Here is a 225961-nt window from a genome sequence, read left to right as displayed (position 1 = left end):
CTGGTCCTTGTAGCGAACTGGCGTGCTCATCGCCTCGATGATGCCCGAGGCGAGCGCCGCATCTTCCTCGGCGTTGCCGCCGGCACGAATGATGACGAACTCGTCGCCACCGATCCGCGCGACGAAGTCGTTCTCCTGCGCGCTCGAGCGCAGCAGTCCGGCGGCGTGCCTGAGAATCTCGTCGCCCGCAGCATGGCCCATGGTGTCGTTGATCTGCTTGAAACGGTCGAGATCGATATGGAAGATGCTGATCCTGTCCTTGGCGTCGAAGTGCCGCGTCCGGTCGCCAAGGATCTGGTCGAGGAAGCGTCGGTTCGGGAGTCCTGTCAGCGGGTCGTGCAGCGCGTTGAATTCCATCCGGTGCCGCGCCGCCTCCAGTTCGGCGCTATGCGCCTCGGCGAGGCGCTTGGCTTCCGAGAGTCTTGCCCGCGTTTCGATGTCGGCCGTCACGTCCCAGTTGACGCCGATGATCTTGCGGCTGCCGCCGGCGCCGATGTGAACCGAGCCGCTGGCGCGGATGTATCGGATGTCGCCGCCGGGCAGACGAATGCGGAATTCGGAATTATAGGCGCCGCCGCTTGCGACCGTCTTGGCGTATTCCGCCTTGGCGCGGGGAAGATCGTCGGGATGCAGCGCCTCTTTCCAGTCGTCGAAGGTTTCGCGGATAGAGGGGCCGACGCCGTAGAGCTCCTTCATGCGGTTGTCCCACAGCAGCTTGCCGGTGTCGATATCGAGTTCCCAGATGCCGATCTTGGACGTGTCGAGCGCAATCTTCAGGCGATGCGAAAGTTCGAGCAGTTGATCTTTGCTCTGCCGCAGGGCGCGGATATTTCGCTGGCGTTCCGTCGTCAGATAACCCGTGATGATCATCGGAACGACGATCATCAGGCCCCCGAGCATGATCAGGAGGCGGACCTGCAGGGCATTGTCCGGCGTCGGCGGCCATCCGCCCTTCGGTATCGCCGCCATCCGCCAGGAGCCGCCCGGCAGCGTCACGTCCACCTCCACCGGCGCCTTTCCGAAGATCGCCGGATCGCCGAAGAAAATCGCGCCATCGCGTCCCTGACCGTCACGGCCAGCAATGGCGATGTCGATACCGAGGGCCGAGGAGACGAGGCCACTGTCGCGATAGAGCTGGTCGATGTCGATGACCGCTGACACCAGGCCCCAGAAGCGCTTGCCGCCGCCGGCATTGGCCGTCACCGGAAAGCGGCCGATCAATCCGCGTCCGCCCTGGACGAGATCGACCGGCCCGGCAAGCACCATCTTCCCGCTTGCCACCACACGCATGACGGACTTGCGTTGCTTGTCGTTGTTGCGGTAGTTCAGGCCGATCGCCTTCTCGTTGCCCGCCAGCGGGTAGACCATCGAGACGATGAGATTGGGCGCTGCGGCGAGGTTGCGCAGTTGCGAGCGCTCGCTGAAGATGCTCTGCGCAAGTTCGCTGAAGCGCTGCTGGTGCATGTCGGGCTCGGTTGCAATCGTGCCGATCAGGCCGCGAACGAGCTGGATATTGCCGTTGACGCTGCTCTCCAGGCGCGAGCGTATCGGATTGAGTTCGTCCGCCACCTCGGAGCGCAGACGTGCTTCGAAAACGACCTGGTTCTGATTGTCGGCGAGAATCCCGGCAATCAGCACGACGAAGGTGGCGATCAGCGCCGGGACGTAATTGAGCGTCAGAATCCGCGAGAGCCGGTATTTCCTGAAATATTGACCGTTTATTTTTGCCACAAGACGACCCTGCGAATGCGGACGGCGAGACAGACAGCCCGAATATTCCAAACTCTCCTTAATAATTCTTCATTCGGAACCGCTGAAATAGGCGAGGGCGGGAAACCGCGGTTCTAACCTTTCAGGCCGAGCATCGCCTGCAGCGTCTCCAGCCTGTCGGCCTCCCGCGGCAGTTTGTCTGGTCTCAGCCGAGCGATGCGCGGGAAACGCATGGCGACACCCGATTTGTGGCGGGTCGAGCGGTTCAGCCCTTCGAAGGCCACTTCGACGACAAAGCCGGCGTCCGGTTCGGCGCGGACCGCGCGCACCGGGCCGAAGCGCTCGACCGTGTTGTCGCGCACATAGCGGTCGAGTATCTCCAGTTCGGCATCGGTAAAGCCGAAATAGGCCTTGCCGACGGGAACCAGGGCCATGCCGCCTTCTGCCTCCGCCCAGACGCCGAAGGTGAAATCCGAATAGTAGCTCGAGCGCTTGCCGTGGCCGCGCTGGGCGTACATCAGCACCGCGTCGATGTTGAAGGGCGCGCGTTTCCACTTGAACCACGGGCCTTTCATCCGCCCGGCCAGATAGGGCGAGTCGAGCCGCTTCAGCATGATCCCCTCGATGACCGGATCCGGTGGCTCCGAGCGCAGCCGGTCCAGTTCCTCCCAGGTAGAAAAGGGAACAAGCGGCGACAGGTCGAAGTGCTGTGGCGAAGCGGCTTCGATCAAGGCCGTCAGGGCTTGGCGGCGGACGTGGAAAGGTTCGGGCCGCATGTCGCGTTCACCCGAAAAGAGGATATCGTAACCGCGAATAAACGCGGGATAGTCCTCGAGCAGCTTGCGGTTGACGGACTTTCTATTCAGCCGCTGCTGCAGGTCCCCGAACGTGGCGGTGGCGCGATTGGTGCGCATCGTTCCGCCGACCAGCAGCTCGCCGTCGATCACGCCGGCAATGTCGGCGGCCTCGATGATCTCCGGGAAAGCGCCGGATATTTCGTCGCCGCTGCGGGAATAGAGACGCCGCACCCCGCCGATATTGGCGAGCTGGACGCGGATGCCGTCCCATTTCCATTCGGCGGCGAAGTCGGCCGGATCCAGTCCTTCTAGATCGCCCTCGCCGATCGGCGTCGCGAGCATCACCGAGTGAAAGACGGCCGGCGTGGTGAGAACGGGCATCTCCGCTTCGCCGGAAAGCCACAGAAAGAGCGGCAGGTAAGGCGGCGAAAGCCCGTGCCACAAGGTTTCGATCTCGGCGATGTCCCTGCCGCCCAGGTCGGCGAGCGCCTGCTTGGCGAGCCGCGCCGAGACGCCGATCCGTAAACCCCCGGTGACGAGCTTCAGAAAGGCGAAACGGCCGGCGGTGTCGAGCCGGTCGAGCATGTCGCGGACGAGCGAGCGTACCTCGGAACGTCCCGCCCGCTGAAGCCGTTCGACGACCTCGCCAAGCGGAATGTCCTCGGGAACGACTCCCGCCTGCGGTTCCCAGGCCAGCGACACCGTCTCGGCGAGATCGCCGACATAGTCATAGGAATAATGGAACAGCACCTCGTCCATACGCTCGAGCAAGAGGTCGCGGATCAAGGCAGGCTTCACCGTGTTGAATGAAAGCGTGCCGCCGATCGCCGCGAGTGCATAGCCGCGGCTTGGATCGGGGGTGCTGCGGAAATAGTCGGCAAGCAGCCTGATCTTGGCGTTTCGCTGCGGCGTCAGGACGAGGCGGCCGAGCAGTTCGGCGAAGGCTTTCATCCGTCACTCCCCCTCGTCGTCGTAGCCGACGAGATGCAGCGGTCGCGCCGGAATGCCCTGCAATTCGCACCAGCGCACCAGGGCTTCCTCACGGCCATGCGTCACCCAGACTTCGGCCGGGGCGATCTCGCGTATGGTGCCGGTCAGTTCGGCCCAGTCGCAATGGTCGGAGATGACGAGCGGCAGTTCGACGCCGCGCTGCTTGGCGCGCTGGCGAATGAGCATCCAACCTGAAGCAAAGACGGCGACGGGCTCGGCGAAGCGTCGCGCCCAGCGGTCGGCAAAGGCTGAAGGCGGGCCGATGACGATCCCGCCGGCGAAATCCGGCCTCTTGTCGCCGGCAAGGGTGGCCGGCCGGATATCGCCGAGGTCGATACCCTCGGCCTGGTAATATTCGCAGAGCTTGGCAAGCGCGCCGTGGATATGGATCGGTTCGTCGTAGCCTTGCTGGCGAAGTAGCGCGATCACCCGTTGCGCCTTGCCGAGCGCGTAAGCGCCGACGACATGGGCACGTTCGGGAAATTGCTTCAGCGATGCAAGAAGCCGGGCGGTCTCCGCCCGGTCGTCCGGATGGTGGAAGACCGGCAGGCCGAAGGTCGCCTCGGTAATGAAGACATCGCAGGGGACGGGCTCGAAAGTGGGGCAGGTCGGGTCGGGCCGCCGCTTGTAGTCGCCCGAAACGACGATCCGCTTCCCACCCGCCTCAACCGAAATTTGCGCCGAGCCGAGCACATGGCCGGCCGGATGAAAGCAGACCCGGACGCCGTCGATCGCGATCGTTTCGCCGAGCCGGGCGATTTCGCTTTCACCGCAAAAGCCGTCGCCGTAGCGGATGCGCATGATGTCGAGCGTTTCGCGTGTCGCAAGCACGCGGCCATGTCCGGCGCGGGCATGATCGGAATGGCCATGGGTGATCAGCGCCCTTTCGACCGGCTGAACCGGATCGATGTAGAAGTTTCCCTTCTCGCAATAGAGTCCCTTCGGAGCGGGATAGAGCAATGATTCCGGCTTCATGCAGACAAAGATAGCTGGCGGTCGACGGTCTGCCAGCTATTCGCCGCAAGTTTTTCGTCGGCTGAGAAAGACCGAGGGCTATCGACCGTGCGCCAGCGTATCGCCGATCAGCTTCAGCACCGCCTCGGCATCGATGCCGATGCAGGCCTTTTGGCTCGGCAGATTGTCCCAGGCATTCGGCGGGAAAAGCCGCCCGTCCGGCTTCTGGATCGTCTGGCCGTCGGCGATGCCGCCGCAGAGCACGCGGATCGGCCCGCTGCGGGTGCGGAACAGATCCGGGGCGACGACATAGGCGCAGGCGCAGCTGTCGTGCACGACCATGCCGTCATCGACATGCTGCTCGTAGAAGACGATGTAGAACTGCGAAATGTCGGCGAGGAGTTTTGCCGCCTTGCCGCCACGTTCGGCGATGTCGGCGAGCGTGGCGCGGGTCATCACCGTTTGCGACGTCACGTCGAGGCCGATCACCGCCACCGGCCATTGTGCAGTCATCACCGCGTCGGCCGCCTCCGGGTCTCCATGGATATTGGCCTCGGCGGCCGGGGTGATGTTGCCGGGAACGTCGAAGGCGCCGCCCATGATCACCACGGCCTTGACGAGGCCGGCAATATCCGGGTCTTCGCGCAGCGCACGTGCCAGATTGGTCATGCGGCCGACGGCCACGAGCGTCACCTCACCGGGATTGGCGCGCACCGTGTCGATGATAAAGCGATGGGCCGGCCGGGGGTCGAGCGGCAGGTCGATCACGTCCGGCACGTCGATATTGCCGAGGCCATCGTGGCCGTGGATGCCGGTCGGCCAATCGACATGCGGCCGGTCGGGATTGAACATCTCGCCGAGGCCCTTGGCGACCGGGGCTGCAATTCCCCAGGCCTGCTTGAGAAAGAGCGCGTTGCGCGTCGTCGTCTCGATGGAGGCATTGCCGAACACCGAGGTGATGCCGATGAGGTCGATTTCCGGGTGCCGGTGCAGGAAGAGAAGCGCCATGGCGTCGTCGACGCCGGGATCCGTATCGAAAATAACCTTGTGCATAGCGTCTTCCTTCTTGGGGATATCGGGCCCATTTGCCTGAACCTGGTCCTGCGTGCTGGCGGCAATGGACAAGCTGCGGGCGAAAGTCAATCGATCGATTTCGCTCAGCTTATTGAAAGCGGCGGATGCTGAAGGGTTCGAGGTCGGTGCCGGCCCGGTTGGAAAGGAGGGCGGCGATCCTTGCGCCGGTGATCGCCGAGAGCGTCAGGCCGAGATGGCCGTGGCCGAAGGCCATGGCGATGCGGGGATCGGACGGATGAAGGCTGATGACCGGCACCGAATCCGGTGTCGAAGGGCGCCTGCCCATCCATTCCTTGCCGCCGCTCTCCGGCAGAGCCGGCACATAACGGCGCATCTTCCGGCGCATGGCGGCGGCGCGCGCATAGTTCGGCGGCGCCTCCGGCCGCGCCAGTTCAACCGCACCGCCGATGCGCAGGGCGTTGGCAAGCGGGGTCGCCACGAAGCCGTGCTCGGCAAAGAAGATCGGCATTTCCAGCGTCACCGGTGGATCAGCGAAGGTGGTGTTGTAGCCGCGCTCCGTTTCCAACAGCACCTTCAGCCCAAGCTTGCGGACGAGGGTGCGTGACCACACGCCGGCGGCGATCACCACCTTGTCGAAGGCCTGCCGGTCGCCGTTGTCGGCGACTATGGTGATCCCCTCGGTGCTTGGCTGCACGGCCTCGACGCCGGCTTCGACGAGCGTGCCCTGTTGCCTGACATGGTGTTGCAGATCGCGCAGCAGTTTGAGCGGATCGGGAAACGTCTGGTATCCGCTGCTGAAGACGCCGCCGGCGAAGGCGCCCTCTAGCGCGGGGACGCGGCCGCGGGCGGCGCGGGCGTCGAGGCGTTCGACGGCAAAGCCGAGCAGCCGGGCGGTCGCCTGCTCGTGCCGGAACGCGGCCTCGAGGGCAGTCTCGCTGTCGAAGATCGTCAGCGCCCCGGTCGGTTTCATATGGCCGGAAATGCCGCAGAGCCTCGTCATTGCCTGATGCGCGGCGAGAGCTTCACGCATCAGGCCGAGCAGGGCCCGACGGGAGCGTTCCACCTGGGCGGGCCGAGCCGCAAGAAGCAAATGCAAGAGCCATGGCGTCAAGGCCGTCAGATCCTGCCAGCGCAGCGTCAGGGGTCCGAGCGGGTCGATCAGCCATTTCGGGGCTGCGAACAGCATTTCGGGGCGGGCCATCGGATCGATCTCCGGAACCGCGAGGATGCCGGCGTTGCCGACGGAGGCAGGCAGGCCGTCGACGTCCTTTTCGAACACGGTGACCGCGTGACCTTCGGCGATCAGATGGACCGCCGAGGCGCAGCCGATGATACCCGCTCCGACGATTCCGATGCGCGCCATGATCTCCCCCGTCCTCAAAATCAAGAAATGACGCTTCGTTTTTAGTGATGACGGGCAGGAGAGCAAGTGTCCTGCATCCGTCCGCTTAAACTTTCCGAAAGGGTGTTTCGCCTATCTTCAGAGGCGTTCTGGCTTTTCTTGTATTTGCGTCCGCAGCGGAGCCGCCTGTGAAGGCTATTTTGAGTAAACTGCGCCCTTCGAAGCGGCTCGTGGTCATCCTTGCCGCGGCCTTTGCCGTTTCGGCCGCGTCCGGCGGTGCCGCCGTCTATGTGGGGCGCGACAGGCTCGTCGCGCGGCTCTCGGAGCCTTCCGCTTCCGGTCTCGAATGCACGGCGCTTCGGACGCTGAAGCTCGACCACCGCGGCCAGCGCTGGATCCGCATGCATGTGAAGACCGACAGCGCGGCTGGCCCGGAGCGCGTCCGCACGGCGCTACGCGTCGTCGGCGCACTCGCAAAGAAGGAAAAGGCCGACCTCTACCAGGTCGTCGTGCTCGATACGGCAGGTCCGGAGGAGCGCGCTGCGGCGCGTGGTGCCGCGATCGGTGCCGAAGTGCTTTTCGCGCCCGGTCCGCAGAGTGTGAAGGGCATGGACGAACCGTTCCGTGCTTCCTACAACGACGGCACGGCCAATCCGGGCGGCATGTTCCATGGCAAGCTCGTGAGCCTCGGTCTCGACGAGGTTCGTGCCATTATGGCCAAGATGGACGATCACTCGCCCTGCATCGATCCGGTTGCGGCCGACGCGGAAGGCGCGGAGGCTCCGGCCGTGTCGGAAGCGAGCGAGCATCCGGCCAAGACTGCCGAGGCGCATGGCGGGCATTGAGCCGCCCGCAAAACTTCCCCATCAAAGGAAAAGCCCACCGCTAACGCGATGGGCTCAATGCTGTCCGGCATCTGCTTATCAGCTCAATCGGCCTTGTGGCGCCGGGCCGGGAAGAGAATGATGTCGCGGATCGACGGCGAGTTGGTGAGCAGCATGATCAGCCGGTCGACGCCGATGCCTAAGCCGCCGGCGGGCGGCATGCCCTGGTCCATCGCGTCGAGGAAGTCCTCGTCGAGCGTCTTTTCCTTTTCGCCGCGGGCGTGGGCCTGTTCCATCTGCTCGACCATGCGGGCGCGCTGTTCGACCGGGTCGTTGAGCTCGGAGAAGGCGTTCCCGATCTCCCAGCCGTTGCAATAGGTCTCGAAGCGCTCGACGAGCCGCGGCTCGCCCGGCACCTCCTTGGCGAAGGGCGAGATATCCTTCGGGAAATGAATGACGTGGGCCGGCTGGATAAGCGTCGCTTCGACCTTCTCCTCGAAGATGAAGGCGAGCACTTCGCCCCAGGTCGCATCCTTCTCGACCTCGATCCCGGCATTGCGGGCCGCCTGGCGGGCTTCCTCGTCGCTCCGGATCGCAAGGAAATCGATGCCGGTCGCGTCCTTGACGGCCTCCGGCATGGAGACGCGCGGGAAGGGACCCTTGAAGGAGAGCTGCTTGTCGCCGAATTCGAACTCGGTCTTGCCGTGGACGGCGAGGGCGAGCTTTTCGAACATGCGCTCGACGAGGCCCATCATGTCCTCGTAGTCCGCATAGGCCCAATAGCACTCCATCATGGTGAATTCCGGATTGTGCCGGGTGGAGACGCCTTCGTTGCGGAAGTTGCGGTTGATCTCGAAGACCTTGTCGGTGAGCCCGGAAACGAGCACGCGCTTCAGGTAAAGCTCGGGCGCGATGCGCAGATACATGTCGAGCTTCAGCGTGTTGTGATGCGTCTTGAAAGGCTCGGCCGTGGCGCCGCCATAGATCGGCTGCAGCATCGGCGTCTCGACTTCCATGAAACCTTCGTCCTCAAGGAAGCGGCGAATGCCGGAGACGATGCGGCTTCGCTGCTGGAAGCGCAGCTTCGATTCTTCGTTGACCATGATGTCGAGGTAGCGCTTGCGGTAGCGCGTCTCGATGTCGGCAAGCCCGTGATACTTCTCCGGCATCGGCAGGAGCGACTTGCAGAGCATGGTGATTTCCTTGGCGTTCACCGTCAGCTCGCCGCGCTTGGTGCGGCGCACCTCGCCGGTGACGCCGACGATGTCCCCGAGATCGATCATCGGCAGCAGCGCGCGCGCCTCCTCCGGCGCCGTGTCCTTGTGCGAGAAGATCTGGATCTTGCCCGAGGCGTCATGGATGTCCATGAACATGCCGGAATTGCGCGAGGAGAAGACGCGGCCGGCGACCGTCACCAGGTCGCCGCTTTCCGTGTCCGGCTCGAGCCCGGCATATTTTTCGGCGAGCTCCGCATTGGTGAGCGTGCGGTGGAAATGCGCCGGATAGACGTCGCCGATCTGCGTGCGCAAGAGGTCGAGCTTCTGGGCGCGCACTTCGGTCGCGTCGGAGGAAAGGCCGGCGGTTTCTGTCTTCTCGTTCATGGTTATCGTCCTTACTTTCCGCTGCCAACCATGGAGGCGACCACCTGTGCCGCCACCTTGAGCCGCTGGCGCACCACAGCACGGCCGAGCAGCTCCATCGAGTCGAAGAGCGGCAGCGAACGCTGCGAACCGGAGACGGCGACGAAGAGCGGCGAGACGACGGCCTTGAGCTTCTTGCCCATCCGCTCGGCGCTGGCGCGCAGTTCGGCCTCAATGGACTCCTTGTTCCATTCGAGGATCTTTTCGAGGTCCGGCTGAACGGTGTTGAGGACTTCGAGCATCTCCTCGGGCGAGGCCTTCACGCCGGCAAAGGCGGCCGGCTGCAGGCCGAGATCGGACTTGAAGAGGAAGGCGGCCAGATCCGGCAGCTCGCCGAGCTTCGAGATGCGCGACTGCGAGAGCTTCAGGCCCTCCTTGAGACGTTCGTTTTCGGACGCCCAGGCGAAGACTCGCGCGGCAAACTCGTCTTCCGAGAGCTTCTCGCGGATCCAGCGGGCGTTCAGCCAATCGAGCTTCTGAATGTCGAAGATCGCGCCGGCCTTCGACAGGTTTTCCGGGTCGAACTTGTCCGCCAGTTCCTCGATCGTCAGCAGTTCTTCGCCCTCGGCGATCTGGATGAAGAACAGGCCGAGGAAGTTCATCAGCGCTTCCGGAAGATAGCCGAGCGCCGTGTAATAGGAGATCGAGGTCGGGTTCTTGCGCTTCGACAGCTTCGACTTGTCGGCATTGCGCATGAGCGACAGATGCATGAACTTCGGCGGCTCGAGGCCTAGATACTGATAGATCAGGATGTGCTTCGGCACCGAGGCGAGCCACTCCTCGCCGCGCGCGACATGGGTGATCTTCATCATATGATCGTCAACGACATTCGCCATATGATAGGTCGGCATGCCGTCTGCCTTGAGCAGCACCTGCATGTCGACCGCATCCCACGGGATCTCGACATCGCCATAGACGCCGTCGTGGAACTTGCAGGAGCCCTCGGTCGGGATCTTCATGCGCACGACATGCGGCTCGCCGGCGGCGACGCGGGAGGTGACTTCCTCGGCCGACAGGCTCAGGCACAGGCCGTCATACTTCGGCGGCTTGCCGGCGGCGCGCTGTGCCTCGCGCATCTGCTCCAGCCGCTCGGGCGTGCAGAAGCAGCGGAAGCCGTGGCCGTTCTCGACGATTTTCTCGACATAGGGCTTGTAGAGGTCCTTGCGGTCGCTCTGGCGATAGGGGCCGTAGGGGCCGCCGATATCCGGACCTTCCGACCATGTGAGCCCGCACCATTTCAGCGCATCGAGCACCTTCTTCTCGAATTCCGGCGTCGAGCGCGTCGCGTCGGTATCCTCGATGCGCAGGATGAATTCGCCGCCGTGCTTCTTCGCAAAGAGGTAGTTGAACAGCGCGATATAGGCGGTGCCGACATGCGGTTCGCCGGTGGGGGAGGGTGCGATGCGTACCCGGACTGCAGAATCTGCCATGGTCTTTGCCCGTCTTGACGTGCTCTTGAGCCCTTGGCCGGAGTGCCTACCAGCTGACGGGCGCGTATTTTATGGGAAGGAAGGCCCGCAAGGGTGCCGCTTGAGCGGTATCGGCGGGCAATTCCAGTCGGCAGGGGTGAGACCATAGAAAGCCCCTGATGTCAACGGAAAGAGGAAGCGCGCGGTCCAATCGCCTCTCCCCCGAACAGGGATTGGAACGCTAGCGGCGTGGCTGCGTTATCCGCTACGAGGACGCGGACTGTGGCAACCGGACGCGACAGACCAGGAGAACATGGGAATTTTGCCGGTTTCTTCCCGTGGCCAACGAAACGGCAGGCGAGCTCTTGACCTGTCCAGCTCGCATCCTCGCCTCCCTCCCGCAGCAAGAGGCCCGCATCCGACGGATGCGGGCCTCTTTGTCGTCTTCGTCGATTGCAAGCTTAATGCAGCTTCGTGGCCTGCTGCTTTTTTAGGCGCGCGTTGCGGGCGATCATGTTGAGGATTTCAACCAGCGCCGAGAAGGCCATGGCGGCATAGACGTAGCCCTTCGGCACGTGGAAGCCCATGCCTTCGGCAATCAGCGTCGTGCCGATCATCAGCAGGAAGGCAAGCGCCAGCATGACGATCGTCGGGTTCCGTTCGATGAAGTTGGCGAGCGGGTTGGCTGCAACCAGCATCACGGTTACGGCGACGACGACGGCGATGACCATGATGGGCAGGTGAGGGGTCATGCCGACGGCGGTGATGATGCTGTCGACGGAGAAGACGAGATCGAGCAGCAGGATCTGGCCGATCGCCGCCGTGAAACCGTTGATCGCCGAGCTCGCGATGAAATCCTCGTCATGGTCGCTCGGATCGACATTGTGGTGGATCTCCTTCGTCGCCTTCCAGACCAGGAAAAGGCCGCCGGCGATCAGGATCATGTCCTTCCAGGAGAAGCCATGGCCAAAGGCCTCGAAGACCGGCTCTGTGAGTTGCACGATCCAGGCGATCGTGCCGAGCAGCCCAAGGCGCATGATAAGCGCGAGGCCGATACCGATGCGCCGGGCGCTGACGCGGTTCTCGGCGGGCAGCTTGTTGGTCAGAATCGAGATGAAGATCAGGTTGTCGATGCCGAGGACCACTTCCATCACAATCAGCGTAATGAGAGCGACCCAAGCCTCCGGGCTTTGAGCGAGCGTGAGGATTTCCTGCATCGGCGAACTCTTCCTTCTAAATGACGATCACTGATGTCGCGTCGTCCGACCCAACGTCAGTGGCGGTGACCGGTCCCAACAAACCGGAGCGGAATGCGAGCGCATCTTCCCCTCCAGGGCGCCTCGTGGCGCCAAGTTCGCCGCAGTATTTAAGGAGTAGTGCCGAAGTAGCAAGCGCTGCCGCGACTTTGCGGCAGCGTTTTACCGTTTACTGTTTTATCGGAACCCACATCTCGACGACGCCCATGCCGGAATCCGGGTCGAACCGCTCGTCGTAGCGTTCCATGAGATCGGGCGTTTCGCCGTGCTCGAGTCCAGACTGCGGAAACCAGGTTGCGAAGATGTGATGGGCAGTGGCCGAGATCGCCGAGATGTGGCCGCGATGCAGGAACACCGCATAGCGCTGCTTCGGCAGCTTCAGGGTCGAAAACCCGTTCGGCAGTCCGTCCGCATCCGCGACTTCGACGGCCGCCATGTAGCGGAAGCTTCCGGCTCCAGCATCCGAATGGGTGCAGACGCCATAGGCGACGTTGCCGCGCTGGCCCGGAATATGACCGAAGTGGCTATTGAAGCGCTGCCAGAGCGAGGGAATGCCTTCGGTGCGATCGTAGGCATAGGTTTCTTCAAGGCCGGCGAGGAGCAGGGCAGGGCCCTCCTCGAAGCGCGGCGGTTCGATCTTCTGATTGCGCGTATCGTCCATCCTGATGGGCTCCACAAGTTCGATATTGCAGACATGCCTCTGCTTGCGCACCGACTCGGGCGTGACCCCGAATTGCTCGCGAAAGGCGCGGGTGAATGCCTCGTGCGAGCCATAGCCCGCGTCGAGGGCCGCCTCGAGAATGGTGGAGTTGCCGTCGGCAAGGCGAAGCGCCGCCGAACTCAGGCGGCGTCCGCGGATATAGGCACTGATCGAATGGCCGGTCGCGAGGCCAAAGACGCGTGATAGATGATAGCGCGACAGGCCGGCGGCGTCGGCAATCCGCTCCAGTGAGATATCCTTGGCGAAATGGCTTTCGATGAACCAGATCGCCCGTCCGATGGCACTCATGTTCACTCCCGTGGCAAGCGACCTAGCTCTTACGGATTTATAGGAGGACGCGTTTGATCGCGGTTGCTGGATTTTAATCGGCACCGCCTGCCGACGGCAAATTCGCCTTCTGGATTTCCCGATTGTGCAGGCTGGACGAACGGGGTCCGCGTCCTACATCCGCCGTCATGGCAACGACCGGTCCTCTCTTTCGTGGCATCAATGTGGTCTCGATTTCGGTGACCGACCTTGATGGTGCCCGCGCGTTCTATGGGGAGGTGCTCGGATTCGGGCCGCCGCTCTACGATCTGCCCGAAGCGGGCTGGATCGAATTCTCCGCCGGCGGCGTGGACGGCAACGTTTCGGTGACGTTGGCGGAGAGCGGCTGGACGCCCTCGACGGGGACGACGCTCGTCTTAAATGTCGAGGAGCTGCGGCGCCGCGGTGTCCGGTGCGAGGATGCGCAGGTCTTTCCCGGCTTCGTCACCTTTGCGAGCTTCTACGATCCCTTCGGCAATCGCCTGCAGATGTGCAGCCCGGCTTAAGATTTCTGATCAGCGCGCTGCCCGTAGGCGGCCATGAAAACACGGATGGCCGAGGCGACGTTCTTTTCGATCTGTTCGGGCGGAACCGCTTCACACATCCCGAAGAGACGGCCCTTGAACAGGCCGGCCATACAGAGTTCTATGAACTGCTTGGCGGCCAGTTCCGTATCGTCGATCGACAGCCTGCCTGCCGCTTTCTGCTGGTCGAGATAGGCCTTCAGCACCGTGTAGCCGTTTTCGGGCGTTGCGGTGAAGAAACGCTGCGCCAGCCGCGGCATGCGATCGATCACGCCGAGCACGGTCCGCATGGCCCGGATCGTGTAATCCGATGTCATGCTGGTAACGAGCGTGACGGCGAAATCGTGTAGCGCTTCCTCGATGGGCTCGATGTCGTTCAGCGACTGCTTGATGCTGTTGACGATGCGGCTGCGTTCGCGCGCGATCAGGGCTTCGAACAGATCTTCCTTGTTCTCGAAGTAGACATAGAGCGTGCCCTTAGATACGCCTGCCTCGCGGGTGATGTCGTTCATGCTGGCGGCATCGAAATTGCTGCGCATGAAGACACGCTTGGCGCCTTCGAGAATCTGCTCGCGTTTGACCGGATCCTCGCCGGCGACGCGGCGGCCGCCGCTCGAAGGCTGCTGTTCCGGCTGCAGGGACCTTTCCTGCCGTGCACTTTTCGCTGACGTCATGATTACCCGGACGTTTCCACTCCTGTAGATCACGGTGGATTTAAGAACTCGCTCCAACCCATTAGCGTGACCGTTTCGATAAAAAGCAACGGGTGCGGAATTGGATCCGCATTTTTTATTTCAGCCCGCGGCAAGCGTTTCGAACCGCTCGGTTCGATTTGCTCTTGATATGCGCTGCGAAAGGGATTATGTCAAGGCTAATCGAACCGAACGGTTCAGTTCAATTTAGCTAATTTAGCCGAAACAGGTGTCTCATGTCCCCTTCCAGCACCTCCAGTGCCGCGCGCGTCCGTCCTGTCGGTGACGATTTCGAGGCCGTCGAAGTTCCCACCACCGAGGCCAAGGCACCCGCAGCAGAGGCGCCGGCGGTGACGGAGCCTTCGGCCGCTGAGGCTGCCGCTCCCGCCAAGAAACGCCGCAAGCCGATCCTTCCGGCAATCGGGCTGGCGCTGCTCGCCGCCGGCGCCTGGTACGGCTACGACTGGTGGACCAATGGCCGCTTCATGGTTTCGACCGACGATGCCTATATCGAGGGCGACATCGCGACGATCTCTCCGAAGGTCTCCGGTTATGTTGCCAAGGTCGACGTCGTCGCCAACCAGCACGTGAAGGCCGGCGACCCGCTCGTCACGCTCGAGGACGGCGATTACCGGATCGCGGCGGAACAGGCCGAGGCGCAGATCGCCACGCAGAAGCTGGCGCTCAGCCGTTTCGACGCGCAGATCGCCGGTGCGGAGGCGAGCCTGAACCAGGCCGAGGCGCAGAAAAGGGCCTTCGAGGCGACCGTCCGCGGCGCCGAGCTGACCCAGAAGCGCGCCAGCGACCTGCAAGCCTTCGGAACGGACGCTTCGCGCGACAGCGCCCAGGTCGCGCTCGACCAGGCGAATGCGAATCTCGTCGGCGCGGAGGCAAATATCGCCGCCGCCAAGGCCAATATCACCGTGCTCCAAGCGCAGCGCGCGGAATCGGAAAGCACGATCCGTTCGCTGGAACTGGCGCGCGACAAGGCGAATCGCGACCTCGGCTTCACCGTGCTCAAGGCGCCCTATGACGGCGTCATCGGCAATGTCGCCGTCCAGGTCGGCGACCTCGTCTCGGCCGGGCAGCGGCTTGCGGCCCTCGTGCCGGTGGACCAGCTCTATATCGACGCCAACTTCAAGGAAACGCAGATCTCCCATCTGGTCCCCGGCTCCAAGGTTAAGGTCCATGTGGATGCCTATGACGAGCACACGATCGAAGGCACCGTCGTATCGATCTCGCCGGCCTCCGGCTCGGTCTTCTCGCTGCTGCCGGCGGAAAACGCCACCGGCAACTTTACCAAGATCATCCAGCGCGTGCCGGTTCGGATCACGCTCCCGGCCGATGCGCTCGCCAAAGGCAACCTCAGGGCGGGGCTGAGCGTCGTCGTCGACGTCGATACCCGCACGGCGCCGGACGCCACGAAGGTCGCCGAGGCGAAGTAAGCGCGCGAAGGAGTAGCGGACATGGCTTCGACGGCAACAGCGAGCCCGGCGGCGACAGGCGGCGCCGGGGCAGAGGAGCGCATGGATCCGCGGCGGCTCATCGCGTTTCTCGCGATGGTCGTCGGCATGTTCATGGCGATCCTCGACATCCAGATCGTCTCGGCCTCGCTTGCCGAAATCCAGGCGGGACTTTCCGCCGGATCGGACGAGATCGGCTGGGTGCAGACCTCCTATCTGATTGCCGAAGTCATTATGATCCCGCTGTCGGGAACGCTCGCGCGGATCGTTTCGACGCGCGTGCTCTTCTCCGTCGCCGCCGCCGGCTTCACCGCCTCGAGTGCGTTAGCGGCAACCGCCACCAATATCGACCAGATGATCGTCTATCGGGCGATCCAGGGCTTCATCGGCGGCGGCATGATCCCGTCGGTCTTCGCGGCCGCCTTCACGATCTTCCCGCCGTCGAAGCGCAACATCGTGTCGCCGATCATCGGCCTCATTGCCACGCTCGCGCCGACCATCGGCCCGACTGTCGGCGGCTATCTGAGCCACGCCTTCTCCTGGCACTGGCTGTTCCTCGTCAACGTCATTCCCGGCATCGTCGTCGCGACGCTCACCTGGATTTTCATCGACTTCGACGAACCGGAACTCGGCCTCATCAAGAAGTTCGACTGGTGGGGGCTGTTCTCGATGGCGGTCTTCCTCGGTTCGCTCGAATATGTGCTCGAGGAAGGCAATGCCAACGATTGGTTCAACGACGACCATATCGTCATGGGGGCGGTCGCCACGGCTGTCGCCGCCGCGATATTCTTCTACCGGGCGTTCAAAGTCGAGTTTCCGGTGGTCGATCTCCGCGCCTTCGCCAATCGAAATTTCACCTTCGGCTCGCTGTTCTCCTTCGTGATGGGCATCGGCCTCTATGGCCTCACCTATCTCTATCCGCTCTATCTCGGGCGCATCCGCGGCTATGATTCGCTGATGATCGGCGAGACCATGTTCGTCTCCGGCCTCGCCATGTTTCTGACGGCGCCGGTCGCGGGCTTCCTCGCCGGCAGGCTCGACCCGCGGGTGATGATGACGATCGGGTTCACGGGCTTTGCGGCAGGCACCTGGACGATGAGCCAGCTGACGGCGGATTGGGATTTCTGGGAACTGCTCGTCCCGCAGATCCTGCGCGGCTGCTCGCTGATGCTCTGCATGGTGCCGATCAACAACATCGCGCTCGGCACGCTGCCGCCGGCACGCATCCGCAACGCGTCCGGTCTCTTCAACCTGACGCGCAACCTCGGCGGCGCCGTAGGCCTGGCGATCATCAACACGATCCTGACGCAGCGCCAGGATCTCCACTATGCCCGTCTGGCGGAGCATATCCAGTGGGGCAGTCCGGAGGCGGTCGATCGGTTGAACAACATAGCATCGAACTTCGACGCTTACGGCCTCGACGGCGCGACCGCTGCCGTCAAGCAACTGGCCCAGATGGTTCAGCAGCAGGCGGTGATCCTGTCCTTCATCGACGTGTTCCTGATCTTGACCGTCCTGTTCCTGGGGATGGTGCTCGGCGTGCTGATGATCAAGAAGCCGGAGGGCGCCGGCTCGGGAGGCGGCGGGCACTGAGGCGGGAGAACGAGAGCCGGTTTTCTGCTCCAGACTGCCCTCATCCTGATGCCGCGACCTTCTCACCGCGCAGTGAGAAGGGTCGTGGCGAGCGCCTTCAGCGCGAATGCATGCTTTACGCTCTGAAAACCTTGCGGCACTATTCCGGCCGTCCTTGAGTCGTCGCATCGACCAAGGTGCTGGGCAGGCGATGATCGACAATCCATTCCTTAACCCCTCCAGGCGGAGATTTCTTGCCGGTACGGCTGGTCTCGGCCTTTCTCTGATCGCAGGCGGCGAGCGTGCCGCAGCACGGCCACCGATCGATGCCACATTCGTCTTTTCCAATGACATCCATGCCTGCCTCGTCTCGACGGAAGGTCTCGCGCCGAATTGCGAGCAGGAGGGCAAGACCGATGCCAATCTGCTGCGCCACATTGCGGCGCTCAACGGACTTCCGGGACAGCACTGGCCGCAAGCAATCGACGGCAGGCCGAGCGGTCTTGCCAGCGCCGGCGCGAAGATTGCCCGGCCGTTCGGCTTGGTGCTCGGCGGCGATATTACCGACGACGGCGGCGGCCAGGTCCGCGAGCCGAGAGAAGGGCGGCAGCTGCAACAGTTTCAGAGCCGCTACGAGCATGGCGTCGGGCCGCATCACATCCACTATCCCGTCTATGTCGGGCTTGGAAATCATGATCTCGATCAGGACGGCGCGCCGCCGAACGTCGACTGGTACCGTCGCGAGCTGCGCGATTATGTGGAACTCACCCATCGCCGGTCGGTTTTTTACAGACCCCCGGTGCCGGTGACCAATTACGATCCGCTCTCGGACAATTACTCCTGGGACTGGGGCGGTCTCCATCTCGTGCAATTGCAGCGCTTCGGCGGCGACGAGAACAAGGGTGCGGTGAGCGGCCTGCCGTGGCTGAAGCGCGATCTCGCGACATATGCCGCCGATGGGCGCCCGGTCGTCTTGTTCCAGCATTACGGTTGGGACGCGTTTTCGACCGAGGTGTGGGACGCTGCGGCAAAGACGTTCGACGCTCAGGGCGACGGCGAGCCGCATTGGTGGAGGCCCGGCGAGCGCGATGCGCTGCTCGCGGCGCTCAAGGGCTACAACGTCGTCGGACTCTTCCATGGCCACGAACATGACCGGGTGATGGCCTACAGCGCCGGCGACATCGACATCTTCAAGCCAAAGGCGGCCTATCTCGGCGGCTTCGCGCTGGTCCGGGTTACCGACAAGTTCCTGGACGTCGTGTTCGGAGAGGCGAGTGGCGAGGCGGGTCACGCCGCTTTCACGCATGCGTTCAGCAGGCGTTTCGACTGAGGCTTGACGCCCATTTTTCAGAGGCTTTGTCGCGCCTTCGAAATTTTTGATTTACGTACATCAAAACTTCCTCTAAGGGCTTTCGCGAGGAGGAACGCATGCGACCGACCGTTCACGATATCGCCGCTGAAGCCGGCGTCAGCCTGGCGACCGTCGACCGCGTTCTGAACAACCGTCCGGGCGTTCGGTCGGTCACGCGCGACAAGGTCGAGCAGGCGATCGCGACGCTCGGTTATGTGCGCGACGTTGCCGCGGCCAATCTCGCCAAGGGCCGCAGCTATTCGCTGATTTTCATCCTGCCGGCCGGCGAAAATTCCTTCATGCGCGGGCTCGAGGCCGAGGTGAGGGCCGCCAAGGCGCATCTGGCAGCGGAGCGGACGGAAATCGCGATCCTCTGTGTTCCCGCTTTCGACCCGCGTGCTCTGGCGGATGCCCTTTCCGAGGCGCGCCGGCAGCGGCCCGCCGGCGTCGCCGTCGTTGCCGTCGATGCCCCGGAGGTGGTGCAGTCCGTAAGAGAACTGCGCGAGGACGGGATTGCCGTGGTCACGCTCGTCTCGGACCTGCCGGGATCGACACGGGATCACTTTGCCGGCGTCGACAATATCGCTGCCGGGCGCACCGCCGGAAACCTGATGGGCCGCTTCCTGGGTGATCGGACCGGGCCGGTTGCGGTGGTAGCGGGCTCGATGCTCGTGCGCGACCATCGGGAGCGGCTGGAAGGCTTTCAGGCGGTGATGCGCCAATGCTTCCAAACCCGTTTGCTATTGCCTGTCGTCGAGGGGCAGGACGATGCGGCCCTCGTCGAGAAACTCGTCGGCGATCTCATCGGGTGCCATCCGGATCTGGTCGGAGTCTACAGTCTCGGCGCCGGCAATCGCGGTCTCGTCGCCGCGCTGGAGAAGGCGGGCAGGGCCAAGGCGGTCTGTGCAATCGCCCACGAACTGACGCCCCACAGCCGCGCGGCTCTCCTTTCCGGAACCATCGATGTCCTGCTCAACCAGGATGCGGGCCACGAGGTCAGGAGTGCGATCCGGGTGCTGAAGGCGAAGGCCGACGGGCTGCCGGTGTTCGAGGCCCAGGAACGCATTCGCATCGACATTTTCCTGAAGGACAACCTGCCGATCGAGCAGGCATAGGAGGCACGAATGTATCTCGGACTGGATCTCGGCACGTCCGGCGTCAAGGCCATGCTGATCGACGGCGAGCAGCAGATCATCGGCTCCGCCTCGGCTGCGCTCGAGGTGTCGCGGCCGCATCCCGGCTGGTCCGAGCAGGACCCGGCCGACTGGCTGCGTGCGACGGAAGAGGCGATCGCCGGGCTGAAGGCGGCGCATCCGCATGCCCTTGCGGCGGTCCGCGGCGTCGGCCTTTCGGGGCAGATGCACGGCGCGACGCTGCTGGGCGAGGACGATGCGGTGCTTCGCCCCTGCATCCTCTGGAACGATACGCGCAGCTTCCGCCAGGCAGCCGCGCTCGATGGCGATCCACAATTCCGGACGCTGACCGGCAATATCGTCTTTCCGGGCTTTACCGCGCCGAAGCTCGCCTGGGTGCGCGAGAACGAGCCCGAGACTTTTGCCAAGCTGCGCTGGGTGCTTCTGCCCAAGGACTATCTCCGCCTGTGGCTGACCGGCGAGCACATGTCGGAAATGTCCGATTCCGCTGGCACCGCCTGGCTCGACACGGGCAAGCGCCGGTGGTCTGAAAGACTGCTTGCCGCAACGCATCTCGAGGAACGGCAGATGCCGGATCTGGTCGAGGGCACGGACAGCGCGGGCACGCTCAGGCCGGAACTTGCCGCTCGCTGGGGCATGGGGCCGGGGATCGTCATTGCCGGCGGCGCCGGCGACAATGCGGCGTCCGCCTGCGGCATGGGCGCGGTCGGCGAGGGGCAGGCCTTTGTCTCGCTCGGCACCTCCGGCGTGCTGTTCGCCGCCAATGCCAGCTATCTTCCCAATCCGGAAAGCGCAGTTCATGCCTTCTGCCACGCGCTCCCGAATACCTGGCACCAGATGGGCGTGATCCTCTCGGCGACCGATGCGCTGAATTGGCATTCGGGCATTACAGGAAGAAGTGCCGCCGACCTGACGGGCGAGCTCGGCGACACGCTAAAGGCGCCAGGTTCCGTTTCGTTCCTTCCCTATCTCTCCGGCGAACGCACGCCACACAATGATGCGGCGATCCGCGGCGTCTTTACCGGCCTTGGCCACGAGAGCTCCCGCGCCGCGCTGACCCAGGCGGTGCTCGAAGGCGTGTCCTTCGCGATCCGCGACAGCCTGGAAGCATTGCGCGCCGCCGGTACGACGCTTGATCGCGTCACGGCGATCGGCGGCGGCTCGCGGTCGCGCTACTGGCTGAGGTCGATCGCAACCGCGCTCGCCCTGCCGGTCGACCTGCCCGCAGATGGTGATTTCGGTGCCGCCTTCGGGGCGGCCCGGCTCGGGCTGATCGCCGCCACCGTCGCCGACCCGGTAGCGACCTGCTCTGCGCCGGCGACGGCGGAGACCATTGCGCCGGACGCTTCGCTGGTGGCGGCCTATGAGGACGCCTACCAGCGCTACCGCCGGCTTTACCCCGCCATCAAGGGAGCGATGATTTAGCCAAGCCCAGTCGGGCCGGCACCGCCGGCCGCATCGGAACCTGATATGAAAACGATTACTTTCCACGAAATCGCCGCGTTCCGCACAAGCGGGTCGGCAACAGCCCAGGATAGGAGACAGCCGTGAGCACCGGGTTTTTCGGCGATATCGCCAAGATCAAATATGAGGGACCGGAGAGCACGAACCCGCTCGCCTTCCGTCACTACAATGCCGACGAGGTCGTCCTCGGCAAGCGGATGGAAGACCATCTGCGCTTCGCCGTCGCCTATTGGCACAGCTTCGTCTGGCCGGGTGGCGACCCGTTCGGCGGGCAGACCTTCGAACGTCCCTGGTTCAAGGACTCGATGGAGGCGGCGAAGCTGAAGGCCGACGTCGCCTTCGAGTTCTTCCAGCTTCTCGGCGTGCCCTTCTATTGCTTCCATGACGCCGACGTGCGCCCGGAGGGCAAGAACTTCGCTGAAAACACCAGCAATCTCGAAGAGATCGTCGATCATTTCGCCAGGAAGCAGGCCGAGACCGGCGTCAAGCTGCTCTGGGGGACGGCGAATCTATTCTCGAACCGCCGCTATATGGGCGGTGCCGCGACCAACCCGGATCCGGACGTCTTCGCCTTCGCCGCGGCAACCGTGAAGACCTGCATCGACGCGACGCAGAAGCTCGGTGGCGAGAACTACGTGCTCTGGGGCGGGCGCGAGGGCTATGAGACGCTGCTCAACACCGACCTGAAGCGCGAGCTCGACCAGCTCGGCCGCTTCGTCAACCTCGTCGTCGAATACAAGCACAAGATCGGCTTCAAGGGCACGATCCTGATCGAGCCGAAGCCGCAGGAGCCGACCAAGCATCAGTACGATTTCGACGTCGCGACCGTTTACGGCTTCCTGAAAAAGTACGGCCTCGAGAACGAGGTGAAGGTCAATATCGAGCAGGGCCACGCGATCCTGGCCGGCCATTCTTTCGAGCACGAGCTGGCGCTCGCCAACGCGCTCGGCATCTTCGGCTCGATCGACATGAACCGCAACGACTACCAGTCCGGCTGGGACACCGACCAGTTCCCCAACAATGTGCCGGAAATGGCGCTCGCCTATTATCATGTGCTCGCAGGCGGTGGCTTCAAGACCGGCGGCACCAATTTCGACGCGAAGCTGCGCCGCCAGTCGATCGATCCGGAAGACCTCTTGATCGGTCATATCGGCGGCATGGACTGCTGCGCCCGCGGTCTCAAGGCGGCGGCGAAGATGATCGAGGACAAGGCGCTCTCCGCACCGCTCGAAAAGCGCTATGCCGGCTGGAAGGTACCGGAGGCGAACAAGATGCTCGAAGGCGGCTTCTCGCTCGAGGAAATCGAGGGCTGGGTGCGCAAGGCCGATCTCAACCCGCAACCGAAGTCCGGCAAGCAGGAGTACCTGGAAAACGTCGTCAATCGCTACGTCTGACCTGGCGATTGGATTACCCGCTGCACTCGCGGATGAATTTTGGCGCCCGCGAGTGCCATTCAAAAGCTCTTCGCGACAGGGCAGAAGCCCATTGCCCCTCGCGAAGAATCTGCTAGTTTCTCGCTCCTGCAACGTTGCAGGTATTATAAGATATCCCGAAAATTGCGGGGCGAAGCGCTTGAATACCACTCAACCGGCAGGCCGGTGTTTCAGAAAACCGATCCACTAGGGAGGAATTTTGCATGAAGACCATCAAGGGACCGGGGCTTTTTCTTGCGCAATTCGCCGGTGACGCGGCGCCCTTCAATTCCTGGGATTCAATTACGAAATGGGCGGCCGATTGCGGCTACAAGGGCGTACAGGTCCCGAGCTGGGACGGTCGGCTCTTCGACCTGAAGAGGGCGGCTGAATCGAAGGCCTATTGCGACGAGATCGCCGGCAAGGCGCGCGACAACGGCATCGAGATCACCGAGCTCTCGACCCATCTGCAGGGCCAGCTGGTGGCCGTGCATCCTGCCTATGACGAGGCCTTCGACGGCTTCGCCGTGCCGGAAGTGCGCGGCAATCCGAAAGCGCGCCAGCAATGGGCGGTCGAACAGGTGAAGCTGGCGCTGACCGCTTCCAGGAATCTCGGCCTGGACGCGATGGCGAGCTTCTCCGGCGCCCTCGCCTGGCCCTTCGTCTACCCCTGGCCGCAGCGACCGGCAGGGCTGGTCGAGACTGCCTTCGACGAGCTTGCCCGTCGCTGGAAGCCGATCCTCGACCATGCGGAGGAGTGCGGCGTCGATGTCTGCTACGAGATCCATCCGGGCGAGGATTTGCACGACGGCATCACCTACGAGATGTTCCTGGAGCGAACCGGCAACCATGCCCGAGCCTGCATGCTCTACGATCCGTCGCACTACGTCCTGCAGTGCCTCGACTATCTCGACAATATCGACATCTACAAGGACCGCATCCGGATGTTCCACGTCAAGGATGCGGAGTTCAACCCGACCGGCCGGCAGGGCGTCTATGGCGGCTATCAGGGCTGGGTGAACCGCGCCGGCCGCTTCCGCTCGCTCGGCGACGGCCAGGTCGATTTCGGCGCAGTCTTCTCGAAAATGGCCGCGAATGATTTCGCCGGCTGGGCGGTGGTCGAGTGGGAATGCGCGCTGAAGCATCCGGAAGACGGCGCGCGCGAGGGCGCGGACTTCGTCAAGGCGCATATCATCCGCGTCACCGAAAAGGCCTTCGACGATTTTGCCGATAGCGGCACGGACGAGGCGGCGAACCGGCGGATGTTGGGTATTTAAGGAACAAGACCCCGCCCCACCCCCTCCCCACAAGGGGGAGGGCTTTCGGGCTGCTCCCTCCGTCTCCACCTGCGACATCTCCGCTTGCGAATCTGTCGAGTTGGGAATGGAACGGAGGCGGCAGTTCAAGCCCTTGTGGGGAGGGGTTGGGGAGGGGCACAGGCGGATATTTCGCCAAACAGCTAGTTTCAGGAGAGAAAGCACGATGGCAATCGAGGGAAGCAGTTCGGAATCTCGTCAGAAGCGGATACGGCTCGGCATGGTCGGCGGCGGCTCGGGCGCCTTCATCGGCGCGGTGCACCGGATCGCGGCGCGGCTCGACGACCACTATGAACTGGTGGCCGGCGCTCTGTCGTCGACGCCCGAGAAGGCGCAGGCCTCAGGCCGCGAGCTCGGGCTAGACTCGGCGCGCGTCTACTCGGATTTCAAGGAAATGGCGATCCGAGAGGCGAAGCTCAAGAACGGCATCGAAGCGGTGGCGATCGTCACGCCGAACCATGTGCACTATGCTGCCGCCAAGGAGTTCCTGAAGCGCGGCATCCACGTCATCTGCGACAAGCCGCTAACCTCGACGTTTGCCGACGCGAAGAAGCTGAAGAAGGCGGCGGAGGACAGCGACGCGCTCTTCGTGCTGACGCATAACTACACCGGTTACCCGATGGTGCGGCAGGCGCGCGAAATGATCGCCAACGGCGAGATCGGCGCCGTCCGGCTGGTGCAGATGGAATATCCACAGGACTGGCTGACGGAAAATATCGAGCAGTCCGGCCAGAAGCAGGCGGCGTGGCGGACCGACCCGGCACGCTCCGGAGCCGGCGGCTCGACCGGCGATATCGGCACCCATGCCTATAATCTCGGCTGCTTCGTCTCCGGTCTCGAACTCGACGAACTGTCGGCCGATCTCGACAGTTTCGTCGGCGGTCGCCAGCTCGACGACAACGCCCACGTGATGCTGCGCTTCAAGGAGAAGGACGGTGCGCGGGCGAAGGGCATGCTGTGGTGCAGCCAGGTGGCGCCCGGCCACGAGAACGGCCTGATGGTGCGCGTCTACGGCACCAAGGGTGGTCTCGAATGGACGCAGAAGGACCCGAACTATCTCTGGCATACGCCGTTCGGCGAGCCGAAGCGGCTGCTGACGCGCGCCGGAGCCGGCGCCTCGGCGGCAGGGGCTCGGGTTTCGCGCATTCCGTCGGGCCACCCGGAAGGCTATCTCGAAGGCTTCGCCAATATCTACACGGAGGCCGCCCGCGCCATTTACGCCAGGCGAAACGGCGAGACCGTGGATCCGGCTGTCACATATCCGACGATAGACGATGGCATGAAGGGCATGGTCTTCGTCGATGCCTGCGTACGCTCGTCGCAGCGCAACGGCGCCTGGATCAAGGTCTGAGCCGCATCCGGCAAGTTCAGGAAAGGGCGGGGGTGCACCTCGCCCTTTTTTGTCGGGGTTGACATTTGCTGCGGCAGCTTTAGGCCACGCTCACGAACGAGAGCGGCATGGAAGACGCCTGTCTTTTCGCGCGCCCCGCTCTCCCATTGGAAACGAATGCAGCCGCGCCCCTTCCGACGCGCTGTGCAGACGACGGGACAACAACGATGATCGAAGCCAAGAAACTCGCAGAACGATTTCCGGGCGACTTCGTCTTCGGCGTGGCCACCGCCTCCTTCCAGATCGAGGGCGCCAGCAAGGCCGACGGGCGCAAGCCGTCCATCTGGGACGCCTTCTCCAGCATGCCGGGCCGCGTCTTCGAGCGCCACAATGGCGACGTCGCTTGCGACCATTACAATCGCCTGGAACAGGATCTCGATCTCATCAAGAACCTCAGCGTCGAGGCCTACCGCTTCTCGATCGCCTGGCCGCGCATCATTCCGGAGGGCACCGGGCCGATCAACGAAAAGGGGCTCGACTTCTATGACCGCCTAGTCGATGGCCTGAAGGCCCGCGGCATCAAGGCCTTTGCGACGCTCTACCATTGGGACCTGCCGCTGGCGCTGATGGGCGACGGCGGCTGGACGGCGCGGACGACCGCCTATGCCTACCAGCGCTATGCGAAGACGGTGATCGCCCGGCTCGGTGACCGGCTCGATGCGGTGGCGACTTTCAACGAGCCGTGGTGCTCGGTGTGGCTCAGCCATCTCTACGGCATTCATGCGCCGGGCGAGCGCAATATGGATGCGGCGCTCGCCGCACTGCATTTCACCAATCTCGCCCACGGCCTTGGCGTCGCTGTGATCCGCTCCGAAAAGCCGGACCTGCCGGTCGGCATCGTCATCAACGCTCACCCGGTCTATCCCGGCAGCGACAGCGCCGAGGACAAGGCCGCGGCCGAGCGCGCCTTCGATTTCCACAACGGCGTCTTCTTCGGGCCGATCTTCAAGGGCGAGTACCCGGAGGGCTTCCTCTCGGCGCTCGGGTCCCGCATGCCGCTGATCGAGGACGGCGACATGACGACGATCGCCCAGCCGCTCGACTGGTGGGGCCTCAACTACTACACGCCGATGCGCGTTTCGCATGATCCGGCCGCCGGTGCCGAATATCCGGCAACGGTCAATGCGAAGCCGGTGAGCGAGGTGAAGACCGATATCGGTTGGGAGGTCTATGCGCCGGCGCTCGGGGCGCTGGTGGAAACCCTCAACGCCCGCTATACGCTTCCGGATTGCTACATCACCGAGAATGGCGCCTGCTACAATATGGGCGTCGAGAACGGCGTCGTCGACGACCAGCCGCGGCTCGACTACATCGCCGACCACCTGTCGGTCACCGCCGACCTGATTGCCAAGGGCTATCCGATGCGCGGCTATTTCGCCTGGAGCCTCATGGACAATTTCGAATGGGCGGAAGGCTATCGCATGCGCTTCGGCATCGTCCACGTGGACTACGAGACTCAGGCCCGCACGATCAAGAAGAGCGGCCACTGGTACAAGGCGCTCGCGGAGCAGTTTCCGAAGGGCAACCATAAGCCGGCCTGACTCCCAGCGCCGCACTGCGGGCGCAATCGTTCTACATAAAAAGAGTAGACTTTTGCGCCGGGCTCCCGCGTTAGGAAAAATCGTGCCTGTGAAACGGGAGGGGCGAAGGGCATAACAACCTAGACGAGGCGGCATGGCAGCCATGCCGCACGCGACCTTGAACCGACCGGTTGCCCGATGATAGAGAATTGCTCCCCGTTCCGAATGCGTTGTCGCAGGTCCGAGTGACCCGACACGCCTCCCGTCCAGCAACGTGACAGGGACGAGAGTTTCGAACATCCGAGAGCATCATGTATCCTGACATCCCTGTGATCCCTCCTGCGGAGGCGACCGGACAATGACTGTTTCAACTTCCCCTATTGAGACCGGGGATGCCGCCGTCGTCTTCGACGGCGTTTCCAAGCGCTTCGCGGCCTCCGGCCAAAGCGCTGCCTTCACGGCGCTGAACGACGTCAGCCTGACGGTTGGTCGCGGCTCGATCACCGGTATCATCGGCCGCTCCGGCGCCGGCAAGTCGACGCTGATCCGGCTGGTCAACGGCCTCGAGAAGCCGACAACCGGCAAGGTGCTCGTCGACGGCGTCGATGTCGGCGCACTCGACGAGGCGTCATTGCGCGACCTTCGACGCTCGGTCGGGATGATCTTCCAGCACTTCAACCTGCTTTCGTCGCGGACCGTTTTCGGCAATGTGGCGCTGCCGCTGGAGATCGCCGGCATGGATAGGCGGGCGATCGATGAGCGCGTGCGACCGCTCCTCGACCTCGTCGGTCTCGCCGACAAGCACGGCCGCTACCCGGCCGAGCTTTCCGGCGGCCAGAAGCAGCGCATCGGCATCGCCCGGGCGCTGGCGACCGAGCCGAAGCTGCTGCTTTCGGACGAGGCGACCTCGGCGCTTGATCCGGAAACGACGCAATCGATCCTCGAACTGCTGAAGCGCATCAATGCCGAACTGGGTCTGACGGTGCTGCTGATTACCCACGAAATGGAGGTGGTGAAGGCGGTCACCTCGGACTTGGCGGTGATCGACAAGGGCGAGATCGTCGAGCGCGGCCACACCTTCGACGTCTTCACCCATCCGAAGCACGAAACGACGCGGGCCCTTCTATCCGGACTGCCGGGCTCGAAGCTGCCGGAAGCCGTTGCAAGGGACATCAGGCCCGCTGCAGCGGCTGGCGACCGGGTCGTCGTGCGGCTGACTTTCTTCGGCGCGGCGGCCGAGCGGCCGCTGATCTCCCGGCTCATCCAGTCGATCGGCGCAGAGGTCAATATCATCGCCGGCACGATCGATGAGATCGGCGGCAAGCCCTATGGCTCGCTGGTCGTCGCCTATGGCGCGGATCCGGAAACCGCGGGGAGGGCGGATCGGTTCTTCGCCGAGAACGGTCTGGTGACGGAGGTGCTTGGCTATGTCGCCTGATCTTCTCATGCTCATCGGCAAGGCCACGCTCGACACGCTTCGCATGGTGGCGATCGCCGGTTTCGTCGGCGCGCTGATCGGCCTGCCGATCGGCATCTTCCTCGCCACCAGCGGCAAGGGGGAACTCTTTCCGGCACCCAATGTCAACCGCGCCGTCGGTCTTATCGTCAACGCCACGCGTTCGACGCCCTTCATCATTCTCGTCGTGGCGATCATCCCGTTCACGCGGCTCGTCACCGGCACCTCGATCGGCACCAAGGCGGCGATCGTGCCGCTGACCGTCGCGACCATCCCGTTCTTCGCCCGCCTCGTCGAGGCGGCGATCCGTGACGTCGACAGGGGACTGATCGAGGCGGCCCGCGCCATGGGCGCCACGCCGATGCAGATCGTCTTCAAGGTGCTGCTCGCCGAGGCCCGGCCGGCGCTGACGCTGGCGCTCACCATGACCATCGTGAGCCTCATCGGCTATTCGGCAATGGTCGGCGCCGTCGGCGGCGGCGGCCTCGGCGATCTCGGCATTCGCTACGGCTACCAACGCTTCATGCCCGACGTGATGCTGATCGTCGTCATCGTGCTGATCGTCTTGGTGCAGCTCGTGCAGAGCGCCGGCGACCGCCTGGCGCGCCGCTTCGACAAGCGCAGCCGCAAGACCTGACCCTTCCTCCCACACGCGACTTCCTTCAGATAACAAGGAGCCTCCCATGAAGAAAATCCTCCTCGCAGCATCGCTCGCCCTTGCCTTTGCGGCCGGGGCGGCCAACGCCGAAACCATCAAGGTCGGCGTGACACCCGGCCCACACGCCCAGATCATGGAAAAGGTCAAGGAAGTGGCGGCCGGCAAGGGCCTCGACATCGAGATCCTCGAATTCTCCGATTACGTCGTGCCGAACCAGGCGCTCGCCGATGGCGAGCTCAACGCCAACTCCTTCCAGCACAAGCCCTATCTCGACAATCAGGTCGCCGACCGCGGCTACGACATCGTCAGCGTCGCCTATACCGTCAACTTCCCGATGGGGGTCTATTCGAAGAAGGTGAACAGCCTCGAAGAGCTTGCCGAGGGTGCGACGGTCGCGATCCCGAACGACCCGACCAATGGCGGCCGGGCGCTGCTGATCCTCGCCGACAAGGGGCTGATCAAGCTTAAGGAAGGCGCCGGTCTCAAGGTCGGCCCCGCCGATGTGGCCGAAAACCCGAAGAACTTCACCTTCGCCGAACTCGATGCGGCCCAGCTTCCGCGCTCGCTCGATGATGTCGACGCTGCCGTCATCAACACCAACTATGCGCTCGAAGCCGGACTCGACCCGTCCAAGGACCCGATCGCCCGCGAAGGCGAGAAGGCGCCCTATGTCAATATCATCGCCGTCAACGGCAAGGACAAGGACGCGCCCTGGGTCAAGACGCTGATCGACGCCTACCACAACGACACGGTGAAGGCGTTCGTCAACGAGACCTTCAAGGGCTCGGTCATCGCCGGCTGGTGACCGCGGAATATCCCGAGGGCTGGCCCTCTCCCCGGGGCGAGGGGGTTCAGGAAGTGTCCATGCAAAGCCGCGCGTCCTGACGCGCGGCTTTGCGTGGAGTTCACCGGCGAGCTCAAGCCCTATTCGAAATTTGCCGAGAACGGCAATGTCACGCTCAGGCATTTCTGCGTCACATGCGGCAGCCAGATATTCGGCTCCGGCCCGCTCGAGGATGATCGATGGACGGTCTATGCCGGGACGCTCGACGATCCTTCGCTGTTCACGCCGACAGATGCGGTCTTCACCCGTAGCCGCCAAGCTTGGGACAGGCTTGCCATTGTGCTTGACGAGTGTGAGACCCTTCCGGGCTGAATGCCGGCAAGTGGTCGAATTGACTTGCGCCACGGGAAGACTTTAATCCGCTGTATGTCCATAGCGCTTTCATCTGTCGACGAATCGCTGCTGTCCGGCGAGCAAGGCGGAGCGGCCGCCTTCGCCATGCGGCTGCTCGTCCGCTTCGCCGAGGCGGTCGGCGCGGAGCGTTTCGTCGACATCGAGGCGGCGCATATCGACGGCTGTCTCTATCTCGGCCAGGTGAGCCTCGACTTCGTCGAGCATCTGGTAAGCCTCGGGGGCCGCGTTCGCGTGCCGACGACGCTCAATGTCGGCTCCGTCGACCTTATCCACCCGGAGCTTTTTCATGGGAGCGACGAGGTCAGCCATGGCGGGGCGCGGCTGATGAGGGCGCATGAGGAGCTCGGCTGCGTGCCGACCTTCACCTGCGCGCCCTATCAAACGATCTTCCGGCCGCGCTTCGGCGCCCAGATCGCCTGGGCCGAATCGAACGCCATCGTCTTTGCAAATTCGGTGCTCGGCGCCCGTACCAATCGCTATGGCGATTTCATCGATCTCTGTTGCGCCTTGACCGGTCGTGCGCCCTATTATGGCCTGCATATCGGCGAGAACCGCCGCGCGCGCATCCTTGTGGAGGTCGAGAGCCTGCCCGAAGAATGGGCGGAAGCGGGGCTCGCCTGCGTCGCCGTCGGACATGCTATCGGCAGGCGCTGCGGCGACCGGGTGCCGGCGATCACCGGCCTGCCGGTCTCGACGAACGAGGACGATCTGAAGGCGCTCGGTGCGGTCGCGGCTTCCGCTGGCGCCGTTGCGCTCTTTCATGCGGTCGGGCTGACGCCGGAGGCGCCGACGATCGAGGCGGCCCTCCAGGGCAGGGCGCCGGAAGAGGTGATCCGGCTGAGGGCGGCGGACCTCCGGGAAACCGTGCACAAGCTTTCGACCGTCCCGGACGGAACCCCATTGACTGCCGTCAGCTTGGGCACGCCGCACTTCTCGCTCTCGGAGTTCGGGCGGCTGATGCCGCTGATCGACGGTTCGCGGCCGGTGATCGATGTCTATGTCAACACCCATCGGGCGGTGCTCGATGAACTGCAAAGACGCGGCTGGGAGGAGCGCCTGAGGGAGGCCGGCGTGACGCTGGTCATCGATACCTGCACCTATGTGACGGCGGTGATGCGCGACCTGTCCGGCGCCGTCATGACCAATTCCGGCAAATGGGCCTATTACGCGCCGGGCAATATCGGCGTCGACGTCGCCTTCGGATCGCTTGCGGACTGCGTCGCATCGGCCCGGGCCGGAAAGGTGGTGCGGCTGTGACGGTGCGGCTCCGGGCAACAACACTGGTCGCCGGATCGGCGGCGGCGGAAACCCTGGTGCTGTCGGAACCTTTAAGCTTCTGGGGCGGCCTCGACTCGGCGTCCGGCCGGATCATCGACCAGTGGCATCCGCAGAAGAACGCGGTGATGAGCGGCCGCATCCTGGTGATGCGGGCAGGGCGCGGCTCGAGCTCCGGCAGTTCGGTGCTGGCCGAAGCGCTTCGCCGTGGAACCGGTCCGGCCGGCATCGTGCTCTTGGCGCGCGACGCGATCGTCACGGTCGGGGCGATGGTGGCGGCCGAGCTCTATGGAAAGTCCTGTCCGGTGGTCCTCGCCAGCGAGGCCGACTGGATGGCGATCACCGGAGCCGGCTCATTGGCGATCGATACGCAGGACGAAGCGGCGATCGAGATTTGATGCGCCCCGCTGGCAGGAAGAGGTGCCGGCAGGCGGATGAGTGGCGGACCGGACGGCAACCAATTCAGCTTCCCAAATGCCGCTCGCCGCGTTTCTTCGCCAGGGCGATCTGCCGCTGCCGCTCCCGGTAGCGCTCGCGGTCCTCGTCGGTGCGGATCTCGTGGCAATGGACGCAGGAGACGCCCTCTTCGTGAAGCGTCGACTGCAGGTCCGCCAGAGCCAGAGGCTGGCGGCAGGCGTGGCAGAGCGTATGCTCGCCCTCGGCGAGGCCATGGGTGACGGAGACGCGCTCGTCGAAGACGAAGCAGGCGCCGTCCCAGAGGCTTTCCTCCGCCGGGACTTCCTCGAGATATTTCAGGATGCCGCCTTTGAGGTGATAGACCTCTTCGAAGCCCTCTTCCTTCATGAAGGCGGTCGCCTTCTCGCAGCGGATGCCGCCGGTGCAGTACATGGCGATCTTCGGCTTGTTGTGCAGACCGGTGTTGTTGCGCACCCAGTCGGGAAATTCGCGGAAGGTCTTGGTCTTCGGATCGACGGCACCGCGGAAGAGGCCGATCGCCGTCTCGTAGTCGTTGCGCGTGTCGATGACCAGCGTGTCCGGATCGGAGATCAGCGCGTTCCAGTCCTTCGGCTCCACATAGGTGCCGACCACCTTGTTGGGGTCGATGGTGTCGACGCCCATGGTGACGATCTCCTTCTTCAGCCGCACCTTCATGCGCAGGAAGGGCATGGCCGAGGCCCGGCTTTCCTTGTGCTCGAGACGCGCGAATTCCGGTTGCGCGCGCAGAAAGGCGAGCACCGACGCAATCCCTTCGTCACTGCCGGCGATCGTGCCGTTGATGCCTTCGTGGGCGAGGAGCAGCGTGCCCTTCACGCCGCTGGCGTCGCAGACCGCCTGCAGCGGTTCGCGGAATTCGGCGAAACGCGCGAAGGAAACGAAATGGTATAGCGCGGCCACGAGAAACTGGCCCTGCGCCGCCGGGTGCGGTGTCGTGAACATGTCGGTCATGCGGGACGCAAATACAGCTTTCATCGGCCAAGCGCAATCGCGGCGGGCGGCAACCGAAAGCCCTTACCGGCTATCTCCCTGGTGGATGCCCGGTGCACTCCGGCCGGCTGCTCGTTCAGGACTGCCACCGCATGCTCGATCTCGCGAAAGTCCCCGGTAAGACGACGACCCGGACCGAAGGCGCAGGTCATCGTTGCGCGACCAAGAGTCCCTCGGTGGCAAGCGCCTGGTTGGAATAGCGGCGGTCGCCGGTAATCTCTCGTCCGACCCAGGAGGGCAGAGCGGGCAAATCCGTTTCGCGCTTCATTTCGACTTCGGCGACGACGAGCCCTTCGAGTGCCCCTTCGTAAACGTCGACCTCCCAGGTAAAGCCCTTGTGCGGCACGCGGTAGCGGCGCTTCTCGATGACGATGCCAACGCCCTGGGCCAGCAGCTCGCGGGCGTCGTCCATCGGCAGGTCGTATTCGTATTCGTTGCGGACAAGGGCCGATTTGCCGATCTTGACGGTGAGGCGTGCCCATTTGTTGCCGTGGATCCGCACGCGCACCGAACGATCCTCCATGGTGACGATATAGGCCTGGCGCAGCCTGATCCCTCCGTCGGCGCGCTCCTTCCAGCCGTCGGAAGCGACCAGAAACTTGCGCTCTATCTCCTTCGCCATGAAATGTCCCGTCACTTCGAGAAGTGGAATGTCATGAAACTATCGGATTGTAGCAGAGGCTCAAGCCATGTCTTTGCGCCAAATCATATTTTGTCATTTGCTTGCATACGGGGCGGGAATGCGCGCGTCTTTCGGGCTCGACATTGATTGGCAGGAAGAGTATGCGAGGGGCGGATTCAATCGTTTTAAAGGACGCGGGCATGAGTGCGAAGACCGACAAGCTTCTTTCCATCCTCAAGCTGCAACCGGTTGTGCCGGTGCTGGTGATCGACGATGCGGCAACCGCTGTGCCGCTCGCCCGCGCGCTAGTGGCAGGCGGCCTGAAGGCGATCGAGATCACGCTGCGCACGCCGGCGGCGCTCGAGGCGATCCGCGCCGTGGCGAGCGAAGTGGAGGGCGCCGTTGCCGGGGCCGGCACCATCCTCAACGCCGCGCAGTTCGAAGAGGCGGTGAAGGCCGGCTCCGAGTTCATCGTTACTCCCGGCACGACGCAGGAGCTGATCGATGTCGCCAATGACCACGCGGTGCCGCTGCTGCCGGGGGCGGCAACGGCCAGCGAAGTGATGGGGCTGCGCGAGGAAGGCTACGACGTCATGAAGTTCTTCCCGGCCGAACAGGCCGGCGGTGCCGCCTATCTGAAGTCGCTGTCCTCGCCGCTTGCCGGCACTTTGTTCTGCCCGACCGGCGGCATTTCGCTCGCCAATGCGCGCGACTATCTTTCGCTGCCGAACGTCGTCTGCGTCGGCGGATCCTGGGTGGCGCCGAAGGAGCTGGTTGCGAAGGGCGACTGGGCCGGCATTACCAAGCTTGCCGCCGAGGCCTTCGCCCTCAAAGGATAACAGGCCAAACAGGCAACTCACAAGAAGCCGGGCTCCTGTCCGGCTTTTTCGTGTCCGGGGCGTATTTGTATTTTCGCCTCGCGGTTCCTATGTCTCACACCGCAACGACGCGGTGAGGCGAAAGCTTCCGCGCGTCAAACCTAAGGAGCGAGGCCGATGTTCGACGCGAAGAAATTGCTGGATCAGTTCTTGGGTTCGCAGATGCCCGGCGCCGGCGGCACGGTCGGCGGCCGCGCCGACCAGGTGACCAAGCTCGCCAAGGACAATCCTCTGGCGACCGGCGCGATCGCGGCCGTGCTGCTCGGCACGAAGTCGGGACGCACGCTGGCCGGCAATGCGGCTGTTCTCGGCGGCTTGGCGGCGATCGCCGGCCTTGGCTATCAGGCCTACAAGAACTACCAGGCCGGCCAGGCGCCGCAACCGGCGTCTTCAGCACCCGCACAACTCCCCGCACCGCCGGCCGATTCCGGCTTCGCGGCACCGGAAGCGCTCAGCAACGACTTCGCGCTGGTGCTCGTTCGCGCCATGATCGCTGCAGCCCGGGCGGATGGCCATATCGACGCAACCGAGCGCGGCCGGATCCTGGACAAGCTCTCCCTTTCCGGTCTTTCGGCGGATGCCGCGGCTTTCCTTGAAAAAGAGCTCGCCGATCCGATCGATCTGGACGCCATCGTCGCTGCCGGCAAGACGGAGGAGGAGCGGGTCGAGATCTACACGGCGTCGCGGCTTGCAATCGAGCCGGACGGCCGGGCGGAGCGCGGCTACCTCGATCTTCTAGCCGGACGGCTTGGACTTGCCGATGCGCTTGTCGACCATATCGAGGCGACGGTGTCCGCGGCGAAGGTTTCCATTTAGGCCGCAGGCGGAGCGGAGCACATCCGTTCCGCTCATGGTTCGATCACCAGTTTGAATTTGAAACCGGCCGGCGTCTGTCCTATTGCGAAGCAAGTGCAACGCAGGAGTGATCGATGCGCGATCTTGCCAAGTGGAAGGGATGCCCGGCGCCGCAGCCGGTCTCGATCGAGGGCCGATATGTCCGGGTGGAGCCCTATGACCGGGCGGCGCATCTCGATCCGCTCTGGCACGACGCCTTCGGCGGCTTAGCGATCAACCCGCTGCTCAAATATTTCACCCAGGACGATTTTTCGGGAATCGAGGCCTTCGACGCCTGGCTCTCGGCGGTCCAGACGAAGTCCGGATGGATCACCGAGGTGTTTCGCGACAAGGCGACCGGCAAGGTCGTCGGCATGGCGAACTATATGCGTGCTGACCCCGCCAACGGCGTCGTCGAGGTCGGCGGCGTCGCGCACGGACCGGCCATGTCGCGTTCGCCGCTTTCGACGGAAGCGCATTATCTGATGGCGAGGCACGTTTTCGAGGACCTCGGTTATCGCCGCTACGAGTGGAAATGCCACAGCGAGAACCAGCCGAGCCGCACCACGGCGCTCAGGCTCGGTTTCACCTTCGAAGGCATTTTCCGCCAGCACATGATTTCCAAGCACGCCAATCGCGACACGGCCTGGTTTTCGATGATCGACAGCGAATGGCCGCTCCTCAAGGCGGCGTTCGAGGCCTGGCTTTCGCCGGAGAATTTCGATCCTGAGGGGCGCCAGAAGCGGCGGCTGGAGGACATCCGCGCGGACCTCGCGGCAAGGGAGCAAGCGTGAACACGCCGGAGAAGAAGGATAAGTCGCCGGCGACCGCCGCCGCCATCATCCTGGCGGTCGTCGGCATCGGCTTCTTCGTGCTGCCGTCGATCATGGTGCGGCTCGGCGACATTTCCCCATGGCTCGCCGCCGGCGTCGGGGCCCTCTTCGTGCTCGGCTTCTTCCTGCTCTTCTGGCTGCGCGCCCGACATCAGCGGCGGAAGGGGCTTTGATACTGCCGGCGCAAAGCCGCCTTGATGCAAGTGATTGCCCCTCACCCTAGCCTTCTCCCCGCGTGCGGGGAGAAGGTCGCGGCAGCGGGATGAGGGGCCGCCTCGGCTGAAATTCTCCTGATCAGCCTTGCAGCGCGGCCCCCAGCAGAACAAGCCCCAGAACCAGCACCAGCAGCGCGCCGGCGATCTCGATGCCGTTCGAGAGGCGGGCCGCGGCCGATTGGCTGGAGGCGTAGCGGAGCGCGAAACCCTTGGCGGTGACGGCGAGGGTGGCGAGGATCGAGACGGTGATCGCGGTGCCGATCGACATGGCGAAGACCGAGAGCACGCCGCCGAGGTAGAGGCCGTTCAGGAGCGCGAAGGAAAGCACGATCAAGGCACCGGAGCAGGGGCGTAGACCCACGGCGACGATCGCCGACCAGGCTTCGCTGAGCGCAAAGCGGTCGCCCTTGAGCATCTGCGGATCCGGCGCGTGGACGTGGCCGCAGGTGGCGCAGACCTCGCCGGCGTCATGGGAGTGGGGGTGCTCATGGTGGTGATGCGAATGATCGTGGCCGTGATGGCCGTGATCATAGTGGCCATGATCGTGATGAGCGTGCTCGCGGTGGGCGTGGTCGCTGGCGGCCGGCCGCATCATCGATCGCAGCTTGCGGAACACCAGCCAGCCGCCGAAGGCGGCAATCAGCGCGTAGCTTGAGACCTCGAGCGAATGGGTTGCGCGTGTCATGTTGATCGAGGAGCCGCGCAGCACCAGATAGACGGCGCCGATCAGCAGGATCGCGACGACGCCCTGCAGGATCGAGGAGAGGAACGACAGGAGCACGCCGCGTTTCAGTTCCGTCTCGTTGGCGATCATATAGGAGGAGATCACCGCCTTGCCGTGGCCGGGGCCGGCCGCGTGGAAGACGCCATAGGCGAAGGAAAGGCCGATCAGCGACCAGAGCTGCCAGGGGTTCTCGCGCATGCCCTTGAGTGCCTCGGTCAGCAGCCGGTAGAAGCTTTGCTGCTCCATGTTCACCCAGGCGAAAAACCCGCCGAAGAGGCCCGTCGCTTGGATCGAAGGCTCGGCGGAGCCGATGCCGAGCGGCGATTGCGCCATTGCGAGCGTCGCCGAAAGGGCCGCCAGCAGAAGGCCGGCGGCGAGCGGACCGCCGATCCTGCGCAGGTTCAGCATGTGACCTCGATCCTGGTTGCAAAGAGTTTCGACATGTCGGTCCCGGTCGGATCGTTCCAGAAGGCGTCGGTGAGCGTGTCCTTGTTCTCGGCCAGCACCTCGTCGGGGTCCGGCCGCACCACCTGATGCTTGCACGCTTCGATCTTCTCACCGATGACGGTCAGGTCATCGTCGGTCGGGAAGTCCATCGCCGTGTACATGGTCGGGTCGTAGACGCCGAAAGAGAGCTTGCCCTTGAGCGGCATCGCCTCGGCCGGCTTGACCGCGAACATCATCAAGAGCTGGTTGTCCTTGTAGTCGACGGTGATGCCGTCGGGCCGATTGACCTTCACGGATTTCCCGTTGTCGAAGATCGTCGTGTAGTAGTTGTACTCGGAAAGCGACTCCAGCACAGTCTGGCCGACCTCTTTCAGTTCCTCCGGATCGAGCGTGGCGTTGGAGTTCTTATCGAAGTCGAGCACGACGCTTGCCGAGAACAGCTCGTCGAAGCGCCAGACATTGCGCAACTCGCCGATGTTGCCCTGTTCGTCGGAGACGATTTCCAGCCGCGCCTCGGCAAAGATGTGCGGATGGGCGGCGGCGAGCCCGGGCGTCAGCAGGGTCATGAGGCCGGCCAGGACGAGGCGTCGTGTGTTCATCGAGCGGGATTCCTTTTCGGTCGAAGCGGACCGTACGAATCGCCCCGGAATGTACCGCAAATGGGACGGAATTGGGACTTCGCGGGGCAAAGCGCTGGGCGCCTTCATTGCGTCTTGCGAAACCAGCCATGCAGGAAATCGACGAAAGTCCGCACCTTCGTCGGCAGATAGCGCCGGTGCGGATAGATGGCATAGATGCCGCGGTCCTTGGGCAGGTAGTCGTCGAAGAGCGTCACGAGCTCGCCGGACTGGACCCTCGGCCGGGCGATGAAATCGGGGAGGACCGCGATCCCGATGCCCGTCACCGCGGCGCGGGCTGCCGCAAGCGGGCTGTTGACCTCGATCGGACCGCTCACCGGGACCGAGAAGGGCGACCCGTCCGGCTCGATGAAACGCCAGTTCGAGTAGGACCGGCCGTTGGTGTCGAGGATGCAGGGTATCTTCGAGAGCTCGCTCGGATGCGCGAAGGGACCGGCCTTCGCCATGAAGTCCGGCGAGGCGCAGACCAGCACCTGGAAGTCGTCGAGCTTGCGGGCGATCAGCGTCGAGTCCTCGAGCCGGGTGATGCGGATCGCCACATCGAAGCCCTCCTCGACGAGGTCGATGAAGCGATCGTCGGAAACGATTTCCAGCGACAGTTCCGGGTGCTGCCGGCCGAAGTCGATCAACGACTGGCCGATCTCCGCATCGACGAAGGTCCGCGGCACGGTGATTCGCAGCCGTCCGCGCAGATCGGAATTGTTGGCGCGGACGAGATCGGCAAGATTGTCGATCTCCTTCAGGATTTCGGAGGCGGAGCGGTAATAGGTGTGCCCGGCCTCGGTCAGCGAGAATTGCCGCGTCGTCCGGTTGAGGAGCAGGGCGCCGAGCTCGTCTTCGAGTTCGCGGACATATTTAGACAGCAATGCCTTGGATTTGCCGACGCGCCGGGCGGCCGCCGAAAAGCCCTCCGCGTCCACGACATCGATGAAGGCGCGGATGCGGGTCAAAGTGTCCATGATTCGTCTTTCTCATCTGACCCGCGCGGAGCCGCAAAGCCCCGCCGAATCCCCGGCTTAGGTTGTCTCCGCGGCGCGCACCGGCGCGGCTGCAGTCGTTCATCGAAAGTGAACACGCCCGCTCTGGCCCGGTCCAGAAAAAATTAGCGGCGAAGCGGCAAAAAACTCTTGATTACGACAGCGAATTTTCTTACCTACGCCCTTGCCCAAAGTCGCACGTGCCTGTGGGTGTCCGCCGACCCTCGATTAGGTGAGGATCTCGGTAAGGTACCTGGAACTAACCCCTCCAGTCGCTATTCCGGCCAACCGGGAAATGCGAGGACATCTTGAAGCAACGACGGTGCGGGCCTTTCTGGTGTCTGCCGGCTCTCCAACAGCCGGGGTTACTGAAGAGGCACACCTTCATTGCCGGAAGTGCGGTTGGGTTATTCCCTCCAATCCATGGCAGACAAAGCCGAATCTTAGCCTTTGCGGGCTTCGATTCATCGTTCGCGCATCGAGCGCATGCATGGTTCCGGGGTCTCCACCGGCTGGTTCCAGTGCAAGCGCGCGTATGCCCTTTGTCCTCCACAGTTGTGGAGTCTAATGGATCGGGGAATATAGCCATGACCACCGCACGCATCATCGACTTCCTCAACACCCGACGACCCGAAGGCCCCTGCCTCGTTGTCGACCTCGACATCGTGCGCGACAATTTCAAGGCTTTCCGTCACGCGTTGCCCGATAGCGCCATCTACTACGCCGTGAAGGCCAATCCGGCACCGGAGATCCTGCGCCTGCTCGCCGGTCTCGGCTCCAACTTCGATTGCGCATCGGTCGCCGAAATCGAAATGGCGCTCGATGCCGGTGCGACCCCGGCTCGCATCTCCTATGGCAACACCATCAAGAAGGAGCGCGACATTGCCCGCGCTCACGCGCTCGGCATCAACCTCTTCGCGGTCGACAGCCATGAAGAGGTTGAGAAGGTCGCGCGCGCCGCTCCTGGCGCCCGTGTCTTCTGCCGCGTGCTGACCGATGGCGAAGGCGCCGAATGGCCGCTGTCGCGCAAGTTCGGCTGCGTGCCGCAGATGGCCGTCGACGTGCTCGTCTACGCCCACCAGCTCGGCCTCGTTTCCTATGGCGTGTCGTTCCATGTCGGCTCGCAGATGACGAAGCTCGACGCCTGGGATGCGGCGCTCGCCGATGCCAAGCGGGTCTTCGTGCAGCTTGCCAAGCAGGGCATCGAGCTCAAGATGGTCAACATGGGCGGCGGCTTCCCGACGAAGTATCTCCGGGACGTTCCGTCGGCCGAAGCCTATGGCCAGGCGATCTTCGGTGCGCTGAAGAAGCACTTCGGCAACAACATTCCGGAGACGATCATCGAGCCGGGCCGCGGCATGGTCGGCAATGCCGGCGTGATCAAGGCGGAGGTCGTTCTCGTCTCGAAGAAATCGGACAACGACAGCCATCGCTGGGTGTTCCTCGACATCGGCAAGTTCGGCGGTCTCGCCGAGACGATGGACGAGGCGATCCGCTACCCGATCCGCACGGCGCGCGACGCCGACGCGATGGAGCCCTGCGTGCTGGCCGGCCCGACCTGCGATTCGGCCGACGTGCTCTACGAGAGGAACATGTACCCGCTGCCGATCTCGCTGACGATCGGCGACGAGGTTCTGATCGAGGGCACAGGCGCCTACACGACCACCTACTCGGCCGTCGCCTTCAATGGCTTCGAGCCGCTGAAGGCCTATGTGATCTGATCCTGCCGGCTCCCGCTTCAAGCGGGAGCGGCGACTTCACAATCATCCTTGGTCCGCCTGAAGCGGTTTTGATGACGGGAGGCCCCGATGGCCGCTGTTGTTGACACCCTGCGCGCGTTCTTCGCGCCATCCACCTTTGTAATCGACTCGGAAAACCCGGGCGACGTCGTCGCGCGTGAAAACTTGCTCGACCGGGCCATGGGACCCGGCCGCCGCAGGAAGTCGTCTGAGAAGTTGCGCCGCGGCCGCGTGCCGGCCGAGGGGCTTGCCCTGGTGGCCCGCGACGCCGACGGCCACGTCGTCGGCACCGTGCGTCTCTGGAACGTCGAGGCTGGTGTGAACCGGGAGGGCAACGCCGTCCCCGCACTGCTCCTCGGCCCGCTTGCCGTCGATCCGGCGCAGGAGGGCAAGGGCATCGGCGGCATGCTGATGCGGGTAGCGATCCAGGAGGCGAAGAACCGCGGCCACGGTGCGGTCCTGCTTGTCGGCGACGCGGCTTACTACGAGCGCTTCGGCTTCTTCGCCGATCGGACGCAGCATCTCGTCATGCCCGGCCCGTTCGAGCGCAACCGTTTCCTGGCGCTCGAGCTCAAGGAAGACTGGCTGGAAGGCGCCGTCGGCATGCTCGTCGCCAGCGGCCGGAAGCTCGCTTTGCCGCCGGTCAAGCGCGCCGCCTGATTTTCCGCCTCTCACCCTGCGGAGGCGGACAACGAACAGCGCTCCTGCCGCGAGGCAGGGGCGTTGTCGCGTTTTGCGAGCTGTGTCAGGTGGTGGCGCGACGATAGAATGCCAGCGAACCGGCAAGCGCCAGCAACGCGCCGCCGCAGACGCGATCCAACCAGACCGCGCCGGAGCGCTTCAGGAAGCGTAGGGCCTGCGAACCAAGCAGCGCATAGCCGAACATCACCATGAAATCGATCGAGGCGAAGACGAGGGCCAGCGCGGCGTATTGCTGTGCTTGTGGCAGCGCCACGTCGATGAATTGCGGCAGGAAGGCGGAAAAGAACAGATAGCCCTTGGGGTTGGTGACGGCGACGAGGAAGCTCTTCAGGAAGATCGCGCGCCGCGTACAGGCTCCGGTGCCCTGAGGCTCCTGCGAGACATCGAGCGTGCCTTGGGAGCGCAGCAGCGTGACGCCGAGGAAAGCGAGATAGGCGGCGCCGAGCCACTTGACCACCGAGAACCAGAATTCGGATGCGGCGAGCAGCGCGCCGAGGCCGAGCGCCACGGCGCCGATCAGCACGAAGTCCGAAAGTATCGCGCCGATCATTCCGTAGCCGGAGCGGCGGACGCCATAGCGCGACCCGTTGGTCAGCGCCAGGAGCACGGTCGGTCCCGGTGTCGCGATGCCGATAAAGGCGACGGCGGCGAATGCAAGGATGGTCGTCTCGTTCATGGCTATCTCCTCTCGCGCCTACAGTCGTTCCACATCTCCGAAATCGCTGCAACGAAGAATTGCACGGTCGAAAGCTCACGAACCGCAAGCCGGACCAGCACATTTGACAGCGCACACGGATCCGCTTATGCAGACCGCGGGCGAGGGCCCCTGCCGTCCGCGAGCGCAAGCTTTGGTGAAGTCCCTCCTTGCGACACGGTCACGCCGGAACGGCATGCGAACCGATGGCAATGCGGACCCCCATCCGAATGAGCGCATGCCGTAGCAGGAGACCCTGTCATGCCGCATGAATCACGCGCGCTCCCATCTCTGGAGACACTGAAGGATCAGGCCAAACGCTTGCGCGCCCGGCTTTCCGCCGAAGGCGAGCAGATTGGCCACTCGAAAGCCCTCGAACTGATCGCCGCGCAATACGGCTATCGAGATTGGAACACCCTTTGTGCCGCTGTCGGTAACCGGCCGCCCTTCAACCCGTGGATACTGGGCGCGCGGGTCAGAGGCCGCTACCTCGGACAGCCCTTCAAGGGCGAAATCCTATCAGCCCAGGCGCTGACCGCGAAGCCGGGCCATTACCGGCTGACGTTCAAGTTCGATGAGCCGGTGGATGTCGTCACGTTCGAAAGCTTCTCGGCCTTCCGGCAAAGGGTGACGGCAACCGTCGACGAAAGCGGCCGCACGGTCGAAAGGACGTCGAACGGAAGGCCGCATCTGGAGCTCGAGTGGTGAGGATTTGCGGGGGCAGCCCCTCATCCAGTTGCCGCGACCTTCTCCCCGCCAGCGGGGCGAAGGGGATTCGCGGCGTTCTCTCCGTTCCCTCTCCCCGTTGGAACGGCTAGAAGGCTTTCCCCCGACACCGTGAGGCAGGCTATGCCGCCAGATCCACCACGCCGCAATCACCGGCGGCCGAGCCGAAGGCAAGCTGGCGGCCGGATCCGTTCCAGGCCATCGCGGTGATCGCACCTTTGCCGGGGCGGCGCAGCAGGACTTCCTTGCTGTCGGCGAAGCGGGCAGCCAGGATCATGCCGTCCTCATAGCCGATCGCGACGATGTCCTCGGCCGGATGGCAGGCGACCGTCGTCACCATCGTGTTGCCGCGGGTGCCGAGTTCGAGCGGCGCCTTGCCCATCGGCCCGTCCTTGCCCTGGAAGGGCCAGACGATCGCCGCCGGGGCGCCCGCGGAGGCGAGCCACTTGCCCTTGGCGGACCAGGAGAGCGACTTCACCTTGGCCGGGTAACCGGTCATGCGCATGTGGCGCGCCTCGGCGCCGGGCTTCGCGTCAAGCTTCCAGCCATGCAGCGCATTTTCCTGCATGGTGGTGACGACGAAACGGCCATCGGGGGAGAAGGTGACGCCGGTATGGGCGCCCTTCCATTCGAGATCGATCGGCTGGCCGGCCATTCCCACCCAATGCAGCGACACGCCATTGTAGCGCGCAACCGCTATCCGCAGCCCTTTCGGGGCGAAGGCGATGCCCTCGACTGTGCGTTCTTCTGAAAATTCCTTCGTGGTGCCGTCGGCAAGGCGGACATAGCTCGTCTTGCCGTAGGCATAGGCGACCGCCTTTTGCGGGCCGGCAGCGACCTGGGCAATCCATTTGCGCGGTGTCTCGGCGACGAGGCTCGCCGTGCCGTCGGCCGCAACGCGCATCACCTTGCCGTCCTCGCCGCCGGTCAAGAGCGTATCGGTCGCTTCGTCATTGGCGAGCGACAGCAGGCCGTCGTGCAGGTCGGTCGTCTTGTGGCCCTGGTCCAGACGGTGGATGGTGCCGGCGGCCCCGGCGAAAAAGGGAATGTCCTTCAGAAAGGCGACGCCGACGACGTGGCCTTCGAGATCGAGCGGAGCGACGGTCGGCATCAGATAGTCGGGCTTTCTTCGTTCAGCATGATTTCGTTCGGAGGCGCGGATCTCAACGGCATGACCCGTGGTGTTCGAGGATCATGCCTGGACTTCACAGGCCTTGAAGGTGCGCTCGAGCTTCTCGCGATCGAGGTCGCGGCCGATGAAGACGAGGCGGCTCTCGCGCTTCTCGCCATCCTTCCACGGCCGCTGGTGGTCGCCCTCGATGATCATGTGCACGCCTTGCACCACATAGCGCTCGGCGTCGCCGGCAAAGGCGATGATGCCCTTGAGGCGAAGGATGTTCGGTCCTTCCGTCTGGGTGATCTTCTGGATCCAGGGGAAGAAGCGCTCCGGATTCATCTCGCCGCCACGCAAGGAGATCGACTGCACCGTCACGTCGTGAATCGGCGACGGGGCATGATCGTGGTGATGGTGATGGTGATGGTGATGGTGGTCGTGATCACAGTCGGGGCCGCAGACGTGATCGTCATGCTCGTCCTGGTCGAGGAAATGTGGATCGTTCTCCAGCGCCTTTTCCAGATTGAATGCCCCCTGGTCGAGGACCTTGCCGAGATCGATATCGGAGCGCTGCGTCCGGTAGATGCGGGCGGAGGGATTGATCACCCGGACCGTCGCCTCGATGCGCTCGAGTTCTTCGGGGGTCACGAGATCGGTCTTGTTGAGCAGCACCACATCGGCGAAGGCGATCTGGTCTTCCGCCTCGCGGCTGTCCTTCAGTCGGAGCGGCAGATGCTTGGCGTCGACGAGTGCGACAACGGCGTCGAGTTCGGTCTTGGCGCGCACGTCGTCATCCATGAAGAAGGTCTGCGCGACCGGCACCGGATCGGCAAGGCCGGTGGTCTCGACGATGATCGCATCGAAACGGCCGGGACGGCGCATTAGCCCTTCGACGACGCGGATCAGGTCGCCGCGAACCGTGCAGCAGACGCAGCCGTTGTTCATCTCGTAGATTTCCTCGTCCGACTCGACGATCAGGTCGTTGTCGATGCCGATCTCACCGAATTCGTTGACGATGACCGCATATTTGCGACCGTGGTTTTCGCTGAGGATGCGGTTGAGGAGCGTCGTCTTGCCGGCGCCGAGATAGCCCGTGAGCACGGTGACGGGTATCGGCTTCTGCGTGGTCGTTTCGGTCATGGGAGCCTCGAGGATTGGCGATGCGCCGCGGGCATCTTCGTTGGGGTTCATATAGGAGATGACGCAGCGATGCGCAAATGTGCGGCGCGCCTTTTCGCCGCCGTCATCCGCTCACGCGAGCTCGTCGGGGTCGAAGGCCTGCACGTCCTTGAGCAGCTCGATGATGCCGGTGACCGCATGGCCGAGGAGAGCTTCGCCGCGCTCCGCCGTGGCGGCGGCCGCGTTGCCGGCCGCGCCGTCCGGGTTGAGGTCCGCCATCTTCCATCCGAAGGCATGCGGGCCATAGGCGCGCAGATGCTTGAAACGCTGCTGGAACTCGCTCTGGCGGGAGGGGAAATTGCGTGCCTTTGCCATGTCCACCTTGTCCGGATGGAGGGTCAGCATAACCGATGTTTCGATGTCGCCGCCATGGATATCGATCGCCTTCTCATCGGGTCCGATCCAGCCGTCCGGCTGTCCGAAACGGGTCCAGCTCGTCGCGACCGCCAGCATGCCGAAGCGAATGCGTGCCTCGGTCGCCACGACGGTCATCAGCGGCGAATTGCCCCCATGCGCATTCAGCATCACGAATTTGCGGATGCCCAACCGGCTGAGGCCATCGGCGATGCCGAGCCAGCGCGCAATCGCTTCGCCATAGGCAATCGTCCGAGTCCCGGCAACGTCGATATGCTCGATCGAGTAGCCGACCGGTTCGGCCGGCAGGAAGGTTGCGGGCAGTCCGTCCGGCATGCCGGCAATGATGCGGTCGACGATGCCTTCGGCGATCAGCCGGTCCGTTTCGAAGGGGAGATGCGGCCCGTGCTGCTCATGTGCGCCGAGCGGCAGAACGGCGATCCAGTTGCGCCGTTCGGCCGGTAGAATATCGGCGGGATTGTCCTCCCAGCGGGGCTTCGGCAGCGACATTTCTGTTCGGTCCTCAGTGGCGATTGTCGTAAAATTGTTATTTGAGTCATACAGTTCGTATTCGCAAGCCGACTTGCTATAAAGACAGTGTCAGGGATTCGGCCGGAGGTCCAATGGGCAAGAAGAGCAAAGCCGAAAAGAAGGGCAAGAACGGCAAGAAGCGAGACGAGCTGAATGCCGACGTGCAGGACCACGACCTTGCCTCGCTGCTTGTCCAGGCTGCCCGCTCGATGCGCACCGTGCTTTCCCGCAACCTCGTTGAGAGCGGCCTCTATGCCGGCCAGGACGGCGTTATGCTCGCCTTGGCCGAAACGGACGGTCTGACTGCTGGGGCGCTCGCCGCGAGACTCGGCGTCAAGGCGCCGACGATGACGCGCACGATCGGCCGCATGGAGGCTCAGGGCTTCCTCGAGCGCCGTCCGGACGAAGACGATGCGCGGCTGACCAAGGTCTTTCTGACGGGTCCGGGGCGCGACCGCCTGCAGACTATTGCCGAGGCCGGCCAGCATTCCGAAAAGCTCGCCACGCGCGGCCTCACTGAAAAGCAGGTGCGCACCCTTCTGAAACTCCTGCGCGTCGTCGACAGCAACCTGCAGGCGGCGCGTGCTGCCGACTGACGCAGCTCGTATGGCCAATTCCCGATTGCAGCGGCGATTTAAACAGTTTAAAGAGGGTTTAAAACAGGCCGGCACAATAGACGGGCAAACGGGGGGCACGGTGGCGCAGAAGGTCAAGCTTTCGACAATTGCGGAAACACTCGGCCTTTCGACGGCGACCGTATCCCTGGCATTGAGAGACAGCCCGCTCGTGGCGATCGCCACCCGCGAGAAGATCAAGGAACAGGCGCGCGCTCTCGGCTACATCTACAATCGCCGCGCCGCGAGCCTCAGGACCTCTCGCTCCGGTATCATCGGCGTCGTCGTGCACGACATCATGAACCCGTTCTATGGCGAGATCCTGAAGTCGATCGAGGCGGAGCTCGATCGCGACAAGCAGACCTTCATTCTTTCCAATCACTACGATTCCGTCGAGAAACAGCGCGATTTCATCGAAACGTTGCTGCAGCTCGGCGGCGACGGCGTCATCATGTCGCCGGCGATCGGCACGCCACCTGAGGATATTCAGCTCGCCGAGGACAACGGCATGCCGGCGATCCTGATCGCCCGTTCGATCGAAGGCCTCGACGTGCCGATCTTTCGCGGGGACGACGCTTACGGGATCGCGCTGGCCACCAACCATCTGATCGGTCTCGGCCACCGCTGCATCGCGATGGTCGGCGGCACCGACCAGACCTCGACCGGGCGCGACCGCTACCAGGGCTATGTCAACGCTTTGCGCAAAGCGAATATCGAGGTCGATCCGGACCTGCGTATTCCCGGGCCCCGTTCGAAGCAGGGCGGTTTCGAGGCGGCGGTGCATCTCCTGTCGCTGCCGCAGAAGCCCACCGCCGTGGTTTGCTGGAACGACCTGGTTGCAATCGGCATGATGAACGGCATCGCCCGCGCCGGCCTCGTGCCGGGCATCGATATTTCGGTCACCGGCTATGACGATCTTGAGGAAGCCTCGATCGCCACGCCGGCGCTGACGACCGTCTGGAACGGTCAGGCGGAGGTCGGCCGCAGTGCGGCCCGCGCGCTCCTCGACAAGCTTTCCGGCAGCCATGAGCCGGATGGCATCCACCTGATCAAGCCGGAAATGCGCATCCGCCAGTCGACCGGTCCGCTGCGGGTAACGGCTTGATCCTTTCCTCCGAGTCGGAACAGGATGCGGGCACCGCATTTTTCGCGACGCTCCGAAAAGGGAACCTCGATGAGCCGTCCTAGAATCCTCGTGCCCGGCAAGATCAGCCCGCGCGTCCTCGAGCGACTGCCGGAGATGTTCGAGACTGTGCGCATCGAGCGTGCCGATGCGGCATTTGTAACTTCGGACGTGGCGGATGTCGTCGGCATCGCCGTTTCGGGTCGTCTTCCGAACGAACTGATGGATTCCCTCCCTCGGCTGGAGATCATCGGGAATTTCGGCGTCGGCTATGACGGCGTCGATGTCGCCCGCGCAGCGGAGCGCGGTATCGTCGTCACCAATACGCCGGATGTTCTGACGGAGGAAGTCGCCGATACGGCGATCGGGCTGCTCCTCAACACCGTGCGGCAACTGCCGCAGGCGGAGCAATGGCTGCGGCAGGGCCGGTGGGTTCGCGACGGCGGGTTTCCGCTGTCGCCGCTGTCGCTCCGGGGCCGGAGTGTCGGGCTTTTCGGCCTTGGCAGGATCGGCCTGGCGATCGCCCGCAGGCTGGAAGCGTTCCGCGTGCCGATCGCCTATCACACGCGCAGCCGGCGCGAGGAACTGCCCTTCGCCTATTACCCGAGCCTTTTGGCTCTGGCGGAGGCAGTCGACACGCTGATCGTCATCGTACCGGGGACGGCGAGCACGGCGAAGGCCGTCAATGCGGAAGTGCTCGCGGCGCTTGGACCGCAAGGGGTGGTGATCAATGTCGGCCGCGGTTCGACGCTGGACGAGGCCGCCCTGATCGCGGCGCTCGAGAGCGGCACCATCGCCGGGGCAGGGCTCGACGTCTTCGAGAACGAGCCGCATGTGCCGGAGGCGCTTCTCGCTCTCCCGAACGTCTCGCTGCTGCCGCATGTGGCGTCCGCGTCGGTCGTCACCCGCAACGCCATGGCTGATCTGGTCGTCGACAATCTGAAGGCTTGGTTTTCCACCGGACGGGCGCTGACGCCGGTGGCCGAGACGCCGTTCGAGCGCAAGGGCCATTAGGAGCGGCTATTTCGCCTTGCTCTCCCGATAGCCGCGCGCCGCGTCGCCGAAAGCCTTGAAGAGGGCGGCGGAGGGGCCGTCGGTGCGCACCCAATATTCCGGATGCCATTGGACGCCGACGGCGAACGCCTTGGCGCCGATGACCGACACCGCCTCAATCGTGCCGTCGTCTGCGACCGCCTCGACCGCGAGCCTGGGCGCGGTGGCTGCGATAGCCTGGCGATGCAGCGAGTTGACCCGGATCCGCCCGGTGCCGAGAACGGGAGCGAGGCAGCTTCCTTCCTTGACGACCACGTCCTGGCGGATGCCATAGGCGATGTCGAGATCGGGCACGTCCGGCTTACGATGGTCCGAAATGCCCGGCAGATCCTGAATTTCGGTGGCGAGCGTGCCGCCCAGCGCGACATTGAGCTCCTGAATGCCGCGGCAGATGGCGAGCAGCGGAATGCCGCGATCGAGCGCCCCACGGATCAAGGGGAGGCTGGTCGCGTCGCGGCCGGCATCGAAGGGTCCATCCGCATCCGTCGCGTCTCGGCCGTAAAGGGATGGGTGGACGTTGGAGCGGGCGCCGCTGGCAAGCACCCCGTCGACCCGATCGAGGATTTCATCGATGTCATTGCCGCTTTCGAGCGCTGGAACGAGGAAGGGCATGACGCTAGCCCCCTCGACGGCAGCACGCACATATTGATGAGCGACCACGTGCCAGACATTGCCGTCGAATTCGCGAAAGTCGCAGGGTATGGCGACGACAGGTTTCGGCATCATCAAACTCCGTTTATCGTTCTGAAAAGCCTTGCCGCCAGACCGTGGTCAAAGTCAACCACGGAGAGAGGCGGGCGCCATGCAGGGCCTGCCGGAGTAGTTTTCCGGTCGTTTCCTGGCGCGCAACAGGCATTCGGCGCCGTTTCTTCAAAATCGGCTAACCATTTTCTTCGGAAGCGGTTGGCCGCCCAGCAACCATGGAAGTTCGGTTGGTTTCGATTTTCTTAAAGCATGCCTATGCGCGGTTGCAAAACCCGTGCATTATTGGCAGCTGGCCGCAAGAGAAGGTTGAATCTCTGCCGAAAACACGAAAACCGAGTTGCCCCAGTTCTGGAGTTCTGCAGCTATATTCGATAGTTAGACGAAATCATTCCTTAAGTCCTCAAATTCTAACAATCCGGCAGACCGGAGCTTGGTTCATGACGCGCAATGAACAGGGCGCTTTCCCGACAGACATCTACCTGTCGTCTGTAAGCTCGCTCTACCAACATCGCCGGGCCTTGGTGATCGGCATGCTGTCGCACGTCGTGACCTTTCTGCTCGTCTTTATGAAGACGTCCGATCCCTTCTATCTCGGCTGCGCCGTTGCGATCGTTGTCATCTGGACTCTCCGCAACCTCGACATGCTGCGCTTCGATCGCGAGGATTTCTCTCATGCCGATCGCGCCGTCGTCAGAAGATGGGAAAACCGATATATTGTCGGTGGCATCGGCGTCACGCTGACCTGTGGCCTCACCTGTGGCTATGCCATTGCCGTCAGCCGGGATTCCTTCGCGGAACTCGCCTGCATCTCCGTGACGCTTGCCTCGATGATATCGCTGGTGGGCCGCAATTACGGCTCCGAACGCGCGGTGCTGCTGCTGTCGTCGTCGGCCTGCCTGCCGATCGTCATCGGCCTCATGACGCTGCGCGACCCCTATATGCTGATACTGGCGGTCCTGATCCTGCCGTTCATCTTCACAACTTGGAAGATGGCGAACAACGTGCGCGCCTTTCTATACGACAATGTCCTCGCCGCTCGGGAAATCAGATCGATCAACGGGCAGTTCGACGCGGCCCTCAACAACATGACGCACGGCCTGTTCATGCTGGACGGCGACAACCGGATCGTCGTCGCCAACGAGCGCGCCTGCGAGCTTCTGAAGCTCGGCGACAAGGCGGAAACTAGGGATGTGCTCCTCGACGAGGTGCTCCGGCGCGGCGCCCGCGAGATGACGCTGGACGCGGAAAAGACCGCGACCATGATTCGCCGGCTCGACCTCCTGCTCAAGGGAAAGCGGTCGCGCGCACTCGTTCCCGTTTCCGAGGATTACCTTCTCGAATTTTCGGCGAGCCGGCGGGAGAACGGCGAGATCGTGCTGATCTTCGAAGACGTGACGGCGCGGGTTCATGCGGAAAAGCAGATCCTGCAGATGGTGCGCTTCGACACGCTGACCGGGCTGCCGAGCCGTGACTATCTTTTCGAGCTGGCGCACAATGCGGTCGCCGGCGACACTGTGCCTGATCGCGATATCGGGCTGTTGCTCATCGATATCGCCGAGTTCAAGCACGTGAACGACACACGCGGTCACGTGGTCGGCGACAAGTTGCTGCAATCGATCGCCGAGCGCCTCAAGGATGTCGCGGGCAGCGGCGCGATCGCGGCGCGGCTGATGGGTGACGAGTTCGTCGTCTTCTTCCCCAACAAGGAAAGCAGCCTGGACCTCGACGAGCGCATTCGCGACGTCCACGCCAGGATGCGCGGCACCTACGAGGCCGGCGGCTTCACCTTCTACATGACCATGAGCGCCGGCTTCGTCATCGCCAAGAGCAGCGCTTTTCGATTCGAGGATCTGCAGATCAAGGCCGACCTGGCGCTGGCGGAGACGAAATCCCGCGAAAGGGGAGGGTGCACCGCTTTCGAGGCCGAGATGGATGCGCGCTACCTCGACCGGCAGAAGCTCAAGGGCGATCTGCGCGAAGCGCTCAAGTCCGGCGCCCTGAGTGTCTCCTACCAACCGATGTTCACGCCCGACGGGACGCGCGTCGAATGCTCTGGCGCGCTGGACCCACCCGGAACGCGGGCCGGTGCCGCCGAGCGTCTTCATCCAGCTTGCGGAGGAGATGGGGCTCGTGACCGAGATCACCTGCTTCGTTCTCCGGCAGGCCTGCCGCGATTGCTCGACCTGGCCAGCCGGCGTCTCGGTTTCGGTCAACCTGTCGGTGCTTGATCTTCGCGACAGGCAGATCGTCGAGATCGTCGGCAAGGCTCTGGACGAGACAGGTTTGGACCCGGCTCGGTTGCATCTCGAAGTGACGGAAAGCTGCCTGATGGATGAGCCGGCCAAGGGCCAGTCGCTGCTTTACGAGTTGCGCGAGCTCGGCATGACGCTTGCGATCGACGACTTCGGGACCGGCTATTCGAACCTCAGCTATCTCGACGCGCTGCCCGTCTCGATCATCAAGATCGATCGATCCTTCGTCCGGAACATCCGCGACGATGCGCGCCGTTTCAAGCTGCTGTGCAGCGCAGTCAATCTCGGCCGTGCCCTTGGTCTCAAAGCTGTCGTCGAAGGGGTGGAGACGGTCGATGAGTTGCAGCTCATCAACGATTATCGCTGTGCCGATCTGATCCAGGGTTTCGTGTTTTCGGCGCCGATGCCGGCATCGGCGATCAGGGACTTGTGCAAGCCGCCCGTCCGAAAACGGAACGCGAAAGCGTCGCGCTCGCAGATCGCTTAAGCCCCAATAGGCTACAGTCGTGCACCGCTCGCCGTCCGTTCGCCACGGCGATTTACTTTTTGTTAAGGTTAACAGAACGTTAATTGTGAGTTGTGCCATTTTGTTGTTGCCGACAGCCGTCCCATCAATAGGTTAACCGCCTGTTAACCATGGGTTGGGGTGATGCGTGCCAACGGGGGCTAGGCCGATTCTGGCAGTTTTTCCGAGAAGCTCATGCTGCTCCTCGATCGCGTCGAGTACCGGCGGGTCGAAGGCGGCGAGGATATGGAGGACATCGCACGACTGAGATTCAAGGCTTACAAGGCCGTGAACCTCATGGAGTTGACCGGTCGACGCTTGTCGACGCGCTGGACTTCGACAGCCGCGCCTATGTCTTCGGCATCTATCTCGACGAGAGGCTGGTCAGCACGGTGCGCGTCCACCATGTGACGCCGGATCATCGCTCCAGCACGTCCGGGTTGATTTTCCACGAAGAGATCGAGGTCTTCCTGGATGCGGGCATGGTGCTTATCGACCCGGGGCGGCTTGCAGTCCATCCGGAGGTCCTCGGCGACGACCTGAAAGCCCTGCCGTATCTGACGCTACGCCCGGTGGCGATGGCCTGCGAGTATTTTGCCGCCGACCGGTGCCTGACCGCCTGCCGCCCGCGCCACGCCGCCTTCTACAAGCGCATCTTCGGATCGGCGACCATGGTGGAGCGGCGGGAGAACCTCGGCGTCTACAATGCCGACGGCACGCTCCTCGTTGCGCAGGTGCGCGGCCAGCGGCCGTCAATTCTGGATCGTTATCCGATCTTCGATTCCGAGCCGTTCGAGCGCCGCCTGATGTTCGCCGGGCGCGACGAGGTGCCGTTTGCGCCGCTGACGATCCTGCCAACCGCGCGATTCGCGCAGCTGGGTCAGGGCCGCTCCTTCCTGCGGGCTTAGACAGGCGATTAGGCGCCTCTCCGGTTCCGCCTGCGTCACGCCGAAACAATTCGCCGGCATGTGCGTTCGACTATGCCGCAGCCTACTGCATGTCTCCTTAGATCGACCTCGACTTAAGGACAAAGACATGCAGCCATTCAAAGTGTTACAGCGAACTTTGCGCGTCTGATAAGACGCGCGGCGCTATAGTGGGGCGGGTTTTCGTTGCGAAGGGCCGCCGCTTTGTGTATGCGGAAGCTAAAGGACCGCTCTCTCGCATCACTCGCGGTGCGGTTCCGAATAGTGGGTCAAAGCGAACCGCCGAAAGGCGGTGCCACAGCATTCTGGAGAACTGGAGATGGCAGAGCATCATACGGGACCGGCCGAGACGGGCGCCCCGATGGACTATTCCGAGCACGAGAAGACCTACACGCTCTTTCTCAACGCAACGAAATACGGCACGCTGTTTTGCGTCGCCCTGCTGATCGCCATGGCCGCCGGCTTCTTCACGACCATGGGCTTCATCAGCTCCGTCGTGCTGTTCATCCTGCTCAACGTCGCCGGCTACTTTTTCCTGCGCTGAGCGATCTTTCCGACATTTCCTGTCGAAGGCAGGGGAGGAGGACGCCCCTGCCTTCGTCGCCGGATGCAATCCGGACTGACCTCACCGCGTGAGGAGAGTTTTCGACGGCGGACAGGTTCCGCCTGCGAAAGAAGTGTGTCTGTCGCTGCAGCGATCCGTGCCTTGGTTCGCACAAACCTCGCTGCAGTGCATTGAAGTGATGCATGGCTTCTCCTTGGATCGGGGATTTGATTTGGGGAGCGAGCATTCGGGGCGGCTCGGTTCAAGCGCCGACTCGGCAATCGAACATGTACCCGCATTCAGCGAGGGCCTGGTTGCGGGGCGGAGAGGGGGAGTATTGAGCCAGATTGTCTTTATCGCAAAGGAATTGGATTCCGACGAGCCGCGCGTCGCGGGCTCCGTCGAAAGCGTCAAAAAGCTGAAGTCGCTGGGTTTCGACGTCGTCGTCGAGGCCGGCGCGGGCTCGCGGTCGCGGGTGCCGGATGAGGAATTCGAGAAGGCCGGGGCGCGGATCGGCAGCGCCGCCGATGCCGGCAGCGCCGACGTCATCCTCAAGGTGCGCCGGCCGACGGCCGAGGAAATCGGCGGCTACAAGTCCGGGGCGATCGTCATCGCCATCATGGATCCCTACGGCAACGACGCGGCGATCGCCGCGATGGCTGAGGCCGGGCTGACCGCCTTCGCGATGGAACTGATGCCGCGCATCACCCGGGCGCAATCGATGGACGTGCTTTCCTCGCAGGCGAACCTTGCCGGCTACCAGGCGGTGGTCGACGCGGCGCATGAATACGACCGGGCGCTGCCGATGATGATGACGGCGGCCGGCACGGTGCCGGCGGCCAAGGTGTTCGTCATGGGCGCCGGCGTTGCCGGCCTGCAGGCGATCGCCACCGCACGGCGGCTCGGCGCCATGGTGTCGGCGACCGACGTCCGCCCGGCGGCCAAGGAGCAGGTCGCCTCGCTCGGCGCCAAGTTCATCGCCGTCGAGGACGACGAGTTCAAGGCGGCCGAGACCGCCGGCGGCTACGCCAAGGAAATGTCGAAGGACTACCAGGCAAAGCAGGCAGCGCTGGTCGCCGAGCACATCGCCAAGCAGGACATCGTCGTCACCACGGCGCTGATCCCCGGCCGGCCGGCGCCGCGGCTGGTGACCCGCCAGATGCTCGATTCGATGAAGCCCGGCTCGGTCGTCGTCGACCTTGCCGTCGAGCGCGGCGGCAATGTCGAAGGCGCCGAGGCCGGCAGGGTCGTCGAGATCGGCGGCGTCAAGGTCGTCGGCCACCTCAACGTGCCCGGCCGCATCGCTGCCTCGGCCTCGCTGCTCTATGCCAAGAACCTCGTCACCTTCCTGGAGACGATGGTCTCGAAGGAGGAAAAGGCCTTGGCGGTCGACATGGAGGACGAGCTCGTCAAGGCGACGGCGCTGACCCACGGCGGCGCCGTGGTGCATCCGGCTTTCGGCGGCGCGAATGGGGGGGACAAGTAAATGGCGAACGAACTTCTCGACAAGGCGCTCACCGACCTCGAACGGGCGGTGGAGGCGGTGCGGACCGCGGCCGAATACGTGCCGGACGCGGCCGGCGCGGTGGCGCATGGCGCCACCGGCGGGGCGATCGACCCCTTCGTCTTCCGGCTGGCGATCTTCGTGCTGGCGATCTTCGTCGGCTACTACGTCGTCTGGTCGGTGACGCCGGCGCTGCATACGCCCTTGATGGCGGTCACCAATGCAATCTCCTCGGTGATCGTCGTCGGCGCGCTGCTGGCGGTCGGCATCTCGGCCTCCGGGCTTGCCACCGGCTTCGGCTTCGTCGCGCTGGTGCTCGCCTCGGTCAACATCTTCGGCGGCTTCCTGGTCACCCAGCGGATGCTCGCCATGTACAAGAAAAAAGACAAGTGAGGCGGGCCGATGAACGCTAACTTCGCAGCCTTCCTCTATCTCGTCTCCGGCGTGCTGTTCATCATGGCGCTCAGGGGCCTGTCGCATCCGGTGACCAGCCGCAGGGGCAATGCCTATGGCATGACCGGTATGGGTATCGCCATCGTCACGACGCTCATGCTCGCCGGACCGTCGATCGGCGGCCTGCTGATGATCGTCGCCGGCCTGGCGATCGGCGGCGGCGCCGGCGCCTATATCGCCAAGCGCATCGCCATGACGGCGATGCCGCAGCTGGTCGCCGCCTTCCACTCGCTCGTCGGCCTCGCCGCGGTGATGGTGGCGGCCGCGGCGATGTACGCGCCGGAAAGCTTCGGCATCGGCGCTATCGGCGACATCCATTCGCAGGCGCTGGTCGAAATGTCGCTCGGCGTCGCCATCGGCGCGATCACCTTCACCGGCTCGGTGATCGCCTTCCTGAAGCTCGACGGCCGCATGTCGGGCAAGCCGATCCTCCTGCCGGCACGCCACCTCGTCAATGCGGGCCTTGCGGCGGCACTCGTGGCGCTGGTGATCATGCTGGTCTTCACCGAGAGCACCACGGTGTTCTGGCTGATCGTCGCCCTGTCGCTCGTCCTCGGGGTGTTGATCATCATCCCGATCGGCGGCGCCGACATGCCGGTGGTGGTGTCGATGCTCAACTCCTATTCCGGCTGGGCGGCGGCCGGCATCGGCTTCACGCTTGGCAACCTGGCGCTGATCATCACCGGGGCGCTGGTCGGCTCTTCGGGTGCGATCCTCTCCTACATCATGTGCAAGGGCATGAACCGCTCGTTCGTCTCGGTGATCCTCGGCGGCTTCGGCGGCGAGACGGCAGCCGCGGGCGGCGACGACGGCATCCAGCGGACCGTCAAGCAGGGCTCGGCCGACGACGCCGCCTTCCTGATGCAAAACGCCTCGAAGGTGATCATCGTGCCCGGCTACGGCATGGCGGTGGCCCAGGCCCAGCATGCGCTGCGCGAGATGGGCGACCAGCTGAAGGCGGCCGGCGTCGAGGTCAAATACGCCATCCACCCGGTCGCGGGCCGCATGCCCGGCCACATGAACGTGCTTCTCGCCGAGGCCAACGTCCCCTATGACGAGGTGTTCGAGCTCGAGGACATCAATTCGGAGTTCGCCCAGGCCGACGTCGCCTATGTCATCGGCGCCAACGACGTCACCAATCCGGCGGCGCGCGACGACAAGACCTCGCCGATCTACGGCATGCCGATTCTCGACGTCGACAAGGCCAAGACCTGCCTGTTCGTCAAGCGCTCGCTCGGCTCCGGCTATGCCGGCATCGACAACACGCTGTTCTACAAGGACGGCACGATGATGCTCTTGGGCGACGCCAAGAAGGTCACCGAGGAAATCGTCAAGGCCATCAATCACTGAGGCATGACGCCGGCGCTTCGATGCCGAATGCCCGCCTCACTCAGGCGGGCATTCGCTTTTGTAGGACTGAAAGACCACGACCCCGGTTCCGTTGCGAGGTAGGCGGCCGCATTCGAAGTCATGGGAGCCGGCGGCGGCGGCCTTCCGGCCGCTCCGGCGCTGCCTTGCTGGAGTCGGAGCCTCACATAGGTCCCCGCCGCCGCGGAAGCCTCATGCACCGTCGAGTTGCACGTTGGAGAGCTGCAGCCAGGGCGGGTTGTCGGCGTACATTTCGCGAATGAGCTGCTTGATCTCTTCGACCCGGCCTTTCGCGTCGTCGCGCCTGAAGCTCATGATGATCGGCGAGGTGGCGTTCTCGTCCTTTATGGTGCGATAGCACACGTCGTCGGGCCTTTGCCGCTGCGACGCCGCGGGAATGACGCACAGGCTCATTCCGGCCGCCACAATGCCCAATGCGGTCTGAATTTCGCGAACCTCTTCCACGCTGCCAGGCGAAATGCCCTGTTCGGACAACATGTTGAGGACCTCGTCGGCAAAGCTCGGACGCGGAGCCGAGGGATAGACGATGAGCGGTTCCCCCTCCAGTTCGGCGAGCGCGATCGGCTCGGTCGATACCGATTTCGGATGCCCCTTCGGAAAGGCGACGACCAGTCGTTCCTCCCGCAGCGTCAGCCTTTCGACCTCCCTGTCGTTGAAGCGAACCCGGCCGAAGCCGAGATCGATCCGCCTCTCCTTGAGGGCCGTGACCTGCTCGGTCGACATCATTTCCCGGATTTCGATGTCGAGATCCGGCCAGCGCCGGCGCATGCGGCGGACCAGGTCCGGCATGCCGCCATAAAGGGTCGAGCCGACGCAGCCGATGACGTAACGCTCGCGTTTCGACAGGCCGATCTTGCGCGTCTGCTCGCGCATATGCTCGGTCCGGGCAATGATCTGTCCGGCCTGCTCGTAGAAGAAGCGACCGGCCTCGGTCAGATCGAGCGGCCGGCTCGACCGGTCGATCAGCAGAACGCCGAGTTCGTCTTCCAATTGCTGGATCTGCCGACTGAGAGGCGGCTGCGCGATATGCAGGATTCCCGCCGCACGCGAGAAGTTCCGCTCGCGCGCGACGGCAAGAAAATAGCGCAGCTGCCTCAGCTCCATGGCTATACCTTTCAGGTATCAAATCCAACTTATATAGTTTTGGACTGATTTTACAGTGGGCGCTAATTTCCTTGCGATCAAGGGAGGAAAGCCGGGTGTCTACCGAAATCCGCATCAGCGCGATCGAAACCATTATACTCGATCTGCCCACCATCCGGCCGCATCGCCTGTCGATGGTGACGATGAACCGGCAGAGCATGACCATCGTCCGCGTTCGCTGCTCCGACGGTTTCGAGGGGTTCGGGGAGGGGACGACGATCGGCGGTCTCGCCTATGGGCCGGAAAGCCCGGAAGGCATGAAGCTGACGATCGACGAATATATCGCGCCGCTGCTCATCGGCCGCGATGCGTCGCGCATCCAGGCTGCCATGGACGTCGTCGTCAAGGCGGTCAAGGGCAATCACTTCGCCAAATGCGCGGTGGAGGCGGCCCTGCTCGATTGCCACGCACGCCGCCTCGGTCTGCCGATGTCGGAACTGCTCGGCGGGCGGCGGCGCGAAAGCCTGCCCATCGCCTGGACGCTGGCCTCCGGAGACACCGCCCGGGACATCGACGAGGCGCAAGCCATGCTCGACCGGCGGCGCCACAGGGATTTCAAGCTGAAGATCGGCGTCAAGTCGATCGAGGAAGACATCCATCACGTGGCCGCTATCCGCAAGGCGCTGCCGGACATGGCCTCCATCCGCGTCGACGTGAACATGGCGTGGCGCGAGCGGGAGGCGCGCAACGCGATCGCGGCTCTGGCCGACGCCGGCTGCGTGCTGGTCGAGCAGCCGGTAGAGGGGATCGGATCGCTCGCCCGCCTGCGGCGGACTTCACCGATCGCCATCATGGCGGACGAGGTTCTGGTCGGGCCAGAAAGTGCGCTGGAGGCGGCGACTGCAAGGGCTGCCGACGTGTTCTCGATCAAGATCGAGCAGGCGGGAGGATTGTTTGCCGCCGCCCGGGTGATCGCGATCGCGGAAGCCGCAGGCATCAGCATCTATGGCGGCACCATGCTGGAGGGGCCGATCGGCACGATCGCTGCCTCTCAGTTGATGGCAAGCGTCAAGGAGCTGGAATGGGGCACCGAGTTCTTCGGTCCCCTGCTTCTGACCGAGGAGATCCTGGAAGAGCCGCTTCGCTTCGAGAACTTCCAACTGCAATTGCCGAAAGGTCCCGGGCTCGGCGTGGCTCTTTCAATGGAAGCCGTCGATCGTTTCCGCAGGGACGGCAAGCACGCTTCGACCCTGCGCGTGGTGGGGTGAGATCATGCTGTTTCATGTCGAGATGACCGTCAGTCTGCCGCACGATCTGCCCTCGGGCGTCGCTGCGGAGCTCAAGGCCACGGAACGCGAGCGGGCACAGGAACTGCAGCGTTCCGGCAAATGGCGCCACCTGTGGCGCGTGGCCGGCCGCTACGCGAATGTGAGCATTTTCGATGTGAGCGGGCCGGGAGAACTGCACGAGGTCCTGGCCACCTTGCCGCTCTTTCCCTTCATGGACGTCAAGGTCGTGCCGCTCTGTCGGCACCCTTCGTCGATCCGCGAGGACGATACCTAGACCCTTCGTCGGCGGCACTCCCGGGAGGATGGAGCCGCTGCAGTTCAAGACAATCCAAGTGGAGGAACGAACATGAACGTGAAGATTTTCGACAGGCCTGACATTCGGGACTTTCTCAAGACCCTCAGCGGTCTCGACAAGGAAGGCGGCAATCCGCGCGTCAAAGAGATCGTTCATCGGATCATGTCGGACCTGTTCAAGGCCATCGACGATCTCGACATCACCCCCGACGAATACTGGACCGGCATCGCCTGGCTCAACGAGATCGGCGCGGCCGGCCAGGCCGGCCTGATCTCGCCCGGTCTCGGCCTCGACCACTTCCTCGACGAGCGTCTCGACGCCATCGACGAGGCGCTCGGGATCGACAATCCCACCCCGCGCACGATCGAGGGGCCGCTCTATGTCGCCGGCGCGCCGGTTTCGGAAGGCTTTGCGCGACTGGACGACGGCACCGATGCCGACGGTCACACGCTCATCGTGCACGGCACCGTCCATGATGCCGACGGCAAGCCGCTGCCGGGCGCGACCGTCGAAGTCTGGCACTGTGACACCCGCGGCTTCTACTCGCACTTCGATCCGACGGGAAAGCAGGCGCCGTTCAACATGCGCCGCACCATCGTCACCGACGAAAGCGGCCGCTACAAGTTCCAGAGCATCGTGCCGCACGGTTACGGCGTGCCGCCCGGCAGCCCGACGGAGCAGCTTCTTTCCGCGCTCGGCCGACACGGCCAGCGCCCGGCACATATCCACTTCTTCATCAGCGCCGACGGTCATCGCAAGCTGACGACCCAAATCAACATCGAAGGCGATCCGCTGGTCAACGACGATTTCGCCTATGCGACCCGTGAGGGGCTTGTGCCATCCGTTGTCGAAAGGACCGACGAGGTCAGCATCAGGGTGAACGGCTTGAACGGCCCGTTTGCGGAGATCAAGTTCGACATTCACCTGACGGCCCTGGTGAACGGTGTCGACAATCAGATAAACGAGCAGCGCAAGCGCGCGGCCGCATGAGGCTCGGCGGCCGAACGGCCGCCACGTGAGTAACCAACGTCGCCACCGACATTGTTGCAAAGGCTGTGCCAAGGACAGCGCGCCCTTTGCGGGAGATAGGTCATGTCTGCGATTATCGACAAAGCCCGGGATCTCGATCATCTGCTCGCCACCGCCGTGCAGGACGACAAGGAGGCCGGCATTTTCCGTTGCCGCCGCGACATCTTCACCAATGAAGACCTGTTCGAGCTGGAGATGAAGCACATCTTCGAGAGCAACTGGGTGTACTTGGCACATGAGAGCCAGATCCCGGAAAACAACGACTACTACACGACCTATATGGGCCGTCAGCCGGTGGTCGTCACCCGCGACAAGAACGGCGAACTCAATGCGATCATCAATGCCTGCGCGCATCGCGGGGCAATGCTTTGCCGGCGCAAGCACGGCAACAAGGGCAGCTTCACCTGTCCCTTCCACGGCTGGACCTTTTCCAACACCGGCAAGCTGCTCAAGGTCAAGGACGAGAAGTCCACCCAATATCCGGAGCAGTTCGCCAAGGACGGCTCGCACGACCTGAAGCGCCTGCCCCGCTTCGAAAGCTATTGCGGCTTCCTATTCGGCAGCCTGAAGGAGGACGTCGCGTCGCTCGAGGCGTTCCTCGGCGAGACGAAGGTCATCATCGACCAGATCGTCGACCAGGCTTCGAACGGGCTCGAAGTGCTGCGAGGCAACTCGTCCTACATCTATGACGGCAATTGGAAGCTGCAGATGGAGAACGGCTGCGACGGCTATCACGTCAGCTCGGTCCACTGGAACTACGCCGCCACCATGGGCCGGCGCAAGGAGGAGGGCACGAAGGCGGTCGATGCCAACAGTTGGAGCCGATCCGTCGCCGGCGTCTACGGTTTCGAGAACGGCCATATCCTCTTGTGGACGAACACGATGAACCCGGAAGTGCGTCCGGTCTACGACCAACGCGACGAGATCAGGGCACGCGTCGGCGAGGTGAAGGCGGATTTCATCGTCAACCAGACGCGCAATCTCTGCATCTACCCCAATGTCTTCCTGATGGATCAGTTCTCGACGCAAATTCGCGTGACCCGGCCGATCAGCGTCGACAAGACCGAGATCAGCATCTTCTGCTTCGCGCCGAAAGGAGAAAGCGCTGCGGACCGAGCGCTGCGCATCCGGCAATACGAGGACTTCTTCAACGTGTCCGGAATGGGCACGGCCGACGATCTGGAAGAATTCCGCGCCTGCCAGGCCGGCTATGCCGGCACCGCCGCGCTCTGGAACGACCTGTCGCGGGGCGCACCGCTCTGGATCGACGGTCCTGATGAGAACGCGAAGCGAATGGGCATCGAGCCGCTCCTGTCCGGCGAGCGCAGCGAAGACGAGGGCCTGTTCGTGCGCCAGCACGAATATTGGGCCAAGGTGATGCGCGAGGCGCTGACGGCCGAGAAGAACGGAGTCGTCGCATGAGCATTTTCTACGAAGCCATCTGCGCGTTTCTTTACCGGGAAGCCCGTCTGCTGGACGATCGCGAGTGGGACGAATGGCTGACCTGCTATGCGCCAGACGTGACCTACTGGATGCCGGCCTGGGACGACGACGACCAGATCACCGATGACCCGCAGTCGCAGATCTCGCTGATCTACTACCCGAACCGCGACGGTCTGGAAGACCGGGTGTTCCGCATCAAGACCGAGCGCTCCGGCGCCTCCACGCCGGAGCCGCGCACCAGCCACAGCGTGACCAATGTCGAAGTCTTGGAAGTCCGCGGTGATGAAATCGACGTGCGCTACAACTTCCACACGTTGAATCATCGTTACAAGGTCACCGACCAGTTCTTCGGCACGATGTTCGTGACGCTGCGCAAGAGCGACGACGAGCTGCTGATCTCCAACAAGAAGATCGTGCTGAAGAACGACTACATCCGCCAGGTCATCGACGTCTATCACATCTGACGGGCGTTGCCGGCCGGCACAGGAATTGATGAGGAGGGTTCTATGGCCTGCTACAGAATTGCGTTGAACTTCGAGGACGGGGTGACCCGCTTCATCGAGTGCAAGGACGGCGAGAAGGTTCTCGATGCGGCCTTCCGCAACAAGATCAACCTGCCGATGGACTGTTCCGACGGCGTGTGCGGCACCTGCAAGTGTCGCGCCGAGAGCGGCAGCTACGACCTAGGCAACGATTTCATCGACGATGCGCTGACGGCGGAGGAGGCCAAAAGCGGGCTTGTGCTGACCTGCCAGATGAAGCCGGCTTCGGATTGCGTGATCGCGGTGCCGACGACATCCGTGGCCTGCAAGACCGGGCAGCAGAGATTCTCGGCCACAGTGGCGCGCGTCAGCCTGCACAACGACGCGGCGACCGTGCTGGAGCTTGAGGCGGAGGCCGCGCCTGCCTTCCTGCCTGGCCAGTATGTCAATATCGAGGTGCCGGGCAGCGGTCAGAGCCGCTCCTATTCGTTCAGCACAGCGCCCTGCGAAGGCCGCATCGGCTTCCTCATCAAGAAGATACCCGGCGGCCTGATGAGCAACTGGCTGGAGCGCGCCGAAGTCGGCGCGAAGCTGGAGCTGACAGGACCGGTGGGGAGCTTTTATCTCCGCCACGTCCAGAGGCCACTCTTGTTCCTGGCCGGCGGCACGGGGCTCGCGCCGTTCCTGTCGATGCTGGAAGTGCTCGCCCGCGAGAGTTCTGGGCAGAAGATCCACCTAATCTATGGCGTGACGCGCGATCTCGATTTGGTTCTCGTCGACGAAATCGAAGCCTATGCGGCGCGCCTGCCCAACTTCAGCTTCGCGACGGTGGTGGCCGAGGATTCCTCCGGCCACCCGCGCAAGGGCTGGGTGACACAGCATATGCCCACCGAGGTGCTGCACGGCGGCGACGTCGACGTCTATCTCTGCGGCCCGCCGCCGATGGTCGATGCTGTTCGCTGGCATTTCGACGACAGCGGCGTTAAGCCGAACAGTTTTCACTATGAGAAGTTCACGCCCAATGCGGTCGTGAAGGAGGCTGCGTGAGCAGGGTGCGCTTCGCGGATCGTTTTGCCGGCAAGGTGCTGGTGGTGACCGGCGCGGCGCAGGGCATTGGCCGCGCCGTGGCGATCCGCGCCGCGGAGGAGGGCGGACGGGTCGTCTTCGTCGATCGTGCCGATTTCGTCGCCGATGTGGCGACCGAGGCCCGCGACGCTGAAGCCGCGGCTTTCAGGACCGACCTAGAAACCTATGAAGGTGCGGCTGCCGCGATGCGCTTCGCCGAAGAACGCTTCGGCGGCATCGACATCCTCATCAACAATGTCGGCGGGGCGATCCGCATGCGCCCCTACGGTGAATTCGAGCCGCAGCAGATCGATGCCGAGATCCGCCGCTCGCTGATGCCGACGCTCTACTGCTGCCACGCCGTGCTGCCGCATCTCGTCGCGCGCGGCGGCGGCACCATCGTCAATGTGTCGTCGAATGCGACGCGCGGCATCCATCGGGTGCCCTATTCGGCGGCCAAGGGCGGGGTGAATGCAATCACCCAGTCGCTGGCGATGGAGTTGGCGGAGCGCAACATCCGCGTGGTCGCTACCGCCCCGGGCGGCACGGAAGCGCCGCCGCGGCGCGTTCCGCGCAATGCCGGCGGCGACACGGAGGCGGAGAAGGGCTGGATGGCCGAGGTCGTTCACCAGGTGAAGCAATCCAGCTTCGTGAAGCGCTACGGGACCATCGAGGAACAGGTGGCGCCGATCCTGTTCCTGGCCTCGGACGAGGCGTCCTACATCACCGGCAGCGTGCTGCCCGTGGCCGGGGGCGATACCGGCTGACATTTCAAGACTGACTGCGTAGCAACTCGGGGAGGAGCGATGATGCGCACTATCGATGTGAATGAAGCAATAGATAACAATCCGTTCGGGGGATTCCAGTGGCTGGTGGTGGGGCTCTGCGCCCTGCTGCTGATCGTCGACGGCTACGACGTCTTCGTCGCCGGCACCGTCCTGCCGACGCTGATGGACGAATGGGGTCTGAGCAAACCCCAGGCCGGCGCGCTGCAGGCCTGGGCGCTGTTCGGCATGATGTTCGGCGCCCTGTTCTTCGGGCCGCTGGCCGACAGGATCGGCCGGAAGAAGGGCATCGCGATCAGCTTTCTGCTGTTCACCGTCTCGACCCTTCTCACCGGCTTTGCAGGTTCGCCGGAACAGTTCAAGGTCTTCCGCTTCTTCGCCGGGCTCGGCTGCGGCGGGCTGATGCCGAATGCCGTGGCGCTGATGAACGAATATGCGCCGAAGCGCCTGCGCGGCACCATGGTGGCGCTGATGTTCTCCGGCTATTCGGTCGGCGGCATGGTCGCGGCGGGCCTCGGCATCGGTCTCATCCCGCAATTCGGCTGGAAGCCGATGTTCTTCGTTGCCGCGCTGCCGCTGGTGCTGTTGCCGGTCATCCTGTGGAAGCTGCCGGAATCGCTCGGCTTCCTCATTCGCCAGGGCGAGCAGGAAAAGGCTAGACAAATCTATGCGAAGATCGTCCCGTCCGCGCGCCTCGTCAGTGAAGACAGGCTGGTCTTCTCCGAAGCCAAGGGCGCGTCTGCGTCGGTCGCCGAACTGTTCCGGCACCAGCGGACGCTGCGCACGCTGATGCTGTGGGTCGCCTTTTTCTGCTGCCTGTTGCTCGTCTATCTGCTCTCGTCCTGGCTGCCGAAAGTTCTCCAGGAAGCCGGCTATGCCGAAAAGGCGAGCCTGCTCAGCCTCTTCTCGCTCAACTTCGGCGGCATGGCGGGCGCGATCGCCGGCGGCTGGCTCGGCGACCGCTTCGGCCTGCCGAAAGTGGTGGTCGCCTTCTTCGTTGCAGCGACTGCCTCGATCGCGCTGATCGGCTTCAACCTGCCGGCGGGACTGCTGTTCCTGATGGTCTTTATTGCCGGCGCCACGACGATCGGCACGCAGATCCTGCTCTATGCCAGCGTCGCGCAGCTCTACAATCTCTCCGTCCGGTCGACCGGGTTGGGTTGGGCCTCGGGCGTGGGCCGCATCGGCGCCATCGTCGGCCCGACGCTCGGCGGCGTGCTCCTCGCGCAGCAACTTCCGCTCCAGCAGAACTTCCTGATTTTCGCCATCCCCGCGGCGGTCTCGGCGCTCGCCATGCTGGTCTTCGCGGTCAGCAACGCCCGCCGCGCCGGCACCGTCCAACTCGCTGCCGCGTAGGGCGGTGGTACGATGAGCGGTGGCCCGAGCCGCTCATTACGCTTCTGCCGACGGCCGATCGTAACCCGGCCGTCGGCGCCTTTCTCGCGGCGAGCACGGTCGACACTACGTCATAGGATGAGTGTTCGTCCGAATCGCCCGTAAGCCTCTTCAAAAAAACCGAAGCCCTCGAGCCGTGCCCTATCTAGATCTCGAAAGTCACCGCCTTCATTACCGTATCGACGGCGATACGGCCGCTTCCGGCAAGCCTTGGCTCATGTTCTGCAATTCGGTCGGTACCGACCTGCACATGTGGGCTGCGCAGGTGGCCGCGCTCTCGCACCAATATCGCCTGCTGCGTTACGATCGCCGCGGTCATGGCCTGTCTTCGGCACCGCCGCCGCCCTATGCACTGTCCGATCTTGGTCACGACGTCATCGCGCTGCTCGATGCGCTTGAGATAGAGCGGGCGCATTTCTGCGGCCTCTCCATCGGCGGTCTGACCGGACAGTGGCTGGCCATTCATGCCGGAGAACGGCTGGACAAGCTTGTTGTGTGCGCGACGTCCGCCAAGATCGGCACCGCGGAAAGCTGGGTCGCGCGCATTGCCGCCGTGCGGGAAAACGGCATTGGGGAGCTCGCCGCCGCCACCGCCGAGCGCTGGTTCACGCCGGAGTTCAGAACCGCTGAAGGCGACACCGTCCGCGAGATGCGTGACACGTTCGCCGCGACCAAGGTCGACGGCTATATCGGCTGTTGCGCAGCTCTGGCCGGGGCGGATCTGCGGGAGGAAGTCGGCCGGATCGCAAACCCCGTGCTTGCCGTCTCCGGCGAAGACGATCCGGTGTGTCCGCCGGCCGATTTGGAGGGCATCGCCGTTGGTGTGCACTGGGGTCGCCACGTCTCATTGCCGGGCCGCCATATGGTCAATGTCGAGTCGGCTTCGACATTCAATGCTGCGCTTATCGAGTTTCTCGACAGCGATTGGTGACTCGGCGGCAAGGCGAACGGCTTGCGGTGTAACTGCACGATCATCATATTGCGGTCAATAAAGGCGAGCGCGAGGTTTCGACGATGGTCATTCTGACAATTCGGAATGTGCCCGATGAAGTGCATCGCGCCCTGCGCGTGCGGGCTGCGCTACACGGCCGCAGCACGGAGGCGGAAGTCCGCGACATTCTGGAAAGTGTCGTGAAGCCGGAGCAGCGCGTCCGCATGGGAGACATCCTCGCTGAGCTCAGCCGGCGGCAGGGGCTGACCAATGATGATTTCGCGGTACTCGACCAGCGTCGTGACGAGGCAGCAGAGCCAATAAGGTTCGAATGATCGTCTTGGATACGAATGTCGTTTCCGAGGCGATGAGACCAGAGCCCAACCCGGCCGTCCGTTCCTGGCTGAACGCGCAGGTCGCCGAAACCCTGTATTTGTCGAATGTAATGCTGGCCGAAATGCTGTTCGGCATCGCTGCGTTGCCGGACGGTCGGCGAAAGCAGCACTGACCGAAACGCTTGATGGCATGCTCGGCCTGTTCGGCGATCGCATATTGCCGTTCGACACCGGCGCTGCTCGGCACTACGCCGCCTTGGCTGTGAAAGCCAGAACGGCCGGCAAGGGGTTTCCGACCCCCGACGGATATATTGCCGCCATTGCCTCCTCTAACGGGTTCATCATAGCGACACGCGACATCGGCCCCTTTGAAGCGGCAGGGCTAACCGTTGTAAATCCTTGGAATAATGCATAGTCCAAAGGCACTGAACCGCAGGCTCTTGCCCTCCTCTTTGGTCGAATCGGCGCAAGCGAGACATGGACTGGTCGGCTCGGGGCCTTAAGCTGCCATTGGCAGCGCACCTCTTTAGTCCGGGCAACGACCACGCAGCGATCTTCCGCCACTCGGCGCCGCTCCCGGCGACCGCGCTCCTACGTGGCGACCGTACAAGCTGTGGCCGAAATCGGCGCCGAAGGCTGCCTTTACGGTCAGCGTAGGGGGCTCGCCCGGCGGCTCGCCGCCATTCCGGCGAGCCAAGTCGCGCTCCAGTACCGCCTGCGCCCCTCGAAGACATGGCCCCGCACCGGCCGCCACCTCCCACCGCCAGCTCCCCCGACATGTCACAAAAAAATTCATAATCGCCGTTGCGGCGTGACATAACTTGCGCTATATATCTGACCGATCGGTCGGTTAATGAAAATTACCGATCCAGTGGGAGGAGTCACATGCCTGAGGCTTTCAGCCTGCGTCCTTTATGGACCCCAGCACCAGCCGACGCTTCGCGGGCCCGAAGCTCCGGGCGGCCTTCTGTGTTGATTCCCTGCCGGAGACGGCCGACAATATGGGCGAGGACTTCGGCGTCAGCTACGACGATCAGGATGCAGTCGCCGAACGCAACGAAGCGCGCGGGACCGCGGCACAAAGTGCGGGTTCGTCCGCTCAGCATAAGCGGCGCACGGCTGGTGACGACCGCCACCCATCAGCTTCACCGCCAGGGCGGTCGCGCGTGCGCTGTGCAGGATGTGCATCGGCGTCGGCCAGGCCTTTGCCATCATTCTCTGACGGAGGAGTAGGACCATGTATGCGCAAATGGTGAAAACCGACGCTGCCCGCGTCAAGGGTCTCGGCGAGATGGATGCGCAAGAGCGCGCCTTCCAGCAGCGCATTGATGCGGGCCAAAAGATCGAGCCGAAGGAATGGATGCCGGAAGGCTACCGTAAGACGCTCATCCGCCAGATCAGCCAGCACGCCCATTCCGAAATCGTCGGTCAGTTGCCGGAAGGCAACTGGATCACCCGTGCGCCGACGCTGGAGCGCAAGGCGATACTGCTTGCCAAGGTCCAGGATGAGGCCGGCCACGGCCTCTATCTCTACTGCGCCGCCGAGACGCTGGGGATCAGCCGCGATCAGATGTATGACCAGTTGCACAGCGGCAAGGCAAAATATTCCTCGATCTTCAACTATCCGACGCTCTCCTGGGCGGACATCGGTGCCATCGGCTGGCTGGTCGACGGCGCGGCGATCATGAACCAGGTGCCGCTGCAGCGCTGTTCCTACGGGCCCTATGCGCGCGCCATGGTGAGGATCTGCAAGGAGGAAAGCTTCCATCAGCGCCAAGGCTTCGACATTCTGGCGAAGATGGTGAAGGGCACGCGGGCCCAAAAAGCGATGGTTCAGGATGCGCTGGACCGCTGGTGGTGGCCGTCGCTGATGATGTTCGGCCCCTCCGACGATGCCTCCGTCCACTCGGCCCAGTCGATGGCCTGGAAGATCAAGCAGAACTCGAATGATGAGCTCCGTCAAAAGTTCGTCGATCAGACGGTGCCCCAGGCCGAGTATCTAGGACTCACCGTTCCAGATCCGGACCTCAAGTGGAACGACGAAAAGGGCGGCTACGATTTCGGCGAGCCGGACTGGAGCGAGTTCTTCGAGGTGATCGCCGGCAACGGCCCCTGCAATGCTGAACGCCTCGGGGCGCGCAGGAAGGCCTGGGAGGATGGCACCTGGTTCCGCGACGGCCTGACGGCGCATGCGGAGAAGGTCGCGGCTCGACGCGCCAAGTCGATCGCTGCCGAGTAGAGATAGGGAGAGAGCAGCATGTCCAGCGAATGGCCCCTCTGGGAGGTTTTCATCCGCGGCCAGCACGGGCTGAACCACCGACACGTGGGCAGCCTGCATGCGCCGGACGCGGAAATGGCAATCAACAACGCCCGCGACGTCTACACGCGCCGCAATGAGGGCGTCAGCATCTGGGTGGTGCGTTCGAGCGACATCGTCGCCAGCGCGCCCTCTGAAAAGGGGCCGCTTTTCGAGCCTTCGAATTCGAAGGTCTACCGCCATCCGACCTTCTTCGACATTCCCGACGAAGTGGGGCACATGTGATGGGTAGAGCAACCGTGACGGACACGGCCGTCGACCGCGCCGCACTTTTCGAGTTCCTGCTGCGCATGGGCGACAGCACCCTTGTCCTCGGCCATCGCCTTTCGGAATGGTGCGGCCACGGCCCGGCGCTCGAGGAAGACATCGCGCTCGCTAACACGGCGCTCGACTTTATCGGCCAGACGCAGTTGTGGCTGGGTCTCGCGAGCGAGGTCGAAGGCGAGGGCCGCAGCGCCGACGATCTCGCCTATCTCCGGGACGCGCGCGATTTCCGTAATCTGTTGCTTACAGAACGTCCGAACGGCGATTTCGGCAAGACGCTGATGCGCCAGTTCCTTTTCGACGCGTGGCACTACCTCTGTCTGAGGGCGCTGTTAGGCTCTTCCGATGCGCGCGTTGCCGCGATCGCCGAGAAGGCGTCCAAGGAGGTGGCCTACCATCTCCAGCGCAGCCGCGACCTCGTCATCCGGCTCGGTGACGGAACGGCGGAAAGCCATGCCCGCATGCAGGGAGCGCTTGATGATCTCTGGCCCTATACCGGCGAGATGTTCGTGAACGAAGCCTCCGACGCGGCCCTTGTCGCCGCCGGTGTGGCGCCCGAGCCCGCAAGCCTCAAGGCGGAATGGGATGCGCTGGTTGCGGAAGCGCTCTCAGAGGCGACGCTGAAGAAGCCCGCCGACGGCTATATGCACAGGGGCGGCAAGCGCGGCATTCATACAGAGCATCTCGGCTACGTGCTCGCCGAGCTGCAGTTCCTGCAGCGCGCCTATCCGGGCGCCACCTGGTAGGAGGCTTTGATGGCAACCGCGACGCTTCCGTCGATCAAGGATGTCTGGGACTGGCTTGCGCAAGTGCCCGACCCGGAGATTCCGGTCATTTCGGTTACGGATCTCGGCATCGTTCGTGATGTCGCCTGGGACGGCGGCACGGTGGTGGTGACGGTGACGCCGACCTATTCGGGCTGTCCCGCCACGACGGTGATCAACCTGGATATCGAACGGGCGCTCCATGAAAAGGGGCTCAAACGCGTCAGGCTCGAACGCCGGCTCTCGCCGGCCTGGACCACCGACTGGATCAGCGCCGAGGGCCGCGACAAGCTCAAGACCTATGGGATCGCGCCGCCGGTCGACGGTACGGCCGCGGACGGAACGCTGCTCAAGCGGATCGACCGTCTCTCCGGTCGCCCGAGTCTGACGGTCGGCTGTCCCCGCTGCGGATCCTCACGGACCGAAAAGGTCAGCCAGTTCGGGTCGACTCCGTGCAAGGCGAGCTATCGCTGCTCCGACTGCCTAGAACCTTTCGATTATTTCAAGTGCATCTGACGCGATCCAGAGTGAGGCCCGCTTAAATGGCACGTTTCCACCCCCTGCAAGTCACCGAAGTCCGGCGCGAAACGCGCGATGCCGTGGTCGTGACGCTCATGCCGCGGGAAGAAGACCGCGCCGCCTTCGATTTCACGCAAGGCCAGTACCTGACGTTTCGCCGGATGTTCGACGGCGAGGAGCTGCGCCGCTCCTATTCGATCTGCGCCGGAAAGGACGAAGGTGTGCTGAGGGTCGGCATCAAGCGCGTCGACGGCGGCTGCTTCTCCACCTGGGCGAACGAGGAGCTCAAGCGCGGCGAGATGCTGGAAGCGATGCCGCCGATGGGGGGCTTCTTCACGCCGATTGAGCCGGATGCGGCAAAACACTATCTCGGCTTTGCCGGCGGCAGCGGCATCACGCCGCTCCTCTCGATCATCAAGACGACGCTTGCGCGCGAGCCGCGGTCCCAGTTCACGCTGGTCTATGCCAACCGACACGTCAGCTCGATCATGTTTCGCGAGGAGCTCGAAGACCTCAAGAACCTCTATCTCGGGCGGTTTGCGGCATTGCATGTCCTCGAAAGCGAAGCCCAGGATATCGACCTTTTTACCGGACGGGTCGACGCGGAGAAATGCGAGGCGCTGTTCCGCAGCTGGATCGATCTGAAATCGGTCGACACCGTCTTCATCTGCGGCCCGGAACCGATGATGCTGGCGATCGCCGCGGCGCTGCGCGCGCACGGACTTGGCGACGAGCAGATCAAGTTCGAGCTGTTCGCGTCCTCGCAGCCCGGCCGTGCACGGCGCAAGGTCGCAAGTGCTGCCGGTGCCGACAGGCAATCGAGTTGCGAGGCGACCGTCACCCTCGATGGTACGACGCGCAACTTCAGCTTTCCGAAACAGGGGCAGAGCCTCCTCGAAGCCGCACTCGAAAACAGGATGGATGCGCCCTACGCCTGCAAGGCGGGCGTCTGTTCCACCTGCCGCGCCAAGGTGGTCGAGGGCGAGGTTGAGATGGAGACCAACCATGCGCTGGAGGACTACGAGGTCGAGCAGGGCTATGTGCTGACCTGCCAATGCTATCCGCTGAGCGACCGCATCGTCGTCAGCTACGACCAGTGATGCTCCCAGGGAGAAGTTCCATGTCCGATGAAACGATGCCGATCGAGGACTATCTTGCCCAGGGCGGCCTGCTCACCTCGCCGGACAACGTGCCGCCGCGCTATCGCGGCGAACTTCTCCGGCTGATGGCGAGCTTCGTCGACAGCGAACTCGCCGGTTCTGCCGGCTTCGCCGATGTCATCAACGATGCTCCGGGGATCAAGGAGCGCATCGCGGCGGCGCGGATCGTGTTGGAAAAGGCGGACCATGCGGGGCGGGTGCTCGAGATCATGGGCGATTTTGGTGCCGATACGGTGCGTTATGCGGTCCATCACCCGTGGTCGGCGCGGCTTCCCCGCAATGCCGATATCGGTGCGGAGCGCCGCGGCGGCGACATGCGGCTTTCGGTCCTCCACTACCCGCTCGAAGGCTGGATCGATGCGGTCGTCATGAACGTGCTGATGGGCAAGGCGGTCGTCATTCAGCTCGGCGAACTGGCGCGCGTCTCCTACCAGCCGCTTGCCGAAGTCCTCCGGGCGATTTTGCCGCGCGAAACCCGCCACGCCGAACTCGGCATCGACGGGCTGAAACGAATTGCCGAGACGGAGGAGGGGCGCCGTGCTGCCCGGGAAGCGGTCGCCTATTGGCGTCCGCGGGTTGCCGCGAGCTTCGGCCTTTCCGGCTCGACCCGCTACGACATGCTCGCCCGACTCGGGTTGCGCCACACGCCCAATGAGGCGCTGCTCGCCGCGTGGCAGAAGGCCACCGACGCCGAGCTTGCCGCGCTGAACCTGAACTGACGGAAGGAATATTCGATGAACATACTGGCAGATCGTGCCCGTCGGCTTGAAAGCTATGTCGGCGGCGCCTGGATGAGGGGTGCCAGCGACGGCGCGGCGCTGCTCGACGCCGCGACCGGCGCGCCGGTGGCGATGATCGATTCCACCGGCATCGACTTTGCCGCCGCACTCGCCTATGGGCGCGAAAAGGCCGGTCCGGCGCTCCGTCGCATGTCGTTCCATGAACGGGCGGCGATGCTGAAGGCGCTCGCTGAGGCGTTGATGGATCGAAAGGAGGAGTTCTACGCGCTCTCGACCCCCACCGGCGCCACCAGGACAGACAGCTGGATCGACATCGAGGGCGGCATCGGCACGCTGTTCTCCTATGCCTCCAAGGGCAAACGGGAATTGCCGAACACCCGGGTGCTGGTCGATGGTGAGGTCGAGACGCTGTCGCGAGACGGCACGTTTTCGGCCCGGCACATCCTGACGCCGCTCGAAGGCGTGGCGATCCACATCAACGCCTTCAACTTTCCCTGTTGGGGGATGCTCGAGAAGCTGGCGCCGACGCTGCTTGCAGGCATGCCTGCGATCGTGAAGCCGGCAAGCCAGACAGCCTATCTCACGGAGCTCGTGGTGCGGCGAATGGTGGAGACCGGATTGCTTCCGGAAGGAGCCGTGCAGCTCGTCTGCGGTTCGGTCGGCGATCTTCTCGATCACCTCGACGGACAGGACGTAGTCACCTTCACGGGCTCGGCCGCGACCGGGCGCAAGCTGAAGACGCATCCCGCAATCATCGAGAATTCCGTGCGCTTCACCATGGAGGCCGATAGTCTCAACGCGGCCGTTCTCGGTCTCGACGCAGGCCCCGGGACGGAGGAATTCGATCTCTTCGTCAAGGAGGTCGCTCGCGAGATGACCGCCAAGGCCGGGCAGAAATGCACCGCCATTCGCCGCGTCATCGCACCGCGTGCCCATTGCGATGCGCTTATCGCGGCACTGGGCGAACGACTTGCCAAGGTTCCGCTCGGCAACCCCGCTGCCGAGAGCGTGCGGATGGGGCCGCTCGCAAGCCTCGGGCAGCGCGAGGAGGTCAGGGCGCGCATCCGCGATCTTGCCGCCGATGCGGAGATCGTCGCCGGCGATCCCACGAACCCCCAGGTGGTTTCCGGCGACGCGGAAGCGGGCGCCTTTCTCAATCCGGTCCTGCTTTATTGCGGCAACCCCGGCGCCGCGCGGGCCGTGCACGATGTCGAGGCTTTTGGTCCGGTCAGCACCGTCATGCCTTACGATACCAAGGAAGAAGCTGTGGATCTTGTGAAGCGCGGCAAGGGCAGCCTCGTCACCTCCGTCTTCACCAATGATCCTCGTATTGCAGAGGAGCTGGTGCTCGGCATCGCGTCATTCAATGGCCGGGTGATGATCGGCAACCGCTTGAGCGCCAAGACCTCGACCGGGCACGGTTCGCCGCTGCCGGGCCTCGTCCATGGCGGCCCGGGAAGGGCCGGCGGCGGCGAGGAGCTCGGCGGCATCCGGGGCGTCAAGCACTACATGCAGCGCACGGCCGTCCAGGGAGCACCGGGGCTGCTCTCGGCGGTCACCGGCCGATGGATCGAGGGTGCCCCGGTGCGCGCCGACGGCGAACATCCGTTCCGCAAGTCGCTTGCCGAGCTCCGGATCGGCGACCAGCTGGTGACGGCGACCCGCACGGTGACGCTCGAGGACATCGAGCATTTCGCCAATTTCACCGGCGATACCTTCTACGCCCACATGGACGAGGAGGCGGCGCGGGCGAATCCGTTCTTCGACGGACGCGTCGCGCATGGCTACCTGATCGTCTCCTTCGCCGCCGGGCTCTTCGTCGATCCGGCCCCCGGGCCGGTGCTCGCGAATTACGGCGTCGACAATTTGCGCCTCCTGACGCCGGTCTATCCCGGCGACACGCTGCAGGTCGCGCTCACCTGCAAGGAGATCAATCCCCGGATCAATGCCGAGCATGGCGAGGTCCGCTGGGACTGCCGCGTCACCAACCAGACGGGCGCGACCGTGGCGCAGTACGATGTACTGACGATGGTGGCGAAGACGAGAGGATAGCGACGTCGCGCCTACAGCGCCGCGCGTCTTATCAGAGGGGATGCGGTCCACGCACGAGGGCGCGAAAAGTCAGCGCACCGCCTTGACGCCCTCCAGGATCAGGGTCGTGGCGATCTCGGCATATTCGTCCCGGCTGATCGGGCCGTCGGGGCGGAACCACATATAGACCCAGTTCATCATGCCGAACAGCGACATCGTCACCGGCATCAGCAGTGGACGATCATTATTGAGATCCGGATTGATGTCGTTGAGCACGCTCGAGAAGCGCTTGACGATGCGTCGCTCGATGGCGCGAATCTCGGCCATCTGCTCGGGCGAGAGCGCGCTCGTGCCGTTCAGCTGCACCTTGTGCTGGTCGTCGGCGTCGCGATAGTTTTCGAGCACCTGGCGCACGAGCAGCCGCAACCGTTCCCCCGGAGCGAGATCCGGCCGGTCGGCAGCTTCTATGGCCGCGTCGAGCTCGGCAAGGTGCGTGCGAACGATATCGAAGATCAGCGCGTCCTTGCTCGGATAATAGTGATAAAGCAGTGCTTTCGAGACGTTGCTGTGAGCAGCGATCTGCGCCATCGAGGCCTTTTCCATCCCCATTTCGGCGAACACTGCGGCGGCGCTCGTCAGAATGCCGCGCTGCTTCTCCTCGAAATCGACTGCGCGTGTTCGTGCCATGTTGATCCTGCTCTCACTCTCTACCTGCTCAATCCCACGAATAAGGGAGAACCGTAAAGTCCTCCCGTCTCTATGGTCTACGCGTGCCGTCGCTCCTGTCATTCCTTCGGGCGGTTGTCGACGACCCTTTTTGCCTTTCCTTCCGAGCGGGCGACGCCGCCCGGATCATGTACCTCGATCCTGGTGCTGACACCGACGACGCTCTTGATGTGGTGGGCGAGTTCGCGCGCCGATCCGGCTCGCGCGGTTTCGTCCGCCGCCTCGATCGTGCATTCGACGTGGACGGTCATGTTGTCCATCCGGCCCGTGCGCGTCAGCTCGATCTGGAAGTGCGGCGCCAGGCCGCGGCATTTCAGGATCTGCTCCTCGATCTGGGTCGGGAAGACATTGACGCCGCGCAGGATCATCATGTCGTCCGAGCGGCCGGTGATCTTCTCGATGCGGCGCATCGAACGCGCCGTGCCGGGCAGCAGCCGCGTCAGATCGCGGGTGCGGTATCGGATCATCGGCAGGCCTTCCTTGGTCAGCGTCGTGAAGACGAGTTCGCCCATCTCGCCGTCCGGCAGCACCTCGTCGGTCACCGGATCGATGATCTCGGGATAGAAATGGTCTTCCCAGATATGCAGTCCGTCCTTGGTCTCCACGCATTCGTTGGCAACGCCGGGCCCCATGACCTCCGAAAGGCCGTAAATGTCGACGGCATGCATGTCGAAGGCATGCTCGATCTCCTCGCGCATGGCATTCGTCCATGGCTCCGCGCCGAAGATGCCGACGGCGAGCGAACTCTCGCGCGGGTCCCGCCCTTGACGGCGGAACTCGTCGAGGATGGAGAGCATGTAGGAGGGGGTGACCATGATGATGCGCGGCTTAAAGTCCGCCATCAGCGTCACCTGCCGCTCGGTCATGCCGCCGGAGATCGGCACGACGGTGCAACCGAGCCTTTCCGCACCGTAATGGGCGCCAAGCCCTCCGGTGAAGAGGCCGTAGCCATAGGCGACATGGACGATGTCGCCGGGCCTGCCGCCGGAGGCGCGGATCGAGCGCGCCACGACGTTCGCCCAGCTATCGATGTCCTTCAGCGTATAGCCGACGACAGTCGGCTTGCCGGTCGTTCCCGAAGAAGCGTGGATGCGGCAGAGCTTCTCGCGCGGAACGGCGAACATGCCGAAGGGATAGCTTTCGCGAAGGTCCTGCTTGGTGGTGAAGGGGAATTTTGCGAGATCGGCGAGCGTCTTCAGATCGGACGGATGGACGCCGGCCGCGTCGAAGCGCGCGCGGTAGAAGGGCGAGTTCTCATAGGCATGGGCGAGCGACCATTTCATCCGCTCCAATTGAAGCGCGGCGATCTCGTCGCGCGACGCGGTTTCGATCGGCTCGAGATCGCCGGGGCGGGGTGAAAGGTCTTCCATGAATCTCTCCTCCGGGAATTGTCCTCCCGCATGATGCCCCGCGTTGCCATTGGCCCGCGGAATCATGCAGCTTTCAAAGTATGGCGGCGCTCACGCCTCCGGTGCGCCGTCTGCTTGCGGCAGGTGCGTGCCCTTGACGGTGCGCGAATGGCCGCGGAACTCGGCGATGTGTTCGCCGCGCTGGTTGGTGATGCGGATGTCGTAGATGCCGCCGCGGCCGCGCCGCGAAATCTCGCTGGCCGCCGCCGTCAGCCGGTCGCCCTCTAAGGCCGGCGCGATATAGGTGACCGAGCAGTGCTGGGCGACGGCGCGCTGGTTGTAGCTGTTGCAGGCAAAGGCAAAGGCGGAATCGGCGAGGGTGAAGATGTAGCCGCCGTGGCAGGTGCCGTGACCGTTGGTCATCTCCGACGTAATCGTCATCGAGATTGTTGCCGTACCCGGCGTAACGCGATCGAGCGCCATGCCGAGCCGCTGCGACGCCTGGTCGTCGTCCCACATGACACGGGCGCAGGCGCTGGCGAGCTCCTCGGCGTTCATTCTTGCCGCGTCCATCATCGCCCCTTGAACTCCGGCTTGCGCTTTTCCAGGAAGGCTGTCACGCCCTCGGCATAGTCGCCGCTGCGGCCCGCTTCGCGCTGCAGGTCGCGTTCGAGCTCGAGCTGCTCGTCGAAGGAATTGACGGCGGCAGCCTGAATCGCCCGCTTGGTCATGCCAAGCCCCTTGGTCGGGCCGGCGGCGAGACGGGCGGCAAGCGCCGAGGCCTCGTCCATCAGCGCCGCGTCGTCGACGGCGCGCCAGATAAGCCCCCAGTTCGCCGCCGTCTCCGCATCGAGCGGCTCTGCCGTCAGCGCCAGCGCCTTGGCGCGGGCCTCGCCGATCAGCCGCGGCAGGCTCCAGGTGCCGCCGGAGTCGGGCACCAGGCCGATCTTCGCAAAGGCCTGGACAAAGCGGGCCGAGCGGGCCGCAAGGGTGATGTCGCAGGCGAAAGCGATGTTGGCGCCGGCGCCGGCGGCTACGCCGTTGACGGCGCAGACGATGGGCTTTTCGAGGCTGCGGATCAGCCTGAGGAGCGGATTGTAAAGGGTCTCGATCGTGTGGCCGAGGTCGGGCGTACCGCCCTTGCGCGGGTCACGATCGCCGAGATCCTGGCCGGCGGAGAAGCCGCGCCCGGCGCCCGTCAGCAGCACGGCCCGCACCGTGTCATCCGAGTGAGCGCGCCCGAAACCAGCGCGCAGCGCCAGATGCATTTCCTCGTTGAAGGCGTTCAGCTTGTCGGGGCGGTTGAGCGTCAGGCGCAGCACGCCGGCGTCAAGCGCCGACAGGACGGTGTCTGATTCGGCCATGATTCCTCCCTGCCGCCAGTTGGATGGGCGGCCTGAAAAAAACACTTGCATAAACCGACCGGTCAGTCAATGATAATCCCAGCAGCAGGGAGGAATGGACATGAGCGACCTATTCGACCGGCACCGCACGGTGCTCGGCGCGGCCTTGCAGGCGGCGCAGGATCGCGGCTATTGGTCCGCCTTTCCGGAAATACCGAGCGGCAAGATCTATGGAGAGACCGCCAAGGACGATGGCCTCTCCGCCTACCAGGCACGTCTCGGAAAGGCGTTCGACCTGCCCGGGCATCCCGGTGCAAAGAGGGTCGGCAAGGAAGTCTCGCCCTACGGACCGTCGCTCGGCATCACCTATCCGGCGGCCGACGCGGATGCCCTCATGGCCGCCTCCAAAGGCGCGGCAGCCGCATGGGGCAATGCCTCGCCGGAGGCGCGGGTCGGTGTCTGCCTGGAAATTCTGGCGCGCCTCAACCGCATGAGCTTTGAGATGGCCAATGCGGTGATGCACACGACGGGGCAGGCCTTCGCCATGGCCTTCCAGGCGGGCGGCCCGCATGCGCAGGATCGCGGCCTGGAAGCCGTCGCCTATGCCTGGGCCGAGATGACGCGCACGCCTCGGAGTGCGACCTGGGCGAAGCCGCAGGGCAAGGGTGAGCCGATCGTGCTTGAGAAGCACTGGCGCATCGTGCCGCGCGGCGTGTCGCTGGTGGTCGCTTGCCAGACCTTCCCGACCTGGAACAGCTATCCCGGCCTGTTCGCGAGCCTTGCGACCGGCAATACGGTGATCGTCAAGCCGCATCCGGGCGCCATCCTGCCGCTCGCTCTCACGGTCCTGGTGGCCCGCGAGGTCCTTGCCGAAGAAGGCCATCCCGCCGACGTGGTCCTGCTTGCGGCCGACGAGCCCGGCGCGGAAATCACCCGCGATCTTGTCGCGCACCCTGCGGTCGCCATCGTCGACTACACCGGCTCCAGTCTTTTCGGCGACTGGGTGCGCAACAATGCAGCGACGCGGCAGGTCTACTCCGAGGAGACCGGCGTCAACTCCATCGTGATCGGCGCGACCGACGACTTTGCCGACATGTGCGCCAATATCGCCTTCTCGCTGTCGCTCTATAGCGGCCAGATGTGCACCGCGCCGCAGAACATCTACATGCCGCGCGGCGGTATCAAAACCGATGAGGGGCCGAAGAGCTTCGAAGCGGTCGCGGCGGGCATTGCTGCGGCGGTCGACGCGCTCATCGCCGATCCGGCGCGCGCCGCCGGCGTCTGCGGCGCCATCGCCAATCCGGCAACGCTCGGGCGGATCGAGGCGGCGCGCAGTCTCGGCCGCATCGTCCGCGACTCTGCGCCGCTCCCGGGCGCCGAAGGCGCGCGCACTGCGACGCCGCTGATTCTCGCGGTGAACGCCGATCAAACATCCGCCCATGAGGAGGAGCGCTTCGGTCCGATTTCCTTCGTGGTGGCCGTGGAGAACGCCGCGGAGGGCGTCGCGCGCGCAGCAGATCTTGCCCGCAGCAAGGGCGCCATTACCGCAGCGTTCTACGATACCGACGAGGCACGCATTGCCGCGGCGGCCGACGCCTTTGCGGCGGCGGGCGTGAACCTGTCCGTCAATCTAACCGGCGGGATATTCGTCAACCAGAGCGCCGCGTTCAGTGATTTCCACGTCACCGGCGCCAACCCGGCCGGCAATGCCAGCCTGACGGACACGGCCTTCGTCGCCAACCGCTTCCGCGTCGCGATGTGGCGCCGTCCAGTGGCGGCATAGGCGGCGAACTTAAGCAATAGTCTTGACACCTGCACTCTTGGGAGGAGATGCCGACATGAGACTGCACACCACGACTGCGCTAACAACGCTGGCGCTTGGCTTCAACCTCGCGGCTCCGGCGATGGCCGATATCCGCATCGGTGCGACGCTTTCGGAGACCGGCCCCGCCGCCTTCCTCGGCGATCCCGAGGCCAAGACGCTGAAGCTGCTCGTCGACGAGATCAATGCCGCGGGCGGCGTCAACGGCGAGAAGATCGAACTGATCGTCTATGACGATGGCGGCGACCCGAACAAGGCGCGTACCTTCGCCACCCGTCTCGTCGAAGACGATGAAGTCGTTGCCGTGATCGGCGGCACGACGACCGGTACCTCCATGGCAGTCCTGCAGGTCTTCGAGGATGCGGAGATTCCCTTCATTTCGCTTGCCGGCGCCATCGAGATTATCGATCCCGTCCGTCCCTTCACCTTCAAGACGCCCCACACCGATCGCATGGCCTGCGCCAAGATCTTCGAGGACATGAAGGCGCGCGGCCTGACCAAGATCGGCATGATTTCGGGTTCCGACGGTTTCGGCGCGTCGATGCACAAGCAGTGCCTCCAGATCGTCGGCGACTACGGCATCGAGGTCATCGCCGACGAGACCTACGGTCCGAGCGACGCCGACATGACGCCGCAGCTTACCAACATCAAGGGCAGGGAAGGCGTGCAGGCGGTCCTGAACGCCGGTTTCGGACAGGGGCCGGCGATCGTCACGCGCAACTATCAGCAGCTCGCAGTCGGCCTGCCGCTCTACCAGTCGCATGGTGTGGCCTCGGACGGCTTCATCGAGCTTGCCGGCGCACCCGCCGCCGAGGGCATCCGCCTGCCTGGCACGGCGCTGCTGGTAGCGAAGCTGCTGCCCGAGAACGATCCGCAGCGCCCGGTCGTCACCGCCTACAAGGCGAGCTACGAGGCGGCGACCGGCAAGCCGGTCTCGACCTTTGGCGGCTATGCGCACGACGCGCTGCGCATCCTCGTCGATGCGATCAACCGGGCCGGCAAGGCGGAGCCGCAGGCGATCCGCGACGCGATCGAAGCCACATCCGGTCTCGTCGGCACCACCGGCGTCGTGACCATGTCGGAGGAGGACCATCTCGGCCTCGACCTCAGCGCCTTTCGGATGCTCGAGATCAAGGACGGCGGCTGGAAGCTCGTCGAATAGGTCGGCAATCGTGGGATACCGGACGCGCGGCGCGCGTCCGGTCGACAGATCGTCGCGTGCCGTAGCGGAGGCATCCATGCCCGAACTCATGCAATTCATCCTGTCCGGGGTGACCGTCGGCGCGGTCTATGCGCTGGTCGCCCTGGGCTTCACCATCATCTATAACGCCTCCGACGTCGTGAACTTTGCCCAAGGCGAATTCGTGATGCTCGGCGGCATGTTCACCGTCTTCTCCTTCGAAGCGGGGATCCCGCTGCCGCTCGCGGCGGCGATCGCCATCCTGGCGACGGCGGCGATCGGTGTGGCGCTGAACAAGCTCGCCATCGAGCCTGCGCGGGGCGCGCCGGTCGTCTCGCTGATCATCATCACCATCGGTGCGTCGATTCTCATCCGCGGTCTGACGCAGATCGCCTTCGACAAGCAGCTCCACCGCTTCCCGGCCTTCTCCGGCGACACGCCCATTCAGATCATGGGCGCGACGGTCCTGCCGCAGAGCGTCTGGGTGATCGCGGGGGCGCTGGCGGTCTTTGTCGGCCTGTGGCTGTTCTTCACCCGGACCCTCACCGGCCGGGCGGTTCTCGCCACCGCCAACAATCGCATTGCCGCGCAGCTCGTCGGCATCAACACCAGATACGTGATGACCCTGAGCTTCGCCCTGTCCGCGGCGATCGGCGCGCTTGCCGGCGTGCTCGTCACGCCGATTACGCTCACCGGCTACGACATCGGCATCGCCCTTGCCCTGAAAGGGTTCGCGGCAGCGATGCTGGGCGGGATGGGCAATCCCAAGGGTGCGCTGGTCGGAGGGCTGCTGCTCGGCGTCATCGAGGCGCTGACCGCCGGCTATCTCAGCTCGCAATACAAGGATGCCGCCGCCTTCGTGATCATCCTCGCCGTGCTCTTTGCCATGCCTCAGGGGCTGTTCGGCCGGCAAGCAACGGATCGGGTGTAGCCATGCGGCTCTCGTCGAAGACAAACACTTTGCTCGCGCTCGCCGCACTGATTGCGCTGGCGCCGCTGTTCTTCCCGTCCTCCTACTATTTTCGGGTCGGCTCGCTGATCTTCGTCAACGGGCTGGCGGTGACCGGTCTCGTCGTTCTGATCGGTTATGCCGGCCAGATCAGCCTCGGCCACGCCGGCTTCGTCGGCATCGGCGCCTATGCCTGTGCCTTGGCGCCGGTTCATCTCGGGCTCAATCCGCTCGTTGCTGCCGGCCTCGGCGCCGCGCTGTCGGGCGCGATCGCCTGGCTGGTCGGCCGGCCGATCCTGCGGCTGAAGGGCTATTATCTGGCGGTGGCAAGCCTCGGTTTCGGCGCCCTGGTGTCGATGGTGCTCGCCAACGAGGCGGGGCTCACCGGCGGCCCGGACGGGATGACGGTGCCCGATCCGGGATTGCGGGCCCTGCTCAAGTCGGTCGGCATCGATCTCTCCAACGCCGCCTTCTGGTATGCCTTCTCAGCTGTCGTGCTCGTCATCGGCGCCTGGCTCGCTTTGAACCTCTATCATAGCCCCACCGGACGGGCCTTGCGCGCGCTCCATGGATCGGAGGTCGCGGCCCGGACGGTCGGCGTCGACGTGGCCCGGTCCAAGCTGCAGGCCTTCGTGATCTCGGCCGTTTATGCCTCGATCTCAGGCTCGCTGCTGGCGCTGCAGAACAAGTTCATCACGCCGGACGTGGCGGGCTACATGCATTCGATCGAACTCGTCACCATGACGGTGCTTGGCGGCGCCGGCTCGGTCATCGGCGCGATCAGCGGTGCGGTGATCCTGACGACGCTGCCGCAGGTCCTGACGGTCTTCCAGGAGTACGAGCAGGTGATGCTCGGTCTCGTCATGATGCTGGTGATGATCTTCATGCGTGATGGCCTGCTGCCGAGTCTTTCGCGCAACATCCGGGGGAGGGGTCAATGAATCTGCTTCAGGTCGAAGGGCTGGGCATCGAATTCGGCGGCTTGCGTGCCGTCCGCGATGTCAGTTTTTCCCTCAATGCCGGCGAGATCGTCTCGGTGATCGGCCCGAACGGCGCCGGCAAGACGACCCTCTTCAACATGGTCTCCGGCATCTACCGGCCCGGGCACGGTCGCGTGAAGCTTGCCGGCGAGGACGTGACCGGCATGGAGCCGCACCTGCTGGCGCGGCGGGGCCTTTCCCGCACCTTCCAGAACCTGCAGATATTCCAGGCGATGACGGTGCTGGAGAATGCAATTGCCGGGCATCATCTGCACGAAAAGGGGTCGGTGCTCGCCGATCTCTTCGGCCTGCCGTCATCCCGCCGCCGTGCCCGCGAGGCCGAGGCGAGCTCACGCAGGCTGCTCGACCGGGTTGGCCTCGGCCGTGCGGAGGCCCAGGAGGCCGGGTCGCTCTCCTATGGGGCGCTGAAGCGGCTCGAGATCGCTCGCGCGCTGGCGCTGAATCCGCGTGTCCTTCTCCTCGATGAGCCGGCCGCGGGCTGCAATGCCGTGGAGACGGAGGAGATCGATCGGCTGATCGCCGAAGTCGCGGCTGAAGGTGTCGCGATCCTGCTGGTGGAGCACGACATGAAGATGGTGATGCGCATCTCGAACCATATCGTCGTCCTGGACCACGGCGAAAAGATTGCCGAAGGTGAACCGGCGAAAGTGTCGCGCGATCCGCGCGTCATCGAAGCCTATCTCGGGCCGCAGGCGAGGGAGGCGGCCGATGCTCACCGTTGAGGGATTGCGCTCGCGCTACGGGCGCATCGAGGTCCTGCACGGCATCGATCTCGAAATCGGCTCGGGCGAGATCGTCGCGGTGGTCGGCGCCAACGGCGCCGGCAAGACGACGCTGCTGCGCTGTCTCTCCGGCATCCAGCCCGTCTCCGGCGGAGCGATCCACTTCCGAGGCGAGGCGTTGATGGCGGTTCCAGCCTATCGCCGCCTCGAGCGCGGTCTGGCACAATCGCCGGAAGGACGGCAGATCTTCACCAATCTGACGGTCGAGGAAAATCTCCGCCTCGGCGCCTACCTGTTCTCCGACGACCGGGTGGGGCGCGACATGGAGGATGCCTTCGCGATGTTCCCGGTCTTGAGAGAAAAGCGCAATCTCGCCGCCGGCGGCCTCTCGGGCGGGCAGCAGCAGATGCTGGCTATCGCGCGGGCGCTGATGGGGCGGCCGTCCTGCCTGCTGCTCGATGAGCCGAGCATGGGTCTCGCGCCAATCCTGGTGCGGCAGATCTTCGACGTCGTCAAAGGCCTGCGCGGGCTCGGCGTCACCGTGCTCCTCGTGGAGCAGAACGCCTTCGGTGCCCTGTCGATCGCCGACCGCGGCTATGTGATGGAGACCGGCCGCATCACCATGACCGGCCCGGCCGCCGAACTCATCGCCGACCAGCGTATCCGTGAAGCCTATCTAGGAATCTAAGCCATGGCCGTCAGCATCGAACACCGTGGCGAGATCGCCGTCGTCATCGTAGACAATCCTCCGGTCAACGCGCTGTCGCAGGTCGTGCGCCAGGCTCTTCTTGAGGCGGCGGAGGCGCTCGATGCCGATCCGTCGGTGAAGGCGGTGGTGCTCACCTGCGCCGGGCGCACCTTCATTGCCGGGGCCGATGTCGGTGAATTCGGCAAGCCGCCGATGCCGCCGCACCTGCCCGATCTCGTGTCGCGGATCGAGCGGGCGGCAAAGCCATGGCTCGCCGCCATCCACGGCAGCGCGCTTGGCGGCGGCTTCGAAGTCGCCCTCGGCTGCCGCTTCCGCGTCGCGGTTCCTTCGGCAAGTGTAGGCTTGCCGGAGGTCCGCCTCGGCATCGTGCCGGGCGCCGGCGGAACGGTGCGTCTGCCGCGGATCGCCGAGGTGGAGACGGCGGTCGACATGGTCACGACGGGGAAGCCGCTCGGGGCGCGCAAGGCCCACGAGGCCGGATTGCTCGACGCGTTGATCGAGGACGATCTCGTCGCCGGTGCCGCGGCCTTCGCCCGCGCTGTTCTCGACAGGCCGCTGCCCCCCGCGCTTTGCGATCGCCCCGTCGCGCCACCGCCTGCGGGTTTCTGGGAGGCAGCGGAAAGGACCGTTTCGGCCCGCGCCAAACGGGAAGATGCGCCTCTCAGAGCGCTGGCCTGTATGCGGCGCGCCGCCGAGACGGACTTCGACACGGCGATCGCCTTCGAGCGCGAAACGTTCCTGGCGCTGCGCGGCTCGGCGCAGGCCGCCGCACTCCGTCACGTCTTCTTCGCCGAGCGGGCAGCGACCCGGCCGCCGGAGCTTGCCGGTGTGGCGCCGCGCATGATCCGTTCGACGGCGGTGATCGGCGGCGGCACCATGGGCGCCGGCATTGCCGCGGCGCTGCGCGATTCCGGCCTGCCGGTCATCCTGATCGAGCGCGATGGTGCGGCAATCGAACGAGGGCTCGCCAGCTTGCGGGCGATCTTCGACGGCGCGGCAAAGCGCGGCCGCATTTCCGCTGACGTGGCAACCGAGCGGATGGCGGGCATCACCGCCACCACGGATTACGCGGCGCTCGCCGATGTCGATCTCGCTATCGAGGCGGTCTTCGAGGACATGGACGTGAAGCGGGACGTCTTTGCGCGTCTTGCCGACAGCTGCGGTGACGATGCCATCCTCGCGACGAACACCTCCTATCTCGATCCCGAGCGGATCGCCGTGGGCGTTCGCCGGCCGGAGCGCTTCCTGGGCCTGCATTTCTTCAGCCCGGCACATGTGATGAAGCTATTGGAAATCGTGCCGACCAAGGCGACGGCGCCGGAGGTGCTGGCGACCGGCTTCGCGCTGGCGCGGATGCTGAACAAGATCCCGGTGCGCGCCGGCATATGCGACGGGTTCATCGGCAACCGTATCCTGAAGGTCACCAGGGCGCAGGCCGAGCGACTGCTGCTCTCCGGCGCCACGCCCGCGGCCGTCGACGCCGCCATGCGTGCCTTCGGACTTCCCATGGGACCCTTCGAGGCGCAGGACCTTGGCGGGCTCGACATCGCGGCATTCCAGCGCAAGGCCGCGCGTGCGCGCGGCGAGACGCCCTTCGCGCCGATCGCCGATCGCCTTTGCGCGATCGAGCGCTTCGGCCAGAAGAGCGGCGGCGGCTGGTATGACTACGAGCCAGGCGACCGCACGCCGCGGCCTTCGGATGCGGTCGCGGCGGTCATCGCCGAGGAGGCGAAGGGCCGGCCTCGGCGGGACTGGAACGAGGACGCCATTGCCGACTGCATTCTCTGGCCGATGGTCAACGAGGGAGCACGCATCCTTGCGGACGGCACGGCGCTACGGCCGTCCGATATCGACCTGGTGAAGATCCACGGCTACGGCTTTCCGCGCTGGCGCGGCGGGCCGATGCACTGTGCAGAGGCCCATGGACTCGGTAACGTCGTCGATGCACTGCGCGCGCTTGCCGAAGAGGGGCTGGCCGAGCCGCCTTGCGACCTCTTGCTCGAGGCCGCCCGGCGCGGCGGGTTCCCGACGCCTCTCGTTGAGGCATTGTAGTCCAAAAATGTGCAGGTGGTCTGGGGGGAGCACGACCTCCATAGAACGGCGGGACGAGGAGGGAGTGCGCGGACGCCGGATCGGCATGGAATTTGCGTGATGAGGTCACAACAAACGCGTCGCGACGGAGGGGAGCATGCAGGCGCTTACAGTTCCGGTCTACAGGCCGTTGCCGGTCGAGATCTTGCAAGGCGAGATCCGAAATGTTTGCGGCGCCTTCGATCTGGAGCCCATGCGGGGCACAGGCCTAGTGGCCGGTGATGTCTCGCTGCGGCGCATGGAATACTTCGATGCCGCGGTCGTGGCGCTCGATGCCCGATATGTGCAGCGCGGCGTCCGATCGATCCGCCAGGATCCGGGCGAACATCTCTTTCTGCTGGTCCAGGACGAGGGCCATTGCAGCGTCACGCAGGGAGACCAGTCGCTCGAGCTCGCACCCGGAGACATGTTCCTCGTCGATTCCGTCGAACCCTCGTCCTTCGTTTACGAGGGAAGGCGCTCGAACCAGATCTCGGTGCATATGCCGCGCGACGAGATGCTGCATCGTTTTGGCCAGTCCTGCATGGGCGGCGTTGCGATCGACCGGCACGACCCTCTCTGGGTCGCCATGCGAGCGGTGCTGACGAAAATGCTGACCAGTCCCGATGTTCAGGTGCAGCTCCGGGAAGCCTTCCTGTGCCTGATGGGCGCCTATCTTCAGGCGGGCCGGACCGGCAGCCGCGGGTTCGAGACCCTGTTGTCGCGGGCACTCGCCTTGATCGACCGCCATCGCGAGGATCCCGGCTTCGGCCCGCGCGAGCTCGCCACACGGCTGAACGTCTCGGAGCGCATGCTGCAGCGGCACTTCCAAGCTCTGGGCGAGAGCCCGGGCCACCGGCTGCTCAATCGCCGCCTCGAGCTTGCGCATGCGCGGCTCTCCGGCCGCCTGCCGGAACAGGCGAAGGAAGGGGTCGCGGGCATTGCCTACGATTCCGGCTTCAACGACCTTTCCTATTTCTATCGCGAGTTCCGCAAGCGATACGGCACCACGCCGGGCGCGGTCGCCCGCCACTGACGGATTTGTCCAATCGAAGGGACGTTCCCGTCCAAGCGGGACATGCGTCGCCCTCCTAGTCTTCCATGATGGGCTTGCCGGCATGGCAGGACACAATGGGAGGACGAGGATCATGACGCAGCACTTTGCGACGGTAAACGGAAAGCCCGTCTCCGGAGGGGCGAGCTTTGCCGTCCTCAATCCGGCGACCGGCGGCGAGATCGGTCGCGCGCCGGACATGAATGCGACGGAGCTCAACGCGGCGGTCGCGGCCGCGCAGGCGGCATTTCCGGAATGGTCCGCCCGTAGCGACGAGGCTCTGCAGGCGGCCTGCGCCGCGGTGACCGCCAGGATCGAGGCGCAGGCCGACGAACTCGCGCGGATGGTCACGCTGGAGCAGGGCAAGCCGCTCAACGGCCTCGGGTCGCGCTGGGAAATCGGCGGGGCAATCGCCTGGGCCGGCTATACGACCGGTTTGTCGCTGCCGGTCAAAGTGCTGCAGGACAATGAACGGGGCCGCGTCGAACTGCACCGCAAGCCGCTCGGCGTCGTCGGTTCTATCACGCCCTGGAACTTCCCGGTGATGATCGCCATCTGGCACATCATGCCGGCACTGCGGACCGGCAACACGGTGGTTATCAAGCCGTCGCCGTATACGCCGCTTTCCACTCTGCGGCTCGTCGAGATCATCAACGAGGTGCTGCCGCCCGGTGTCGTCAATGTCGTCACCGGCGACGACAAGGCCTTCAACATCGGCGCGGCGATGTCGGCACATCGGGATATCCGCAAGATCGTCTTCACCGGCTCCTGCGCGACCGGGCAAAAGATCATGGCGTCGGCGGCGCCGACGATGAAGCGGCTGACGCTGGAGATGGGCGGCAACGATGCCGGCATCGTCCTTCCCGATGCCGATCCCGAAGAGATCGCCGAGGGCCTGTTCTGGGGCGCCTTCATCAACAATGGCCAGACCTGTGCGGCGATGAAGCGCCTTTATGTCCATGAATCGGTCCACGACGCCGTCTGCGATGCGCTCGTCGCCTTCGCCCGCAATATCGCCGTCGGGGACGGCATGGATGAGACCAGCATTCTTGGCCCGATCCAGAATCGCATGCAGTTCGACAAGGTGGCGGCGCTCGTCGCCGACGCGAAGACCCGTGGCAGGGTTCTGCTCGGCGGCGAGCGGGGCGCTGGGCTGTTCTTCCCGCCGACGATCATTGCCGGACTGAAGAACGGTGATCCGCTCGTCGACGAGGAGCAATTCGGTCCGGCTTTGCCCGTTGTTTCCTACAGCGACGTCGAGGATGCGATCGCCATGGCAAATGACAGTTCGAACGGGCTCGGAGGATCTGTCTGGTCGTCGGACATCGATGCCGCTCGCAACGTTGCCGGCCGAATGCAGTGCGGCTCGGTCTGGATCAACAAGCATGGGGCGATTCAGCCGAACGCTCCGTTCGGCGGCATCAAGGCATCCGGGCTCGGCGTGGAATTCGCAGAGGAGGGCCTGCAGGAATACACTGACATTCAGGTCGTTTTTGCCTGATCGCGAAGAAAAAACGAAAGACGAAGGGAACAAAGAGATGAAACATTTCAGAGGAGCAACGCTCATCGCTCTGATCGCCTGCGCGGCAACGCCGGCGGCGATCGCCCATCCGCTCGATGGGCTGACGGCGGAGGAATACCAGAACATCAACCGGATCCTGCGGAACGAGAAGATCGTCGACGCCGAAACGCTTTTCCCGCTGATCGAGCTCAAGGAGCCCGCCAAGGCCGATGTGCTCTCCTGGAAGGAGGGCGACGCGCTCGACCGCAAGGCCATGGTGCAGTTCACCAGCCCGGATGGGTTCAAGGAGGCGGTCGTCAACATCACTCAGGGCAAGGTCGAGAGCACCGCGGCCATCAAGGGCCAGCCGATGGTCCTCTTCGCCGAGTTCATGAATGCGCTCGAAGGCGCGCTCGGCCATCCCGAGATGATTGCCGGTCTCGCCAAACGCGGGCTGAAACCGGAAGAGGCCTTCTGTTTGCCGTTGACGGCCGGCAACTTTTTCACCCAGGACTACGAGAACAGCCGGCTGATGAAGGTGCCCTGCTATCGGGTTCCGGAGGGGTCGAACTTCTATGCGAAGCCGATCGAGGGCCTTTTCGCCGTCTACGACATCGGCAAGAAGAGCGTGATCAAGGTCATCGATAGCGGAGCGGTCGATCTACCGAAGGACAATTGGGGCTATACCGAGGATGAGGTCGCCGCCCGCACGCCGCTGAGGCCGAAGACGAACAAGGTCGCGCTCACCCAGGAGGGCGGCCCCAACTACAAAATCAACGGCAGCCATCTGGAATGGGATATCTGGCGGCTCAATCTGAGAGTGGACAAGCGTCCGGGCCTCGTCGTTTCAAACCTAGACGTGAACGACGGCGACACCTGGCGGTCGGTGATCTATCAGGCGCACCTCTCGGAGGTATTCGTGCCCTATATGGACCCAACCGAAGGCTGGTACTGGCGCACCTACATGGACAGCGGGGAGTATGGTTTCGGCCTCTTCCTGAGCCCGTTGACCGCAGGGATCGACTGCCCGGACAATGCGACGTTTCTGCCTGCCACGATCGCCGATGACAAGGGCAATCCGCTCGTCATCCCGAACGCGATCTGCATCTTCGAACGCAGCATCGGCGATCCGGCCTGGCGGCACTTCGAGGTCTTCGCCCAGACGCCGGAAAAGCCGGTTCCGGCGGAAGGCCGGCCGGCGACGGAGCTCGTGGTCCGCACCGCATCGGAAGTCGGCAATTACGACTACCTCATCGACTACCGTTTGCAGCAGAATGGCCAGATCAACATCTACATCGGCGCGAGCGGCCTGGACGCGGTGAAGGGTGTCGCATCGACCTCGATGAAGGATCCGACGGCCAAGGCCGACACCGCCTATGGCACGCTGATCGCGCCCAATCTCGTCGCCGCCAACCACGACCACTATTTCAACTTCCGCATCGATTTCGACGTCGACCAGCCCGCCAATCACTTCTCGACCATGGACATCGTGCCGGCGGACGTCGAGCCGAACAGCCCGCGCAAGTCGATGTGGACGGTCAAGCACTCGATGCCGCATTCGGAAATGGAGGCGCGCTATAAGCTTTCGGCGGCCGAGCCGCGCTACTTCCATGTCTCGAACCCGAACCGCGAAGGCTATCTCGGCCACGAGCCGGGCTGGATGATTCACCACGGCAACGTTGCCTACGGCCCGTTCGATTATGCCAACGATCCGCCGATGAAGCGCAATGCCTATATCGAGTACTCGGTCTGGAACACCGTCTACGATCAGGACCAGCGTTATGCCGGCGGCAAGTACGCGATGCAGAGCGACGGCAGCGATACGCTGGCGGAGTGGGTGAAGGCCGATCGTCCGCTGATGGGCAAGGACATCGTCACCTGGTTCTCGGCAGGCTTCCACCACATTCCGCGCATGGAAGACTGGCCGGTCATGTCGACCGAATGGAAGACCGTGCACATCATGCCGCACAACTTCTTCGCCCATAATCCGGCGCTCTCCATCCGGAAATGACCGCCTGTCGTCAAAGGCGCCTTGGGGGGCGCCTTTGATACTCTCGACCTCCAAGGTCGGCTGCCGACAAGCGCGACAGGAGTCCTATCTTCCGATGGAACGCTCCTGCATCTCTTCGCCTATAAAGCAATTGTAGGACTGTGCATATTCGGCAGGCTCCGGACGGGGCTGCCTGGCGCCGCTGACTTTCAGTCCCGAAATCTCGGCCGTGAGCTTGGCCAGAATAGCGGCTGAGAATTGGCTGGCCTCCGACACTTTCATGACGAACGCCCCTTCTCCGCCGACGACGCACTGCCTGTAATAGGCATCGAGATCCGGGATCGAGGCCGAATCCGGCGTGTCTCTCAACATGATCGCCAGCCCGTCGATGACGATCCCTTGGGCAACGGTGCTGTTGCGGGCAACCGGCGCCGGTACCCCGGCATTGTTGGGTCCATCGCCCGATATGTCGATGACGCGCCGGCTTCCCCGATAGGGGCTCAAGTGAACAAGCCTGCGCGCGAAGGCAAGCACATTGGAGATGGAGGTGAACGAGATCCGTCGGATCGGCTGGCGGCGCAAGGCCTCGGCAAACTGTGCCGCACTCTGCCGGTCCTCGATCAGCGTCCAGGGCAGCACCTGGACGGCCTTGCCGCCCCACTCAACATAGGTCACGGCAATCCTGCCGAGCCGCCCCGTCCCTATCGCCCTCATTATCTCTGGCCTGCGAAACGCCTCCACATAGCCCGTCCGTTGAAGCTGCAGTTCGTCCAATCCAATCGAATAGGATACGTCGACGGCGAGGACCAGTTGGAGGTCCACGGCAACAGGATCCTGTGTCGCGGCGGTGCTGGCGCCGAGAAGAAAAGCCGCAGCCAAATGCGTCCAACGTGGTCCCATGGAGCCGATCGCCATCTGGAGACGGGGACCCGCGCGAGGTGCCTCTGCAGCGCCGCGCGTCCTATCAGATGCCACAGTACGCGACAGTAGCGCAAATTGGACCTTGTTGGATGCTTCTCGTCCTCGTCCCTGTGCTTGTCACAGCGATGAAGCAGCGCCGCGTGCTGCGGCACGAAGGCTCTTTTCAGCCTTCGTGCTGATCGGCGCTGAAACCCGGTAGACGCGGCTCGGCCAAACCGCGGGGAACAGCACAGTAAAAAAGCGAGCCTCCGGCTGGAGAGGCTCGCTTGTTCGCTATTAGGCCCTTCGGAAACGCTAGCTGCGCGGCTTGAGGTTTTCCGGGTCGTAGAGCGGCTTGTAGCCGACACCTGCGACCTCGACCGGATAGGTCTCGGCGAAATATTCGACGTTCAGCTTGCGACCTTCCTGGCAATAGGCCCAGGGCAGATAGGCGAGCGCGATGTTCTTGCCGATCGTCGGGCCGTAGGCGATGGAGGTGGTGTAGGAGCGGCGGCCGAGTTCGTCGATCAGCACCTCACCGGTTTCCGGGTCCATGACCGGCAGGTTGCCGACCGGGTAGCGCTTAATGCCGTTCCTGTCGGTGTTCTCGGTCATGACGAGCGTGCAGAGCATGGCGGGCTGATGCTCGCGCGCCTTGTACTCCAGATGCTTCGCCTTGCCGCGGAAGTCCGCTTCCTTGACCTTCGGACGGGCAAGGTCGGCCTCGATGAGATTGTACTGGGTGAGAAGATCCGCGTTCTGCAGGCGCAGGCTCTTTTCCATGCGCCGCGAGTTCGCATAGGTCTCGACGCCGAAGGCCATGACGCCGGTGGTGCGCAGCGCATCCCAGACCGCCAGGCCGTCCTCATACTTCATGTGCAATTCCCAGCCTTGCTCGCCGACATAGGAGATGCGGAAGGCCGAAACCGGCTTGCCGGCGATCTCGATCGGCTTGATCGCGGCGAAGGGGAAGTTCTCAGGATCGAGGCCGGCCGGATCGGCAACCACCTTCTTCAGCGTCTGGCGGGCATTGGGGCCCCAGATGCCGATGGTGACGAACTTCTCCGAAACGTCGGTAATGGTGACGTCGAGGCCCCGGTCTTCCGCGACACGGCGCATGTAGTGGAAGTCGCGCGGGCCGGCATCGGCGCCGTTCACGAGACGGCAGCGGTCGGCCATGCGGAAGACCGTGAAGTCGGCCCTGACCATCCCCTCGTCATCGAGGAAGTGGGTGTAGATGCCCTTGCCGATATTGCCGTCTCCGCCGATCTTGGCGGCGCAAAGCCACTCGAGAAGCTCCACATGGTCCGGACCTTCGATGTCGACCATGTGGAAGTGCGAGAGGTTGACGATGCCGCAATCCTCGCTCATCGCCAGATGCTCGGCATTGGAGACGCGCCAGAAATGGCGGTTGTCCCACTCGTTCTCGCGCACTGGAACCCGGTTGCCGTATCTTTCCAGGAGGTGCTCGTTGGCGGCATAGCCGTGGGCGCGCTCCCAGCCGCCGAGCTCCATGAAGTAACCGCCGAGCTCCTTCTCGCGCTCGTAGAAGGGCGAGCGCTTGACGTTGCGGCCGCTCGCATAGGGCTCGCGCGTATGCACGGCCGGGAAATAGATCTTCTGTGCCGCCTCGAAGCAGCGGCCCTCGATGAATTTCTCCTCGAGCTGGTGCGGGTAGAAGCGTGCATAGTCGATCGAGGCATGGTCGATCTCGGTGCGCCCGTCCGTCATCCAGTCGGCGATCAGCTTGCCGTAGCCCGGTCCGTCCTTCACCCAGATGGCGACGCAATACCAGAGGCCGCGCACCTTCTGGCTCTCGCCGCAGGAGGGGCCGCCGGCGGCCGATACCTGCAGCAGGCCGTTGAAGGAGTGGCCCTCGTTATAGCCAAGCTCGCCGAGGATCGGCGTCAGTTCCATGGCGCGCTCGAGCGGTTCGATGATCTGCTCCATCTCGAGATCGCGCTGCGAGGGCGACAGGCGTGCCTCGTGCTTCTCGAGAATGTCGCGCGGATGGCAGAGGCGCGGATTGGTGGCCTCGTAGTAGCCCCACTCGATCTGGCCGCCTTCGGTGGTCTTCGGGTCGCCGGTGTCGCGCATATAGGCGGAGTTGCCCTGGTCGCGCAGCAGCGGGAAGCCGATTTCCTTGCCGGTGCCTTCGAATTCGTTATAGGGGCCGAAGAAGGTCAGCGGATGGTCGACCGGCATGACCGGCAGGTCTTCGCCGACCATTTCGGCGATCAGGCGACCCCAGATGCCGGCGCAGACGATGACATGGTCGGCCATGATCGTGCCGCGATGCGTGACCACGCCCTTGATGCGGCCGTTCTCGACGAGGAGCGACGTTGCCGGCGTATTGCCGAAGACCTGCAGCTTGCCGGACTTTTCCGCCGCATCGACCAGCTTGCCGGCAACCGTCTGCGAGCGCGGGACGACGAGGCCGGCATCCGGATCGAACATGCCGCCCATGACCTGATCTTCCTCGATCAACGGGAACATTTTCTTGATTTCGGCCGGCGAGACATAGTGCGCGCGAGTGCCGAAGGCCTTGGCAGAGGAAAGCTTGCGCTTGATCTCCTCCATCCAGATGTCGTCGCCGGTGCGTGCGACTTCCAGGCCGCCGATGCGGGCGTAGTGGCCCATCTTCTCGAAGAAGTCGATCGAATACTGCGTCGTCCAAACCGAGAGAAAGTCGTGGCTCGTCGTGTAGCAGAAGTCGGAGGCATGCGCCGTCGAGCCGATGTCGGTCGGGATGCCCGACTTGTCGATGCCGACGATATCGTCCCAGCCACGCTCGATCAGGTGATGGGCGATCGACGCGCCAACGATGCCACCCAGACCGATGATTACGACCTTCGCCCTTTGCGGAAACTCTGCCATTGCTTGCGACCCTAGTTGGTATGGAAGCCGGATATTAGATTTTGCAGCGACGCGAGTTGCGCCTGTCTACGACATAATCATCGTGCTGCACGACCAGAGCCATGCCGTAGCGAATGGCAACGCTGGTGGCTAGGGGGGATGCAGCCGCTCAGCTTGGTGCTCAAGTGGGCGGTTTGCGCCACAAGGCTGCCGTTCGTCTTCTGGAGTTGCAGCAATCCATTCGCGTCTTGCGTCCGGGAGTAACGATAATCTCCACCGGCGAGGGACTTTTTGGAACAAGTTTCCTTAGTAAATTTATAGACTATCTTATCATTCTCCCGAACTGCATTGTTCCTCAGCGACCAGACAGAGGTGGAAAATGATCACTCGCAGGCAGACCCTCGCGCTCATCGGCGCAACCGCCGCGGCCTTGAGCGCGCCGAACATCCGGCAGGCAAGGGCGGCAAAGGAGTTTCGTATCGGCTGGCAGAAAAACGGCGTGCTCGCCTTGGCGAAGCGTACCGGCGCGCTGGAGAAGCGGCTTGCTGAACGCGGCCTGACGGTGAGCTGGGCCGAGTTCACTTCGGGCCCGCCGCTCCTCGAGGCACTCGGCGCCGGCTCGCTCGACTTCGGTCCGACCGGCGACGTTCCGCCGCTTTTCGCCCAGGCTGCCGGGGCCAATCTTCTTTACGTCGGGAGCTACAAGGGCACGCCATCGGGCTCCGCCATCCTCGTGCCGAAGGATTCGCCGATCACTGCGCTCGAGGAGCTGAAGGGGAAGAAGATCGCTTTCAAGCGCGGTTCCAGCGCCCATAATTTCACAGTCAAGGCGCTGCGCAAAGTCGGCCTGACGACCGACGACATCGAAGCGGCCGATCTCGCCCCGCCAGACGCGGCGGCCGCCTTCAAGACCGGAGGTATCGACGCCTGGGCGATATGGGACCCCTATTTTGCCGTTGCCGAGGCGGATCCGCGGACACGGGTCCTGACCACGGCGGAAGGCATCGTCGACAACTGGAGCTTCTTCTTCGGCAATGGCGATTTCACCGCCTCCGAGCCGGAGGTCATCGCCGAGGTGATTGATGAACTGGCCAAGGTCGGAGCCTGGGCGCAGGCCAATCTCGATGAGACCGTTCCGGCGCTCGCGGAGATCACCGGCATTCCAACCGAGGTGACCCGAACGATCCTGACGCGAAAGGGGGCCGACCTCAGCAAGGTGGCGCCCCTGTCGGATGACGCGCTGACCTACCAGCAGGCGCTCGCGGACGAATTCCATGGCCTCGGCATCCTGCCGAAGACCCTGACGATCGCCGACGTCGCCTGGCGACCGAAGGCAAGCTGAAACGCCGCACGCTGAAAGGATCAGGCCATGACAAAGACAGACAAACCACTCGATTTCCTCTGGTTCATCCCGACCTCCGGCGATGGCGCCTATCTCGGCTCCGATGATCTGAGCCGCCCTGCGGACATCGGCTATTTTCGCGAGATCGCCACGGCGGCGGACCGGCTGGGTTACTCCGGCGTGCTCATTCCGACCGGGGTCGCCTGCGAGGAATCCTTCATCCTTGCAGCACACCTCGCGGCCTCCACGGAGAACCTGAAGTTTCTCGTGGCCATACGACCCGGCATCGCTTCGCCCGCCTACTACGCGCGGCTCGCCGCGACGCTCGACCGCGTCTCGAGGGGGCGGCTGCTCCTCAATATCGTCGCGGGCGGAAGTGCCAAGGAGCTTGCCGGCGACGGCGTCTTCCTGCCGCATGACGAACGCTATGCGCATGCCGAGGAGTTCTTCCAGGTCTTCAACCAGCTCCTCGAGACAGGCAAGGCGCATCTCGACGGCAAATACATAAAGGCGCACGAAGCACAGCTTGGCTTCCCGTCGGTACAGCAGCCGCGCCCGCCGCTCTATTTCGGCGGATCGTCGGATGCCGCGATCGAATTTTCGACGGGCGTGGTCGACAAATACCTGACCTGGGGCGAGACGCCGGCCCAGGTCGCGGAAAAGATTGCCACGGTCCGCAAGGCCGCGTTCGACAAGGGGCGGGAGGTGACCTTCGGCATTCGCCTGCACTTCATCGTCCGCGAGACCGACGAGGAGGCCTGGGCTGCCGCCGACCGGCTGATCTCCAAGCTCTCGGACGAGACGATTGCCGCTGCCCAGGAAGGATTTGCCCGGAACTCCGATTCCGTCGGCCAGGCTCGCATGCGGGCGCTGCACGGCGGCCGTCGAGACAGGCTCGAAGTGTCGCCCAACCTTTGGGCCGGCATCGGCCTCGTCCGCTCGGGCGCCGGGACCGCGCTTGTCGGCTCGCCAAAGACGGTGGCCGCCCGCCTCCGGGAATACCAGGAAATCGGCATCGATACGGTGATCGCCTCCGGTTATCCCCATCTCGAGGAGGTCTATCGGGTTTCCGAACTGCTCTTTCCGGAAATCGGCCTTGCTGGTCCGCGCAACCAGGTCCGCTCGTCCTTCGGAGAACAGCCGCTTTTCGCTGGCGGTGGCCATGGAGGCAATCTGCGAGTCGTCGCCGGCTCCTGATCCCGAACGGGAATCCGTGCGGGCCGCGCTCGCCAATCGAGAAGGAGAAGAATATGACCGCATACGACGTTGCAAGCGATCGCCCGCGGCAAAGACGGAGCTGGGTCTTGCCGGCCCCACCGGCGCGGCGGATCCGTCTGGAGGGGCTCTTGCCCTATGCCGTGCCGATCGTCCTGGTTCTGGTGTGGCAGTTATTTTCGTCGCTCGGCTGGATTTCGACGCGGATCATGCCGGCGCCGACGGATGTGGCAGCCGCCTTCGTCGAGCAATTGCTCTCCGGCGCGCTGCTTCATAACGTGGCAGTTTCGGGCGCGCGCGCCCTGGCCGGACTTATCGTCGGCGGAACGATCGGTCTGCTGCTTGGCATTGCGAACGGCGTCTCCAAGCTTTCCGAGCAATTGACGGACACCTCGCTGCAGATGCTCAGGACCATTCCGCATCTGGCCATGATCCCGCTGGTAATCCTCTGGTTCGGGATCGGCGAGGAATCGAAGCTGTTCCTCACGTCTTTGGGCGTGCTTTTTCCAATCTATCTCAACACCTTTCACGGCGTCAGGAACGTCGACCGCGAGCTGATCGAGATGGGCCGGATCTACGGAATGAGCGGCTGGACACTGTTCAGGAAGGTCATCCTGCCCGGCGCCCTGCCTTCGATATTCGTCGGACTGCGTTATGCGCTCGGCATCATGTGGCTGACGCTCATCGTCTCGGAGTCGATCGCCGCATCATCCGGGATCGGCCATATGGCGAATCAGGCGCGAGAATTCATGATGACGGACGTGGTGGTTCTGTCACTGCTCATCTACGCGGCGCTTGGCAAGCTCGCCGACGTGATTGCGAGGGCCCTGGAGCGTAATGCCCTGTCCTGGAACCCGGTCTATCAGAAATAGGAGGCCAGCATGAGCGGCTATGTCAGCAGGTTCGAGGGGCGCCAAGGCACTGTCGAACCCTTGGGAGAACAGGGGCGAACGGTCTCCGCCGCAGCGACCGAAGCGGTCTCGATCGAGCTGCGGCGGGTCGAGCAATCCTTCGGTCAAAACCGGGTCCTTCGTGGCATCGACCTTGACGTCCTGGCCGGGCAGTTCCTGGCGATCGTCGGCAAGAGCGGCTGCGGCAAAAGTACCTTGTTGCGCCTGCTCGTCGGGCTGGACCGCCCGACCGCCGGCTCGCTTCGCTTCGCCGATCGATCGGGAAACACGGTGGAGGCCAATGCGCGCATCGTCTTCCAGGAGCCTCGGCTGCTTCCCTGGGCGAGGGTGGTCGACAATGTGGCGGTTGGCCTCGGCCAGGATATCGACAAGGATACGGCGCGCGTGAAAGCGCTAATGGCGCTGGACGACGTACAATTGACCGACAAGGCGGATCAATGGCCGGCGCGGCTCTCCGGCGGCCAGCGGCAACGGGTGGCGCTCGCTCGCTCGCTCGTCAGCCGCCCGGGTCTGCTGGTTTTCGACGAACCGCTCGGTGCGCTCGACGCATTGACGCGCATCACGATGCAGGAACTCGTCAGCCGGGTCTGGCGGGAGTTGGGATTCACGGCGGTCCTGGTGACCCATGATGTCAGCGAGGCGGTGCATCTGGCCGACCGGGTGATTGTCCTCGACGGCGGCAGGGTGGCGCTCGATCTCGAAATTCCGACGGAGCATCCGCGGCGCCATGGCGATCCGGGTCTCGCCGTGTTCGAGCGCCGCCTGCTGGATGCCATCCTCGGCTGACGACGCCCGGGCCTTGCCCGCTACAGCGATCGGATCGTGATCGTCCGCGTCGTGGCGAAGCGCATCGCCAAGATTTTCTGGACGATCCTTTCCGCCTGGGCGGCGATCTCCGGCACCCCTGTGAGTTCGCCGAAGGCGCCGCGCGCCGGCGGTCCGGCGATGAACAGATCCTCCACCGGGTAGCCGTCCCGCGCCACGGCCCGGCTGTCTTGATCGCATGCGATGCCGAGACCGCGCGGGTCCTTCCTCAGGAGGCCGGAGCCTTTCAGATCGGCAAGACAGCTTTGGCGACCGATCACGTTGCCGTGGTCGGGTCCGGTCGCCGCGATGATCCATTGTGCAGCGTGGCGCACCACAATCCCATGTGGCTTCGTCGCAATATCGACGGCGATTTCAGCGTGGCCCGGGCGGACCGCGACGATCCGACCCGCACGGCTTCGCAGGCGTCCCGCCGCTCTTTCGCGCTCGACAAGTTCGGCGATCTGCGGCGACATGCGAAAGCGATGCGCTTCGAAGCGTCGGCGAAGGTGGCGCAGGATGCGGCGCTGTTCGACGAGCGGCAATGCCTGCCAGATGGTTTGGCCCTGGTGACGCAAGGCGTCGAAGACGCTCTGCCAGGGCAGGCCGGCTTCGGTCACCTCTTCAAGGGCGAAGCGCACCCGCTCGAGAAGCGAAAGGGCGGTGTTCGGGAGACCGATAAGGAAGTCGCCATGCGGCGCGAAATCGCCGGATGCCTGTGGCTGCGGCAGCTGTCCCGTTCGTGAAAGGAGCGTCACCTCCGAGCGATGGCCTTGCGCGTGCAAGGCACCCACGGCGTCGAGCGCCGTCAGGCCGGCACCGACGACGAGGACCTTATCGTCCTGTCCTATCGGCCGGAGGGCGCCGGACCGCAAAGGGTCCGGTATGAAGCGAGCGTCGCAGCCAAGATGGTAGGAAAGCACGTCCGGCGGCGTCGGCGGCGGATGGCCGGTCGCGATCACGACGATATCGGCCTGCACCGCTGCGCCGCCATTTCCCTCGATCTGCCAGCGGCCGTGCCGGCGGCAGATTCGCTCAGCGCGCTCGCGGACATGCCTGACGCTTCCCCTGTCGAGGAAGGGCTGGATCTGCTCGGCCATGAACGCTGCGAAATCGGCCCGGCGCGCGTAGATTCCGCCATCTGCCACGGCATCCGGGTCCAGATCGAAACGCCCGGAACCCGACAGCCAATGGACGAAGGCTTGCGGGTCGCCGGGCACGGCGCGCATACGGTGAGCCGCGACGTTTAGGCGGAGCGAGGGATCATCGGTATCATAGGCCAAGCCGGCGCCGAGGCCGGCGCGGGGCTCGAAGACGATGATGTCGTCAGGCCCGTATTGACCATTCACGGCAAGAAGGCGGGCAAGGCTTGCTCCGGTGAAGCCTCCGCCGATGATTGCTACTCTGCTGGTGGTCGGAGCCGGCCCGATGTCCTTCGGCAATGGCAGCGTTATTCTCAGCATTCCGATCTCCCTTCGGTTGGAGCGGCGGCCTTGAAGTGCCTCGTACGAGAGGATAGTTATATTTTCTATAAAATATATATACTAAAGAACCGGATGTCTACCGGGGGCGCGCCGTCGCTGTTACCAATCGGGAAATCGTGGATCTGCCGAATAGAGGAGCGGAAAAATGTCGGTTCAGCCTTCAGTACGAGCCTTCGAGATCGAGGAGAACGCCAGCCGGTCCACGAATCGGCCGGCCGATGCCGACAGTCTGAAGGCGGCATTGCGCGCCTTGGGCGGCGGCGTCAGCATCATAACCGCGGGAGAAGGGGAGGCGCGGACCGGGGCGACCGTCACCTCGGCCACCGCCCTCTCGGTCGAGCCGCCGCGTATGCTCGTCTCCCTCAATCGTGCGTCATCGACGTGGCCGGTCGTCGAGCGGTTCGGTCATTTCTGCGTCAACATCGTCGGCGAACAGCACGAGTTCCTCGCCAACCAGTTCGCCGGCCGTGGCGGGCTCAAGGGGCCGGACCGCTACCGTGGCGGCGAATGGACCCGCCTTGCCAGCGGCGCGCCGGTGCTTCAGGATGCGGTGGCGGCGATCGACTGCGAGGTGGAAGAGGCAATCGAAAGGCACAGCCACGCAATCGTGCTCGGCCGTGTGGTCGGCATCCGTATTGGCGGGGGTGAAACCCTAATCTATCGGGAGGGCCGGTACTTTGCACTGTCCCGATAGGGCATTCGTCGAGCGATGTGGCCGAGCACTTGTAATGCACAGTTTACATCGAAATTATTGACGAACGAGCAGAATGCGGCGACACTGCGCGCCGACCCATGAAGGGCTCAACGGGAGGAACGCCGAAATGCCGCTCGGTATTGTGAACTTCTCCTTCGACCTGTTCGCACCTTGGCGCGAGCAGTTTCGTATCCGCTCCGAAAGCGCACCGAGGAAAGCTGCCGACGAGACAAGGACCGACACGGTCGACCGCAGCGACGAGGAGCAGGAGCGCCGGCAGGCCCTGTTCTGGGGACTGTTCCCGGTTCTCTGAGGCGGAATGGCGAGCAATGTATGCGGCCTCTGTGCAGATCGCAGTCCGGCCAATGGAATGGAGCCTCGCCGCGAGCCATCATCTCCTACGATGCCGCGCCTAATGTCGGACGCGCCGCCTTTGCGATCGACCCGCCGGTTCCAGCTGAGCCCGCATCAGTAAGGATGCACGAGATGGGGTCCATTACACATCTGCATGAGCGTCTTCGGCCGGTGCCGCTTCGCATAGCGTCCGACGAGGAGGTATTGACGGCGGCCGGCGAGCTCGTGGCGCTTGGCGCCGAGGCTCCCGCCATTGTCCTGGCGGACGCGCTGGTGCGGTCCGGCCTGCTCGCGATCTCCATCCCCTCCGATTTCGACGGTGCGGACGTTTCGAACGGGCTGATAGCCGATGCCGTGTCGAAGATCGCCGAAGTGCAACCCGCTGCGGCCGGTGCCCTCGTTCATCATTATCGCGCCCTAGAATTGGTTCGTAACGCCGGCAGCGAAGAGCAGCGGCGCAGCATCTATTCGCATGTGGCGTCCGGTGAGAGGCTGTCGGCCGCAGCCCCGAGCGATCAGGGCACGCCACGCTACGTGCCCGATGGCATCGGCTTCAAGTTGACCGATGCGCTCGAGGCCGCCTGTCTCGGCGAACCGGATTGGTTCGCCGTCCTGGCACTGAACGACGCCGAGGCGTCGAGCCTGTTGCTCGTCCAGCGTGGCCGCACGGAAACCCGTGTCGTGCACACCGGCGAGCCGGCACTTTATCGGCTTGGCGAGGCGCATGTGCCGGCCGACGCGGTGCTTGCCCTCAATCGCGATGCGCTTCTGCTTGCCCGATCGCTCGGAACGATCCTGCAGGCCGCGGTCGTCCTTGGCGAGAAGCGCCGGCAACTGGCCGGCAATCTGAACATGTGGCGCGACGGCCGGCCTTCCAGCGACGGGCCCTGGGACGAACGGATCGGGCGGTTCCAAGTTGAGATCGAGACCTTAGCGGCGTTGATCGACCGAGCTTCGACCGCCCTCGACCTCGCGCAGGTGAACTCCACGCCCGCCGCAGTCGCGGCCGTGGGTAGGCTAGCGACGACGATCGAAATCGCCTTTCCGTTAGAAGTCACGCGCGGCACCGGGCACCTGCTTGCGGAGCTCGGGCGCATGCTGTTCACCTGAGTGAACGCGGGATCACTCGCCGGCGATGAGCGCTTCCTCGACCGTCTTCGTCCGGTCCTTTGAGACGAACTGCGCAAGCGTCATGTTGTCGAGGATGGTGGCGATTGCGTCGCGAACCTCCGTCATCGACAGGCGAACCTGACAGCCGACCGGATCGTTGCAATCGTCGCAGGCCTCGAAGGCCGTTCGGCTCGCACAGCGGATGGGGGCAAGCGGACCGTCAAGCGCGCGGATGACCTGGCCGATCATGATCTCCGTGGCGGGCTTCGACAGCGAATAGCCGCCGTTGGGGCCCTTCTTCGAGCGCAGGATGCCGGTGTTGCGCAGTTCCAGGAGGATGGTGTCGAGGAACTTCTTCGGAATATTGTTGCGCGTCGCAATCTCCGTCACGAACGCGGTTTCTCCAGGACCAAGGCGCGCCAGATCAACAAGCGCCTTCAATCCGTACTTGCCTTTTTTCGTAAGCATCGTGGCACTCGGATGGTGTCGATCGCGCACGCGCCGGATGGCGCGCGGGCACGTCTATTATTTCTCACTAAGTAAATAGTTTTTGGTGAATTAATCTGCAAGCCAGTTTCACTGAAACTGCTACTCCACGGCGATGAATTTTAGGTCACTCCCGTAAGAATCCTTGATTTGACCTGTGTCGCAGGCGGCGTGTGCAAAAAAAGCGGATATTGCGCCCTCATTTGCTCGCCTCGACTGTCAGGGCCCTGTGCCGAAGAAGGCTAGGCGGGTGAACAGGACGTAGTTCGACTCCGACGCCATCAGCGCCACGAAGACCAGGACCAAGAGCGGCGGCAGAAGGATGGCATAGGTGAGCGCGAGCCGCTCCCAGGCCATGTGCATGAACACCGCCACGATCAATCCGGCCTTCAGCATCATGAAGATCAGGATCAGCGACCAGCGGAGATAGCCCTGCAGGCCGAAATAATCGACCAGGTAGGAAAAGGCGCTGAGCACGAAGAGCAGGCCCCAGACCAGCAGGTAGAGCTTGATCGGGTGCTGCTGCTGTTCCGTATGTGCCGTATGTTGCGCGGCTTGAGCCTCTGCATGCGCCATGGTGCCCTCCTCACCAGAGATAGAAGAACGCGAAGATGAAGACCCAGACGAGGTCGACGAAGTGCCAGTAGAGGCCGGTGATCTCGACGATCTCGTAGCGGCCCTTGCGGCTGGTGAAGAAGCCGGGCCGCTCCGTGTCGAAATCGCCGCGCCAGACCTTGCGGGCGACGATCAGCAGGAAGATCACGCCGAAGGTGACATGGGTGCCGTGGAAGCCGGTGATCATGAAGAAGGAGGAGCCGAACTGCGCCGCTCCCCAGGGGTTGCCCCAGGGCCGCACGCCTTCGGCGATCAGTTTCGACCACTCGAATGCCTGCATGCCGACGAAAGTGGCGCCGAACAGGGCGGTCACCAGCATGAGAATTGCGGTCTTCCTGCGGTCGCGGCGATAACCGCAATTGACCGCCATCGCCATGGTGCCGCTCGAGGAGATCAGCACGAAGGTCATGATCGCGATCAGGATCAGCGGCATATGCGTTCCGCCGATCTCCAGCGCGAAGACTTCGCTCGGGTTCGGCCAGGGCACGGTGGTGGACATGCGCGCCGCCATATAGGCGAGCAGGAAGCAGCCGAAGACGAAGGTGTCGCTGAGGAGGAAGATCCACATCATGGCCTTCCCCCAGGAGACGTTCTTGAACGTCCGCTGGTCCGAGGCCCAGTCCGACGCCAGCCCGGCCAGGCCGGCCGGGCGGGGAAGCGTTTCTGCGGCGGGGGTCTTGATCGGGGCAGACATTGTCAGCGGTTCCTATGTCAGGAGTTGGCGGCAGAAATCGACGACGTCGCTGGCCCAGCCGGAAAAGAGGCCGAAGAGCACCAGCCAGACGAACAGCATGAAATGCCAGTAGATGGCGCAGAGCTCGACTGTCAGGCGTATTCTGCGGTCGAGCGGTCCGCCCCAGGCGCGGACAGTGAGCCGGCCGAGCGCGGCAAGTCCGCCGACGATGTGCAGGCCGTGCATGCCGGTCAGCAGGTAGAAGAAGCTGTTGGCGGGATTTCCGGCCAGGAAATAGCCGGCAGCCGTCAGTTCGCGCCAGGCGAATAGCTGTCCGACGAGGAAAGCGAGGCCGGCGGCCAGCGCTGCAAGCAGGGCGGTTCTGGTCGCCTCGTCGTGGCGCTTCTGGGCCTCGACCTTTGCCCGGTGCAGCGTGAGGCTGCCGGCGGCCAGAATGCCGGTATTGACCCAGAGCAGAGCGGGCAGGGGAAGGGAGCCCCAGTCGGACGAGGCCATCCGCATGAAATAGGCGCTGATGGCGAGCGAGAACAGCGCGCCGACGACACCGAGGAAGACGCCGAGCCCGATCTTTGCCGCTGGCAGCGGCGCGCCGCTCCGGCGGTCGTAGACGTGGCCGACTTCGAGCCAGGGGCGCGAAGCGAGCCGTTGCCGGGCAAGCCACCAGACGATGACGGCGGCGACCAGCGTGAGGAAGATGACAGCGACGCTCATGAAGCCGCCTCATGACCGACGCGGCTCGGCGTCGGCTGGTTCTGCGGGATGAAATCCTCCGGTGCCCCCGGAACGCTGTAATCGTAAGCCCAGCGATAGACGACCGGCAGCTGATGACCCCAATTGCCGTGCGGCGGCGGCGTCTCCGGCGTCTGCCACTCGAGCGTTGTCGCCCGCCACGGATTGCCGCCGGCTTCGCGGCCGTGGCGCAGGCTCCAGACGAGATTGAACAGGAAGACGATCTGGGCGGCGCCGACGATCAGCGCCATGACGCTGATGAAGGCGTTGAGGCTGTGGACCGAGTCCTGCACGAAAGCCATTTCGCCCAGGTCGTAGTAGCGGCGCGGCACGCCGACGAGGCCGACATAGTGCATCGGGAAAAAGATCAAATACGCGCCGATGAAGGTGACCCAGAAGTGGATCTGGCCAAGCGCTTCATTGAGCATGCGGCCGGTGATCTTCGGATACCAATGATAGATCGCACCGAAGATGACCATGATCGGCGCCACGCCCATCACCATGTGGAAATGCGCGACGACGAACATCGTGTCGGAGAGCGGCACGTCGACGACGACATTGCCGAGGAAGAGGCCCGTCAGCCCGCCATTGACGAAGGTGACGATGAAGGCCAGCGAAAACAGCATCGGCAAGGTCAGGTGGATATTGCCGCGCCAGAGGGTCAGTACCCAATTGTACACCTTGATCGCTGTCGGCACGGCGATGATCAGCGTCGTGGTGGCGAAGAAGAAGCCGAAATAGGGATTCATCCCGCTCACATACATGTGGTGCGCCCAGACGATGAAGGAGAGGCCGCCGATGATGACGATCGCCCAGACCATCATCCGGTAGCCGAAGATGTTCTTGCGCGCGTGGGTGCTGATCAGATCGGAAACGATGCCGAAGGCGGGGAGCGCGACGATGTAGACCTCCGGGTGCCCGAAGAACCAGAAGAGATGCTGGAACAGGATCGGGCTGCCGCCGCCATGCTGCAGCTGCTCGCCCATTTCGACGATCGCCGGCATGAAGAAGCTGGTGCCGAGCAGCCGGTCGAACAGCATCATCACGCAGGCGACGAATAGCGCGGGAAAGGCAAGCAGCGCCATTGCCGTCGCCGTGAAGATGCCCCAGACGGTCAGCGGCAGGCGCATCAGCGTCATGCCGCGGGCGCGGCCCTGGAGTACCGTTACGACATAGTTGAGGCCGCCCATGGTGAAGCCGATGATGAAGATGATCAGCGACGCGAGCATCAGGATGATGCCCCAATCCTTGCCGCCCGGCGTGCCGGAAAGCACGGCCTGCGGCGGATAGAGCGTCCAGCCGGCGCCCGTCGGTCCGCCGGGTGCGAAGAAACTCGCGACCAGCACCAGCACGGCGAGCAAATAGATCCAATAGCTCAGCATGTTGGCGTAGGGGAACACCATGTCGCGGGCGCCGACCATCAGCGGAATGAGATAATTTCCGAAGCCGCCGAGGAAGAGCGCGGTCAAGAGGTAGATCACCATGATCATGCCGTGCATGGTGATGAACTGGTAATAGGCATCGGCATCGATAAAGTCGAACGTGCCGGGAAAGCCGAGCTGCAGGCGCATAAGCCAGGACAGCACCAGCGCCACCATGCCGATGGCGATCGCGGTCGTCGCATATTGGATGGCGATGATCTTCGCATCCTGGCTGAAGACGTAGCGCGTCCACCAGCTGTGCGGATGGTAGAGCTCAACATCCTCGACTTCGGGAGGCGGAAGCGCCTCGCCAATACCGGACCGGACATCGACCATCATAATCCTCCCAGGTCGCTACGCCACGGCGCCTCCTACTGCGCCGCTGCGGCGGCAACCGTTGCCGCCGGGCTAGTTTCGGACGATGCGGATAGTTGCGAAAAACTCTGCTGCTCGGCGAGCCAGGTCCTATAGTCTTCCTCGGTATCGACCACGACGGTGCCGCGCATCTGCGGATGGCCGACGCCGCAGAGCTCGGCGCAGAGGATTTCGAAGGTGCCGGTGCGCGTCGGGGTGAACCAGAAATAGGTCACCATGCCCGGCACCATGTCCATTTTGGCGCGGAATTCCGGTACGTAGAAATCGTGCAGCACATCGACGGAGCGGAGCAGCACCTTCACCGGCTTGCCGACGGGAAGGTGAAGCTCGCCGCCCTCGATGATCAGGTCGTCGAGGCTGGCGGCGTCGTTCCGGTTGAGGCCGAGCGTGTTTTCCGGGGTGATGTCGCGGGTTTCGCTGGTGCCGAGCCGCCCGTCCGCGCCGGGAAGCCGGAAGCTCCAGAGCCATTGCGCTCCGATCACCTCCACTTCCGAAGCACCCTGCGGGACGGTGATGTACTGGTTCCAGACGAACAGGCCGGGCGCCAGCATCGCCGCGACGCCCAGCGTCGTGCTCGTCGCCAGCCAGCCTTCGAGCTTCCTGTTCTCGGGCTCATAGGCGGCGGTGTTGCCGGGACGATGGCGGAAGCGCAGAACGCAATAGGCCATGAACAGGACCACGGCGGTAAAGGCAATGCCGGTGATCCAGAAGGTGATGATGATGGTATTGTCTATGTAATTCCAGTTGGAGGCGATCGGCGTCCACCACCAAGGACTGAGCAAATGGAACAACACTGATCCGGCGGCCAACACAACCAGAATCACTACCACCGCCATTTTCTGTCCCTCCCCGCCGCGATTGGCCGTGAGACGAATACGCAATCCGCGGCGTTCCGATCAGAATTATTGCACGAACGGATAATACTGGCAAATCCTCGGTAAGGCGGAGAATTCTGCCTACCCGGGAGATGCTCCTATTTGGGGTGTTGCTTGAGATAGGCGATCACATTGGCGATCTCATCGTCCTTCTTGAGGCCGGGGAAGACCATCTTGGTGCCTTTGACCTTGGCTTTGGGATCTCGGAGATACTCATTCAGCGCCGCCTCGTCCCAGACGAGCCCGTTCTTGCCCGCATCGACCATGGCTTTCGAATATTTGAAGTTCGCATGAGTTCCGGCGGTTCGGCCGATGACGCCCATGAGCGATGGCCCGACCCTATTCTGATCCTTGTCCACGACGTGGCAGGCGGAGCATTTCTTGAAGACGGTGGCGCCGGCCTCGGCGTCGCCCTCCTGCGCCTGTCCGGCGGTCGGACAGAGAAGGAGTGCCGAAAAAGACAGGGCAACAACTGCAATTCGCATGATACTTCCCCATTTTCGCCCGGCGCGGGCAAAGAAGAGTATCGTCAATCGTGGCTTTGGACGGTGCTTGCTCTCTAAGAATGCGCGCCGGAGCGGTTGATACTTGCGACAAAAAGAAGCTAGTCCACACCGGGGAGAAGTCAATTGCTCCTTCGGGATAGAGACGGATAGGGCGCCCGTCAGACGCGGGTCCCCTCGCTGTCGAAGAAGTGCAGGCTGTGCGCCGGGAAGTGGACGGGGATGGTGCCGGAGGCGGTCAGGAAGGAGCGATCGTTGGTGAAGACCTTAAAGCCCGCCCGCCCGAGCGAGAGGTGCAGGATGATGCCGAAGCCGGTCGGCTCGACGAGGTCGACGGCGGCGAGCAGCGTCTCCGGTCCATGGCCGGCAAGCACGATGTGCTCCGGGCGGATGCCGAGCGTCGCCCTGGCGTTGTTCGCAAGCGGGGGAGATGCGTCGAGGGGAATTCCGATGTCTCCGGCGATTTCGAACAGCGGCCCGTCGGCAGCGCGACAGGTGCCCTCGAAAAAGTTCATGCCGGGCGATCCGATGAAGCCGGCAACGAAGAGATTGGCGGGACGGTCGTAGAGGTCCAGCGGACTGCCGACCTGCTGGACGACGCCGGCATTCATGGCGACGATCCGGTCGGCGAGCGTCATCGCCTCGATCTGGTCATGCGTCACGTAGATCGAGGTGGCGCCGAGATCCTTGTGCAGCTTCTTGATTTCGGCGCGCATCTGCTCGCGCAGCCGTGCGTCGAGATTGGAGAGCGGCTCGTCGAAGAGGAAGGCCTTCGGCTGGCGCACGATGGCGCGGCCCATGGCGACGCGCTGGCGCTGACCGCCGGAAAGCGCTTTCGGCCGACGCTCCAGCAGCGGCTCGAGGCCAAGCTTGGCGGCGGCACCGGTCACCACGGTTGCGATCCTCTCCTTCGGCGTCTTGCGAAGCCTCAGGCTGTAACTCATGTTCCGGGCGACCGACATGTGCGGATAGAGCGCGTAGGACTGAAACACCATGGCAATGTCGCGGTCCTTTGGTGCGAGCTCGTTCACCCGCTTGCCGGCAATGCGGATCTCGCCGCCGGTGACGCTTTCAAGCCCGGCGATCATCCGCAGCAAGGTCGACTTGCCGCAGCCGGACGGGCCGACGAGGACGACGAATTCGCCGTCGCGGATCTTGAGGTCGACGTCGTGCAGCACCGGGTGGACGCCGTAGGATTTCTGGATATTGGCGATGTCGATGGAAGCCATGAGCAATCCTCAGCCTTTGACCGCGCCGGCCGTGAGGCCCTGGACGAGATAGCGTTGAATGAGCAGGAAGAAGAGGCAGGCCGGGATCAGCGCAAGCACGCCGGCAGCCATCATCTGGCCGAAATCGACCGAGAATTTCGAGACGAAGGAGAGGAGCCCGACCGGGAAGGTCGCCTGATCGTTGCCGGAGATCAGCATGAGCGAGAAGAGCAGTTCGCTCCAGGCGGCGGTGAAGACGAAGCCTAGCGTTGCGGCGATGCCGGGCAAGGTCAGCGGCAGGATGATCTGGCGGAAGGCGACGAATTGCGTGGCGCCGTCGATCATCGCCGCCTCTTCCAGATCCTTCGGAATGCCGTCGAAGAAGGACTGCATCAGGAAGGTGGCGAAGGGCACGTTGAAGGCGCTGTAGACGATGACGAGGCCCGTCAGGCTGTTGGTGAGCCCGAGCGGCGAGAGGATCTTGAAGATCGGCGCGACGAGCATGACCAGTGGGAACATCTGCGTCAAAAGCATCAGCGTCACCAGCCAGTATTTGCCGCGGAAGCGGAAACGCGACAGCGCATAGCCGGAAAGCGAGGCAAGGATCGTCACGACGACCGCCGTCGAGCCGGAGACGATCAGGCTGTTGCGAAAGAAAACCGGAAAGGCGCTGTGCCGCAGCACGAAGTCGAAGTGCTCGAGGCTGGCGCGCGACGGCCAGAGGCGGATGCCTTCGGAATAGAGCAGGTCGTTGGGCGTCACCGCGACCTTCAGCAGCCAGAAGAGTGGAAAGAGGGCAAAGGCAATATAGGTCACGATCGCAAGGCGGTGCGCGACGGTGAGGAGGGCTGACTTGACGCGCATCGGTTCAATCCTTGCTCAGGAGCCATTGCCGCAGGATGACGATCAGCAGCGAATAGGCCAGCAGCAGCGCCAGGAGCACCAGCGCGATCGCCGAGGCGTAGCCGAAATCGAGCCGCTTGAAGGCCTGGGTGAAGATGTAGCTGGCGACGATCTGGGTCCGGTCGGCCGGACCGCCATTGGTCATGACGATGATCAAGTCGGCGAAGTTCGAGATCCAGACGGTGCGCAACAGAATGGTGATTGCGATCGTCGGCGCGAGGAAAGGCAGGGTGATCGACAGGAAGCGCTGAAAGGCGCCGGCGCCGTCTATGCTCGCCGCTTCGTAGAGGTCGCGCGGGATCGCCTGCAGGGCGGCAAGCAGGGTAATTGCGAAGAAGGGAATGCCCCACCAGATATTGGCGACGATCGGTCCCCACATGGCAAGCTGCGGATCCGACAAGATGTTCGCCGGCTGGCTCATGATCCCGAGCGCATAGAGCCAGTGCGGCAGCGGCCCGACGACCGGGTTGAAGAGCCAGGCCCAGTTGAGGCCGGCAAGGAAGCTCGGCACCGCCCAGGGCAGGAAGACGAGCGCCTGGGCGATGGCGCGGCCGCGAAACGGTTTGTCGAGCAGCAGCGCCAGAATCAATCCAAAGGCAAACTGAAGAAGAACGGATGCACCGGTCCACCAGAGCGTGTTGCGCAGCGAGCGGAAAAAGGCCTGGTCTTGAGAGAGCGCCCGAAAATGATCGAGTCCAATGAAGGCGCCGGAGAAGGGATTGAGGAGCTGCACGTCGCGGAACGCATAGGAGACGCCGAGCACCAGCGGCACCAGCATCACCGTGACGATCAGGATCAGCGCCGGCGCACTGTAAAGATAGGGCGCCGATGCGTCCGCGATGCGCTTCATCAGCGGCCGGCGGCTTGCGGACTGGCGCTGTTGGCGTGCGGCATAATCCATCGATCGGAGTTCCTCCTGGCCGCCCCGCGGGCGGGCGCAGTCCATGTTGATGAAGGGCGGCAGGCGACCCTGTCGCCCTTCATGTCGGATCACTTCTTGTTGGCCAGATATTTCTGCTGTGCCTTGGTCAGGTAGTCCGCCCATTGATTGGCGAGCTCTTCCGGCGTGATGTCGCCGAGGAGCGCTTCCTGGCTCGTCTTGATGGCGAGTGAATCCTTGAAGAAGGCGAATTCCTCGAGGTAGGTCGGCATGACGGTCAGCACGACGTCTTTGTCGGCCAGTTCGTCGAACCAGCCCTTGAACTGCGGGCCCGAATAGAAGGGGTCCTTCTCTGCGGACTTGTGGACCGGCAGCGCGCCGGTGCGCTTGTTCCACTCGATGTTGCCTTCCGGCCCTTCGAGCGTCTCGATCAGCTTCCAGGAGAGGTCCTTGTTCTGGCTTGCCGAAAGCATCGACCAGCCGGCGAAGCCGATCGTCGTGAAGGCCTTGCCGCTCGGGCCCTTGGGCATGGTGGTGACGCCGAAATCCTCCGGCTTCATGCGCTGGGCGATGGCGATCAGCGCGTCCGGATCCTGGTCGAGGAAGGCGCAGGTGCCGCTATAGAAGCCGGCGACGATTTCGTTGAAGCCCCAGTTGACGCTGTCCTTCGGCGCCAGACCCTTTTTGTAGAGGTCGATCACCCAGGTGAGGCCCTTGATCCAGCCCTCGCTGTTCATCGTCGAGGTGCCGTCCTCCTTGAAGAAGGTGTTGTCGCCGGCCATGGTGGCGCCGAACATCACCCAACCATTGAGGCCGCCCGGGCCGCCGCGCAGGCAGTAGCCGGATTTGCCGGGCAGCTTGGAGATCGCTTCCGACGCCTTGACGAAGTCGTCCATGGTCTTCGGCGGCTCGGCAACGCCGGCTTCCGAGAGCAGTTTCTTGTTGTAGAACATCGCCCGGAGATAGAAGCCGTAGGGCAGCATATAGGCGGTATCGTTGACGTCGCGGCCGAGTTCTAGGGCGCGCTCGGTGAGGCCTGGCGTGTGCTCCCACTTGGCGAGGTAGGGTTCGAGGCTCTCCAGCATGCCGTTATTGGCGTAGAGCGACAGCCAGGTGTCCGGCATTTCCATGACGTCCGGGATTTCGCCCGCCGAGACCATCGTTGCGAATTTCTGGAAGGCTTCGCCCCAGGGCAGCGAGATGATCTCGACAGTGGTGCCGGGATTCGCCGCCTCGAATTTGGCGACGATCGACTTCAGCGTTTCGGTGCGCTCGGGGCTGGTGATGACCTCGACGAGCTTCAGCTTGGTATCAGCAAGCGCGCTGCCGGCCATCAGCGTGGCGAGCAGGGTGGCTGTGATCAGTTTCCTCATTTTTGTTCCCTTTGTCCTTGGCGTTGATCGATTTTTATTGGGGCGGGATGCGGAGAGCCGCCTTCCCGCTGGTCGTCAGCCTGGTGAAGCGGCGCCGAGCGCCGCTTCGAGATCGCTCCAGAGGGCCTCCGTTCCCTCCAGGCCGACATGGAGCCGTACCGACCGCGGAGAAATGCCGAAGGCGGCCGCGGAATTGGGTTGCGCTTTCTGCGCCAGGACGACCTCGCCCGGGACGATGAGGCTTTCGTGGCCACCCCAGGATACGCCGAGCTTGAACAGTTCCAGATGATCGGCGAAGCGGCGGATGTCGACGCCCTCGCGGAAGATGAAGGAGAACAGGCCGGAGGTACCCGAAAGACCCGGCGGCAGGTGATTGCCGAGCCCGGGGTGGCAGACGGTCTCGACCAGCGGATGCTCGAGCAGGCGGCGCGCAAGGGCAAGCGCCGAGCGCTCATGCGCCTTCATCCGGATCGGCAGGGTACGCAGGCCGCGGATTAGCAGCCAGGCATCGAAGGGCGAGAGCTTGCCGCCGAGGTAGGGATAGGCTTCGGAGCGGATGCGGCCGACGAGTTCCCTGGAGCCGGCGACGACACCGGCGACGACATCGCTGTGGCCGCTCAAATATTTCGAGGCCGAGTGGATGACGAGATCGACGCCGAGCGAAATCGGCTGCTGGAACACCGGGCTCGCCCAGCTATTGTCGATGACGGTGACGATCCCTTGCGCCCTGGCAAGTGCGGCCAGGCCCGCCACGTCATGGGTATCCATCACCCAGCTCGTCGGGCTTTCCATGTAGAAGAGCTTGGCGCCGGGAAGTGCCTTGGCAACCGCTTCCTCATCGCGCCCGTCGACATAGGTGACCTCGATGCGCATGCGCTTCAGATGCGTGCCGAACAGCCGGAAGGCATCGGGATAGAGATGCTTGACCGCGACGATGCGGTCGCCCGGCTCGACGAAGGACAGAACCGTGGAGGAGATCGCCGACATGCCGCTGGCAAAGCCGATCGCATCCTCGGCACCCTCGAGCTTCGCCAGCATCTCCTCGAACAGCCTGACGGTCGGATTGAGGCCGCGGGTGTAGATCGGCCGGACGCGTTCGCCTCGGTACGAGGCGATCATCTCGTCATAGTCCTTGAAGGTGAAGAGGGAGGTCTGGACGATCGGCGGAACGACTGCGTCGAAGGCATGGGCCTCGTCATGGGCGGCAATCAGCGAGGCTCTGTCGAACGGGTCGAGGCCGTCATTCATTTGGACATTTCCTTGATGTCTTCCTCGACGATCGCGAGGATTTTCAGTGTCTCTTCCCGGGCGGCGTTCGGGTTCTGCGAGGCGATCGCGTCGAAGAGCGTCCGGTGATACGGAAACGACCGCCGCGCGAAGTCCGGCCGGTCGAAGGGCTTTTCCCAGAAGCGCTCGAAGGCCTCGCGCATCTGCTCAAGCAATTGCCGGAAGAGCGGGTTGTGGGTCGCGTCGTAGATCGCCAGATGGAAGGCGAGGTCCTCGGGGCCGGACGTGCCCTTGGCAAGGTGAACGCGCTCCATCGCGTCGAGCTTCGTTTCGATGTTGATGAGGTCGGCCTCGGTGCGGCGCCGCGCAGCGACCATGCCGGCCTCGACCTCGATGCCGCGGCGAACTTCCAGCGTCTGCAGCAGCGCATCGCGAAGGTGCGCGGTGTCGAGGGTCAGCGGCATGTGGATGGTGGCGCCGGAAATGGCGCGCAACAGATAGGTGCCGCTGCCCTTGCGCGCCTCGACGACGCCGAGCGCCTGAAAATGGCTGATGACCTCGCGGATGGTGGAGCGCCCGACGGCGAGCGCCGCCATCAATTCGCGTTCGGCCGGAAGGCGATCGCCGGGCTTCAAGCCGGAGCGCTGGACATAGTCGGCGAGCGCGGAGATCACCTGCTGCACCCGATCGACCGGGGGCAGGGGCAGAAGCATCGCTTTCTCCGGCTCGGGCATGCAGTCGCTCTCAAATTGGTCTGACATCTGAGCAATATGACAGCCGTTGCGCCGCATGGTCAAGGGGCAAGATTTGCGATATGGCTCCTAGCGACAAAGACCTGCGGCAGAGGGGAATCCTCGGGGTGAGCGTCACAAAGTCCTATGCCGGCGACGGCGGCTATCCGGCGAGCTACTACGCTGCCACCCGCAACATCATCCGCACGCCGGTCAAGCTGCAGGGGCGGGTCGAAACCGATATCTGCGTCGTCGGCGCCGGTTACACAGGTCTGGCGACGGCCATTCATCTCGCCGAGAAGGGCTACAAGGTTACAGTGGTGGAGGGCGCCCAGGTGGGCTGGGGCGCTTCCGGGCGCAATGGCGGCCAGATCGTCAATGGCCTCAACGCTAGCCTCTCGACGATCCGGAGTCGCTTCGGAGAGGACGCGGCGCGCTTCATCGGCGGCCTCGTCCAGGAAGGCGGGCGGATCATCCGCCGGCTCGTCAGCCGATACCGGATCGACTGCGACCTGAAATCCGGCAACATCTACGCCGCCTATACCGGCGCGCATATGAAGGAGCTCGAGGCCAAGCAGGCGCTCTGGCGCAAATATGGCATGGACGACCACTTGCTTCTCGACCGGGAGGCGCTGCGCAAGCTCGTCGATTCCGAGGCCTATTGCGGCGGCATGCTCGATATCAGCGGCGGCCATATGCATCCGCTCAATCTGGTGCTCGGAGAGGCCCGCGCCTTCGAGAGCCTCGGCGGCACCATCTACGAGATGTCTCCAGTGGCACGCGTCGACCATAAGCGGGCGCGGCCGACCGTCCATACCAGGGAAGGTGAAGTCTCAGCCCGCATTGTGGTGCTCTGCGGTAATGCTTATCTCGGCGATGCGGTGCCCGAGCTCGTCTCGCGCGTCATGCCCGTCTCGACGCAGATGATCACCACGGCACCGCTCGGCGAGGAACTCGCGGACGCGCTGATCCCGAGCGACATGTGCGTCGAGGATGTGCGCTACATCCTCGACTATTTCCGGCTGTCGGCCGACAAGCGGATGATCTTCGGTGGCGGCACCGTCTATGGCGGAACCGATCCGGCCGATGTGGTGGCGAAGCTCCGGCCCAATTTTGAAAAGGTCTTTCCGCGCCTGAAGGGCGTGAAGATCGACTATGCCTGGAGCGGCAATTTCGCGCTGTCCTTCACGCGCATGCCGCAGATGGGCCGCATCGGCGCCAACACATATTTCGCCCACGGCTATAGCGGTCACGGGGTGACAGGCTCGCATCTCTTCGGCCGGACGCTCGCCGAGGCGATCGACGGCGACCAGACGCGCTTCGACATGTTCGAGAAACTGCCCTGGTATCCCTTTCCTGGCGGGCGGCTGTTCCGCGCGCAGTATTCGACGATCGGCTCCTGGTGGTATTCCTTCAAGGACGCCGTCGGCTGGTAGGCTTGCGGCTGCCGGCTTCTCGCCGAATACCGCTCGCTGCAACGATGCGCTAGTATTCCGGCCCGCGGGCGGGTCGCCCGCCGGCTTGGCGCGGACATCAAGGGAACTTCAGGGAAGAGCTTCGAACGGGTTGCAAACCCGGGCTGCCACCGGCGTTTAGGCGTGCGGGAGCAAGTGTCGGTAAATCACCGTGCGGAGGTCGAACATGTTCATCCGCTTCGGTTATGAGATTGCCATCGATTGTCCGCAACCCACGCCGATGATGACGTTTCTGTCCGTCCCCAAGGAACGGCGCAATGCAGTCGTGACGGAGCGCGGGCGGGTCGCGTCACCGCTCATCCCGATGGAAGAAATCACCGACCCGCATCACAATATCTGTTTCGCATGGTTCTCTCTCAGGGTGAAACCCGGCTCGGCTACGACGCGGTGATCAGCGACGACGGGCGGCTCGACGCGTCGGATCCGCTGGCGGAGGCGGTGCCCGTCGAAAAGCTGCCTCCCTCTCTGCTACCCCACCCTTGCGCCAGCCGCTATTGCGAGACCGATCGGCTGAGCGCGCTTGCCTGGCGGCTCTTCGGCAGCATTCCGGCAGGCTGGCAACGGGTGCAGGCGATCTCAGACTATGTGCATGATCGGCTGATCTTCAGCTACGGCTATGCGCCGGCGATGCGTACGGCGCTCGAAGCGCACGAGGACCGGCTTGGGGTCAGCCGCGACTATGCCCATCTCGCCGTCGCTCTCTGCCGCTGCATGAACATGCCGGCCCGCTACGTTCACGGCTATATGGCCGACATTGGCGCTCCAAACAGCCCGGCGCCGATGGATTTCAACGCCTGGTTCGAGGTGTTCCTCGGCGACCGATGGTACACGTTCGACGCCAAGAACAATGGCGGGCGGGCCGGCCGCATTCCTGTCGCCCGCGGCCGGGACGCGGCAGACATTCCGCTGATCCAGACCTTCGGCAAGCATCGGCTGACGCACTTCACCGTCTGGACGTCGGTGGAGCCCGACAGCCGGCTCAGCCGCTCGCACAGTTCCGCCGACGTTTCGCTGCTGACCCCGTGGTTCAGCGAGACCTGGTCGCGCCACCTTCGGGAGCGCGAACGCAACAACAGCCACTGAAGTCGGGAAACGGATTTTTCATCCCCCGCACGTTCCGGGGAAAATAATATCTATATACTCAATGGAGAATATAGGAGAACATAGCTACAGTCGAAGGTCAGCAGCGGAGAGAAAAATGAACCCGACAAAGGCGATGACCCACTCCCGCTACGCGTTTCATGTGGCGCAGCCGACGAGGCGCCTGCCGGTCAACCTCGTTCCCCACACGATCGCCATCGTCGCAGCGTTCAGCTTCGTCTCGGCCCTCATCATCGGCGCCATCTGACGGTTCCCACCACAGCACTCTTCAGGACGCGTCGCGAACGCCGCGCTTGACGCTCGACACCGCGGCCGCGCCATCGTACCCCTTGCGGGCCACGCCGCCTGCGTCGTAGCGTGCCTTGGCACGCGGGACTGCACTCGCGGCGGCAAACCAATCATCCACGCTCAAAGCCGTCGCAAATGCGCGGAAGTCGCTTGCCGGCAGGGTGACGATGTCCTGTCTGCCGCAAAACAAGAGACACCTTGACGGGAAGGAGGAGCGGCATGCTCGACAAACGCAAGTTCTACATCAACGGCGAATGGGTCGAACCGGCAGCACAGAACGACCTCTATGTGCTCAATCCTGCCACCGAAAAGCCGATCGCGGTTATCTCCCTCGGTACTGCAGTCGACATCGACCGGGCCGTTGCGGCCGCCAAGAAGGCCTTCGAGACCTACAGCCGGACCAGCCTGGAGGAACGGCTGGCGCTTCTTGAAAAGCTGCTGGCGATCTATGAACGCCGCTACGACGAGATGGCCGACACGATCACCGCGGAACTCGGCGCGCCGAAGACCATGAGCCGCGAGCAACAGGCCGATGTCGGCGTCGGCCACCTCAAGGGTTACATCGACGCGCTGAAGCGGCTGAAGCTGCGCGAAAAACTTCCGAACGGCGACACGCTGATGCGCGAGCCGATCGGGGTTTGCGGGCTGATCACGCCGTGGAACTGGCCGGTCAACCAGATTGCGCTCAAGGTCGTGCCAGCGCTTGCGACCGGCTGCACCTGCGTGTTGAAGCCGAGCGAGTTCACGCCGCTCAATGCCATGCTCTATGCGGAGATGATCGAAGAGGCTGGCTTCCCGCCCGGCGTCTTCAACCTCGTCAATGGCGACGGCCTTCACGCCGGCGCCGCACTGTCGAAGCACAAGGACATCGACATGATGTCCTTCACCGGTTCGACGCGGGCCGGCATCGCCGTCAGCAAGGACGCCGCCGATACGGTCAAGCGCGTCACGCTGGAGCTCGGCGGCAAGTCGCCGAACATCGTCTTCGCCGATGCCGATCTCGAGCAGCGGGTGACGGCCAGCATCCTCGAATGCTTCAATAATTCCGGCCAGTCCTGCGATGCGCCGACCCGCATGCTGGTGGAGCGCAGCGTCTATGACGACGTGGTGGCGATCGCAAGGCGCGTGGGCCGGGAGGCGACCGTCGGCGATCCGAGCAAGGAAGGCGCGCATATCGGTCCGCTGGTGAGCCACATCCAGTTCGAGCGGGTGCAGGCGCTGATCGAGGCGGGCGTCGGCGAAGGGGCGCGGCTCCTCGTCGGCGGCCCCGGCAAGCCGGAGGGCTTCGAGACCGGATATTTCGTCAAACCGACGATCTTCGCGGACGTCGACAATTCGATGCGGATCGCACGCGAGGAAGTGTTTGGGCCGGTGCTGGCGATCATTCCCTTCGACACGGAGGAGGAAGCGATCGCGCTTGCCAACGACACGAACTATGGTCTCGCGGCTTATGTCCAGACGGGCGATCGGCAGCGCGCCGAGCGGGTCGCGGCGCGATTGCGGGCCGGCATGGTGCATATCAATGGCGGGCCGCACCGCTACGGCAGCCCCTTCGGCGGCTACAAGCAGTCCGGCAACGGCCGTGAGGGCGGTACCTTCGGCCTCGAGGATTTTCTCGAGGTGAAGACGGTGCATCTGCCGGACGCGGCTTGATCGGCGGCTGGAGCTCGCCGGCTGCGACGTTGTCTGCGGCTGCCAACGATTGCCTACCGGCGATTTTTCAGGGCTGTTGCTTGACCCGCAGTTCTGATAGCTGGCGGGGGCGCCTTTTGGCGCTCCCTCCCAGTACCCGGACATCACCGTGAGTCAAACCGTCAGTTCCGCCTCCCCGCAACAGTCGCTCGCCATGGCCGCGCTGCTCATGGGCGGTGTCGCCATTGCCGGATCGCCGATCTTTGTCAGGCTCTCGGAAGTGGGGCCGATGGCAACGGCCTTCTGGCGCGTGGCGCTGGCGCTGATCCCGCTCCTTGCCTGGTCGTGGCTCGCCAAGGATACAGGCGCAGACCGGCGCCCGGAGCGCTTGTCCGACTATGCGCTGCTCGTCCTGCCGGGCGTGTTCCTCGCCATCGACCTCGGGGCGTGGCACCTCTCGCTCACCATGACCTCCGTGGCCAATGCGACGCTGCTTGCCAATCTCGCTCCGGTCTTCGTGACGCTTGCCAGTTGGGCACTGTTCCGCTCGCCGGTGAGCCGCATTTTCCTGGCCGGTCTCGTCACGGCCGTCGCCGGCGTCGTGGTGTTGAAAGGCGGCCCGGGTGCGCTTGGCGGCGGCGATCTCATCGGGGACGGCATCGCGATCGTCGCCGCGATGTTCTATGCCGGCTATATTCTTGCCGTCGGGCAATTGCGCAGCCGCTTCGGCACCAACCGCATCATGATCTGGAGCACCGCCTCGGCCGCCGTCTGCACGCTCCCGATGGCAGTGCTCGCCGAGCCCGCGCTCCTGCCGCCGACGGGCTTCGGCTGGGCGATCCTTTTCGGACTCGCCTTCGTCAGTCATGCCGGCGGGCAGGTGGCGATCACCTATGCGCTCGCCTTCCTGGCGCCCGCCTTTTCATCGCTGACGCTGCTCGTGCAGCCGGTCGTGGCTGCGGTGCTCGCCTGGGTCCTGCTGAGCGAGCCCGTCGGTGTCATGCAGGCAACGGGCGGGGCGATCGTGCTCATCGGCATCCTGATCGCCCGCCGCGGCTAAGGCATGTCGCCGAAAAAGTGTGCAGCGGTTTTTGGGATGACGACATGCACAAAAACAAAGAGCTAAAGCGCGCCGCGTGAATACGTTTGAACGCGACGCGGTTTAGCGCTCCTCAAATGCCCGGCAGCGCAAATCCCGCCAGCCGCTCCTCCAATTTCCGGATCGTGGGCACGTCGGCATTGGCGAAGGCAAAGCGCAGATAGCTTTCCTGGCCTTCACCGAAATAGTCACCCGGCAGACAGACGATGCCGGCGAGCTTTGCCAGCTTCTCGGCGACGAACTGCGAGTCGATATCGCGGAAGGGGTGGCGGACATAGGCGAAATAGGCGCCGACGGCCTGCAGCTTCCACTGCGGCAGGCGGCCCATGACGTCCTTCAGCGCGTCGGCGCGGGCAGTGATTTCGGCGCGGTTTGCGAGCCGCCAGTGGGCGAGTGCCGGGATCGCCCTGGCGACGGCGGCCTGGGCCGAACGCGGGGCGCAGATCTGCAGGTTGTCCATGATCTTGGTTACCTGCTCGATCAGCGCGGGTCCGGCGGTGATCGCGCCGAGGCGGTGGCCGGGGATGCAGAAGGACTTGGAGAAGCTGTAAAGGCCTATGAAGCCGTCCTGCCAGCCCTTGGTCTGAAGGAGGCGATGGGGTGCCACCGCGGCCTCGGGCAGGAAGTCGCGATAGGTCTCGTCGAGGATGAGCCAGGTGCCGTTTGCGCGGCAGACCTCATAGATGCGCTGCAGCAGGTCGGCCGGATAGACGGCGCCGGTCGGGTTGTTCGGCGAAACGAGGGCGAGGGCGCGAATGCCGGGCCGAAGGGCCGAGGCGATGGTCTCGACCTCGGGCAGGAAGCCGGCGCCGGCATCGCAGGGTGCGAGTTCGACATTGATGCCGAGCATCGCCAGGGTGGTTTCCTGGTTGAAATAATAGGGATTGGTCATCAGCACCGTGTCGCCGGCGCCGGCAACCGCCATGGCGGCACAGATGAAGGCCTGGTTGCAGCCGGAGGTGACGTGAATGTTTTCCGGGCCAATGGGAGCGCCATAGAGTTTTGCCACCTCATCGGCATAGGCGCTGCGCAGTTCAGGCTCGCCCTCGATCGCGCCGTAGCCGGTATAGGCGGGCGACACTGCGGCTTCGCCAAGCCATTTGAGCATATCCGGATGGGCAGGATAGCCGGGCACCGCCTGGGAGAGATCGATCAGCGGTCCCTTTGCCCCGTCATAGGCCTTCGCCCACGCAAGCACGGAGGGGACCGGCGGCGGCGAGAGCTTTGCGACGAGCGGATTGAGATGAGGCATCGGGCGTTCCTGTGGTTGGGCGAGTGGCATGGGCGAGGGTCCGGCACTACGGCTTGGTCTTGCGCTTTTGCGGGGTTTCCAAGCGCCGCTTGCGGGGTGACGAAACCGGCCGGAAGCTCTCCGCTACCGATTTCGGATCTTCCGGCCTGCGGGACCGAATGATCGTCCGGGCGGAGGTCTGCAGCTCTGGCATCGGATCGCCTTCGAGTGCCGCAAACAGCCAGTCGATGAAGACGCGGACGATTGGCGCGGCGCGGATCTCGTTACGGCAGGCAACGAAAAAAGCGTCGTTGGCCGGCACCGTCAGATCGAAAGGCGCGATCAGCTCGCCGCGGGCGATCAGGCTGCCGGCGGTGATCGTATCGCCGAGCGCCACGCCCTGGTTGTGCAGGGCGCCTTCGGTCGAAAGCCGCGCGTCGCTCATGAAATGCTGGCGGCCGCGCTGAAGGTCGGCCGCGTCGGCTGCGGCAAGCCAGGTGTTCCATTCGCGGCCGTCGTCGCCATGCAGCATCACATGATCGCGCAGATCCCGGATCGAGCGCAGCGGCCGCATGTTGAGAAGGGTTGGGCTGACCACGGGAAACAGCTCGAGCCGACTCCAGAGCTTGGCCCAGCAGTCTCCCCAATTGCCGTCGCCATAGAGGAGGCAGACGTCGACTTCGGGCGAGTGGAGATGCAGCGCGTCATTGGAGGCGATCAGTGTCAGCTGCACGTCGGGAAACTGCTCGGTGAACTGATGCAGGCGCGGGATCATCCAGAAGGAGAGCAGCGCCGGCACGCAGGTGATCCGGAGTTCGCCGCTGGTGGCGGGCCGGGTCATCGCCGCCGTTGCGGCGGCGATTTCCGCGAAGGCGTGGGTGACGGCCGGCAGCAGCAGCGCGCCCTGCGGGGTCAGCCTCAGGCGTTTGCCGCCGCGCTCGAAAAGGGTCGCGTTGAAGGAGAGTTCGAGCGCACGGATCTGATGGCTGATCGCCCCATGCGTGACGTTGAGCTCGCGGGCCGCCGCGGAAACCGAGCCGCGCCGGGCGGTCGCCTCAAAGGCGCGCAGCGGGTTCAAGGGGGGCAGGCGGCTCGACAACGGGAACTCCGACGGGTTCGATTATGTGAATTTTTCTCACACGAAATGCTATAACAATGTCAATTGATTTTCTAGAGGATTTGTCACCTAATAGGTTCCAACAAGGGCAAAAGCCTGGGGAACACGATTGCGCCTGTATTGCTCGGCAACGCCGCCGGTTGCGATCGGCGTTGCGATGCTTTCTTCCCCCGGCGACAGACATGGAGGCTCCGGCACATGGCCTGGGACGAGAAGAAGCTCGGCGAACTGAGGGCGAAGTATGGCGAAAGCCATGGCGGCGAACTTTTCGATCCGACCTTCCGCAAGGTGGCGGACAAGATCTTCACCAAGAGCGGCACGCGGCTGGCGCCCTATTCCGGCATCCCCACCTTCCTGACCGCGCCCTATATGCCGGTCGATCCCGAGCAGCCGGACTTCGGCAATCTTCAGGTGGCGATCGTCGGCATCCCTATGGACCTCGGCGTAACCAACCGCCCGGGCTCCCGCTTCGGACCGCGGGCGCTGCGCGCCATCGAGCGGATCGGGCCGTATAACCACGTTCTCGGCTGCGCACCAGTGCATGATTTGCGCGTGGCGGACATCGGAGACGTGCCTTTCCGCAGCCGCTACCGGCTGGAACTCAGCCATGAGGACATCGAGAAGCGCCTCAACCAGATCGTCGATGCCGGTGTCGTGCCGCTCTCGGTCGGTGGCGACCATTCGATGACCCATCCGATCCTCAAGGCCGTCGGCAAACGAGAGCCCGTCGGCATGATCCATATCGATGCGCATTGCGATACCGGCGGCGCCTACGACCTCACCAAGTTCCATCACGGCGGCCCGTTCCGCAATGCCGTCCTCGACGGCGTTCTCGATCCGACCCGGGTCATCCAGATCGGCATTCGCGGCTCGGCCGAATATCTCTGGGAGTTCTCCTACGAGTCCGGCATGACCGTGATCCACGCGGAGGAGGTCTCCGGTCTCGGCATCCCGGCGATCATTGACAAGGCGAAGAAGATCGTCGGCGATGGTCCGACCTACCTTTCCTTTGACATCGACAGCCTCGACCCGAGCTTTGCTCCGGGCACCGGAACGCCCGAGGTCGGCGGCCTGACGACGCGCGAGGTGCTGGAACTGATCCGCGGCCTCAAGGGCGTCAATCTCGTCGGCGGCGATGTCGTCGAGGTCGCCCCACAATACGACGCGACGACCAACACGGCCCATGCCGGTGCGCAGGTGCTGTTCGAAATCCTGAGCCTGACGGTTTTCAGTCCGACGATCACCGGCAAGGCGGGCTGATCCTTGAAACCGGTTCTGCCGCCGAACTGGAAGCGGTGGCAGGACCATCCTGAGCAGACAAACTTCCAGATTGGGGAACAAAGATGACAATCCAAACCAAGCTGAAAGCAGTATTTGCCGCCGCACTGATGGTCGGTGCCGCGGCTGGAATGGCGCATGCCGATGCCGTCGACGACATCAAGGCCGCAGGCCAGATCAATGTCGGCATCTTCTCGGATTTCCCGCCGTTCTCGTCGGCCAGCGCCGATATGAGCATCAAAGGCTATGACGTCGACGTCGCGCAGCAGATCGCCGATGCGCTCGGCGTGAAGCTCAATCTCGTCAGCGTGACCGGTCAGAACCGCATTCCCTATCTCAATGACAAGCGCGTCGATATCCTGATGAGCGTCGGCTACTCGAAGGAGCGTGCCGAGGTTATCGACTTCGCGGCCGCCTACGCGCCCTACTACATTGCCGTCATCGGTCCGGCCGAACTCAAGGTCGCCGGCAAGGACGATCTCGCCGACAAGACGATCGCCGTCAATCGCGGAACGCTGGAGGACACGTCGCTGACCGAGGCTGCACCGGCCTCTGCCAACATTCAACGCTTCGACAACTACAATGCGGTTATTCAGGCCTTCATCTCCGGCCAGACGCAGCTGATGGTCGTCGGTAATGACGTCGGCGCACAGGTTCTCGCGCGGCAGGAGGCCTTGAAGCCGGAACAGAAGTTTCAGCTGCTGACCTCACCCTCGCATATCGGCCTCAACAAGAACGAGGAACGTCTGAAGCAATCGGTCAACGAGACAGTCGCCAAGATGCTCGCGAACGGCAAATTGGACGAAAGCTCGCAGACATGGCTGAAAACGCCGCTCAACCCCGACAACCTAAAGGACTAAGCCGCTCACGCTAAGGCACGGGCGGCCTGCGGAGGCCTTTTCCGCAGGCTCGCCCTGGAAGGGTTGCAACGATGGGCTACAGCCTCGATTTCGGTTGGCTAAATGGTGCAATGGGCGCGATCGCTCACGGCGCTGCCATGACGTTGCTGCTAATCGCCTGCACGACGGTGCTCGGCATTCTCATCAGCGTTCTCCTGGCGGCTGCACGCCGCAGCCGCTATGACCTTCTGAGCAAGGCTGTGGCGACCTATGTCGAAGTGATCCGCAATACGCCCTTCCTGGTACAGCTTTTCTTCATCTTTTTTGGCTTGCCGAGCATTGGCATTCGCCTCGATCCGGTCATCGCGGCGATCCTGGCGATGACCCTCAACATGGCCGCCTACACGACCGAGATCGTCGGCGCGGGTCTCGATGCCGTGCCAAAGGGACAGAGCGAGGCGGCTTTGGCACTCGGCCTGAAGCAGCGGCAGGTCTTCATCAAGATCATCCTGCCTCAGGCACTCAAGGTGATCTTCCCGGCACTGACCAGTCAGGTCGTCATCATGATGTTGGAATCGGCGGTCGTTTCGCAGATCGCCGTGCGCGAACTCGCCCACGAGGCAGACCTGCTGCAGGCGCGGACTTTCCGCTCCTTCGAGACCTATCTTGTGGTCACCATGATCTATCTCGGCCTGTCGATGGCGATCAGACGGTTTCTTGTCGCCGGCGGCCGGCGGGTGTTAGGGGCGGGTGTGTCGTGATCGAATTCACCTTTTGGGACATTCTGCGCAATCTGGTTTTCGCAACGCGCTGGACACTCTTGCTCTCAATCGTGGCCTTCGCAGGCGGAGCGGCGGTCGGGCTGCTGATCCTCTTTGCGCGTATATCGAAGCGGCCGTGGCTGCGCCGCTTCGGTGCCGGCTACATCGCGCTCTTCCAGGGCACGCCGCTGCTGATGCAGCTCTTCCTGATGTTCTTCGGCCTGCCGATGCTCGGCTTCCGCATCGAGCCCTGGACGGCCGCAGCCCTTGGACTCACTTTCTACGCCAGCGCTTATCTTGCAGAAATCTGGCGAGGGGGCGTCGAAGCGTTGCCTCGCGGCCAGTGGGACGCCGGTGCGAGCCTTGGCCTCCACTATCTCCAGGAGTTGCGTCTCGTCATCCTGCCGCAGGCCTTCGCGATCACCCGTCCGCCGGTGGTTGGGTTCCTGGTGCAACTCATCAAGAGTACGGCACTGACCTCGATCATCGGATTCGAGGAGCTTCTCAGGACGGCCAATGCGATCAATAATGCCACTTTCGAACCTTTCACGGTCTATGGGTTGGTCGCGGTGATTTTCTTCGTGCTGTGCTACCCTCTGACGCAATATGCGCGAATGCTCGAGCGACGTACGCCAGCACATTGAGACCAAGAAGATGTAAGCAATCAACGACAACAGGGAACGCGGCGACTGCCGTCAAAACAAAGGAGACATGCAATGAACATCAGTTCCATCAAGCGCCGCACGCTGCTGGGGGCGGGGCTTGCCGGTGCATCGATGCTGGCAATGCCGGCGGTGCTGAGGGCCCAGGACAAGTCGCTGAAGGTCGGCGTCTATGGCGGCTACTTCAAGGACTCCTTCGACAAGAACATCTTCCCGGAGTTTACCAAGGCAACCGGGATTGCCGTGGAGTCGATCGCCGAGCCGACCGGCGAGGCCTGGCTGGTTCAGCTCGAGCAGGCTGCCCGTGCCGGTCAGGCGCCGGCAGACGTTTCGATGATGTCGCAGGTCGCGATGCTCAAGGGTCAGGCGACCGAGCTGTGGACGCCGATCGATATGGCGAAGATCAAGCATGCGTCGGACCTTCTCGACCGCTTCGTCAACAAATATCCGGATGGCCGCGTTGCCGGCGTCGGGGCGGTCTCCTGGTACATTACGCTCGTCACCAACACCAATGTCTACAAGGAGGCGCCGACCTCCTGGACAGCCCTCTGGGATCCGGCGAACGCCGACAAGCTCGGCCTGCTGGCGCTGGTTTCGAACTCCTTCCTGCTGGAAGTGACCGCCAAGACCCACATGGGCGGCACGAATGCGCTCGACACGGAAGAGGGCATCCTGAAGGCGTTCGAGAAGCTCGCCGAAGTGAAGCCGAATGTCCGCCTCTGGTACCGTGACGAGGCGCAGTTCGAGCAGGCGCTGAAGTCGGGCGAAATCCCAATGGGCCAGTACTATCACGACGTCACCGGCCTTGCCGCTGCAGACGGCCACCCGGTTCGCTCGACCTTCCCGAAGGAAGGCGGCATCCAGGATTCCGGTTGCTGGGCCCTGTCGCGCGCCTCGCAGAAGTCGGCGGAGGCGCACATCTTCATCGACTACATGTGCCAGCCCGCCATCCAGGCGACGCTGTCGCGCAAGGTCGGCACCTCACCGACCGTCAAGCGCGAGTCGACCGACCTGACGGACAAGGAATTTGCCGCGGTGTCGTCCGATATCGAGCCGATCGTCCCGCGCTACGATCTCTATCAAACGAAGTCCGATTGGCTGAACCAGAAGTGGACGGAACTGATCGTCGGCTGAAACAGGCAACGAGACTCCGCCCGCCCTGAAGATCCGGGGCGGGCTTGGATGGCTCGATGCATGATCCCTTAAACCGCAAGCGTTTTGGGGATAACCTATGCGGAAATTGAAGATGCTGCTGTGCCGTATCGCCCGCGTCTGGACGGGGGCGCGGCCGGCATCCGCGCATGAGGCGCGAGAGCAGGGGAACTTATGTCGGGACTTGCCCTTCAGAACGTCGTCAAGGAATTCGGGGCCTTCCGGGCCGTCAACGACGTCGACCTCACCGTGCCGCACGGCACCTTCGTCTGCATGCTCGGCCCTTCCGGCTGCGGCAAGACGACCCTTCTGCGGATGATTGCCGGGCTCGACCTGCCGACCGCGGGCGCCATCCGGCTCGACGGCGAGGACATCACCCGCGTGCCGACCCACAAGCGCAACCTCGGCATGGTGTTCCAGTCGCTGGCGCTTTTTCCGCATCTGACGGTCGGCGAGAACATCGCCTACCCCTTGCGCATCCGCGGTGCGCCGAAGGAGGAGCAGAAGAAGCGGGTCGACGAACTCCTGTCGATGATCCATCTTCCCGGTTACTCGGACCGGCCGGTTTCCAAGCTCTCGGGCGGCCAGCGCCAGCGTGTCGCGATCGCCCGGGCGCTGGCGATCTCGCCGAAGCTCTTCCTGCTCGACGAGCCGCTCTCGGCACTCGACGCGAAGCTGCGCGAGGCGATGCAGGTGGAGCTCCGGCAATTGCAGCAGAAGCTCGGCATCACCACGATTGTCGTCACCCATGACCAGCGCGAGGCGATGACCATGGCCGATACAGTGGTTGTCATGAGCGGCGGCGAAATCCGCCAGGCGGCGTCGCCGATCGAAATCTATCGCCGGCCGGCCGACAGCTTCGTCGCCGACTTCATCGGCCAGACCAATCTCATCGAAGCGGAAGCGGATAGCCGCAATCATGTGACCGTGCTCGGCCAGCCGGTGCCGGGCCTGCAACTGCCGACCGGGGCCGCCAAGGCGACGATCTCGATCCGGCCGGAGGACGTTCATCTGACCGCACCAGGGGCCGGGGCGCTGACCGGCACCGTCACTTTCGTGCGCGACCTCGGCGGCACGATCGAGACCTTCGTCGATGTCGCCGGCCGCCAGATCGTCGCGGTCTCGACCCCGCGCGAGCGTCCGGAGGTCTCGGTCGGCCAGCAGGTGGGCGTAGCCCTCACGCCGGATGTCTGCGTGGTGCTGCGCAAATGAGACGCGAACCGCCCCAGACCCTTGGCGACTACTCGCCGCTGCTCTTCCCCGCGGCGATGCTCACCATCTTCTTCGTCGTGCCCTTCGGCACGATGATCGCCGTCAGCTTTTTCCAGCGCCAGCAGGGCGGTTTCTATACAACGGCCTTCGTCTTCGACAATTACCAGCGATTCCTTTCGGCCTTCTTCGGCGGGGTGCTCGGCTTCTCGCTGATGATGGCGATCGCGGTCGCCATTTGCTGCGTGGTGCTGGCGCTGCCGTTCACCTATCTGCTGACGCGCATGGCACGTCGTGTGCAGATCGTCTGGCTGGTCGCGCTGCTCTCGATCCTCTCGCTTTCCGAGGTCATCATCGGCTTTGCCTGGTCGACGCTCTTCTCGCGCACCGCCGGCATCACCAACATCCTCGTCGCCCTCGGTCTGATGGGCGAGGCCAAGGCCTTGACGCCGAGTTTCGCAGCGGTGCTGACCGGAATGGTCTATCAGGCCTTCCCCTATACGGTGCTCGTCCTGTTCCCGGCGCTCGTCCGGCTCGATCCGACCCTGACCGAAGCCGCCCGCACACTCGGCGCCTCGCCGCTCAGGGCCTTCTTCACCGTCGTCGTGCCGGCACTCAGGAACACCATCGTCGCAACGCTGATCATGGTGTTCATCTTCGCCCTCGGCTCCTATCTGTTGCCGCAACTTCTCGGTCGGCCGCAGCACTGGACGCTCTCGGTGTTGATCACCGATCAGGCGATCTATCAGTCGAACATGCCCTTTGCCGCCGCGATGGCCGTATTCCTCGTGCTGGTGACGCTCGGCCTGGTGGCGCTCACGGTGATTGCCGGACGGAAAGGAGAGGCGGCATGACGTCCGTTTTCCGCAAGTTCTATTTCTTCCTGATCGCCCTTTTCCTGGCGCTGCCGCTGATCGTCGTCGCCGGCGTCTCGGTCAACCAGAAGCAGACCCTCGCCTTTCCGCCCGAAGGCTTTTCGACCTCCTGGTATGGGGAGATCTTCCTGAACACGGAATGGCGAAACGCGCTTTTCGCCTCGGTGACGCTTGCGGTCCTTTCGGCGGCACTTGCCGTCGCGATCGCCCTGCCGCTCGCCTGGTTCCTGTGGCGGCGGGTGGCGCCCTGGGCGAATATTTTCCAGCTCCTCGGTGTCGCCCCCTTCACGCTGCCGCCGGTGATCACGGCGCTCGGCCTCTTGACCTTCTGGGCGACCGCCGGCTTCTACGGTCAGCCGTGGACGGCGGTGGTCAGCCACGGGATCTTCTTCGTGACCTTGCCGCTGGTGACGTTGTCGCTCGGCTTCACCTCGATCGATCGCTCGCTGGTCGAGGCCGCCGCGACGATGGGTGCCGACGAACGCACCATTTTCCGTACCGTAGTGCTGCCGCTGATCCTGCCCTATATCGTCTCGGGCTACGCCTTCGCCTTCGTGCTGTCGCTCAACGAATATATCGTCGCCTATATGACAGTTGGGTTCACGATGGAGACGCTGCCGATCAAGATCTTCAACGCGCTGCGCTATGGCTACACGCCGACCATGGCTTCGGTGACGGTGCTCTTCGTTTCGACGGCGGCGCTCATCTTCGGTCTCGTCGCCCGCTTCGGCGATCTACCGAAGCTGCTCGGCGCCATGGCATCCGATCAAAAATGATGAAGCTCGCGGCCCTGCAGATGAAAAGCGTCGGCGGCGATATCGCCGCCAATCTCGCCCGTATCGAAGGCGCGGCTTCCGAGTCTGCGGCCAAGGGGGCGACATTGCTGGTGACGCCCGAACTCGGGATTACCGGTTACGGCGCGGGTGAGGATATCCGGGCGCTCGCCGAGCCTGCCGACGGATCGACCGTTGAAGCCTTGCGGCGGATCTCGCGTGACGCCGGGATCGCCATCATCGCCGGCTTTGCCGAGCGCGAAGGCGCGGCCGTCTACAACAGCGCCGTCCATGTAGACGGGGACGCCGCGCCGACGGTTTACCGGAAATCGCATCTCTATGGTGACTACGAGCGATCGCTGTTTACGCCGGCGGAGCCCTCGACGCGCCTCTTCGAGCATCGCGGCGTCACCTGCGGCATGCTGATCTGCTACGATGTCGAATTCCCGGAAAATGTCCGGCGCCTGGCAGCGGCCGGGACCGATGCCGTGTTGGTGCCGACGGCGCTGCCGGCCGGCTGGTCGGGCACCTTCATAACCGATCACATGATTCAGACCCGGGCCTTCGAGAACCAGGTCTTCGTCGCCTATGTCAACCATTGCGGCTCGGACGCGATGTTCTCCTTCGCCGGTCTTTCCTGCATCGCATCGCCCGACGGACAGGTCATGGCGAAAGCCAATTCCGCCGACGAAACGGTGATCTTCGCGGAAATCGACCCGCAGGCCTTTGCCATTTCGCGGGCGGAGAATACCTACCTCAAGGATCTCAGACGGGTCTGATTTCGATCGGAACAATCCGTTCGAGCCGTCCCACTTGCAGAACGCATGGCCGGAGGCCGATATTCGGGTCAACGGAAGGCCTCAGGAGGGCAATCATGAGCTTGCAACTGACAGGTATTCACCACTTGACGGCGATTACCGCGAATGCGCCGGAAAATTTGCGCTTCTACACGAAAGTGCTGGGGCTGCGGCTCGTCAAGAAGACCGTCAACCAGGACGACACCTCGGCCTACCATCTCTTCTACGCCGACGGTAAGGCAACGCCGGGCTCGGATCTGACCTTTTTCGACTGGCCGGTCGGACCGGAAGGGCGCGGGACGCACAGCATCTCGCGCACCGGGCTGCGCGTCGGTGGTGCGCAAAGCGTCGAATGGTGGAAGCGGCGCTTCGACGAGCTCGAAGTGTCGTCAGGCGAAATCGGCGAAATCGATGGCCGGATGTCTCTCGATTTCGAGGACGGCGAGGGCCAGCGGTTCCGGCTGGTGGACGACGGCGGAGTCACGCCTTCGCATCCGTGGGAAAGGAGTCCGGTCACGGCCGAGCACCAGATCAGGGGTCTCGGGCCGATCACCATCAGCGTACCGGATATCACCAATACGGCGCTCGTGCTCACCCATGTCATGAACATGCGCGAGGTGCGCCACTATCCCTCGCCGGACGGAAACGGCAAGGTGCATGTGTTCTCGATGGGCGAGGGCGGGGCGGGTGCCGAACTCCATGTCGCGGTCCAGCCGGACCTGCCGATCGCCCGGCAGGGAGCCGGCGCCGTCCACCACGTCGCGTTCCGCGCGCCGGATGTCGCCCATCTGCACCAGTGGACGGAGAGGCTGAAGGCCTTCCATCTGCCCTCGAGCGGCGAGGTGGAGCGCTTTTATTTCCGTTCGCTCTATTTCCGCGAGCCGAACGGCATCCTGTTCGAGATCGCCACGGACGGCCCCGGCTTTGCCGTCGACGAGCCCTTGGAGTCGCTCGGGGAGAGGCTATCTCTGCCGCCCTTCCTGGAGCCGAAGCGGGCGCAGATCGAGGCGCGGCTTAAGCCGCTGGAATAGCGTGGCGCGCCCGTTTTGACATCCGTCGCCCCACAATTGAAGCGGGTGCGATCGCGGGCTTTCCTTTCATCTCATCGCTCCTAGTTTTCCTGGCAACCAGGAATTCGCGACCGAACAGACCGGAGGATGCACATATCGATGACGAAACTACTCGGCATATCGGGAAGCCTGCGCAAGGCTTCCTTCAACACCGGACTGCTTACGGCCGCGAAGGCGGTCGCACCAGAGGAGGTCGAGTTCGAGGCCGCAACGCTGCACGGCATTCCGCTGTATGACGGGGATGTCGAGGCGGAGAGCGGCGTGCCGGCTCCGGTAGAGGCGCTGAAACAGCGGATCATCGCGGCGGACGGCGTCATTCTCTTCACGCCGGAATACAACAACTCCGTGCCCGGCGTTCTCAAAAATGCCGTCGATTGGCTGAGCCGCCCGGCCGCCGACATTGGCAAGGTGTTCGGCGGACGTCCCTTCGCGCTCGCCGGCGCCTCGCCGGGGAATTTCGGAACCATTCTCAGCCAGAATGCCTGGCTCCCGGTGATTCGGACGCTCGGTGCCGAGCTTTGGTCGGGCAAGCGGCTGATGGTGCCGAAAGCCCGCACCGTTTTCGACAGTGAAGCGCAATTGACAGATGAGGAAACCCGCGAGCGACTGCGCGCCTTCGTTCAGGCCTTTGCGGAATATGCGGCGACGGTGAAGGCGCATCGGTAGCTGCGCCCGCTGGGATTATAGCCCTCGTTCCGCGAGCCAAGGACGAATGACGGCAACGTCTTCCGGGCCGATGCCGTGTCCGGTGTCGAGGTCGACCGCCTCGAAATTCGCGCCGCTTTCCCGCAGTTCCGCCTTCAACTGCGGCGCGTGTCTGCCGTAGATGTCGTCCTTGCCGGTCAGCATCAAGACGTTCGTGCCCGCGAGGTCGGCCCTCGGTGCATCCTCGAGGGCCGCCATGGCCCGCATCAGCACCGCATTCCTGATGGCGCCCGGGTGAAGGAGCATGACGGCCGCGAGCAGATTGGCGCCGTTCGAATAGCCGATGAACACGGTCCTTGCGAGATCAAGCCCGTAGGCCTCGCGCGCCTCGTCGACGAAAGCGGCGAAGGCTTCCGCTTCCGAGCGGATGTCGCGCTGGTCGAAGGTGGTCATCGACAGGCGGCGAAACCAGCGGGGAAACCCTTCCTCGGTGCTGCGGCCGCGCACGCCGATCAGCGTCGCGCGCGGATCGAGCTGATGGCCGAAGGGGAGCATGTCGGTCTCGTTACCGCCGCTGCCATGCAGCAGCACAAAGGTCCGCTCGTTCATCCGCTCCGGATGATGAAAGCGGTGGATAAAGGGCAGGTCACGGAGCGTCAGCCGCGGCTCATCGGGAAGCGCGAATTGCGGCAGCCGGACCAGCGTCGCGGCGGGATCGCTGCTCAAATGCGGCGGCAGGAAGAGTTTTGAACCGAGCGCGTCAGGAAGTTCATCGACCGCAAAGCCGGGGCCGTCGGTGGCAAGCTCGTAAAGCGAGCCGCCGGGCTCGCGCACATAGAGCGAGAAGAAATATTTCCGATCATGGGCGTTGGTGGCGCCGGCGTGTTCCTGTTCGAGATCGGCGCGCACGGCGAGCACGGTCGCCTCGTCCGGGGCGCGAAAGGCGATGTGATCGATCGTCCCGGTCCCGGGTGCCGCAGCCCAGAAGCCGGTTGCGTCACGCACGTCGATGACATCGCCGGATGAGGAGACGAGGCGATGTATCGTCTCCGTCGCGGCGGCCTCCCGATAGCCGAAATGGCTCTGGAGAAAATGCGCCGTTTCCTTCGGCTTTTCGGTCAGCACGGTGGCTCCGCGCAGGCGCCGGATCGAATCCGACTCCGGGATGTCGCGGCTTGCCCAGGGGGCGGGCTCGGCGAGCGCGTCGGTGCCGACCAGCTTGACGATCACCCCGTCCGGATCCTTGAGCCGCAGCACCGGTTCGCCGAACTCCTGCGCCGGACCGGTCGCCTGGATGTTGAACCGCAGGGCGCGCGTCAGCCAAAAGCCGATGCTCTGCGTTGGGACGGCGAAGGCGATCTCGCTCGGTTGGCCGGAGCCGACGCGCCCCGGCGAGCCATCCTCCCATATCAGGAAGGAGACGAGCGAGCCGGGCGAGCCCGACGCATCGCCGTAGAAGAGGTGCAACTGATTGGGATCCTCGAAGCCGCCGGTTCGCTTGACGAGGTGCAGGCCGAGGAATCCGACATAGAAGTCGACATTCGCCTGAACCCTGCGGCTGATCAGCGTGATGTGGTGAATGCCGCTGGTCACAGTATTAGCCCTCCTTGCCACCGTTGGGGCGCTTCATTGCCCAAGGATCGATCAAGCCGGGATGCGGATCAATCCCGATTTCCGGTGAGGAAGGAGCGGAACGCCTCGCCGTGGTCCGGGTGCCAACGGGAAAGGGGAGGGCGGTTCTCGACGATGTCGCCGGCCGCCCACAGGATGCGCTTTTCGTCGGTGGACCTTTCGACTTCATTGTCGGGGCAGAGGATGTAGAAATCGCCGCGGGCGAGGCTCTCCAGCATGAAATCGACTGTCTGTTCCGGCGTCCAGGCGCCGGCCGGCTTTTCGGTGCGGCCATGCGCCGTCAGCGCCGTGTAGACGAAGCCGGGGATCAGCAGATGCGCGTTGACCTGGCAGTTCTCGGTGTTGCGCAACTCGTGCTGCAGCGCCTCGGTGAAGACCTTCACGCCCGCCTTCGAGACATTGTAGGCCGGGTCTCCGGGCGGCGTGGTGATTCCCTGTTTGGAGCCGGTATTGATGATCAGCGCCGGCTCGCCGTGGGCGATCATGGCGGGTGCGAAAATGCGCGAGCCGTTGATCACGCCCCACAGATTGACGCCGAGCACCGATTCCCAGTTCTCCAACGGGCCGAACATCGAGCTGCCGGGCTGAATGCCGGCATTGTTCATCAGCACATGCACATGGCCGAACCGCTCATGCGTCGCCCGCGCCAGGGCGACGAGCTCGTCGGCCCGAGAGACGTCCGTGGCAATTGCAGCGACGTCCGCCGCCCCGCCCGGGGCAAGCTTCGCCACTTCCGCCGCGGCCGCCTGCAGCCGTTCGCCGGCGAGATCGGCAAGCACGACCTTCATGCCGCGATCGGCGAAACGTCTTGCGACGGCAAGCCCGATACCGGAGGCGGAGCCGGTGATAACGGCGACGTTGTTTTTGGCGATGGCGGAAAAGGACAACATGGTTCACAATCCTGCTTGCGACGGACGATCGACGAGAGATAGGGCCTGGCGGCGCACAAGTCCATGAGGGATGGCTGCCGACACTTTTTCGAAACAACCTCCCGCCTGGCCGGTCGCTGAGTGCGTGCGTTCATCCTCCCCGCGAGATTTCCATGGCTGTTGAAGGCAAGTTCGGCAAAGGCATACCCTGTCAGGACTGTCCCCTGCGGCCGCTCGACGCGTTCCGCCCTTTCACGCCTGAGGAACTCGCCTTCGTGTCCGACTTCAAGATGGGCGAGCAAACGGTCGAAAGCGGCGGGACGATCCTTTCCGAGGGCGAGACGAGCGCGCATCTCTTCACCGTGCTTTCCGGCTGGGGGTTCCGCTACAAAATGCTCGACGACGGCCGCCGCCAGATCCTGAACTATGTGATGCCGGGCGACATCGTCGGATTGCAGGGCAGCCTCATGGGCGAGATGCAGCACTCGATCGAGGCGCTCTCGCCGGTCACCCTGTGCGTGTTCAAGCGAAGCAGGCTCGGCGAGCTCTACCGGGGCTATCCCGAACTCGCCTATGACCTAACCTGGATCGCGGCCCGCGAGGAGCGCATTCTGGACGAGAACCTCTTGAGCATCGGCCGGCGTTCCGCGCTCGAACGGGCGGCCTATCTCGTTGCTTTTCTCTATCAGAGGGCTGAGACGCTGGAGCTTTTCCGTGGCGGCCGCGGCGTCATTCCCATCACCCAGCAACATCTTGCTGACACGCTCGGCCTGTCGATCGTCCACACCAACAAGACCCTCAGGAAACTAGCCGCGCTCAAGCTTATCCGTTGGGCCGAGGGAGGGTGCAATGTCCTGGAGATCGACGGCCTGTTGTCACTAGCGGGATGGGAGGGACTGAGGGAACTGAAGAGGCCGCTGATTTGACGCGGAATAATTCGTGCGAAGAGCGCGATATGTCTTTTTTAAATGCCACGTCTGTCCGTCTGGCCTAGCGTGCGCGAAGTGGTCGGTTCTCGGCAGAACGAGGAGACCGAGGGATGCTAGTAGATGACAAGTCAGATTTCGCCGGCCATCGAATCGGTCCTCGTTCTCGAGGATAATTTCCTCATCGCCATGGATATGGGAGAAATCCTCAGTGCGCTCGGCGTCAAGAGCGTGCACATCGCCAACAGCGTCGAAAAGGCGATGGAGATCGTCTCGGCACATCCGGTCGACTTCGCCATTCTCGATATCAATCTCGGCGACGAGACAAGCTTCGCCGTTGCCGAATCGCTGATGGCGCGGGGGATCCATTTCGGGTTTACCAGCGGCTACGGTGATTTGCTGGCTCTGCCCGGCCATCTCCGCGATATTCCGCGGATCGAAAAACCCTTCAGCGAAGGCAGTCTCAGCAGTCTCATTGCGGCCGCTTTCCGCCCGGAAAGTCCTTAAGCGGAGAATCACACCCTGCCGCGCGCGACGAACCAGGGATTGGCGAAGTCGCAGTCGTTCGGCTGGTTGCGCTTCCCATAGGCGAGCGGCCGGCCGTCGATGACCAGCGTTTCGCCGCCCGCCGCCCGGAGAATCGCATCGCCGGCGGCCGTATCCCACTCCATCGTGCGGCTGAAGCGAGGATAGACATCGGCCTTGCCCTCGGCGAGCAGGCAGAATTTCAGCGACGAGCCGACAGCCTCGTAATCACGGATGCCGTTTTCAGCGAGGTGGGCGAGCGTTTCGGCGCTGTTGTGCCAGCGGCTGATCAGCGCGACCGGTCGGCCGCCGCAGGGGCGGCAGCCGATAGGCTGCCAGTGTCCAATCCGGCCGTCTTCGACCGGCGCCTTTCGTGCCATTCCGCCACTTGCTGCATGGATCACCCCAAGGGCAGGCGCATGGACGACACCCGCGGCGGGAAGCCCATTTTCAATGAGCGCGATGTTGACTGTGAAATGATCATTGTGCTCGACGAATTCCTTGGTGCCATCGAGCGGGTCGACGAGAAAGAACCGCTTGCCGGCAATGTCCGGGACGTGCCCGGCGGCGACGGCTTCCTCGGCGATGACCGGTATGTCTGGAAAGGCGGCGGCAAGCTCGTCGAGGATGATGCGCTCGGCGCGGTGATCCGCGTCGGTCACCGGCGAGGTGTCCGGCTTGTAGGTCACGGCCGGTCCGGCATTGTAGATTTCCATGATCGCCCGCCCGGCCGCAAGCGCCGATCGTTCCAAAATCTCCAGCATCGTTCCCCTGCTCCAAGGTCAAATAGGGCGGCAATCCTTGCGAGTGGCCGTCGGTTCTAAACCACGATCTGTTGGGCCACATCAACTGTAAACTACCGCCCATAAAGTCATGCTCTTTCGTCATGGGTTAATACCGCCGGCGTTCGCGTTTTTCCGGTTTCCGGGCGAAAATTGATTGTTTTCGCAGCGAGAGCTGCAAATTTTTTGATTTTTCTGGCAGGAAAAACGTCAAATCGATTTTATAGCGGAAGAATCTGCGGGCCACGCAATTTTTGACTTTCATTTTCGCTTGAAAGAGGTATGAAATCCTCTGAGAGCACGCTCATGAAGGAAAACTAATAAAAAGAGATCGGACCAACAGGATCCGGTCCAGGGGAAGATTGATGGAGTATTTCATCCAGCAGCTCGTCAACGGGCTGACGCTTGGGTCTATTTATGGTATGATCGCGATCGGTTATACCATGGTCTACGGCATCATCGGCATGATCAACTTCGCCCACGGCGATATATTCATGCTGGGCGGCTTTGCCGCTTTGATTGTGTTCTTGCTTCTCACGACTTTCATGGCAGGCATACCGGTTGTACTGGCGCTTTTGCTTATGATGATCGTCGGCATGCTGACGGCGGCGCTTTGGAACTGGACGATCGAGCGGGTAGCTTACCGGCCGCTGCGCGGTTCGTTCCGACTGGCGCCGCTGATCACCGCGATCGGCATGTCGATCGTGCTGTCGAACTTCATCCAGGTGACACAGGGTCCGCGCAACAAGCCGATCCCGCCGCTCGTCTCGTCGGTCTACGACCTGTTCGGGATCACCGTCTCGCTGAAGCAGATCATCATCGTCGTCATCACCGCGATCCTGCTTTCCGTCTTCTGGTATATCGTCAACCGGACGCCGCTCGGCCGGGCCCAGCGGGCCACCGAGCAGGATAGCAAGATGGCGGCGCTGCTCGGCGTCGACGTCGACCGCACCATTTCGGTGACCTTCATCATGGGCGCAGCGCTCGCTGCCGTCGCCGGCACCATGTATCTCATGTATTACGGCGTCGTCGTCTTCACCGACGGTTTCGCTCCGGGCGTCAAGGCGTTTACCGCCGCCGTCCTCGGAGGCATCGGCTCGCTGCCGGGCGCCGTTCTCGGCGGACTGCTGATCGGCCTCATCGAGTCACTGTGGTCGGCCTATTTCACAATCGACTACAAGGATGTCGCGACCTTCTCCATTCTCGCGATCGTCCTGATCTTCAAGCCGTCGGGTATTCTCGGACGACCGGAAGTCGAGAAGGTATAGTTCCATGGCAAATGTTGCATCTACTACTGCAAGCGCCGGCAGTGAACTGACGGCGCGGGCCCTGCGCGAGGCTGTCTTCTCGGGGCTCATCACGCTCGGGCTGTTCGTGCTGTTCGTCGGCCTCAAGACCGACCAGAACATCCGCAACGAGCTGATCCTCAACCAGCGCTGGGGCCTCTTGGCGATCTTCGTGGTCGTCGCCATGGTCGGCCGCTTCCTGATGGTTGCCTATGTGCAGCCCTGGTTCGCCCAGCGCAAGGCAGCGAAAGCCGCCGTTCCGGAAGTGGCGAAGGAGGAGAGCTTCTTCAGCCGCAACTTTTCGAAGATCGCTATCGTTGCGCTCATCCTCTATCCGCCGGTCATCATGGCGCTCTTCGGCGTCCAGGGTTCGCTTAAATGGGTGGACAATTTCGGCATCCAGATCCTGATCTATGTGATGCTCGCCTGGGGCCTCAACATCGTCGTCGGCCTCGCCGGGCTGCTCGATCTCGGCTATGTGGCCTTCTACGCGGTCGGTGCCTATTCCTACGCGCTGCTTTCCAGCTATTTCGGCCTGTCCTTCTGGGTGCTGCTGCCGGTCGCCGGCATCCTCGCCGCCTGCTGGGGCGTGATCCTCGGCTTTCCGGTGCTGCGCCTGCGCGGCGACTACCTGGCGATCGTGACGCTTGCCTTCGGTGAGATCATCCGCCTCGTGCTGATCAACTGGACCGAGGTCACCAAGGGAACGTTCGGCGTGTCGGGTATCGCCAAGGCGACGCTGTTCGGCATCAAGTTCGATGCTTCGAAGGACGGCTTCGCGGCGCTGATGGGGCTGCCGATTTCCTCGGCCTACTACAAGATCTTCCTCTTCTACCTGATCCTCGGCCTGGCGCTGTTGACGGCCTTCGTCACCATCCGGCTGCGCCGCATGCCGATCGGCCGGGCCTGGGAGGCGCTTCGCGAGGACGAGATCGCCTGCCGTTCGCTCGGCATCAACACCGTCACGACCAAGCTGACGGCGTTCGCCACGGGTGCCATGTTCGGCGGGTTTGCAGGCTCGTTCTTCGCGGTGCGCCAGGGCTTCGTCTCGCCGGAATCCTTCGTCTTCCTGGAGTCGGCCGTCATCCTCGCCATCGTCGTGCTTGGAGGCATGGGTTCGTTGACCGGTATCTTCGTCGCTGCGGTCGTGATGATCGGCGGTACGGAGATCCTGCGCGAACTCACCTTCCTGAAGATGATCTTCGGGCCGAACTTCACGCCTGAACTCTATCGCATGCTGATCTTCGGGCTTGCCATGGTGGTCGTCATGGTCTGGAAGCCACGCGGCTTCGTCGGATCGCGCGAACCGACCGCCTTCCTGCGCGAACGCAGAGCGGTCTCCGGCAGCTTCACCAAGGAAGGGCACGGCTGATGACCTTCGAGACAAATACAATGACAAAAGACCCCATTCTCAAGGTCGAGCGCCTGTCGATGCGCTTCGGCGGTCTCATGGCCATCAACGACTTCTCCTTCGAGGCCGAGCGCGGCGAGATCACGGCGCTCATCGGCCCCAACGGAGCGGGCAAGACGACGGTGTTCAACTGCATCACCGGCTTCTACAAGCCGACCATGGGCATGATCACCCTGCGGCAGAAGTCCGGCAATGAGTTCCTGCTGGAGCGTCTTCCGGATTTCGAGATCACCAAGCGCGCCAAGGTGGCGCGCACCTTCCAGAACATCCGGATGTTCTCCGGCCTGACGGTGCTCGAAAATCTCCTGGTGGCGCAGCACAACAAGCTGATGCAGGCTTCCGGCTACACCCTGCTCGGCCTGCTCGGCTTTCCGGCCTACCGCCAGGCTTCCAAGGAGTCGATTGATCTCGCCCGCCACTGGCTCGAGATGGCGTCGCTCATCGATCGTGCCGACGATCCGGCTGGCGATCTTCCCTATGGTGCGCAGCGGCGCCTCGAAATCGCTCGCGCCATGTGCACCGGACCGGAACTGCTTTGCCTCGACGAGCCGGCTGCGGGCCTCAATCCGCGTGAATCGGCCGCTCTCAACAACCTGTTGCAGACCATCCGCCGCGACACCGGTACCTCCATTCTGTTGATCGAGCACGACATGTCGGTGGTGATGGAGATTTCCGACCATGTGGTGGTGCTCGAATACGGACAGAAGATTTCCGACGGCAATCCGGATTTCGTGAAGCATGATCCACGGGTCATCGCGGCTTATCTGGGCGTCGAGGACGAAGAGGTTGAAGAGGTGATCGAACAGATCGAGGAAATCGGAAGCGAGCAGGGAGGCGCCCCGCAATGACTGCTCCGCTGCTGAATGTGAGAGGCGTCGAGACCTATTACGGCAATATCCGGGCGCTGAACGGCGTCGATGTCGAGGTCCATCGTGGGGAAATCGTTTCGCTGATCGGCGCCAACGGCGCGGGGAAATCGACGCTGATGATGACCATCTGCGGCAAGCCGCAGGCGCGCACCGGTTCGGTCTTCTTCGAAGGGCAGGACATCACGCGCATGCCGACCCATGAGATTGCCCGTCTCAGGATCGCCCAGTCCCCGGAAGGCCGCCGCATCTTCCCGCGCATGACGGTGCTCGAAAATCTGCAGATGGGCGCCAGCCTCGACAATCTGAAGCACTTCAAGGAGGACGTGGAAAAGGTCTTCACGCTGTTCCCGCGGCTCAAGGAGCGGCAGGCGCAGCGCGGCGGAACGCTCTCGGGCGGCGAACAGCAGATGCTGTCGATCGGCCGGGCGCTGATGGCGCGGCCGAAGCTGCTGCTGCTCGACGAACCTTCGCTCGGCCTTGCGCCACTGATTGTCAAGGGCATTTTCGAGGCGATCAAGAAGCTCAACAAGCAGGAGGGTCTCACGGTGTTCCTAGTCGAGCAGAACGCTTTTGGGGCGCTGAAGCTTTCAGACCGGGGCTACGTCATGGTGAACGGCCGGGTTACGATGAGCGGAACGGGCAAGGACCTGCTCGCCAATCCGGAGGTCCGTGCGGCCTATCTCGAAGGCGGCCGGCATTGATGCACGCTGGAGTTAAGTGACATGCAGGGAATTCTTTACGAAGAAGCCTCCATCTGGCAGTTTCTGTTCATCACCTGCGTCCTCGGCGGCTGGACCGCCTGGCGCACCGGCAAGAGCGTTGCCGAGAGCTGGGGGGAGTTTCCGCGGCTCATCGTCTACGTGGCGCTTCTGGGACTTGCTATCCGCTTCGTGCACCACGCGCTTTTCGAAGGCACGATGTTCAGCCTGCAGTACTATATCGTAGACACGCTCGTACTTTTGTTGTTTGCTACCGCCGGTTACCGGTACTACCGGACCAAGCAGATGGCGAACAACTACTACTGGCTCTATGAGAAGACCTCACCTTTCTCCTGGAAGGCCAAATAAGGGAACAGCGCGTGCCGGTCGGGTGCGGCCGGTGCGAAGAAACACCGGCGCAATGATAGTGGGCATTGCGCAGGGTTCTGAAACGAGACCCGCTCGAATATTTGGGAGTAACAAAATGAAAAAGTCTCTTCTGTCGGCTGTGGCGCTGACAGCAATGGTCGCCTTCAGCGGCACCGCATGGGCTGATCTCCTGGTCGGCGTCGCTGGTCCGCTGACCGGCCCGAATGCCGCTTTCGGCGCCCAGCTCCAGAAAGGTGCGGAGCAGGCGGCCGCTGACATCAACGCGGCAGGCGGCATCAACGGCGAACAGATCAAGCTCGTCCTCGGCGACGACGTCTCGGACCCGAAGCAGGGTATTTCGGTCGCCAACAAGTTCGTTGCTGACGGCGTGAAGTTCGTGATTGGCCACTTCAACTCCGGCGTGTCCATTCCGGCATCGGAAGTCTATGCCGAGAACGGCATCCTGGAAATCACGCCGTCCGCGACCAACCCGCAGTTCACCGAGCGCGGCATGTGGAACACGTTCCGCACCTGCGGCCGTGACGACCAGCAGGGTGCAGTTGCCGGCGCTTACCTCGCTGCCAACTTCAAGGACGCGAAGATCGCCGTCATCCACGACAAGACGCCGTACGGCCAGGGTCTTGCCGATGAGACCAAGAAGTCGATGAACGAAGCGGGCCTCAACGAAGCTCTCTACGAAGGTATCAACATCGGCGACAAGGATTTCTCGGCGCTGATCGCCAAGATGAAGGAAGCCGGCGTTTCGGTCGTCTACTACGGCGGCCTGCACACGGAAGCGGGCCTCATCATGCGTCAGATGAAGGACCAGGGCCTGAAGGCAACCTTCATGTCGGGCGACGGCATCGTTTCGAACGAACTGGCTTCGATCGCCGGTGACGCCGTCGACGGCACGCTGATGACCTTCGCGCCGGATCCGCGCAAGAACCCGGCTTCGAAGGAACTCGTCGAGAAGTTCCGCACCGCTGGCTTCGAACCGGAGGCCTACACGCTCTATTCCTACGCAGCGCTGCAGGTGATTGCGGATGCCGCCAAGGCTGCCGGCGGCAACGACCCGCAGGCGGTTGCCGAAGCGATCAAGGCGAAGGGTCCGTTCAAGACCGCGATCGGCGAACTCGGCTATGACGAAAAGGGCGACATCACCCGCCCGGACTACGTCATGTACACCTGGAAGAAGGGTGAAGACGGCAAGTACAGCTACTTCCAGAACGAATAGTCTCGTTCTAACGCTTTAACAGCGAAGCAGGGCCCGGCGTGGAAGCGCCGGGCCCTTGCTTTGTGAGCATCCCTGACGCGGGAGATTTGCCGCAGCCCAGTCCGGCGCGGCTGAATTACGGCATGGAAGGATCGATAGGCAGTTGCGTCCCTCTCAACAGCCGAACTATAGATAAAATCCGATTCTATCTATATCGATGGCAGTAGGCAGAGGGGGACAGCCGCGAATGCAGGATGCGTTGGTAACGAGCGGAGCGGATTCGATGAGCTCCGGCTCCGATGTAACAGCTTGGACTCTCGCTGCGGCGACAAAAATCTATAATTTACCTTTCAACGACCTTCTGTTCCGTGCGCAGTCCATCCATCGCACGCATTTCGATCCGAATGCGGTGCAGATGAGCCGGCTCCTGTCGATCAAGACCGGGGGATGCGCCGAGGATTGCGGCTATTGCAGCCAGTCGGCGCATTACCCAACCGGCCTCAAGGCGTCGAAGCTGATGGAAGTCGAGCGTGTGATCGCGGAGGCGCGCAAAGCCAAGGACGGCGGCGCGACGCGCTATTGCATGGGAGCGGCCTGGCGCAGCCCGAAGGAGCGCGACATGGAGGCCATCGTCGCCATGGTGCGCGGCGTCAGGGCGCTCGGGATGGAAACCTGCATGACCCTCGGGATGCTGTCGCCCGCCCAGACGGAGCGGCTCGCAGAGGCCGGTCTCGATTACTACAACCACAATGTCGACACCTCGGAGCGCTTTTACAACGAGATCATCACCACGCGAACCTTCGCCGACCGGCTGGAAACGCTTGCCAATGTCCGCGAGGCGGGCATCAAGGTCTGCGCGGGCGGCATCTTGGGCATGGGCGAAGGGGTTGATGATCGCATTTCGATGCTGGTGACGCTCGCCAACCTTCCGGCCGCGCCGGAAAGCGTGCCGATCAACATGCTGATCCCCATCCCCGGGTCGAAGCTTGCGGATTCGCTGCCGGTCGATCCGATCGACTTCGTCCGGATGATCGCGCTCGCCCGCATCCTGATGCCGAAATCGCATGTTCGCCTTTCGGCCGGCCGGACCGACATGAGCGACGAAATGCAGGCGCTCTGTTTCTTCGCCGGGGCGAATTCGATCTTCGTCGGCGAGACGCTGTTGACGGCGGACAACCCGGGCGAGCATCACGATGCGGCGCTGTTCCGCCGCCTGGGGCTGAAGCCGATGGCACTGGAGCCGATGGAGCCGGCCGAATGATCGCCGTGCGTCTGGGCCGCTACGAGAAGATCCTGGCAGGACTGGAGCGAAAGGGGCGGCGGCGTGCGCTTGTCGCCCGGGCGGGCATTGATTTCACCTCGAACGACTATCTGGGCCTCGCAGGCTCTCCGCGGCTGAAGGAGGCGATCGCCTCCGCCCTCGACCGGGACGTAGCGGTCGGCGCCGGCGGATCGCGACTGCTGCGTGGCAATCATCCCGAGCATGAGGCGCTGGAGGCGGAGGCGGCCGAGTTCTTCGGTTCGCAACGAGTGCTCTTTTTCGGCAGCGGCTATATGGCCAATGTTGCGCTGTTTTCGACCCTGCCGCAGCGCGACGACATCATCATCCACGACGCGTTGATCCATGCGAGCGCCCATGAGGGCATCGCGGCAAGCCGTGCGCAGGCGGTCGCCGTCCGCCACAATGATGTCGGCGCCTTCGCCGACGCCATTCGGGAATGGCGTGGTGCTGGCGGAACGGGACGCCCGTGGATCGCCGTTGAAAGCCTCTATTCGATGGACGGAGATCGGGCGCCGCTCCAGGAGCTTGCGGCGCTCGCCGAAGAGCATGACGCCTTTCTGGTCATCGACGAGGCGCATGCCACCGGCGTTTTCGGTCCCGGCGGCCGCGGCCTTTCGGCGGCGCTCGAGGGCCGGGAGAACGTGATCGTCCTGCATACCTGCGGCAAGGCGCTCGGCGTCTCCGGCGCGTTGCTCTGCGCCAGCGGAACACTTTGCGACTATCTCGTCAATCGCGCCCGCGGCTTCATCTATTCGACCGCGCCGTCGCCCTTGACAGCAGCCGCGGTTCGCGCGGCCTTGCGGATCGCCGCGGACGAGCCGCAGCGTCGCGCCAAGTTCGACACGCTCAGCGCTTTTGCCAATGCGGCGCTTGCCGCGACAACCGGGATCGAAGGCAGCGGATCGCAGATCCTGCCGGTGATGATCGGCGACAATGGCCGTGCCGTGAAGATCGCCGATCGCCTGCGCGAGGAAGGATTCGACATCCGCGCGATCCGGCCACCAACCGTTCCCGAAGGCACGGCCCGGCTTCGGATCGCGATCACGCTGAACGTCGACAGGCAGGCGATCGCGCAGATGCTGGCTCGGCTGAAGATGGCGATGGCGGAGGAACAATGATGGCAGTTCGCGTCGTGATCACCGGAACGGATACGGGCATCGGCAAGACCGTCTTTGCCGCCGCGCTCACCGATGCGCTTTCGGGCCATTACTGGAAGCCGGTCCAATCCGGGCTCGACGGCGAAACCGACAGCGAAGCCGTCCAGCGGCTTGGCCGGTTAGAGCCTCGCCGCATCCTGCCGGAGGCCTACAGGCTCGCCACACCCGCCTCGCCGCATCTCTCGGCCAAGCTCGACGGCGTGACGATCCGGCCGGAAACCCTCTTGCCACCCCCGGTCGCGGCGCCGCTCGTCATCGAAGGGGCGGGCGGGCTTATGGTGCCGCTGACGGAGCGGACGGTCTTCGCCGACGTCTTTCAGCGCTGGCAAATTCCCGTCGTCCTCTGCGCCCGCACGGCACTCGGCACGATCAATCACACGCTGCTGTCGCTCGAAGCGCTGCGGGCCCGCTCGATCCCGGTTCTCGGCGTCGCCTTCATCGGCGACGAGCAGGCGGACACGGAAAGGACGATCGCGGAACTGGGTCATGTTCGGGTGCTCGGTCGGCTGCCGCACCTCGCGCCGCTGACGCCGGATAGTCTTCGCCGGAACTTTTGCGAAGGCTTCAATATGGACGATTTCCGCGAGGCGCTGGCATGAGCGCCTCTCCGGTCTGGCACCCCTTCACCCAGCATGCGCTGGAGCCGGCGATGAAGCGCATCGTCCGCACCGAGGGCGCCTATCTGATCGACGAGGAGGACTCGCACATTGTCGATGCGATCTCGTCCTGGTGGGTGATCACCCACGGCCATCGGCACCCGGCGATCATGGAGGCGATCCGGCGCGCCGTTGAAAGCTACGACCAGGTGATCTTTGCCGAGTACACTCATGCGCCGGCGGAGGAACTGGCGAGCGGCCTGATCGAGATCGCGCCCGCCGGCTTGAAGCACGTCTTTTATTCCGACAGCGGCTCGACCGCCGTGGAGGTAGCGCTGAAGATGGCGATCGGCTATTTCCACAATATCGGCGCGCCGCGTAGCCGCATCTCAGTGATGGAGCACAGCTATCACGGCGACACGATCGGCACGATGTCGGCCGGCGAGCGCGGCGTTTTCAATTCGGCCTACGAGCCGCTTCTTTTCGCCGTCGACCGCCTGCCGTTTCCGGAGCCCGGCCGCGAACAGGAGACGCTCGACGCTTTCGAGCACTTTTGCGCTTCCGGCCAGGTGGCGGCGCTCATCGTCGAGCCGCTGGTTCTCGGGGCCGGCGGGATGAAGATCTATCCGGCCTTCGTGCTGACCGAACTGAAGCGGATCGCCGAACAGCACGGCATTCTGCTGATTGCCGACGAGGTGATGACCGGCTGGGGCCGCACCGGAACTCTCTTTGCCTGCGAGCAGGCGGGGATCGCGCCCGACATCCTGTGCACGTCAAAGGGCTTGACCGGGGGTGCGCTTCCGCTCGCGGCAACCCTTTGCACGGCGGAGATATTCGACGCGCATCTTTCACCGGACCGGCGCCGAACATTCTTTCATTCGAGCTCCTATACCGCCAATCCGATCGCCTGCGCCGCGGCCGTCGCCAATCTCGCTGTGTGGAAGGAGGAGCCGGTCGGCGGGCGCATCGAAGCGCTTGCCGCGAAGCAACGGCGACATCTGAAGCGCTTCGCGGCCGATCCGCGCTTCCGCAATGTACGTCAGGCAGGTACGATCGCCGCGCTCGACCTTTGCGTGCCGGCGGGGGGCTACCTGGCCGATGTCGGGCCGCGGCTCAGGGCTTTCTTCCGCCAGCGCAGGCTGCTCATCCGGCCGCTCGGCAATGTCATCTATCTGATACCGCCCTATTGCATCGCCGATGCGGATCTCGATCGGGCCTATGACGCAATCGACGAGGCTGCGTTTGCCTTCGCGACGGGGCGGCTATGAGCATCGTCCGGTCATCCCGCCTTGCCGGATTTGGCCACGCCGTGCCGACGCGGCGCGTCGAGAACGCCGAAATCGAAGCGAAACTCGGCCTTGAATCGGGCTGGATCGAACGGCGGACAGGCATCCGGGCACGACGCTGGGTCGAGCCCGGAGAGACGCTGACCGGTCTTGCGGCGAAGGCCGGGGAGGCGGCACTCGAGGATGCGGCTACCGCGCGCGGCGACATCGCCTTGACGCTGCTCGCCACATCAACGCCCGATCACCTGCTGCCGCCCTCGGCACCGTTGCTCGCCCATCGCCTCAGGCTTGGCAATTCCGGTGCGATCGATCTGGCCGGCGCCTGCTCGGGCTTCCTCTACGCGCTGACGCTCGCCGACGGGTTCGTCCGCACGCAGGGCAAGCCGGTCCTTGTCGTTGCCGCCAACATCCTGAGCCGGCGCATCAACCCGGCTGAGCGGGCAAGTGCCGTTCTCTTCGCGGACGCTGCCGGCGCAGTCGTCGTCGCGCCCTCGCACGATCCCCAGAAGGGCGTGCTCGGCATCGACCTCGCGTCTGACGGAAGCCGCTACGATCTGATCACCATTGCCGTCGGCGGCAGCAGCCGGCCCTTTGCGCCGGATATGCCGGCGGAGGACGTGCTGATGACCATGCGCGACGGGCGGGAGGTGTTCGTCCGTGCGGTGGAGATGATGACGGCCTGCGCCGCTCGCGCGCTCGCCGCCGCGGGCATCGACCCCGCGGAGGTCGGCCGCTTCGTGCCGCATCAGGCGAATGTCCGGATCTTCGATGCGGTTTGCGCCAATCTCGGCATCGATCCGTCCAGGACCGTGCGCACCCTCGAGGAGTACGGGAACTCGTCGGCCGCGACGATTCCGCTGTCGCTTTCACTTGCACACAGGGCCAAGGCCTTCGTTCCCGGAGAAAGGCTGTTGCTCACCGGGGCGGGCGCGGGGCTGACCGGAGCGGCCGTGCTACTCGGTATCTAAGAAACTGCGGTCTGCTGCACCCCGCTCCAAGCATGCCTACCGCAGCAGCGATGCCCGGAGCGCTGCGATTTCCCCCTTTAGGCGCCCGATCTCCGCGGGCTCCATTCCGGTCGCTTCGATGATGCCGCACGGGACGGTGCTGGCCTTTTCCTTGAGCGCCTCGCCGGTTTCGGTCAGGCGCACGCGCACCTGCCGCTCGTCGGCGCGGTCGCGGACTCTCGAAATATAGCCCATGGCCTCCAGGCGCTTCAGCATAGGCGTGAGGGTGCTCGATTCGAGAAAGAGCTTGTCTCCCAGGCTGCCGACGGTTTGATCATCTTTTTCCCACAGGACAACCATTACGAGATATTGTGGATAGGTAAGATCCAGCTCGTCGAGTAGTGGCTTGTAGACGCGCGTAAACGCGTGGTTCGCGGAATAGATTGCAAAGCACAGGAAATTATCGATTTTCATCAACTCTTCGGGAGAGGGGATATTTGCCTTCGCCATCGCTGTCTTTCCGTATTCGCCGAGGCAGCACAGTAAATCGTTCGCGATATAATCGCAAGGTATTGACATCGATGTGCTGGCGCAATAAAGATCGTGCACGATTTAATCGTTGACTAATTAAGAGGGGACGGGCGTCTTATCGCATAGGTTACATCGCAACGATCCCATTTGCCGCCACGAAGCGAAGGAGCAATTCCATGACAAAGGTTCAAGACAGCGCGACCGCCGTTTCCAGAAGGGAGATGCTGGCGGGAGCACTCGGCGCCGCCAGCGCGGCCGCCGCATTCGCAGCCGCCCGGCCAGCCGCAGCGGACACAGCAAAGCCATCAACAACGGAAGGAGCAAGGACCATGGGAAGCAGGATCACCACGCGCGACGGCGTTGAAATCTATTACAAGGACTGGGGTCCGAAGGACGGGCCGGTCGTCATCCTCAGCCACGGCTGGCCGCTCTCGTCCGACAGTTGGGAAGCCCAGGCCTTCCATCTCGCCAATAACGGTTTCCGCGTCGTCACTCATGATCGCCGCGGCCACGGCCGGTCCAGCCAGCCCTGGGACGGCAACGACATGGATCACTATGCCGACGACCTTGCCGACCTGATCGAGCAACTGGACCTGAAAGGTATCTTTCTAGCCGGATTCTCGACCGGCGGCGGCGAGATTACCCGCTATATCGGTCGTCACGGCACCAGCCGCGTTGCCAAGGCCGGGTTGATTTCGGCGGTGCCGCCGCTGATGGTAAAGACCGACAAGAATCCGGGCGGCCTTCCGAAAGAGGTGTTCGATGGCTTGCAGGCGGCGAGCCTCGCCGACCGCTCGCAGCTCTACAAGGACATCGCTTCCGGTCCCTTCTTCGGCTTCAACCGTCCGGGTGCGAAGCCGTCGCAGGGGATGATCGACAGCTTCTGGCTGCAGGGCATGGCGGGGGGCCACAAAAATACCTATGACTCGATCGTCGCCTTCTCGCAGACCGACTTCACCGAGGACCTGAAGAAGTTCGACGTGCCGACGCTCATCATCCATGGAGACGACGACCAGATCGTGCCGATCGACGCCGCCGCCCGGGCCTCGAAGACGCTCATTCCGCACGCGGATCTGAAGGTCTATCCGGGTGCGCCGCATGGCATCACGGACACGCACAAGGATCAGTTGAACAAGGACCTGCTGGAGTTCGCCCGCTCCTAGGATGGCGCGTGCCAAAATTGTTGTTCGGAGGGCGCCGCAAACCGGCGCCCTTTTTTTTGGTGGGCCCTCAGCCTCTTCAAAGTTGGCCGGTCCGACGAGTTTCTTTCGGCGGACCCGATTGTGCTTGTGAAACAGTGACTTGACATTGATCATGCCATTTCGGACGATGCCGCATGACGATGCACGTCGCAGGGGCGTGCCGGCTGGGGATATCTGAACACCTTGAATGACGCGGCGATCATCGCTCCGCAAAGGGCGTGGGGAAAAGGGCGGCTTGTTGCCAAGTCCGAACGCGGACGCACGCGCATCGCCGAACTCTATCAGGAAGGTTGCGCCAAGATCCGCTTGCCGAAGACCTTCGATGCCTCGATGGAGGCGGTGCTCATCAACTCCTCGGGCGGCGTAACCGGCGGCGACCGGCTCGAATGGGATTTCGAAGCCGGCGAGGGGACCGAGCTCACGCTGACGACGCAGGCCTGCGAGAAGATCTACAAGGCGAGCGCCGGTACGGCCTCAATCGCCACGTGCATATCCGTCGCCGCCGGAGCGCGGGTCGATTGGCTTCCGCAGGAAACGATCCTCTTCGACCGCGCCTCGCTGTCGCGCTCGCTCGAGGTAGAACTGGCGCCCGATGCAAGCTTTCTCGCGGTCGAGGCGGTGCTTCTCGGCCGCAAGGCGATGGGCGAGGCGGTGCATGCCGGGCTGTTTCGCGATCGTTGGCGCGTGCGGAGCGGCGGCAGATTTGTCCATGCCGAGGATCTGGCCCTTGCCGACGACATCGCAGGGCTTGCCGCCCGGCCAGCGACGCTCGGCGGTGCGGCTGCCTTCGCAACCTTGCTTTATGCCGCGCCCGATTGTGAAGCGATGCTTTCGAAGCTGCGTGCAATGCTCGCGCCGGTGGTAATGGCTGGTGCCAGCCACTACAAGGTCGGCGGCTGCGACAAGCTCGTTGCCCGTGTCGCCGCGGTCGATGGATTTGCGCTCAGAAAAATCCTGATCCCGCTCATTTCGCACTTGCGTGAGGACGCATCTGTGCCGAAAGTCTGGACTCTCTGATCCCGCAATCAATCCGGATAGCGACGCATGAATCTCACTCCGCGCGAAAAAGACAAGCTGTTGATTTCCATGGCGGCAATGGTCGCGCGCCGACGACTGGAGCGAGGCGTCAAGCTCAACCATCCGGAGGCCATCGCCCTCATCACTGATTTCGTCGTCGAGGGTGCGCGCGACGGCCGGTCCGTCGCTGAGTTGATGGAGGCGGGCGCCCATGTGCTGACCCGCGACCAGGTCATGGAAGGCATCCCCGAGATGATCCACGACATCCAGATCGAGGCGACTTTCCCGGATGGGACGAAGCTCGTCACCGTTCACGAACCCATCCGCTAGGAGACTATGATGCTGAGCCTGCGCCCGAACTGCGAATGCTGCGATCGCGACCTGCCGCCCGAAAGCCGGGAGGCCGTGATCTGCACTTTCGAATGCACCTTTTGCACTGATTGCGCCGAGGGGAAGCTCGGCGGGACCTGCCCAAACTGCAGCGGTGAACTGGTCCGCCGTCCCGTCCGGCCGGCGGCGATGCTCAAGAAATATCCGGCTTCGAGCGAGCGCGTGCTGAAGCCGCAAGGCTGCGCGCCGGAAAAGGCCGCGTAAGGAGAGACGAGCATGATTCCAGGCGAGATCATCGCAGCCGCGGGCGACATCGAACTCAATGTCGGTCTTCCGACGATCACCATCGAAGTCTCCAATTCCGGCGACCGGCCGGTTCAGGTCGGCAGCCATTATCATTTCGCGGAAACGAACGCCGGCCTGATCTTCGACCGTGGTGCGGCGCGCGGCAAGCGGCTCGATATCCCGGCGGGCACGGCGGTGCGTTTCGAACCGGGGCAGACGCGGCAGGTGACGCTGATCCCGCTTTCCGGCAAGCGCGAGGTTTTCGGGTTCCGTCAACAGGTCATGGGCAAGCTATGAGAGTAGCCGCATCCGCCCTTGGCCTGCTTTTCATTCTCACGACCTTTGCGCTCGCTCAGGAACAGCCTGAGGTGAATTGCCAAGAGGCGGTAGCGCAGATGGATTTGAACATTTGCGCCGATCGGGAATACCAGGCCGCGGATGCGGACCTGAACAAGATCTACAAGCAGGCGATGACCGCGGTGCAGCAAACCGACAAGGAGCTCGGTGATATCGACGCGGCTTATATCGGTGCCATCGCGGCATTGAAAAAGGCGCAGCGGGCCTGGATCGGCTACCGCGACGGCCAGTGCGAACTCGCCGGCTTCGAGGCTCGGGGCGGTTCGATGGAGCCCATGCTCGTCTCGGGCTGCCTCGCAGAGCTGACCCGAAAGCGCACCGCCGAACTCAAGGAACTTCTCGAGGCGCAAGGAAACTGAGTGTTGCTGGGCCGGCGCGTCATGATCGTGGGAAATGGCGAGGTGCCGGAGGGTGCTGCCGCGACGATCGACGCAGCCGACCTGGTAGTCCGCTTCAACGATTGCCGCTCGGTCGGCCGGGGCGGCGCCCGGACCGACATCGTCGCCGTCTGCAACACGGGCCGCCCGGCGCTTGCAATGCTCGGCGGTGGCCGCTGGAAGACGAGCGAGCCGGTGCGCCAGGCACGTGAAATCTGGAGCGTGCGCTCCGCTGCTAAGTTCGTGGCGATGCGGGCAGCGCTCGCCAAGACCCATCCGGACCTCGACGATTTCTGCGACGACTACACCGCCGGCTTCGAGGCCTTCGCGCGTGCGACCGGCCGACGGCACCGGGTCGTCCCGATCGAAGCGCACGAGCGGCTGGAGCAAGATCTCGCCCGTTTCGCGCCGCCGCCTTACGTCGCTCCATCGAGCGGTCTGGTGGTGATCGCCGACATCCTGTCCGACGTCGCTTCCGCCGGCGACGAGATCGTGCTCGCCGGCTTCGGTCACAGCGGCTGGGAGTGGCATCCCTTCGCCGCCGAGCGGCGTTATGTCGATGCGCATGCCGCCGCATGCCGCCTCCGCCGCCTCAATCCATTGCCTTCGTCAGACTTGTCCCAAGGAGCCTGAACCATGTCCTACAAAATGTCGCGCGCGGCCTATGCCAACATGTTCGGTCCGACGGTCGGCGACAGGGTGCGGCTTGCCGACACGGAGCTCTTCATTGAGGTTGAGAAGGACTTCACCACCTATGGCGAAGAGGTGAAGTTCGGCGGCGGCAAGGTCATCCGCGACGGCATGGGCCAGAGCCAGGTGACGCGCGAGGGCGGCGCGGTCGATACGGTCATCACCAACGCGCTGATCGTCGACCACTGGGGCATCGTCAAGGCGGATATCGGCCTGAAGGACGGGCGGATCGCGGCAATAGGAAAGGCCGGCAATCCCGATACGCAGCCGGGCGTGAACATCATCGTCGGACCGGGCACCGAGGCGATCGCCGGCGAGGGCAAGATCGTCACGGCCGGCGGCATGGATAGCCATATCCATTTCATCTGCCCGCAGCAGATCGAAGAGGCGCTGATGAGCGGGCTCACCTGCATGCTCGGTGGCGGCACGGGCCCCGCACATGGCACGCTGGCGACGACGTGCACGCCGGGGCCGTGGCATATCGCGCGTATGATCGAGGCCGCCGATGCCTTCCCGATGAACCTTGCCTTCGCCGGCAAGGGCAACGCCTCGCTGCCGGGCGCGCTCGTTGAAATGGTGCTCGGCGGCGCCACCTCGCTGAAGCTGCACGAGGACTGGGGAACGACACCGGGAGCGATCGACTGCTGCCTGTCGGTGGCGGACGAATACGACGTTCAGGTGATGATCCACACCGACACGCTAAACGAGAGCGGCTTCGTTGAGGACACGATTGCGGCGATCAAGGGCCGGACCATTCACGCCTTCCATACGGAAGGGGCGGGCGGCGGCCACGCACCGGACATCATCAAGATCTGCGGCCAGCCGAACGTCATTCCGTCCTCGACCAACCCGACGCGGCCCTACACCCAGAACACGCTGGCCGAGCATCTCGACATGCTCATGGTCTGCCACCACCTGTCGCCGTCGATCCCCGAGGACATCGCCTTTGCCGAAAGCCGCATCCGCAAGGAGACGATCGCCGCGGAGGACATTCTCCACGATATCGGCGCCTTCTCGATCATCTCCTCCGACAGCCAGGCCATGGGCCGTGTCGGCGAGGTGGCGATCCGCACCTGGCAGACGGCCGACAAGATGAAGCGCCAGCGCGGCCGGCTGAAGGAGGAGACCGGCGACAATGACAATTTCCGCGTCAAGCGCTATGTCGCCAAATACACGATCAACCCGGCGATCGCCCATGGCCTCAGCCATGAGATCGGTTCGCTCGAAGTCGGCAAGCGCGCCGACCTCGTCATCTGGAACCCTGCCTTTTTCGGCGTGAAGCCGGATATGGTGCTGCTCGGCGGAACGATCGCGGCCGCGCCGATGGGCGACCCGAATGCTTCGATCCCGACGCCACAGCCGGTCCATTACCGGCCGATGTTCGGCGCCTATGGCCGAAGCCGGACCAATTCCTCCGTCACCTTCGTCTCGCAGGCTTCGCTCGACGCCGGCCTCGCGGGAAGGCTCGGCGTCGCCAAGGAGCTCGTCGCCGTCCAGAATACCCGCGGCGGCATCGGCAAGGCCTCGATGATCCACAACGGCCTCACACCGCATGTCGAGGTCGACCCGGAAACCTATGAGGTGCGCGCCGACGGCGTGCTGTTGACGTGCGAGCCGGCGACCGTGCTGCCGATGGCGCAGCGGTATTTCCTGTTCTAGACATTCCGGACGAACTGGCAGCCATGCGGCAGTCGCATGCCTGCCATGCGCCGCCGCCCGATCGGCGCTTTGATGCTGCACTGCAGCGGAATCTTCGATAGAAGGGGCCTTCCCTTTCGCCGGCTGCTCTTCCTCCCAAGACTTGACGGCCGGCTGCCCACTCGAAGGAGATGATGATGCTCGGCAGAAAAGTTCCCGTTGTAACCTTCCGCACCCGCGTCCGCGACGAATCCGTTGGCGGTTCCAATCCGTTCCGCTGGCAGGATGTCTCGTCGAACGACTATTTCGTCGGCAAGCGCGTCGTCTTGTTCTCGCTGCCGGGCGCCTTCACCCCGACCTGCTCGACCTACCAGCTGCCGGATTTCGAGAAGCTGACGCCCGAGTTCCGCGCGCTCGGCATCGACGAGATCTATTGCATCTCGGTCAACGACGCCTTCGTCATGAACGCCTGGGGCAAATCGCAGGGGCTGGAAAACGTCAAGCTCATTCCGGACGGTTCGGGCGAGTTCACCCGCAAGATGGGCATGCTGGTCGCCAAGGACAATCTCGGCTTCGGCATGCGCTCCTGGCGCTACGCCGCCATCGTCAATAACGGCACGGTCGAGCAGTGGTTCGAAGAGGAAGGCTATTCCGACAATTGCGATAGCGACCCCTATGGCGTTTCCTCGCCGCAGAACATTCTCGAGGCGCTGAAGTCGCAGAAGATCGCTGCCTGATCCGGCATTGTGATCATATAAGCCCCGCTGCCGCACGCAGGTTGGAAAGCCGTTTGGATTTTCCTCTTGCTGCTGGCGCCGGGGCTTTTTCTTGTTAATGTGAAGCCCGTCGGAGGTACGCATTTCAATGGTTTACGTCATCGCATATCTTAAGGCGCATGCAAGCAAGGGCGACGACGTCGTGGCCCGTGCCGCACCGCTGATCGAGGCCACCCGCAAGGAGGAGGGCTGCATCAGCTACGATCTCTATCGAAAGCCCGCCGAACCGGACGCGCTCGTCTTCGTCGAGACCTGGAAGAGCCGGGCGGCCCTCGATGCGCACTTCGGCGAACCGCATCTGAAATCCTTCAAGGCGGCGATGGCCGACCTGCTCGTCGAAGCGCGTGTCGAGGTCGTGCATCCGGAAAAGGTCGAGGTCATCTGACGTGCCCTATCGTTCGACGGAGATCCTCTCTCCGGGTGCCGCCGACAAGGCGCCGCTTCACCGGGTGACGCTGACCCACGACCAGCGGCATCTGCGCCGCAAGCTCCTGCATCTCGAAAATGACGATGTGGTGATGCTCGACCTCAAGGAGCCGGTAATGCTCGCCGACGGCGACCTGCTGGTGCTGGAAGGCGGCGGCTATGTCGAAGTGAAAGCGGCCGAGGAGGCGCTCTACGAAATCCTTCCGCGCGACGGGCTGCATCTGATCGAAATCGCCTGGCATCTCGGCAACCGGCATCTGCCGGCGGCGGTCGAGGAGGGGCGGATCTTGATCGCCCGCGATCCCGTCATCCGCGTCATGCTTGAAGGGCTCAGAGCGACGGTAAGCGAAGTGGTCGAGCCGTTCCAACCCTTGCGCGGCGCCTATCACGGCACCGGCCATCACCACCATGGGCACGGTCACCACCACGACCATGGCTGACGAGGCCGCCACGCAGGCTCTGCTGCGCCTCGTCACCTGGCTCTCGCCTGCCTTTCCGGTCGGCGCCTTTTCCTATTCCGGCGGATTGGAGCAGGCCGTTCATGACGGCCTCGTTACAAGTGCCGGCGATCTGCGGCAGTGGCTGGAAACGCTGGTGAACCGCGGCCCGATCTGGAACGACGCGCTGCTTCTGGCGGAAAGCTATCGCGGCCATGACGATCCAGCCCGGCTACGGGCGGTCGGCGAACTTGCCGAGGCGCTTGCCGGCTCGCGCGAGCGGCACATGGAAACCATGCTTCTTGGCGAGGCGTTCCTTGCCGCCGCCGGCCACTGGCCGCACCCGGTGCTGGAGACGCTCGGATCGACGGCCGCCTATCCGGTGGCGGTCGGTGCCGTCGCCGGTGCGCATCGGACCGGACTTGAGCCGACGATCGCGGCCTTTCTCAACGCAACGACCTCCAATGCCGTATCGGTCGCCATCCGTTGCGGCGTCATCGGCCAGCGCGACGGCGTCGGCTTGCTTGCCGGGCTGGAGGCGGCGATGGCGGCGATTGCCGCTCGCGCCGCGCGCGGCTCGCTCGACGATCTTGGCTCGGCCGCGATCATGGCCGATATTGCATCGCTCAGACATGAAACCCTGCATTCGCGCCTGTTTCGTTCGTGATGCATGTCGCCCAAAAGTGGCAACGGTTTTGGGCCAACGACATGCATGGAAAACAAAGACTCAGGCGCCCGGAAAGGACATAGAAAATGCCATCGAAAAACGGTCCCCTTCGCGTCGGCATCGGCGGCCCGGTCGGGTCCGGCAAGACGGCGCTGACCGACAAGCTGTGCAAGGCGATGCGCGAGAAATATTCGGTCGCCGTCGTCACCAATGATATCTACACGAAAGAGGACGCCGAGGCGCTGGTGCGGATGCAGGCGCTGCCTTCGGAGCGAATCGTCGGCGTCGAGACCGGCGGCTGCCCGCACACGGCGATTCGCGAGGACGCCTCGATCAATCTTCAGGCGATTGCCGACCTCAACCGCCGCATCCCCGATCTCGACGTGGTCTTCATCGAATCGGGCGGCGACAACCTCGCTGCGACCTTTTCGCCCGACCTGGCGGACCTGACCATCTATGTGATCTCCGTCTGCCAGGGGGAGGAAATCCCGCGCAAAGGTGGCCCGGGGATCACCAGGTCGGATCTGCTGGTGATCAACAAGAAGGATCTCGCTCCTTATGTGGGCGCCGATCTCGAAGTTATGGAGCGCGATGCGACACGTATGCGCGCCGAAAAGCCCTTCGTCTTTTCCGACATGAAGCGCGGCGACGGCATCGACCGGATCGTCGAGTTCCTGACGGTGCAGGGCGGGCTCTAAACTCGGTACCTTAGAACTGTTCGAGCGCCTGACGGTCGCGAATTTCGATCACCCGGCCCTTCACCACGACGCCCGATTGACGAAGCGTGGAGAAGGCGCGCGACAGTGCCTCGGGGGCGAGGCCGAGTTTGCCGGCGAGCACGCTCTTCTGAAACGGCAGGCGGAAGGAGAAGCTCTGGGAACCGTTCGGGCAATGGCTCAGAATGTAGTTCGCGACGCGCTGAGGCGCGGTGAGAAGCCGGTCTTCGGCAAGGCAGTCCTCGGCCAGCTTGCCGTGGTGACAAAGAATTTCGAGAAGCGCCTGGGCAACGGGCGGGTCTTCGGCGGCCAGCCGGCGCAGCTTGCCGCCTTCCAGCCGGGCGATGATCGAGTGTTCGGCGGCCTGGGCATTGGCGGTCGCGCGGCGATCCAGGAACATGGCGTTGACGCCGATCAATTCGCCTTTCGGGAAGACTGCGACACCGGCTTCGCGCCCGTACCTTGCCCAGGCGATAGAGGCGGACGAGCCCCGAGAGGACGACCAGCACATCGTCGAGCGGCTCGTTCTGGCGAAACAGCGTGACGTGCGCTTCGTGCGTCGAAACTGTCGCGCCCTCGACAATCGCCTCTATCGCGGATCGCGGCAGCCGCGAAAAGAATCGCGCATTGAGGAGGATGGCCCGGTCGCTGGAGGTCAATCGCAAGGTCTTCATACCGCTCGTCCGAAAAATCGTGACTAAGCTAGCGGTTTTCGCGCCGGTCCTAACTTGACCCATATCAAACAACTTGGCGAAAAGAGGCGCTGCTGCTTGTCCCTGCTCGGAACGGGTGCAGCAGTAGTTCTTAGAAAATACGGCTTACTCGGCGGCGAGTGCCGGATGGCTGATGACCTTGCGGTCGGACTTGCCGCGCCGCTCGGCCTCCAGCGCCTTGACACGCTCCTCCAGGCTTTCGATCGTCGTGCCCTGTTCTGCGGCAAGCTTGCTGAGCGCCTCGCGGTCGAGCGGCAGGTCTTCTTCCTCCTTCTTGCCGACCATGCGGCCGAAGGTCCAGGCGAGAAGACGCGACAGGTCGTCCATGATCAGGAAGAAGGAGGGGACGACGACGAGGCTGAGCACCGTCGAGACGATGATGCCGCCGATGACCGCGATCGCCATCGGCGCCCGGAACGAGCCGCCTTCGCCGACGCCGAGTGCAGAGGGGAGCATACCGGCGGACATAGCGATGGAGGTCATGACGATCGGCCGGGCGCGCTTGCGGCCAGCCTCGATCATCGACAGCGTCCGGTCCATGCCGTGATGCATCATCTCGATGCCGAAATCGACGAGCAGGATGGCGTTCTTGGTGACGATGCCCATCAGCATGAGGATGCCGATCAGGACGGGCATGGAGAGCGCATTCTGCGTGAGGATCAAAGCGGCTGCCACGCCGCCGATCGCCAGCGGCAGCGAGAACAGGATAGTGAATGGCTGGATGACGTCCTTGAACAAGAGGATGAGCACGACCAGCACCATCATCAGGCCCAGCAGCATCGCATTGCCGAAGCTCTGCTGCATTTCCGCCTGCACTTCGGCGTCGCCACTTTCGAGGAACTCGACGGTCCCCGGCAGCTTCGCTTCGGAGGCGATCTGCTTGAAGCGGGCCGACGCGGTGTCGAGGGCGACGCCTACGGGCAGATCGGCGCCGAGCTTCACAACGCGGTTGCGGTCATAGCGTTTGATGGAACTCGGCCCTTCTCCATAGTTGATGTCGGCGACGCTCGCGAGCGGGACTGTCGCACCGGACGCCGTCTGTACCCTGAGATTGCGGATCGCAGCCAGATCTGTCCGGAAATCGCGGTTGAGCTGGACCCGGATCGGGATCAGCCGCCCGTCGAGCGCAATCTTCGTCAGTTGTGCGTCGATATCGCCGATCGTGGCGACGCGGATAACTTCCGAGATCTCCGCCGTGGTGATGCCGAGGCGGGACATCTGCTCATCGCGCGGACGAATCTGCAGTTCCGGCCGCGGCAGGGCACCGTCGGGGCTGACATTGGCGAGCAGCGGATCCCTGCGGAGCTTCGCTTCGAGCGTGGCGATGGCCGTCTCCAGATCCGCCTCGTTGTTGGAAAGCAGGTTGAACGACAGGTCGCGCTCGCCGCGATCGTTCAACTTGGTAACGCGGAGATCCGGGATCGATTGCAGCCGCGCGAAGATTTCCTTCTCGATCTGAGATTGCGGCTTGGTGCGGCCAGCCGGCGGCAGCTTCGGCAGATACTCACCGATCAGCGGCGTGCGCCCGATAACGTCGTTGACGACCTTGTTGACAAGCGAGTGATCGAGCTTCTTGAGCAGCACGGTGACGGCGGCGCGGCGCAGTTCGAGATCGCCCTTCGGCGAGGCGCCCCCGAGGACGAAGACGTTCTCGACTCCCTCGATATCCTTGATGCGGTTGTAGATTTCCGTGGTCGTCCGGTCCGTGTCCTCGAGCATCGCATCGGGCGGCAGTTCAATCGACAGGCTGACGCGCGAATTGTCCTCCGGCGGCAGGAAACTACCGGGCACGAAGGCGATGAGCGCGGCGACGGAGCCGATAGTGAGCAGGATTGCCACGACCAGCGTGGAGTAGCGCGTATACCAGCGTTTCGTGGTGAAGTGCACGACCCGCGTGTACTGCCGCATCATGAAGCCGTCATCATCGTGGTGACCGCCGCCGACATCCGTCGGCTTCATCAGATAGGCCGCCATCACCGGCGTGATCAGGCGGGCGACGAGCAGCGAGAAGAAGACCGAGACAGCGACCGTCAGCCCGAACTGGATGAAGTATTGCCCCGGAATGCCTGGCATGAAGGAAACGGGCACGAAGACCGCGATGATGGTGAAGGTGGTGGCGATGACCGCAAGGCCGATCTCGTCGGCTGCCTCGATCGCCGCCTTGTAGGGCGACTTGCCCATGCGGATATGGCGCTCGATATTCTCGATCTCGACGATTGCATCGTCGACGAGAATGCCGGTTGCGAGCGTCATCGCCAGGAAGCTCACGAGGTTCAGCGAGAAGCCAAGGAGCTCCATGACCCAGAAAGTCGGGATGGCTGAAAGCGGCAGGGCAACCGCTGAGATCAAGGTGGCGCGCCAGTTGCGCAGGAACAGCATAACGACGATGACGGCGAGCAGAGCACCCTCGATCAGCGTATGTATCGCCGCCTCGTAGTTGCCATAGGTGAAGTAGACCAGATCGTCGACCATCTCGATGGTGACGTCCGGATGCTTGGCGCGGATCTCGTCGAGGGTCTTGGCGACTGTTTCGGCGACGCTCACCTCGCTCGCCCCCTTGGCACGGAACACCGCGAAGGTAACGCCCGGGTGGCCGTTGAAGCGCGAGAAGGACTTCGGCTCCTCGTAGGTATCGGTAACCTTGCCGAGCTCCGACAGACGCACGAAGCGTCCGTTCGGCAGCGAGATCATCGTGTTGGCGAGCTGGGAAACGTCGCGCGCGTCGCCCAGCGTACGGATCGCCTGTTCGCTGCCGCCGACCTGACCGCGGCCCGAGCCGAGATCCATGTTCATGCGGCGGAGCTGGCCGTTGACGTCAGCCGCGGTGATCCCGAAGGAATTCAGCCGGTCGTCATCGAGCTCGATGCGCACTTCGCGGTCGGACCCGCCATAGCGGTCGACCCGACCGATGCCGCTTTGGCCCTGGATGGCGCGCTTGATCGTGTCGTCGACGAACCAGGACAGCTCCTCGAGCGTCATGCCGGGCGAGGAGACGGCAAAGGTCTGGATGGCCTGGCCTTCCACGTCAACCTTGGAGACGATCGGCTCCTCGATCGAGGTCGGCAGGTCGCCGCGGATGCGGTCGATCGCGTCCTTGACATCCTGAACGGCCTGTTGCGTGGGCACTTCCATGCGGAAGATGACTGCGGTGGTGGATGTCCCGTCGGTAATCGTCGACTCGATATGGTCGACGCCGGAGATGCCGGCTACCGCGTCCTCGATTTCCTTGGTCACCTGGGTCTCGAGTTCGGCGGGGGCGGCTCCGCTCTGCGCCACGACGATCGAGACGATCGGGACGTCGATGTTCGGGAAGCGGGTGATCGGCAGCGAATTGAAGGACTGCCAGCCGAGCACGACGAGCACGAAAAACGCCAGAATCGGCGCGACCGGATTGCGGATGGACCAGGCGGAGAAGTTCATGGTCTCTGTTCCCGTCAATTGGTTATCGGCTGGTCGGACTTGACCGGATTGATCCGGTCGCCGTCACGCACGTAGGCGCCGGCCTTGGCCACGGCCTGCTCGCCCGGCTTGAGGCCGGAAAGGATCTCGACAAACTGCCCGTCCTGGATGCCGGTCTCAACCGGAACCAGCCGAACGATGCCGTCTTCGACCTTGCGAACGATGGTCTTGCCGTCTTCCGATGTAACGGCGGTTTGCGGCAGGACGACCGTCTGCTTTTCTTCGACCGTAATGACCGCGCTCGCGTACATGCCGGCGCGCGCCTCGGTCGTGTCGGTGAGGCTGATGTGAACCTTGCCGAGCCGCGTGTCTTGATCGATCGTCGGCGCGATCAGGCGGATCTTGCCCGCGACGGTCGCATTGCTTCCGGCGAGCTTCACCGTTGCGGGTTGCCCGACGGCAAGCTTGACGATATCGGACTCGGCGACATCGGCCTTCATCTCGATCGCACCGTCGCGGATCATTGCGAAGAGCGGTTCCCCATTGCCGCTGGCGATCGCGCCGACCTTGGCGTTCTTTGCCGAGATCACGCCGCTGACCGGGGCCTTTACCTCGGTACGGGCAAGCCTGAGGTCGATCTCGTCGATCTGCGCCTGGACAACCTTGATGTCCGCTCTGGCGACGCCCACCGATTGCTCGGCCGAGCGAAGGCGGGCGCGCGTGGCGGCGGCGAGTGCCTTCAGGCGGTCCGCCTCGGCGGTCGAGACCGTGCCGTTCTCCGAAAGCCGTACGGCGCGATCGGCGACGCGCGTCGCCTCTTCGGAATTCGCCGTCGCCTCGGCAAGCTGGGCTTTGAGCTGCGCGAGCGAGGCTTCCGCCTTGGCGAGATTGGCCTCCAGCTGACTTTTCTGCAGAAGCAGCGCGTCGTCGTTGAGGACGACAAGGATGCTACCCTCTTCGACGCGATCGCCGACATCGACATTCAACGAGCGGATGGAAAGCCCGTCGACGAGCGGTGCAACATAGGTTTCCTCGACCGCCTGGATCGACCCGGTGGCAAGGACGCGGTCGCTGATCTTGCGTTCTGCCGCTTCCGTCACGACGATCGATGGCAGTGCCTGCGACGGCTGCGGCTTTGCGGCCTCCTCGGCCGAGACGCCCGAAAACGTGCCGAGCGTGATTGCTGCACATGCGCCGAGAAGAGGAAGGAGTTTCTGAGCCATCGGCATATTGTCCTGACAGAAGTAAATCATGCTGCCTCGCCGCTCATCAAGGGCGAAGCTCCGCGTGCAATCATGCTATTTCCCGCGTGTTCCGCCGGCATTGCCGACCGGTGCGATCCACGCGTTCAAAATGCCCGACCCAGAGCATCAAATCGAAGGTACCGACGCGGGAGAAATTACTCAAGGAAGCGAAACCAGAGAAAACCGGTTCCTCCCTGCGCCTCGTCTCCAGTCAATCGTTCCGGGCTATGTAAGCGCGGTAGCAAATGCTTACAAGAGGCCGGAAACGATGGTGCCTCAGTATTTCTCCCTGGTGATCTGCCGGGAGGCTATAGTGGAGCGAGTTAAATGCAAGCTTAACAACTGGGGCGGGTTGCCCAAAAGCGCGCGGCATACCGCCGCGCGCTTCTCGGTCTGACGCAAGCCGCGGCCTATTTCAGCGCTGCGTCGGTGATCTCGTGGGTCCAGGCGCGTTCCGGCTCCTTGGAGATGACCGGATCGGACCCGCCGGAGAGCAGCGACTGGACCGTGCGCTTGTAGTCGGCCTCGTCGAGCGCGCCGTTCGAACCTGCCGTCAGCTTGGCGATTTCGCCCATCATGCGCTTCTGGTGCTTCTCCGTCTGGGCGCCGGTCGAGTCGTTTTCGAGCACGATATCCGCGGCCTCGTCCGGGTTCTCCTCGGCATATTTCCAGCCCTTCATCGAGGCGCGGACGAACTTCACCATCTTCTCCTTGAAGGCCGCGTCCTTGAGCTTGTCCTCGAGGACATAGAGGCCGTCCTCGAGGGTGGCGACGCCCTGGTCCTCGTATTTGAAGGTGACGAGATCCTCCGCCTTGATGCCCGCGTCGATGACCTGCCAGTATTCATTGTAGGTCATCGTCGAAATGCAGGCCGCCTGCTTCTGGATCAGCGGGTCGACGTTGAAGCCCTGCTTCAGGACGGTGACACCGTTCGGGCCGCCATCCGTCGGGATTTTCAACTGCGACATCCAGGAGAGGAACGGGTACTCGTTGCCGAAGAACCAGACGCCGAGCGTCTTGCCTTTGAAATCCTCGGGGGTCTTCACGCCCGATTCCTTGAGACAGGTGAGCATCATGCCGGATTTCTTGAAGGGCTGGGCGATGTTGACGAGCGGCACGCCCTTTTCGCGGGTGGCGAGAGCGGACGGCATCCAGTCGACGATGACATCGGCGCCGCCGCCGGCGATCACCTGCGGCGGAGCGATGTCCGGACCGCCCGGCTTGATGTCGACGTCGAGGCCCTCTTCCTCGTAAAACCCCTTGTCCTTGGCGACGTAGTAGCCGGCGAACTGGGCCTGCGTCACCCATTTCAATTGCAGCGTGACCTTGTCGGCGGCATTGGCATGGAAGGCGGCAAGCGAAAAGGCGCCCGCTGCCAGCAGAGATGCAAGTTTTTTGTTCATGTCAGTTCCCTCTTATCATTGCTTGATTGTCAGGCTCGGCCACTGCGGATGGACGGATGCCAGAAGGTGACGGCGCGCTCGATGAGCGCGACCACCCCGTAGAAGGCGGAGCCAGCCACCGCCGCAACGGCGATTTCGGCCCAGACCATGTCGACGTTCATGCGCCCCACTTCCGTGGAGATCCGGAAACCCATGCCGACAATGGGCGTTCCGAAAAACTCGGCCACAATCGCGCCGATCAGCGCCAGCGTCGAGTTAATCTTGAGTGCGTTGAAAATGAAAGGCCAGGCGGCGGGCAGCCTCAGCTTGACGAGCGTCTGCCACCAAGTCGCCGCATAGGTGCGCATCAGGTCGCGCTCCATCTGGCTGGCGACAGCAAGGCCGGAGACGGTGTTCACCAGCATCGGAAAGAAGGTCATGATGACGACGACGGCCACCTTCGATTGCCAGTCGAAGCCGAACCACATGACCATGATCGGGGCGACGCCGATGACGGGGAGGGCGGAGACGAAATTGCCGAGCGGCAGCAGGCCTTTCTGGAGGAAGGGAGAGCGGTCGATGAGGATTGCCACCAGGAAACCGAGGCCGCAGCCGAGTGCATAGCCGGTCAGCACGGATTTCAGGAAGGTCTGGCGGAAATCGGCAGTCAGCGTCGGTACCGAATTGACGAGCCGCGCCCAGATCATCGACGGCGCCGGCAGCAGCACAGACGGGATGGCAAAGCCGCGAACGATGCCCTCCCACAGGACCAGGATCGTGACGCCGAAAAGGAGCGGCACGGCGGAGCGCGCCGCATTGTTGGCCGCTTCGCTCTCAAAGCGCTGGCGGACCAGCCATTCGTTGACGGCCCAGGCGACCAGCCAGAAGAAAACAGCGCCGGCGAGAGCGGTAAAATTCATGGCTTGGCTCCCATGCGCTTGAGGACGGCCGTGTGCGCGAAGCCGACGATCATCACGAGAACTGCCGCTAGGGCAGCCGCCATGAACAGCGCCGCCCAGATTTGCACGGTCTGGCCGTAATAGGAGCCTGCAAGCAGTCGCGCACCGAGCCCCGCCACGGCCCCGGTCGGCAGTTCGCCGACAATGGCGCCGACGAGCGAGATGGCGACGGCGACCTTCAGCGAGGTGAAGAGATAGGGCATGGAGGAGGGCCAGCGCAGCTTCCAGAAAGTCTGCGCCGCCGAGGCATTGTAGGTGTGCATCAGGTCGAGCTGGATCGTTTCGGGACTGCGCAGGCCCTTGACCATGCCGACCACCACCGGGAAGAACGACAGATAGGTGGAGATCAGCGCCTTCGGTAAGAGGCCGGCGATGCCGATCGCATTCAAGACGACGATGATCATCGGCGCGATCGCCAGGATCGGTATCGTCTGGCTGGCGATCACCCAGGGCATCAGCGAGCGGTCCATGGCGCGATTGTGAACGATGCCGACGGCGAGAAGCACGCCGAGCGCTGCGCCGATGCCGAAGCCGAGCAGGGTGGCCGAAAGCGTGATCCAGGCATGGTAGACGAGGCTGCGCTTCGAGGTGATCGCCTTGTTTACTGTCGTGTCCCAGATTTCGGCGATGACCTGGTGCGGTGCGGGCAGCACCGGCCTTTCCTGCACCATCGTGTTCCTGACGAGGTCGGAAAACGCGATCTCGGTGCCGGCACGCGCCGCCGTGTCGCGCTCGAAGGGCGCGTTGAGGAAGATGGCGGCGACGTACCAGACGGCGATAAGAACCAGGACGACGGTGCCGATCGGCAGCAGTTTGTCGCGGGGGAAGCTCGGCTTATGCATCGGCGCCTCCGCCGCTCAACGGCTCGGCGCGCCAAAGATAGAGAATATCGGGCAAGCCTTCCTCGTTGTCGCCGCTCGTTCGGCGTATCGGCACGAAGCCCTGGCGTTCGTAAAAGCGCTGGGCGCGGGCATTTTCTGCAAAGGTCCAAAGCTTGAGCTCGCCCTTTGCTCGCCTCTTCGCTTCGCTGAGTAGCGCGGCCCCAATTCCCGCGCCCCTGTAGGATGGATCGAGATAGAGCGCCGACACAAATTGCTCCTCGGCGAGGGCGAGAAAGCCTGCAATTTCGCCTCGAGACTCGGCAATGATGATGACCGTGCCCTTCGCAAAGAGCGTTTCCCGGTAATAGCGCTCTACATCGGCGGGCCCGTGGATCCTCGGCATCCAGACCGTAGCATCTACCCAGCGATTGAAGATGTCGGCGCAGGCTTTCATGTCCGCCAAGGTTGCATCCCGACAGCGAACCTGGGCGGCGCAGGCACTATTCATCATAGCTGTGCCCCGCTCTCAGGCCTTCCCGCACCCGGTGGGCAATCTCCAAGAACTCCGGCGTTTCGCGGATGCCGAGCGGCCGTTCCCTCGGCAGCGTCGATTCGATGATGTCGGTCACCCGGCCGGGGCGCGGGCTCATCACGACGATTTTGGTCGAGAGATAGACGGCCTCCGGGATCGAGTGGGTGACGAAACAGATCGTCTTGTTCGTCTGCGCCCAGAGCTTCAGGAGCTGCTCGTTCAAGTGATCGCGGACGATCTCGTCGAGGGCGCCGAAGGGTTCGTCCATCAGCAAGAGGTCAGCGTCGAAGGCGAGCGCGCGGGCAATCGAGGCGCGCTGCTGCATGCCGCCGGAAAGCTGCCAGGGATATTTCTTGCCGAAGCCGGTAAGGTTGACGAGCTCCAGCGTCCGTTCGATCCGCGCCTTCTGCTCGTGCCCGGAATGGCCCATGATCTCGAGCGGCAGGGCGATGTTCTTCTCGATCGTCCGCCAGGGATAGAGCGCGGCCGCCTGGAACACGTAGCCATAGGCGCGATTGTGGCGAGCCTCCTCCGGCGTCATGCCGTTGACGGCGATAGTGCCGGCGGTCGGCTTCTCGAGATCGGCGATGATGCGCAGGAATGTCGTCTTGCCGCAGCCGGAAGGGCCGATGAAGGAGACGAAGTCCCCCTTGGCGACGTCGAGGTTGACGCCCGTCAGCGCATTGACCGGCCCGTCGCTGGTCTGAAACGTCAGGCCGAGATTTCGGGCCGAGACCACGGAGGCGGGATTGGATGTCATGGATGGATTCTCATTATGTCTTGCCTGTGCCAGACTGCTATCCGGGCCAGCAACTTGCAATCGCGGATTTGCCGCGGAAGGCTCCTGTTCAAGGTTTTTCAGCGAATTCTGGAGAACGGTCATGTCTCGATCATCCCATCCTGGCTGTCGCGTCGTGCGGCCGGGCAGCGGCTATGCCGGCAAGCAGGGGCTCAACTATTTCGAAGGCATCGCCGCCGAGACGGTGGGCTCCACCGGCATCTGCATGCATTTGTTGACCATGCCGCCCGGTGCGCGCGCCAAGGCGCATCTCCACGAGAGCCATGAGACGGCGATCTACGTGCTTGCCGGCGAGGCGCATACCTGGTTCGGCGAGCGGCTCGAGGAGCATGTGATCGTCAGGGCCGGCGAGATGTTCTACATCCCGGCCGGCGTGCCGCATCTGCCGGCCAATCTTTCCGACAGTCCCTGCACGGCGGTCATCGCCCGGACAGATCCGAAGGAGCAGGAGAGCGTCGTGCTGCTGCCGGAACTCGATGGACTGGTTCCGGCCGATCCTCTCACACGTGGCGGATGACGAACGCAGCATCCGAAATCCGTCACACGCCGGTCGCCGGAATGCCCGTGCGCTGCACGGCGCGCGGTGCGGTCACTTCCTTCCAGGTCGACAGCGCCGTGCTGACCGCCGGGAAGGGGTCGCGCCGGACGAATTCGCCGTGGCCTTCCTGCGTTTTCACCGCCCCTTCCTCGATCGCCACGACGCCGCGCGTCAGCGTGAAGCGCGGCAGGCCGGTGACCGTCTTGCCCTCGAAGACATTGTAGTCGATCGACGATTGCTGATTGTTCGCCGAGATCGTCTTCGAGCGCTTCGGGTCCCAAACGACGAGGTCGGCATCGGCGCCGACGAGGATCGCGCCCTTCTTCGGATAGATGTTGAGGATCTTGGCGATGTTGGTGGACGTCACCGCAACGAATTCGTTCATGGTGATGCGGCCAGTATTGACTCCGTAGGTCCAGAGCATCGGCATGCGGTCCTCAAGACCGCCGGTGCCGTTCGGGATCTTGGTGAAATCGCCGACGCCGAAGCGCTTCTGCGCCGTCGTGAAGGCGCAATGATCGGTCGCCACCACCTGCAGCGAACCGGAGGCAAGGCCGGCCCACAGGCTATCCTGATGCTGCTTGTTGCGGAAGGGTGGCGACATCACCCGGCGGGCCGCATGATCCCAGTCTTTGTTGAAATACTCCGTCTCGTCGAGCGTCAGATGCTGGATCAGCGGCTCGCCGAAGACGCGCATGCCCTTGGCGCGGGCCCGCCGGATCGCCTCATGCGCCTGCTCGCAGGAGGTGTGGACGATATAGACGGGACAGCCGGCCATGTCGGCGATCATGATGGCGCGGTTGGTGGCCTCGCCCTCGACCTCGGCCGGCCGCGAATAGGCGTGCGCCTCGGGGCCGCTATTGCCCTCGGCAAGCAGCTTCGCCTGGAGCTGGGCGACGACGTCGCCGTTTTCGGCGTGGACCAGTGGCAGGGCGCCGAGCGCGGTGCAGCGCTGGAAGGACGAGAACATCTCGTCGTCGTCCACCATCAGCGCGCCCTTATAGGCCATGAAGTGCTTGAAGGTGTTGATGCCCTTGTCCTTGACGATCGCCTCCATCTCGTTGAAGACCTGCTCGCTCCACCAGGTGATCGCCATGTGGAAGGAATAGTCGCAATTGGCGCGGGTCGACTTGTTGTCCCACATGGTCAGCGCCTCGAGCAGCGACTGGCCGGGCGAGGGAAGCGCGAAATCGACGACCATGGTCGTGCCGCCGGCAAGCGCCGCACGGGTGCCGCTCTCGAAATCGTCGGAGGAGTAGGTGCCCATGAAGGGCATTTCGAGATGCGTGTGCGGATCGATGCCGCCCGGCATGATGTAGCAGCCGGTCGCATCCAGCGTGTCGGTGCCGGTGAGATTGGGGCCGATTTCGACAATCTTGCCGCCTTCGACCTTGATGTCGGCCTTGTAGGTCAGGTCGGCGGTAACGACGGTTCCACCCTTGATGACAGTGCTCATTGGTTATCTTCCTCTGGATGGTGCTTCGGCGGCCGGGGCCACCAAGTAAAAAGGGCGGAACTTGTCGTCCCGCCCGCAAACTCACTCGACGACCTCGGCCGTTTCCAGAACAGCGTGGAAGAGAACGTCCGCGCCGGCGGCGGCCCATTCCTTGGAAATGTCTTCCGCCTCGTTGTGGCTGAGTCCATCGACGCACGGGCACATGATCATCGTGGTCGGGGCGACCTTTGCCGCCCAGCAGGCATCGTGGCCGGCGCCGGAGATGAGGTTCATATGGCTGTAGCCGAGCTTCTCGGCGGCGCCGCGGACAGTGGACACCAGCTTGGGATCGAAGGTGACCGGGTCGAAATGGCCGACCGCCTCGATCGAACAGCCGACGCCGAGCGGTTCGCAAATCTTCGGCGCTTCGGCTTCGATCCGGGCGCGCATCCCATCGAGCTTGGCCTGGTCCGGCGAGCGGATGTCGACGGTGAAGACGACCTTGCCCGGCAGCACATTGCGGGAATTGGGCGAGAAGAACATTTGGCCAACCCCGCCGACGGCGCCCGGCTGGCTTTCCATGGCGACGGTCTGCACCATTTCGAGGATGCGCGCCATGGCGAGGCCGGCATTGACACGCATGTTCATCGGCGTTGAGCCGGTATGGGCCTCCTTGCCGGTCAGCGTGAACTCCAGCCACCACAGGCCCTGACAGTGGGTGACGACGCCGATCTGCTTGTTCTCGGCCTCGAGGATAGGTCCCTGCTCGATGTGATATTCGAAATAGGCATGCATCTTGCGGGCGCCGACCTCCTCGTCGCCCACCCAGCCGATGCGCTTCAATTCGTCACCGAAGCTCCTTCCCTCCGGGTCCTTGCGGGCATAGGCGTAATCGAGCGTATGGACGCCGGCGAAGACGCCGGAGGCGAGCATTGCCGGCGCGAAGCGGGCGCCTTCCTCATTGGTCCAGTTGGTGACGACGATCGGATGCCTGGTCTTGATGCCGAGGTCGTTCAGCGTGCGGATGACCTCGAGGCCGCTCAGGACGCCGAGCACGCCGTCATACTTACCGCCGGTCGGCTGCGTGTCGAGATGGGAACCGATATGGACGGGGAGGGCATCCGGGTCGGTGCCCGGACGGGTCATGAACATGGTGCCCATCTTGTCGACACCCATGGAGAGCCCGGCCTTTTCGCACCAGGATTGGAACAGCCGGCGGCCCTCGCCATCGGCGTCCGTCAAGGTCTGGCGATTGTTGCCGCCGGCAACGCCGGGGCCAATCCTCGCCATTTCCATCAACGAATCCCACAGGCGGTCGGCATTGACGCGCCTATTCTCGCCAGGTGCAGCCATGGCGCTCTCCTCTTTTGCCGGCTAGGCCCTCCCCGGGGATAGCCATGTTCCCGTCGGTCAAATCGGAGCTTTCCTTTGCGCCCTTCGATCAGCCGTTGCCTTTGTCGGCAATCTGACTGATAATTTGACCGGTTGGTAAACATTACAACTTCCGTGGCGGCACTCAAGCCGGAAAAAGAAAAAAACCAGTTTGTTGCCCAAATAAATGGCGCGTCCGAAATTTGGGCAAAACGCGACGGTGCGGGCATCGGCAGGGGGAGAGATGGTACTTCCGAGAGCGGCGAAAACCCAGAGGCGCACGCGTATCCAGGAGGAGAAGGAGGAGCGGATCCTCGAAGCCGCGCTTGAGGTCTTTTCCGCGAGCGGCTTCCGCGGTTCGACCATCGACCAGATCGCCGAGGTGGCGGGCATGTCGAAGCCCAACCTGCTCTATTATTTCCGGACGAAGGAAGCCATGCACCGCGCCTTGATCGACCGCGTCCTCGATACCTGGCTCGATCCGCTGCGCGAATTCAACGCCGAGGGCAACCCTGTCGCCGAGATCCGCAGCTACATTCGCCGCAAGCTCGAAATGGCGCGGGATTTCCCACGGGAAAGCCGATTGTTCGCCAATGAGGTGCTGCAGGGCGCTCCTCATATCGAGGACGAGCTGAAGGGGCCGCTGAAGCAATTGGTCGACGAAAAGGCCGAGGTTATCCGGGCCTGGGCGAAGGCCGGCAAGATCGCCAATTGCGATCCCTATCACCTGATCTTTGCCATCTGGTCGACGACGCAGCACTACGCCGATTTCGACGTACAGGTGCGGGCGGTGCTCGGCCAGGAGCACGCAGGCGAGGGGCGCTTCGAAGATGCGGCGCGCTTTCTCGAGCGGCTGTTCGTCGACGGGCTACAGGTGCGCGAGTAGCGGTCGACGTTGAATTGCAATGGCGGTGCCGCCCCTCATCCCGCTGCCGACCTTCTCCCCGCAAGCGGGGCGAAGGGGTATGCCACGCCGCCTCAAGTCCGCTCTCCCCGCGCGCCGGAGAGTGCTAGTTTTTGGTTAAACCCGAGGAGAGGGCCAGAACCGGCTCTTGTGCTCACGTTGGCCAATATAGCTATCCCTGTGCCGGGATGATCTTGGCAATGCGCGCGGCATCGTCGACGATCCAGGTCTCGAGCGTCGCCTTTCGGCCGCGCAGGCTGATATCCAATCGCCTGTCGCCCTCGAGACTGAGGCCGGCGCGTTTGACGAGTTCGACGGAGACGGCAAGCTCGGCATCGTGCTCCTTGGCCAGGCCCTCGAGCCGGCTCGCGGTGTTGATGGTGTCGCCGACCGCCGTCAGCGAGGTCGCCTGACCATAGCCCATCTCGCCGACGATGGCCGGTCCGGCATGGAGGCCGATCGCGAGCCGGAGCGGCCGTTCGAGCTCGTCCCCGAAGGTCTGGTTGAGCGCGCGAATACCCGTCGACAGCCGCGAGGCGGCGGCGAGCGCCTGGCGGCATGCTTCGGGCAGCGGCGACTTCAGCCCGAAGATGGCCAGCGCTCCGTCGCCGATGAATTTGTCGATGACGCCGCCGGAACTCTCGACCGCCTCGCCAACCATCTCGAAGTAGCGGTTGAGCAGGAATACCGTATCGTAGGGCAGCTTGTGCTCGGCAATGCGGGTGAAGTCGCGCAGGTCGCAGAAGAGCACGGCCACGCGCCGCTCACGCCCGCCGCCGTTCTGCCGGGCAAGCTGCGTCTTGATCCCGAGGCTGTCGGTGTCGAGGATGGGGACGACGGTGACGTTGTGAGTGGGCCGGAACTGGCAGGCCAGCCGGACATTGTCGGGGGCACCGATCCGGCCAAGCGTGGCACGTTCCGCGGCCTCGGGCGCCGGCTGCCCGTCGAGACCCTCGATGACCCGCACCCGGCAGGTCGAGCATCGGCCGCGGCCGCCGCAGACCGAGACATGCGGGATGCCGGCGGCGCGGCTTGCCTCAAGCACGCTGAATCCGATCCCGACCGCCGCCACGCGCCCATCCGGATAGCGCACGCGGATACGGCCCCGCGCCGGCAGCGCGCGCAGCGCCAAGGTCCCGCCGATCAGGCCGGCAAAGCCGCCATAGAAGGCGAGCCGGATGTTTTCGGCGAGGGCCGGATCGAGGCGCGGCCGCTCGCTGACATAGGCCCGGTCGCCATAGCCGCCATGCTCAGCATAGTCGCGACCGAGAGAACGGGCGCCGTTGACGAAGCCGAGCAGCGCGAAGATGGGCACGAGCAGAGCAACGGTATAGAGCAGGAACTCGTAGCGCGGAAACCAGTCACGCCCGCGCATCCAGAACCAGGCGCCGAGGCAGGCGTGGCTCCAAACAAAAAGAAGAGCAATCGTCTGTCGGGTCGTGCTGATCGAACTCGACCAGAGCGCGCGCAGAATGCCGGGATAGTCGGCATCGACCCCGGTCAGGAGGGGCTCCACCCGGGTGGCGACGACGTGGGGTATCAGCAGAAAGGGCAGGCTCAGGCCGAAGATGATCTTCACGGCCTCTCCGACCGGCATCCTCAGCGTCTGGCGGCGATAGAGACTGTCGAGCGCCATCAGGAAGTGCAGGAGTAGCGCGCCGTAGAGCAGGACGGTTCCGGGTACGCTCTGCCAAACGATCGTGAAGACCTGCCGGCCGGCTTCCATCGCGCCGATCGAGATCAGGCCGAGGGAGTGATTTGTGAAATGCGTTAGCACGAAGACGCTGAGCACGGCGCCGGAAATCAGGTGCGTCTTCTTGCGTGTATTGGCGGAAAGGATCGTCAAACAGTCTGCCCGGGTCTGCCGGCGGCGACCGGCCGCTGCTGGTTTTCCCCTTATCGACCAGTTTGCCGGTGGCGACAACTTACGTTTTCTACACAATCTGTTTCGCGTTCGTGTTCGCTCGGCGATACCACGCCAGGGGCTTGGCCCGACAAATCTATTCCATGATGCGCGGCAGTCCGGCGGCGAGAGCATCGATCGCCAGGCGCAGTTTCGGCAGCAGGTGCCGTGTTTGCGGCCAAACGGCATGGACCTTGAAAACGAGACCCGGCCGATCCGTCAGAACCCGGACGAGCTCGCCGCGCTGTACGCGCTCGCGCACCAACCAGCATGGCAGCCAGGCAAGGCCCAGTCCCTCGGCCGCCGCATCGGCGATCGCCGCGAGATCGTCGAGCCGCAGCCGGGTTTTCGGCAGGATGGTGTCTGCGGCACTGCCTTCGGCGGGGAACGACCATGGCCGCTGTTGGCCTGCGCGGCAGTAGACCACGGCGTCGTGATCTGCGAGGTCCGCCACGGTCTGGGGCGCACCGGATGCCGCGAGATAGGCCGGCGAGGCACAGACCGTCATGCGCTGTTCGGCGATCACCCGCGTCATCAGGCCGGAATCATTGCCCAATACATTGTTGCGGATCGCGAGGTCGAAACCGTCGTCGAGCAGGTCGACCACGCGGTCGTTGAAGGAGAGTTCGAGCTCAAGCCGGGGGTGAATGCGGACGAGGTCGCGAAAGACGGGAGCCACGCATTGGCGGCCGAAGAGCACCGGCATGGAGATCCGCAACCGGCCGCGAATCTCCTGTTTGCCGGATTCAAGTAGGGCTTCGGCCGTCCTGATCTCGCCGAGTGCTTTCTGGCAGCTCTCATAGAAGAGCTGTCCTTCGTCGGTCAGGCTCTGCGCCCGTGTCGTGCGGTGAAAGAGGCGGGTGGCGAGGCGTTCTTCAAGGCGGGCAATCGTCTTACCGACCGCGGAGCGCGAGAGGTTCAACCGTTCTGCCGCCGCAGAGAAGCCGCCGGCCTCCGCCACCTCGACAAACACCGAGATGCCATTCAGATGTTCCATTTAATTGTATCCGCCTAGGAACCAATCTCGGGAAATCTTATCGCAACTGGCGATCCTGGTTCAACACTATGCTTGTCCAATCACAACCGAAAGGAACGAGCATGTCGAAATGGATGCAGGAGTGGAGCACGGAGACGGTCGGCCCATACAACCTGAAGATCACCGAGCGCAGGATGCCGGAAACCGGCGAGTTTGATGTGCTCGTCCGCACGACGGCGGTGTCGCTCAACTACCGCGACAAGCTGATGCTGGAAAGCGGCATGGGGCTGGATCTCACCTTTCCCTTCGTGCCGGCTTCGGACATGAGCGGCGTCGTCGAAGCGGTCGGCAAGGGTGTGGCCCGCTTCCGCCCCGGCGACCGCGTCATCTCCACCTTCGCCCCTGGATGGCTCGATGGCTTGCGGCCGGGAAGCGGCAGAACGCCGGCCTACGCCACACTTGGCGGCGTGCATCCGGGTGTCCTGTCGGAATATGTCGCTTTTCCGCAAGACTGGTTCGTCGCCGCGCCGAAAAGCCTCGATGCCGCCGAGGCGAGCACCTTGCCGTGCGCCGGCCTCACCGCCTGGTTCGCGCTGGTCGAGAAGGGCCACCTGAGACCCGGCGACCGCGTCGTCGTGCAGGGCACGGGCGGCGTCGCACTCTTCGGGCTGCAGATTGCCAAGGCCGTCGGCGCCGAGGTGATCGTGACCTCGAGCAGTTCCGAAAAGCTCGATAAGGCGCTCGCCCTTGGCGCCGACCACGGCATCAATCGCCGGAGCGAAGATTGGGTAGAGTGCGTCTATGAGCTCACCGGCGACCATGGCGCCGACCACATTCTGGAGATCGCCGGCGGCGCCGGCCTCGGCCAGTCGCTGAAGGCGGTCGCGCCGGACGGGCGTATATCGGTGATCGGCGTGCTCGAAGGCTTCGAGGTTTCCGGCCCGGTTGCGCCGCTGCTCCTGAAATCGCCGGTGCTGCAGGGTATCAGCGTCGGGCATCGCCGGGCGCTCGAAGATCTGGTTGGTGCCGTCGACCGCTTGCGGCTGAAGCCGGTCATCGACAAGCGCTACAAGTTTACCGAAGTCGGTGAGGCGCTCGCGCATCTCGATCGCGGCCCTTTCGGCAAGGTGGTGATCGAGTTCTGATCGCGCCACAATGAACATGGCCGGCGGCGATTGCCGGCGGCCATGCTGTCCTGTCGACTGTGCTTACTCGGCCGCCTGGCGCGCCATCGGGTTGTTCGGGTGAGTCGTCCAGTTGGCGTAATTGGGGTCGACCGGCTTGCCGGTGCGCTTATCGAGTTCACCGGCGGCGAGCGGCTCCATGGTGATGCAATTCTGGACCGGACAGACATTGACGCAGAGGTTGCAGCCGACGCATTCCTCCTCGATCACCTCGAAATGGCGCACGCCATTGACGAACTGCGTGATCGCCTGGTGCGAGGTGTCCTCGCAGGCGATGTGACAGCGGCCGCATTTGATGCAGGCATCCTGATCGATCTTCGCCTTGGTGACGTAGTTGAGGTTGAGATATTGCCAATCGGTGACGTTCGGCACGGCGCGGCCGCAGATGTCGTCGAGCGTCCGGTGGCCCTTGGCATCCATCCAGTCGGACAGGCCGGTGATCATTTCCTGGACGATCTTGAAGCCATAGGTCATCGCCGCCGTGCAGACCTGCACGTTGCCGGCGCCGAGCGCCAGGAATTCGGCCGCGTCGCGCCAGGTGGTGATGCCGCCGATGCCGGAGATCGGCAGGCCGTAGGTTTCCGGATCGCGGGCGATCTCGGCGACCATGTTGAGGGCGATCGGCTTCACCGCCGGGCCGCAATAGCCGCCATGGCTGCCGCGTCCGTCGATCGAGGGCTCCGGCGAGAAGGTGTCGAGATTGACCGAGGTTATCGAGTTGATCGTGTTGATCAGCGACACGGCGTCGGTGCCGCCGGCCTTGGCGGCGCGGGCCGGCTTGCGGACGTCGGTGATGTTTGGCGTCAGCTTGGTGATCACCGGCATGCGCGTGTACTGTTTGCACCAGCGCACCACCATCTCGATATATTCGGGCACCTGGCCGACGGCGGAACCCATGCCGCGCTCGGACATGCCGTGCGGACAGCCGAAGTTGAGCTCGATGCCGTCGGCCCCGGTTTCCTCGACCAGCGGCAGGATCGCCTTCCAGGCATCCTCGACGCAGGGCACCATGATCGAGGCGATCAATGCCCGGTCCGGCCAGTTCATCTTCACCTGCTTCATCTCGCGCAGGTTCACGTAAAGATCGCGGTCGGTGATGAGCTCGATATTGTTCAAGCCGAGCAGGCGGCGGTCGGCGCCCCAGATCGCGCCATAGCGCGGGCCATTGACATTGACCACCGGCGGCCCTTCCTCGCCGAGCGTCTTCCAGACGACGCCTCCCCAGCCCGCCTTGAAGGCGCGCTCGACGTTATAGGCCTTGTCGGTCGGCGGCGCCGATGCGAGCCAGAACGGGTTCGGGGATTTGATGCCGACAAAATTGTTGCGAAGATCAGCCATTGTTCTCGTCCTCTCGATCCTGTTCAGGCTACGGCGCTCGCCAGCGGCGCGTCCGCAGCGAAAGCCCGGTTGATCGATTCGGCGCTATCGCGTCCCATCGCCACGGCGGAAACCGTCAGGTCCTCGCCGCCGAGCACACAGTCGCCGCCCGCCCAGACCCTGGCGAACGAGGTGCGGCCTTCTGCATCGACGACGATGCGTCCGCTCTCCATCTGCAAGGCACCGAGGCCGGAGGCCTGAAAACTCTGGCCGATTGCCTTGAAGATCTGCTCGGCGGCAATAATACCCGTTTCCCCGGTCGTCGTCAGCTTGCCTTCCTCAAGGGCCGTGTATTCGAGTTCGATGCCGGCGACCTTGCCGTCCTTCACGGCGATGCGCTTCGGCTGCAGCCAGTGGCGGATGGTGACGCCCTTGGATGCCGCGAGATCCTGCTCGAACTCGGAGGCGTTCATGTGCTCCTTGCCGCGGCGATAGCAGATCGTCACTTCCTCGGCGCCAAGCAGCTTCGCCTGGACGGCAGCATCGATCGCGGTCATGCCGCCGCCGAGCACCACGACGCGGCGGCCGACCGGAACGTCGGCCTTGGTCTTCGACTGACGGAGTGCGGCGATGAAGTCGACGGCATCCTCCACGCCTTCGGCGTTCTCGCCCTCGATCCGCAGTGCGTTGACGCCGGCGAGGCCGAGGCCGAGGAAGACGGCGTCATATTGCTCGGTGAGGTCGGCCAGGGAGAAATCGCGGCCGAGGGCCTCGCCGTGTCGCACCTCGATGCCGCCGATCGACAGGACGTAATCGACTTCCCTCTGGGCGAAATCGTCCACCGTCTTGTAGGCGGCGATGCCGTATTCGTTGAGGCCGCCGGATTTCTCACGCGCATCGTAGATCACCACGTCGTGGCCCTTGACGGCCAGTCGGTGGGCGCAGGCCAGGCCCGCCGGCCCTGCGCCGACGACGGCGATGCGGCGTCCCGTTGCGGCCGCGCGCGCATAGAATTGCTTGTTCTCCTTCATGGCGACATCGGTCGCGTAGCGCTGCAGGCGGCCGATCTCGACCGGCCGCTCCTCCGCCGTGTTACGTACGCAGGCCTGTTCGCAGAGTGTTTCGGTGGGACAGACGCGGGCGCACATGCCGCCGAGGATGTTCTGGTCGAAGATCGTCTTGGCCGAGCCGATCGGATTGCCTGTCGATATCTGCCGGATGAACAGCGGGATATCTATGGAGGTGGGACAGGCCGTCATGCACGGCGCGTCATGACAGAAGTAACAGCGGTCAGAAGCAACCAGCGCCTCGTGCCTGTCGAGCGGCGGATGCAGATCGGAGAAATTGGTTTCGTACTCCGCGAGCGGCAGCCGCCCGTAGAGAATCCCAGATTGCGTCGTTCCCATTTTTAGCTCCCAATGTATTCTCAGGATGGGGAACGGTAACACGCTTTATTTTTTTATCAAACGGTAAAATTTTGGGTGCGCTTTCCGCGAATTCCCGGTGTTGCGGGCGTTTTTGCCGGCAGCGACACGTTACGCCTTTGTTTGACAGTACACGGCAAATAATGGCAGCAAATCGGGGGAAGGAGACTCGCTGGCGATGGCGCGCAGGGCGGAGAGCAACAACAGGCTGGACGATGCGGCCCGGGCGGGCTGGCTCTACTACGTGGCCGGCCGGACGCAGGACGAGATCGCGTCGATCATGGGGATTTCGCGCCAGTCGGCGCAGCGCCTCGTGTCGCTCGCCATGGCCGAACGGCTGATCAAGGTGCGGCTCGATCATCCGATCGCCGCCTGCCTCGAAGCAGCGGCGCGGCTCAAGGAGAAATACGAGTTGCGGCATGTCGATGTCGTGCCGAGCGATCCCGGATCCAATTCGACGACCGTAGGGATCGCTGAAGCCGGGGCGGCAGAAATCGAGCGCTGGCTGAAATCAACCGAGCCGGTCGTGCTTGCGATCGGCACCGGCCGGACGCTGAAGGCGACGATCGACCAGTTGCCGTCGATGGAATGTCCGCAGCACCGCATCGTCTCCCTCACCGGCAATATCCGCCTCGACGGTTCGGCCGCCTATTACAACGTCATCTTCAGCATGGCCGACACCATCAATGCGCGGCATTTCCCGATGCCCTTGCCGGTGCTCGTCTCGTCGGCCGAGGAGCGCGAAGTGCTGCACAAGCAGAGCCTCGTCAGAATGGCTCTGGAGCTTGGCGCCGAGGCCGATGCCGCCTTTGTCGGGGTCGGCGAGCTCGGGCCGGATGCCCCGCTTTGTGCGGATGGGTTTCTGGCGCGCGACGAGATGGAGCGGCTGACGGCGGCGGGTGCCGCCGGCGAGATCTGCGGCTGGATGTTCGATCATCACGGTGAATTGCTCACCGGCAGCATCAACGAGCGCGTGGCCTCCGTGCCGCTGCCGCCGCGCGAGCGGGCCGCGGTGATCGGCATCGCCAAGGGCAAGCGAAAATACGGAGCCCTGGGAGCGGCTCTCAAGGGACGGATCATCAACGGCCTCATCACCGACGAGACAACTGCCGAGTACCTGCTAGGCGATTGAGTCTACTTCCGGGGAGCAGTCCGGCAGCGGCGTTTTACCGAATGGGCTGCGTCCTCCCGGCCCATCACCACAAAAAGTCCTCAACAAAAATGAACTCTTAGCGCGTTGGCTATTTGGCGGCGGCGAATGCGCATTGACTTTTTTTGCCAATGGGTGAGTAATTGCCCAGGAGCAAAGCAAATGCTCAATTTCTTCTGGGAGGAAGTCGATGAATTTGAGAACTTTCCTGCTGGGCACGTGCTCGGCAGTCGCTTTGGCAGGCCTGGCCCAAGCAGAGACCCTGACCATCGCGACCGTGAACAACGGCGATATGATCCGGATGCAGAAGCTGACGGACGCGTTCACGTCGAAAAACCCGGACATTCAGCTCGAGTGGGTGACGCTCGAGGAAAACGTGCTGCGCCAGCGCGTCACGACCGACATCGCCACCAAGGGTGGCCAGTACGACATCATGACGATCGGCACCTACGAAGTGCCGATCTGGGCCAAGCAGGGCTGGCTCCTGCCGCTCGACAACCTCGGTGCCGACTACGACGTCGACGACCTCTTGCCGGCGATCCGCAGCGGTCTGACCATCGACGGCAAGCTCTATGCCGCGCCGTTCTACGGCGAGAGCTCGATGGTCATGTACCGCAAGGACCTGTTCGAGAAGGCCGGCCTCACCATGCCTGAGGCGCCGACCTGGGAGTTCATCGCGGACGCGGCGCGCAAGATCACCGACAAGAACAATGAGATCTACGGCATCTGCCTGCGCGGCAAGGCGGGCTGGGGCGAGAACATGGCCTTCCTTACGGCGACGGCCAACGCCTTCGGAGCGCGCTGGTTCGACGAGAACTGGAAGCCGCAGTTCGACCAGCCGGAGTGGAAGAACGCGCTCGACTTCTACGTCAAGCTGATGAACGATGCCGGCCCGCCCGGCGCCTCCTCCAACGGCTTCAACGAAAACCTGTCGCTGTTCCAGACCGGTAAATGCGGCATGTGGATCGACGCCACGGTGGCGGCCTCCTTCGTGACCAACCCGCACGAGTCGACGGTCGCCGACAAGGTCGGCTTTGCGCTCGCCCCGGATACCGGCCTCGGCAAGCGCGGCAACTGGCTCTGGGCCTGGAACCTTGCCGTCCCGGCGGGTTCGCAGAAGGCGGAAGCGGCGCAGAAGTTCATCGCCTGGGCAACCGGCAAGGACTATCTGAAGCTTGTCGCCGAGAAGGAAGGCTGGGCGAACGTGCCTCCCGGCACCCGCACCTCCCTCTACGAGAACCCGGAATACCAGAAGGCGGCGCCGTTTGCGAAAATGACGCTCGACTCGATCAACGCCGCCGACCCGAAGAACCCGGCAGTGAAGCCAGTGCCCTATGTCGGCGTGCAGTTCGTGGCGATCCCGGAATTCCAGGGTCTTGGCACGGCGGTCGGCCAGGTGTTCTCGGCCGCGCTCGCCGGCCAGATGAGCGTCGATCAGGCGCTCGCCAGCGCGCAGCAGCTGACCACACGCGAGATGACCAAGGCCGGCTACATCAAGTGAGGCTCCCAAGGGGCCGGGGCGCCGTTCGGAAACGGCCGGCGCCCCGGCCACCTCCAGAGCGGGACGAGGGAGGGGCGAACCCCGCCTTCACCCGCGTCCCGCTCTGTCTTTTTTGCCGATGGGCGCGCGTTCGGCAGGCACGATGCGCCTGCCTCTTCTTGGAACACCGTTGAGACCACATGGGGGACGCCATGGCGACCTTGCATACCCGCTCCGCCGCGCGGCTGATGATCGCACCGTCGGTGCTTCTGCTCCTGGCCTGGATGATCGTGCCGCTGGCGCTGACGATCTACTTCTCGCTCCTGCGCTACAATCTGCTGATGCCGGGAATGGAGGAGTTCGCAGGCCTCACCAATTACACCTATTTTCTGACCGATCCAGCCTTTTTCCAGGCGGTCTTCAACACGCTCGCAATCGTGCTCGGCGTGCTCTTCATCACCGTCGTCGGCGGCATCGCCCTGGCGCTGCTGCTCGACCAGCCGATGTTCGGGCAGGGGATCGTGCGGATCCTGGTGATCGCGCCTTTCCTGATCATGCCGACGGTCGCGGCGCTCGTCTGGAAGAACATGTTCATGAACCCGGTCAACGGGCTCTTCGCCTGGCTTGCCAAGCTCGTCGGCCTGCAGCCGTTCGATTTTCTCGCCAATGCGCCGCTCTTCTCGATCATCCTGATCGTCGCCTGGCAATGGCTGCCCTTCGCGACGCTCATTCTGCTGACGGCGCTGCAGTCGCTCGGCGAGGAGCAGAAGGAGGCAGCGCAGATGGACGGCGCCGGCGCTTGGAGCCGGTTCATCTATCTCGTCCTGCCGCATCTTTCGCGCGCGATCACCGTCGTCATCCTGATCCAGACGATCTTCCTGCTTTCGGTCTTCGCCGAAATCCTCGTCACCACCAATGGCGGCCCCGGCACGCAGAGCACCAATCTCACCTTCCTGGTCTATGCCCAGGCGCTGCTGCAGTTCGACGTGGGCGGCGCGTCCGCCGGCGGCATCATCGCGGTCATTCTCGCCAATATCGTCGCATTCTTCCTGATGCGCATGATCGGCAAGACGCTGGAGGCTTGATATCATGGCACGCAATGTCTCGACCCAGCGCAAACTGGTCACCACGGCCCTGGCCTGGACGGTCGGCATCCTGATCTTCTTCCCGATCCTCTGGACCTTCCTGACGAGCTTCAAGACGGAGGCGCAGGCGATCGCCTCGCCGCCCGCCTTCCTGTTCTTCGATTGGACGACCGAGAACTATTTCGAGGTGCAGAGCCGCTCGGACTACTTCAAGCACTTCATGAACTCGGTGGTGGTCTCTTTCGGCTCGACGCTGCTCGGCCTGGTGATCGCCATTCCTTCGGCCTGGGCCATGGCCTTCGCACCGACCAAGCGAACCAAGGACGTCCTGATGTGGATGCTCTCCACCAAGATGATGCCGCCGGTCGGCGTGCTGGTGCCTATGTATCTGATCTTCCGCAACACGGGGCTGCTCGACACCCGCACCGGGCTGGTGATGGTGCTGACGCTCATCAACCTGCCGATCATCATCTGGATGCTCTACACCTATTTCAAGGAAATCCCGGGCGAGATCCTCGAAGCGGCGCGCATGGATGGCGCTTCGCTTGCCAAGGAGATCATCTATGTGCTGACGCCGATGGCGATACCGGGCATTGCCTCGACGCTGCTCCTGAACATCATCCTCGCCTGGAACGAGGCGTTCTGGACCTTGAATCTCAGTGCCGCCAAAGCGGCGCCGCTCACCGCCTTCATCGCCTCCTATTCGAGCCCTGAAGGCCTGTTCTACGCGAAGCTGTCGGCGGCCTCGACGATGGCGATCGCCCCCATCCTCATTCTCGGCTGGTTCTCGCAGAAGCAGCTTGTGCGCGGCCTCACCTTCGGCGCGGTCAAATAAGGGTCAGACTCATGGGAAGCATCACACTCAAGAACGTCTCGAAGGTCTTCGGCGCCCATGCCGTGATCCCGTCGATCGACCTCGACATCAATGACGGCGAGTTCGTCGTCTTCGTCGGCCCTTCGGGCTGCGGCAAGTCGACGCTTCTGCGGCTGATTGCCGGCCTCGAGGATGTCAGCGACGGCGCCATCGTCATCGACGGCAAGAACGCCACCGAATTGCCGCCGGCCAAGCGCGGCCTGTCGATGGTGTTCCAGTCCTACGCGCTCTATCCGCATATGAGCGTCCGCGCCAACATCGCCTTCCCTTTGAAGATGGCGGGCGAGGACAAAGCGGTGATCGACAAGAAGGTGGCCGACGCCGCCCGCGTTTTGAACCTCACCGACTATCTCGACCGCAAGCCGCGCCAGCTCTCCGGCGGCCAGCGCCAGCGCGTGGCGATCGGCCGGGCGATCGTGCGCCAGCCGGAGGCCTTCCTGTTCGACGAGCCGCTTTCGAACCTCGACGCGGCGCTGCGCGTCAACATGCGGCTCGAGATCAGCCAGCTGCACCAGCAACTGAAGACGACGATGATCTACGTGACCCACGACCAGGTGGAGGCCATGACGATGGCCGACAAGATCGTCGTCTTGAACCGCGGCCGCATCGAGCAGGTCGGCTCGCCGCTCGAACTCTACCACCGGCCCGACAATCTTTTTGTCGCCGGCTTCATCGGCTCGCCGAAGATGAATTTCATTTCCGGCGGCCCGGCGGCCAGCCATCAGGCCCATACGATCGGTGTCCGCCCGGAGCACTTGGTGCTGTCGAAGGACCACGGCACATGGCAGGGCACGGTCGGCGTGGCCGAGCATCTCGGCTCCGATACCTTCCTGCATGTGAACGCCGACGGCATCGGCACGATGACGGCGCGCGTCAGCGGCGATTTTGCCGTCACGCATGGCGACCGGGTCTTCCTGACGCCGGACCCGCAGCGCCTGCACAGATTCGATGAAAAAGGGCTGGCAATTCGATGAAACGTCTTGAAGGAAAAAGCGCGCTGATCACCGGATCGGCGCGGGGAATAGGCCGCGCCTTCGCGGAGGCCTATGTGCGCGAAGGCGCCACCGTGGCGATCGCCGATATCAATGTCGAGCGCGCAAGACAGACGGCCTCGGAGATCGGACCGGCGGCCTACGCGGTGGAGATGGATGTCACCCGGCAGGATTCGATCGATGCGGCGATCGCCACGGTCGTCCGCCAGGCCGGCGGTCTCGACATCCTGGTCAACAATGCCGCGCTCTTCGACCTTGCGCCGATCGTCGAGATCACGCGCGCAAGCTATGAGCGGCTTTTCTCGATCAACGTCGCCGGCACGCTCTTCACGCTGCAGGCGGCGGCGAAGCAGATGATCGGGCAGGGGCGGGGCGGCAAGATCATCAATATGGCAAGCCAGGCGGGGCGGCGGGGTGAGGCGCTGGTCGCGGTCTACTGCGCGACCAAGGCGGCGGTCATCAGCCTCACCCAATCCGCCGGCCTCGATCTCATCAAGCACCGCATCAATGTGAACGCCATCGCTCCGGGCGTCGTCGAGGGCGAGCATTGGGATGGTGTCGACGCGCTCTTCGCGAAGTACGAGAACCGGCCTCTCGGCGAGAAGAAGCGTCTGGTGGGCGAGGCCGTTCCCTATGGGCGCATGGGCACAGCCGAGGACTTGACCGGCATGGCAATCTTTCTCGCTTCTTCCGAAAGCGACTACGTGGTGGCGCAGACCTACAACGTCGACGGCGGCCAATGGATGAGCTGAGGCTTCGTCCAAGGACGGGTGCTCGAAAGGAACGATAGAATGACGACCAAACTCTCGCTTGCCGCACTCGACGTCATCAGGGCCAAGGCCGGCGTCCCGAACTATGACCGGCACGATCTGCGCGCCGGGATCGTCCATTTCGGCGTCGGAAACTTCCATCGCGCCCATCAGGCCGTCTACCTCGACGATCTCTTCAATCTTGGGCGCGACCACGATTGGGCGATCATCGGTGCCGGCGTCCTGCCGTCGGACGAGGTCATGCGCGCCAAGCTCGAGGCGCAGGATTTTCTGACCACGGTGGTCGAGCAGGACAACAACCGCACCGGCGCGCATGTGACCGGCGCGATGATCGCCTATCTGAAACCGGGCGATATTCCGGCCATCGTCGCGCAACTGGCCAGTCCGCACATTCGCATCGTTTCGCTGACGATCACCGAGGGCGGCTACTTCATCGACCCGGCCTCGGGCGAGTTCAATCCTGGGCACCCGGCGATCGCCGAGGACGCTCGCAACCCGGCAACGCCGAAGACGGTGTTCGGGCTCATCCTGGCCGGCCTTGCCGAGCGCAGGGCGCGCGGCGTTCCGCCTTTCACCGTCATGTCCTGCGACAATATTCCCGGCAATGGCGAAGTTACCCATGCGGCCGTGTCCGGCCTCGCCCGCCTGTCGGATCCGGCGTTCGCCGACTGGATCGACGCCAATGTCGCCTTCCCGAACGGCATGGTCGACCGGATCACGCCGGCGACGGGCCCGCGCGAGATCGGCATCGTCGCCTCTGACTACGGCATCGACGATGCCTGGCCGGTTTTTTGCGAAGAGTTCAAGCAATGGGTGCTGGAGGACAATTTCCCGCAAGGCCGCCCGGCGCTCGAAGAGGTTGGGGTGCAGTTCGTCCCGGATGTCGCACCCTATGAGCACATGAAGATCCGCATCCTCAACGGCGGCCACGCGGCAATCGCCTATCCGGCGGCGCTGCTCGACATTCATTTCGTCCACGACGCGATGGAGGAGCCGCTGATCCGCGCCTTCCTGGCGAAGCTCGAGCACGAGGAGATCATCCCGGTCATTCCGCCGGTACCGGATACGGACCTGAGGGACTATTGCAAGCTGATCGAAACACGGTTCGCCAATCCGAAGATCGGCGACACGGTCGCCCGACTGGCACAGGACGGCTCGAACCGGCAGCCGAAATTCATCCTGCCGTCGACGGCCGATCGCCTGCGGCGCGGCGAGGACGTGGTGGGCCTGTCTCTTGTCTCCGCACTCTGGTGCCGTTATTTCGCCGGCACGTCCGACAGCGGCAAGGCGATCGTCTTCAACGACGCCAACGCCGATCGTTTGCAGGCGGCAGCGCTTGCGGCGAAGGACGATCCGATGGCCTTCCTCGCGCTTTCCGATATTTTCGGCGATGTCGCCCACTCTGATCTTTTCCGCCGCCGCTTTGCCCATGCCTTGAAAACACTTTGGGAAAAGGGTACGCGCGCCACGCTGCAACTTTATCTGGACGATAAACTCGGAGAATAGCGCGATGGCGGGGCACGCCTCCAGACTGGTCATCTTCGACTGCGACGGCGTGCTTGTGGACAGCGAACCGATCTCGCTCAGCGTGCTGGTGGATTCATTGGCGACCGCCGGCGTTTCGATGTCAACGGAGGAGGCGAGCGAGCGCTTCCTAGGCCGCAGCCTCCAGAGCATGTCGGCAATCCTTCATGACGACTACGGCCTTGCGACCGACCACGCATTTCTCGAAGCGATGCGGACGCGGCTCTATGCGCGTTTCCGCCAGGAGTTGAGGCCGATTCCCGGCATACGTGAGGCCGTCGAGCAGCTGGACGCGGCCTGCTGCGTCGCCTCTTCAAGCCAGCCGGAGCGCATTCGTCTGTCGCTGAGCGTGACCGGCCTTGCCGACCTTTTCGAGCCGCATATCTTCAGCGCCACCATGGTGACGCACGGCAAGCCGGCGCCGGACCTGTTCCTGCATGCGAGTGCTGAAATGGGCTACGCGCCGGCCGATTGCATCGTCGTCGAGGACAGTGCGGCTGGCATCGAGGCGGCCAAGGCGGCGGGCATGCGGGTCTTTGCGTTTGCGGGCGCCAGCCACGCCCGCAGCGAGCGGCATCGGCAGCTGCTCGCCGGTCTCGGGCCGGACCTCCTGTTTGACGACATGGGCGAATTGGTACAGTTTGTCCGTCAATAGGCAGGGCAGGGTGGAGCGGCCCGGCGCGCTCTTCAGGCACACTGAAAATCCATCATCATCTCGGGACGGGGTCATCCATTGATGCGCGAATATGTCGTGGCGGTCGATATAGGAACCGGCAGTGCGCGCGCTGGCATCTTCGACAGGAAGGGTGCGCTTCTTGCGCGTGCCGACCGGGCCATTGCCATGAACCGGCCCGAGGAGAACCATGCCGAGCACGATTCCGAGGATATCTGGGCGGCCGTCGGCGAAGCGGTGCGGGCGGCGCGCGAAAGGGCGGGTATAGGCGCCGAGAGCGTTGCGGCAATCGGCTTCGATGCCACCTGCTCGCTGGTGGTCCGCGACCGTGACGGCGCTCCGCTTTCGGTCAATCGGCGGGGCGAGCCACGCTGGGACACGATCGTCTGGCTCGACCACCGGGCGCTTGCGGAGGCGGATTTCTGTACGGCGACCAGGCATCCGGTGCTCGATCATTCGGGCCGGGTGATGTCGCCGGAAATGGAGATGCCGAAGCTGATGTGGCTGAAGAAAAATCTGCCGCATCAATGGGAGAGGGCAGGCTATTTCTTCGACCTGGCGGATTATATGTCCTGGCGGGCAACGGGAAACACGGCGCGGTCGCGCTGCACGCTCACGGCTAAATGGAACTATCTCGCGCACAAGGAACGCGGCTGGCAGCAGGACTATCTCGAGCGGATCGGTCTCGAAGACCTTCTGACGCGCGGCGGCCTGCCCGCGGAGACGCTGCCGGTGGAGCGCGCCGTGGGGAAACTGACGCCGACCGCGGCCGCCGACCTCGGCCTCGATACCGAATGCCGGGTCGCGCCGGGCTTAATCGACGCCTATGCCGGCGCGCTCGGTGTGCTCGGAGGATTCGCCGGCGATACGGCGAAGCTCGAGCGCCAGCTGGCGCTGATCGCCGGCACGTCTAGCTGCATCGTCGCCTTCTCGAAGGAGATGAAGCCGGGTTACGGCATGTGGGGGCCCTATTTCGAGGCGGTGCTGCCCGGCCTCTGGCTTATCGAGGGCGGCCAATCGGCGACGGGCGCGCTGCTCGACCATGTCGTCCGGCTGCATGGCGGCGGGCTGGAGCCGACGACCGAAACCCACAAGAAGATCATCGAGCGCGTCCAGGAACTGCGCGCCGAGCATGGCCACGGCTTCGCCGACCGGCTGCACGTTCTTCCTGATTTCCACGGCAATCGCTCGCCGCTTGCCGATCCGCATGCGCTCGGCGTGATTAGCGGCTTGGCGCTCGATTCCTCTTTCGACGCGCTTTGCCGCCTCTATTGGCGGACCTGCGTCGCCATCGCGCTCGGCATCCGCCACATTCTCGAGATGATGAAGGAGGCGGGCTACGACCTCGATACGCTGCACGTCACCGGCGGCCACGTGCGCAATCCGCTACTGATGGAGCTTTACTCCGACGCGACCGGCTGCCGGGTGGTCGTGCCCGACGCGCCGGATGCCGTTCTGCTCGGGACGGCCATGGCCGCGGCCGTGGCCGGCAACCTCTATCCCGACCTTGCGCATGCGGGGGATGCCATGGCCTCGGGCGGACAGGAGAGGCGTCCGAATCCGGCCCTGCAGGATTTCTACGACCGCGACTATCGCCGCTTGCTGGCGCTCTATCGCCACCGCGCCGAACTGGAATCGATCGAATAGCTGAATCTTCGCTTATCGCGGAACCTTTTTCTCGCTCGCGGATTATTGCGTATAGCCGAGCGGTGACGCACATCGCCCCCAATGTGACGTCGGAGGCATACCGCCGGTTGCCAACTCACATCCCCCTCAGTGAGTTGCATAACCTCAGCCAGTGCCCTTCCCTCGGCACTGGCTGTTTTGCTTCTGAATTCCGGATTTCCAAATGAGCCCTGCCTCGTGTGAGGCCGCCCAGATACGCGGACGCCCTGCCGAAGTTTGCTCCGGCACGGCGTCTGTTTCAGCGAGGAATTGACCCTAAGCGGCCGCCTTGGTCGATTCATTGAAGAACAGTGCCTGGCTGATCAGCGCCTTGACCATTTCGGGGTTGAAAGGCTTCGTCACAAGAAATGTCGGTTCGGGCCTTTCGCCGGTCAGCAGCCGCTCGGGGAAAGCGGTAATGAAAATCACCGGCACGGCACTGGTCTTGAGGATTTCGTTGACCGCGTCGATGCCGGAACTGCCGTCGGCGAGCTGGATATCGGCGAGCACCATTCCCGGTTCGGCCGTCTTGAAGAGAGCGATGGCTTCGTCCTTGGTCCGCGCGATGCCTGTTACGCGATGGCCGAGACTCTCGACCATCTGCTCGATATCAATGGCGATCAGCGGCTCGTCCTCGATGATCATGATGTCGGTCGCCACCTGGCGCGAAATCTCCTGCGAGGCGCGGTCGAGCAGAGAGGTGAGCTTGGCGGTGTCGACGTCGAGAACTTCCGCGGCCTCCTGGGGCGTAAAGCCCTCGACCGAGACGAGGAGGAACGCCTGGCGGGCGACCGGCGACACGGCCCCAAGATTGACGGAGGCGCGCTGCTCCCAGGCAAACGGCGAGACGGGTTCCGGGACGAGCACCGACGAGGAGCCGAAGAGCGAGGTGAAGAGGCGAAACAGCGCGACTCTGTCGCTGCTGGCCTCGGGGAAAATGGAAGTGTCGGCGATCAGCGCTTCGAGCACCGCTGCGACATAGGCGTCCCCGGATGTCTGAGATCCGGTCAAAGCGCGCGAATAGCGGCGCAGATAGGGAAGAAATGGCGCGATGCGGGTGGACAATGTCATGCAGGACTCCCTCAATCCGTGTCTTTTGATCTTTGTTCCGCTGCGGAAACGTGCCGAGGAAAAAAAGGTTCCGGAGTGGAACATTTCATTTTTTCGTCGCGTTATGGGGCAGGCGAAGTTTCTAGGGCGGCAGTCATACGATGAGATATAATTCAGGGGCAGGGCGGACGGTGAGCATGCGTCCGAAGTCTGACGATCCGAATGCGCAGATCGCGGCGAAGCTCAAAGCGCTTTATCTTTCGGTACAGGAGGAGGGAATTCCGGCTCGCTTCCTCGACCTTCTGGAAAAACTTGAGGCCGTGGAACAACGATCCATGCTGGATGGCAAGGAGTGAGCGCCGGAATGTCGGAAAATCAAGAGTTCAAGCGTGAGATGCTTGCGGCGCTGCCGAGCCTCCGCGCTTTCGCCATGTCGCTGATCGGCCGCCACGACCGGGCCGACGATCTCGTGCAGGACACCATCATGAAGGCTTGGGCCAAGCAGGACCACTTCGAGATGGGCACCAACATGAAAGCCTGGCTCTTCACCATCCTGCGCAACGAACTCTATAGCCAGATGCGCAAGCGCGGCCGTGAGATCCAGGATAGCGACGGTCATTTCACGGAAACGCTGGCGCACCATCCGGAGCAATACGGATCGCTCGACCTGCAGGATTTCCGCCGCGCCCTCGACCAATTGCCGCCGGACCAGCGCGAGGCGATCATTCTCGTCGGCGCTTCTGGCTTCTCTTACGAAGAGGCCGCGACGATATGCGGTTGCGCGCTCGGCACGATCAAGAGCCGCGTCAACCGTGCACGCCAGCGCCTCCAGGAGATCCTCCAGATCAAGGGCGAGAACGACTATGGGCCGGACGAGACCTCGGCGCCCATTACTTCGCGTGCCTTCGTGTCCTGACAGACCCTCATCGCCCTCGGCACTTCCTTCCTTATTTCTGCTTTGCTATGCGCGTTTACTCGAAGCAAGGATTGCGGCAGCCTCTGGAATTGTCGCATAATTCCCAATCGGTCTTGCCGGCGGGAGCGGGATTGGAGTTCGGGCCGAATGCACGAGAGGGCAGACGCAATGCTTCCCGCAGTGGCTGACACGCTTGGTTCGCGCGAGCGGCTCAGTGTCCTGCATGCGGCCGCACCGGACATGACGGTCGCCGACAGCGACTTCGAACCGCTGGCCAGGCTCGCCGCCAGTCTGTTCGACGCGCCGATCGCCCTTGTCACGCTCGTCGATCACGAATGGGAATGGTTTAAGGCGGCTGTCGGGACGACGGAAACTCGGGCGCGCACCGAGGAGTCCTTCTGCGCCCATGCGATCGGCGACCGTGGCCCGTTTCTCGTGCTCGACGCGTCGGCCCACCCGGTCTTGCGGCACAATCGAAAGGTCGCGCAAGCACCTTTCTTGCGTTTCTATGCAGGCGCTCCGATCGTTCTCGGAGGGCAGGCGGTGGGCACCGTCTGCGTGCTGGATGGAACACCCCGCGCCGAAATCGCGGCGAAACAGCTCGATGCGTTGCAGGAAATCGCCGACGCGGCTGCGTCGCTCCTCAAGTTGAAGGACGAGGCGCGTCGGCGTGCGCTGAAGGAGGCCGCGCTATCGCGCGAAGAACAGCGGCTCGCCATGGCGCTCGACGCCGCCAATGTCGGCAGCTGGCTCTGGGATATCCGCTCCGGAACCGTGGCGGGCAACGGTGCGATGATGCGCATGTTCGGCCTGCCGCCGGAACGGACCCTGACCGCCAAGGCGGTCTTCGGCGCGATCCATCCGGACGACCGAGGTGCAACCTTCTCGAAGCTCAGGCAGGCGATGGCCGCCAACGAGGAATATGACGGCATGTTCCGGATTCGGGCGAACGGGCGCTGGCTGCTCGGCCGAGGCCGGGTGCACGATCGCGACAGCAGAGGTATGGCGCTGACCTTTCTCGGCATGACCATCGACGTCTCCGAACAGCAGGCGTCCGTGCAGCGGACGAGGCTGCTGCTGAAGGAATTGAACCACCGGGTCAAGAACACGCTGGCAATGCTGCAATCGCTGGCGCGCCAGACCCTTCGTCAGACGAGTGACCCGGCCGAGTTCATGACCGCCTTCGCGGGCCGGCTACAGGCGATCTCCGAGGCGCATGGGCTGCTTTCGGACTACGAATGGGGGACGATCCGCCTTGCGGAGCTGATTTCCAAGCAGCTGAAACCCTATGTCAGCGACTATGCCGAGCAGGTGGAGATCCACAAGGACGAAGTCCTGCTCGGACCGGACCAGGCGGTTGGTCTCGGCCTGGTGCTGCACGAGCTGGCGACCAATGCCGTTAAATACGGGTCGCTCTCGGTACCAAAAGGCAAGATCGTGCTGACGGCGCGCAGCGTCGTCGAGGAAGGCAGTGCCGTGCTGCATTTGACCTGGACGGAAGTCGGCGGACCGCCGGTCCGGGAACCGCGCCGGCGCGGCTTCGGCTCGCTGCTGATCGAGCGGAGCCTCGACAAGATTATCGGCAGTTCCGTAAAGGTCGAGTATCTGCCGGCCGGCGTTACCGCGCTGATCCGCCTGCCGCTCTGAGATAACCGTTGGGCGCGCCGGAAATCAACGGCGGTCGCTGCGCCGCCGCCCTTTGCCGAGCCCCAGCAGGAGTCCTACGGCGATCGCCGTACCGACGCCGATCAGCGGCTGCTTACGCAGGATGCTGGTCGCCGCGGCAAGTGCCAGGTTCGTCTGAAGCAAGGAGCGGCGACGCCGTTCGTCGACGAGACGCCGGTCGCGTGCGTTTCGTACAGCCATGAGCGCGACAATCATCAGGGCGACTGCCAGAAGCGCCACGGCGATCGCCACAGAGGCGATGATTGGCGAATAATACTCGGCGAGAACGAGTGCGATCGCCACGAGGGCGAAAACATAGGCGGTGACGAAAAGCACCGCGACGATCCCCCATAGAGCCGCATTGCGCTTGAAGCGCGAGGCCGCGGCACCGAAATCGACTGCAAGCAAGGCGGTGAGAACGGCGCCTAGGGACTGCATGCCATTGTCTCCCCTTCACAACACGCCGAAAGCGCCGAAGCCCGCTAGCGGCGCAGAAGGGCTGCAGCGATCAGGCCGATTGCCGCTGCGGCGCCGAGCGTGGCGAGCGGATGTTCGCGCACCGCGCGGCGGACCTGTTTTTCCGTGTCCGCATAGCGGCCGCGCAGATCCGACAGCAGCTCCTCACCGCTCTCCAGCAGGTCCTGCAACTCCGATTCGGCTTGCTTGCGGGTGCTGCGCGCTTTAGCTTTGGCTTCTCGCGAGGCCGCCACACCCCGATCGGCGATCAGCGCCATCAGTTGCGCAACGTCTTCCCGAAGATCATGAAGCTGGTCCTCGATCGATGTATCGACCGCACCGCCGTTGCGCTTCCTGCTGCCTGAACCTGAAAAGAGACCCGTGGCCATCCTGTCGCTCCCTTCGCTTCGCTGCGATGCCGGCTGAAGGCCGGCGCATTCTCGGCGGCGCACCGGACGTGGCACGCCGGGGATCAACGCATGAGGGAGGAATTTGTTTCGATAAATCTTGACGTTGCTCTCAGCGCCGAGGTCAAAGCGATGCCGTTTGCGGCAGAACGAAGGGGACATCGCGTGCCGGCGCGATGCCGACCCGCATCCGGCATCCGAAGACCGCTTCCATGGTCTCGTCGGTGAGGACCTCCTTCGGGGCGCCGAGGGCGCGGATGCGGCCGGCCTTCATCATCACCATCTGGTCGGCAAACATTGCGGTCAGGTTGAGGTCGTGCATCACCGCGATGACGCCGCCGCCGCCCTCGCAGAATTGGCGCGCCAGCTGCATGATGGTCAGCTGGTGGCGGATGTCGAGGCTCGAGACCGGCTCGTCGAGCAGGAGGTAACGAGGCTCGCCGTCGCCGACCGGCGCGGCGATCTGGCAAAGCACGCGGGCAAGCTGGACGCGCTGCTGCTCGCCGCCCGAAAGCTCCTCGTAAAGGCGGCCGGAAAAGCCGGCGAGGTCGACGGCTTCCAGCGCCTCATCGACGGTGCGGCCACTGCCGGCGATATCGGCACCGCCGGTTGACAGACCCAGACCAACGATCTCCCGGACCGTGAACGGAAAGGAGATGACCGTCGATTGCGGCAGGACGCCTCTTTTCAGGGCGAGTTCAAAGGGCTTCAGCTGGGCGATGTCATGATTGTTGATGGTCACCTTGCCCTTGGACAGGTGCAGCTCGCCGGAGATCGCCTTCAAGGTCGTCGTCTTGCCGGAGCCGTTCGGACCGACGATCGCCGTCATTCTCCCCGGAACGGCTTCGAACGAGACGCCGTGGAGCACGGGCCGGCCGGCGAGGCGGGCGGAGAGATCGGAGGCGCGGATCATCTTAGGTCAAAGTCCCATGTTCGAGCGCCCGCGGAGCAGAACCCACAGGAAGAACGGCGCCCCGACGAAGGCGGTGATGATGCCGATCGGCAGTTCGGCGGGGGAAACGATGGTGCGGGCCAGCATGTCGGCGAAGATCAGCATGGTGCCGCCGAGCAGAGCCGAAGCTGGCAGAAGGTAGCGGTGATCCGGGCCGATGACGAGCCGCAGCAGATGCGGCACGACGATGCCGACAAAGCCGATACCGCCGCTGACCGCCACAGATGCGCCGGTCGCCGCGGCGACGCTCAAAATGGCGATGTTCTTGAGGCGCTGCACTGGCACGCCCATGTGGAAGGCGGCCGCCTCGCCGAGGGTGATCGCGTTGAGGCCTCTCGCCAGGAAGGGGACGACACAGAGCGACAGGAGGATGATCGGCCCGGCGGTAAGGATTTTCGTCCAATTGGCGCCGGCCAGCGAACCAAGCCCCCAGAAGGTGAGATCGCGGAGCTGCTTGTCGTCGGCGACGAAGACGAGCACGCCCGTTACCGCGCTGGCGAGTGCGCCGAGCGCAATCCCGGCAAGCAGCATCGTCGCCACGGAGGTCTGACCGCTGCGTGTGGCGATGCGATAGAGGAGCATGGTCGTCGCAAGGCCGCCGCAAAAGGCGCCAAGCGGCAGCGCATAGAAGCCGAAGAGCGCAAAGACCGGCCCGAAGGTGGTGCTGCCAAGGACGATAAGCAGGACGGCGCCGAGGCTCGCCCCGGACGACACGCCGACCAGACCGGGGTCGGCCAGTGGATTGCGGAACAGTCCCTGCATGACGACGCCGGAAACGGCGAGCGCGGCGCCGACCAGCATGCCGAGCACGGCGCGCGGCAGGCGGATATCGAGGATGATGATGCGATCGCGCATGCTCAGGGCCTGGTCGCCGGACGCGCCACCGGCGAGCCATCGCAGGACATTGCCAAGCGAAGCGTCGGCGGCTCCCGTCATGATCGAGGTCGCGAAGGTCGCGGCGGCAAGCGCTGCGAGGGCGGCAATAAGTGTGCGCGCCAGACCGGAACGGTCGCCCTTCCGCCACGCATGCACGATCCTTGCAGCCAAGGCAGGCCCCCGCGCGCCGTCCATCGCCTCACTGCGAGGCATTGGTCTTCTTTCCATAGATTGCGGTGTTCAGTTCCCGGATCGCGCTTGCGGTGCGCGGGCCGAAACCGAGCAGATGCAAGCCATCCATGCGGACCAGTGCCTTGCTTTTCGCCGCCGGCGTCAGGCTGAGGGCGGGAAGGGCGAAGAGTTGGTCGGCACTCATCCCATGGGCGCCGCCCCGATCCATCATCAGAATGACGTCCGGCTTCGCCTCGACGATCGCCTCGTCGGTCAGTGGCTTGTAGCCGGGGAACTTCCCGGCGGCATTGACGGCGCCGGCAAGCTCGATGATGCCGCTTGCGGCCGTGCCGGTGCCCGATGCCATGATCTTGCCGTCCTGGGTGCTGAGGATGAAGAGAACCCGCTTGCGCTCGCTTTCCGGGCGTGCGGCGCTGTCGGCGAGTGCGGCGTCCAGATCCTGCTCGACGGATTTCACGAGCGCTTCGGCCTTGTCAGGCACGCCGAGAAAGGCGCCGACGGCGCGTATCTTGGCAAGAATGCCCGCCTCGTCATAGGTCTCGCCAATCGTCGTGAAGGGAATGTTCGCCTGCTTCAGCACGGAAAGCGCCTCGGGCGGGCCACTGCCTTCGATGGCGACGATCGCCGCCGGGTTGACGGCGATTATGCCTTCCGGCGCCAGCTGCCGCATGTAGCCGACATTGGGGAGCTTCGCCGCCGCCTCTGGATAGGTGCTGGTCGAGTCGCGGCCGACGAGCCGGTTTTCCTCGCCCAGCGCATAGATGATCTCGGTGACCGCTCCGCCGATCGAAACGATCCGGGACGTGTCCGGCTTCTCGACCGTCTCGGCCATTGCGGGGCTCACAAGGGACGAGGAGACGGGGGCGAGCGCCGGCAGCAGGAAGGGTGTCGAGAGCGCAAAGGCGGCGAGCGCCAATTCCCAGCGGCGAAGGCGGCGGAAGTCGAAGCGGTGCATGCCTTGTCTCCTCAGGCTGCGACGATGCTGTCGAGGCGCGGCAGGTTCTCGACCAGGCTGCGCCATTCCGGTCTTTCGCCAAAGCCTTCCTTCCGCTTGCCGAAGAACTGAATGACCATTTCGGCCTTGGCATCGAGGGCTTCGAGCGAGGTTACATGGCCGTCCGACGTCGGCTTGCGCACCGCCCAAAGCTCGGCGATGTGATCCGCGCGCAGATGCAGGTGGAAGGCCGGATCCATGACGTTGAGCCACGGGCCCATGGAGGCGATATTCTTGACCGGGCCGGAGTGGATCTGGATGACGCCGCGATTGCCGACGAAGCACATGATGGGCAGCTCGGTCTCGGCACTGCCCCGCATCATCGTCTCGATGCCCCGCGCGTCGAGCTGCCAGGCCAGATCGTCGCCGACTGCATGCAAGGCTTGGCGCCGGCCGATTTTCAGATTGCGCAACATGCCGTGGAACTGATGGGTGTCGGTCAGCTTCGTCCAGTGCTCACGCAGCGCCTGGGTGTCGACGGTGGCGGACGCGTCGTCGCCCGCCGCGGCGCCGGATTCGGCAACAAATTGCTGCGACTGATCTTCGAGGCGGAAGTCCGCGACGATCCAGTCATAGGCTTCAAGATCAGACGTCGGGCGCAGGTGAACCTTGTGAACCGCATTCCCCCATTTGTCGAAGAACTGCAGGCTGCGGCGGATCTCGCCCTTGGCATCGGTCTTCGTGACGGCGAAGCCGTGCGCCCAGGCGGACGGGAAGACCCGCAGATCGATTTCCGATCCGAGAACCAGGCTCGCAGACGGACCTGTCTTGACGTTCTCGTAGATGCCGATTTTCTCGTGGACAGCGGATTCGTTGCGGGTGAGCGCCATGACCTCGCCCAGCTCCCTGGCGCGGCCCAGGAAACGATTGGCGTCGGCATCGATGCGGCTTGCCGTCAGGCCGCATTCCGCGGCGACGAGGGCGGCTTCGGAAATGCCGAGCTGGGCGGCTATGTCGCGCTCGCGCATCGTCGGGTTCGCCGCGCGGTAGGCGCGAATCTCGGAGGGAGTGGGGCGCGTGCTGTCGATCATCGTTGTCTCGCTATTTATTCAGAATCAGCTTGCCCTGCCGGGTGATCCGCATCCGGTAGATCGCGCCGTCATGGGAAATCAGGATCTCGCTGGCGCCGCGGAAGAGCTCGTGGCTTTCCACAATCGGCTGCGAGCGGGTGGTCGCGCTCGGCGCCGGCGAGGAGAGGGGGGTATCGGTGTCGTTCGGTGTCACAGTTTCGGCCAGTTCACGAGGGTGGAAGCGGGTCGATGTCCCCTGTTCGCTCGTGCATTTCCAATTAGTATCTTGACTGCATTACTCATATTTCATTAAGGACGCAATACCGGAGACTTGCAGTCAAGTTTAGTTTATCGCCTCCGTCGCTGGCTCAAGGCGGGCGGCTCGGATGCGGAGCATGGGTGGTGTTAATGATGGTCTGTCTTTCCCGTTTCGCTTCCTCGACCGCAGCGATGATCCTGTCGATCGCCGGGACGGCCGTGGCACAGGAGCCAACGGCCGTCGGCGGGCTGACGGTCGAGCTCAACGAGGTCGCGCCTTCCGAGAAGGGGTGCAAGCTGACCTTCGTCGCCGGCAACGGCCTGCAGCAATCGCTTTCCAAGGTCTCGTTCGAGTTCGTCCTCTTCGATCAGAAGGGCCTGGTCGAACGCATGGCCGTTCTCGATTTTCGCGACCTGCCTGCCGGCAAGACGAAGGTCCGTCAGTTCGACCTGCCGGGGACGAAATGCGAGGCGGTGAAGAGCCTGCTGATCAACGATGCACCGGCCTGTGTCGGTGAGGGCATCGACAAGGGCGCCTGCATGACGGGGCTCCAGACCGGCTCGAAGTCGGCAGTCGAACTCAAGGGCTGATTGCCCGATCACTGAGGTGCCGTTGGAAGGCAGACTTGGATGAAGCACATCGTGAAATGGACGGGCGCGGTCGGCCTCTCTCTGTTGGCGCATGCCGGCGGAGCGATGCTGCTGGAGCCTAGCAAAGACGATTTCCAGATGGCCGGCGGGGCGGCGACCGAAGTTACGCTGCTCGGCAACGCCTTCGAGGAGACGCTGCAAGCCGGCGACCTCTCGGACGTCGTAGAACCCGCCGAAGACACGCCCGAGGAGGTGCAGCCGAGCGAGGTCCAGCCGACGGAGGAGATGGCGGAAGAGATCCCGCCGGCAATGCCAGAGAGCGTCTCCGAGCAGCCGACCGACATTGCGCCGACGGAGGCGGACGTCATCCTGCCGGCAGATCAAATGCCGGTGACCGAGGTCGCCGAGGCGCCGGTCACGGCCACTGTCGCGCCTGTGGAAACCGTGGTTCCGGAACAGAAGCCGGAGCCGGAAAAAATCGAAGAGAAGGTCGAGAAGCCGGAACCGAAGAAGGAGCCGGTGAAGAAGAAAAAAATCGTGCGCAAGAAGGCCGGCGAGCGCGGGGAGCAGGCGAATTCGCAGAGCAAGGGCCAGGCGGACGGCGTGGAGAATGCAAATGCGAGCGCGGCCACCGGCGCGAGACAGAGTTCAGTGGCCCGGGAAGCGGGCAATGCCGCAGTCGACAACTACAAGGGGAAGGTCCAGCGCAAGCTGAACAGGGCCATGCGCTATCCGGCCGAAGCCAAGCGCCAAGGGCTGCGCGGCGTCGCGCAGGTGCGCTTTACCGTCACCTCCAGTGGCGGGCTCGCCGGCGTCAGTCTGGCAAGAAGCACGGGGTCGCCGATTCTCGACCAAGCTGCACTTGACACCGTGCGACGCGCCGCACCCTTTCCGGCTATTCCTGCCGCGGCCCGACGTGACAGCTGGCAGTTCACCGTCCCCGTTGAATTCAAACGATAATTCCCCTGGGCACCACGCCGCAGAGGGCTTCGGCAGGCCGAAATTTAATATGATTACGTACTCATGTTTATACTTTACTCAAACAATCAAGTTTTATAAGTTGCCGCCGTCGCACAACCGAGCGGTGTGCCGAACGAATATTTGATGGCGGTCAGCGGAAGGTCCGCACGTCGCCCACAGAACGGAGAAAACGGATGCGCGGCAAGCGGCACCAGAACACAGGCAAGGGCGGCAAGGGAAAGGCGAGGGAGGAAACGCCTGCTGTGCAGCCGAACGGCGGCAAGGCAACGCTGGAGGGGCGGAGCTTCCTCTATGTCGGCGGCCGCGATTGCCAGGTCGCCCATTTGCGGGAGATCGCCAGTTCCTATGGCGCGGAACTCATCCATCACGACGGCGGTTTACGAGAGGCGGTATCGCGCATCGACCGGGTCCTTCCCTCGGTCGACTGCGTCTTCTGCCCCATCGACTGCATCAGCCACGATGCGTGTCTGCGCGTGAAGACCGGCTGCAAGAAGTGGGGCAAGGCCTTCGTGCCGCTGCGCAACGGCTCGAAATCGAGCCTGGAGCGGGCCCTTCAGGACCTGTCCGCCAGCGGCGACAACTGAACCTTTGATGAAAGCGACGGCGCATTTCACAGCCTGATGCGGTCACTCGGAGTATCGATGATGAACGACGAACGTCCCGATCAAATGATGATGATCGGTCTTCACAAGCTAGCCTCGCAGCTCGGCGATGGTCTGGTGCCGGAGCTCTATGAAGTCCTGACGCGCCGCTCGCGCATGCTGGAGGACAACCCCAATGTGGCGGAATTTCCGGCCTGGCAGACCCGCCCTCCGGCCCGTGAACCGTTCGGGCTTGAACCATCGTCGAGCGCCGTTATCCTGCCGTTCCCGCGGAGCGAAGCCGGAGTCCCGGAAAAGAAGGCACGCGAAAGGTAGCCCCATGTTTGTCGCCATGAACCGTTTCCACGTCGCCATCGGTCAGGAAGAGGCATTCGAGGCCGTCTGGAAGGCACGGGATTCAAGCCTTTCGGACATGCCGGGCTTCATCGACTTCCATCTCTTGCGCGGCGAGAGCGTGCCGGAAGAGGGCTACACGCCGTTCATCTCGAAATCGAATTGGGAAAGCAGGGACGCCTTCGTCGCCTGGACGAAATCGGAAAACTTCCGGGCCGCGCACCGCAATGCCGCCGACAATCGGGCCATGTATCTGGGGCCGCCGAAGTTCGAAGGATATACGGTTGTCGAGGGCGCCTGAGCGTCTCTAATCGGCTTTGCGAGGCAGCAGCGCTCCGAGCGCCACTGCGAGCCATCCGGCCATCATCGTCACGCCGCCGAGCGGCGCCGACATTGGAAAAAGACCGTGGCCGGCGAAATGGCGCATGGTGAGGTCGGCGGCAAAGAGGGCTGTGCCGAGCGCGAGCAACAGCGCAGCAATCGCCGCCGTCCGGAAGTGCGACCATCCGGCATGAAGCGCGACCAGTGCCGGCGCATGGGCGAGGCACATGGCGGAGGCGCCGCCGATCAGCCGCGGATCTGTACCGTGCGAGGCGGCTGCAGCGGCGGCGACGCCGAAAACCCCCATCAGCCCGGCGATGAAAAGCACGCTTCCACGCATTCCGCGGTTCGGCATTAGACGTTCATTTCTTGTTCTGCATGTGATGGGCGAGCCGGGTGATCGGCTCGAGGATGATGTCGCGGAGCTGCGGGTGGGGGACGGTCTCCTCGAGAGCGCGGGTGAAGCAGAGTAGCCACTCGTCGCGTTCGGCCGGACCGATTTCGGCGATGAAATGCCGCCGGCGCAGCATCGGATGGCCGCGCTTCTCGACATAGATCGGCGGCCCGCCGAGCCAGCCGGTCAGATACTCGTAAAACTTTTCCTCGCTGCCGGAGAGGTCCGGCGGATGCACGGCGCGGCATCGAGCCGCCTCCGGCAGGCTGTCCATCAGCGCATAGAACCGACGCGTCAGGGCGCGAACCGCGGCATCGCCGCCGATCGCCTCGTAGAGCGTCGTGGTTTTCGTTTCCGTCATGAGCGTATCCTTGTCCGACTTCGTATCGCGGCGCCGCCCCGCGCACAACATCCGCACGTACCTTGCGGCGTTTCATCGCGTTGCCTCCCCTCGGTTGACAAAACCGTCCAGACGGTATCTTTATGGAGCATGACGAGCGCCTATCAGAGAAAGAAGCAGCCGGAGCGGGTTCGCCAGCAATTGCTGGATGTCGCGGCGCGGCTGTCGTTCGAAGAGGGGATCGCCGCCGTGACGCTCGATAAAGTGTCTCAGGCGGCTGGCGTCAGCAAGGGTGGGCTGCTGCACCACTTCCCCAACAAACTCGCCTTGCTGGACGGCCTGTTCGACGAACTGGTGGCTCGTTTCGACCGGGCGATCGAGGCGGCAATGGCCGATGATTCGGTGGACCGGGGACGTTTCACCCGCGCCTATCTCACTGTCTGTTTTGCGTTGGAAGAGGAAGGCAAGGACTGGCAGGTGCTGGCGATCGCTCTGCTGGCGGAGCCGCATCTGAAGGCGCGCTGGCGGGAATGGGTCGAGAGACGGTCGGCCGAGTTCGCCGCGACAGACAGCTCGCAGGATTGTCTTCTTGCCCGCTTCGCCGCTGACGGCGTCTGGCTGGCGGATCTCCTAGAGAGCCACGCCATCGAAGCATCCACGCGGGCGGCGCTGCTCCGGAAGCTCAAGGCGCTTTCGTTGCAGTGAGGCCGCCCGGAACGGGCTGACTTTTTTACACCAATCGATCGGAGACGTGCCGTGAACCCCGCAATGCTCTACACCGTCCTGGTGATCGCCATTGTCTTCGAAGTGCTCGGCACTTCGGCCATGCAGGCGGCGCAACATTTCACGCGGCTGGCGCCGACCGTGCTGATGGTGGTTTGCTATGCCGTCGCCTTCTTCTTCCTGTCCTACACGCTGCGCTATATTCCCGTCGGGATCGCCTATGCGCTGTGGAGCGGCCTCGGCATCGTGTTGATTTCGGCGGTCGGCTACATCACCTTCGGCCAGAAGCTCGACCTGGCGGCGATCCTCGGCCTGGCGCTGATCATCGCCGGCGTGCTGGTGCTCAATCTCTTCTCGAAGTCGACCTTTCACTGACGCCGTTGCCATCGCTTTGGCGGAGCGCTTCGCCCTACGGTGCGACGGTCGAACCAACGGTGTTTTCCACCGATTGGCCGAAGCGTCGCAGTTGCGCGTTGTAATTTTGTCGGGTGCGCGGATCGAAGATCATGATCGGCGTCGAGACGGCGACGCTTGCGGCGCTGCCGACGGTCTGGGCAGTGCCGAGCGCAACGGCGCCAACCCGTTCGCCGAGGCCGACATCGGAATCCGTCACGGTCTGGCCGGCAATCAGCCGGTTGCCGAGCAGCCGCACCACCTCCGGACTTTCGGCGAATTTGCCGTGGTTGAGGCGGTCGCCGCCCTTGAGGGCCGTCAGGTCGAGCACCGTGATGCCCGCCCGCTCTAGCTGGCTGCGATAGGGTTCCACTGAGGGATCGATCTGCCCGAGCCGGTCGATATTACCGGAAATCCGCCGCGAAACGGTCAGTGCCCGGTCGTCGCGGGAGACGAAGAGGGTGAATTTCGGCCGCGATTTGCCCATGGCCTGCATTTGCTTGGTGAAGACATCGACGTCGAGATCGGGCGAGGCGAGAATGACGTCGGTGATCTTGGGGGCGACGCGGCCGTCGCGGATCGCCATCTGCCGGAGCGCCTCGACGGTGAGCCACGACCCCATCGAGTGGGCCATCAGTGTGATCTCGCCGACGGAAGGGTTCTTCGAGGCTCGCTGCAGCAGTTCTTCCAGCGCGTCGCGCGAATAGTTGGTGCTTTCCTTGTCGTAGTTATAGTCGAAGATGCTGGCGCGCGACGGCCACGTGAAGATGACCGGCGCGACATCGGCGCCGGAATCGTGAACGATCTGGGCGTAGCGGTAGACGGCGTCCTCGAAGCGGTTGTTGAAGCCGTGGACGAAGATCAGCACGCGTCGGCTCTTCGGCAGATGGCCGTGAAGCCAGGCCTGCGTCTCCGCCCCGGGCTCCAGCGGTTTGACGCTGACGGTGGAGAAATCGCGGCTCGGATCGGCTGGCAATCTCTTCGGCCATTGGACCTGGCCGACCTTGCGGTTCTTCTCCGGGGGAATCGAGACGACGATTTCGGTCAGCGAGAGCTCCGGGGCGCGTTCGCCGGTGAAGAGGATGCCAGGATCATTCGACTGGGCGCGGGTGGTCGCCACGAGCAGGTCCACCTGCGAGGCCCCGGCGGCGGTGCCGGAGGGAGCAAGCACGCCGACCGGGCGCCCGCCGCAGCCGGCAAGGCAGAGCATCAGCCCCAGGCAAAGCAGGACGCGGTTCATCCGCGCAGCCAGGCTTGCATCAGCGATCGACGGCACCCCGAGCCCCCTCATGAGCACAACTCGCGACCGGTCGTCATGACCGGCGACCATCGGACAGCAATGGCAGATTTTTGCTTGGCGCGACACCCCGCCTGAGATTTTTCTGATCGTCCCGCATGGTCTCCGCTCCATCCTGCCGTGGCGTGCATGCAAGCTTTCGCTACAATGCGCAGGCGGAGAATCCCCCGGATATTCATTGAAATGGCGGATATCTTTCAATAGCATCGCGCCTATCCTGACCGGGGTGCGGCGATAGCGGATGATCCATCCGATCTCCCTGAAATACCAAAGGAATAGAGGGAATGCAGGCGGTTTTCGACGGCCATAACGATGTGCTTTTGCGCCTCTGGCAGCATGCGCGCGGCGGGAGCGACCCGATAGCCGAATTCATCGAGGGAACCGACAAGGGCCATATCGACATGCCGCGCGCCAAGGCGGGCGGCCTCGCAGGCGGCCTATGCGCCATCTACATTCCATCGGGCGATCTGGTGCTCAGAACCCCGGACAAGAACGGCCACTACGTGACGCCGCTATCGGTGCCGCTCGACCGAATGCCGTCGCTCGCGACGGCGATCGAGCTGGCCGACATCGCGATGAGGCTCGACCGGGCGGGCGCCTGGCGGCTCTGCCGCTCGACCGCCGAGATCCGCGAGGCAATGGCCGATGGCATCTTTGCGGCCGTCCTGCATATGGAAGGCTGCGAGGCGATCGGGCCGGATCTCGCCGCACTCGAGACCTTCCATGCGGCCGGCTTGCGGTCGCTCGGACCGGTCTGGAGCCGCCACAATGTTTTCGGCCATGGCGTGCCCTTCGCCTATCCCTCGTCGCCCGACACGGGACCGGGTCTGACGGAAGCGGGATTTGAACTCATCCAGGCCTGCAACCGGCTCGGCATCCTGATCGATCTCGCCCATATCACCGAGAAAGGTTTCTGGGATGTGGCGGAAACCACCGATCAGCCGCTCGTCGCCAGCCATTCCAATGCCCACGCACTGACGCCGGTCGCCCGCAACCTGACCGATAGGCAGTTGGATGCCATCCGTGAGAGCCGCGGCCTGGTCGGCCTCAACTATGCGACGACCATGCTGCGCGCCGACGGGCAGGAAAATGCGGCCACGCCGCTTTCCGACATGGTGCGCCACATCGACTATATGGTCGAGCGTGTCGGTATCGATTGCGTCGCGCTCGGATCGGACTTCGACGGCGCGACGATACCCGAGGAAATCGCCGATGCCGCAGGCAATCAGAAGCTCGTTGCCGCGCTCAAGAGCGCCGGATATGGTGACCGCGAGCTGGAAAAAATATGCCGCGGCAACTGGCTTAGAGTTCTGGGACAGGCTTGGCACGAGGCTGCCTGAACCCATGAAGAAGAGCCCGGAAAGGGCTAGATAGAGGGAAGCGCAAAATGATGCATAAGCTCAATGGACGTTTTCGACTTCTGACTGCTTCCGCGGCGCTTGCGCTCGCGCTGGGTGCCGCCCTGCCGGCATTTGCCGAAACGCCGAAGGACACGCTGGTCGAGGGGTTCGCCTTCGATGACATCATCACCATGGATCCGGGCGAAGCCTTCGAGCTTTCGACCGCGGAAGTGACCAGCAACACCTACAGCCTGCTCGTCCGTCTCGACCTCAACGATACGTCCAAGGTGGTCGGCGACCTTGCGGAAAGCTGGACCGTTTCCGATGACGGCCTCACCTATACGTTCAAGCTGAAGCAGGGCATGAAGTTTGCGTCGGGAAATCCGATCACCGCCGAGGATGTCGCCTATTCCTTCGAGCGAGCCGTCAAGCTCGACAAGAGCCCGGCCTTCATCCTCACCCAGTTCGGCCTCAGCGGAGACAACGTCACGGAGAAGGCCAAGGCGGCGGATGAGCATACCTTCGTCTTCACCGTCGACCAGCCCTACGCACCGAGCTTCGTCTTGAACTGCCTGACCGCGACCGTCGCCTCGGTCGTCGACAAGAAGCTGGTGCTCGAACACGTCAAGTCCGTCGAACCGACCAAGGACTACAAGTACGACAACGATTTCGGCAATGAATGGCTGAAAACCGGCTACGCGGGCTCGGGCCCCTTCAAACTGCGCGAATGGCGGGCCAACGAAGTGGTCGTGCTGGAGCGTAACGACAATTACTACGGCGAGCCGGCCAAGCTCGCCCGGGTCATCTACCGGCACATGAAGGAAAGCTCCGGCCAGCGGCTGGCGCTCGAGGCCGGCGATATCGACGTTGCCCGCAATCTGGAGCCGGGCGACTACGAGGCGGTCGGGAAGAACGCCGATCTGGCGACGACCAGCGCGCCTAAGGGCACGGTCTATTACATCAGCCTCAACGAGAAGAACGAGACGCTCGCAAAGCCCGAGGTGCAGAAGGCCTTCAAGTATCTGGTCGACTACGACGCGATCGGCGCCACGCTGATCAAGGGAATCGGCGAGATCCACCAGAGCTTCCTGCCGAAAGACGTGCTCGGTGCTCTGAACGAGAACCCCTATACATTCGACGTCGCCAAGGCGAAGGAACTGCTGGCCAAAGCCGGCTATCCGGACGGCTTCACCGTCACCATGGACGTGCGCAATACCCAGCCGGTCACCGGCATTGCCGAATCCTTCCAGCAGACGCTGGGGCAGGCCGGCGTCAAGCTCGAGATCATTCCGGGTGACGGTAAGCAGACGTTGACGAAGTACCGCGCCCGCAATCACGACATGTATATCGGCCAGTGGGGCATGGATTATTTCGATCCGCATTCAAATGCCGATACGTTCACCAACAATCCGGACAATTCCGATGCGGGTACGAACAAGACGCTCGCCTGGCGCAATGCCTGGGACGTTCCGGAACTGAGCAAGAAGACCAAGGAAGCACTCCTTGAGCGCGACAGCGCCAAGCGTGCGGAGATCTACAAGGAACTGCAGAAGAGCGTTCTCGACGACAGCCCCTTCGTAATCATCTTCCAGCAGACGGAGGTCGCCGGTCTTCGGGGTAACTTGAAGGGCTTCAAGCTCGGTCCGAGCTTCGACACCAACTACGTCTGGAACGTCTCCAAGGAATAGTCGAGAGGACCATTCCCTTGAGCATGAGCGATACAGTGCGAATGAGCGGGCGCCGGCGCGCCCGTTCCCGCAAGGCCGTTGCCACGGTGCTGCAGTTTGTCGTCGTCGTGGCGACCACCTATCTCGGTCTTCTTGCCGTCACCTTCTTCATCGGCCGCGTCATCCCGATCGACCCGGCGCTGGCTGTTCTCGGCGACCGGGCGCCGCAGCACCTGGTCGAACGGACCCGCGAGGCGATGGGCCTCAACCTGCCCCTCTACCAGCAGTTCCTTCTTTACTGCCGGCAGGCGCTCTCGGGCGATTTCGGCGTGTCGGTGCTGACAACCAATCCGGTGATGACCGACATCCGCCGCGTCTTCCCGGCGACGATCGAGCTTGCGACGCTTGGAACGCTGATCGGCGCCGCGATCGGCGTTCCTCTTGGTGTCCTTGCCGCCGTCAAACGCGGCAGCATTGCCGACCAGATCGTCCGCGTCATCGGGCTTGTTGGCTATTCCGTGCCAATCTTCTGGCTGGCGCTGCTCGCACTCCTGGTCTTCTACGCGCGGCTGAAATGGGTCGCCTATCCCGGCCGTATCGACGTGGTCTACGAATATACGTTCTCGCCGATCACCGGCCTCTATCTCGTCGATGCGCTCTGGCAGCGGCAATGGGATGTGCTGCGCGACGTCTTCCGGCACATCATCCTGCCGGCCTCGCTGCTCGGCTATTTTTCGCTCGCTTATATCAGCCGGATGACCCGCAGCTTCATGCTGAACGAGCTGCAGCAGGAGTATATTGTCGCGGCTCGGGCCAAGGGGCTTTCCGAGGCACGGATCATCTGGGGCCATGCGCTGCGCAATGCCGCCGTGCCCCTCGTCACGGTGATCGCGCTTTCCTATGCCAGCCTGCTCGAGGGGTCGGTGCTGACCGAGACCGTCTTCGCCTGGCCGGGGCTCGGCCTCTACATCACCAATTCGCTGCAGAATGCCGACATGAACGCCGTTCTCGGCGGCACGATCATCATCGGTTCGGTCTTCATCGGCATCAATCTCCTGTCCGATCTGCTTTACCGGACGCTTGACCCGAGGACGCGCGCCCGATGAGCATTGCCACGCAAACTCGCCCGTTGACGCGCCGCGAATGGCTGCTTTCCGACCGGCCGCAGTCGCGGCTGCAGGCGCGCCTCGGCCGCGCCTACATGACCTGGCGCCGCTTCTCGGCGAACCGCCTCGCGGTGGTCGGCCTGCTCATTCTCCTGGGCCTCTGCATCGTCGCCGCATTCGCCGATCTCCTCGCGCCGCATTCCCCGGTCATCGGCAATCTCGCCGGCGCGCGGCTGCTGCCGCCGGGCAGCGAGGGTTATCTGCTTGGCACCGACGACCAGGGCCGGGACATCCTGTCGCGGCTGATCTACGGTTCGCGGCTGACGCTCGCCGTCGTGGTGCTCGTCGCGATCATCGCCGCACCGGTCGGCCTGGTCGTCGGCGCCGCCGCTGGCTATGCCGGCGGCTGGATCGATGCGATCCTGATGCGCATCACCGACATTTTCCTCGCCTTTCCGAAGCTCGTACTGGCGCTCGCATTCGTCGCGGCGCTTGGCCCCGGCATCGAAAACGCCGTGATCGCCATCGCGATCACCTCCTGGCCGCCCTATGCGCGCATTGCCCGCGCCGAGACGCTGACCGTGCGCAATTCCGACTACATCGCCGCCGTCCGATTGATGGGCGCCTCGCCGACGCGCATCGTCTTGCGGCACGTGATGCCGATGTGCATGTCGTCGCTGATCGTCCGCGTGACGCTCGACATGGCCGGCATCATCCTGACGGCGGCGGGCCTCGGCTTCCTCGGCCTCGGCGCACAGCCGCCGCTTCCCGAATGGGGCGCGATGATCGCCTCCGGCCGCCGCTTCATCCTAGACCAGTGGTGGGTCGCCACCATGCCCGGCATCGCCATCCTCATCGTCAGCCTCGGCTTCAACCTGCTCGGCGACGGCCTGCGCGACGCGCTTGATCCGCGGGAGAGCGGGCAATGAGCGCCTTGCTGACTGTCGAAGACCTTCGCGTCCGGTTCCCGACCCGCACCGGTGTCGTCGAGGCGGTGCGCGGGGTCTCCTTTACGCTCGCACGCGAGCGCCTCGGCATCGTCGGCGAGAGCGGCTCCGGCAAATCGCAGACGGGCAGGGCGATCATGGGCCTTACGCCGCCGCATGCGGAAGTCACGGCGAAGCGGCTCGCCTTCGACGGTATCGACCTCCTCTCGGCGCCGCCGAAGCTTCGGCGCGATCTTCGCGGCAAGCGCATCGCCATGATCCTGCAGGATCCGAAATACTCGCTGAACCCGGTGATGAGCATCGGCCGGCAGATCGTCGAGACACTGCAACGCCACGAGAAGGTCGGCCGTGCGGAGGCGCGCAAGCGGGCACTCGACATGCTGGCGGCGGTGCAGATCCGCGATCCCGCCCGCGTTTTCGACCTTTATCCGCACGAGGTCTCGGGCGGCATGGGCCAGCGGGCGATGATCGCCATGATGCTCGTCGCCGGCCCGGAACTGCTGATTGCCGACGAGCCGACCTCGGCGCTCGACGTGACGGTGCAGCTCGAAGTGCTGTCGATTCTCGACAGGCTGGTAGCCGAGCGCGGCATGGGACTGATCTTCGTCTCGCACGATCTGCGGCTGGTCTCGTCCTTCTGCGACCGGGTGCTCGTCATGTATGCCGGCAAGATCGTCGAGGAGATCGCCGCATCGGAGCTCGGCAACGCCAAGCATCCCTATACCCAGGGACTTTTGAACTGCATGCCGGTTATCGGTGCCGGCCGCCATCCCTTGCCGGTTCTCGACCGCAAGCCTGAGTGGGCGCTATGACCGCGGCCGTCTCCGTCGAAGGCCTCAGCGTCGTCTATGACGATTTCCGAGCGCTCGACACCGCCAGCGTCGACGTGGAGGCCGGCGAATCCTTCGGGCTTGTCGGCGAGTCCGGCTCGGGAAAGTCGACGCTGCTGAGGGCAATCGCCGGGCTCGCGCCGGTCAGCGCAGGCACGATCCGCGTCGAGGGGCGCGAGCTTCGCGGCGCGCGCCGCGACAAGGCGTTCTACCGCGCCGTCCAGATGGTCTTTCAGGACCCCTACGGTTCGCTGCATCCGCGCCAGACCATCGACCGGCAGCTGGTGGAGCCGTTGGCGATCCACGGCATCGGTGACGGCGAACGCCGCATCCTGAAGGCGCTCGACGAAGTGGGCCTCGGCTCCGGCTTCCGCTTCCGCTACCCGCATCAGCTCTCCGGCGGCCAGCGCCAGCGCGTCGCCATCGCCCGGGCGCTGATCCTCGAGCCCTCGATCCTGCTGCTCGACGAGCCGACGTCGGCGCTCGATGCGTCGGTCCAGGCCGAGGTGCTGAACCTGCTCGAACAGGTGCGCCGCGACCGCAAGCTGACCTTCATCATGGTCAGCCACGACCTCGGCGTCGTCACCCATATGTGCGAGCGGCTGGCGGTGATGCAGGGCGGCCGTGTGGTCGAGCGGCTGACGTCAGCGGACCTCGTCGCCGGCCGCATTGCCGAGGACTATACGCGCAACCTGATGGTGGCGAGCAAGGGGTTTCGACGGAAGACGGCGTAAACTTCCGGTTGGCGATCCTCAGATACAGTAAAGCGGCGTCTCGGAGCTGCCGAGGCTAGAACCCCCCTCTTTCCTGCCGGGCATCTCCCCCACAAGGGTGGAGATCGGCAAGGGTCGACGCTTTCGCCGGTCGGCAACGCCGCAGATTGGGCTACGGGCTTATCGCGCCGCCTCTACTTCGCGATTAATGCTGTCTGAAAGTTGAAGCAGGGGCTTGGCGTCTTGCCAATCTCCACCCTTGTGGGGGAGATGCCCGGCAGGGCAGAGGGGTTATCCACACCCGCTTTCCCGCTCAGAGCAAGCCAAAACCCCGATCGCGCTCCGACATTTGCGTCACCTCGAGCGGCCAGGCGATGGCGAGGCGTGGATCGAGCGGATTGAGGCCGCCTTCGGCCTCCGGCGCATAGAATTTGTCGTGCAGGTAGAGAAGCTCGCAGTCTTCGGTCAGCGTCTGGAAGCCATGCGCGAAGCCGCCGGGGATCATCATCGAGCGGGCGTTTTCGGCACTCAGGATTTCGCCGTGCCATTGGAGATAGGTCGGTGAATCCGGCCTGATGTCGACGGCCACATCGAAGACGGCGCCGGAAAGACAGGAGACGAATTTCGTCTCGTCGTGCGGCGCCCGCTGGAAATGCATGCCGCGGATCGCCCCCTTGATGCGCGTCAAAGTGTGGTTGATCTGGGCGACGCAGCCGTCTGCGCCGAAATCGCGCAGCTCGTCACGGCAGAAGAAGCGCGAGAAGAAACCACGTTCGTCACCGGCCTTCTTGCGCTCGATCACGATCAGGTCCGGCAGAGGGGTCTGGATACGGTTGAAGCGCGACATAAGGGTCCTCGCGAGGTGGTGCTATTTCGAACCGCTTCTTGCACGATCAAGCGTTGACGCGGCAAGCGGTAACTGGAAAAGAGGGCGAACGACAATGGAGCCACCATGATCGACGTGCATCCGACGGCGAGGATCAGCCCGCTCAGCGACATCGAAGATTCCGTTCGCGGGACGCGGATCGTCGTCGGCGAGGCGTCGGTCATCGACAGCTTCGTCAAGATCAAGCCGGCAGGCGGCTCGGGCGACCTCACGATCGGCCGCTTCTGCTACGTCAATAGCGGCTGCGTCTTCTATACCGGCAACGGCATTCGGATCGCCGACAACGTGCTGATCGCCGCCAATTGCACCTTCGCCCCGGTCAATCACGGCTTCAAGGACAGGGATCGCCTGATCCGCGAACAGGGGTTCCAGCCGAGCCGCGGCGGCATTGTCGTCGAGGAGGATGTCTGGATCGGCGCGAATTCGGTGATCCTCGACGGCGCCATTCTCAGGAAAGGCTGCGTCATTGCCGCCGGCTCGATCGTCCGCCGCGAGGTCGACGCTTACACGATCTGCGGCGGCAATCCGCTGCGCCGGCTCGGCGAGAGGTCGTGATGTTCACGGTTCTCGGCGGTTCCGGCTTCATCGGGCGCAACCTGGTCCGCCGGTTGCGCGCGCTCGGACATGTCGTCGATGTCCCCGCCCGGGCCGACCTGCCGCTCGCCGGCAGGGATCTCGGCCATGTCATCTATGCCATCGGCCTGACCGCCGACTTTCGTACCCGGCCGTTCGACACGATCGAGGCGCATGTGTCGCTCGCGGCCGACGTCTTGCGCCACAACGCGTTTTCCTCCTTTCTCTATCTTTCCTCGACGCGGGTTTACGCGAACGGCCAGGATACGCGCGAGACTGCCCATCTGTCGGCGTCGCCGCTCAATCCCTCGGACCTCTACAATCTGTCGAAACTGACGGGGGAGGCGATCTGCCTTGCCTCCGGACGCGAGAATGTGCGGGTGGCTCGGCTGTCGAACGTCGTCGGCCCCAAGGAGGCACAGGCGGATACGTTCCTGGGGGCGCTCTGCCGAGAGGCGAAGGCGGGCCATATCCAGCTCCAGACGGCGCTCGATTCCGCAAAGGACTATATCTGGATTGACGATGCCGTCGATCTGTTGCTCCGCATCGCTGAGCAGGGGCGTCACACGGTCTACAACGCGGCAAGCGGCGGGCAGACCAGCCACGCGGACTGGTGCGCGGCAATTCAATCCCGCACGGGATGCACCGTTGCTGTAAACGACGAGGCGCCGACCGTTTCTCTTGCGCCGATCTCCAATGAACGGGTGAAAGAGGAATTCGCTTTTGCCGCCACACCTGTGCTAGAGCGCATCTCTGAAATCCTGGGCATGAGCGGATCGGGGCCCGATACCGATCCGCGGCCTTCCACATGAAGACAGGACCTGACATGGACCCTATCGAACAATTCCGCTCCGAACGGGTGGCGACGATCGAAAGCTATCGCCGCGACGGCGATTTCCAGGCGCTCTCCGATCAGTGGCGCGAAGCCACCATGGCCAAGCGCTATGTCTATAATTTCGACTGGCTCGGCCGTCCGATCATCCAGTATCCGCAGGATATCGTGGCGATGCAGGAACTGATCTGGGCGACGCGTCCCGATCTGGTCATCGAAACCGGCATCGCCCATGGCGGCTCGCTAATCCTCAGCGCCTCGCTGCTTGCCATGCTCGACATGTGCGATGCCATCGAAGCGGGCGTTTCGTTGGATCCCAGCCAATCCAAGCGCAAGGTGATCGGCATCGACATCGACATACGCGCCCACAATCGCGAGGCGATCGAAAGCCACCCGATGGCGAGCCGCATTCAGATGTTCCAGGGTTCGGCCATCGACCCCGAGATCGTCGCACAGGTGCGCGAGGCCTCGGCTGGCTACAAGCGCGTCATGGTCTGCCTCGATTCCATGCATACCCACGCGCATGTGCTTGCTGAGCTCGAGGCCTATGCGCCCTTGGTGACGCCCGGCTGCTACTGCGTCGTGTTCGACACTTTGGTCGAGGACCTGCCGGCCGGCTTCTTCAGCGACCGTCCCTGGGACGTTGGCGACAACCCGAAGACTGCGGTGCATGAGTATCTGCAAACCCATCCGGAGTTCGAGATCGACAGGTCCGTTCAGAACAAGCTGATGGTCACGGTTGCCCCGGACGGGTTCCTGAAGCGGCTATAACCGTGCAGCGACGGGATCACCACAGCAATTGAAGAGGGGGCCGTTCGCGACAGCGACGGCCCCTTTTGCTTTCGGCCCCGCTGCGCCGAGCCGCCGGGTCAAATCACCCGCACTTCCGGGATGGCGACGACGAAGCGGCCGCCCCAGCTGCGAATATAGGCATGCGCATCGACGATCTCGTCGGTCAGGTTCCAGGGCAGGATGACCACGTAGTCGGGCTTCGCCGCCTCGAGCCTGGCCGGTTCGTAGATCGGAATATGGCTGCCCGGCGAGAGCTTGCCCTGTTTCAGGTCGTTGCGGTCGACGATGAAGTCGATATCGGCCGCGGTCACGCCGCAAACATTGAGGAAGGTATTGCCCTTGGCGGCCGCGCCATAGGCTGCCACCCGCTTGCCCTCGCTCTTCGCCTTTTCCAGAAACGTCCGAAAACCCTCGCAGACGGCGGCGATCCGTTTGCCGAAGGCGATGTAGGCCTCCATATCCGCAAGGCCGGCCTTCGCCTCGTCCGCCCGCACCTTCGCAAGCCCGTCGGTCGCGGCCCGTGTGCCGGTTGCCGGCTGGGCAAAGATGCGCAGCGAGCCTCCGTGGGTCGGCAATTCCTCGACGTCGAAGACCTTCAGGCCGCTGGCCTCGAATATGCGTTCGACGGCCACGAGCGAGAGATAGGAATAGTGCTCGTGATAGATCGTGTCGAACTGGATGCCCTCGATCAGGCGCAAGAGATGCGGGAACTCGAAGGTCGCGACGCCGTCCGGCTTCAGGAGGATCGCGAAGCCGCCGACGAAATCGGCGATATCCGGCACATGGGCGAGGACATTGTTGGCGGCCGTCAGGTCGGCGCGGATGCCGCGGCCGACGAGCTCGTTGGCGGTGTCGCGGCCGAAAAAGGCGACATGGGTCGGCACGTTGCGGCCTTCGGCGATCTTGGCGGCATTGCCGGCCGGCTCGACGCCGAGCACGGGTATCCCTTTGGCGGCGAAATATTGCAGCAGGTAGCCGTCATTCGAGGCAACCTCGACGACCTGCGACGTGCCTTCAAGGCCGAAGCGTTCGGTCATCTTTTCGGCATAGCGCCGCGCGTGGTCCAGCCAACTCGTCGAGAAGGACGAAAGATAGTGATAATCGGCGTTGAAGATCTCGTCCGCCGGCACCGTTTCGGTGGTCTGGACGAGCAGACATTCCGAACAGACCATCACCTTCAAGGGGAAGGCTTTTTCCCGCGCGATCGCTTCCTTGCTCGGCTCCAGAAACGAGTTCGACCAGGGTGTGACGCCGAGGTCGGCGACAACGGTTTCAAGCGGGCTCGAGCAGAAGCGGCAGGAGTGAGACATCAGCGGCCTTTCGTGAATGCGTCGATCTGATCAAGCGTCAGCGGCAGTGCGGCTTTGCCCTGGCGCCAGCCGTCGTACCAGCGGGCGGTCCATTCGATCGCCTGCCGCTGGGTAAACCGGGCGCGCCAGCCGAGGCTTTCGCCGGCAAGCGCCGGGTCGAGGCCGAGCGTCTGCATCTCGCGGGGTTGCTTTTGCGACGAGACGTCGTCCCATTCGGGTTCAAGCCCCATGGCCGCCTGGATGGCGTTCGCCACATCGCGCACGGGGATCTGCGGTTCGGCGGGCGAGGGGCCGAAGTTCAGGGCATCGACCGCGCTCGCGCCATTATAGATCGCTTCGGCGAAGAGGAAGTAACCGTTCAGGCAATCGAGTACGTGCTGCCAGGGGCGCGTCGCGAGCGGGCTGCGGATATTGAGCCTGGTGCCGGAAAGGGCGGCGCGGACGATATCCGGCACCAGCCGATCGGCCGAAAAATCGCCGCCGCCGATCACGTTGCCGCCCCGCGCCGTGGCGATGCGGATGCCGCGCTCTTGGAGAAAGGCGCTGCGCCAGGTCGCGACCGCCACCTCGCAGGCTGCCTTGGAGCCGGAATAGGGGTCGTGTCCGCCGAGCGTATCGCTCTCCCGGAAGTGCCTGCCGCTCTCGTCGTTGCGATAGACCTTGTCGGTGGTCACAACGAGGATCGCCTTCACCGAGGGAACGTCACGCGCCGCCTCAAGCAGCCGGATCGTGCCCATGACATTGACGGCGAAGGTCTCGGCGGGCGTCGCATAGCTCTCGCGCACCAGCGGCTGGGCCGCCATGTGCAGGATGATCTCCGGCTCGCTCTTGCGCAGGACGGCGGCAAGCGCCTCGCCGTCGCGGACGTCGCCGAACTGCCCGTCCGGCAGCCCGTCCGCATGGAGAAGCGCATGCAGCGACGGGTCGGAAGCGGGCGGCAGGGCGTAGCCGGTGACTTCGGCGCCCATCTTCTTGAGCCACAGGCCGGCCCAGCTGCCTTTAAACCCGGTATGACCGGTCAGCAGGACGCGCTTTCCCTTCCAGAAATCCGGATCGGGCAGGCGGCTCATGACCAGAGCTTCCAGGGGGCGCGGTTCTGCTGCCAGAGCTCCTCGAGCTGGTTCTTGTCGCGCAGCGTATCCATCGGACGCCAGAAGCCGTCATGCGGGAAGGCCATCAGCTGGCCGTCGCGCGCCAGCGCCTCGAGCGGCGCGCTCTCGAACGCCACGTGATCGCCATCGATGCGGTCGAGCACGGCGCGGTTGAGCACGAAGAAGCCGCCATTGATCCGGCCGTTGTCGCCCGCCGGCTTCTCGATGAAGCTCTGCACCTTGCCGGAGTCGATCGCCAGCGCGCCGTAGCGTCCCGGCGGCACGACGCTGGTGACGGTCGCCTCGCGGCCATGCCGAAGGTGGAAATCGGTGAGCGCCCGGATGTCGATGTCGGCGACCCCGTCACCATAGGTGAGGCAGAACGTGTCGCCGAGATATTCGCCGACGCGCTTCAGGCGCCCGCCGGTCATGGATTCCGCCCCGGTATCGACGAGCGTCACCCGCCAGGGCTCGGCCTTGCTCGAATGGTAGATCGTCTCGCCCGTGGCCATGTCGAAGGTGACGTCGGACAAGTGCAGGATGTAATTGGAGAAATACTCCTTGATCATGTAGCCGCGGTAGCCGAGGCAGATCACGAAATCGGTAAAGCCGTAATGGCTATAGATCTTCATGATGTGCCAGAGGATCGGCCGACCGCCGATCTCGATCATCGGCTTGGGCCTCAGGTGACTTTCCTCGGAGATGCGGGTGCCGTATCCGCCGGCGAGAATGACGACCTTCATGCCCTAACCTGCCTCTACCCAATCTGCCGCCCTTATGGCCGGCGTTCCGGCGGTTCATTGGAGCATTTTCAGCCTGATTGCAACAATTGCGGTGCCGGAACCGGGTTGGTCGGCTCTGCCGGCTAACTCGAAATGAGTATGCCGCCCGGCGGGCGGCGTCGCTTGCCGGGTGCCCGGCAAAGGCGCAGAATGCCGCGCGCTGGGGCATGGTTCACCGAGGGAGGATCGAATCATGAATGATATGAGCCTCACCAATCTGCAGGCAGGAAAGACAAGCATCAGCGCCGCGGCCGTCGAGGTCCTTGCGGGGCGGCTGCGCGGCCGCGTGCTGGACGGGCGCAACCCGGCCTATGACGAGGCGCGCACCGTCTGGAACGCGATGATCGACCGCAGGCCCGGCCTGATCGTGCAGGCGGCCGGCGCCTCCGACGTCATCAATGCGGTTCGCTTCGCGGCGGAGAACCAGCTGCTCCTCTCCGTCCGCGGCGGCGGTCACAATATCGCCGGCAATGCGGTTTGCGACGGTGGACTGATGATCGACCTCTCGCCGATGAAATCGGTGCGCGTCGACCAGACGACGAAGCGCGTGGGTCGAGCCAGGCGCGACGCTTGCCGACGTCGACAAGGAAACCCAGGCCTTCCGCCTGGTGCTGCCGACCGGCATCAACTCGACCACCGGCATCGCCGGCCTGACGCTCGGGGGAGGCTTCGGCTGGACCACGCGCAAATTCGGATTGACGATCGACAATCTCGTTTCGGTCGATGTGGTGACCGCCAATGGCGAGCTGCTGCGCGCCAGCCAGACGGAACACCGCGATCTCTTCTGGGCATTGCGGGGAGGTGGCGGCAATTTCGGCGTCGTCACGGCCTTCGAATTCGCGCTCAACGAACTCGGCCCGGACGTTGTCGCGGGGCTGGTCGTGCATCCCTTCGCCGATGCCGAAAACGTCCTCAGGCAGTATCGGCAGGCCCTGGAAAACGCTCCGGACGAGCTCACCTGCTGGGTGGTGATGCGGCAGGCGCCGCCGCTGCCCTTCCTGCCCGAGGAATGGCATGGGAAGGAGATCCTCGCGCTCGCGATGTGCTATTGCGGCGATCCCGAAGCAGGCGAGAAGCCAACCGCGGAGTTGCGTTCCATCGGCGAGCCGATCGCCGATGTCGTCGGTCCCGTTCCCTTCGTCGCCTGGCAGCAGGCCTTCGATCCGCTGCTTTCGCCCGGCGCCCGCAACTACTGGAAGAGCCATGACTTCATGGAGCTTTCCGACCAGACGATCGGCATCCTCACCGATGCGATCCGCCAATTGCCGGGGCCGGAATGCGAGATCTTCATCGCCCATATCGGCGGCGCCGCCGGCCGGGTTGCGGTGGAGGAGACCGCCTTTCCGCAGCGCAATTCACATTTCATCATGAACGTCCATGCCCGCTGGCGCGAACCCTCAATGGATCAGGCCTGCATCGCGTGGGCACGCCGGCTCTTCGAGGCGGCCAAGCCCCATGCAGCCGGCACGGCCTATATCAACTTCATGCCGGAGGACGAGGGCGACCGCGTCGAGGCGGCCTATGGCGGCAACTACCGTCGCCTCGTCGAGGTCAAGCGCCGCTACGATCCCCAAAACCTGTTCCGGATGAACCAGAACGTGCGGCCGAGCGAACTGGCCGGAGCGGCATGACCAAGGGTTACGCAAGCTGAAGGAGAGGCCGCATGGATGACCGATCGGTCCGTGACCTTTTTCGCCGCGCGGCCGATCACGCCGCGCGGTTTCGCGAGACGATCTCCGATCGCCGGCAAGGCCCTGAGGTCTCCTATCTCGGATCGCTTGATGCGTTCCGCGAAGCGGTTCCGGAGGAGGGGACAGCCGGCGCCGAGGTGATTGATACGCTTGCCGCCAAGGCGGAGCCCGGGCTTCACGTCATGACCGGCCCGCGCTTCTTCGGCTGGGTCATCGGCGGTTCGCATCCGGTCGGGGTCGCGGCCGACTGGTTGACCAGCGCCTGGGGCCAGAATGCCGGTAACCACCATGCCGCTCCAGCGGCCGCGGCAGCGGAAGCGGTCGCCGCGGGCTGGCTGCTCGACCTCCTCGCCCTGCCGCGGACATGTTCCGTCGGCTTCGTCACCGGGGCGACGGTGGCGAATTTCGTCTGCCTTGCCGCGGCGCGCGGCGAAGTCTTGCGGCGCGTCGGCTGGGACGCCGAGGCGCAGGGTCTCTTCGGCGCGCCGCCGATCACCGTGCTGATCGGCGACGACGCCCATGCGACGGTTTTCTCCGCACTCCAGTTTCTGGGCCTCGGAAACGACCGCGTCATTCGCCTGAAGACCGACGAATTCGGCCGGATCAGCGTATCGGATTTCGAGGACCAGTCGGCCAAGGTCACCGGCCCCGCAATCGTCATCCTCCAGGCCGGGCAGATCAACACCGGCGCCTTTGACGATTCCGCCGCTCTCATCCCCGTCGCCAGGCGAATCGGCGCCTGGGTCCATGTCGACGGCGCCTTCGGGCTCTGGGCCCGCGCCTGTCCGCCGAAGCGCGCGCTCGCTGACGGAGCCGATGAAGCCGACTCCTGGGCGACGGACGGCCATAAATGGCTGCAGACGCCCTATGATTGCGGCTACGCCATCATCCGCGACGAGGAGGCGCATCGCCGGGCGATGACGATCGCGGCGAGCTATCTGCCGCCGAGCCACGAAGGCGAACGCGACCCGAGCCATTTCGTGCCGGAATTGTCGCGCCGCGCCCGCGGCTTTGCTACCTGGGCGATGATCAGGCATCTCGGCCGAAGAGGCATCGCCGCCATGGTCGAGCGCCATTGCCGGGTCGCCCGCGCCATGGCCGAGCGGCTGAGCGGCGAAGAGGGCATCACCGTCCTGAATGAGATCGTGCTCAACCAGTTCATGCTCCGCTTCGGTGCGGGACGACCGGACGAGGAGGCCGACCGGCTGACGCAACAGACAATTGAAAGGCTGCAGGCCGACGGCGTCTGCTTTGCCGGCGGCGCCAGCTGGCGCGGACGAAAGGTGATGCGTGTCTCGGTCATCACATGGCTGACCTACGACAGCGCTGGAGACACGGCCGCGGACGCGATCATCGCCGCCTGGAGGGCTGTCAGAACGACCGGCGAACGCGCCGGCTCGTGACCGCGGCATCTAGGCATCCACATTCCCGCGCCAGCGGAAGGATCCAGCGGCGTCGAACGGATCGCGACCATAGCGGGGAACCTCTCTGCCGCGGCTGTGGTTATCAGCTTTTGGAACGGGCGCAGGACGACCGCGACGGCTTGGCCGTGCCAAGGCCGGCCAGGCCGCTTCACCCGGCCAGTTTGACTTTGATCGAACGGGAGGAGGAATTCCCATGTCACCGATGAGACCGCCAATCGCGGCCGCGCTTGCCGCGCTGATGATCGTCAGCCCTTTGAGCTTCGCCGCCGCGCAGACGCCCGCACCCCCTCCGCCGGCGGCGCAAGCGCCCGATCAGGAACCGCCCGACCAGGATCAGGACACCCAGGCGGATCAGCCGGACATGCAGCGCGACGACGGTTGGCGCGACGGCAGGCGCGGCGAGCGCATGCGCGACCGGATGCGGCACGGCAACCGGATGCGGGCCGGAATGATGCACCGGCAGATGATGAAGATCATGTTCGCCATCACCGATGCGGACAATGACGGCGCGCTCTCCTTCGAGGAGATCAGCACCATCCACAAACGGATCTTCGACAAGGTGGACGTCAACCGCGACGGCAAGGCGACGCCTGAGGAAATCCAGACCTACTTCCACAACTAGCGACCGTCCGCTACGTTCCTTGCTGCAGGGCCGGCCGTCACCGGCCCCAGGATGTTGCGAGGGCGGATGACGTCATTCAAGTTGAAGCGCGTCTACGAGGCGCCGGAAGCGTCGGACGGCACGCGCATCCTCGTCGACCGCCTCTGGCCGCGCGGCGTCGCCAAGGACAAGGCGCGGATCGACCTCTGGCTGAAGGACATCGCGCCCAGCGACGCGCTGCGCAAGCGCTTCCACGGAAAGCCGGAGGACTGGGAGGCGTTTTGCGAAGCCTATGCCAAGGAGCTCGAAGGCGAGGCGGCGCAGGCGGCGGTGAAAGAGCTGCGCGATCAGCTCAAGAAAGGGCCGGTGACGCTGCTCTATGCGGCGCGCGACGAGAGCCATAACAATGCGGTGGCGCTGAAGGCGTGGCTGGAGAGGGATCAGTAGGAAGCACGCATTTGCCGTGATGCCGCCCGTGACGAGGTGAGCCAGACACCGAACAGTGTCACTGTCAGGCCAAGGAACATCAGCATCGAAAGTGGCTCGTCGAACATCAGCCATGCCCAGAGCATCGTCACCGGTGGGCTGAGATAGAGCACGCTACTGACCTCCGCGGCGGCGTAGAGTCGAAGGCTCATATAGTAGATGCCGTAGCAGAAGAAGGTCGAAAACAGCACCAGCCAAGCGATGCCACACTCGAAACGGCCGTCGAGAGGCGGCATCAGCTCACCATTCCATCCGGCGGCAGCCGCAAAGAGGACCGCTGCCGTCAGGCACTGGATGCACAGGGCTTGGTGGATGGGCATGTTGATCGTTCCCATTCGCTTCTGTACCACCGTTGCCAGTGCGAAAACCAGCATTGAGGCAACCGTCAGGACGTAGGCCCAGATCGGCGCCGTTCCGAGACTTACGCTGTCGGCCGAGGCGATAAGCACTCCGATCGCGCCGAGAGCCGTACCCGCCCATTGTCTTCCGCTCAATCGATGCCCCAGAACCGGCTGCGACAGGGCTGCAATGGCGAGAGGGACAAGATCCGATATCAGTGCCACAAGTCCCGTCGGCACCCGCTGGCCGATGGCAAGCGCAAACCCGCCCAGATAGAGGAACATCATCGCCACGCCGAACACCACCTGCTGGACCACGGCGCGTGCGCTGATCCGTGGTCCGATCAGGAGGGCGAATGGCAGTAGGATCAGTCCCGACATAAGGGTCCGCCAGAACAGGACCAGCATCACGTCGGCGTTCTCGCTGGCATAGCGGATTCCGACGAAGCCGGAACTCCAGCTTGCGACGAGTGCTACTGCCATGATCGGCCATAGGAGGCGATGCGGTCGGGTCTGGAAAGCGCGCACTGTCATGGGGCCTCTGTAGATTCCAAGGGGCTCGCCCGTTGCGCCGGAAGCGCGTCGTGGGCGGTATTCCCGAGAGATCTATGTCAACGGCCATATTCCGCACATGACAAATTTCGATGAGGCCATGAGCAGGGCAAGAAATTCGGCATAAGAATTTGCCTTAATGCCGGCTTTGCGTCAGAATTTGACACCTACGTTTCGTTTGCGAATGGGGATCGTCATGGCTGGGGTGATGACGCGCCGTCTGGATGTCGACTCTTTGCGGGCGCTTGTCGCGATCGAGAAACACGGCGGTGTCACGCGCGCGGCCGAGGTTCTGGGCCTGTCGCAGTCTGCCGTCAGCCACAAGATCAGGCGACTGGAAACGAGCCTCGATTGCGAAATTCTCAGCCGGAAACCAAACGCGCCGATATTCACGACGGCTGGTCAGGACCTTCTGGTTTATGCGCGACGCATTCTGGGCATCCATGATGAGGCAATTCTGAGCCTGTCGAAAAGCACCCTGCAGGGCAAGATCGCTCTTGGAATGACCGAGGATACGACCTGCACCGACCTGTCGCGCATCCTCGGCCGGTTTCGCCGGCTCCACCCGGAGGTGACGGTCCGCACGCAAGTGCGCATGAGCCTCACCCTGCAGGCACTGCTTGCCGAAGGGGCGCTCGATGCCGCCATCATCCAGGTGTTCCAGCACGAGGTCCGGCCGACCGATCTCCTGCTCTTCCGCGAGACCCTGCATTGGGTCAAATCGCCCGAGCTGACCTTGCCCAAGGGCGGGGCAATCCCGTTCCTTTCCTTCGATGACAACTGCTTCTACCGGCGCTGGGGCATCGACCTCGGGCAGGACGAGGGAACGGTGTTCGAGACGGTGTTCGAATGCTCAAGCGCGGCGGGGATCACCGCGGCCGTCACCTCGGGGCTCGGCGTCGCGCTTCTAAGTCAGCGGCACCTCAGAGCCGACATGGAGATCATCGACAAGGACTTTCCCAAGCCCCCGGATCTCGCCTACGTGGTCCGGCGCGCCCGCAAGCCGCGGAACACGGCACTGGAAACGTTGGTAAGGGAGATTGAGGTAGAAGTCAGCCGTTATGGGAGGCTGCAAATTGCGGTGTGAGAGGTTTCATGGTGTCGCCGGAGTGGGGATGGACGGCCACCCTCGGATCTCTCGCGGGGGATCGGATGGCATCACTCCAGTTGAAGTGCGACAACGAGGCGTCGGAGGCGGGGACGGGACGCGCATCGTCGACCGGCTATGGCCGCGCGACATCCGTCCGGCCTTATTTCAACGAAAGAACCACCGGTCCCGCGACCGGGTCGGTCACGCCCAATCCGCCGCCCAGGTCCTCGAGCGACTCGCGGAAGCTGTCGAGCGTGGCGATCATCTGAGGCCGACTGGCGGCCAGCGCCTCCATGCTCTCCCATTCGACGATGATGCAGAAGCGCCCCTCGCCGGTCTTGACGATGTTGGCGTGACGCATGCCTTCCCAGCTCGCCGCGATGTTTCGGTGCGCGTCGAGGAAGCCGTCCTCCATGCCGGGCTTAACCTTGAAACGAACGACGTTGAACGCGGTCGTGATTGCCTCGGTGGGTGAGTGAGACTGCAAGAGGAGCCGGTATGTACTGGGGGTGATAGTCTCGCATCGGCTCCGGTGCCTGCTTCACAATAGCGTAACTCAGGGAGGCGAATAGTGCAAAAAGCGAACCAAGTGCATTTGCAGATTAAGAATGGAGGTCGCCTGATTTGACGAAGGCTACGGTTTCAACAAGCCCCATAATCGCACTCCAGCGCAGTGTAATGCTCGGACAGTGTGGTATCGCGGTTCCGCTGTAAAGATGCGACTGGAACCTATGCCGGCAAACCGGAGCATGGGCAACACTTCTCGCTTGCGCGGGAGGAGTTGACGCCGTGGAGAGCGACTTCGGTGATGGAGGAACCCTCGATTTGTCGCCCAGGCTGGGCGACGTGTGCCGGGAGTTCGCCATCTCGCGCTAGACCGGCTATGAGATCTTCAACCGCTGCAAGACTGACGGCCTGGATGATCGGTGGCGCGTGCTGGCGCACTGGGTGGGAGACAGGAAAACTGGCGCACCCGACAGGATTCGAACCTGTGACCTTTGGAATCGGAATCCAACACTCTATCCAGCTGAGCTACGGGTGCATCCGTTGGCGGCAAGGGCCGCCGAAGCAGGCTGTGAGCGGTTCTTAGCCTAGCTTGCGTGCCGCTTCAATGGCCAATTGCAAGAGAGTGTAGGGGAAATTCGATTTCCGCGCGGAAGCTGTGGTCGCGGCGCATCGCTCGGCGCGCGCCGCCCGCCCAAGAAAAATGCCGCATCCCGGGGGATGCGGCATCGAGGCGGGAGCGGATTTCTCGGGCCGGAGCGGTGCTCGGGGCCTGCTTCGGCCTGTCGGCCGCTCAATCCTCACGCCATCTGCATGGCGCCGGGGCCGGGGGTGGCTTTGGCCGGCACCTTGCCCATTATGATCATGCCGAGCACCTCGTCCTTGGTGACGTCCTCGGTGCGGGCGTGGCCGACGACCTGGCCGTTCTTCATCACTGAGACGCGGTCCGCAAGGTCGAAGACGTCGTGGATGTCGTGGCTGATCAGGAAGATGCCGATGCCCTCGCGCTTCAATTGCTTGATGAGCTCGCCGACCTGCGCCGTCTCCTGCGGCCCAAGCGCTGCCGTCGGCTCGTCCATGATCAGGATGCGGGCGTTGAACAGGATGGCGCGGGCGATCGCCACCGATTGCCGCTGGCCGCCGGAGAGCGCCTTCACCGGCTCCTTGAAGCGCTGGAAGTTGGGGTTGAGGCGGCCCATCACCTCGCGGGCCTTCGCCTCCATCGCCACGTCGTCGAGCGTGCCCCAGGGGGTGCGCAGCTCCCGGCCGAGATAGAGGTTGGCGGCGGCGTCGACATTGTCGGCGACGGCAAGCGTCTGGTAGATCGTCTCGATGCCGTAATTCTTGGCGTCGCGCGGGTTGTTGATGTCGGCCGGCTCGCCGTTGATAAGGATCTCGCCGGCATCGCGCCGGTAGGCGCCGGAGAGGATCTTGATCAGCGTCGACTTGCCGGCGCCGTTATGGCCGAGAAGGGCGACGACCTCGCCGGGATAGAGGTCGACGGAGGCGTTGTCGACCGCGTGGATGCCGCCGAAGGAGATGGAAATGTTCTTCATTTCCACGAGCGGAGTGCGTTGTTCAGTCATTGTTCGAACTCCTGATTACTTGGCGCGGGCGCGGTAGACGGTGTCGAGCCAGACGGCGGTGACGAGCACCATGCCGACGACGATCCGCTGCAGCGGCGAGTCGATGCCGAGCAGCACCATGCCCGACTGCAGCGACTGCATGACGAGAGCGCCGAGCATGGCGCCGGCGATCGTGCCCATGCCGCCGGCAAGCGAGGTGCCGCCGATGACGGCCGCCGCGATCGTATAAAGCTCGTCGAGCTCGCCCTGCGCATTGGTGGCGGCGTTGAGGCGGGCCGTCGAGATCGCCGCGGCAACGGCGCAGAGCATGCCCATCAGCGCGAAAATCCGGACCGTGACCCAGCGGGTCTTGATGCCGGCGAGCTCGGCCGCTTCCGGGTTGCCGCCGAGCGCGAAAACGTAGCGGCCGAAGCGCAAGCGCGTCGAGATGAAGGTCATGATAATGCCGATCAGGATGGCGATCAGCACGGG

Annotated in this window: 221 protein-coding genes, 1 tRNA gene and 6 pseudogenes (2 of these 228 only partly in view); 146 read left to right on the top strand and 82 right to left on the bottom strand. The window is 63.7% G+C overall.

Features of this window, described 5'->3' with window-relative positions; genetic code table 11:
- The 5 genes from NXT3_RS14795 to NXT3_RS14775 form a co-directional block, all read right to left on the bottom strand.
- Positions 1–1731 carry the 5' portion of a bifunctional diguanylate cyclase/phosphodiesterase gene (locus NXT3_RS14795; RefSeq protein WP_104840009.1) on the bottom strand. It extends 936 nt beyond the left edge of the window, so only the first 1731 of its 2667 coding nucleotides appear in the window; its start codon is at positions 1729–1731; the stop codon falls past the left edge of the window.
- Positions 1732–1844: 113 nt separating this feature from the next.
- On the bottom strand, positions 1845–3458 hold the full coding sequence (locus NXT3_RS14790) for a cisplatin damage response ATP-dependent DNA ligase (RefSeq protein WP_104839583.1): 1614 nt from the start codon (positions 3456–3458) through the stop codon (positions 1845–1847).
- A 3-nt stretch (positions 3459–3461) separates the two neighbouring features.
- Positions 3462–4472, bottom strand: coding sequence for a ligase-associated DNA damage response exonuclease (locus tag NXT3_RS14785; protein WP_037414312.1), 1011 nt, complete (start codon positions 4470–4472; stop codon positions 3462–3464).
- Positions 4473–4550: 78 nt separating this feature from the next.
- On the bottom strand, positions 4551–5504 hold the full coding sequence (locus tag NXT3_RS14780) for a nucleoside hydrolase (RefSeq protein ID WP_104839582.1): 954 nt from the start codon (positions 5502–5504) through the stop codon (positions 4551–4553).
- Between the two features lie 109 nt (positions 5505–5613).
- Positions 5614–6849, bottom strand: a complete 1236-nt coding sequence (locus NXT3_RS14775) for an NAD(P)/FAD-dependent oxidoreductase (protein WP_104839581.1) — start codon at positions 6847–6849, stop codon at positions 5614–5616.
- A 167-nt stretch (positions 6850–7016) separates the two neighbouring features.
- Here NXT3_RS14775 and NXT3_RS14770 point away from each other — a divergent pair, with 167 nt between their 5' ends.
- Positions 7017–7673: a hypothetical protein gene (locus NXT3_RS14770; RefSeq protein ID WP_104839580.1), complete on the top strand. Its 657-nt coding sequence runs from the start codon at positions 7017–7019 to the stop codon at positions 7671–7673.
- Between the two features lie 83 nt (positions 7674–7756).
- Here NXT3_RS14770 and lysS read toward each other — a convergent pair whose 3' ends face one another.
- The 4 genes from lysS to NXT3_RS14750 all read right to left on the bottom strand — a co-directional run bounded on the left by lysS (position 7757) and on the right by NXT3_RS14750 (position 12966).
- Positions 7757–9253, bottom strand: a complete 1497-nt coding sequence (gene lysS, locus NXT3_RS14765) for a lysine--tRNA ligase (protein ID WP_097527615.1) — start codon at positions 9251–9253, stop codon at positions 7757–7759.
- A gap of 11 nt (positions 9254–9264) precedes the next feature.
- Complete coding sequence (gene gltX / locus NXT3_RS14760; RefSeq protein ID WP_097537884.1) at positions 9265–10722, bottom strand: glutamate--tRNA ligase; 1458 nt, start codon at positions 10720–10722, stop codon at positions 9265–9267.
- 440 nt (positions 10723–11162) lie between these two features.
- Positions 11163–11918 carry a TerC family protein gene (locus NXT3_RS14755; protein ID WP_037414324.1) on the bottom strand — a complete coding sequence of 252 codons (756 nt, stop codon included), beginning with the start codon at positions 11916–11918 and terminating at the stop codon, positions 11163–11165.
- Positions 11919–12126: 208 nt separating this feature from the next.
- Positions 12127–12966 (bottom strand): AraC family transcriptional regulator, encoded by an 840-nt coding sequence (locus tag NXT3_RS14750; RefSeq protein WP_037414326.1) that lies wholly within the window; start codon positions 12964–12966, stop codon positions 12127–12129.
- A gap of 167 nt (positions 12967–13133) precedes the next feature.
- Here NXT3_RS14750 and NXT3_RS14745 point away from each other — a divergent pair, with 167 nt between their 5' ends.
- Positions 13134–13490, top strand: coding sequence for a VOC family protein (locus tag NXT3_RS14745; protein ID WP_104839579.1), 357 nt, complete (start codon positions 13134–13136; stop codon positions 13488–13490).
- Here NXT3_RS14745 and NXT3_RS14740 read toward each other — a convergent pair.
- The gene (locus NXT3_RS14740) at positions 13487–14182 is read right to left on the bottom strand and encodes a TetR/AcrR family transcriptional regulator (RefSeq protein WP_097537887.1); all 696 of its coding nucleotides are present in this window, start codon (positions 14180–14182) and stop codon (positions 13487–13489) included. The genes NXT3_RS14745 and NXT3_RS14740 overlap by 4 nt on opposite strands.
- 254 nt (positions 14183–14436) lie before the next feature.
- On the opposite strand from NXT3_RS14740, the gene NXT3_RS14735 reads away from it, so the two are divergent.
- From NXT3_RS14735 to NXT3_RS14665, 15 genes are all read left to right on the top strand, one after another.
- Positions 14437–15645, top strand: coding sequence for an HlyD family secretion protein (locus NXT3_RS14735; protein WP_104839578.1), 1209 nt, complete (start codon positions 14437–14439; stop codon positions 15643–15645).
- Positions 15646–15666: 21 nt separating this feature from the next.
- A complete protein-coding gene (locus NXT3_RS14730) occupies positions 15667–17256 on the top strand; it encodes a DHA2 family efflux MFS transporter permease subunit (RefSeq protein ID WP_104839577.1) in 1590 nt (529 codons plus the stop codon).
- A gap of 190 nt (positions 17257–17446) precedes the next feature.
- Positions 17447–18565, top strand: a complete 1119-nt coding sequence (locus NXT3_RS14725) for a metallophosphoesterase (protein WP_104839576.1) — start codon at positions 17447–17449, stop codon at positions 18563–18565.
- A 98-nt stretch (positions 18566–18663) separates the two neighbouring features.
- Positions 18664–19701 carry a LacI family DNA-binding transcriptional regulator gene (locus tag NXT3_RS14720; protein WP_037414336.1) on the top strand — a complete coding sequence of 346 codons (1038 nt, stop codon included), beginning with the start codon at positions 18664–18666 and terminating at the stop codon, positions 19699–19701.
- A 9-nt stretch (positions 19702–19710) separates the two neighbouring features.
- On the top strand, positions 19711–21165 hold the full coding sequence (gene xylB / locus NXT3_RS14715) for a xylulokinase (protein ID WP_104839575.1): 1455 nt from the start codon (positions 19711–19713) through the stop codon (positions 21163–21165).
- 122 nt (positions 21166–21287) lie between these two features.
- The gene (gene xylA / locus NXT3_RS14710; protein WP_037414339.1) at positions 21288–22598 is read left to right on the top strand and encodes a xylose isomerase; all 1311 of its coding nucleotides are present in this window, start codon (positions 21288–21290) and stop codon (positions 22596–22598) included.
- Between the two features lie 242 nt (positions 22599–22840).
- Positions 22841–23893, top strand: a complete 1053-nt coding sequence (locus NXT3_RS14705) for a sugar phosphate isomerase/epimerase family protein (protein ID WP_097537893.1) — start codon at positions 22841–22843, stop codon at positions 23891–23893.
- A gap of 205 nt (positions 23894–24098) precedes the next feature.
- Entirely contained in the window at positions 24099–25283 is a 1185-nt protein-coding gene (locus tag NXT3_RS14700; RefSeq protein WP_037414343.1) for a Gfo/Idh/MocA family protein, read from the top strand.
- Between the two features lie 206 nt (positions 25284–25489).
- Positions 25490–26863 carry a GH1 family beta-glucosidase gene (locus tag NXT3_RS14695; protein WP_104839574.1) on the top strand — a complete coding sequence of 458 codons (1374 nt, stop codon included), beginning with the start codon at positions 25490–25492 and terminating at the stop codon, positions 26861–26863.
- A 337-nt stretch (positions 26864–27200) separates the two neighbouring features.
- Entirely contained in the window at positions 27201–28280 is a 1080-nt protein-coding gene (locus tag NXT3_RS14690) for a methionine ABC transporter ATP-binding protein (RefSeq protein WP_104839573.1), read from the top strand.
- On the top strand, positions 28270–28935 hold the full coding sequence (locus NXT3_RS14685; protein ID WP_104839572.1) for a methionine ABC transporter permease: 666 nt from the start codon (positions 28270–28272) through the stop codon (positions 28933–28935). Before NXT3_RS14690 ends, NXT3_RS14685 begins: the two co-directional genes overlap by 11 nt.
- Positions 28936–28981: 46 nt before the next feature.
- Positions 28982–29761, top strand: coding sequence for a MetQ/NlpA family ABC transporter substrate-binding protein (locus NXT3_RS14680; RefSeq protein ID WP_037414351.1), 780 nt, complete (start codon positions 28982–28984; stop codon positions 29759–29761).
- A gap of 93 nt (positions 29762–29854) precedes the next feature.
- A complete protein-coding gene (locus tag NXT3_RS14675) occupies positions 29855–30112 on the top strand; it encodes a GFA family protein (protein ID WP_234828047.1) in 258 nt (85 codons plus the stop codon).
- A gap of 54 nt (positions 30113–30166) precedes the next feature.
- Positions 30167–31411, top strand: a complete 1245-nt coding sequence (locus NXT3_RS14670; RefSeq protein ID WP_097527603.1) for an aconitase X — start codon at positions 30167–30169, stop codon at positions 31409–31411.
- Positions 31408–31827, top strand: coding sequence for an aconitase X swivel domain-containing protein (locus tag NXT3_RS14665; RefSeq protein WP_037414357.1), 420 nt, complete (start codon positions 31408–31410; stop codon positions 31825–31827). Before NXT3_RS14670 ends, NXT3_RS14665 begins: the two co-directional genes overlap by 4 nt.
- Before the next feature lie 64 nt (positions 31828–31891).
- On the opposite strand, the gene NXT3_RS14660 is transcribed toward NXT3_RS14665, so the two are convergent.
- Positions 31892–32836: an oxygen-dependent tRNA uridine(34) hydroxylase TrhO gene (locus NXT3_RS14660; RefSeq protein WP_097537896.1), complete on the bottom strand. Its 945-nt coding sequence runs from the start codon at positions 32834–32836 to the stop codon at positions 31892–31894.
- A gap of 187 nt (positions 32837–33023) precedes the next feature.
- Positions 33024–33497: a CYTH domain-containing protein gene (locus NXT3_RS14650; RefSeq protein WP_037414361.1), complete on the bottom strand. Its 474-nt coding sequence runs from the start codon at positions 33495–33497 to the stop codon at positions 33024–33026.
- Positions 33498–33697: 200 nt separating this feature from the next.
- On the opposite strand from NXT3_RS14650, the gene NXT3_RS14645 reads away from it, so the two are divergent.
- From NXT3_RS14645 to NXT3_RS14630, 4 genes are all read left to right on the top strand, one after another.
- Positions 33698–34336, top strand: coding sequence for a 2-dehydro-3-deoxy-phosphogluconate aldolase (locus NXT3_RS14645; protein ID WP_104840008.1), 639 nt, complete (start codon positions 33698–33700; stop codon positions 34334–34336).
- Positions 34337–34492: 156 nt separating this feature from the next.
- Positions 34493–35191 (top strand): tellurite resistance TerB family protein, encoded by a 699-nt coding sequence (locus tag NXT3_RS14640; RefSeq protein WP_037414364.1) that lies wholly within the window; start codon positions 34493–34495, stop codon positions 35189–35191.
- Between the two features lie 113 nt (positions 35192–35304).
- On the top strand, positions 35305–36003 hold the full coding sequence (locus tag NXT3_RS14635) for a GNAT family N-acetyltransferase (RefSeq protein ID WP_037414366.1): 699 nt from the start codon (positions 35305–35307) through the stop codon (positions 36001–36003).
- Positions 36000–36215 (top strand): hypothetical protein, encoded by a 216-nt coding sequence (locus NXT3_RS14630; protein WP_104839570.1) that lies wholly within the window; start codon positions 36000–36002, stop codon positions 36213–36215. The genes NXT3_RS14635 and NXT3_RS14630 overlap by 4 nt, the downstream gene beginning before the upstream one ends.
- Positions 36216–36336: 121 nt before the next feature.
- On the opposite strand, the gene NXT3_RS14625 is transcribed toward NXT3_RS14630, so the two are convergent.
- From NXT3_RS14625 to NXT3_RS14615, 3 genes are all read right to left on the bottom strand, one after another.
- Positions 36337–37389: a nickel/cobalt transporter gene (locus NXT3_RS14625; RefSeq protein WP_104839569.1), complete on the bottom strand. Its 1053-nt coding sequence runs from the start codon at positions 37387–37389 to the stop codon at positions 36337–36339.
- The gene (locus tag NXT3_RS14620; RefSeq protein ID WP_037414371.1) at positions 37383–38027 is read right to left on the bottom strand and encodes a DUF1007 family protein; all 645 of its coding nucleotides are present in this window, start codon (positions 38025–38027) and stop codon (positions 37383–37385) included. Before NXT3_RS14620 ends, NXT3_RS14625 begins: the two co-directional genes overlap by 7 nt.
- 104 nt (positions 38028–38131) lie before the next feature.
- On the bottom strand, positions 38132–39025 hold the full coding sequence (locus tag NXT3_RS14615) for a LysR family transcriptional regulator (protein WP_037414373.1): 894 nt from the start codon (positions 39023–39025) through the stop codon (positions 38132–38134).
- A gap of 605 nt (positions 39026–39630) precedes the next feature.
- Here NXT3_RS14615 and odc2 point away from each other — a divergent pair.
- Positions 39631–40764: an ornithine/lysine decarboxylase gene (gene odc2 / locus NXT3_RS14610; protein WP_104839568.1), complete on the top strand. Its 1134-nt coding sequence runs from the start codon at positions 39631–39633 to the stop codon at positions 40762–40764.
- A gap of 87 nt (positions 40765–40851) precedes the next feature.
- Positions 40852–41442 carry a GNAT family N-acetyltransferase gene (locus NXT3_RS14605; protein ID WP_097527598.1) on the top strand — a complete coding sequence of 197 codons (591 nt, stop codon included), beginning with the start codon at positions 40852–40854 and terminating at the stop codon, positions 41440–41442.
- 85 nt (positions 41443–41527) lie between these two features.
- Here the strand turns inward: NXT3_RS14605 and NXT3_RS14600 are convergent, their stop codons facing one another.
- The gene (locus tag NXT3_RS14600; protein WP_037414379.1) at positions 41528–42160 is read right to left on the bottom strand and encodes a LysE family translocator; all 633 of its coding nucleotides are present in this window, start codon (positions 42158–42160) and stop codon (positions 41528–41530) included.
- A 279-nt stretch (positions 42161–42439) separates the two neighbouring features.
- On the opposite strand from NXT3_RS14600, the gene NXT3_RS14595 reads away from it, so the two are divergent.
- On the top strand, positions 42440–42886 hold the full coding sequence (locus NXT3_RS14595) for a glyoxalase superfamily protein (protein ID WP_037414381.1): 447 nt from the start codon (positions 42440–42442) through the stop codon (positions 42884–42886).
- A gap of 139 nt (positions 42887–43025) precedes the next feature.
- On the opposite strand, the gene NXT3_RS14590 is transcribed toward NXT3_RS14595, so the two are convergent.
- From NXT3_RS14590 to NXT3_RS14580, 3 genes are all read right to left on the bottom strand, one after another.
- Complete coding sequence (locus tag NXT3_RS14590; protein WP_104839567.1) at positions 43026–44015, bottom strand: WD40 repeat domain-containing protein; 990 nt, start codon at positions 44013–44015, stop codon at positions 43026–43028.
- Positions 44016–44096: 81 nt separating this feature from the next.
- On the bottom strand, positions 44097–45158 hold the full coding sequence (locus tag NXT3_RS14585) for a CobW family GTP-binding protein (protein WP_097527597.1): 1062 nt from the start codon (positions 45156–45158) through the stop codon (positions 44097–44099).
- Between the two features lie 111 nt (positions 45159–45269).
- The gene (locus tag NXT3_RS14580) at positions 45270–46061 is read right to left on the bottom strand and encodes a creatininase family protein (protein WP_097537901.1); all 792 of its coding nucleotides are present in this window, start codon (positions 46059–46061) and stop codon (positions 45270–45272) included.
- Between the two features lie 113 nt (positions 46062–46174).
- Between NXT3_RS14580 and NXT3_RS14575 the strand changes: the two genes are divergently transcribed.
- From NXT3_RS14575 to NXT3_RS14565, 3 genes are all read left to right on the top strand, one after another.
- On the top strand, positions 46175–46678 hold the full coding sequence (locus NXT3_RS14575) for a MarR family winged helix-turn-helix transcriptional regulator (RefSeq protein ID WP_037414389.1): 504 nt from the start codon (positions 46175–46177) through the stop codon (positions 46676–46678).
- Positions 46679–46778: 100 nt separating this feature from the next.
- Entirely contained in the window at positions 46779–47801 is a 1023-nt protein-coding gene (locus tag NXT3_RS14570; protein WP_095677992.1) for a LacI family DNA-binding transcriptional regulator, read from the top strand.
- A 69-nt stretch (positions 47802–47870) separates the two neighbouring features.
- On the top strand, positions 47871–48833 hold the full coding sequence (locus tag NXT3_RS14565; RefSeq protein WP_104840007.1) for a 2-hydroxyacid dehydrogenase: 963 nt from the start codon (positions 47871–47873) through the stop codon (positions 48831–48833).
- Positions 48834–48839: 6 nt separating this feature from the next.
- Here NXT3_RS14565 and NXT3_RS14560 read toward each other — a convergent pair whose 3' ends face one another.
- Positions 48840–49595 (bottom strand): gamma-glutamyl-gamma-aminobutyrate hydrolase family protein, encoded by a 756-nt coding sequence (locus NXT3_RS14560; protein ID WP_097527635.1) that lies wholly within the window; start codon positions 49593–49595, stop codon positions 48840–48842.
- 419 nt (positions 49596–50014) lie between these two features.
- On the opposite strand from NXT3_RS14560, the pseudogene NXT3_RS14555 reads away from it, so the two are divergent.
- The 6 genes and pseudogenes from NXT3_RS14555 (at position 50015) to NXT3_RS14530 (ending at position 57111) form a co-directional block, all read left to right on the top strand.
- Positions 50015–52316 (top strand): annotated as a pseudogene (locus tag NXT3_RS14555) (putative bifunctional diguanylate cyclase/phosphodiesterase).
- 213 nt (positions 52317–52529) lie between these two features.
- Positions 52530–53242: pseudogene (locus NXT3_RS14550) on the top strand (N-acyl amino acid synthase FeeM domain-containing protein).
- A gap of 337 nt (positions 53243–53579) precedes the next feature.
- Positions 53580–53804 carry an aa3-type cytochrome c oxidase subunit IV gene (locus NXT3_RS14545; RefSeq protein ID WP_037414394.1) on the top strand — a complete coding sequence of 75 codons (225 nt, stop codon included), beginning with the start codon at positions 53580–53582 and terminating at the stop codon, positions 53802–53804.
- 337 nt (positions 53805–54141) lie between these two features.
- Positions 54142–55290: a Re/Si-specific NAD(P)(+) transhydrogenase subunit alpha gene (locus tag NXT3_RS14540; protein WP_104839566.1), complete on the top strand. Its 1149-nt coding sequence runs from the start codon at positions 54142–54144 to the stop codon at positions 55288–55290.
- Positions 55291–55701, top strand: a complete 411-nt coding sequence (locus NXT3_RS14535; RefSeq protein WP_012709410.1) for an NAD(P) transhydrogenase subunit alpha part 2 — start codon at positions 55291–55293, stop codon at positions 55699–55701.
- A 9-nt stretch (positions 55702–55710) separates the two neighbouring features.
- On the top strand, positions 55711–57111 hold the full coding sequence (locus NXT3_RS14530; RefSeq protein ID WP_104839565.1) for an NAD(P)(+) transhydrogenase (Re/Si-specific) subunit beta: 1401 nt from the start codon (positions 55711–55713) through the stop codon (positions 57109–57111).
- A gap of 210 nt (positions 57112–57321) precedes the next feature.
- On the opposite strand, the gene NXT3_RS14525 is transcribed toward NXT3_RS14530, so the two are convergent.
- The gene (locus NXT3_RS14525) at positions 57322–58254 is read right to left on the bottom strand and encodes a LysR family transcriptional regulator (protein WP_037414415.1); all 933 of its coding nucleotides are present in this window, start codon (positions 58252–58254) and stop codon (positions 57322–57324) included.
- Positions 58255–58349: 95 nt separating this feature from the next.
- Between NXT3_RS14525 and NXT3_RS14520 the strand changes: the two genes are divergently transcribed.
- The 18 genes and pseudogenes from NXT3_RS14520 (at position 58350) to paaZ (ending at position 75098) form a co-directional block, all read left to right on the top strand.
- On the top strand, positions 58350–59501 hold the full coding sequence (locus NXT3_RS14520) for a muconate/chloromuconate family cycloisomerase (protein WP_104839564.1): 1152 nt from the start codon (positions 58350–58352) through the stop codon (positions 59499–59501).
- 4 nt (positions 59502–59505) lie between these two features.
- Positions 59506–59796 carry a muconolactone Delta-isomerase gene (catC, locus tag NXT3_RS14515; protein ID WP_037414419.1) on the top strand — a complete coding sequence of 97 codons (291 nt, stop codon included), beginning with the start codon at positions 59506–59508 and terminating at the stop codon, positions 59794–59796.
- A 72-nt stretch (positions 59797–59868) separates the two neighbouring features.
- The gene (gene catA / locus NXT3_RS14510) at positions 59869–60807 is read left to right on the top strand and encodes a catechol 1,2-dioxygenase (protein ID WP_104839563.1); all 939 of its coding nucleotides are present in this window, start codon (positions 59869–59871) and stop codon (positions 60805–60807) included.
- A gap of 102 nt (positions 60808–60909) precedes the next feature.
- Complete coding sequence (locus NXT3_RS14505; protein WP_104839562.1) at positions 60910–62268, top strand: Rieske 2Fe-2S domain-containing protein; 1359 nt, start codon at positions 60910–60912, stop codon at positions 62266–62268.
- Entirely contained in the window at positions 62265–62753 is a 489-nt protein-coding gene (gene benB, locus NXT3_RS14500) for a benzoate 1,2-dioxygenase small subunit (RefSeq protein ID WP_104839561.1), read from the top strand. The genes NXT3_RS14505 and benB overlap by 4 nt, the downstream gene beginning before the upstream one ends.
- Positions 62754–62795: 42 nt before the next feature.
- A complete protein-coding gene (gene benC / locus NXT3_RS14495; protein WP_104839560.1) occupies positions 62796–63818 on the top strand; it encodes a benzoate 1,2-dioxygenase electron transfer component BenC in 1023 nt (340 codons plus the stop codon).
- Complete coding sequence (gene benD / locus NXT3_RS14490) at positions 63815–64603, top strand: benzoate diol dehydrogenase BenD (RefSeq protein ID WP_097525087.1); 789 nt, start codon at positions 63815–63817, stop codon at positions 64601–64603. The genes benC and benD overlap by 4 nt, the downstream gene beginning before the upstream one ends.
- A 39-nt stretch (positions 64604–64642) precedes the next feature.
- A complete protein-coding gene (locus NXT3_RS14485) occupies positions 64643–65977 on the top strand; it encodes an MFS transporter (protein WP_199773291.1) in 1335 nt (444 codons plus the stop codon).
- A gap of 175 nt (positions 65978–66152) precedes the next feature.
- A complete protein-coding gene (pcaD, locus tag NXT3_RS14480) occupies positions 66153–66947 on the top strand; it encodes a 3-oxoadipate enol-lactonase (protein WP_104839559.1) in 795 nt (264 codons plus the stop codon).
- 83 nt (positions 66948–67030) lie between these two features.
- The gene (locus NXT3_RS14475; protein WP_097525089.1) at positions 67031–67282 is read left to right on the top strand and encodes a FitA-like ribbon-helix-helix domain-containing protein; all 252 of its coding nucleotides are present in this window, start codon (positions 67031–67033) and stop codon (positions 67280–67282) included.
- Positions 67279–67697: pseudogene (locus NXT3_RS14470) on the top strand (type II toxin-antitoxin system VapC family toxin). Before NXT3_RS14475 ends, NXT3_RS14470 begins: the two are co-directional and overlap by 4 nt.
- An 822-nt stretch (positions 67698–68519) precedes the next feature.
- Positions 68520–69521 carry a 1,2-phenylacetyl-CoA epoxidase subunit PaaA gene (gene paaA / locus NXT3_RS14460; RefSeq protein WP_037414433.1) on the top strand — a complete coding sequence of 334 codons (1002 nt, stop codon included), beginning with the start codon at positions 68520–68522 and terminating at the stop codon, positions 69519–69521.
- An 18-nt stretch (positions 69522–69539) separates the two neighbouring features.
- Entirely contained in the window at positions 69540–69824 is a 285-nt protein-coding gene (paaB, locus tag NXT3_RS14455) for a 1,2-phenylacetyl-CoA epoxidase subunit PaaB (RefSeq protein ID WP_026614670.1), read from the top strand.
- Positions 69824–70609 (top strand): 1,2-phenylacetyl-CoA epoxidase subunit PaaC, encoded by a 786-nt coding sequence (paaC, locus tag NXT3_RS14450; RefSeq protein WP_097525090.1) that lies wholly within the window; start codon positions 69824–69826, stop codon positions 70607–70609. The genes paaB and paaC overlap by 1 nt, the downstream gene beginning before the upstream one ends.
- A gap of 9 nt (positions 70610–70618) precedes the next feature.
- Positions 70619–71143 (top strand): 1,2-phenylacetyl-CoA epoxidase subunit PaaD, encoded by a 525-nt coding sequence (gene paaD, locus NXT3_RS14445; RefSeq protein ID WP_037414438.1) that lies wholly within the window; start codon positions 70619–70621, stop codon positions 71141–71143.
- Positions 71144–71169: 26 nt separating this feature from the next.
- Positions 71170–72246 (top strand): 1,2-phenylacetyl-CoA epoxidase subunit PaaE, encoded by a 1077-nt coding sequence (gene paaE / locus NXT3_RS14440; protein WP_104839558.1) that lies wholly within the window; start codon positions 71170–71172, stop codon positions 72244–72246.
- A 20-nt stretch (positions 72247–72266) separates the two neighbouring features.
- Positions 72267–73025 carry a Phenylacetic acid catabolic protein gene (locus NXT3_RS14435; RefSeq protein ID WP_037414442.1) on the top strand — a complete coding sequence of 253 codons (759 nt, stop codon included), beginning with the start codon at positions 72267–72269 and terminating at the stop codon, positions 73023–73025.
- Between the two features lie 15 nt (positions 73026–73040).
- Entirely contained in the window at positions 73041–75098 is a 2058-nt protein-coding gene (gene paaZ / locus NXT3_RS14430) for a phenylacetic acid degradation bifunctional protein PaaZ (RefSeq protein WP_104839557.1), read from the top strand.
- Positions 75099–75167: 69 nt separating this feature from the next.
- Here the strand turns inward: paaZ and NXT3_RS14425 are convergent, their stop codons facing one another.
- The 4 genes from NXT3_RS14425 to paaG form a co-directional block, all read right to left on the bottom strand.
- On the bottom strand, positions 75168–75764 hold the full coding sequence (locus tag NXT3_RS14425) for a TetR/AcrR family transcriptional regulator (RefSeq protein ID WP_037414445.1): 597 nt from the start codon (positions 75762–75764) through the stop codon (positions 75168–75170).
- 98 nt (positions 75765–75862) lie between these two features.
- A complete protein-coding gene (paaK, locus tag NXT3_RS14420) occupies positions 75863–77173 on the bottom strand; it encodes a phenylacetate--CoA ligase PaaK (protein WP_037414447.1) in 1311 nt (436 codons plus the stop codon).
- 90 nt (positions 77174–77263) lie between these two features.
- Positions 77264–77728, bottom strand: a complete 465-nt coding sequence (gene paaI / locus NXT3_RS14415) for a hydroxyphenylacetyl-CoA thioesterase PaaI (protein WP_199773290.1) — start codon at positions 77726–77728, stop codon at positions 77264–77266.
- Positions 77725–78516: a 2-(1,2-epoxy-1,2-dihydrophenyl)acetyl-CoA isomerase PaaG gene (paaG, locus tag NXT3_RS14410; protein WP_104839555.1), complete on the bottom strand. Its 792-nt coding sequence runs from the start codon at positions 78514–78516 to the stop codon at positions 77725–77727. Before paaG ends, paaI begins: the two co-directional genes overlap by 4 nt.
- A 100-nt stretch (positions 78517–78616) precedes the next feature.
- Between paaG and paaN the strand changes: the two genes are divergently transcribed.
- The 10 genes from paaN (at position 78617) to NXT3_RS14360 (ending at position 91514) form a co-directional block, all read left to right on the top strand.
- Positions 78617–80278 (top strand): phenylacetic acid degradation protein PaaN, encoded by a 1662-nt coding sequence (gene paaN, locus NXT3_RS14405; protein WP_104839554.1) that lies wholly within the window; start codon positions 78617–78619, stop codon positions 80276–80278.
- 55 nt (positions 80279–80333) lie between these two features.
- Positions 80334–81479 (top strand): ABC transporter substrate-binding protein, encoded by a 1146-nt coding sequence (locus NXT3_RS14400; protein WP_104839553.1) that lies wholly within the window; start codon positions 80334–80336, stop codon positions 81477–81479.
- A gap of 76 nt (positions 81480–81555) precedes the next feature.
- A complete protein-coding gene (locus NXT3_RS14395) occupies positions 81556–82428 on the top strand; it encodes a branched-chain amino acid ABC transporter permease (protein WP_104839552.1) in 873 nt (290 codons plus the stop codon).
- A 2-nt stretch (positions 82429–82430) separates the two neighbouring features.
- Positions 82431–83387, top strand: coding sequence for a branched-chain amino acid ABC transporter permease (locus NXT3_RS14390; RefSeq protein ID WP_104839551.1), 957 nt, complete (start codon positions 82431–82433; stop codon positions 83385–83387).
- Positions 83384–84169: an ABC transporter ATP-binding protein gene (locus NXT3_RS14385; RefSeq protein ID WP_104839550.1), complete on the top strand. Its 786-nt coding sequence runs from the start codon at positions 83384–83386 to the stop codon at positions 84167–84169. The genes NXT3_RS14390 and NXT3_RS14385 overlap by 4 nt, the downstream gene beginning before the upstream one ends.
- Positions 84156–84857 carry an ABC transporter ATP-binding protein gene (locus tag NXT3_RS14380; protein ID WP_104839549.1) on the top strand — a complete coding sequence of 234 codons (702 nt, stop codon included), beginning with the start codon at positions 84156–84158 and terminating at the stop codon, positions 84855–84857. Before NXT3_RS14385 ends, NXT3_RS14380 begins: the two co-directional genes overlap by 14 nt.
- Before the next feature lie 3 nt (positions 84858–84860).
- Positions 84861–86930 carry a 3-hydroxyacyl-CoA dehydrogenase NAD-binding domain-containing protein gene (locus tag NXT3_RS14375; RefSeq protein ID WP_104839548.1) on the top strand — a complete coding sequence of 690 codons (2070 nt, stop codon included), beginning with the start codon at positions 84861–84863 and terminating at the stop codon, positions 86928–86930.
- Between the two features lie 136 nt (positions 86931–87066).
- Complete coding sequence (locus tag NXT3_RS14370; protein ID WP_097537919.1) at positions 87067–87984, top strand: helix-turn-helix domain-containing protein; 918 nt, start codon at positions 87067–87069, stop codon at positions 87982–87984.
- Between the two features lie 112 nt (positions 87985–88096).
- Positions 88097–89503, top strand: coding sequence for an aldehyde dehydrogenase family protein (locus tag NXT3_RS14365; RefSeq protein ID WP_037414467.1), 1407 nt, complete (start codon positions 88097–88099; stop codon positions 89501–89503).
- A gap of 37 nt (positions 89504–89540) precedes the next feature.
- On the top strand, positions 89541–91514 hold the full coding sequence (locus NXT3_RS14360) for a copper amine oxidase (RefSeq protein ID WP_104839547.1): 1974 nt from the start codon (positions 89541–89543) through the stop codon (positions 91512–91514).
- An 84-nt stretch (positions 91515–91598) separates the two neighbouring features.
- Here NXT3_RS14360 and NXT3_RS14355 read toward each other — a convergent pair whose 3' ends face one another.
- A complete protein-coding gene (locus NXT3_RS14355; protein WP_234819723.1) occupies positions 91599–92315 on the bottom strand; it encodes a DUF1194 domain-containing protein in 717 nt (238 codons plus the stop codon).
- A gap of 393 nt (positions 92316–92708) precedes the next feature.
- Positions 92709–95270 carry a GcvT family protein gene (locus tag NXT3_RS14350; protein ID WP_097537920.1) on the bottom strand — a complete coding sequence of 854 codons (2562 nt, stop codon included), beginning with the start codon at positions 95268–95270 and terminating at the stop codon, positions 92709–92711.
- 358 nt (positions 95271–95628) lie between these two features.
- On the opposite strand from NXT3_RS14350, the gene NXT3_RS14345 reads away from it, so the two are divergent.
- From NXT3_RS14345 to NXT3_RS14330, 4 genes are read left to right on the top strand one after another with little or no spacing between them, the layout of a single operon-like run.
- Positions 95629–96591 (top strand): aliphatic sulfonate ABC transporter substrate-binding protein, encoded by a 963-nt coding sequence (locus NXT3_RS14345; protein WP_097525105.1) that lies wholly within the window; start codon positions 95629–95631, stop codon positions 96589–96591.
- Positions 96592–96618: 27 nt separating this feature from the next.
- Complete coding sequence (gene ssuD, locus NXT3_RS14340; protein ID WP_037414474.1) at positions 96619–97788, top strand: FMNH2-dependent alkanesulfonate monooxygenase; 1170 nt, start codon at positions 96619–96621, stop codon at positions 97786–97788.
- 53 nt (positions 97789–97841) lie between these two features.
- Positions 97842–98678 carry an ABC transporter permease subunit gene (locus tag NXT3_RS14335; RefSeq protein ID WP_037414476.1) on the top strand — a complete coding sequence of 279 codons (837 nt, stop codon included), beginning with the start codon at positions 97842–97844 and terminating at the stop codon, positions 98676–98678.
- Between the two features lie 9 nt (positions 98679–98687).
- Positions 98688–99503, top strand: a complete 816-nt coding sequence (locus NXT3_RS14330) for an ABC transporter ATP-binding protein (RefSeq protein WP_104839546.1) — start codon at positions 98688–98690, stop codon at positions 99501–99503.
- A gap of 20 nt (positions 99504–99523) precedes the next feature.
- Here NXT3_RS14330 and NXT3_RS14325 read toward each other — a convergent pair whose 3' ends face one another.
- Positions 99524–100984 (bottom strand): FAD/NAD(P)-binding protein, encoded by a 1461-nt coding sequence (locus tag NXT3_RS14325; protein WP_104839545.1) that lies wholly within the window; start codon positions 100982–100984, stop codon positions 99524–99526.
- 166 nt (positions 100985–101150) lie between these two features.
- Here NXT3_RS14325 and NXT3_RS14320 point away from each other — a divergent pair, with 166 nt between their 5' ends.
- The 3 genes from NXT3_RS14320 to NXT3_RS14310 all read left to right on the top strand — a co-directional run bounded on the left by NXT3_RS14320 (position 101151) and on the right by NXT3_RS14310 (position 103163).
- Positions 101151–101699, top strand: a complete 549-nt coding sequence (locus NXT3_RS14320; protein ID WP_083853871.1) for a flavin reductase family protein — start codon at positions 101151–101153, stop codon at positions 101697–101699.
- 127 nt (positions 101700–101826) lie between these two features.
- Entirely contained in the window at positions 101827–102012 is a 186-nt protein-coding gene (locus NXT3_RS14315) for a hypothetical protein (protein WP_037414480.1), read from the top strand.
- A gap of 173 nt (positions 102013–102185) precedes the next feature.
- Complete coding sequence (locus tag NXT3_RS14310; protein ID WP_104840005.1) at positions 102186–103163, top strand: acyl-CoA dehydrogenase family protein; 978 nt, start codon at positions 102186–102188, stop codon at positions 103161–103163.
- A gap of 12 nt (positions 103164–103175) precedes the next feature.
- On the opposite strand, the gene NXT3_RS14305 is transcribed toward NXT3_RS14310, so the two are convergent.
- From NXT3_RS14305 to NXT3_RS14245, 13 genes are all read right to left on the bottom strand, one after another.
- A complete protein-coding gene (locus NXT3_RS14305; RefSeq protein ID WP_037387763.1) occupies positions 103176–103631 on the bottom strand; it encodes an RrF2 family transcriptional regulator in 456 nt (151 codons plus the stop codon).
- 237 nt (positions 103632–103868) lie between these two features.
- On the bottom strand, positions 103869–104225 hold the full coding sequence (locus NXT3_RS14300; protein ID WP_037414483.1) for a cytochrome C oxidase subunit IV family protein: 357 nt from the start codon (positions 104223–104225) through the stop codon (positions 103869–103871).
- 10 nt (positions 104226–104235) lie between these two features.
- Positions 104236–104958, bottom strand: a complete 723-nt coding sequence (locus NXT3_RS14295) for a heme-copper oxidase subunit III family protein (RefSeq protein ID WP_037414485.1) — start codon at positions 104956–104958, stop codon at positions 104236–104238.
- A 12-nt stretch (positions 104959–104970) separates the two neighbouring features.
- A complete protein-coding gene (locus NXT3_RS14290; RefSeq protein WP_104839544.1) occupies positions 104971–105669 on the bottom strand; it encodes a cytochrome c oxidase subunit 3 in 699 nt (232 codons plus the stop codon).
- Positions 105666–107447: a cytochrome c oxidase subunit I gene (ctaD, locus tag NXT3_RS14285; RefSeq protein ID WP_104839543.1), complete on the bottom strand. Its 1782-nt coding sequence runs from the start codon at positions 107445–107447 to the stop codon at positions 105666–105668. The genes NXT3_RS14290 and ctaD overlap by 4 nt, the downstream gene beginning before the upstream one ends.
- A gap of 32 nt (positions 107448–107479) precedes the next feature.
- A complete protein-coding gene (locus tag NXT3_RS14280) occupies positions 107480–108319 on the bottom strand; it encodes a cytochrome c oxidase subunit II (RefSeq protein ID WP_037414488.1) in 840 nt (279 codons plus the stop codon).
- 137 nt (positions 108320–108456) lie between these two features.
- Entirely contained in the window at positions 108457–108843 is a 387-nt protein-coding gene (locus NXT3_RS14275; protein ID WP_037414489.1) for a c-type cytochrome, read from the bottom strand.
- Positions 108844–109022: 179 nt separating this feature from the next.
- Positions 109023–110090 (bottom strand): ABC transporter ATP-binding protein, encoded by a 1068-nt coding sequence (locus tag NXT3_RS14270; RefSeq protein ID WP_037414490.1) that lies wholly within the window; start codon positions 110088–110090, stop codon positions 109023–109025.
- Between the two features lie 9 nt (positions 110091–110099).
- Positions 110100–110933, bottom strand: a complete 834-nt coding sequence (locus NXT3_RS14265) for a carbohydrate ABC transporter permease (RefSeq protein WP_104839542.1) — start codon at positions 110931–110933, stop codon at positions 110100–110102.
- Positions 110934–110937: 4 nt separating this feature from the next.
- Complete coding sequence (locus tag NXT3_RS14260; protein WP_037414493.1) at positions 110938–111873, bottom strand: carbohydrate ABC transporter permease; 936 nt, start codon at positions 111871–111873, stop codon at positions 110938–110940.
- Between the two features lie 89 nt (positions 111874–111962).
- The gene (locus tag NXT3_RS14255) at positions 111963–113225 is read right to left on the bottom strand and encodes an ABC transporter substrate-binding protein (RefSeq protein ID WP_097537924.1); all 1263 of its coding nucleotides are present in this window, start codon (positions 113223–113225) and stop codon (positions 111963–111965) included.
- 75 nt (positions 113226–113300) lie between these two features.
- Positions 113301–114473 (bottom strand): PLP-dependent transferase, encoded by a 1173-nt coding sequence (locus NXT3_RS14250; RefSeq protein ID WP_097537925.1) that lies wholly within the window; start codon positions 114471–114473, stop codon positions 113301–113303.
- A complete protein-coding gene (locus tag NXT3_RS14245) occupies positions 114470–115186 on the bottom strand; it encodes a FadR/GntR family transcriptional regulator (RefSeq protein ID WP_037414499.1) in 717 nt (238 codons plus the stop codon). Before NXT3_RS14245 ends, NXT3_RS14250 begins: the two co-directional genes overlap by 4 nt.
- 125 nt (positions 115187–115311) lie before the next feature.
- On the opposite strand from NXT3_RS14245, the gene NXT3_RS14240 reads away from it, so the two are divergent.
- The 3 genes and pseudogenes from NXT3_RS14240 to NXT3_RS14230 all read left to right on the top strand — a co-directional run bounded on the left by NXT3_RS14240 (position 115312) and on the right by NXT3_RS14230 (position 118006).
- On the top strand, positions 115312–116619 hold the full coding sequence (locus NXT3_RS14240; protein ID WP_199773289.1) for an NAD(P)/FAD-dependent oxidoreductase: 1308 nt from the start codon (positions 115312–115314) through the stop codon (positions 116617–116619).
- Positions 116620–116824: 205 nt separating this feature from the next.
- A pseudogene (locus NXT3_RS14235) lies at positions 116825–117741 on the top strand (transglutaminase-like domain-containing protein).
- Positions 117742–117856: 115 nt separating this feature from the next.
- Positions 117857–118006: a hypothetical protein gene (locus NXT3_RS14230; RefSeq protein ID WP_097525118.1), complete on the top strand. Its 150-nt coding sequence runs from the start codon at positions 117857–117859 to the stop codon at positions 118004–118006.
- Between the two features lie 21 nt (positions 118007–118027).
- Here NXT3_RS14230 and NXT3_RS14225 read toward each other — a convergent pair whose 3' ends face one another.
- Positions 118028–118237, bottom strand: coding sequence for a hypothetical protein (locus NXT3_RS14225; protein WP_104839540.1), 210 nt, complete (start codon positions 118235–118237; stop codon positions 118028–118030).
- A gap of 29 nt (positions 118238–118266) precedes the next feature.
- Here NXT3_RS14225 and NXT3_RS14220 point away from each other — a divergent pair, with 29 nt between their 5' ends.
- The gene (locus tag NXT3_RS14220; protein ID WP_104839539.1) at positions 118267–119700 is read left to right on the top strand and encodes an aldehyde dehydrogenase family protein; all 1434 of its coding nucleotides are present in this window, start codon (positions 118267–118269) and stop codon (positions 119698–119700) included.
- 193 nt (positions 119701–119893) lie between these two features.
- Complete coding sequence (locus tag NXT3_RS14215) at positions 119894–120739, top strand: DMT family transporter (protein ID WP_104839538.1); 846 nt, start codon at positions 119894–119896, stop codon at positions 120737–120739.
- A gap of 112 nt (positions 120740–120851) precedes the next feature.
- Here the strand turns inward: NXT3_RS14215 and NXT3_RS14210 are convergent, their stop codons facing one another.
- Both NXT3_RS14210 and NXT3_RS14205 read right to left on the bottom strand, forming a co-directional pair.
- Positions 120852–122030 carry an aminotransferase gene (locus NXT3_RS14210; RefSeq protein ID WP_104839537.1) on the bottom strand — a complete coding sequence of 393 codons (1179 nt, stop codon included), beginning with the start codon at positions 122028–122030 and terminating at the stop codon, positions 120852–120854.
- Positions 122031–122076: 46 nt separating this feature from the next.
- The gene (locus tag NXT3_RS14205) at positions 122077–123108 is read right to left on the bottom strand and encodes a LysR substrate-binding domain-containing protein (RefSeq protein ID WP_097525122.1); all 1032 of its coding nucleotides are present in this window, start codon (positions 123106–123108) and stop codon (positions 122077–122079) included.
- Between the two features lie 216 nt (positions 123109–123324).
- On the opposite strand from NXT3_RS14205, the gene speB reads away from it, so the two are divergent.
- The 11 genes from speB to NXT3_RS14150 all read left to right on the top strand — a co-directional run bounded on the left by speB (position 123325) and on the right by NXT3_RS14150 (position 133208).
- Positions 123325–124386 (top strand): agmatinase, encoded by a 1062-nt coding sequence (gene speB / locus NXT3_RS14200; protein WP_104839536.1) that lies wholly within the window; start codon positions 123325–123327, stop codon positions 124384–124386.
- Positions 124387–124469: 83 nt separating this feature from the next.
- Positions 124470–125264 carry a transporter substrate-binding domain-containing protein gene (locus NXT3_RS14195; RefSeq protein ID WP_104839535.1) on the top strand — a complete coding sequence of 265 codons (795 nt, stop codon included), beginning with the start codon at positions 124470–124472 and terminating at the stop codon, positions 125262–125264.
- Positions 125265–125335: 71 nt separating this feature from the next.
- Positions 125336–126004: an amino acid ABC transporter permease gene (locus NXT3_RS14190; RefSeq protein WP_037414525.1), complete on the top strand. Its 669-nt coding sequence runs from the start codon at positions 125336–125338 to the stop codon at positions 126002–126004.
- Positions 126001–126648 (top strand): amino acid ABC transporter permease, encoded by a 648-nt coding sequence (locus tag NXT3_RS14185; protein WP_037414527.1) that lies wholly within the window; start codon positions 126001–126003, stop codon positions 126646–126648. Before NXT3_RS14190 ends, NXT3_RS14185 begins: the two co-directional genes overlap by 4 nt.
- A 72-nt stretch (positions 126649–126720) precedes the next feature.
- Positions 126721–127800: an ABC transporter substrate-binding protein gene (locus tag NXT3_RS14180; protein WP_037414529.1), complete on the top strand. Its 1080-nt coding sequence runs from the start codon at positions 126721–126723 to the stop codon at positions 127798–127800.
- A gap of 192 nt (positions 127801–127992) precedes the next feature.
- A complete protein-coding gene (locus tag NXT3_RS14175; protein ID WP_097525124.1) occupies positions 127993–129030 on the top strand; it encodes an ABC transporter ATP-binding protein in 1038 nt (345 codons plus the stop codon).
- Complete coding sequence (locus tag NXT3_RS14170) at positions 129027–129881, top strand: ABC transporter permease (protein ID WP_097525125.1); 855 nt, start codon at positions 129027–129029, stop codon at positions 129879–129881. The genes NXT3_RS14175 and NXT3_RS14170 overlap by 4 nt, the downstream gene beginning before the upstream one ends.
- Positions 129878–130678 (top strand): ABC transporter permease, encoded by an 801-nt coding sequence (locus tag NXT3_RS14165; RefSeq protein WP_097525126.1) that lies wholly within the window; start codon positions 129878–129880, stop codon positions 130676–130678. The genes NXT3_RS14170 and NXT3_RS14165 overlap by 4 nt, the downstream gene beginning before the upstream one ends.
- Positions 130675–131454, top strand: a complete 780-nt coding sequence (locus tag NXT3_RS14160; RefSeq protein WP_097525127.1) for a carbon-nitrogen hydrolase family protein — start codon at positions 130675–130677, stop codon at positions 131452–131454. Before NXT3_RS14165 ends, NXT3_RS14160 begins: the two co-directional genes overlap by 4 nt.
- 95 nt (positions 131455–131549) lie before the next feature.
- Positions 131550–132503, top strand: coding sequence for a ring-cleaving dioxygenase (locus NXT3_RS14155; protein ID WP_097525128.1), 954 nt, complete (start codon positions 131550–131552; stop codon positions 132501–132503).
- A gap of 138 nt (positions 132504–132641) precedes the next feature.
- Positions 132642–133208: an NADPH-dependent FMN reductase gene (locus NXT3_RS14150; protein WP_037414541.1), complete on the top strand. Its 567-nt coding sequence runs from the start codon at positions 132642–132644 to the stop codon at positions 133206–133208.
- Between the two features lie 15 nt (positions 133209–133223).
- Here NXT3_RS14150 and NXT3_RS14145 read toward each other — a convergent pair whose 3' ends face one another.
- Positions 133224–134780, bottom strand: coding sequence for a VOC family protein (locus NXT3_RS14145; RefSeq protein WP_097525129.1), 1557 nt, complete (start codon positions 134778–134780; stop codon positions 133224–133226).
- 68 nt (positions 134781–134848) lie between these two features.
- The gene (locus NXT3_RS14140) at positions 134849–135709 is read right to left on the bottom strand and encodes an SDR family NAD(P)-dependent oxidoreductase (RefSeq protein ID WP_097525130.1); all 861 of its coding nucleotides are present in this window, start codon (positions 135707–135709) and stop codon (positions 134849–134851) included.
- 152 nt (positions 135710–135861) lie between these two features.
- Here NXT3_RS14140 and NXT3_RS14135 point away from each other — a divergent pair, with 152 nt between their 5' ends.
- Together NXT3_RS14135 and NXT3_RS14130 are read left to right on the top strand one after the other, a co-directional pair.
- A complete protein-coding gene (locus tag NXT3_RS14135; RefSeq protein ID WP_037414546.1) occupies positions 135862–136614 on the top strand; it encodes a Crp/Fnr family transcriptional regulator in 753 nt (250 codons plus the stop codon).
- A gap of 123 nt (positions 136615–136737) precedes the next feature.
- Positions 136738–137121 (top strand): response regulator, encoded by a 384-nt coding sequence (locus tag NXT3_RS14130; protein ID WP_037414548.1) that lies wholly within the window; start codon positions 136738–136740, stop codon positions 137119–137121.
- 8 nt (positions 137122–137129) lie between these two features.
- Here the strand turns inward: NXT3_RS14130 and cysQ are convergent, their stop codons facing one another.
- Positions 137130–137903: a 3'(2'),5'-bisphosphate nucleotidase CysQ gene (gene cysQ, locus NXT3_RS14125; protein WP_097525131.1), complete on the bottom strand. Its 774-nt coding sequence runs from the start codon at positions 137901–137903 to the stop codon at positions 137130–137132.
- Between the two features lie 383 nt (positions 137904–138286).
- Between cysQ and NXT3_RS14120 the strand changes: the two genes are divergently transcribed.
- The 11 genes from NXT3_RS14120 to NXT3_RS14070 all read left to right on the top strand — a co-directional run bounded on the left by NXT3_RS14120 (position 138287) and on the right by NXT3_RS14070 (position 149056).
- The gene (locus NXT3_RS14120) at positions 138287–139189 is read left to right on the top strand and encodes a branched-chain amino acid ABC transporter permease (protein ID WP_037414559.1); all 903 of its coding nucleotides are present in this window, start codon (positions 138287–138289) and stop codon (positions 139187–139189) included.
- Positions 139190–139193: 4 nt separating this feature from the next.
- A complete protein-coding gene (gene livM, locus NXT3_RS14115; protein WP_097525132.1) occupies positions 139194–140579 on the top strand; it encodes a high-affinity branched-chain amino acid ABC transporter permease LivM in 1386 nt (461 codons plus the stop codon).
- On the top strand, positions 140579–141466 hold the full coding sequence (locus tag NXT3_RS14110) for an ABC transporter ATP-binding protein (protein ID WP_037414563.1): 888 nt from the start codon (positions 140579–140581) through the stop codon (positions 141464–141466). Before livM ends, NXT3_RS14110 begins: the two co-directional genes overlap by 1 nt.
- Positions 141463–142188, top strand: a complete 726-nt coding sequence (locus NXT3_RS14105; RefSeq protein ID WP_097525133.1) for an ABC transporter ATP-binding protein — start codon at positions 141463–141465, stop codon at positions 142186–142188. The genes NXT3_RS14110 and NXT3_RS14105 overlap by 4 nt, the downstream gene beginning before the upstream one ends.
- Before the next feature lie 21 nt (positions 142189–142209).
- Positions 142210–142554 (top strand): DUF6867 family protein, encoded by a 345-nt coding sequence (locus NXT3_RS14100; protein ID WP_097525134.1) that lies wholly within the window; start codon positions 142210–142212, stop codon positions 142552–142554.
- Between the two features lie 115 nt (positions 142555–142669).
- The gene (locus NXT3_RS14095) at positions 142670–143788 is read left to right on the top strand and encodes a branched-chain amino acid ABC transporter substrate-binding protein (protein ID WP_097525135.1); all 1119 of its coding nucleotides are present in this window, start codon (positions 142670–142672) and stop codon (positions 143786–143788) included.
- 262 nt (positions 143789–144050) lie between these two features.
- Positions 144051–145028, top strand: a complete 978-nt coding sequence (bioB, locus tag NXT3_RS14090; RefSeq protein WP_234828044.1) for a biotin synthase BioB — start codon at positions 144051–144053, stop codon at positions 145026–145028.
- Positions 145025–146167: an 8-amino-7-oxononanoate synthase gene (locus tag NXT3_RS14085; protein WP_097525137.1), complete on the top strand. Its 1143-nt coding sequence runs from the start codon at positions 145025–145027 to the stop codon at positions 146165–146167. Before bioB ends, NXT3_RS14085 begins: the two co-directional genes overlap by 4 nt.
- Positions 146167–146805: a dethiobiotin synthase gene (gene bioD / locus NXT3_RS14080; RefSeq protein WP_179864713.1), complete on the top strand. Its 639-nt coding sequence runs from the start codon at positions 146167–146169 to the stop codon at positions 146803–146805. Before NXT3_RS14085 ends, bioD begins: the two co-directional genes overlap by 1 nt.
- Positions 146802–148070: an adenosylmethionine--8-amino-7-oxononanoate transaminase gene (locus NXT3_RS14075; protein ID WP_097525139.1), complete on the top strand. Its 1269-nt coding sequence runs from the start codon at positions 146802–146804 to the stop codon at positions 148068–148070. The genes bioD and NXT3_RS14075 overlap by 4 nt, the downstream gene beginning before the upstream one ends.
- Positions 148067–149056 carry a 3-oxopimeloyl-[acyl-carrier-protein] synthase BioZ gene (locus NXT3_RS14070; RefSeq protein ID WP_097525140.1) on the top strand — a complete coding sequence of 330 codons (990 nt, stop codon included), beginning with the start codon at positions 148067–148069 and terminating at the stop codon, positions 149054–149056. Before NXT3_RS14075 ends, NXT3_RS14070 begins: the two co-directional genes overlap by 4 nt.
- Before the next feature lie 36 nt (positions 149057–149092).
- On the opposite strand, the gene NXT3_RS14065 is transcribed toward NXT3_RS14070, so the two are convergent.
- Positions 149093–149545, bottom strand: coding sequence for a MarR family winged helix-turn-helix transcriptional regulator (locus NXT3_RS14065; protein ID WP_037414579.1), 453 nt, complete (start codon positions 149543–149545; stop codon positions 149093–149095).
- Between the two features lie 197 nt (positions 149546–149742).
- Here NXT3_RS14065 and NXT3_RS14060 point away from each other — a divergent pair, with 197 nt between their 5' ends.
- The 13 genes from NXT3_RS14060 to ureG all read left to right on the top strand — a co-directional run bounded on the left by NXT3_RS14060 (position 149743) and on the right by ureG (position 158466).
- Complete coding sequence (locus tag NXT3_RS14060) at positions 149743–150729, top strand: alpha/beta fold hydrolase (RefSeq protein WP_097525141.1); 987 nt, start codon at positions 149743–149745, stop codon at positions 150727–150729.
- A gap of 222 nt (positions 150730–150951) precedes the next feature.
- Positions 150952–151785: an urease accessory protein UreD gene (locus tag NXT3_RS14055; protein WP_097525142.1), complete on the top strand. Its 834-nt coding sequence runs from the start codon at positions 150952–150954 to the stop codon at positions 151783–151785.
- Positions 151786–151812: 27 nt separating this feature from the next.
- Positions 151813–152115 (top strand): urease subunit gamma, encoded by a 303-nt coding sequence (locus NXT3_RS14050; RefSeq protein ID WP_026618115.1) that lies wholly within the window; start codon positions 151813–151815, stop codon positions 152113–152115.
- A gap of 9 nt (positions 152116–152124) precedes the next feature.
- Positions 152125–152379 carry a DUF1272 domain-containing protein gene (locus NXT3_RS14045; protein WP_097525143.1) on the top strand — a complete coding sequence of 85 codons (255 nt, stop codon included), beginning with the start codon at positions 152125–152127 and terminating at the stop codon, positions 152377–152379.
- Positions 152380–152391: 12 nt separating this feature from the next.
- A complete protein-coding gene (locus tag NXT3_RS14040; RefSeq protein ID WP_037414588.1) occupies positions 152392–152697 on the top strand; it encodes an urease subunit beta in 306 nt (101 codons plus the stop codon).
- Positions 152694–153116 carry a lysozyme inhibitor LprI family protein gene (locus NXT3_RS14035; protein ID WP_104839533.1) on the top strand — a complete coding sequence of 141 codons (423 nt, stop codon included), beginning with the start codon at positions 152694–152696 and terminating at the stop codon, positions 153114–153116. Before NXT3_RS14040 ends, NXT3_RS14035 begins: the two co-directional genes overlap by 4 nt.
- A gap of 21 nt (positions 153117–153137) precedes the next feature.
- Positions 153138–153767: a Urease operon accessory protein gene (locus NXT3_RS14030; RefSeq protein ID WP_423827996.1), complete on the top strand. Its 630-nt coding sequence runs from the start codon at positions 153138–153140 to the stop codon at positions 153765–153767.
- Between the two features lie 3 nt (positions 153768–153770).
- Complete coding sequence (ureC, locus tag NXT3_RS14025) at positions 153771–155483, top strand: urease subunit alpha (protein WP_097525146.1); 1713 nt, start codon at positions 153771–153773, stop codon at positions 155481–155483.
- 176 nt (positions 155484–155659) lie between these two features.
- Positions 155660–156199 carry a peroxiredoxin gene (locus NXT3_RS14020; RefSeq protein WP_037414593.1) on the top strand — a complete coding sequence of 180 codons (540 nt, stop codon included), beginning with the start codon at positions 155660–155662 and terminating at the stop codon, positions 156197–156199.
- Positions 156200–156326: 127 nt separating this feature from the next.
- Positions 156327–156623 (top strand): putative quinol monooxygenase, encoded by a 297-nt coding sequence (locus NXT3_RS14015; protein WP_097525147.1) that lies wholly within the window; start codon positions 156327–156329, stop codon positions 156621–156623.
- Between the two features lies 1 nt (position 156624).
- Entirely contained in the window at positions 156625–157104 is a 480-nt protein-coding gene (ureE, locus tag NXT3_RS14010) for an urease accessory protein UreE (protein ID WP_104839531.1), read from the top strand.
- Positions 157097–157768: an urease accessory protein UreF gene (locus tag NXT3_RS14005; RefSeq protein WP_097525389.1), complete on the top strand. Its 672-nt coding sequence runs from the start codon at positions 157097–157099 to the stop codon at positions 157766–157768. The genes ureE and NXT3_RS14005 overlap by 8 nt, the downstream gene beginning before the upstream one ends.
- A gap of 86 nt (positions 157769–157854) precedes the next feature.
- Complete coding sequence (gene ureG / locus NXT3_RS14000; RefSeq protein ID WP_037414598.1) at positions 157855–158466, top strand: urease accessory protein UreG; 612 nt, start codon at positions 157855–157857, stop codon at positions 158464–158466.
- 10 nt (positions 158467–158476) lie between these two features.
- Here the strand turns inward: ureG and NXT3_RS13995 are convergent.
- From NXT3_RS13995 to NXT3_RS13960, 8 genes and pseudogenes are all read right to left on the bottom strand, one after another.
- A pseudogene (locus NXT3_RS13995) lies at positions 158477–159158 on the bottom strand (Crp/Fnr family transcriptional regulator).
- Positions 159159–159302: 144 nt separating this feature from the next.
- Entirely contained in the window at positions 159303–162617 is a 3315-nt protein-coding gene (locus NXT3_RS13990; protein WP_097525149.1) for an efflux RND transporter permease subunit, read from the bottom strand.
- Positions 162618–162631: 14 nt separating this feature from the next.
- On the bottom strand, positions 162632–163819 hold the full coding sequence (locus NXT3_RS13985; protein WP_104840004.1) for an efflux RND transporter periplasmic adaptor subunit: 1188 nt from the start codon (positions 163817–163819) through the stop codon (positions 162632–162634).
- A 431-nt stretch (positions 163820–164250) separates the two neighbouring features.
- Positions 164251–165243, bottom strand: coding sequence for an ABC transporter substrate-binding protein (locus NXT3_RS13980; RefSeq protein ID WP_104839530.1), 993 nt, complete (start codon positions 165241–165243; stop codon positions 164251–164253).
- 29 nt (positions 165244–165272) lie between these two features.
- Positions 165273–166142: an ABC transporter permease gene (locus NXT3_RS13975; protein ID WP_097525150.1), complete on the bottom strand. Its 870-nt coding sequence runs from the start codon at positions 166140–166142 to the stop codon at positions 165273–165275.
- Positions 166139–167023 (bottom strand): ABC transporter permease, encoded by an 885-nt coding sequence (locus tag NXT3_RS13970; protein WP_097525151.1) that lies wholly within the window; start codon positions 167021–167023, stop codon positions 166139–166141. Before NXT3_RS13970 ends, NXT3_RS13975 begins: the two co-directional genes overlap by 4 nt.
- Entirely contained in the window at positions 167016–167456 is a 441-nt protein-coding gene (locus NXT3_RS13965) for a GNAT family N-acetyltransferase (protein WP_234819732.1), read from the bottom strand. The genes NXT3_RS13970 and NXT3_RS13965 overlap by 8 nt, the downstream gene beginning before the upstream one ends.
- 46 nt (positions 167457–167502) lie before the next feature.
- On the bottom strand, positions 167503–168294 hold the full coding sequence (locus tag NXT3_RS13960; protein ID WP_037414608.1) for an ABC transporter ATP-binding protein: 792 nt from the start codon (positions 168292–168294) through the stop codon (positions 167503–167505).
- 121 nt (positions 168295–168415) lie between these two features.
- Between NXT3_RS13960 and NXT3_RS13955 the strand changes: the two genes are divergently transcribed.
- Positions 168416–168850, top strand: coding sequence for a cupin domain-containing protein (locus tag NXT3_RS13955; RefSeq protein WP_176536488.1), 435 nt, complete (start codon positions 168416–168418; stop codon positions 168848–168850).
- 22 nt (positions 168851–168872) lie between these two features.
- On the opposite strand, the gene hydA is transcribed toward NXT3_RS13955, so the two are convergent.
- Together hydA and NXT3_RS13945 are read right to left on the bottom strand one after the other, a co-directional pair.
- Positions 168873–170327 carry a dihydropyrimidinase gene (gene hydA, locus NXT3_RS13950; protein ID WP_097525153.1) on the bottom strand — a complete coding sequence of 485 codons (1455 nt, stop codon included), beginning with the start codon at positions 170325–170327 and terminating at the stop codon, positions 168873–168875.
- An 81-nt stretch (positions 170328–170408) separates the two neighbouring features.
- Entirely contained in the window at positions 170409–171659 is a 1251-nt protein-coding gene (locus tag NXT3_RS13945; RefSeq protein ID WP_097525154.1) for a Zn-dependent hydrolase, read from the bottom strand.
- Between the two features lie 262 nt (positions 171660–171921).
- Between NXT3_RS13945 and rutR the strand changes: the two genes are divergently transcribed.
- Complete coding sequence (gene rutR, locus NXT3_RS13940) at positions 171922–172563, top strand: HTH-type transcriptional regulator RutR (protein ID WP_012708997.1); 642 nt, start codon at positions 171922–171924, stop codon at positions 172561–172563.
- A gap of 190 nt (positions 172564–172753) precedes the next feature.
- On the opposite strand, the gene NXT3_RS13935 is transcribed toward rutR, so the two are convergent.
- Positions 172754–174427 (bottom strand): adenylate/guanylate cyclase domain-containing protein, encoded by a 1674-nt coding sequence (locus tag NXT3_RS13935; protein WP_104839529.1) that lies wholly within the window; start codon positions 174425–174427, stop codon positions 172754–172756.
- 154 nt (positions 174428–174581) lie between these two features.
- Positions 174582–175481 carry a LysR family transcriptional regulator gene (locus tag NXT3_RS13930; RefSeq protein WP_097537952.1) on the bottom strand — a complete coding sequence of 300 codons (900 nt, stop codon included), beginning with the start codon at positions 175479–175481 and terminating at the stop codon, positions 174582–174584.
- A 101-nt stretch (positions 175482–175582) separates the two neighbouring features.
- On the opposite strand from NXT3_RS13930, the gene NXT3_RS13925 reads away from it, so the two are divergent.
- Positions 175583–176605: a zinc-dependent alcohol dehydrogenase family protein gene (locus tag NXT3_RS13925; protein ID WP_097525156.1), complete on the top strand. Its 1023-nt coding sequence runs from the start codon at positions 175583–175585 to the stop codon at positions 176603–176605.
- Positions 176606–176668: 63 nt separating this feature from the next.
- On the opposite strand, the gene preA is transcribed toward NXT3_RS13925, so the two are convergent.
- On the bottom strand, positions 176669–177982 hold the full coding sequence (preA, locus tag NXT3_RS13920) for an NAD-dependent dihydropyrimidine dehydrogenase subunit PreA (RefSeq protein ID WP_095677984.1): 1314 nt from the start codon (positions 177980–177982) through the stop codon (positions 176669–176671).
- A gap of 23 nt (positions 177983–178005) precedes the next feature.
- Positions 178006–179367 (bottom strand): NAD(P)-dependent oxidoreductase, encoded by a 1362-nt coding sequence (locus NXT3_RS13915; RefSeq protein ID WP_097537953.1) that lies wholly within the window; start codon positions 179365–179367, stop codon positions 178006–178008.
- Positions 179368–179563: 196 nt separating this feature from the next.
- On the opposite strand from NXT3_RS13915, the gene NXT3_RS13910 reads away from it, so the two are divergent.
- From NXT3_RS13910 to NXT3_RS13870, 9 genes are all read left to right on the top strand, one after another.
- Positions 179564–180517 carry a sugar-binding transcriptional regulator gene (locus NXT3_RS13910; RefSeq protein WP_097525158.1) on the top strand — a complete coding sequence of 318 codons (954 nt, stop codon included), beginning with the start codon at positions 179564–179566 and terminating at the stop codon, positions 180515–180517.
- A 208-nt stretch (positions 180518–180725) separates the two neighbouring features.
- Complete coding sequence (locus NXT3_RS13905) at positions 180726–182036, top strand: ABC transporter substrate-binding protein (protein ID WP_037414644.1); 1311 nt, start codon at positions 180726–180728, stop codon at positions 182034–182036.
- A gap of 191 nt (positions 182037–182227) precedes the next feature.
- Positions 182228–183100 carry a carbohydrate ABC transporter permease gene (locus NXT3_RS13900; RefSeq protein ID WP_104840003.1) on the top strand — a complete coding sequence of 291 codons (873 nt, stop codon included), beginning with the start codon at positions 182228–182230 and terminating at the stop codon, positions 183098–183100.
- 4 nt (positions 183101–183104) lie between these two features.
- Positions 183105–183935: a carbohydrate ABC transporter permease gene (locus NXT3_RS13895; protein WP_037414645.1), complete on the top strand. Its 831-nt coding sequence runs from the start codon at positions 183105–183107 to the stop codon at positions 183933–183935.
- A gap of 11 nt (positions 183936–183946) precedes the next feature.
- Entirely contained in the window at positions 183947–184948 is a 1002-nt protein-coding gene (locus NXT3_RS13890; protein WP_037414647.1) for an ABC transporter ATP-binding protein, read from the top strand.
- Complete coding sequence (locus NXT3_RS13885) at positions 184945–185718, top strand: L-iditol 2-dehydrogenase (protein WP_097525159.1); 774 nt, start codon at positions 184945–184947, stop codon at positions 185716–185718. Before NXT3_RS13890 ends, NXT3_RS13885 begins: the two co-directional genes overlap by 4 nt.
- A 39-nt stretch (positions 185719–185757) precedes the next feature.
- A complete protein-coding gene (locus tag NXT3_RS13880) occupies positions 185758–187242 on the top strand; it encodes a mannitol dehydrogenase family protein (RefSeq protein WP_097525160.1) in 1485 nt (494 codons plus the stop codon).
- Positions 187243–187246: 4 nt separating this feature from the next.
- Positions 187247–187915 carry an HAD family hydrolase gene (locus NXT3_RS13875; protein ID WP_097525161.1) on the top strand — a complete coding sequence of 223 codons (669 nt, stop codon included), beginning with the start codon at positions 187247–187249 and terminating at the stop codon, positions 187913–187915.
- A gap of 81 nt (positions 187916–187996) precedes the next feature.
- Complete coding sequence (locus NXT3_RS13870) at positions 187997–189580, top strand: FGGY-family carbohydrate kinase (protein ID WP_104839528.1); 1584 nt, start codon at positions 187997–187999, stop codon at positions 189578–189580.
- Between the two features lie 294 nt (positions 189581–189874).
- Here NXT3_RS13870 and NXT3_RS13865 read toward each other — a convergent pair whose 3' ends face one another.
- Positions 189875–190669: a response regulator gene (locus NXT3_RS13865; protein ID WP_037414659.1), complete on the bottom strand. Its 795-nt coding sequence runs from the start codon at positions 190667–190669 to the stop codon at positions 189875–189877.
- A gap of 176 nt (positions 190670–190845) precedes the next feature.
- On the opposite strand from NXT3_RS13865, the gene rsiA1 reads away from it, so the two are divergent.
- The 3 genes from rsiA1 (at position 190846) to NXT3_RS13850 (ending at position 193211) form a co-directional block, all read left to right on the top strand.
- Positions 190846–191004, top strand: a complete 159-nt coding sequence (gene rsiA1 / locus NXT3_RS13860) for a NepR family anti-sigma factor (RefSeq protein ID WP_234819725.1) — start codon at positions 190846–190848, stop codon at positions 191002–191004.
- Between the two features lie 8 nt (positions 191005–191012).
- Positions 191013–191564, top strand: coding sequence for an RNA polymerase sigma factor (locus NXT3_RS13855; protein ID WP_037387615.1), 552 nt, complete (start codon positions 191013–191015; stop codon positions 191562–191564).
- A 147-nt stretch (positions 191565–191711) separates the two neighbouring features.
- Positions 191712–193211: a sensor histidine kinase gene (locus tag NXT3_RS13850; RefSeq protein WP_037414663.1), complete on the top strand. Its 1500-nt coding sequence runs from the start codon at positions 191712–191714 to the stop codon at positions 193209–193211.
- A gap of 24 nt (positions 193212–193235) precedes the next feature.
- Here the strand turns inward: NXT3_RS13850 and NXT3_RS13845 are convergent, their stop codons facing one another.
- The 7 genes from NXT3_RS13845 to hemP all read right to left on the bottom strand — a co-directional run bounded on the left by NXT3_RS13845 (position 193236) and on the right by hemP (position 198330).
- Positions 193236–193667: a hypothetical protein gene (locus NXT3_RS13845; RefSeq protein ID WP_104839527.1), complete on the bottom strand. Its 432-nt coding sequence runs from the start codon at positions 193665–193667 to the stop codon at positions 193236–193238.
- A 44-nt stretch (positions 193668–193711) separates the two neighbouring features.
- A complete protein-coding gene (locus NXT3_RS13840) occupies positions 193712–194074 on the bottom strand; it encodes a glycine zipper domain-containing protein (RefSeq protein ID WP_097537956.1) in 363 nt (120 codons plus the stop codon).
- 142 nt (positions 194075–194216) lie between these two features.
- Positions 194217–195005 carry a heme ABC transporter ATP-binding protein gene (locus tag NXT3_RS13835; RefSeq protein ID WP_097525166.1) on the bottom strand — a complete coding sequence of 263 codons (789 nt, stop codon included), beginning with the start codon at positions 195003–195005 and terminating at the stop codon, positions 194217–194219.
- Positions 195006–195011: 6 nt separating this feature from the next.
- Entirely contained in the window at positions 195012–196133 is a 1122-nt protein-coding gene (locus tag NXT3_RS13830; RefSeq protein WP_037414677.1) for a FecCD family ABC transporter permease, read from the bottom strand.
- A complete protein-coding gene (locus NXT3_RS13825) occupies positions 196120–197067 on the bottom strand; it encodes a heme/hemin ABC transporter substrate-binding protein (protein WP_097525167.1) in 948 nt (315 codons plus the stop codon). The genes NXT3_RS13830 and NXT3_RS13825 overlap by 14 nt, the downstream gene beginning before the upstream one ends.
- Positions 197068–197078: 11 nt before the next feature.
- Positions 197079–198137, bottom strand: coding sequence for a hemin-degrading factor (locus NXT3_RS13820; RefSeq protein WP_097525168.1), 1059 nt, complete (start codon positions 198135–198137; stop codon positions 197079–197081).
- 10 nt (positions 198138–198147) lie between these two features.
- Positions 198148–198330 (bottom strand): hemin uptake protein HemP, encoded by a 183-nt coding sequence (gene hemP, locus NXT3_RS13815; protein WP_083853880.1) that lies wholly within the window; start codon positions 198328–198330, stop codon positions 198148–198150.
- A 197-nt stretch (positions 198331–198527) separates the two neighbouring features.
- Between hemP and NXT3_RS13810 the strand changes: the two genes are divergently transcribed.
- The 5 genes from NXT3_RS13810 (at position 198528) to NXT3_RS13790 (ending at position 201182) form a co-directional block, all read left to right on the top strand.
- Positions 198528–198965, top strand: coding sequence for a hypothetical protein (locus NXT3_RS13810; RefSeq protein WP_037387947.1), 438 nt, complete (start codon positions 198528–198530; stop codon positions 198963–198965).
- A 39-nt stretch (positions 198966–199004) separates the two neighbouring features.
- Positions 199005–199925, top strand: coding sequence for an energy transducer TonB (locus NXT3_RS13805; protein ID WP_104839526.1), 921 nt, complete (start codon positions 199005–199007; stop codon positions 199923–199925).
- 194 nt (positions 199926–200119) lie between these two features.
- Complete coding sequence (locus tag NXT3_RS13800) at positions 200120–200530, top strand: DUF2325 domain-containing protein (RefSeq protein ID WP_097525170.1); 411 nt, start codon at positions 200120–200122, stop codon at positions 200528–200530.
- Positions 200531–200590: 60 nt separating this feature from the next.
- A complete protein-coding gene (locus tag NXT3_RS13795) occupies positions 200591–200863 on the top strand; it encodes a hypothetical protein (RefSeq protein WP_097525391.1) in 273 nt (90 codons plus the stop codon).
- Positions 200864–200867: 4 nt separating this feature from the next.
- Positions 200868–201182 (top strand): heme-degrading protein HmuQ, encoded by a 315-nt coding sequence (locus NXT3_RS13790; protein ID WP_097525171.1) that lies wholly within the window; start codon positions 200868–200870, stop codon positions 201180–201182.
- 6 nt (positions 201183–201188) lie between these two features.
- Here NXT3_RS13790 and NXT3_RS13785 read toward each other — a convergent pair whose 3' ends face one another.
- Together NXT3_RS13785 and NXT3_RS13780 are read right to left on the bottom strand one after the other, a co-directional pair.
- Positions 201189–201557, bottom strand: a complete 369-nt coding sequence (locus tag NXT3_RS13785; RefSeq protein WP_097525172.1) for a DUF423 domain-containing protein — start codon at positions 201555–201557, stop codon at positions 201189–201191.
- Between the two features lie 7 nt (positions 201558–201564).
- Positions 201565–201957, bottom strand: a complete 393-nt coding sequence (locus tag NXT3_RS13780) for a globin domain-containing protein (protein ID WP_037414702.1) — start codon at positions 201955–201957, stop codon at positions 201565–201567.
- 129 nt (positions 201958–202086) lie between these two features.
- Between NXT3_RS13780 and NXT3_RS13775 the strand changes: the two genes are divergently transcribed.
- On the top strand, positions 202087–202641 hold the full coding sequence (locus NXT3_RS13775) for a TetR/AcrR family transcriptional regulator (RefSeq protein WP_037414686.1): 555 nt from the start codon (positions 202087–202089) through the stop codon (positions 202639–202641).
- Positions 202642–202704: 63 nt separating this feature from the next.
- On the top strand, positions 202705–203034 hold the full coding sequence (locus NXT3_RS13770) for an SMR family transporter (RefSeq protein WP_064240152.1): 330 nt from the start codon (positions 202705–202707) through the stop codon (positions 203032–203034).
- A 34-nt stretch (positions 203035–203068) separates the two neighbouring features.
- Here the strand turns inward: NXT3_RS13770 and NXT3_RS13765 are convergent, their stop codons facing one another.
- On the bottom strand, positions 203069–204292 hold the full coding sequence (locus tag NXT3_RS13765; RefSeq protein WP_037414707.1) for an alpha/beta hydrolase: 1224 nt from the start codon (positions 204290–204292) through the stop codon (positions 203069–203071).
- Positions 204293–204633: 341 nt separating this feature from the next.
- Between NXT3_RS13765 and NXT3_RS13760 the strand changes: the two genes are divergently transcribed.
- Genes NXT3_RS13760 through NXT3_RS13735 form a run of 6 tightly spaced genes read left to right on the top strand, consistent with a single transcriptional unit; the run spans position 204634 to position 210973 of the window.
- Positions 204634–205689 (top strand): dipeptidase, encoded by a 1056-nt coding sequence (locus NXT3_RS13760; protein ID WP_037414690.1) that lies wholly within the window; start codon positions 204634–204636, stop codon positions 205687–205689.
- Positions 205690–205736: 47 nt separating this feature from the next.
- On the top strand, positions 205737–207377 hold the full coding sequence (locus NXT3_RS13755; RefSeq protein WP_037414692.1) for an ABC transporter substrate-binding protein: 1641 nt from the start codon (positions 205737–205739) through the stop codon (positions 207375–207377).
- A gap of 41 nt (positions 207378–207418) precedes the next feature.
- Positions 207419–208462 (top strand): ABC transporter permease, encoded by a 1044-nt coding sequence (locus NXT3_RS13750; protein ID WP_097525175.1) that lies wholly within the window; start codon positions 207419–207421, stop codon positions 208460–208462.
- Positions 208459–209391, top strand: a complete 933-nt coding sequence (locus NXT3_RS13745) for an ABC transporter permease (RefSeq protein WP_104839525.1) — start codon at positions 208459–208461, stop codon at positions 209389–209391. Before NXT3_RS13750 ends, NXT3_RS13745 begins: the two co-directional genes overlap by 4 nt.
- Positions 209388–210221, top strand: coding sequence for an ABC transporter ATP-binding protein (locus NXT3_RS13740; protein WP_104839524.1), 834 nt, complete (start codon positions 209388–209390; stop codon positions 210219–210221). The genes NXT3_RS13745 and NXT3_RS13740 overlap by 4 nt, the downstream gene beginning before the upstream one ends.
- Positions 210218–210973, top strand: coding sequence for an ABC transporter ATP-binding protein (locus NXT3_RS13735; RefSeq protein WP_097537967.1), 756 nt, complete (start codon positions 210218–210220; stop codon positions 210971–210973). Before NXT3_RS13740 ends, NXT3_RS13735 begins: the two co-directional genes overlap by 4 nt.
- A gap of 292 nt (positions 210974–211265) precedes the next feature.
- Here NXT3_RS13735 and rfbC read toward each other — a convergent pair whose 3' ends face one another.
- Positions 211266–211799, bottom strand: coding sequence for a dTDP-4-dehydrorhamnose 3,5-epimerase (gene rfbC / locus NXT3_RS13725; RefSeq protein ID WP_037414716.1), 534 nt, complete (start codon positions 211797–211799; stop codon positions 211266–211268).
- A gap of 105 nt (positions 211800–211904) precedes the next feature.
- Between rfbC and NXT3_RS13720 the strand changes: the two genes are divergently transcribed.
- The 3 genes from NXT3_RS13720 to NXT3_RS13710 are packed head-to-tail and all read left to right on the top strand — an operon-like array spanning position 211905 to position 214014.
- On the top strand, positions 211905–212393 hold the full coding sequence (locus tag NXT3_RS13720) for an acyltransferase (RefSeq protein ID WP_037414717.1): 489 nt from the start codon (positions 211905–211907) through the stop codon (positions 212391–212393).
- The gene (locus NXT3_RS13715) at positions 212393–213223 is read left to right on the top strand and encodes an NAD-dependent epimerase/dehydratase family protein (protein ID WP_104839523.1); all 831 of its coding nucleotides are present in this window, start codon (positions 212393–212395) and stop codon (positions 213221–213223) included. Before NXT3_RS13720 ends, NXT3_RS13715 begins: the two co-directional genes overlap by 1 nt.
- Positions 213224–213237: 14 nt before the next feature.
- Positions 213238–214014 carry a cephalosporin hydroxylase family protein gene (locus NXT3_RS13710; protein ID WP_097525180.1) on the top strand — a complete coding sequence of 259 codons (777 nt, stop codon included), beginning with the start codon at positions 213238–213240 and terminating at the stop codon, positions 214012–214014.
- Positions 214015–214112: 98 nt separating this feature from the next.
- Here NXT3_RS13710 and NXT3_RS13705 read toward each other — a convergent pair whose 3' ends face one another.
- From NXT3_RS13705 to rfbF, 3 genes are read right to left on the bottom strand one after another with little or no spacing between them, the layout of a single operon-like run.
- Positions 214113–215345 carry a class I SAM-dependent methyltransferase gene (locus tag NXT3_RS13705; RefSeq protein WP_097525181.1) on the bottom strand — a complete coding sequence of 411 codons (1233 nt, stop codon included), beginning with the start codon at positions 215343–215345 and terminating at the stop codon, positions 214113–214115.
- Complete coding sequence (gene rfbG, locus NXT3_RS13700; protein ID WP_097525182.1) at positions 215345–216415, bottom strand: CDP-glucose 4,6-dehydratase; 1071 nt, start codon at positions 216413–216415, stop codon at positions 215345–215347. The genes NXT3_RS13705 and rfbG overlap by 1 nt, the downstream gene beginning before the upstream one ends.
- A complete protein-coding gene (rfbF, locus tag NXT3_RS13695) occupies positions 216412–217179 on the bottom strand; it encodes a glucose-1-phosphate cytidylyltransferase (protein WP_037414727.1) in 768 nt (255 codons plus the stop codon). Before rfbF ends, rfbG begins: the two co-directional genes overlap by 4 nt.
- Before the next feature lie 232 nt (positions 217180–217411).
- On the opposite strand from rfbF, the pseudogene NXT3_RS13690 reads away from it, so the two are divergent.
- From NXT3_RS13690 to NXT3_RS13675, 4 genes and pseudogenes are all read left to right on the top strand, one after another.
- A pseudogene (locus NXT3_RS13690) lies at positions 217412–218849 on the top strand (FAD-binding oxidoreductase).
- 32 nt (positions 218850–218881) lie between these two features.
- A complete protein-coding gene (locus NXT3_RS13685) occupies positions 218882–220312 on the top strand; it encodes a pyridoxal phosphate-dependent decarboxylase family protein (protein ID WP_037414731.1) in 1431 nt (476 codons plus the stop codon).
- Between the two features lie 214 nt (positions 220313–220526).
- A complete protein-coding gene (locus NXT3_RS13680; RefSeq protein WP_104839522.1) occupies positions 220527–220955 on the top strand; it encodes an EF-hand domain-containing protein in 429 nt (142 codons plus the stop codon).
- A gap of 66 nt (positions 220956–221021) precedes the next feature.
- Positions 221022–221381, top strand: coding sequence for a DUF488 domain-containing protein (locus NXT3_RS13675; protein WP_097525186.1), 360 nt, complete (start codon positions 221022–221024; stop codon positions 221379–221381).
- Here the strand turns inward: NXT3_RS13675 and NXT3_RS13670 are convergent.
- Positions 221375–222292: a DMT family transporter gene (locus NXT3_RS13670; RefSeq protein ID WP_104839521.1), complete on the bottom strand. Its 918-nt coding sequence runs from the start codon at positions 222290–222292 to the stop codon at positions 221375–221377. The two genes, NXT3_RS13675 and NXT3_RS13670, sit on opposite strands and share 7 nt — an antisense overlap.
- Before the next feature lie 214 nt (positions 222293–222506).
- On the opposite strand from NXT3_RS13670, the gene NXT3_RS13665 reads away from it, so the two are divergent.
- Positions 222507–223397, top strand: a complete 891-nt coding sequence (locus tag NXT3_RS13665) for a LysR family transcriptional regulator (protein WP_104840001.1) — start codon at positions 222507–222509, stop codon at positions 223395–223397.
- A 163-nt stretch (positions 223398–223560) separates the two neighbouring features.
- Here NXT3_RS13665 and NXT3_RS13660 read toward each other — a convergent pair whose 3' ends face one another.
- From NXT3_RS13660 to NXT3_RS13645, 4 genes are all read right to left on the bottom strand, one after another.
- The gene (locus NXT3_RS13660; protein ID WP_097525188.1) at positions 223561–223815 is read right to left on the bottom strand and encodes a DUF718 domain-containing protein; all 255 of its coding nucleotides are present in this window, start codon (positions 223813–223815) and stop codon (positions 223561–223563) included.
- Between the two features lie 550 nt (positions 223816–224365).
- Positions 224366–224442: transfer RNA gene (locus NXT3_RS13655), tRNA-Arg, on the bottom strand.
- 262 nt (positions 224443–224704) lie between these two features.
- Positions 224705–225490: an ATP-binding cassette domain-containing protein gene (locus NXT3_RS13650; RefSeq protein ID WP_104839520.1), complete on the bottom strand. Its 786-nt coding sequence runs from the start codon at positions 225488–225490 to the stop codon at positions 224705–224707.
- Positions 225491–225505: 15 nt separating this feature from the next.
- Positions 225506–225961: the 3' portion of a sugar ABC transporter permease gene (locus NXT3_RS13645; protein ID WP_097525190.1), read on the bottom strand. The gene runs 858 nt beyond the window's last position; the window shows 456 of its 1314 coding nt (coding positions 859–1314); the start codon falls outside the window, past its right edge; its stop codon occupies positions 225506–225508.

The organism is Sinorhizobium fredii (assembly GCF_002944405.1).
GTDB classification, from domain to species: Bacteria; Pseudomonadota; Alphaproteobacteria; order Rhizobiales; family Rhizobiaceae; genus Sinorhizobium; species Sinorhizobium fredii_C.
Note: the sequence above shows the minus strand (reverse complement) of the source record. Positions and strands in the feature narration are given on the sequence as shown.

Bases quoted from the DNA above. Each gene is read 5' to 3' on its own strand.
- NXT3_RS14790 (WP_104839583.1), bottom strand. From the start codon at position 3,458: ATGAAAGCCTTCGCCGAACTGCTCGGCCGCCTCGTCCTGACGCCGCAG.
- NXT3_RS14785 (WP_037414312.1), bottom strand. From the start codon at position 4,472: ATGAAGCCGGAATCATTGCTCTATCCCGCTCCGAAGGGACTCTATTGC.
- NXT3_RS14780 (WP_104839582.1), bottom strand. From the start codon at position 5,504: ATGCACAAGGTTATTTTCGATACGGATCCCGGCGTCGACGACGCCATG.
- NXT3_RS14775 (WP_104839581.1), bottom strand. From the start codon at position 6,849: ATGGCGCGCATCGGAATCGTCGGAGCGGGTATCATCGGCTGCGCCTCG.
- lysS (WP_097527615.1), bottom strand. From the start codon at position 9,253: ATGAACGAGAAGACAGAAACCGCCGGCCTTTCCTCCGACGCGACCGAA.
- gltX (WP_097537884.1), bottom strand. From the start codon at position 10,722: ATGGCAGATTCTGCAGTCCGGGTACGCATCGCACCCTCCCCCACCGGC.
- NXT3_RS14755 (WP_037414324.1), bottom strand. From the start codon at position 11,918: ATGCAGGAAATCCTCACGCTCGCTCAAAGCCCGGAGGCTTGGGTCGCT.
- NXT3_RS14750 (WP_037414326.1), bottom strand. From the start codon at position 12,966: ATGAGTGCCATCGGACGGGCGATCTGGTTCATCGAAAGCCATTTCGCC.
- NXT3_RS14745 (WP_104839579.1), top strand. From the start codon at position 13,134: ATGGCAACGACCGGTCCTCTCTTTCGTGGCATCAATGTGGTCTCGATT.
- NXT3_RS14740 (WP_097537887.1), bottom strand. From the start codon at position 14,182: ATGACGTCAGCGAAAAGTGCACGGCAGGAAAGGTCCCTGCAGCCGGAA.
- NXT3_RS14735 (WP_104839578.1), top strand. From the start codon at position 14,437: ATGTCCCCTTCCAGCACCTCCAGTGCCGCGCGCGTCCGTCCTGTCGGT.
- NXT3_RS14730 (WP_104839577.1), top strand. From the start codon at position 15,667: ATGGCTTCGACGGCAACAGCGAGCCCGGCGGCGACAGGCGGCGCCGGG.
- NXT3_RS14725 (WP_104839576.1), top strand. From the start codon at position 17,447: ATGATCGACAATCCATTCCTTAACCCCTCCAGGCGGAGATTTCTTGCC.
- NXT3_RS14720 (WP_037414336.1), top strand. From the start codon at position 18,664: ATGCGACCGACCGTTCACGATATCGCCGCTGAAGCCGGCGTCAGCCTG.
- xylB (WP_104839575.1), top strand. From the start codon at position 19,711: ATGTATCTCGGACTGGATCTCGGCACGTCCGGCGTCAAGGCCATGCTG.
- NXT3_RS14705 (WP_097537893.1), top strand. From the start codon at position 22,841: ATGAAGACCATCAAGGGACCGGGGCTTTTTCTTGCGCAATTCGCCGGT.
- NXT3_RS14700 (WP_037414343.1), top strand. From the start codon at position 24,099: ATGGCAATCGAGGGAAGCAGTTCGGAATCTCGTCAGAAGCGGATACGG.
- NXT3_RS14695 (WP_104839574.1), top strand. From the start codon at position 25,490: ATGATCGAAGCCAAGAAACTCGCAGAACGATTTCCGGGCGACTTCGTC.
- NXT3_RS14690 (WP_104839573.1), top strand. From the start codon at position 27,201: ATGACTGTTTCAACTTCCCCTATTGAGACCGGGGATGCCGCCGTCGTC.
- NXT3_RS14685 (WP_104839572.1), top strand. From the start codon at position 28,270: ATGTCGCCTGATCTTCTCATGCTCATCGGCAAGGCCACGCTCGACACG.
- NXT3_RS14680 (WP_037414351.1), top strand. From the start codon at position 28,982: ATGAAGAAAATCCTCCTCGCAGCATCGCTCGCCCTTGCCTTTGCGGCC.
- NXT3_RS14670 (WP_097527603.1), top strand. From the start codon at position 30,167: ATGTCCATAGCGCTTTCATCTGTCGACGAATCGCTGCTGTCCGGCGAG.
- NXT3_RS14660 (WP_097537896.1), bottom strand. From the start codon at position 32,836: ATGACCGACATGTTCACGACACCGCACCCGGCGGCGCAGGGCCAGTTT.
- NXT3_RS14650 (WP_037414361.1), bottom strand. From the start codon at position 33,497: ATGGCGAAGGAGATAGAGCGCAAGTTTCTGGTCGCTTCCGACGGCTGG.
- NXT3_RS14645 (WP_104840008.1), top strand. From the start codon at position 33,698: ATGAGTGCGAAGACCGACAAGCTTCTTTCCATCCTCAAGCTGCAACCG.
- NXT3_RS14640 (WP_037414364.1), top strand. From the start codon at position 34,493: ATGTTCGACGCGAAGAAATTGCTGGATCAGTTCTTGGGTTCGCAGATG.
- NXT3_RS14635 (WP_037414366.1), top strand. From the start codon at position 35,305: ATGCGCGATCTTGCCAAGTGGAAGGGATGCCCGGCGCCGCAGCCGGTC.
- NXT3_RS14625 (WP_104839569.1), bottom strand. From the start codon at position 37,389: ATGCTGAACCTGCGCAGGATCGGCGGTCCGCTCGCCGCCGGCCTTCTG.
- NXT3_RS14620 (WP_037414371.1), bottom strand. From the start codon at position 38,027: ATGAACACACGACGCCTCGTCCTGGCCGGCCTCATGACCCTGCTGACG.
- NXT3_RS14615 (WP_037414373.1), bottom strand. From the start codon at position 39,025: ATGGACACTTTGACCCGCATCCGCGCCTTCATCGATGTCGTGGACGCG.
- odc2 (WP_104839568.1), top strand. From the start codon at position 39,631: ATGACCACCGCACGCATCATCGACTTCCTCAACACCCGACGACCCGAA.
- NXT3_RS14605 (WP_097527598.1), top strand. From the start codon at position 40,852: ATGGCCGCTGTTGTTGACACCCTGCGCGCGTTCTTCGCGCCATCCACC.
- NXT3_RS14600 (WP_037414379.1), bottom strand. From the start codon at position 42,160: ATGAACGAGACGACCATCCTTGCATTCGCCGCCGTCGCCTTTATCGGC.
- NXT3_RS14595 (WP_037414381.1), top strand. From the start codon at position 42,440: ATGCCGCATGAATCACGCGCGCTCCCATCTCTGGAGACACTGAAGGAT.
- NXT3_RS14590 (WP_104839567.1), bottom strand. From the start codon at position 44,015: ATGCCGACCGTCGCTCCGCTCGATCTCGAAGGCCACGTCGTCGGCGTC.
- NXT3_RS14585 (WP_097527597.1), bottom strand. From the start codon at position 45,158: ATGACCGAAACGACCACGCAGAAGCCGATACCCGTCACCGTGCTCACG.
- NXT3_RS14580 (WP_097537901.1), bottom strand. From the start codon at position 46,061: ATGTCGCTGCCGAAGCCCCGCTGGGAGGACAATCCCGCCGATATTCTA.
- NXT3_RS14575 (WP_037414389.1), top strand. From the start codon at position 46,175: ATGGGCAAGAAGAGCAAAGCCGAAAAGAAGGGCAAGAACGGCAAGAAG.
- NXT3_RS14565 (WP_104840007.1), top strand. From the start codon at position 47,871: ATGAGCCGTCCTAGAATCCTCGTGCCCGGCAAGATCAGCCCGCGCGTC.
- NXT3_RS14560 (WP_097527635.1), bottom strand. From the start codon at position 49,595: ATGCCGAAACCTGTCGTCGCCATACCCTGCGACTTTCGCGAATTCGAC.
- NXT3_RS14545 (WP_037414394.1), top strand. From the start codon at position 53,580: ATGGCAGAGCATCATACGGGACCGGCCGAGACGGGCGCCCCGATGGAC.
- NXT3_RS14535 (WP_012709410.1), top strand. From the start codon at position 55,291: ATGGCGAACGAACTTCTCGACAAGGCGCTCACCGACCTCGAACGGGCG.
- NXT3_RS14530 (WP_104839565.1), top strand. From the start codon at position 55,711: ATGAACGCTAACTTCGCAGCCTTCCTCTATCTCGTCTCCGGCGTGCTG.
- NXT3_RS14525 (WP_037414415.1), bottom strand. From the start codon at position 58,254: ATGGAGCTGAGGCAGCTGCGCTATTTTCTTGCCGTCGCGCGCGAGCGG.
- catC (WP_037414419.1), top strand. From the start codon at position 59,506: ATGCTGTTTCATGTCGAGATGACCGTCAGTCTGCCGCACGATCTGCCC.
- catA (WP_104839563.1), top strand. From the start codon at position 59,869: ATGAACGTGAAGATTTTCGACAGGCCTGACATTCGGGACTTTCTCAAG.
- NXT3_RS14505 (WP_104839562.1), top strand. From the start codon at position 60,910: ATGTCTGCGATTATCGACAAAGCCCGGGATCTCGATCATCTGCTCGCC.
- benB (WP_104839561.1), top strand. From the start codon at position 62,265: ATGAGCATTTTCTACGAAGCCATCTGCGCGTTTCTTTACCGGGAAGCC.
- benC (WP_104839560.1), top strand. From the start codon at position 62,796: ATGGCCTGCTACAGAATTGCGTTGAACTTCGAGGACGGGGTGACCCGC.
- NXT3_RS14485 (WP_199773291.1), top strand. From the start codon at position 64,643: ATGATGCGCACTATCGATGTGAATGAAGCAATAGATAACAATCCGTTC.
- NXT3_RS14475 (WP_097525089.1), top strand. From the start codon at position 67,031: ATGGTCATTCTGACAATTCGGAATGTGCCCGATGAAGTGCATCGCGCC.
- paaA (WP_037414433.1), top strand. From the start codon at position 68,520: ATGTATGCGCAAATGGTGAAAACCGACGCTGCCCGCGTCAAGGGTCTC.
- paaB (WP_026614670.1), top strand. From the start codon at position 69,540: ATGTCCAGCGAATGGCCCCTCTGGGAGGTTTTCATCCGCGGCCAGCAC.
- paaC (WP_097525090.1), top strand. From the start codon at position 69,824: ATGGGTAGAGCAACCGTGACGGACACGGCCGTCGACCGCGCCGCACTT.
- paaD (WP_037414438.1), top strand. From the start codon at position 70,619: ATGGCAACCGCGACGCTTCCGTCGATCAAGGATGTCTGGGACTGGCTT.
- paaE (WP_104839558.1), top strand. From the start codon at position 71,170: ATGGCACGTTTCCACCCCCTGCAAGTCACCGAAGTCCGGCGCGAAACG.
- NXT3_RS14435 (WP_037414442.1), top strand. From the start codon at position 72,267: ATGTCCGATGAAACGATGCCGATCGAGGACTATCTTGCCCAGGGCGGC.
- paaZ (WP_104839557.1), top strand. From the start codon at position 73,041: ATGAACATACTGGCAGATCGTGCCCGTCGGCTTGAAAGCTATGTCGGC.
- NXT3_RS14425 (WP_037414445.1), bottom strand. From the start codon at position 75,764: ATGGCACGAACACGCGCAGTCGATTTCGAGGAGAAGCAGCGCGGCATT.
- paaK (WP_037414447.1), bottom strand. From the start codon at position 77,173: ATGGAAGACCTTTCACCCCGCCCCGGCGATCTCGAGCCGATCGAAACC.
- paaI (WP_199773290.1), bottom strand. From the start codon at position 77,728: ATGATGGACGCGGCAAGAATGAACGCCGAGGAGCTCGCCAGCGCCTGC.
- paaG (WP_104839555.1), bottom strand. From the start codon at position 78,516: ATGGCCGAATCAGACACCGTCCTGTCGGCGCTTGACGCCGGCGTGCTG.
- paaN (WP_104839554.1), top strand. From the start codon at position 78,617: ATGAGCGACCTATTCGACCGGCACCGCACGGTGCTCGGCGCGGCCTTG.
- NXT3_RS14400 (WP_104839553.1), top strand. From the start codon at position 80,334: ATGAGACTGCACACCACGACTGCGCTAACAACGCTGGCGCTTGGCTTC.
- NXT3_RS14395 (WP_104839552.1), top strand. From the start codon at position 81,556: ATGCCCGAACTCATGCAATTCATCCTGTCCGGGGTGACCGTCGGCGCG.
- NXT3_RS14390 (WP_104839551.1), top strand. From the start codon at position 82,431: ATGCGGCTCTCGTCGAAGACAAACACTTTGCTCGCGCTCGCCGCACTG.
- NXT3_RS14385 (WP_104839550.1), top strand. From the start codon at position 83,384: ATGAATCTGCTTCAGGTCGAAGGGCTGGGCATCGAATTCGGCGGCTTG.
- NXT3_RS14380 (WP_104839549.1), top strand. From the start codon at position 84,156: ATGCTCACCGTTGAGGGATTGCGCTCGCGCTACGGGCGCATCGAGGTC.
- NXT3_RS14375 (WP_104839548.1), top strand. From the start codon at position 84,861: ATGGCCGTCAGCATCGAACACCGTGGCGAGATCGCCGTCGTCATCGTA.
- NXT3_RS14370 (WP_097537919.1), top strand. From the start codon at position 87,067: ATGCAGGCGCTTACAGTTCCGGTCTACAGGCCGTTGCCGGTCGAGATC.
- NXT3_RS14365 (WP_037414467.1), top strand. From the start codon at position 88,097: ATGACGCAGCACTTTGCGACGGTAAACGGAAAGCCCGTCTCCGGAGGG.
- NXT3_RS14360 (WP_104839547.1), top strand. From the start codon at position 89,541: ATGAAACATTTCAGAGGAGCAACGCTCATCGCTCTGATCGCCTGCGCG.
- NXT3_RS14350 (WP_097537920.1), bottom strand. From the start codon at position 95,270: ATGGCAGAGTTTCCGCAAAGGGCGAAGGTCGTAATCATCGGTCTGGGT.
- NXT3_RS14345 (WP_097525105.1), top strand. From the start codon at position 95,629: ATGATCACTCGCAGGCAGACCCTCGCGCTCATCGGCGCAACCGCCGCG.
- ssuD (WP_037414474.1), top strand. From the start codon at position 96,619: ATGACAAAGACAGACAAACCACTCGATTTCCTCTGGTTCATCCCGACC.
- NXT3_RS14335 (WP_037414476.1), top strand. From the start codon at position 97,842: ATGACCGCATACGACGTTGCAAGCGATCGCCCGCGGCAAAGACGGAGC.
- NXT3_RS14330 (WP_104839546.1), top strand. From the start codon at position 98,688: ATGAGCGGCTATGTCAGCAGGTTCGAGGGGCGCCAAGGCACTGTCGAA.
- NXT3_RS14325 (WP_104839545.1), bottom strand. From the start codon at position 100,984: ATGCTGAGAATAACGCTGCCATTGCCGAAGGACATCGGGCCGGCTCCG.
- NXT3_RS14320 (WP_083853871.1), top strand. From the start codon at position 101,151: ATGTCGGTTCAGCCTTCAGTACGAGCCTTCGAGATCGAGGAGAACGCC.
- NXT3_RS14315 (WP_037414480.1), top strand. From the start codon at position 101,827: ATGCCGCTCGGTATTGTGAACTTCTCCTTCGACCTGTTCGCACCTTGG.
- NXT3_RS14310 (WP_104840005.1), top strand. From the start codon at position 102,186: ATGGGGTCCATTACACATCTGCATGAGCGTCTTCGGCCGGTGCCGCTT.
- NXT3_RS14305 (WP_037387763.1), bottom strand. From the start codon at position 103,631: ATGCTTACGAAAAAAGGCAAGTACGGATTGAAGGCGCTTGTTGATCTG.
- NXT3_RS14300 (WP_037414483.1), bottom strand. From the start codon at position 104,225: ATGGCGCATGCAGAGGCTCAAGCCGCGCAACATACGGCACATACGGAA.
- NXT3_RS14295 (WP_037414485.1), bottom strand. From the start codon at position 104,958: ATGTCTGCCCCGATCAAGACCCCCGCCGCAGAAACGCTTCCCCGCCCG.
- NXT3_RS14290 (WP_104839544.1), bottom strand. From the start codon at position 105,669: ATGAGCGTCGCTGTCATCTTCCTCACGCTGGTCGCCGCCGTCATCGTC.
- ctaD (WP_104839543.1), bottom strand. From the start codon at position 107,447: ATGATGGTCGATGTCCGGTCCGGTATTGGCGAGGCGCTTCCGCCTCCC.
- NXT3_RS14280 (WP_037414488.1), bottom strand. From the start codon at position 108,319: ATGGCGGTGGTAGTGATTCTGGTTGTGTTGGCCGCCGGATCAGTGTTG.
- NXT3_RS14275 (WP_037414489.1), bottom strand. From the start codon at position 108,843: ATGCGAATTGCAGTTGTTGCCCTGTCTTTTTCGGCACTCCTTCTCTGT.
- NXT3_RS14270 (WP_037414490.1), bottom strand. From the start codon at position 110,090: ATGGCTTCCATCGACATCGCCAATATCCAGAAATCCTACGGCGTCCAC.
- NXT3_RS14265 (WP_104839542.1), bottom strand. From the start codon at position 110,933: ATGCGCGTCAAGTCAGCCCTCCTCACCGTCGCGCACCGCCTTGCGATC.
- NXT3_RS14260 (WP_037414493.1), bottom strand. From the start codon at position 111,873: ATGGATTATGCCGCACGCCAACAGCGCCAGTCCGCAAGCCGCCGGCCG.
- NXT3_RS14255 (WP_097537924.1), bottom strand. From the start codon at position 113,225: ATGAGGAAACTGATCACAGCCACCCTGCTCGCCACGCTGATGGCCGGC.
- NXT3_RS14250 (WP_097537925.1), bottom strand. From the start codon at position 114,473: ATGAATGACGGCCTCGACCCGTTCGACAGAGCCTCGCTGATTGCCGCC.
- NXT3_RS14245 (WP_037414499.1), bottom strand. From the start codon at position 115,186: ATGCCCGAGCCGGAGAAAGCGATGCTTCTGCCCCTGCCCCCGGTCGAT.
- NXT3_RS14230 (WP_097525118.1), top strand. From the start codon at position 117,857: ATGAACCCGACAAAGGCGATGACCCACTCCCGCTACGCGTTTCATGTG.
- NXT3_RS14220 (WP_104839539.1), top strand. From the start codon at position 118,267: ATGCTCGACAAACGCAAGTTCTACATCAACGGCGAATGGGTCGAACCG.
- NXT3_RS14215 (WP_104839538.1), top strand. From the start codon at position 119,894: ATGGCCGCGCTGCTCATGGGCGGTGTCGCCATTGCCGGATCGCCGATC.
- NXT3_RS14210 (WP_104839537.1), bottom strand. From the start codon at position 122,030: ATGCCTCATCTCAATCCGCTCGTCGCAAAGCTCTCGCCGCCGCCGGTC.
- speB (WP_104839536.1), top strand. From the start codon at position 123,325: ATGGCCTGGGACGAGAAGAAGCTCGGCGAACTGAGGGCGAAGTATGGC.
- NXT3_RS14195 (WP_104839535.1), top strand. From the start codon at position 124,470: ATGACAATCCAAACCAAGCTGAAAGCAGTATTTGCCGCCGCACTGATG.
- NXT3_RS14190 (WP_037414525.1), top strand. From the start codon at position 125,336: ATGGGCTACAGCCTCGATTTCGGTTGGCTAAATGGTGCAATGGGCGCG.
- NXT3_RS14180 (WP_037414529.1), top strand. From the start codon at position 126,721: ATGAACATCAGTTCCATCAAGCGCCGCACGCTGCTGGGGGCGGGGCTT.
- NXT3_RS14175 (WP_097525124.1), top strand. From the start codon at position 127,993: ATGTCGGGACTTGCCCTTCAGAACGTCGTCAAGGAATTCGGGGCCTTC.
- NXT3_RS14170 (WP_097525125.1), top strand. From the start codon at position 129,027: ATGAGACGCGAACCGCCCCAGACCCTTGGCGACTACTCGCCGCTGCTC.
- NXT3_RS14165 (WP_097525126.1), top strand. From the start codon at position 129,878: ATGACGTCCGTTTTCCGCAAGTTCTATTTCTTCCTGATCGCCCTTTTC.
- NXT3_RS14160 (WP_097525127.1), top strand. From the start codon at position 130,675: ATGATGAAGCTCGCGGCCCTGCAGATGAAAAGCGTCGGCGGCGATATC.
- NXT3_RS14155 (WP_097525128.1), top strand. From the start codon at position 131,550: ATGAGCTTGCAACTGACAGGTATTCACCACTTGACGGCGATTACCGCG.
- NXT3_RS14150 (WP_037414541.1), top strand. From the start codon at position 132,642: ATGACGAAACTACTCGGCATATCGGGAAGCCTGCGCAAGGCTTCCTTC.
- NXT3_RS14140 (WP_097525130.1), bottom strand. From the start codon at position 135,709: ATGTTGTCCTTTTCCGCCATCGCCAAAAACAACGTCGCCGTTATCACC.
- NXT3_RS14135 (WP_037414546.1), top strand. From the start codon at position 135,862: ATGGCTGTTGAAGGCAAGTTCGGCAAAGGCATACCCTGTCAGGACTGT.
- NXT3_RS14130 (WP_037414548.1), top strand. From the start codon at position 136,738: ATGACAAGTCAGATTTCGCCGGCCATCGAATCGGTCCTCGTTCTCGAG.
- cysQ (WP_097525131.1), bottom strand. From the start codon at position 137,903: ATGCTGGAGATTTTGGAACGATCGGCGCTTGCGGCCGGGCGGGCGATC.
- NXT3_RS14120 (WP_037414559.1), top strand. From the start codon at position 138,287: ATGGAGTATTTCATCCAGCAGCTCGTCAACGGGCTGACGCTTGGGTCT.
- livM (WP_097525132.1), top strand. From the start codon at position 139,194: ATGGCAAATGTTGCATCTACTACTGCAAGCGCCGGCAGTGAACTGACG.
- NXT3_RS14110 (WP_037414563.1), top strand. From the start codon at position 140,579: ATGACCTTCGAGACAAATACAATGACAAAAGACCCCATTCTCAAGGTC.
- NXT3_RS14105 (WP_097525133.1), top strand. From the start codon at position 141,463: ATGACTGCTCCGCTGCTGAATGTGAGAGGCGTCGAGACCTATTACGGC.
- NXT3_RS14100 (WP_097525134.1), top strand. From the start codon at position 142,210: ATGCAGGGAATTCTTTACGAAGAAGCCTCCATCTGGCAGTTTCTGTTC.
- NXT3_RS14095 (WP_097525135.1), top strand. From the start codon at position 142,670: ATGAAAAAGTCTCTTCTGTCGGCTGTGGCGCTGACAGCAATGGTCGCC.
- bioB (WP_234828044.1), top strand. From the start codon at position 144,051: ATGAGCTCCGGCTCCGATGTAACAGCTTGGACTCTCGCTGCGGCGACA.
- NXT3_RS14085 (WP_097525137.1), top strand. From the start codon at position 145,025: ATGATCGCCGTGCGTCTGGGCCGCTACGAGAAGATCCTGGCAGGACTG.
- bioD (WP_179864713.1), top strand. From the start codon at position 146,167: ATGGCAGTTCGCGTCGTGATCACCGGAACGGATACGGGCATCGGCAAG.
- NXT3_RS14075 (WP_097525139.1), top strand. From the start codon at position 146,802: ATGAGCGCCTCTCCGGTCTGGCACCCCTTCACCCAGCATGCGCTGGAG.
- NXT3_RS14070 (WP_097525140.1), top strand. From the start codon at position 148,067: ATGAGCATCGTCCGGTCATCCCGCCTTGCCGGATTTGGCCACGCCGTG.
- NXT3_RS14065 (WP_037414579.1), bottom strand. From the start codon at position 149,545: ATGGCGAAGGCAAATATCCCCTCTCCCGAAGAGTTGATGAAAATCGAT.
- NXT3_RS14060 (WP_097525141.1), top strand. From the start codon at position 149,743: ATGACAAAGGTTCAAGACAGCGCGACCGCCGTTTCCAGAAGGGAGATG.
- NXT3_RS14050 (WP_026618115.1), top strand. From the start codon at position 151,813: ATGAATCTCACTCCGCGCGAAAAAGACAAGCTGTTGATTTCCATGGCG.
- NXT3_RS14045 (WP_097525143.1), top strand. From the start codon at position 152,125: ATGCTGAGCCTGCGCCCGAACTGCGAATGCTGCGATCGCGACCTGCCG.
- NXT3_RS14040 (WP_037414588.1), top strand. From the start codon at position 152,392: ATGATTCCAGGCGAGATCATCGCAGCCGCGGGCGACATCGAACTCAAT.
- NXT3_RS14035 (WP_104839533.1), top strand. From the start codon at position 152,694: ATGAGAGTAGCCGCATCCGCCCTTGGCCTGCTTTTCATTCTCACGACC.
- NXT3_RS14030 (WP_423827996.1), top strand. From the start codon at position 153,138: ATGATCGTGGGAAATGGCGAGGTGCCGGAGGGTGCTGCCGCGACGATC.
- ureC (WP_097525146.1), top strand. From the start codon at position 153,771: ATGTCCTACAAAATGTCGCGCGCGGCCTATGCCAACATGTTCGGTCCG.
- NXT3_RS14020 (WP_037414593.1), top strand. From the start codon at position 155,660: ATGCTCGGCAGAAAAGTTCCCGTTGTAACCTTCCGCACCCGCGTCCGC.
- NXT3_RS14015 (WP_097525147.1), top strand. From the start codon at position 156,327: ATGGTTTACGTCATCGCATATCTTAAGGCGCATGCAAGCAAGGGCGAC.
- NXT3_RS14005 (WP_097525389.1), top strand. From the start codon at position 157,097: ATGGCTGACGAGGCCGCCACGCAGGCTCTGCTGCGCCTCGTCACCTGG.
- ureG (WP_037414598.1), top strand. From the start codon at position 157,855: ATGCCATCGAAAAACGGTCCCCTTCGCGTCGGCATCGGCGGCCCGGTC.
- NXT3_RS13990 (WP_097525149.1), bottom strand. From the start codon at position 162,617: ATGAACTTCTCCGCCTGGTCCATCCGCAATCCGGTCGCGCCGATTCTG.
- NXT3_RS13985 (WP_104840004.1), bottom strand. From the start codon at position 163,819: ATGGCTCAGAAACTCCTTCCTCTTCTCGGCGCATGTGCAGCAATCACG.
- NXT3_RS13980 (WP_104839530.1), bottom strand. From the start codon at position 165,243: ATGAACAAAAAACTTGCATCTCTGCTGGCAGCGGGCGCCTTTTCGCTT.
- NXT3_RS13975 (WP_097525150.1), bottom strand. From the start codon at position 166,142: ATGAATTTTACCGCTCTCGCCGGCGCTGTTTTCTTCTGGCTGGTCGCC.
- NXT3_RS13970 (WP_097525151.1), bottom strand. From the start codon at position 167,023: ATGCATAAGCCGAGCTTCCCCCGCGACAAACTGCTGCCGATCGGCACC.
- NXT3_RS13965 (WP_234819732.1), bottom strand. From the start codon at position 167,456: ATGAAAGCCTGCGCCGACATCTTCAATCGCTGGGTAGATGCTACGGTC.
- NXT3_RS13960 (WP_037414608.1), bottom strand. From the start codon at position 168,294: ATGACATCCAATCCCGCCTCCGTGGTCTCGGCCCGAAATCTCGGCCTG.
- NXT3_RS13955 (WP_176536488.1), top strand. From the start codon at position 168,416: ATGTCTCGATCATCCCATCCTGGCTGTCGCGTCGTGCGGCCGGGCAGC.
- hydA (WP_097525153.1), bottom strand. From the start codon at position 170,327: ATGAGCACTGTCATCAAGGGTGGAACCGTCGTTACCGCCGACCTGACC.
- NXT3_RS13945 (WP_097525154.1), bottom strand. From the start codon at position 171,659: ATGGCTGCACCTGGCGAGAATAGGCGCGTCAATGCCGACCGCCTGTGG.
- rutR (WP_012708997.1), top strand. From the start codon at position 171,922: ATGGTACTTCCGAGAGCGGCGAAAACCCAGAGGCGCACGCGTATCCAG.
- NXT3_RS13930 (WP_097537952.1), bottom strand. From the start codon at position 175,481: ATGGAACATCTGAATGGCATCTCGGTGTTTGTCGAGGTGGCGGAGGCC.
- NXT3_RS13925 (WP_097525156.1), top strand. From the start codon at position 175,583: ATGTCGAAATGGATGCAGGAGTGGAGCACGGAGACGGTCGGCCCATAC.
- preA (WP_095677984.1), bottom strand. From the start codon at position 177,982: ATGGCTGATCTTCGCAACAATTTTGTCGGCATCAAATCCCCGAACCCG.
- NXT3_RS13915 (WP_097537953.1), bottom strand. From the start codon at position 179,367: ATGGGAACGACGCAATCTGGGATTCTCTACGGGCGGCTGCCGCTCGCG.
- NXT3_RS13910 (WP_097525158.1), top strand. From the start codon at position 179,564: ATGGCGCGCAGGGCGGAGAGCAACAACAGGCTGGACGATGCGGCCCGG.
- NXT3_RS13905 (WP_037414644.1), top strand. From the start codon at position 180,726: ATGAATTTGAGAACTTTCCTGCTGGGCACGTGCTCGGCAGTCGCTTTG.
- NXT3_RS13900 (WP_104840003.1), top strand. From the start codon at position 182,228: ATGGCGACCTTGCATACCCGCTCCGCCGCGCGGCTGATGATCGCACCG.
- NXT3_RS13895 (WP_037414645.1), top strand. From the start codon at position 183,105: ATGGCACGCAATGTCTCGACCCAGCGCAAACTGGTCACCACGGCCCTG.
- NXT3_RS13890 (WP_037414647.1), top strand. From the start codon at position 183,947: ATGGGAAGCATCACACTCAAGAACGTCTCGAAGGTCTTCGGCGCCCAT.
- NXT3_RS13885 (WP_097525159.1), top strand. From the start codon at position 184,945: ATGAAACGTCTTGAAGGAAAAAGCGCGCTGATCACCGGATCGGCGCGG.
- NXT3_RS13880 (WP_097525160.1), top strand. From the start codon at position 185,758: ATGACGACCAAACTCTCGCTTGCCGCACTCGACGTCATCAGGGCCAAG.
- NXT3_RS13875 (WP_097525161.1), top strand. From the start codon at position 187,247: ATGGCGGGGCACGCCTCCAGACTGGTCATCTTCGACTGCGACGGCGTG.
- NXT3_RS13870 (WP_104839528.1), top strand. From the start codon at position 187,997: ATGCGCGAATATGTCGTGGCGGTCGATATAGGAACCGGCAGTGCGCGC.
- NXT3_RS13865 (WP_037414659.1), bottom strand. From the start codon at position 190,669: ATGACATTGTCCACCCGCATCGCGCCATTTCTTCCCTATCTGCGCCGC.
- rsiA1 (WP_234819725.1), top strand. From the start codon at position 190,846: ATGCGTCCGAAGTCTGACGATCCGAATGCGCAGATCGCGGCGAAGCTC.
- NXT3_RS13855 (WP_037387615.1), top strand. From the start codon at position 191,013: ATGTCGGAAAATCAAGAGTTCAAGCGTGAGATGCTTGCGGCGCTGCCG.
- NXT3_RS13850 (WP_037414663.1), top strand. From the start codon at position 191,712: ATGCACGAGAGGGCAGACGCAATGCTTCCCGCAGTGGCTGACACGCTT.
- NXT3_RS13845 (WP_104839527.1), bottom strand. From the start codon at position 193,667: ATGCAGTCCCTAGGCGCCGTTCTCACCGCCTTGCTTGCAGTCGATTTC.
- NXT3_RS13840 (WP_097537956.1), bottom strand. From the start codon at position 194,074: ATGGCCACGGGTCTCTTTTCAGGTTCAGGCAGCAGGAAGCGCAACGGC.
- NXT3_RS13835 (WP_097525166.1), bottom strand. From the start codon at position 195,005: ATGATCCGCGCCTCCGATCTCTCCGCCCGCCTCGCCGGCCGGCCCGTG.
- NXT3_RS13830 (WP_037414677.1), bottom strand. From the start codon at position 196,133: ATGCCTCGCAGTGAGGCGATGGACGGCGCGCGGGGGCCTGCCTTGGCT.
- NXT3_RS13825 (WP_097525167.1), bottom strand. From the start codon at position 197,067: ATGCACCGCTTCGACTTCCGCCGCCTTCGCCGCTGGGAATTGGCGCTC.
- NXT3_RS13820 (WP_097525168.1), bottom strand. From the start codon at position 198,137: ATGATCGACAGCACGCGCCCCACTCCCTCCGAGATTCGCGCCTACCGC.
- NXT3_RS13810 (WP_037387947.1), top strand. From the start codon at position 198,528: ATGGTCTGTCTTTCCCGTTTCGCTTCCTCGACCGCAGCGATGATCCTG.
- NXT3_RS13805 (WP_104839526.1), top strand. From the start codon at position 199,005: ATGAAGCACATCGTGAAATGGACGGGCGCGGTCGGCCTCTCTCTGTTG.
- NXT3_RS13800 (WP_097525170.1), top strand. From the start codon at position 200,120: ATGCGCGGCAAGCGGCACCAGAACACAGGCAAGGGCGGCAAGGGAAAG.
- NXT3_RS13795 (WP_097525391.1), top strand. From the start codon at position 200,591: ATGAACGACGAACGTCCCGATCAAATGATGATGATCGGTCTTCACAAG.
- NXT3_RS13790 (WP_097525171.1), top strand. From the start codon at position 200,868: ATGTTTGTCGCCATGAACCGTTTCCACGTCGCCATCGGTCAGGAAGAG.
- NXT3_RS13785 (WP_097525172.1), bottom strand. From the start codon at position 201,557: ATGCCGAACCGCGGAATGCGTGGAAGCGTGCTTTTCATCGCCGGGCTG.
- NXT3_RS13780 (WP_037414702.1), bottom strand. From the start codon at position 201,957: ATGACGGAAACGAAAACCACGACGCTCTACGAGGCGATCGGCGGCGAT.
- NXT3_RS13775 (WP_037414686.1), top strand. From the start codon at position 202,087: ATGACGAGCGCCTATCAGAGAAAGAAGCAGCCGGAGCGGGTTCGCCAG.
- NXT3_RS13770 (WP_064240152.1), top strand. From the start codon at position 202,705: ATGCTCTACACCGTCCTGGTGATCGCCATTGTCTTCGAAGTGCTCGGC.
- NXT3_RS13765 (WP_037414707.1), bottom strand. From the start codon at position 204,292: ATGAACCGCGTCCTGCTTTGCCTGGGGCTGATGCTCTGCCTTGCCGGC.
- NXT3_RS13760 (WP_037414690.1), top strand. From the start codon at position 204,634: ATGCAGGCGGTTTTCGACGGCCATAACGATGTGCTTTTGCGCCTCTGG.
- NXT3_RS13755 (WP_037414692.1), top strand. From the start codon at position 205,737: ATGATGCATAAGCTCAATGGACGTTTTCGACTTCTGACTGCTTCCGCG.
- NXT3_RS13750 (WP_097525175.1), top strand. From the start codon at position 207,419: ATGAGCGGGCGCCGGCGCGCCCGTTCCCGCAAGGCCGTTGCCACGGTG.
- NXT3_RS13745 (WP_104839525.1), top strand. From the start codon at position 208,459: ATGAGCATTGCCACGCAAACTCGCCCGTTGACGCGCCGCGAATGGCTG.
- NXT3_RS13740 (WP_104839524.1), top strand. From the start codon at position 209,388: ATGAGCGCCTTGCTGACTGTCGAAGACCTTCGCGTCCGGTTCCCGACC.
- NXT3_RS13735 (WP_097537967.1), top strand. From the start codon at position 210,218: ATGACCGCGGCCGTCTCCGTCGAAGGCCTCAGCGTCGTCTATGACGAT.
- rfbC (WP_037414716.1), bottom strand. From the start codon at position 211,799: ATGTCGCGCTTCAACCGTATCCAGACCCCTCTGCCGGACCTGATCGTG.
- NXT3_RS13720 (WP_037414717.1), top strand. From the start codon at position 211,905: ATGATCGACGTGCATCCGACGGCGAGGATCAGCCCGCTCAGCGACATC.
- NXT3_RS13715 (WP_104839523.1), top strand. From the start codon at position 212,393: ATGTTCACGGTTCTCGGCGGTTCCGGCTTCATCGGGCGCAACCTGGTC.
- NXT3_RS13710 (WP_097525180.1), top strand. From the start codon at position 213,238: ATGGACCCTATCGAACAATTCCGCTCCGAACGGGTGGCGACGATCGAA.
- NXT3_RS13705 (WP_097525181.1), bottom strand. From the start codon at position 215,345: ATGTCTCACTCCTGCCGCTTCTGCTCGAGCCCGCTTGAAACCGTTGTC.
- rfbG (WP_097525182.1), bottom strand. From the start codon at position 216,415: ATGAGCCGCCTGCCCGATCCGGATTTCTGGAAGGGAAAGCGCGTCCTG.
- rfbF (WP_037414727.1), bottom strand. From the start codon at position 217,179: ATGAAGGTCGTCATTCTCGCCGGCGGATACGGCACCCGCATCTCCGAG.
- NXT3_RS13685 (WP_037414731.1), top strand. From the start codon at position 218,882: ATGGATGACCGATCGGTCCGTGACCTTTTTCGCCGCGCGGCCGATCAC.
- NXT3_RS13680 (WP_104839522.1), top strand. From the start codon at position 220,527: ATGTCACCGATGAGACCGCCAATCGCGGCCGCGCTTGCCGCGCTGATG.
- NXT3_RS13675 (WP_097525186.1), top strand. From the start codon at position 221,022: ATGACGTCATTCAAGTTGAAGCGCGTCTACGAGGCGCCGGAAGCGTCG.
- NXT3_RS13670 (WP_104839521.1), bottom strand. From the start codon at position 222,292: ATGACAGTGCGCGCTTTCCAGACCCGACCGCATCGCCTCCTATGGCCG.
- NXT3_RS13665 (WP_104840001.1), top strand. From the start codon at position 222,507: ATGGCTGGGGTGATGACGCGCCGTCTGGATGTCGACTCTTTGCGGGCG.
- NXT3_RS13660 (WP_097525188.1), bottom strand. From the start codon at position 223,815: ATGGAGGACGGCTTCCTCGACGCGCACCGAAACATCGCGGCGAGCTGG.
- NXT3_RS13650 (WP_104839520.1), bottom strand. From the start codon at position 225,490: ATGACTGAACAACGCACTCCGCTCGTGGAAATGAAGAACATTTCCATC.